A 226,967-nucleotide genomic window follows, 5' to 3' on the forward strand; every position below is an offset into this window, starting at 1 on the left:
TTTTATGACGATGTGCCTATGGTGCCGGTCTTTGTCGTCTTCGTGACGCTCGCGCTGCTCTACCGGCTGGTCATGTGGCTGATGTCGAAAAGCGAAAAGCTGGAAGATCTGTTCGAAGGGAAGCCGGTGGTGATTGTCGAAGATGGTCAACTGGCCTGGGAGAACGTGCAACGCGCCAATATGACGGAGTTTGAGTTCTTTATGGAGCTTCGCATCAGCAGCGTTGAACAGCTGGGGCAGGTGCGTCTGGCGATTATGGAAACGAACGGTCAAATCAGCATTTATTACTATCCCGACGATGAGGTCAGGCCCGGGCTGTGCATCCTGCCGGATATGCTTATCGAGCGATACAAAACCGTACCTGAGGCGGGCGAGTATGCCTGCATAAAATGTAGCCACGTGGTGGGCATGCAGGCGGGCGATCATCAATTATGTCCTCGCTGTACGAATCCAGAATGGACGAAGGTTAGCCGGGCTAAGCGCATTACCTGACAGCGATTTTGTCGGTTTTGTGACAACGGTACGGCAGATTGTTTTGTGTGACGAGGGGCACATTTCTCCGGCCATAAGTTTTAGACATTGCGGCGCGTGTCACTGAATGATAAAACCGATATCCACAGTTATAACTTATGGCTTTTAGCGTGGTGAGGGGAAATGGCTCAAGTCTTTAATTTCAGTTCAGGTCCGGCAATGTTACCGGCAGACGTGCTTAAACAGGCTCAACAGGAACTTTGTGACTGGAACGGTCTGGGTACGTCGGTGATGGAAATCAGCCACCGGGGTAAAGCGTTTATTCAGGTGGCGGAAGAGGCAGAAAAGGATTTTCGCGATCTGCTGAACATTCCCTCGAACTACAAAGTATTGTTCTGTCACGGCGGTGGACGCGGCCAGTTTGCGGGTATCCCGCTTAATCTGCTGGGCGACAAAACCACCGCTGATTACGTCGATGCCGGCTACTGGGCAGCCAGTGCGGTAAAAGAAGCGCACAAATACTGCACGCCGAATGTCATCGATGCCAAAATCACCGTCGACGGCCTGCGCGCCGTGAAGCCGATGAGCGAGTGGCAGCTGTCTGACAACGCCGCGTATCTCCACTACTGCCCGAACGAAACCATCGACGGCATCGCCATTCACGAAGAGCCAGACTTTGGCGACAATGTCATTGTGACGGCGGACCTCTCTTCAACCATTCTGTCCACCCCGCTGGACGTCAGCCGCTACGGCGTCATTTACGCAGGTGCTCAGAAAAACATCGGTCCTGCGGGGCTGACAATTGTCATCGTCCGTGAAGACCTGCTGGGGAAAGCCCATAAGTCCTGCCCGTCAATCCTGGATTACACCGTCCTGAATGACAACGACTCCATGTTCAACACCCCACCTACGTTTGCCTGGTATCTCTCCGGCCTGGTCTTCAAATGGCTGAAGCAAAACGGCGGCGTGGCGCAGATGGACAAGATCAATCAGCAGAAAGCCGAACTGCTGTACGGCACGATCGACAAGAGCGATTTCTACCGTAACGATGTGGCGAAAGCTAACCGTTCGCGCATGAACGTACCGTTCCAGCTGGCAGACAGCAGCCTGGACAGCGTATTCCTGGAAGAGTCGTTCGCGGCGGGTCTGCACGCGCTGAAAGGCCATCGCGTGGTTGGCGGGATGCGTGCCTCTATCTATAACGCCATGCCGCTGGAAGGCGTTAAAGCCCTGACCGATTTCATGATCGACTTCGAACGTCGTCACGGTTAACGGGCTGGTTTTCACCCCCGCAGCGTTGCTGCGGGGTTTTTATTATGTTGAGTTGAGAGTTGAGTTTCATGGAATCCCTGACGTTACAACCTATCGCGCGGGTAGATGGCACCATTAATCTGCCTGGTTCAAAAAGTGTCTCGAACCGCGCTCTGCTGCTGGCGGCTCTGGCACACGGCACCACCGTCCTCACCAACCTGCTGGACAGCGATGACGTGCGCCATATGCTCAATGCGCTGAAAGCGTTGGGAGTTCATTATACGCTGTCCGACGATCGTACCCGTTGTGAAGTCACCGGTAACGGCGGCGCGTTACGTTCTGCTGAAGCGCTGGAGCTTTTCCTGGGTAACGCCGGTACGGCAATGCGTCCTCTGGCCGCAGCGCTGTGTCTGGGGAACAACAATATTGTGCTGACCGGTGAGCCGCGAATGAAAGAGCGCCCGATCGGCCATCTGGTGGATGCCCTGCGTCAGGGCGGCGCGCAGATTGATTATCTTGAGCAGGAAAATTACCCGCCACTGCGTCTGCGCGGTGGATTTACCGGGGGTAACGTTGAGGTGGACGGTAGCGTCTCCAGTCAGTTCCTGACCGCGCTGCTGATGACCGCACCGCTGGCCCCACAGGATACCGTTATCAGCATTAAAGGCGACCTGGTCTCTAAGCCGTACATTGATATCACCCTGCACCTGATGAATACCTTCGGCGTTGAGGTGGAAAACCAGTCTTACCAGCGCTTCGTGGTTCGCGGTGGGCAGCAGTATCAGTCTCCGGGCCAGTATCTTGTCGAAGGCGACGCGTCATCGGCCTCTTACTTCCTGGCCGCGGGCGCGATCAAGGGCGGTACCGTCAAAGTGACCGGGATTGGCCGCAACAGCGTGCAGGGCGATATCCGTTTTGCCGACGTACTGGAAAAAATGGGCGCGGTGGTGACCTGGGGCGATGACTTCATCGCCTGTACCCACGGTGAGCTGAACGCCATCGATATGGACATGAACCACATTCCTGATGCGGCGATGACGATTGCCACCGCTGCGCTGTTTGCGAAAGGCACCACCACGCTGCGGAACATTTACAACTGGCGCGTAAAAGAGACGGACCGCCTGTTCGCAATGGCAACCGAGCTGCGTAAAGTGGGGGCGGAGGTCGAAGAGGGCGAAGACTACATTCGCGTTACCCCTCCGGCAAAACTGCAATTTGCCGAAATTGGCACCTACAACGATCACCGCATGGCGATGTGTTTCTCGCTGGTGGCGCTGTCAGATACGCCGGTCACTATCCTCGATCCGAAATGTACGGCAAAGACCTTCCCGGACTACTTCGAGCAGCTGGCGCGCATTAGCACCCTGGCCTGATGATCTTATGCCGCATCACCCGATGCGGCATTTCCTTACGCTTTCTGACAGTCATCTTCTTTCATTTCTTCTACACTCTGCTTCAATCATTTCGGAATTTGCACGCAAAGTTAACAGTTGCGCACGTTGGCGCGTATAATGCGCGGCGTTCATGTTAACGGTATGCCTTAATTAAGGAGAAAAAGATGACGGCAATTGCCCCGGTAATCACCATTGATGGGCCGAGTGGCGCAGGGAAAGGTACTCTGTGCAAAGCGATGGCGGAAGCATTGCAATGGCATCTTTTAGATTCGGGAGCAATCTATCGCGTGCTGGCGCTGGCTGCGCTGCATCATCATGTGGATGTTGCGTCCGAGGAAGCGCTGGTACCGCTGGCTGCGCATCTGGATGTGCGCTTTGTCTCTACTGATGGCAACCTTGAAGTGATCCTGGAAGGGGAAGATGTCAGCGGTGAAATCCGCACGCAGGAAGTGGCCAATGCGGCTTCTCAGGTGGCGGCTTTCCCTCGCGTTCGCGAGGCGCTGTTACGTCGCCAGCGCGGTTTTCGCGAAGCGCCGGGGCTGATCGCCGACGGCCGCGACATGGGTACCGTGGTATTCCCTGATGCGCCAGTGAAAATTTTCCTTGACGCCTCTTCGGAAGAACGTGCTCAACGCCGTATGCTTCAGTTGCAGGAAAAGGGGTTTAGTGTTAACTTTGATCGCCTTTTATCCGAGATAAAAGAGCGCGATGACCGCGATCGTAACCGCGCCGTCGCACCGCTTGTTCCCGCAGAAGATGCATTAGTGCTGGATTCTACCAGTTTAACTATTGAGCAAGTGATTGAAAAAGCGCTACAATATGCGCGCCAAAAACTGGCACTCGCGTAATCGCGACCGATTTAGCAGTACCCCCGCTGCAATGGATTGACGGCGGGTATGTGAAACAACCCCATCCGGCACGGAGCCAGGTGGACGTTAATATTAACCTGAAGATTAAACATGACTGAATCTTTTGCTCAACTGTTTGAAGAATCCTTAAAAGAAATCGAAACCCGTCCGGGTTCCATCGTTCGTGGTGTTGTTGTTGCTATCGACAAAGACGTAGTACTGGTTGACGCCGGTCTGAAATCTGAGTCTGCCATCCCGGCTGAGCAGTTCAAAAACGCCCAGGGCGAGCTGGAAATCCAGGTAGGTGACGAAGTTGACGTTGCTCTGGACGCAGTAGAAGACGGCTTCGGCGAAACCCTGCTGTCTCGTGAGAAAGCTAAACGTCACGAAGCATGGATCACGCTGGAGAAAGCTTACGAAGAAGCTGAAACTGTGGTCGGTGTTATCAACGGCAAAGTTAAAGGTGGCTTCACTGTTGAGCTGAATGGTATTCGTGCGTTCCTGCCAGGTTCACTGGTAGACGTTCGTCCAGTCCGTGACACCCTGCACCTCGAAGGCAAAGAGCTTGAGTTCAAAGTAATCAAGCTGGACCAGAAGCGTAACAACGTTGTTGTTTCCCGTCGTGCCGTTATCGAATCCGAAAACAGCGCAGAACGCGATCAGCTGCTGGAAAACCTGCAGGAAGGCATGGAAGTCAAAGGTATCGTTAAGAACCTCACTGACTACGGCGCATTCGTTGACCTGGGCGGCGTTGATGGCCTGCTGCACATCACCGACATGGCGTGGAAACGCGTTAAGCACCCAAGCGAAATCGTGAACGTGGGCGACGAAATCACTGTTAAAGTGCTGAAGTTCGACCGCGAGCGTACTCGTGTATCCCTCGGCCTGAAACAGCTGGGCGAAGATCCATGGGTAGCTATCGCTAAGCGTTACCCAGAAGGGACTAAACTGACTGGTCGCGTGACCAACCTGACTGACTACGGCTGCTTCGTTGAAATCGAAGAAGGCGTTGAAGGTCTGGTGCACGTTTCCGAAATGGACTGGACCAACAAAAACATCCACCCATCCAAAGTTGTTAACGTTGGTGATGTAGTGGAAGTGATGGTTCTGGATATCGACGAAGAACGTCGTCGTATCTCCCTGGGCCTGAAGCAGTGCAAAAACAACCCATGGCAGCAGTTCGCGGAAACCCACAACAAGGGCGACCGTGTTGAAGGTAAAATCAAGTCTATCACTGACTTCGGTATCTTCATCGGCCTGGACGGCGGCATCGATGGCCTGGTTCACCTGTCTGACATCTCCTGGAACGTTGCAGGCGAAGAAGCAGTTCGTGAATACAAAAAAGGCGACGAAATCGCAGCAGTTGTTCTGCAAGTTGACGCAGAGCGTGAGCGTATCTCCCTGGGCGTTAAACAGCTCGCAGAAGATCCGTTCAACAACTGGGTTGCACTGAACAAGAAAGGCGCAATCGTAAACGGTAAAGTGACTGCTGTTGACGCTAAAGGCGCAACCGTAGAACTGGCTGACGGCGTTGAAGGTTACCTGCGCGCTTCCGAAGCTTCACGTGACCGCGTTGAAGATGCAACTCTGGTTCTGAGCGTTGGCGACGACGTTGAAGCTAAGTTCACCGGTGTTGACCGTAAGAACCGTGCAATCAGCCTGTCTGTTCGTGCTAAAGACGAAGCTGATGAGAAAGATGCAATCGCAACTGTTAACAAACAGGAAGATGCAAACTTCTCTAACAACGCAATGGCTGAAGCTTTCAAAGCAGCTAAAGGCGAGTAAGTTCAGGTTCGCACCATCATTTGAGCTGTAACGCATTTACAGCGCGAAGGATGGAGAGCAGACTTGACAGATTGCAGGATTCGTCCTGTAATCAATAACAAAGGGCGGCTACGGCCGCCCTTGTTTAATGAGCTGTTCAGCTAATTGGTTTGAAAGGAACCGGAGGAATCATGACCAAGTCAGAATTGATTGAAAGACTTGCCAGTCAGCAACCGCATATCCCTGCTAAGGCTGTGGAAGATGCCGTTAAAGAGATGCTGGAGCATATGGCTACCACTCTTGCCCAGGGCGAGCGCATTGAAATCCGCGGTTTCGGTAGTTTTTCTCTGCACTATCGTGCACCACGTACCGGGCGTAACCCGAAGACTGGCGATAAAGTGGAGCTGGAAGGAAAGTATGTTCCGCACTTTAAGCCGGGTAAAGAGCTGCGCGATCGCGCCAATATTTACGGCAACTGAGTTTAATCATCAGGATTAAACTGAGTTTAAAGAAAGCACCTTAGGGTGCTTTTTTTGTCTCTCGCCTCTGCGTTTCTGAATACGCGCCGCATTCTCAGCTTGTCTTTTCTGCAAGTACTTAAAAACGTTGCAGCGCTCGCTGTAAATCACGCCTTTTCTGTCTGACGACGCGCCAGCCCCGCCGCATAATCACCTGAAACATGGAGGTGAAAATGGGGATCCACGTCATCAGTATCTGCGCCATTCTGGCCATAATCCCGCTCTATTGGTTACCCGTTTTGCCCGATTTGCAGACTGTCTGGATGCTGATTGCAGCAGGAATTGCGTTATCGCTGCGGCAAAAAAAGTGGCTTACGTTTTCAGGCCTCGCAGTGCTCTTTTTGTGCTGGGGATTTCTGGCCGCTCAGGAGAGCGTGTGGCCGATGAACCATTTAACGAAAGGCCCGCAGCAGGCCGAGGTAGTCATTACCGCAACGGACGGCGCAACGATGCATCAGGGAAAGATTGTCAGCCTCAATGGCGAACACGTGTGGGCTAACATGGGCGTGGCGCTGTATGGCAACTACCTGCCGCAAAACGTCTGCGTCGGCCAACGCTGGGCGATGACCCTGCGGCTCAGGGCAGTACACGGAGAGCTCAACGATGGCGGCTATGATTCGCAGAAAAATGCCTTCGCCCGACACCAGACGCTGAGCGGACGGTTTACCCATGCGGCGATCGTTGACGAACGCTGTAGCCTGCGTTCGCAATACCTGACGTCGCTACAGAATACGCTTTCCGCATATCATTGGGGGCCCGTGATCCTGGGGCTGGGGATGGGAGAGCGCCTGTCTGTCTCGCGGGAGATAAAAGACCTGATGCGTGAGACCGGAACGATGCATCTCATGGCCATTTCGGGACTGCATATTGCGCTGGCAGCTTCTGCTGTCTGGCTACTGGCTCGGGGCATCCAGTTTTTCCTGCCGGGCCGCTGGATTATCTGGCAAATGCCTCTGCTGGCAGGTCTGCTTTTTGCTGCGTTTTACGCGTGGCTTACGGGATTGCAGCCGCCTGCGCTGCGCACGGTTATCGCGCTTGTGGTGCTGGCCGCATTAAAAATGAGCGGTCGCCAGTGGTCGCCCTGGCAGGTCTGGCTTACCTGCGTGGCGGCGATCCTGATTTTCGATCCTCTGGCGGTGCTGTCACAAAGCCTGGCGTTATCCGCGTTTGCGGTCGCCGCGCTTATTTTTTGGTATCAGTGGTTGCCTCTTCCATCCTGGCAACGGAGTCGGGGCCTGCGGCCACTGGCGACGCTAGTGTATTTGCAGGTCGGAATGCTGCTGCTTCTGTTGCCGCTTCAGGTCCTGATTTTCCATGGTTTCAGTGTATCCTCGCTGGTGGCGAACCTGTTTGCCGTTCCTCTGGTCACCTTTATTTCAGTTCCTCTTATCCTGCTCGGCATGTTTCTGCATCTGTTTCCGGTCGCTGCGCTGGAAAGTATCGTCTGGCTGGCTGCGGATAAATCTCTGGCAGGGCTTTTTTGGCTGTTGATGCGTTTACCGAATGGCTGGCAGGACGTTGACGAGCGCTGGCAATACCTGACGTTACTGCCGTGGCTACTGATTATTGGCTGGCGATTCAGGGCTTTCAGCGCAGTTCCCGCCGTCTGTCTGGCAGGCAGCGTGGTGCTGGCATTTCCACTCTGGCACAGGGATAAAACCGATAGCTGGTCACTGCATATGCTTGATGTAGGGCAGGGGCTGGCGATGGTCATTGAGCGTCACGGTAAGGCCATTCTGTATGACACCGGGCTGGCGTGGCCCGGTGGGGACAGCGCGCAACAGCTGATTATCCCCTGGCTACGCTGGCACCATCTGAGCCCGGAAGGGGTGATCCTCAGCCATGAACACCTCGATCACGCGGGGGGACTGGCATCGCTAAAAACCGCCTGGCCCGCAATGTGGATCAGGAGCCCTTTGGCCTGGGCCGGGCATCTTCCCTGCTTTCGTGGGCAGCGATGGCAGTGGCAGGGGCTAACGTTCACCGCGCACTGGCCGCCAGAAAACACCGCTGCGAAGGGTAACAACCGCTCCTGCGTGGTAAAAATTGATGACGGCGAACAGAGTGTTTTACTGACCGGAGATATTGAAGCGCAGGCAGAGCTGGGAATGCTGAGCCACCGCTGGCGTCAACTTGCGTCTACACTGATTCAGGTGCCGCATCATGGAAGTAATACGTCATCCTCAACGCCGCTGCTACAGCGCGTTGAGGGGCAGGTTTCGCTGGCCTCAATGGCCCGCTATAACGCATGGCGTTTCCCTTCCAAAAAAGTGGTTCGGCGCTATCGAACTGAGGGATATCAGTGGCTTGATACCCCTCAGTCAGGGCAGATATCTGTGACGTTTTCACACCATAGTCGGCACATTCGCCGCTTACGCGAACACTATTTACCGCGTTGGTATCATCAGTGGTTTGGCGCGCCCGTAGATAACGGGTAGAATATGCGGCTATTTCAACAAATGCTGGTTTTTTGAATGCATAACGACAAAGATCTCTCCACGTGGCAAACGTTCCGCCGGCTCTGGCCGATGATTGCTCCTTTCAAAGCAGGCTTGATCGTGGCGGGCGTAGCGTTAATCCTCAACGCAGCCAGCGATACGTTTATGTTATCGCTCCTCAAACCGTTACTGGATGACGGTTTTGGTAAAACGGATCGTTCAGTGCTGCTATGGATGCCGCTGGTGGTTATTGGGCTGATGATCTTACGCGGAATCTCCAGCTATGTATCCAGCTACTGCATCTCCTGGGTATCCGGTAAAGTGGTGATGACCATGCGCCGCCGGCTGTTCAGCCATATGATGGGGATGCCCGTCTCTTTCTTTGACAAACAGTCAACCGGTACGCTGCTGTCACGTATTACCTACGATTCAGAGCAGGTGGCATCATCGTCGTCCAGCGCACTGATTACCGTTGTGCGTGAGGGGGCATCCATCATCGGTCTGTTTGCGATGATGTTCTATTACAGCTGGCAGCTGTCGCTCATCCTTATTGTGCTGGCGCCGATTGTCTCCATCGCTATCCGCGTGGTGTCCAAGCGTTTTCGAAACATCAGTAAAAATATGCAGAATACGATGGGGCAGGTTACTACCAGCGCCGAGCAGATGCTGAAAGGCCATAAAGAAGTGTTGATTTTCGGCGGTCAGGGAGTCGAAACCAAACGCTTTGACAAGGTCAGCAACAGAATGCGTCTGCAAGGGATGAAAATGGTATCGGCCTCGTCGATTTCCGATCCGATCATTCAGCTGATTGCCTCTCTGGCACTGGCCTTTGTCCTGTATGCCGCAAGCTTCCCGAGCGTCATGGAGACCCTGACTGCGGGTACCATTACCGTGGTGTTCTCATCCATGATTGCGCTGATGCGTCCGCTGAAATCGCTGACCAACGTCAACGCCCAGTTCCAGCGCGGGATGGCAGCCTGCCAGACGCTGTTCAGCATCCTCGATTCCGAACAGGAAAAAGATGAAGGTACACGCGTGATCGAACGTGCTAAAGGCGACCTGGAGTTCCGTAACGTCACCTTTACCTATCCAGGCCGCGAAGTGCCGGCACTGCGTGATATCAGCCTGTCCATTCCGGCGGGTAAAACCGTTGCGCTGGTGGGGCGTTCCGGTTCGGGCAAGTCGACCATTGCCAGCCTGATTACCCGTTTCTACGACATCGACCAGGGCGAGATCCTGCTGGATGGTCACGACCTGCGGGAATATACCCTACAGTCGCTGCGTAACCAGGTCGCGCTGGTATCGCAGAACGTGCATCTGTTCAACGATACGGTAGCAAACAACATTGCGTATGCCCGTACCGAAGAGTACAGCCGTGAAGAGATTGAAAACGCGGCGCGCATGGCCTATGCAATGGACTTCATTAACAAAATGGATAATGGTCTGGATACGATCATTGGCGAAAACGGCGTGCTGCTCTCCGGTGGTCAGCGTCAACGTATCGCGATTGCCCGTGCGCTGCTGCGCAACAGCCCGATTCTGATCCTGGATGAAGCGACATCCGCACTGGATACGGAATCTGAACGCGCTATCCAGTCGGCTCTGGATGAATTGCAGAAAAACCGTACTTCGCTGGTTATCGCGCACCGTCTGTCGACAATCGAACAGGCTGACGAAATCGTGGTGGTGGAAGACGGCGTTATCGTTGAACGCGGCAGCCATGCGGACCTGCTGGAACAGCGTGGTGTTTACGCGCAGCTCCATAAAATGCAGTTCGGTCAATGATTGCACGCATCTGGTCGGGTGAATCCCCCCTGTGGGTGCTGCTTCTCCCGCTCTCCTGGCTGTATGGCCTGGTGAGCGGTGCTATTCGTCTGCTTTACCGCCTCGGGATCAAGCGCGCCTGGCGCGCACCGGTACCGGTGGTGGTGGTCGGTAACCTGACAGCAGGTGGAAACGGCAAAACCCCGGTGGTGATCTGGCTGGTAGAACAGCTCCAGAAGCGCGGTATCCCCGCGGGCGTGGTCTCACGCGGTTACGGTGGCAAAGCGGCTCAGTATCCTCTGGTGCTGAGGCCGGACACGACAACCGCTGAAGCCGGTGATGAGCCGGTACTGATTTACCAGCGCACGGGTGCGCCGGTTGCGGTATCGCCGGTGCGCAGTGGTGCCGTTAAGGCACTGCTTGCGCAGCATAGCGTACAAATCATTATTACCGATGATGGCTTGCAGCATTATGCATTGGCGCGTGACAAAGAGATCGTGGTTATTGACGGCGTGCGGCGTTTTGGCAACGGCTGGTGGCTGCCAGCCGGTCCAATGCGTGAGCGTGCGTCGCGCCTGAAGACCGTTGATGCTGTGATTGTAAACGGCGGTGAAGCCAAAGCGGGCGAGATCCCGATGCATCTTCGTCCCGGACAGGCAGTGAATATGCTGACCGGCGAGCGTAAAGACGTCGCGCAGCTGGATCGTCTGGTTGCGATGGCCGGGATTGGTCATCCTCCGCGTTTTTTTGCGACGCTGGAGCAGTGTGGCGCAAGGCTTGAAAAACGGGTTCCGCTGGCCGATCACCAGGCGCTGGTGGCCGACGAGGTCGACAGGCTGGCAGCACCGGGGCAGACGCTAATCATGACGGAAAAAGACGCGGTAAAATGCCGGGCCTTTGCGAAAGAAAACTGGTGGTATCTGCCGGTTGACGCTGAACTCAGCGGTGAACAGCCGGAACATTTGCTCAGGGAACTGCTCGCGTTAGTGCAGTAACTTCAACGCGGTTCCGGTGGCGCTTTGACTGACAGGAAAACGCATGTCTCTACCGCAACTCTCACTTGCAGCCGCACGTAACCTGCATCTTGCCGCCCAGGGGCTGTTGAAAAAGCCCCGCCGTCGCGCGCAGCCAGCCGATATCCTCTCTACCGTGCAACGCATGTCGTTGCTGCAAATCGACACCATTAACATCGTGGCGCGTAGCCCGTATCTCGTCCTGTTTAGCCGCCTGGGAAACTATCCACCACAATGGCTGGATGATGCGCTGCGTCAGGGCGAACTGATGGAATACTGGGCGCATGAAGCCTGTTTTCTCCCGCGCAGCGATTTTGCGCTGGTGCGTCACCGAATGCTCGCCCCGGACAAAATGGGCTGGAAATACCGTCAGGCGTGGATGGTGGAACACGCGGCTGAAATAGAGCGGCTGATTGCCCATATTCAGGAAAATGGCCCGGTACGCTCCGCGGATTTTGAGCACCCGCGAAAAGGCGCAAGCGGATGGTGGGAGTGGAAACCGCACAAGCGCCATCTGGAAGGGCTGTTTACGTCCGGCAAAGTGATGGTGGTTGAGCGCCGCAACTTTCAGCGCGTCTATGACCTTACGCACCGCGTTATGCCGCACTGGGACGATACGCGCGATCTGCTGTCTCAGGACGCAGCCGAAGCCGTTATGCTCGAGAACAGCGCCCGCAGCCTGGGCATATTTCGCCCACAGTGGCTGGCGGACTATTATCGCCTGCGTCAGCCGCAGCTAAAACCGCTGCTGGAAACGTGGCAGCGCGAACAGCGCGTTTTGCCGGTCTCGGTAGCGTCGCTAGGTGATATGTGGCTGCATGCGGATTTGTTCCCGCTGCTGCCTCAGGCGCTTGAGGGAAAGCTACAGGCAACGCACAGCGCCGTGCTGTCGCCGTTCGATCCGGTTGTCTGGGACAGAAAGCGGGCCGGGCAGCTGTTTAATTTTAATTACCGTCTGGAATGCTACACCCCGGCACCAAAGCGTCAGTATGGTTATTTTGTTTTGCCGCTGCTGCATAAAGGCCAGCTGGTCGGGCGCATGGACGCTAAAATGCACCGTAAAACCGGCATGCTTGAAATTATCGCCCTCTGGCTTGAAGAGGGCATAAAGGTGACGGCTGGCCTGGAAAAGGGATTAACGACCGCGCTCAGTGACTTTGCGCGCTGGCAGGGGGCGCACAACATTGTACTGGGCCGCGTGCCTGCGGGGCTGTTTACGGCCTGTCGAGGTGGCTGGGAAACAGACACTCCCTGAAAAGGGAATGTGATAAGCTTTAGGGATTACCCATACGGAGGAACTATGGATCACCGTTTACTTGAAATTATTGCCTGCCCGGTGTGCAACGGCAAACTGTACTACAGCCAGGATAAACAAGAGCTGATTTGCAAACTGGACAGCCTGGCGTTCCCGCTGCGTGACGGTATTCCGGTCCTGCTGGAAAACGAAGCCCGTTCGCTGGTGGCAGAAGAGAGCAAACCATGAGTTTTGTTGTCATTATCCCTGCGCGTTATGCTTCAACGCGCCTGCCGGGTAAACCGCTGGTGGATATCAACGGTAAGCCGATGATTGTGCACGTCCTTGAACGGGCGCGCGAATCGGGTGCTGGTCGCGTTATTGTCGCTACCGATCACCCGGACGTTGCGCGTGCGGTTGAGGCCGCAGGTGGGGAAGTATGCATGACCCGTGCCGACCATCAGTCAGGCACCGAGCGCCTGGCGGAAGTCGTCGAAAAATGCGGTTTCAGCGACGAGACGGTGATTGTAAACGTGCAGGGCGATGAGCCGATGATCCCGGCGGCAATTATCCGTCAGGTGGCCGACAACCTGGCCCAGCGTCAGGTCGGCATGGCGACACTTGCGGTGCCGATTCACCACGCAGAAGAGGCGTTCAATCCGAATGCGGTGAAGGTTGTCATGGATGCCGAGGGCTACGCGCTCTATTTCTCCCGCGCCACCATTCCGTGGGATCGCGATCGTTTCGCGCAGTCGAAAGAGACGATCGGCGAAACCTTCCTGCGCCATATCGGTATTTACGGCTACCGCGCCGGCTTTATTCGTCGCTATGTCGCCTGGGCGCCAAGCCCGCTGGAGCATATCGAAATGCTCGAACAGCTTCGCGTGCTGTGGTACGGCGAGAAAATTCACGTTGCGGTAGCCCAGGAAGTCCCTGGTACCGGCGTGGATACCCCTGAAGATCTTGAGCGCGTACGCGTCGAAATGCGTTAATTCGCAGCCATCCCCTCGTTCTGAGGGGATGTTCTTCTCCCTTTTCTTTTTCATTATTGATCTCGACCGGGTGACATCCGGGTTTCGCACGCTCATTATAAAAGCAGTAGTCTTAATGGGGGTAAGCTCATATGGAACAACTGCGTGCTGAACTGAGTCATCTCCTTGGCGAAAAGCTAAGCCGGGTGGAGTGCGTAAATGAAAAGGCTGATACCGCGCTCTGGGCGTTGTATGACAGTCAGGGAAACCCCCTGCCGCTGATGGCCAGAAGTTTTAGCTCGCCGGGCGTCGCCAGACAGCTGGCCTGGAAAACGTCGATGCTGGCGCGGGAAGGAACGGTCCGTATGCCAACGGTTTACGGCGTCATGACCCATGAGGAGCATCCCGGCCCGGATGTTCTGCTGTTTGAGCGTTTACACGGGGTTTCTGTTGAAGCCCCGACGCGGACGCCGGCGCGCTGGGAGCAGCTCAAGGACCAGATTGTCGAAGCCCTGCTTGGCTGGCACCGGCACGACAGCCGCGGTCTGGTTGGCGCGGTAGACAGCACCCAGGAAAACCTCTGGCCGCTGTGGTATCGCCAGCGTGTTGAAGTGCTGTGGGGCACGCTCAACCAGTTCAACAACACCGGTTTAACGATGCAGGACAAACGCATCCTGTTCCGCACCCGGGAATGTCTGCCCGCGCTGTTTGAGGGTTTTAACGACAACTGTGTGCTGATTCATGGCAACTTCACGCTGCGCAGCATGCTAAAAGACTCGCGCAGCGATCAGCTTCTGGCGATGGTCGGACCGGGGATAATGCTCTGGGCGCCGCGCGAGTACGAGCTGTTCAGGCTGAGCGAGGGCGGGGCGGCGGAAGAGTTGCTCTGGCATTATCTTCAGCGCGCCCCCGTTGCGGAAGCCTTTCTCTGGCGGCGCTGGCTCTATCTGCTCTGGGATGAGGTGGCGCAGCTGGTCAACACCGGGCGCTTTAATCGCGCCAGTTTCGATCTTGCCGCAACGTCACTCTTGCCCTGGCTTGCCTGACGAACCCTTGAGCCACTGCCACAGGCGGCCAAGCGTCTCGTAGCCGACGCGGTCGCTGTGCATCAGCCATACCGGGGACGGGATTATCCGTTCCCACGGGTTGAGCGGGGCGTCAATGGCCAGCTGGTTTGCCGGAGCAGGAAGCGGATGCAGACCCTGCTTCTCAAAGAAAATCATTGCGCGTGGCAGGTGTGAAGCAGAGGTCACCAGCAGGAACGGCACGTCACCGATAGCCTGTTTCACCGCCGCCGCCTCTTCTTCGGTATCTTTTGGGCTATCCAGCGTGATGATATCGGAACGCGGTACGCCAAGCGATTCAGCCACTCTTGCCCCTGCTTCAGCAGTGCTGACCGGGTTGGTTTTTGCCGCAGCGCCCGTGAAGATCATCTTCGATCCCGGGTTGGCAAGCCACAGGCGGATCCCCTCGTTCAGGCGCGGCAGGCTGTTGTTGATCAGGTTTGAGCTGGGGGCCCAGTCAGGGTCCCAGGTATACCCGCCGCCCAGCACCACGATGTAGTCCACCTTCTGGTTTCCCTGCCACGTCGGGTAGGTGTTCTCTATCGGGCGTAATAAACCGTCGGCGACCGGTTGCAGGCTGAGCAACAGCAGCGCCAGCCAGCCCGCGGTGACGAGAGATTTACCGCTTTTCTGAAAGCGGCTAAACCATATCAATCCCAGCCCCAGGGCGATGACGAGCAGCAGCAGGGGAAGGGGAAGCATCATGCCTCCGATATATTTTTTTAGGGTAAAAAGCATCCTTTTTGGTTCCTTTTTTAACCATACAGCAGGTGATTGCCCGTGATATTACACCAGAGTGGTTCATTCTCCGCGCGGGTGTGACAAAATAGCGGTTTTGCAGTGAGTGGAACCCTCCCAATGCGGGATCGCAATTTTGATGACATCGCGGAAAAGTTTTCGCGCAACATTTATGGCACCACCAAAGGTCAGCTTCGTCAGACGATCCTCTGGCAGGATCTGGACAAGCTGCTGGCGGAATTCGGTGACCGACAGTTGCGCGTGCTGGATGCCGGCGGTGGGGAAGGTCAGACTGCAATTCTGATGGCGCAGCGGGGGCATCACGTCACGCTGTGCGATCTTTCTGCCGAGATGGTTGCGCGCGCCGAGCGAGCGGCAGAAGAGAAAGGTGTGAGCGACAACATGCATTTTATACATTGCGCCGCTCAGGACATTCCGCAGCATTTGGAAACGCAGGTTGATCTGATATTGTTTCATGCTGTGCTCGAATGGGTCGCCGAACCGCAGGCGATGTTAAAAACGCTGTGGTCGATGTTGCGCCCGGGCGGTGCGTTATCGCTGATGTTCTACAACGCCAACGGCCTGCTGATGCGAAACGTGCTGGTGGGCAATTTTGGCTACGTACAGCAGGGCATGTATAAAAAGAAACGACGCACGCTGTCACCGGATTTCCCCCGTGAACCGCAGCAGGTCTATGGCTGGCTGGAGGAGATCGGCTGGGAAATTACCGGCAAAACCGGCGTGAGGGTGTTTCATGATTATCTGCGTGATAAACAAAAACAGGACGACTGTTTAGACGCCTTAACAGAAATAGAGACGCGGTACTGCCGCCAGGAGCCTTACCTGAGCCTTGGTCGCTATATCCACGTCACCGCGCGCAAGCCGCAGATGCAAGGATAATCTATGAGTGAATTTTCCCAGACAGTCCCCGAACTGGTTGCCTGGGCCAGGAAAAACGATTTCTCCATCTCGCTGCCGGTAGACAGACTCTCTTTCCTGCTGGCGGTTGCGACGCTGAACGGCGAACGCCTGGATGGCGAAATGAGTGAAGGCGAACTGGTGGACGCGTTCCGCCACGTCAGTGATGCGTTTGAGCAAACCAGCGAAACCATTAGCGTGCGTGCCAACAACGCAATCAATGATATGGTGCGTCAACGTCTGCTGAACCGCTTTACCAGCGAGCAGGCGGAAGGAAACGCCATCTATCGTCTGACGCCACTGGGCATTGGCATTACCGATTACTACATCCGCCAGCGCGAATTTTCCACGCTGCGTCTCTCCATGCAGCTCTCCATTGTTGCAGGCGAGCTGAAGCGTGCCGCCGACGCGGCCGATGAAAACGGTGACGAATTCCACTGGCACCGCAACGTTTACGCGCCGCTGAAATACTCGGTCGCTGAGATTTTCGACAGTATCGATCTGACTCAGCGTCTGATGGACGAACAGCAGCAGCAGGTGAAAGACGATATTGCCCAGCTGCTGAATAAAGACTGGCGCGCGGCCATTTCCAGCTGTGAACTCTTACTGTCAGAAACGTCCGGTACGCTGCGTGAGTTGCAGGATACGCTGGAGGCGGCGGGTGACAAGCTACAGGCCAACCTGCTGCGCATCCAGGACGCGACGCTGGCGCACGACGATCTGCATTTTATCGACCGTCTGGTGTTCGATCTGCAAAGCAAGCTTGACCGCATTATCAGCTGGGGCCAGCAGTCGATCGACCTGTGGATCGGGTACGATCGCCACGTGCATAAATTTATCCGTACCGCTATCGACATGGATAAGAACCGCGTCTTTGCACAGCGTCTGCGCCAGTCGGTACAGACCTACTTTGACGCGCCGTGGGCGCTGACCTACGCCAACGCCGATCGTCTGCTGGATATGCGCGACGAAGAGATGGCGCTGCGCGATGAAGAGGTCACCGGTGAACTGCCGCCGGATCTGGAATACGAAGAATTTAACGAAATTCGCGAGCAGCTTGCGGCGATGATCGAAGAACAGCTCGCTGTCTACAAAACCAGACAAGCGCCGCTGGATCTTGGCCTCGTGGTGCGCGACTATCTGGCGCAGTATCCGCGAGCGCGCCACTTCGATGTAGCCCGCATTGTTATAGACCAGGCGGTGCGCCTGGGCATCGCACAAGCCGATTTCACCGGACTGCCGCCGAAGTGGCAGCCGATTAACGATTACGGAGCCAAGGTACAGGCGCATGTCATTGACAAATATTGAAAACGTGATGCCAGTTAAGCTGGCACAGGCGCTGGCAAATCCGTTGTTTCCGGCGCTGGACAGCCAGCTGCGTGCCGGTCGTCACATTGGCCTTGACGAGCTGGATAATCACGCCTTTTTGATGGACTTCCAGGAGTATCTGGAAGAGTTCTACGCTCGCTATAACGTTGAGCTGATCCGCGCGCCGGAAGGGTTTTTCTACCTGCGCCCGCGCTCTACCACGCTTATTCCGCGCTCGGTGCTTTCCGAACTGGACATGATGGTCGGCAAAATTCTCTGCTACCTCTACCTCAGCCCGGAACGTCTGGCGAATGAAGGGATCTTCACCCAGCAGGAGCTTTACGATGAGCTGCTGTCGCTGGCGGATGAAAGCAAGCTCCTGAAGCTGGTAAACAACCGTTCGACGGGGTCCGATCTGGACCGTCAGAAATTACAGGAAAAAGTACGTTCCTCCCTCAACCGCCTGCGCCGTCTGGGGATGGTGTGGTTCATGGGCCACGACAGCAGCAAATTCCGCATCACCGAATCGGTCTTCCGCTTTGGCGCCGACGTGCGCGCGGGTGACGATGCGCGTGAAGCGCAGCTGCGCATGATCCGTGACGGTGAAGCGATGCCGGTGGAAAACCATTTGCAGCTCAATGACGAGCATGAAGAGAATCAGCCGGATAGCGGGGAGGAAGAGTAATGATTGAACGCGGTAAATTTCGTTCACTAACGCTGATCAACTGGAACGGCTTCTTTGCCCGAACCTTCGATCTGGATGAGCTGGTGACAACGCTCTCCGGCGGTAACGGGGCGGGTAAATCCACCACCATGGCGGCCTTCGTCACGGCGCTGATCCCTGACCTGACCCTGCTGCACTTCCGTAATACCACCGAAGCCGGCGCAACGAGCGGCTCTCGTGATAAAGGCCTGCACGGTAAGCTAAAAGCGGGCGTCTGTTATTCCGTGCTGGACGTGATCAACTCCCGTCATCAGCGCGTGGTTGTGGGCGTACGTCTGCAACAGGTTGCCGGCCGCGACCGTAAGGTGGATATCAAGCCGTTTGCGATCCAGGGGCTGCCAACCTCCGTGCAGCCGACCGCGCTGCTGACGGAAACCCTGAATGAACGCCAGGCGCGCGTCCTGACGCTTCAGGAGCTGAAGGACAAGCTGGAAGCCATCGAAGGCGTGCAATTTAAGCAGTTTAACTCCATCACCGACTACCACTCCCTGATGTTCGATCTCGGCGTGGTTGCCCGTCGACTGCGCAGCGCGTCAGATCGTAGTAAATACTACCGTCTGATTGAAGCCTCCCTGTACGGCGGTATCTCCAGCGCCATTACCCGCTCCCTGCGCGACTACCTGCTGCCGGAAAACAGCGGCGTGCGTAAGGCCTTCCAGGATATGGAAGCTGCGCTGCGTGAAAACCGCATGACGCTGGAAGCAATTCGCGTTACGCAGTCTGACCGCGACCTGTTTAAGCACCTGATCAGCGAAGCCACCAACTACGTGGCGGCGGATTACATGCGTCACGCCAACGAGCGCCGCATTCATCTCGATCAGGCGCTGGAGTACCGCCGCGAGCTGTTTACCTCCCGTAAACAGCTGGTGGCCGAGCAGTATAAGCATGTTGAAATGGCGCGCGAGCTGGGCGAGCACAACGGTGCAGAAGGGGATCTGGAAGCCGATTACCAGGCCGCCAGCGATCATCTGAACCTGGTGCAGACCGCGCTGCGTCAGCAGGAAAAAATCGAGCGCTATGAAGCCGATCTTGACGAGCTGCAAATTCGTCTTGAAGAACAAAATGAAGTGGTGGCCGAAGCCGCCGATTTGCAGGAAGAGAACGAAGCCCGCGCTGAAGCCGCCGAGCTGGAAGTGGATGAGCTGAAAAGCCAGCTCGCGGATTACCAGCAGGCGCTGGACGTGCAGCAGACGCGTGCGATCCAGTACAACCAGGCGCTACAGGCGTTGCAGCGCGCCAAAGAGCTGTGCCACCTGCCGGACCTGACCCCGGAAAGCGCTGATGAATGGCTGGATACCTTCCAGGCCAAAGAGCAGGAAGCCACCGAAAAACTGCTTTCTCTCGATCAGAAAATGAGCGTGGCGCAAACCGCGCACAGCCAGTTTGAGCAGGCGTACCAGCTGGTGGTGGCGATTAACGGTCCGCTCGCGCGTAACGAAGCGTGGGACGTTGCCCGCGAACTGCTGCGCGATGGCGTCAATCAGCGCCATCTGGCCGAGCAGGTGCAGCCGCTGCGCATGCGCCTCAACGAGCTGGAACAGCGTCTGCGCGAACAGCAGGAAGCCGAGCGTCTGCTGGCGGAGTTCTGCAAACGCCAGGGTAAACGTTACGATTTTGACGAGCTTGAGGCCCTGCATCAGGAGCTGGAAGCGCGTATTGCGGCCCTGTCCGATACCGTATCAAATGCCAGCGAACAGCGTATGACGCTGCGTCAGGAGCTGGAACAGCTTCAGTCCCGTTCGAAGACGCTCTTGCAGCGTGCGCCGATCTGGCTGGCGGCACAAAGCAGCCTGAACCAGCTTAGCGAGCAGTGTGGCCAGGAGTTTGCGTCCAGCCAGGACGTCACCGAATACATGCAACAGCTGCTGGAGCGCGAGCGCGAAGCGATTGTTGAGCGTGACGAAGTGGGCGCGCGCAAGCGTGACGTCGATGAAGAGATCGAGCGTTTAAGCCAGCCCGGTGGCTCTGAAGATCCGCGCCTGAATGCCTTAGCCGAGCGATTCGGCGGCGTGCTGCTGTCTGAGATTTATGACGATGTGGGCCTGGACGATGCGCCGTACTTCTCCGCGCTGTACGGTCCGTCCCGTAACGCGATTGTGGTGCCGGACCTGTCGCTGATTTCTGACCAGCTTGCAGGGCTGGAAGACTGTCCGGAAGATCTCTACCTCATCGAAGGGGATCCGCAGTCGTTTGATGACAGCGTATTCAGCGTCGACGAGCTGGAAAAAGCGGTGGTGGTGAAAATCGCCGATCGCCAGTGGCGCTACTCGCGCTTCCCGGAACTGCCGCTGTTTGGCCGCGCCGCGCGTGAAAGCCGCATTGAAAGCCTGCACGCCGAGCGCGAAACGCTTTCCGAACGGTTTGCGACCCTCTCGTTTGACGTGCAGAAAACCCAGCGTCTGCATCAGGCGTTCAGCCGCTTTATCGGCAGCCATCTGGGCGTGGCCTTTGAGCCCGATCCGGAAGCCGAAATTCGCAAGCTCAACACCCGCCGCGGTGAGCTGGAGCGTGCGCTGGCCAGCCATGAAAATGACAACCAGCAGAGCCGCGTCCAGTTCGAGCAGGCGAAAGAGGGCGTTGCGGCGCTTAACCGCATCCTGCCGCGCCTTAACCTGCTGGCGGACGATACGCTCCCCGACCGCGTGGATGAAATTCAGGAACGACTGGACGAGGCGCAGGAAGCCGCGCGCTTTGTGCAGCAGCACGGCAATCAGCTGGCGAAGCTGGAGCCGATGGTTTCCGTTCTCCAGAGCGACCCGGAACAGTTTGAGCAGTTAAAAGAGGATTACGCCTGGTCACAGCAGGTGCAGCGCGAAGCGCGTCAGCAGGCCTTTGCCCTGACGGAAGTGGTGCAACGTCGCGCGCACTTCGGCTACTCCGATTCAGCAGAAATGCTGAGCGGGAACAGCGATCTTAATGAAAAGCTGCGCCAGCGCCTTGAGCAGGCGGAAGCGGAACGTACCCGCGCGCGCGAAGCGATGCGTACTCACGCCGCACAGCTGAGCCAGTACAGCCAGGTGATGGCGTCGTTGAAAAGCTCCTTCGACACCAAGAAAGAGCTGTTAAACGACCTGCATAAAGAGTTGCAGGACATTGGCGTGCGCGCCGACAGCGGTGCAGAAGAGCGGGCACGTATTCGCCGCGATGAGCTGCATGCGCAGCTCAGCAACAACCGTGCGCGTCGTAACCAGCTGGAAAAAGCGCTGACCTTCTGTGAAGCGGAGATGGACAACCTGACGCGTCGCCTGCGCAAGCTGGAACGTGACTATCACGAGATGCGCGAGCAGGTTGTGACCGCGAAGGCGGGCTGGTGCGCGGTCATGCGCATGGTGAAAGACAATAACGTGGAGCGTCGTCTGCATCGCCGCGAGCTGGCGTATCTGTCGGCCGATGAACTGCGTTCTATGTCGGATAAGGCGCTGGGCGCGCTGCGTCTGGCGGTGGCGGATAACGAACACCTGCGCGACGTGCTGCGCATGTCCGAAGATCCGAAGCGTCCTGAGCGCAAAATCCAGTTCTTCGTGGCGGTGTATCAGCACTTACGCGAGCGTATTCGTCAGGACATCATCCGTACCGACGATCCGGTTGAAGCGATCGAACAGATGGAGATCGAGCTGGGCCGTCTGACGGAAGAGCTGACCTCCCGTGAGCAGAAGCTGGCAATCAGTTCCCGCAGCGTGGCGAACATTATTCGCAAAACCATTCAGCGCGAGCAGAACCGTATCCGTCAGCTGAACCAGGGCCTGCAAAGCGTGTCGTTTGGCCAGGTCAACAGCGTGCGTCTGAACGTGAACGTGCGCGAGGCGCACTCCACGCTGCTGGACGTGCTGTCTGAACAGCACGAGCAGCATCAGGATCTGTTCAACAGCAACCGCCTGACCTTCTCCGAAGCGCTGGCGAAGCTGTATCAGCGTCTGAATCCGCAGATTGACATGGGCCAGCGTACGCCGCAAACCATCGGCGAGGAGCTGCTGGACTACCGCAACTACCTGGAAATGGAGGTTGAGGTTAACCGTGGCTCTGACGGCTGGCTGCGCGCGGAATCCGGCGCGCTTTCTACCGGTGAAGCCATCGGTACCGGTATGTCGATTCTGGTGATGGTAGTGCAGAGCTGGGAAGATGAAGCGCGTCGTCTGCGCGGCAAAGACATCTCCCCATGCCGCCTGCTGTTCCTTGATGAAGCGGCGCGTCTCGATGCCCGCTCTATCGCCACGCTGTTTGAGCTTTGCGATCGTCTTGATATGCAGCTCATTATCGCGGCGCCGGAAAACATCAGTCCGGAAAAAGGGACGACCTATAAACTGGTGCGTAAGGTGTTTCAGCACACCGAGCACGTGCACGTCGTTGGCCTGCGCGGCTTCGCACCGCAGCCGCCGGAGTCCTTACCCGGCACGGCTGACGCCTCATAAGGCGGCTCAGACAAAAGGCGGCGCGTATGCGCCGCTTTTTTTATTCACTTAACTTGTGTTCAGGGCTGCGTTATCTTTAAACTTCTTTACATAAGGTAAGGCAACAGCGTGTATGCCTTTCTATACTGAAGGAAAGCTCCAGAATAATGGGCATGTCGTAAAAAACAGGGGGCAAGGGATGTTGCTTAAGAAGAATCGTGGTCATCAGCTGTCTGCGCTGAGTTTATGCCTGACGGTGATGTTTGCTCCACTGTTTAGCGCTCAGGCCGATGAGCCTGAAATTGTACCGACTGACAGCTCCGCGACGATGGGCGTGCAGCCGACGTCGCTGTCACAACCGCTGGATCAGTCTCCGGCGACGGCCATTATGGCCGGCATCAAACCGCTGCCGGAAGGCATCGACACGGAATCATTACGCCAGCAGCTGATGACCGGGCTGCCCTCGGGCTATACCCCCGCTTATATTAATCAGCTTACGCTACTTTACGCCGCGCGCGACATGAAGCCGATGTGGGAAAATCGCGATGCGGTCCGTGCCTTCCAGCAGCAGCTGGCTGAAGTGGCGATTGCAGGTTTTCAGCCGCAGTTCACCACCTGGGTTGAGCTTCTGACCGACCCAGCCGTGACCGGACAGGCGCGTGACGTGGTGCTGTCTGACGCCATGATGGGCTACTTACAGTTTGTGGCGGGCATTTCGGTGAACGGCAACCGCTGGCTATACAGCAGTAAACCGTACAAGCTGGCGACGCCTGCGCTGTCCGTCATCAATCAGTGGCAACTGTCGCTCGATAACGGTGAACTGCCGCGCTTTATCGCAAGCCTTGCGCCTGCCCATCCGCAATATGCCACGATGCATCAGTCGCTCCTTGAGCTGGTTGCGGATTCCCGCCCGTGGCCCCAGCTGCGTGGAACAGCAACGCTTCGTCCGGGGCAGTGGAGCAGCGATGTGCCTGCGATCCGCGAAATCATGAAACGGTCCGGCATGCTTGACGGCGGCCCTAAAATTGCCCTGCCAGGCGACGAGACGCAAAACGCGGTCGTCAGCCCGTCAGCGCCGGTAAAAGAGAAAACCGCCGTTGCGCAGAGCAATAAGCCTGCCGCTTACGATCGCGAGCTGGTTGCGGCGGTTAAGCAGTTCCAGGCTGCGCAGGGGCTGGGCGCCGACGGCGTGATTGGTCCATCCACCCGCGACTGGCTGAACGTCTCTCCGGCCCAGCGGGCAGGGGTGCTGGCGCTGAATATCCAGCGCTTGCGCTTGCTGCCGGGCACGTTATCCACCGGCATTATGGTTAACATTCCGGCCTACTCGCTGGTCTACTATCAGGACGGAAGCGAAGTGCTGGCGTCCCGTGTGATTGTAGGTCGACCTGATCGTAAAACGCCAATGATGAGCAGCGCGCTGAATAACGTGGTGGTTAACCCACCGTGGAACGTGCCGCCGACGCTGGCGCGCAAAGATATCCTGCCTAAGGTCTGGAATGACCCCGGTTATCTGGAGCGACACAACTATACAGTGATGCGCGGCTGGAACAGCAAAGAGACGATTGATCCCTGGATGGTCGACTGGTCAACGATTACCCCGTCGAACCTGCCGTTCCGTTTCCAGCAGGCACCGGGTGCGCATAACTCGCTGGGACGTTACAAATTCAATATGCCAAGCTCGGACGCTATCTATCTGCATGATACTCCGAACCATAATCTGTTCCAGAAAGACGCTCGCGCGCTCAGTTCTGGCTGCGTTCGCGTGAATAAGGCCTCGGAGCTGGCGAATATGCTGTTGCAGGATGCAGGCTGGAACGATACGCGGATATCAGATGCCCTGAAGCAGGGGGATACGCGTTACGTCAATATCCGCCATAATATCCCGGTCAATCTTTACTATCTGACGGCGTTTGTGGGGGCAGACGGACGTACCCAGTATCGTACAGATATTTACAATTATGATCTGACAGCGCGATCCGGCGCACAAATCTTGCCAAAAGCGGAACAATTAATCAGGTAAATGAAGTAGTTCGGTGAAAATGATTGTCGTAAGTTATGGTGAATATAAGGCGATCTGTCTGCAAGCCGCGTATTCACTGGGGTTGGGCGCCTTGACGTAGCAGGTTTTGCCAGTTATGGTGCCCTTCGTGCGCTAAGCATATTGACAATTTCTTTTACCTGTAGACCTGATTATCATGGACAAATTTGACGCTAATCGCCGCAAATTGCTGGCGTTAGGTGGCGTTGCGCTGGGCGCAGCTGCCATCCTTCCGACGCCAGCATTTGCCACCCTCTCGACACCTCGTCCGCGTATTTTAACGCTCAACAATCTGCATACTGGTGAGACGCTTAAAGCGGAGTTTTTCGATGGCAGAGGCTATATTCAGGATGAATTAGCAAGACTCAACCATTTTTTCCGTGATTTCCGCGCGAACAAAATCAAAGCCATCGATCCTGGATTATTCGATCAGCTTTACCGCTTGCAGGGACTGCTGGGGACCAAAAGGCCGGTGCAGCTCATTTCTGGCTATCGCTCTCTGGATACCAACAATGAACTGCGCGCCCACAGCCGTGGGGTAGCGAAAAAAAGCTATCACACGAAAGGGCAGGCGATGGATTTCCATATTGAAGGCGTTTCGTTAGCCAATATTCGCAAAGCGGCGTTATCTATGCGCGCAGGTGGTGTAGGATACTACCCACGTAGCAACTTTGTGCATATTGATACCGGGCCGGTTCGGCACTGGTAATAACGAAACACAGGAGCAGTATGAACTATCGTATTATTCCGGTTACCGCGTTCTCACAGAACTGTTCATTGATCTGGTGTGAACAAACTAAACTGGCCGCGCTTGTCGATCCCGGCGGAGACGCTGAGACAATCAAGCAGGAAGTCGCTGCCAGCGGTGTAACGTTGATGCAGATTTTACTGACCCATGGTCATCTCGACCATGTGGGTGCAGCGGCTGAACTGGCTGAACACTACGGTGTGCCGATTATCGGCCCGGAAAAAGAAGATGAGTTCTGGCTACAGGGATTACCTGCTCAAAGCCGGATGTTTGGCCTGGAAGACTGTCAGCCATTGACACCTGACCGCTGGCTGAACGAGGGCGATCGCGTTAACGTAGGGAATGTGACTTTACAGGTGTTGCATTGCCCGGGGCATACGCCCGGTCATATCGTCTTCTTTGATGACTCGTCGCGTCTGCTGATTTCGGGTGACGTGATTTTCAAAGGGGGCGTAGGACGCAGCGATTTCCCACGCGGCGATCACGGTCAGCTGATTCAGTCGATTAAGCAGAAGTTATTGCCGTTAGGTGATGACGTGACGTTTATTCCTGGCCACGGTCCGATGTCGACGCTGGGCGATGAGCGGTTGCATAACCCGTTCCTTCAGGATGAAATGCCCGTCTGGTAAACCCGGTTAAATAAAAAAAGCCTGCATGATGCAGGCTTTTTTTGTGGGTGCTGATTACAGCACTGCGACAATGGCTTCGCACAGTGGTGCCATATTGTCAGGCGTCATACCTGCAACGTTCACGCGACCAGAGGCAACGGCATACACGCCAAACTCTTCACGCAGGCGCAGCACCTGCTCTTTGGTCAGGCCGCTGAAGGAGAACATGCCGTTCTGCTTGATGATGAAGCTGAAATCACGGTTAGCGCCTTTCTCTGCCAGCGTGTTCACAAACAGCAGACGCATGCGCTGAATGCGCTGACGCATATCGTTCAGCTCTTGTTCCCAGATTGCGCGCAGCGCATCGTTGCTCAGGATCGTCGCAACGACAGATGCACCGTGTGCCGGTGGGTTGGAGTAGTTAGCGCGGATCACGGACTTCATCTGGCTGAATGCGCGATCGACGGTTGCTTCGTCAGCAGCCACCAGCGTACAGGCACCGACGCGCTCGTTATACAGGCCAAAGTTCTTGGAGTAGGAGCTTGCGACAATCAGTTCCTGATGCACTGCGGCGAAAGCGCGCAGGCCTTCAGCATCTTCTTCCAGACCACGGGCAAAGCCCTGGTAAGCGAAGTCGAACAGCGGCAGCCAGCCTTTTTCTACAGACAGCTTAGCCAGCTGTTCCCACTGCTCAAGCGTAGGATCGATACCGGTTGGGTTATGGCAGCAGCCGTGGAACAGCACCACATCGCCCGCCTGGGCTTCGCTCAGGCTGGCCAGCAGGCCGTCGAAGTCCAGCGCGTGGTTTGCCGCGTCGTAATAGGCATATTCACGCACTTCCAGACCCGCGGAGTTGAACACGCTCTTGTGGTTCGGCCAGCTTGGGTTGCTTACCCACACGCGCTTGACGGAGGTGTTTTTCGCCAGAAAATCTGCCGCCACGCGCAGTGCGCCGGTACCGCCAGGGGTCTGCGCCGTGCGGGCGCGTTTTTCGCTCACAATGGTGCTGCCTTTGCCGAACAGCAGCTCCTGGGTGCAGCGACCAAATTCAGGAATACCATCAATACCGAGGTAGTTTTTGGTGGTTTCGTTTTCCAGCAGATACTGCTCAGCTTTTTTAACGCTGGTCAGTACCGGAGTTTTGCCGGTTTCATCTTTATATACACCAATACCCAGGTTGATTTTGCCAGGGCGGTCGTCGGCACGAAACAGATCGGCCAGGCCCAGAATTGGGTCGGCAGGAGCGGCAGTAATGTTCTCAAACATGACGAAGTTCCATTGTGATTACAGAAGTGAAATCCGCTATCAGGTTAACGGTAGATTTACAAAATGCCAACCGTTTGCGACGAAAAGCGTGCGGCTTTTCAAAAGTCGCTATTTTTTTCTCTCAGGAATAAAAAAACAGGGCCGAAGCCCTGTTCATTAAGCATATAACAATGAGGTGTGTTGATTAGAACTGGTAAACCAGACCCAGAGCCACGATGTCATCATTGTTGATGCCCAGCTTGTTGTCGTCTTTCAGCTGGTTGATCTGGTAGTCAACATAGGTGGACATGTTTTTGTTGAAGTAGTAGGTCGCACCGATATCGACGTAGTTGATGTAGTCTTCGTCACCGATACCTTCTACGTCTTTCGCTTTAGATTTGTAGTAAGCGATGGACGGACGCAGGCCGAAGTCGAACTGGTACTGAGCCACAACGGAGAAGTCCTGAGATTTGTTAGCGAAACCTCTGTTGCTCAGGCGCGCTGCGTTACGCATTTCGCCGTATACCGCTGCCAGGTAGATGTTGTTCGCGTCGTATTTCAGACCGGTAGCCCACTGCTCAGCTTTGTCGCCTTTACCCCAGTCCAGGGTCTGCTGGTTGTTGGTACGGTCAGCTGCGCCGTAAGCACCCACGATGCCGAAGCCTTCGTAGTCATAGCTCAGAGAGGTCGCCCAGCCGTCGCCGTTAGAACGTACTGCGATATCACGCTCGTTCTTGCCCAGGTACTGAACGCCAAAGTTCAGACCATCAACCAGGCCGAAGAAGTTGCTGTTACGGTAAGTCGCCAGACCACCGGTACGGCCAGAGAAGAAGTTATCGGTTGCGCCGGTGTCACCACCGAACTCAGGCAGCATATCGGTGATGCCGATTGCGTCATAGACCAGGCCGTAGTTACGACCGTAGTCGAAGGAGCCTGCATCGCCGAATTTCAGACCCGCGAATGCCAGACGGGTTTTGTTGCCGTTCTGTGCATCTGCGCCTTCAGAGTTGTTACCCTGGAAGTTGTATTCCCACTGACCATAACCGGTCAGCTGATCGTTGATCTGCGTTTCGCCTTTGAAACCCAGACGCGCGTAAGTGTTGTCGCCATTGCTGCCGTCATTATCAGAGAAGTAATGCAGGCCAACTGCTTTCCCGTAAAGATCTAATTTGTTGCCGTCTTTGTTATAGATTTCAGCAGCGTTTGCTGCACCGGCTACCAGCAGGGCAGGGACTACCACTGCCAGGATATTGCGCTTCATCATTATTTATTACCCTCATTGGTTTTTTTATGACACTCGCCACTGCCGTCAATAAATTCTGTCAATAAATATTTCCGGAACTATTGATGAGAGTTAGGTGTCTTTATGTGTCTGACAGGCATCTTTCCATTCATAGAAGCGTTTCGCTACACTGAAAGTGCTACAATCTTCAAGATTCAGTTACAAAAAGAAAATATGTGTAACTAAATATGTATTTTTGGGAACTTTGTGAAGCACCTCAAATTTCAGCGTAGTCTGGTGAATAAAACATCCGCTTTATTCTTATATATATGATTTCCTTATATTTAATTTAGCTAAAGGCCTTTCCTATAAACAGAAGTTAAACGGGTCATTTTTTCTTATGATCGGCAAAAGCCATCCAGATGGCTAAGAAATTGATTGTTTTTTGTGCTATTACGTAAGAATTGCTTTAAGCGCAATAAGAATGAGGTTATTTTTTTTGTGGCCAGATGTTTCGTGGAAACAAAACGTAACAGGTAGAGGTTATTGCGGGGTTGTGGTTTAAAGATGCTTACTTTTGACTGACGAAAACTGACGTTGCAGGATAAAATAATGGCCAGCAAGTGCTGGCCATTATTGATGTGGACGGTTAGAAGCTTGCGTTACGCGGCGTGCGTGGGAATGGAATCACATCACGTACGTTCTGAACGCCTGTCACGTAGGCAATCAGACGCTCGAAGCCCAGGCCAAAGCCGGAGTGCGGCACGGTGCCGTAGCGGCGCAGGTCGCGATACCAACTGTAGTCCGCCGGGTTCAGACCCATCTCCTGCATACGCGCGTCCAGCACGTCCAGACGCTCTTCACGCTGGGAACCACCGATGATTTCGCCGATGCCCGGTGCCAGTACGTCCATCGCAGCAACGGTTTTACCGTCTTCGTTAAGGCGCATATAGAACGCCTTAATGTCTTTCGGATAGTTTTTCACCACAACCGGTGCTTTGAAGTGCTTCTCTGCCAGATAACGTTCGTGCTCGGAGGAGAGATCCACGCCCCAGTAAACCGGGTTCTCGAATTTCTCACCGCATTTTTCCAGGATAGCGACCGCATCGGTGTAGTCCACCTGCGCGAAGTCTGCGGAAACAAAGCGCTCAAGACGGGCGATGGCGTCGTTATCGACACGCTCAGCGAAGAATTTCATGTCGTCTGCGCGCTCTTCGAGAACCGCTTTGAACACGTATTTCAGCATCGCTTCTGCCAGGCCTGCCACGTCATTCAGATCGGCAAAGGCCACTTCCGGCTCCAGCATCCAGAATTCCGCCAGGTGACGACTGGTGTTGGAGTTTTCCGCACGGAAGGTTGGGCCGAAGGTGTAGATCTTAGACAGCGCACAGGCGTAGGTTTCGCCGTTCAGCTGGCCGGAAACCGTCAGGAAGGCTTCTTTACCAAAGAAGTCTTTGTCGTAATCGACTTTACCTTCCGGCGTACGCGGCAGGTTTTCCATATCCAGCGTTGAAACGCGGAACATTTCGCCTGCACCTTCGGTATCAGAGGCCGTGATCAGCGGGGTAGAAACCCAGAAGTAACCCTGCTCGTCAAAGAAGCGATGCAGCGCCTGCGCCAGCGTATGACGCACGCGCGCAACCGCACCAATCAGGTTGGTGCGCGGACGCAGGTGCGCGACTTCACGCAGATATTCAATGCTGTGACGCTTTGCAGCCATCGGATAGGTGTCCGGATCTTCAACCCAGCCGGTCACTTCCACCGAGGTCGCCTGAATTTCGTAGCTCTGACCCTGGCCCGGAGAGGCCACCACAACACCGGTGACGATCACGGAACAGCCTGTTGTCAGGTGCAGAACGTCATCATTGTAATTGGGCAGAGAATTATTAATGACGGCCTGTACAGGATCAAAGCAGGAACCGTCATAGACGGCGAGGAAGGAGATGCCAGCTTTAGAATCTCGGCGAGTACGCACCCATCCGCGCACGGTGACCTCCTGGTCAACGGCGACACGGCCCTGGAGTACGTCGGCTACAGGCACAACGCTCATAATATTCTCTCTGTTAATAGTCGGAAAAAATAAACACTTGTCCGCCCTTATTGGGGGGATATCTATGTTACCTGCCATCCGCTATCAGACAAGTAAATTTCACCGTCTTGAGAGAAGAAATAAGAAATAAATAAGAGAAGGGGAGCCATGAAGGCTCCCCGAAGCGGTTAACTGGCTTTTTTGACCTGAGGAAGATCGAAGGCTTTGCGTAATGCGCGAACAAACGCTTTGTCATGGCAGATGGTTTTGCCCGGGCTGTCGGAGAGCTTCGCGACCGGCTTACCGTTACATTCCACCAGTTTTATAACGATGTTCAGCGGTTTCACCTGAGGAATATCGCAGGTTAACCGCGTACCAATCCCAAAACTCAGGTTCACCCGGGAAGAGAAGTGACGGTAAAGGTCGATCGCTTTCGCCAGGTCAAGGTTGTCGGAGAAGACCAGCACCTTACTCATTGGGTCGATACCCAGCTTTTCGTAATGGGCAATGGCTTTCTCACCCCATTCAACCGGATCCCCGGAATCATGGCGTAACCCCTGGTAGCGTTCGGCAAACTCAGGGCCAAAGTCGCGCAGGAACGCGTCCATGGTAATGCAGTCGGTAAGGGCAATACCCAGCCGATCCGGGTATTCATCAAGCCACGCGGCGAGGGCGGCGCGCTGGCTGTTGGCGAGGTCTGGGCTGATCTGCTGGTGCGCCTGGAACCATTCGTGCGCCTGGGTGCCCATCGGCGTTAAATCAAGACGGCGCGCCAGATCGTAGTTACTGGTGCCAACGAACCACTGCTCCTTTTGCAGGCGTCTGACGATGGCTTCCTGGACCTCGCGAGAGAAGCGGCGGCGCGTGCCAAAGTCCATCAGACGGAAGCGGGACATATCCAGCCCTTCGGTCAGCTGGTTAAACTCAATGAGTTTATTTTCCAGAGCGGCAACGGCCTGCGTCACACCGGTTTCAGGGGAGCGATAGCGGTGGGCCAGCTCGCTGATCACTGCCAGAAGCGGCACTTCCCACATGATCACTTCGCGCCACGGACCGGTCAGGCGAATGTCCAGCTTGCCGTTATCATTGGTGACGGTGACCTGTTCCGGCTTATAGCGGAAGTCGCGCAGCCAGTTCAGATAGTCCGCTTTAAAGAAAGGCAGGCCAGAAAGCCATTGATATTCGTCATCGGTGAGCGCCAGATGCTGCATGGCATCGACCTGTTCACGAATGGAATCTGCGTAGATACCCAGCAAGTCGTCACCCCGGCAGCGAAATTCCGCCGCAACATGAACATCATGATAGTGGTGAAACACGGCTTGCTGCATATGCAGCTTGTACGCATCGGTATCCAGCAACGTATGCAGAACCGGAGAAGCGAATTGAGTCATAGGTGCGCTGTAGCATCCTCTCACGGGAGCGTTTAGTACAATAAACAACTCCGGAGTATACCCTGTTTAGTGATTTATTGAACCCCGATCACAACATAAGCACACTTTATGGTCGAGAGCATTTCGTGCCCTGTGTTACAAAAATGTAGCTAAAAAGGGCGTTGTGCCTGAAAAGATGAACATTCTGCATAGCGCGTTTTACACAACAGGAATATATTGAATCGTTACTCGACAAACGATGCATAAGGTTTTCTATGACACAACAGCCACAAGCTAAATACCGCCACGACTACCGTGCGCCGGAATACCTGATAAGCGATATCGATCTGACCTTCGACCTGGATGCCACAAAAACCGTCGTGACGGCGGTAAGCCAGGTGACGCGCCAGAGCGCGACAGCCGTGCCGCTGCGTCTGGATGGTGAAGACCTGACGCTGGTTTCCCTGCATATTAATGATGAAGCCTGGTCAGACTATAAAGAAGAAGGCAACCAGCTGGTCATCGACAACCTGCCGGAACGCTTTACGCTGCGCATCGTGAATGAAATCAGCCCCGCCGCCAATACTGCGCTGGAAGGGCTTTACCAGTCAGGCGTGGCCCTGTGTACCCAGTGTGAAGCCGAGGGTTTCCGCCACATTACCTGGTATCTGGATCGTCCGGACGTGCTGGCGCGCTTTACCACTAAAATTATTGCCGACAAAACGCTGTACCCGTACCTGCTCTCCAACGGCAACCGTATTGGGGAAGGGGAACTTGAGAACGGCCGTCACTGGGTGCAGTGGCAGGATCCGTTCCCGAAACCATGCTATCTGTTTGCGCTGGTGGCGGGAGATTTCGATGTTCTGCGCGACACCTTCAAAACGCGTTCTGGCCGTGAAGTCGCGCTGGAGCTGTTCGTCGATCGTGGCAACCTCGACCGCGCGCCATGGGCAATGACCTCCCTCATTAATTCCATGAAGTGGGATGAAACGCGCTTTGGCCTCGAATATGACCTCGACATTTATATGATCGTGGCCGTCGATTTCTTCAACATGGGCGCGATGGAGAATAAAGGTCTTAACATCTTTAACTCCAAATACGTGCTGGCGCGCACCGATACCGCAACGGATAAAGATTACCTCGATATTGAACGCGTTATCGGCCACGAGTATTTCCACAACTGGACCGGGAACCGCGTCACCTGCCGCGACTGGTTCCAGCTGAGTCTGAAAGAGGGCTTAACCGTTTTCCGCGATCAGGAGTTCAGCTCCGATCTGGGATCGCGGGCGGTGAACCGCATCAATAACGTGCGTACCATGCGTGGCCTCCAGTTCGCAGAAGACGCCAGCCCAATGGCGCACCCGATCCGCCCGGATAAAGTCATCGAGATGAATAACTTCTACACCCTGACGGTGTATGAAAAAGGCGCTGAAATTATCCGCATGATCCACACCCTGCTGGGTGAAGAGAACTTCCAGAAAGGGATGCAGCTCTACTTTGAACGCCACGACGGCAGCGCGGCCACCTGCGACGATTTCGTCCAGGCGATGGAAGACGCATCTAACGTGGATCTCTCGCACTTCCGCCGCTGGTACAGCCAGGCCGGCACGCCGATTGTGACCGTCAAAGACGACTACAACCCGGAAACCGAGCAGTACACGCTGACCATCAGCCAGCGCACGCCGCCTACGGCCGAGCAGGAAGAGAAATACCCGCTGCATATTCCGTTCAGCGTGGAGCTGTACGACAACGAAGGCAACGTGATCCCGTTACAGAAGGGCGGTCATCCGGTACACAACGTACTGAACGTGACCCAGGCAGAGCAGACCTTTATCTTTGATAACGTCTATTTCCAGCCCGTTCCTGCACTGCTGTGCGAGTTTTCCGCGCCGGTTAAACTCGAGTACAAGTGGAGCGATCAGCAGCTGACGTTCCTGATGCGTCACGCGCGCAACGATTTCTCGCGCTGGGATGCAGCACAAAGCCTGCTGGCAACCTACATCAAGCTGAACGTGAACCGTTACCAGCAGGGCCAGCCGTTGACGCTGCCGGTTCATGTGGCAGACGCCTTCCGTGCCATCCTGCTGGATGAGAAAATTGACCCGGCGCTGGCGGCTGAGATTTTGACGCTGCCGTCCGCGACTGAAATCGCCGAGCTGTTTGACATCATCGATCCGATTGCGATCGTGGCGGTGCGCGAAGCGCTGACCCGCACGCTGGCGACCGAGCTGGCGGACGAGTTCCTGGCGATTTACAACGCCAACAAGCTGGACGCGTACCGCGTGGAGCATGCGGATATTGGCAAGCGTACCCTGCGCAATACCTGCCTGCGCTATCTGGCGTTTGGTGAGGCAGAGCTGGCGAACACGCTGGTGAGCAAGCAGTACCACGAGGCCGATAACATGACGGATGCGCTGGCCGCACTGGCTGCAAGCGTTGCCGCCGAGCTGCCGTGCCGCGATGCGCTGATGCAGGAGTACGACGACAGGTGGCATCAGGATGGTCTGGTAATGGACAAGTGGTTCATCCTTCAGGCCACCAGCCCGGCAGCCGATGTGCTCAGCAACGTACGCAGCCTGCTGAAGCACCGTTCGTTCACCATGAGCAACCCGAACCGTGTCCGCTCGCTGATTGGCGCGTTTGCCAGCAGCAACCCGGCCGCGTTCCACGCCGAAGACGGCAGCGGATATCAGTTCATGGTTGAAATGCTGACCGAGCTGAACAGCCGTAACCCGCAGGTGGCGTCTCGTCTGATTGAGCCGCTGATCCGCCTGAAACGCTACGACGCACAGCGCCAGGCGAAAATGCGCGCCGCGCTTGAGCAGTTGAAAGGGCTGGAAAACCTGTCTGGCGATCTGTACGAGAAGATTGCGAAGGCGCTGGCCTGATGTAAAAAAAAAGCCCGGTGGCGCTACGCTTACCGGGCCTACGTGGAGTAGCGGGGCATCGGTTTTCTCCCTCTCCCTGTGGGAGAGGGCATCAGGCATTAGCCTTAATCAATGCCCGTTCACTCACTCCACGTTTCATCACTCTATCCAGCACTTCCGCCTCCAGCTCCGCCAGTCTCGCTGACCCCACCCGGCGAGGGCGTGGAATATCCACCATCAGATCCAGACCGATTTTTCCCTCTTCTATTAACAGCACCCGGTCGGCCATCGCCACGGCTTCGCTGACGTCATGCGTCACCAGCAGCACCGTAAAGCCGTGCGCCTTCCAGAGCGATTCAATCAAATCCTGCATCTCGATCCGCGTCAGGGCGTCGAGGGCGCCGAGCGGTTCATCAAGCAGCAACAGGCCCGGACGATGAATCAGCGCGCGCGCCAGCGCCACGCGCTGTTTCTGTCCTCCCGACAGCGCGGCGGGCCACTCTCCCGCACGATTCTCCAGCCCGACCGCGGCGAGTGCCTGTCGGGCTTCCTCCTGCCAGCTGCCCTTCAGGCCCAGCCCGACGTTATCCATCACCGTTTTCCACGGTAGCAGACGCGCGTCCTGAAACATCATGCGCGTATCATCCTGAATAGTGGCCAGCGGCGTGGTGCCCGCCAGAATGTCGCCGCCGTTGGGGGCTTCCAGCCCGGCTAAAAGACGCAGCAGGGTACTTTTGCCGCCACCGCTGCGTCCGACAACGGCCACAAACTGTCCGGCAGGGATATGCAGATCCAGTGCATTCAGAATGGTGTTTTCGCCGTAGCGTTTGGTCACGCCGTTCAGCAGTAACGGTGTCCCCTGGTTCAGTCGTGCAGTATTCATGCTTTCGCCTCCTGAGCGGTATAGGCCGGGTTCCAGCGCAGCCAGCTACGTTCCAGCCACTGGGCGCTGACGTCCGCCAGCTTGCCGAGCAGGGCATAAAGGATAATGGCAACCACCACCACGTCCGTTTGCAGGAACTCGCGGGCGTTCATCGCCAGATAACCAATGCCGGAGTTTGCCGAAATGGTTTCCGCCACGATCAGGGTGAGCCACATCAGGCCGAGCGCAAAACGTACGCCGACCATGATGGAGGGCAGGGCGCCCGGCAGGATCACATGGGTAAACAGAGCAAAACCCGACAGGCCATAGCTGCGGGCCATCTCAACCAGCCCGCGATCGATATTGCGGATCCCATGCCAGGTATTGATATAAATCGGGAACAACGTCCCCAGCGCCACGAGGAAGATTTTGGCGCTCTCATCAATGCCAAACCACAGGATAACCAGCGGGATCAGCGCCAGATGCGGCACGTTACGCAGCATCTGAACGGAGGTATCCAGCAGCCGCTCGCCCCAGCGGGACAGGCCGCTGATGAGCCCCAGGGTCAGGCCGATGCTGCCGCCAATCGAAAAGCCGATTACGGCGCGCCAGGAGCTGATAGCCAGATGCTGCCACAGCTCACCGCTGGCGCTGAGCGACCAGAACGCTTCCACAACGCCTTCCGGCGAGGGCAAAATGCGGCTCGACAGCCAGCCGGTTGACGACGCCAGCTGCCAGACGAGGACAATGCCGACGGGCAGAAACCACGGCGCGGCGCGCAGCAGCCATTTTTGTGCGATTGCAGACATGGCGGCTCCTTAGCTTTGCGCGACTTTTCTCGGGATAAACGCGTTCGCCACGGCTTCGCCCTGCAACTGAAGCTGACGCGGCTGCGGAATTTCCGGGATAGCGACATCCAGATGCGGGAACAGCAGTTCACCCACCTTGTACGCCTCTTCCAGATGCGGATAGCCGGAGAGGATAAAGCTGTCGATTCCCAGCTCTGCATATTCATTAATGCGTGCCGCCACGGTTGGACCGTCGCCCACCAGCGCCGTACCGGCGCCGCCGCGCACCAGTCCCACACCGGCCCACAGGTTTGGGCTGATCTCCAGATTCTCGCGCTTGCCGTTGTGCAGGGAGGCCATTCGGTGCTGGCCTACGGAGTCGGTTTTGACAAAGGCGGCCTGTGCTTTGGCGATGGTGTCGTCGTCCAGATGAGCGATCAGACGGTCTGCGGCTTGCCAGGCCTCGTCGTTGGTTTCGCGTACAATCACATGCAGGCGAATACCGAAGCGTACCTTACGACCATGTTCTGCGGCTTTAGCGCGTACCTGGGCAATTTTCTCTTTGACCAGCTCCGGCGGCTCGCCCCAGGTCAGATAGAGATCGACCTGCTCGGCCGCCAGCGCCTGCGCCACGTCAGACGATCCGCCGAAATAGAGGGGAGGGCGCGGCTGCTGTACCGGCGGGAAGTAGAGCTTCGCATCGCGAACGTGGATATGTTTTCCTTCGAAGGTAACGGTTTCCCCTTCCAGCAGACGCCGCCAGACGCGGGTGAACTCTGCGGAAGCTTCATAACGCTCGGTGTGATCGAGGAAGACGCCGTCGCCCGCCAGCTCCTGCGGATCGCTGCCCGTCACCAGGTTGAACAGCGCGCGTCCGTTAGATAGCCTGTCCAGCGTTGCCGCCTGGCGCGCCGCGACGGTGGGAGACACTACGCTCGGGCGCAAGGCTACCAGGAACTTCAGGCGCTGGGTGACGGGGATCATGGATGCGGCAACGAGCCACGCATCCTCACATGAACGGCCCGTCGGGATCAGCACCCCGGTAAAACCGATGCGATCTGCCGCCTGGGCGATCTGCTGTAAATAGCCGTGATCGACCGGGCGGGCGCCTTCTTCTGTACCAAGATAGTGTCCATCACCGTGGGTGGGTAAAAACCAGAAAAGATTCAGACTCATGATTTTTTTCCTTCAATGCCAGCGGGTTGCCAGATGCGTTCGCGAATATTCACCTGCTTTGGAACCAGGCGGTTTTGATAAAAGAGATCGGCCGTTTGCTGCTGAAGCGCGGCAACGTGGGCGTTAACCGGCGCAATGGTGGTGGGTGGACGATGATCAAGATACGTGGCGATCACCGGTTCAGGTAAGCCCATGGTTTTTGCCAGCAACGTGATGCTCTGCTGACGCTGGCTCTGGGTCAGCGCATCGGCCTGGGTAAAGGTATCCAGCACCTGCTGAATAAAGGCGCCATTTTTCTCTGCGTACGGACGTGCCGCCAGGTAGAACGAACCGGTCTGCTTCAGGGTAGTGCCGTCTTTAAGCACCCTTACCCCGCCCTGCAACAGCGCGGCGGAGTAGTACGGATCCCAGATTGCCCAGGCATCGACGTTCTTTTGCTGAAACGCCGCGCGCGCATCGGCAGGCGTCAGGTATACGGGCTGGATATCGGTGAATTTAAGGCCGGCTTCCTGCAACGCGCGCAGCAGCAGGTTGTGCGAGCTGGAACCTTTCTGGAATGCAACCTTATGGCCTTTAAGATCGGCGACGCTTTTAATATCGCTGTTTTCCGGTACCAGGATCACCTCTGCCTTCGGCTTGGCGGGCTCAACGCCAACGTAAACCAGATCCGCCCCGGCAGCCTGAGCAAAGATAGGCGGGATATCGCCGGTGCTGCCTAAATCAATACTCCCGACGTTCAGCGCCTCCAGCATCTGTGGTCCGGCGGGAAACTCGACCCAGGAAAATGTGGTCTCCGGAAAGCGCGTCTCCAGCAGCGCATGGCTTTTCGCCAGCACCATGCTGATGCTACCTTTCTGATAACCGATACGCAGGCTCTCCGGCGCGGCCTCAGCCGCCTGAGCCAGTGATGCCACTGCCAGCAGTCCTGCCAGCCCGATACGGGTAACGGTTTTAAACATGGGCCACTCCTTGTGATTGATGACTTGCCGCTGCGTGACGATCCCGGCGGTTCAGGGCATGCCAGAAGGTTTCAAGCGCGCCGTCGAGGCGGGTTTGCAGGTTCGGCGTAAAATGCGGTTTATGCTGGTAATCAATCACCTGTGAGTCGTCAGCGAACACGCCATGCAGGATCTCCTGGGCTTTCAGCGCGTTCAGAACCGGCTTGAGGGCATAATCTACCGCCAGCAAATGGGCGACCGTGCCGCCCGTGGCCAGCGGCAGGACGACCTTGCCGTCCAGGGCGCGTTCGGGCAGCAGATCGAGCAGCGTTTTCAGCGCGCCGGAAAAAGAGGCTTTATAAATCGGTGTCGCGACGATCAGCCCGTCAGCACTCTTAAACTGTTCGATCAGGGTTTTCAGCGCCGGGCTGTCAAAACGGGCGTAGAGCAGATCTTCAGGCGCGAAATTGTGTAAATTCCAGTGACACACTTCCACATCCAGAGCATTAAGCTTTTCGCGAGCGTATTCCAGCAGAGCGCTGGAGCGTGAGGGGAAGCGTGGGCTTCCGGCCAGAGTAATGACGCGCATGGTTGCTCCTTATAACTAATTGTTTGCTTTTATCTAACATTCATAACAATTTTCAGGAGTGTGACATTGCGTGGTTATTCCACTAAATGATTTATCCTCAGGATGAATGCTGAAAAATGCATAAGAAGCGTGCCGATAAGTAAACGATTGCGTTTTAAACGGCTTTTTTTGCCACAGGTCAATTCCCTTTCCGGGCGGGATCGCACATAATCCCCTCCCGGTTTGCACACCGGGAATCCAGGAGAGTTCATGTACTACCCCTTCGTTCGTAAAGCCCTTTTCCAGCTCGATCCTGAGCGCGCTCATGAATTTACATTTCAGCAGTTACGCCGTATTACAGGAACGCCTCTGGCCGCGCTGGTGCGTCAAAACGTGCCGGAAAAACCCGTTCAGTGCATGGGCCTGACGTTCAAAAATCCACTGGGCCTGGCGGCCGGTCTGGATAAAAATGGCGAATGCATTGATGCACTCGGTGCGATGGGCTTTGGCTCGATCGAAATCGGGACGGTGACGCCGCGCCCGCAGCCGGGAAATGACAAGCCCCGTCTGTTCCGCCTGGTTGAAGCCGAGGGGCTGATCAACCGCATGGGCTTTAATAACCTTGGCGTCGATCGTCTGGTTGAGAACGTAAAAAAAGCCCATTTTGATGGCGTGCTGGGTATTAATATCGGCAAAAATAAAGACACCCCAGTCGAGCAGGGTAAAGATGACTATCTGATTTGTATGGAAAAAGTCTATGCCTATGCGGGTTATATCGCGGTGAATATATCATCGCCTAACACCCCAGGGCTGCGTTCATTACAATATGGCGAAGCGCTCGACGATCTTCTTAGCGCCATTAAAAATAAACAAACGGCGCTACAGGCGATCCACCATAAATATGTCCCGGTCGCGGTTAAGATCGCCCCGGATCTTTCGGTTGAAGAATTGATCCAGGTTGCCGACAGTTTAGTTCGCCATAATATTGACGGTGTGATTGCGACCAATACAACCCTCGACCGTTCCCTCGTTCAGGGAATGAAAAACTGTGACGAAGCGGGTGGATTAAGCGGACGTCCGGTTCAATTAAAGAGCACTGAAATTATTCGCGCACTGTCTGCGGAATTAAAAGGCCAGCTGCCGATTATTGGCGTGGGCGGCATTGATTCCGTCATTGCTGCACGTGAGAAGATGGCGGCTGGTGCATCACTGGTGCAAATTTATTCCGGCTTTATTTTCAAAGGGCCGCCGTTGATTAAAGAAATCGTCACGCATATCTAATCTTTTCTCTTAATCAGACAACCAGGGCTTTATTTCCAGCCCTGGTTGTTTTATATTCCGTCATTGTTGCTTATTTAGACATTATAGTCTTTTATTACTAGTGTTATAAGCGAAGCGGCAAACAGGACATTTTTAGTACAGGACGTTTTGGGGACGGGAGAAAAACATGCGAATTAAACCTGACGATAACTGGCGCTGGTATTTTTGTGAAGAGCATGACCGCATGATGCTCGACTTAGCCAATGGCATGTTGTTTCGTTCTCGTTTTGCGCGCCGAATGTTAACCCCTGACGCGTTTGCTCCTTCAGGCTTTTGCGTTGACGACGCTGCGCTCTATTTCTCTTTCGAAGAAAAATGCCGCGACTTCGATCTCTCCAAAGAACAGCGCGCTGAACTGGTTTTAAATGCGCTGGTGGCGATCCGTTTCCTGAAACCACAAATGCCGAAAAGCTGGCATTTCCTCGCGCACGGTATGAGCTGGACCCCGGCTACCGGCGATGCGGCAAGCGTCAATCTGAGCGATACCGAAGAAGAGGTGAATTTGCTGGTGGTTGAACCCGGTGAAAACGCCGCGCTCTGCCTGCTGGCCCAACCCGGCGTGACCATTGCCGGGCGAGTGATGCAGTTAGGCGACGCCATCAAAGTAATGAATGACAGGCTGAAGCCACAGCTGCGCGTGGATGCCTTCAGCCTCGAGCAGGCGGTTTAAGCTTCGAGCTGTACGCTCGTTTTTGGCACACAGCTACAGCACAGGATCGTGCCGTCATTGCCAATCGCAGATTTCTTCAGGGCACTCACTTCACCATCGACCAGTTTAATGCGACAGCATCCGCAGATCCCCGCGCGACAGGAATACGGTACGCGAATCCCTGCCTGCTCCAGCTGCTCCAGTAGCACCTGCTGATTATTGCCACGAATGACCTTGCCTTCCCAGTGAATATCCACCGCAGCGGCGACGTTTGTCTCAGGGGCGGCCATTTCATCTTGCTGGCCTGCGCCGTACACTCGTGCAGGTCCGCGAGTCAGAATTTCGACCTCGTCGCCCACGCGGATCACGCCGCTGGAGCGGGGGATCAGGTTCTGGCCGAAGTCGACATCACCGTTATCCTGCGCGGTACGAAATGACTGCAACGTTTTCAGCGGTTCGCCGGAAGGGTGTTTTTGGCCTTTCTCCGGGCTGACGGTGGTGAAAATACAGCGGCTGCACGGCTTCACGACATCAAAAATAACGCTGCCGATGCGGATGACTTTCCAGGTATCTTCATCCCAGGCGTCCGCGCCGGTCACCACCAGATTTGGGCGGAACTGCTCCATCTGCACGCTGGCTTTGCAGTGGCGCTGTAGATCACGCAGCGAGGCCTCGCTGGTCAGCAGGAAGGGAAATCCATCCGCGAAGGAGAGGGGAACCGCGTCGTGGCGTTTTACGCGACGGGTCAGCGCGGGTCCAACCCAGCGCAGCTGAACGTCGCGGGAGAAAAAGCCGCTCAGCCACTGGTTTATAGCGTCCGGCGCGATGCGCGCGGTAAAATGATTCCCCCACACTTCCGTTGGCGCATCGACGGGCGCAAAATCAGCAAAGCGGACAACCACGCTTGAGCCGTCCGGCGCGGTCAAATGCAAACCGTCATGAAGCGGGGAAGGGGTAAAGCGAACCATCTGCGGGAACTGGCGCGCGGTGATGAACGTACCGTCAGGCTCGGTGACCATAAAAATGCGATCGAAGGCGAAGCCGCTCATATCGGCCAGCGCGTGGGTCACGCCGATGCCGCGCATGGATTTCACCGGATGAATAAAAAGCCTGGATAACGTCGCCACTGCACACTCCCGCTAAAGAAATAAGCCTTCAACTTTATGACATACACGCCATATTAGCTATAATGCGCGACAATTTTCTATGAGTAAAAGTGACGATATGAATTCTCTGTTTGCCAGTACGGCCCGTGGGCTGGAAGAGCTGTTAAAAACTGAACTGGAAGGCCTGGGCGCGAAAGAGTGCCAGGTGGTTCAGGGTGGTGTCCATTTTGAGGGCGACACGCGGCTTATTTACCAGAGCCTGATGTGGAGCCGTCTGGCGTCGCGCATCATGCTGCCGATGAAAGAGTGCAAGGTCTACAGCGATCTTGATCTCTACACCGGCGTACAGATGATCGACTGGACAGAGATCTTCACGCCGGATGCCACCTTTGCGGTGCATTTCAACGGCGTCAACGACGAGATCCGCAACAGCCAGTACGGTGCCCTGCGCGTCAAAGACGCCATTGTGGACTGCTTCACGCGCCGTAATAAAGAACGTCCGAACGTTGACCGTGAAAACCCGGATCTGCGCATCAACGTCTGGCTTAACGGCGACACAGCGAGCATCTCCCTGGATCTGAGCGGGGCGGGCCTGCACCTGCGAGGCTACCGCGATCGCACCGGCATGGCGCCAATCAAAGAGACTCTGGCCGCCGCGATCGTGATGCGCTCTGGCTGGCAACCAGGTACGCCGCTGCTCGATCCGATGTGCGGTTCCGGTACGCTGCTGATTGAGGCCGCGATGCTGGCCACCGATCGTGCGCCAGGGCTGCATCGTGGACAGTGGGGCTTCAAAGGCTGGGCGCAGCACGATGAAGCCATCTGGAAAGAGGTTAAAGACGACGCGCAGACCCGCGCGCGTAAGGGGCTGGCGGAGTACACGTCTCGCTTTTACGGTTCGGACAGCGACGCGCGGGTAATTGAGCGCGCGCGCAGCAACGCCCGTCGTGCCGGAATCGGTGAGCTGGTGACCTTTGACGTAAAGGATGTGGCGAACCTGACCAATCCGCTGCCAAAAGGCCCGTACGGTACCGTTATCAGCAACCCGCCGTACGGTGAGCGTCTGGGCAGCGAGCCGGCGCTGATTGCCCTGCACAGCCTGCTGGGGCGCAACATGAAGGCGCATTTCGGCGGCTGGAATCTTTCTCTGTTTAGCGCCTCGCCGGAACTGCTGAGCTGCCTGCAACTGCGTGCAGATCGCCAGTTCAAGGCGAAAAACGGCCCGCTGGACTGCGTGCAGAAAAACTACCATTTGGCAGAGATTGCGGCGGACAGCAAACCGTCCGGCGTGGCGGAAGACTACGCCAACCGCCTGCGCAAGAATCTGAAGAAATTTGAGAAGTGGGCGAAGCAGGAAGGCATTGAATGTTATCGCCTGTACGACGCTGATTTGCCGGAATACAACGTGGCGGTTGACCGCTATGCGGACTGGGTGGTGGTTCAGGAATACGCTCCGCCGAAAACCATCGATGCGCAAAAAGCGCGCCAGCGTATGCTGGACGTGATTGCGGCCACCATCGCCGTACTCGGCATTTCGCCAAACAAGCTGGTGCTGAAAACCCGCGAGCGTCAGAAAGGCAAAAACCAGTATCAAAAGATGGGCGAGAAGGGCGACTTCATCGAAGTGGGCGAATATAACGCTCGCCTGTGGGTAAACCTGACCGACTACCTCGATACCGGCCTGTTCCTCGACCACCGTATCGCCCGCCGTATGCTGGGCCAGATGAGCAAGGGCAAAGACTTCCTGAACCTGTTCTCCTACACCGGCAGCGCCAGCGTTCATGCGGGGCTTGGCGGGGCGCGTAGCACCACCACGGTGGATATGTCCCGTACCTATCTGGAGTGGGCAGAGCGCAACCTGCGTCTCAACGGCTTAACCGGTCGACAGCATCGCCTGCTACAGGCCGACGTGCTGGGCTGGCTGCGTGACACCGACGAGCAGTTCGATCTTATCTTCATCGATCCGCCGACCTTCTCTAATTCCAAGCGTATGGAGGATAGCTTTGATGTTCAACGCGATCACCTGCGCCTGATGACCGACCTGAAGCGTCTGCTGCGTAAAGGCGGCACCATTATGTTCTCGAACAACAAGCGCGGATTCCGCATGGATCACGACGGCCTGGCCGAGCTGGGACTGAAAGCACAAGAAATCAGCCAAAAAACGCTGTCTCAGGACTTTGCCCGTAACCGTCAAATTCATAACTGCTGGCTGATCTCCGCGGTCTGAAAGGAAAAATAAATGTCTTTAATTAGTATGCATGGCGCGTGGCTCTCGTTCAGCGACGCACCGCTTCTCGATAATGCAGAACTGCATATCGAAGATAACGAGCGCGTCTGTCTGGTGGGCCGTAACGGCGCGGGTAAATCGACGCTGATGAAAATCCTCAACCGTGAGCAGGGGCTGGATGATGGCCGTATTGTTTACGAGCAGGATCTGATCGTCTCTCGCCTGCAACAGGATCCGCCGCGTAACGTTACCGGCAGCGTGTACGATTTCGTGGCCGAAGGGATTTCAGAGCAGGCGGAATACCTCAAGCGCTACCACGAGATTTCGCATCTGGTGATGACCGATCCAAGCGACAAGAATCTCAACGAGCTGGCAAAAGTGCAGGAGATGCTCGATCACCACGGCCTGTGGCAGCTGGAAAACCGCATTAACGAAGTGCTGGCTCAGCTTGGCCTGGAAGCGGATATGGAGCTGTCGGCGCTCTCCGGCGGCTGGCTGCGTAAAGCCGCGCTGGGACGTGCCCTGGTGAGCGGGCCTAAGGTGCTGCTGCTGGACGAACCGACGAACCACCTGGATATCGAAGCGATTGACTGGCTGGAAGGGTTCCTGAAAACCTTTAACGGCACCATTATCTTCATCTCCCACGACCGTTCGTTCATCCGCAATATGGCCACGCGCATTGTCGACCTCGACCGCGGCAAGCTGGTGACCTATCCGGGCGATTACGATACCTATCTGCTGGAAAAAGAAGAGAACCTGCGCGTCGAAGAGCTGCAAAACGCCGAATTCGACCGCAAGCTGGCGCAGGAAGAGGTGTGGATCCGCCAGGGCATCAAGGCGCGTCGTACGCGTAATGAAGGCCGCGTTCGTGCCCTGAAGGCGATGCGTCGCGAACGTAGCGAGCGCCGCGAAGTCATGGGCAGCGCCAAAATGCAGGTGGAAGAGGCGTCCCGCTCGGGCAAGATTGTCTTCGAAATGGAGAACGTCAATTATTCGGTTGACGGCAAAGTGCTGGTGAACGATTTCTCCGCTCAGGTTCAGCGCGGCGACAAAATTGCGCTTATCGGTCCAAACGGCTGCGGCAAAACCACGCTGTTGAAACTGATGCTGGGCCAGTTGCAGGCCGACAGCGGTCGCATTCACTGCGGTACCAAACTGGAAGTGGCGTACTTCGACCAGCACCGCGCAGAGCTGGATCCGGACCGTACGGTGATGGATAACCTCGCAGAGGGTAAACAGGAGGTGATGGTTAACGGCAAGCCGCGTCACGTGCTGGGCTACCTTCAGGACTTCCTGTTCCATCCGAAACGCGCCCTGACGCCTGTGCGCGCGCTGTCCGGCGGTGAGCGTAACCGTCTTTTGCTGGCGCGCCTGTTCCTGAAACCCAGTAACTTACTGATTCTCGATGAACCGACGAACGATCTGGATGTCGAAACGCTGGAACTGCTGGAAGAGTTGATTGATGGTTATCAGGGAACCGTGATGCTGGTCAGCCACGATCGCCAGTTTGTCGATAACACTGTCACCGAGTGCTGGATCTTCGAAGGTGAAGGACGCATCGGACAATATGTGGGTGGCTATCATGACGCGCGTGGTCAGCAAGCGCAGTCGCTGGTGCAAAAACAGGCGAAGACTAAAAATGTCGCTGAACCTGCTGTTGCAAAAGCAGAAACCGCCAAAAAATCTCCAGCTAAAATGAGCTATAACTTGCAGCGCGAGCTGGAAGGGCTGCCGCAGCGTCTGGAAGAACTGGAAGCGGCGCTGGAAGCACTGCAAATTCAGGTCGCGGATGCGTCATTCTTTACGCAGCCTCACGACTATACTCAGAAAGTATTGGCTGAACTCTCCCAGGCCGAGCAGGCGCTGGAAGAAGCTTTTGAGCGCTGGGAGTACCTTGAGTCTCTGAAAAACGGCGCATAACAGGGATAATCTATGTGTGACCAGCACCGTGCCGATCGGCATATATTATGCTCGCAATGCGATATGCTCGTGGCGTTGCCAGAGCTTGGTCACGGACATAAGGCTGCCTGCCCGCGCTGCGGAGCTACGCTGACGACCGAATGGGACGCGCCAAGGCAGCGTCCTACGGCTTACGCGCTGGCAGCCCTGTTCATGTTACTGCTCTCCAATCTCTTCCCTTTCATCTCTATGAAAGTGGGCGGGATGACAAGCCAGGTGGATTTACTGGAAATTCCAGGCGTGATGTTCTCGGAAGATTACGCCAGCCTCGGCACCTTCTTTCTTCTGTTCGTTCAGATAGTCCCGGCTTTTTGCCTGGTCGTCATTCTTTTGCTGGTCAACCGCGTCAGGATGCCTACCGCCCTTAAAATCAAACTCGCGCGCATCCTGTTCCAGCTGAAAAGCTGGGGGATGGCGGAAATTTTTCTGGCAGGTATCCTCGTCAGCTTCGTGAAGCTGATGGCCTACGGCGACGTGGGGATTGGCAGCAGCTTTATTCCCTGGTGTCTGTATTGCGTGCTGCAACTGCGCGCGTTCCAGTGCGTGGACCGACGCTGGGCCTGGGACGATATTGCCCCGGCCCCGACGCTCTCGCGGACGGTAAAGGTGGGCGTACCGGGTATCCGTCAGGGGCTTCGCTCCTGCTCCTGCTGCACCGCCGTGCTGCCAGCGGAGGTCGAGGTGTGTCCGCGCTGTGAAACAAAAGGTCACGTGCGGCGTAAAAATAGCCTGCAATGGACCATGGCGCTGCTGGTGACCTCCATCATGCTCTATCTGCCCGCCAATATATTGCCAATCATGATCACCGATCTGCTTGGCGACAGAATGCCCTCGACCATCCTTGCCGGGGTCATTTTGCTGTGGAGCGAGGGATCATACCCTGTTGCAGGGGTCATATTTCTCGCCAGTATTATGGTTCCGACCTTGAAGATGATTGCCATTGCCTGGCTTTGCTGGGATGCGAAAGGGCACGGTAAGCGTGACAGTGAGCGTATGCATCTGATTTATGAGGTCGTGGAATTTGTTGGCCGCTGGTCGATGATTGACGTGTTCGTGATTGCGGTTCTCTCTGCGCTGGTGCGTATGGGAGGGCTGATGAGTATTTATCCCGCTATGGGAGCGCTGATGTTTGCGTTGGTCGTCATTATGACCATGTTTGCGGCCATGACCTTCGACCCTCGTTTATCGTGGGATCGTGAGCCCGATTCAAGCCATGAGGAAGAGTAAGAGCATGGAAAATAAGAGTGGAGAGGCTAAAGTGCAGAAGGTCAGAAACTGGTCGCCGGTGTGGATTTTCCCCATCGTGACCGCGCTGATTGGTGCATGGATCCTGTTTTATCATTACAGCCATCAGGGACCGGAAGTGACGCTCATCACCACCAATGCAGAGGGGATTGAGGGCGGGAAAACCACCATCAAGAGCCGCAGCGTGGATGTGGGCGTCGTCGAAAGCGCGACCCTGACGGATGATTTAACCCATGTTGAAATCAAGGCCCGCCTGAATGCCGGCATGGAAAAACTGCTTCATGAAGATTCCGTTTTTTGGGTGGTGAAACCTCAGGTCGGAAGAGAAGGCATCAGCGGTTTAGGGACGCTGCTTTCAGGGGCTTACATTGAACTCCAGCCCGGCAGCAAAGGTACCCAGCCAGCAGACTATCAGCTGCTGGATTCACCGCCGCTTGCGCCGCCGGATGCAAAAGGGATCCGCGTTATTCTGGACAGCAAAAAAGCGGGTCAGCTCTCGCCGGGCGATCCGGTGCTGTTCCGTGGGTATCGGGTCGGTTCGGTTGAAACAAGCACCTTCGATCCGCAAAAACGGACCATCAGCTATCAGCTTTTTATCAATGCGCCTAATGACCGCCTGGTGACCAGCAACGTTCGCTTCTGGAAAGACAGCGGGATCGCGGTGGATCTGACCTCTGCGGGTATGCGCGTTGAAATGGGCTCACTCACTACGCTGTTTGGCGGGGGCGTCAGTTTCGACGTGCCGGAAGGCATGGATCTCGGACAACCGGTGGCGGAGAAAACCGCCTTCAGGCTGTTTGACGATCAAAAAAGTATTCAGGATGCGCTCTATACCGATCACATTGACTACCTGATGTTCTTTAAGGACTCCGTACGCGGCTTGCAGCCAGGGGCGCCAGTCGAGTTCCGCGGTATCCGTCTGGGGACTGTGGGACAAGTGCCTTACTTTGTTCCGGGCCTTAAGCAGATGCTTGATGATGATTATCGTATTCCGGTGCTGATCCGCATCGAACCTGAGCGTTTGATTAACCAGATAGGTGAGGATCAGGATATCGGGGAGCATATCAGCGACCTGCTGAACCGCGGCCTGCGCGGCTCGCTGAAAACCGGCAACCTGGTGACAGGGGCGCTGTATGTCGATATGGACTTCTATCCTAAAGCGCCTGCCATGACGGGTATCCGCGAATTTGGCGGCTACAAAATCATTCCTACGGTCAGCAGTGGTCTGGCGCAGATCCAACAGCGTCTGATGGAAACGCTGGATAAGATTAATAATCTGCCGTTGAATCCAATGCTTGAAGCCGCGACGGGTTCACTGCATCAGAGCCAGGCGACGATGCAACGTCTGCAAACCACGCTGGATAATATCAACAAGATCACTGCTAACCAGTCCATGCAGCAGCTGCCGCAGGATATGCAGAAAACCTTGCGCGAGCTGAACCGCAGCATGCAGGGCTTCCAGCCGGGCTCGGCGGCCTACAACAAGATGGTGGCGGATATGCAACGTCTTGATCAGGTTTTACGCGAGCTACAGCCCGTTCTGAAAACGCTCAATGAAAAGAGCAACGCGCTGGTGTTTGAAGCGAAAGATAAAAAGGATCCTGAGCCTAAGAGGGCGAAACAATGAAAAAATGGCTAATCATCGTGGGCGCACTGGTATTAACGGCCTGTAGCTCCGGAAGCGACAACAAAAGCTACTACCAGCTGCCGCTAAGCGCGCAGCCGGGTGCGCAGAGCAGCACCTCGCAGGGCAGTCGTCTGCTGTGGGTTGAACAGGTTGCCGTGCCGGATTATCTGGCGGGCAACGGGGTGGTCTACCAGACCAGCGATGTGCAGTACGTTATCGCCAACAATAACCTGTGGGCCAGCCCGCTGGATCAGCAGCTTCGCAATACGCTGGTGGCGAACCTGAGCAGCCAGCTTCCTGGTTGGGTAGTCGCCTCACAGCCTCTGGGAAGCGATCAGGACACGCTGAATGTTAACGTGACGGGGTTTCACGGCCGCTATGACGGCGCCGTGGTTATCAGCGGGGAGTGGCTGCTGAATCACCAGGGTCAGCTGATTAAGCGTCCTTTCCATCTGGAGCTTAAGCAGCAGAAAGATGGCTATGACGAAATGGTGAAAGTGCTGGCACAGGGCTGGGCACAGGAGTCGGCGGCCATTGCCAGAGAGATTTCCCGTCTGCCATAAGTAAAATTCATCGACAAAAGCCGCACTCAGCGACGCGCTGATGGCGGCTTTTTTTTCGTTTTGCGCTCAGGCTGTTACTTGTGCCGCATCACATTTTTTGTACAAACGATCTTCCATGTAGCTCACAAATATGACACCCGTATGAATTTTGAACGTTGACGCTGAAGCTGATTCGGGGTATTCGTTAACTGTGCTTGCACATATTGCAACCACTGTTTTCTTTCCACCAGACAAAAGAATGAGGGAAACGAGGCATGAAGAGACAGAAACGAGATCGCCTGGAAAGGGCTCATCAACGTGGTTATCAGGCTGGCATCGCCGGACGTTCTAAAGAAATGTGTCCCTATCAGGCCCTGAATCAAAGGTCCCAATGGCTAGGGGGCTGGCGAGAAGCCATCGGAGACAGGGCAGTACTTGCCTGATACCGTCTCTTTAAAAAGAAACCTCCGCAATGCGGAGGTTTCGCCTTTCTGGGAGGCGCTAAAAGCCGTTATCAGAAAGCAGAGGTATCCTGGAACAGACCCACTTTCAGGTCGTTTGCGGTATAGATCAGACGACCATCTACCAGCACTTCGCCATCCGCCAGGCCCATGATCAGACGGCGGTTAACGATACGTTTGAAGTGGATGCGGTAGGTGACTTTCTTCGCGGTAGGCAGAACCTGACCGGTGAATTTCACTTCGCCTACGCCCAGCGCGCGGCCTTTGCCTTCACCGCCAAGCCAGCCCAGATAGAAGCCTACCAGCTGCCACATGGCATCGAGGCCCAGGCAGCCAGGCATTACCGGATCGCCAATAAAGTGGCAACCGAAGAACCACAGGTCCGGGTTGATATCGAGTTCTGCTTCTACGTAACCCTTATCAAAGTTGCCGCCGGTTTCGGTCATTTTCACGACACGGTCCATCATCAGCATATTTGGGGCTGGTAACTGCGGGCCTTTCGCGCCAAACAGTTCACCGCGACCAGAGGCAAGAAGGTCTTCTTTCGTATAGGATTCGCGTTTATCTACCATGTTCTCAGTAAGCCTTATTTTAGTGAAGCACGCAGGATAGCTAACACGTGTACGCTGAACAAGTCCGATCAGTTTGAACTAAACCAACTTAACCAGCGCAACGGCCACGGATAACGATGACGAGCATCCTGCTGTGTCGCCTGAGCTATACGTTCCTGAATGGTCTGCATCAGGGTTGTCTGGCCTTCGCCGTCCCAGACCAGGTTCGTCAGTAAGGGTAGTGCATCCTCAACGCCTTCGATGGCCCAGACGGTGAATTGTTCCTGCTCTACCGCATCCAGAATCGCCTGGCTCAGGCTCAAATGGCGAGCGTTAGGTGCCGGAATAATCACGCCCTGTTTGCCGTTTAAACCGCGCTGCTGGCAGATAGCAAAGAACCCTTCGATTTTCTCATTCAGTCCGCCCACCGGTTGGGCACGACCAAACTGATCCACGGATCCGGTAATCGCAATGTTCTGGTTAATCGGCACGTCTGCAAGCGCGCTGATCACGGCGCACAGCTCCGCCATGGAGGCGCTGTCGCCGTCGACTTCGCTGTAGGACTGCTCAAAGGTTAACGAGGCAGAGAAGGGGAGCTGCTGCTCGAGCTGGAGTTCAGACATCAGGAATGCCTGCATGATCATCATGCCTTTAGCATGAATATTTCCGCCCAGTTCCGCCTTGCGTTCAATATCGGTAAATTCGCCGTCACCAATGTGCACCACACAGCTGATGCGGGAAGGCTCGCCGAAGGCGCGCGGGTGTCCTGGGAACTCGATGACGGATAAGGCGTTGATTTGCCCGATACGTTCGCCCTCGGTCTCCACCAGAATCTGTTCCAGCAGAATTTCATCCTGCATACGGTCAGCAAGATAGCCTTCGCGCCATTCGCGCTGGGCCAGCATCTGGCTAAGCTGCTCGCCGGTAAACGTACCGTTGCCGCTGATTACGCCGACTTCACGCAGCTGTTTACTGATCCAGAGCGGGCAGAGCGGCAGGGTTTCCTGATCGCCGGTGTAGCGTACGGCCTCGCGGATTAAACCAGGCCACGCATCGCTGGCAGGCGAGGGCAGCGCGAAACGTTCCGCCACGGCCATCACCCACTGGCACCACTGCGCCATATCATCGGCATCAGCAATCTGAATATTGTCTTCAAATTCGCTATAGACAGCCTGCTCCGCGAGTTCAGGCTCCATTTCCTGGAAGTCCGCCAGCGATTCGCGATCGCCCGTCAGCACGACGGTCAGCGACAGCGGCATCGACGGGATGGAGACCGGCAGAGGACGTGAATCGTCGTAGCCTACCCAGTCAAAACGTTGCTGCGTCACTACCGTTTTCAGGCGCATCCACAGCAGCGGCTGCGCAAGCAGCGTACGCAGGGAAATGAGCAGCACGCCGCCGTTCGCGCGGTGTACCAGCCCGGGTTGCAGTGACACCTCGCCATTGAACTGACGAAGGCAACCGAACAGCTGTTCGGCTTCCGCCCAGCTGGCAGTAATCACTTCGCCTTTGGCTGCGAACAGCCCGTCGGCCTGTGCGGCGGGTTCGAACGTCACGTCGCGTCCGGCAATATGATACTGACCACCAAAAACGGCGTTCGTTTTTGGCTGCAGCTGGCGCATGGCATCACCGAGAAGCGTCAAATACTCGGCTTCTTCCGGGGCTTTGAGCAGCATGAAGGGAGATGTGGCCCATGGGGATGACATCTGCTCCAGCGCATAATGCAAACGCGGTTGTGTCTCGCTAAGTATGTATTCGTGTTCTTTTGTGAGGTCTGGCTGTGTAAACAGTTCCTGATAGCTTTCGGTATCCGGAACAAGGTCACGCCATGCAAGTTTCGTAATGGTCAAAGTTGATGTTTTTTAGTCAGAAGTAAAACCGTGGAGTATACCGTAAGCGGCGCACTCTGCCCAATCAGGATTCGGGTTTTCATCATGCGGACTGCCGCAGCGTTTCACAGGATATGATTTCTTTTCAGCAGATTGCTAAAAAACTGATATTCTGAACTGAGTTACACGGTAACACTGAGATCGCAATGAAATATCAACAACTGGAAAACCTCGAAAGCGGCTGGAAATGGAAGTACCTGGTCAAAAAGCACCGTGAAGGGGAGCTGATCACCTGCTACATCGAAGCCAGCGCGGCACAAGAAGCTGTGGATATGTTGCTGACCCTCGAAAACGAACCGGTACAGGTCAACGGCTGGATCGAGAAACATATTAATCCGGCCTTGTTGAACCGGATGAAGCAAACTATCCGCGCTCGTCGTAAACGGCATTTCAATGCCGAGCATCAGCACACCCGTAAGAAATCTATCGACCTGGAGTTTATGGTCTGGCAACGTCTGGCCGGGCTTGCGCAACGGCGCGGGAAAACGCTGTCGGAAACGGTGGTGCAGCTGATTGAAGATGCCGAGCATAAAGAGAAGTATGCCAGCCAGATGTCGACGCTGAAGAACGATTTGCAGGCACTGCTGGGTAAAAAATAACGTTTTTGCTTTTGTTCAGATAATAAAAAACCCCGCATGGCGGGGTTTTTTTATAAGACGATAACTTATGCCGCAGGCTGAGTTACAACGTCTTTGATACCTTTAACTTCGATCTCTACGCGACGATCTGGTGCCAGGCAGTCGATCAGTGCAGCGCGTGGTTTCACGTTGTCACAGGTAGAACCGGTAACTGGGTTAGATTCGCCCATACCACGTGGGGAGATCTTGTTAGCTGGGATACCTTTAGATACCAGGTAATCAACTACAGACTGAGCACGTTTCTCAGACAGACCCTGGTTGTAAGCGTCAGAACCGATACGGTCGGTGAAGCCCAGAACCACTACAGAACCGTCTTTAGGATCCAGGTTGCTCAGCTGGGTGTACAGCTGATCCAGTGCCTGCTGACCTTCTGGTTTCAGGGTAGCTTTGTTGAAGTTGAACAGAACGTCAGACTTCAGAGTGAAGTGCTTGGTCTGTACTTCTGGAGCTGGAGCCGGCGCTGGAGCTACGACTGGCGCATCTTCCTGCTGACCGAAACGGTAAGAAACACCAACGCTCAGCATGCCGTTGTCTGGACGAACGCCAACGGTAGCACCGTCACCGATGTTGTTAACCCACTGGTATTCCAGACGGGTAGCGATGTCGCGGGTCATTGCCCACTCAACGCCGCCAGCGAATACTGGGGAAACGCCAGTGTCGTGGTCGTCACCAGCGATGCTGTTGCTGGAGTCTGCACGCCATACCATGCCGCCCAGACGGGTGTACACGTCCAGATCGTCAGTTACTGGGTAACCCAGTTTAGCGGTCAGCTGAACGCCTTGAGCTTTGAAAGCGCCATTTACGTTGTCGCCTTTGTACGGCATACGACCTAACCAGTCGTAACCCATTTCAAAGCCAACATACGGGTTAACCTGATAGCCACCGAACGCACCTGCACCCAGCTGGCTCTCGTGAGTAGGGCCATCGTTGTTCAGGCTGCTGTTGTACCAACCGGTGTCATGGAACTGAGACCAGCCCAGTTTACCACCTGCATACCAGGTATTATCTTTCGGAGCGGCCTGCGCTACGGTAGCGAAGCCAGCCAGTGCCACTGCAATCGCGATAGCTGTCTTTTTCATTTTTTGCGCCTCGTTATCATCCAAAATTTGCCATGAATATCTCCATCGGAGAAATCACGGTTAAATCCTTCACCGGGGGGCGTGGTCAAATATAAACCTACCGATATCTTCGGCTTAGGCCGAGCACCCCTGGCGATGTAAAGTCTACAACGTAGCTGAAAACTTACAAGTGTGAAGTCCGTCAGGCATATGAAAAAAAAAGTTCCGTATACCTAATATTTAACATTTTTTGAACGATTTTTGTGCAGTAAAATTAACGAGAACCGCGTCAGACAAGCCTTGCCGCAGTTTTGGCGCATTGAACTTTTTTTGCATACTGCGGTCGAAAAAAATTCCAGGAAAACTCTTAAAATGACTCAATGGTACACATTTGAGTGAATTTTTAGCCCGGGATGTTGTCCTCTGCGATAGGAATCTTCACGAACCGGCCGCATGATGAACCCCATCGCATTACCTTCTTCAGCAGCTTCAGTCAGACGCAAATGTTCCTCTTGCGACAGATCTTCAGGTAACCATCCAATCACGACGCTATAGTTCCCGGTACGTAATGCCCGAACCATCGACTCGACCGTATCGCAAGGGGAGAGTTGGTTGATCTGCATTACCTTCGCCAACGGCAGACCCGCCGACTGAACCCATTCACGACTTAATTTTTGCTGTGGCGTCAGCCAGAGCTGCCAGCGAGACTGTTGGCCGAGCTGCTGCAAAAGCGGCAGGAGTAACAGTTGTGTTAACAGCGGCTGGTCTTCACGGTAAACCACTTCACTGATAAGCCCTGTCGATACACGCCCGATAGAATTCTGCGCAACATTGCCTGCGGCAGAAGTAGAAGGTGTTAAGTGATTTGCATAGCCTGAAGTGTACATGTTCATTCCAGCCCTGTGGTTACTGTATGGATATACAGTAACCCCTGTGTGCATAAAGATCAACCTCATTTTCGGAAAGCGACTCGCAAATTTCATCCATTCCCGGTGAACCTGAAAAAATCATCTTGCCCAACGGCAATAAGTTGCCTATTTTCCTGCTAACGGATCCGTTAGTAAGAAATATCGTGTTTACTCTATGATTTTAAATGGAATTATCATGAAAAAGATATCCTATGAGCGGATTTATCAATCGCAGGAATACCTCTCTCCGCTGGGTGAAATTCACCATCGAGCCCTGTTTGGCGGTTATACCCTGGCCGTGGATGAAGCTGTGTTTGCAATGGTGTCTGACGGTGAGCTTTATCTTCGCGCCTGTGAGCAGAGTGCAAAATACTGTGTAAAAAATGCCTCCTCTTTTCTGACGCTGATGAAACGAGGACGTCCTGTTCTGCTTAATTACTATCGTGTGGATGAGGGGCTTTGGCAAAACAGGGAAAAGTTGCTTCAGCTCTCCTCGTTTGCGCTCGATGCTGCCAGGAAAGAGCGCTACCAGCGCCATCAGCGTAACCGGCTAAAAGACCTGCCAAACCTGACTTTTCAGATTGAGGTCCTGCTGATGGAAGCGGGTATCACCAATGAAGAGACGCTACGACAGCTGGGTGCGAAGACGAGCTGGCTGAAAATGCGCTCCAGAAATAAGGCGCTGAGCATCCGGGTTTTGTTCGCGCTTGAAGGCGCCATCGAAGGGCTTCACGAAGCGGCACTCCCGGCGGATATTCGCCGGGAGCTTACGGAGTGGTTTAATGCGCTGCCTGAGTCGCAGGGGCATCATTCCGCCAGGTAGCAATCTGCTGTCGCAGTCGACAAATTTCCGGCAGCAAAGCGATAAGCAGGCCAATTTGCTGTAGGACCAGCGGAGCTTTGTTGTCGGTCCCCGGATCCAGGTGTGCAATACGCTGCACCAGTTCATCCAGTGCCTGGTGCACCCGCGGCTCATCCGCAGGTTGGTGATGAAGCGCGTCATCAACGTAGCAAACGGCATCGTCCAGCAGCGCCAGGATCTCCGGATTGGTCAGCTTTTCACGGTGGGCGCCCAGGGTAGAGATATAGCTGGTGAACGTGTGGTTCAGGCACAGCAGCCGGAAGGCCGTTTCGCGAATTTCTGCCGTGGCGCGCGGCTCTGTTGACATATTAGAGACGACTGAAGCCAGCTCTGCGTCAGTGTTATGCGCATCGCGGCGGGCAATGCGATAGGCCAGACGGTTATCGCGACCCTGATGGTACTGCTCAAGAATGGCGTCCAGATAGCGGCAGTTGGCGTTCATTGCTCTGTCGGAGACGCGCGGTAAGTTTCGAAAACGCCAGTCAGGCCAGATGAAGCTCACCGCTGCCCAGGCAATGGCGCAGCCGATTAGCGTGTCGATCACGCGGGGGAGGGCAACTTCAAACCCTTCCCCCAGCAAATTGAAGCAGAGCAGCACCAGCAACGTGATGAACATTGTGGCGTGAGCGTACTGCACATTGCGGAAGGCGAAGAACAACACGCCGGTGATCACAATAAGGATAAGCTGTCCTTCTACAGAAGGCACAAAATAGAGCACCGGCAGACCGATGGCGACCCCGACTAACGTCCCGACAATACGCAGCGCAAGTCGATGGCGGGTAGCGTTATAGTTCGGCTGGCAGACGAACAGGCTGGTCAGCAGGATCCAGTATCCGTGATGCAGCCCTGTTATCTGGATAAATGCATAGCCCACGCACAGCACCAGCGACATCCTCACCGCATGGCGAAAGAGTGCGGAATCCGGCGTAAAATGACGGCTCAGGCGCAGCCAGATATCGCTGAAGCCGTTCAGACTGTCATCCGCAAGCCGGTTGTCAGCATCGTTGGCCGGCATCGCCATCGCCTGTTCAGACTCAATGGTGGCCAGCTGGGCATCAATGGCTCGCAGGTTGTTGAGCAGGAATCCCAGGGCTTTGAACTGCTCCGGCGAGGTTCCGCTGGCCTGAACGCGATCGAGCGCCGCATCCAGGTGACTGAACGCGCGCTCAAAGCGAGGATCATGCTGATAGGGCGTGCGCAGCAGTATTGAGCGCGCAAGCTGCTGGCAGGCCTGAGACTGCATCGACAGCAGGCGCTGGAAGCGAAACATCACGTCGCTGTAGCGGAATTTCTCGCGCAGATCAGCGTACTGCACATGCGAGGAGCTGGCGCGCTCGTGAATATCCTGGGCGACAAAGTAGTAGTGGAGGGTGCGTCGGGTACCGCGCTGACCGCGATCGCCGCGCAGACGGGTGAGCAGAGACGCTTTGGTCTGGTTCAGCGTAGCGACCAGTTGGCCATTTGCCAGCGCCAGATCGTACAGCGGCGCCTGGCTATCCTCTTCGATATCCGGATCGAACAGCCGCGACTTCAGCTCCAGATAGTGGGCCAGCTGCTCATAGCTGCGGGCAAGGTTGTCCTGCAAGGCACGGACCGGAAAAATAAGATGCCCGGTTAAGGTCAGCAGGTTATACCAGATAGCGCCCAACAGCAGCAGGAGTGGCTGCTGATACCACTGATCGTAAAGGGAGACCCCCAGCATGGTGTAAATGGCAATCAGCAGGGCGCCGAACGCGATAGTGGCGTAGCGTTGCCCGAGGCCGCCGAGCAAAATGAAGCCGCTGGTCGACACCGTCAGCCCTAAGGCAAACAGCCAGGGCCAGGGGAAAAGCAGCTCCACGGAGGCGGAGGCAATAAAGAAGCAGACCAGCGTGATGACCAGGTTACGCAAACGTCCGGCCAGGCGGTCGTCAAGATCGGCCAGCGCGCCGGCCACCACCCCAAGCGTGAGGGGAATGGTGAGCTTAACGTCATTCAGCCACCACGGCAGCGCCACGGTGCCGCAGAGAGCGATAAAGATCCTGACGTTATACAGCCAATTACTGTTCCACGTATAGCGACGAATCAGGGGGCTTAGCATGAGAGCGGCCAGTCCTTATTACTGAAAACGACGACGGGCATTGGCTTCACGCGCGGCTTGCGCCACTTCGACCGGGACAACGCGGCGTCCGACCGGCCACAGGGCGATGGTGGCAATCTTGAAATTAGCGATGCCAACCGGAATGCCAATAATCGTAATGCACTGGGCGATACCGGCGAAGATATGCATCAGACACAGCCACCAGCCAAAGAAGATCAGCCACAGAATATTCAGCAGCGTGCCGCCGGTATTCTTCAGGGCATTTTTTCTTTCCGGCTCCAGCTCATCCACGTGTACGGCTTCATTTCCATAAGGAACGAGGGACAGTTTGGTGATTTCCCAACAGGAGCGCGTCAGCGGAAGCGTAAAGATGAGCACAATGCTCACCAGGGTGGCGAAAAGCCAGGAAAGGGTGGTGGCAAAACCGCCAAGGACAAAATTCAACACATTCAGAACGGTACGCATAAACCCTCATTTCCTTCGATATGATTAACGCCTGGTGATTGTAACGTTTTTTTGGGCTGGAGCACCTTAAAACTGGCAGTTAAACTGTCTGACAAATTATTACCTCGTGGATCCGGCAGGATATGGAACTGAAAGCTACTTCAATGGGCAAACGCCTGGCGCAGCACCCTTACGACAAGGTTGTCCTCCTCAATGCGGGAGTGAAAGTCTCCGGTGAACGCCACGAATACCTTATTCCGTTTAATCAGCTGCTGGCCATCCACTGCAAGCGTGGGCTGGTGTGGGGCGAGCTGGAGTTCGTCCTGCCGGCAGAGAAAGTGGTGCGACTCCACGGGACGGAGTGGGGTGAAACCCAGCGCTTCCATCATCATCTGAACGCGCGCTGGCAGCAGTGGAGCCAGGAGATGAGCGTGATTGCCGCACAGGTACTGCACCAGGTGCTGGACGATATCGCGTTAAGCAATACCCAGCAGAAGTGGCTGACGCGTCAGCAAACCGCCGGGCTTCAGCAAAAAATCACCCAGGCGCTGACGGCGTTGCCTTTACCCGTGGCGCGGCTGGAGGAATTTGATAACTGCCGTGACGCGTGGCGGCAGTGTCAGGCATGGCTCAGCGATATTGAGAAAAGCCGTCTGGGGCACAATCAGGCCTGGACCGATGCGATGCTTACGCAATATGCCGATTTCTTCAGCACGGTGGAATCATCGCCCCTCAATCCTGCCCAGGCGCGCGCCGTGGTGAATGGCGAGCAGTCTTTGCTGGTGCTGGCAGGGGCCGGGAGCGGCAAAACATCGGTGCTGGTGGCGCGCGCGGGCTGGCTTCTGACGACGGGCGAGGCGGTTGCCGACCAGATTTTGCTGCTGGCCTTTGGCCGCAAAGCGGCGCAGGAAATGGACGAGCGCATTCAGGCGCGTTTGCATACTCAGGATATCGCGGCGCGCACGTTCCACTCTCTCGCGTTACATATCATTCAACAGGGCAGCAAAAAAGTCCCTGTTGTCAGCAAGCTGGAGAGTGATGCTCAGGCTCGCCAGGCGCTGTTTATTAAGACATGGCGTCAGCAGTGCAGCGAGAAAAAGGCGCAGGCGAAAGGCTGGCGTCAGTGGCTTGAAGAGGAGCTGAACTGGGCGGTGCCGGAGGGCAGCTTCTGGCAGGATGAAAAGCTGGCGCGCCGGCTGGGTTCCCGTCTCGACCGGTGGGTAAGCCTGATGCGGATGCACGGCGGCTCTCAGGCCGAGATGATAGAAAGCGCACCGGAAGCGATCCGCGCCGTATTCTCTAAGCGGGTTAAGCTGATGGCGCCGATGCTCAAAGCGTGGAAAACCGCGCTGAAAGAGGAAAACGCGGTCGATTTTTCCGGGCTGATCCATCAGGCCATTATCATTCTGGAAAAAGGGCGCTTCGTTAGTCCGTGGAAACACATTCTGGTGGATGAGTTTCAGGATATCTCGCCGCAGCGCGCTGCGCTGCTTTCGGCGCTGCGGGCGCAGAATAAACACACGTCGCTGTTTGCCGTGGGCGATGACTGGCAGGCAATCTACCGTTTCAGCGGGGCGCAGCTTTCCCTCACCACGGCTTTCCACCACTATTTTGGTGAAGGCGACCGCAGCGATCTCGACACCACCTACCGCTTTAACGCGCGAATTGGTGAAATTGCCAACCGCTTTATTCAGCAGAACCCGCATCAGCTGTCGAAGCCGCTTAACAGCCTGACGCCGGGGGATAAAAAGGCCGTCACCCTGCTGGCGGAGGATCAGCTGGAGCCGCTGCTGGACAAACTGAGCGGCTATGCGAAACCCGATGAGCGCATCCTGGTGCTGGCGCGTTACCACCACCTCAAACCCGCGGCGCTGGAAAAAGCGGCGACGCGCTGGCCAAAACTACAGCTCGATTTTATGACCATTCACGCCAGTAAAGGGCAGCAGGCTGATTACGTGATTGTGGTGGGGCTAAAAGAGGGGAGCGACGGTTTCCCGGCACCCGCGCGGGAATCCGTGATGGAAGAGGCGTTACTGCCGGTTCCCGAAGATTTCCCGGATGCCGAAGAGCGGCGTTTGCTGTACGTGGCGATAACCCGCGCGCGGCATCGCGTGTGGCTATTGTTCAACAAAGAGGAGCCGTCGGTGTTTGTCGATATTTTGAAGAGTATTGACGTGCCGTTAGCGAGAAAGCCGTAACATGTCGGCCCGGTAAGCGCAGCGCCACCGGGCAAAAAACTACTTCAGCCTTTCCGCAAGATAGCGCGGGTAATCCGGGATCAAAATCTCTACCGGATCGTTAAACTGCGGTGATTCAATGATGAAATCGGCCGTTGAAAGATTTGTCGCCACCGGAATGTTCCACACTGTCGCCAGACGCAGCAGCGCCTTTACGTCCGGGTCATGCGGCACCGCGTTCAGCGGGTCCCAGAAGAAAATCAGTACGTCGATTTTGCCTTCCGAAATCTGAGCGCCGACCTGCTGGTCACCCCCCATCGGGCCGCTCAGCATGGCATTCACTTCCAGGCCGGTTTCGCGGTGGATCAGGTTACCGGTTGTCCCCGTGGCGGAAAGAGCATGATGCTGGAGAAGAGGCTGATGGCGACGAACCCAGTTAAGCAGCATTTGTTTACAGTGATCGTGCGCAACCAGAGCAATGTGCTTGCGCGCCGGAAGTGTGCGTGTTGTCAGTTCCATAATCTTATCCGTGAAGTTACCTCGCTACACGATGACGGGAACTGACTGATGCTGCAAGAGAAAGGACGAAAAAATGTGGCTTACGACGACGGTTGTCGTTTCACCCATTGCAGAAAACGGGCCCGCGTATCCGTATCGGCACTCTGGAACCAGAACCTGAGGCGTTGCTCGGTGAGCGTCTGCGACTGAGGGGGAAGCACATCCAGCTCCGGTACGCCCGAAAGCAGGGTGCTGTCGTCTGCCAGCATGGTAGCGAACTGAGGCAGGGAGGCGGGTCGGCTGGCTCTGTTATAGATCGCCGTGTCTGCTTCGTAATCCGTTCCTTTGGGCCTGTTTGTCAGCGCCAGGATATCCAGCTTTACCGGGATGGGCATGGAATCCCCGTCCACCAGTTCAATGCGTGGCGAAGCGTCAAAGGCCTGTGACTCTTTCTCTGTATCGAGACGCGGAAGCCTGAAGTTGACCTTACTGATACGCTGCGTGTTAAAGCTGACGACCAGCGGCGGAGAAATGTACATATGCTGTTCGTTGTCGGCGAGGCGAATCGTCTTTTCCACCCGAAAAACGACCTGATGCGGACCGTTATCCAGCTCGATGCTGTCTGCGCCTCGCAGCAGGGAGCTGGAGACTTTTTTCCCGTCCAGCACCAGCAGGTCAACGTCCGGTGAGAGTCTGAGGGTGGTTGCGAAAACACACACCGGCATGATCAACGCAACCACAGCCGAGGCAATGCCGGTTTTCATAGCAGACTCCTGTAGACAAACTACCCATGTAAGAATGTATCAAAATTTTTCGATAATCACGTTTACTAACATATAGACATATTCTGCCGTTTTGCCCTCATACTTCTGTAGGGACGGCGTGGTTGAGATGGCTGCTTTGACGTACACTTTGAAAAAAACCAGGAGGAAGAGCATGAAAGAGAACGACATTGTCGAGATCCTGACGTCCACGCGCACTATCGCGCTGGTTGGCGCGAGCGACAAACCGGATCGTCCAAGCTATCGGGTAATGAAATACCTTCTGGATCAGGGTTATCACGTGATCCCGGTCTCGCCGAAGGTGGCGGGGAAAACGCTGCTGGGCCAGCAGGGCTATGCGACGCTCGCGGATGTGCCGGAAAAGGTGGATATGGTGGACGTGTTCCGCAATTCAGAGGCGGCCTGGGGCGTGGCGCAGGAGGCGATCGCCATTGGTGCGAAAACGCTGTGGATGCAGCTGGGCGTAATCAATGAGCAGGCGGCCGTGCTGGCACGCGATGCCGGGCTTAAGGTGGTAATGGATCGCTGTCCGGCAATCGACATCCCCCGTCTGGGGCTCGCAAAATAAAAAAAGCCCGCTTGACGGGCTTTTTTACACCTTTAATTTCGCAGTCTTGGTGCCTGTAACTGTTTGCGGATGGTCTGAGCAAGCTCGTCCATAGTGGGTTGTTCCGGATGCTCATCCTGTAATTCACCACTCAACTGCGCTTCGGCAAGATAGGTATGGACAGGCTGACCATCGTCGCCCTCCATGACCACATGATACCAGGGCGCGGCGCGAAGCTCTGCGTCAACCGCCAGCTCGTCTGCTGACGGTTCATCAAGGGAATACTCCGGGTCGATATCCACGACCACACCCAAATATCCAAGCAAGGTGTGGCGGACCTGCTGGCCGATACCGAATTTGCTGGCAATCATAGTCACCTCCCGGGAAACATCACATACACACTATGTGCGGGCAATATTTCTCTTTTCAAGTTACATGACGCGACAGGCAAACCCTTTCAGATACAGCCCTTCCGGGTAGGTGGCGATCACCGGGTGATCGGCGGCCTGACGGAACTGCTCTATAAATTGTACATCACGACCCGCATCTATTGCTGCATCGGCGATGATTTTTTGGAATAAATCTGTCGTCATCAGTCCAGAGCAGGAGAATGTCAGCAGTACGCCGCCCGGGTTCAGCAGCTGGATCGCCAGCATGTTAATGTCTTTATAGCCACGGCAGGCGCCCATCAGCTGGCTTTTGTTTTCCACGAATTTCGGCGGATCCATCACGATGACGTCAAATTTCTCGCCCTGATCGCGGTATTTACGCAGCAGCTTAAACACGTCGTCGCGCACAAACTCCGCTTTGCTCAGATCCAGCTTGTTCAGCTCGACGTTCTGCTTCGCCACGTCCAGCGCTTCCTGGGAGGTGTCGACGCTGACAACCTGGGCACAGCCGCCCATCAGAGCAGAGACCGCAAAGCCGCCGGTATAGGAGAAGCAGTTCAGCACGCGCTTATCGGCAACGTACTGGCGCGTTGCCAGACGGCTGTCACGCTGGTCGAGGTAATAACCGGTCTTATGGCCGCCCTGGATGTCCACCAGCAGCTTCATGCCGTGCTCCTCAATAGGCAGCAGGGCAGGCGGCAATTCGCCGGTGACCGGGCCTTGCGTCAGCTCCATGCCCTCTTTTTTACGTACCGCCACGTCGCTGCGGTCGTAAATGGCGCATGACGGGAACAGCGTTTGCAGGGCGCTGATCAGCGCAGCACGCTGGTATTCCGCCCCGGCGCTCAGCAGCTGCAACACCAGGAAATTGCCGAAGCGATCGATGGTCACGCCAGGCAGGCCGTCAGACTCACCGGCAATCAGACGATAACTGTCCAGTCCGTCGCGCTTTGCCAGCCACTCGCGCCACTGCTGCGCCTGTTGCAGACGGCGGACAAAGAAATCGATATCGATGGTTTCATCTTTATCGAACGTCCAGACGCGCGCGCGGATCTGAGAGGCGGGCGAGTATGCGCCGCGTGCTAACCATTTCCCCTGATGGTCAACAATATCGATGGTTTCGCCGAGGCTGGCTTTGCCTTCCATGCGGGCAACCGCGCCGGAGAAGACCCAGGGATGACGGCGCAGTAATGACTTCTCGCGCCCTTTGGCTAACACTAAACGTACGCTCATAATTTGCTATTCTGTCGATTCCAGTAAAATGGCCGCCATTTTCCCGACTTCAGTGAGGAAATGCAACGCGCCAGTCGGATAAGGAGAAGGATGATGTCAAATGTTTGCACCATTGCCTGGGTCCACGGCCTCGTACAGGGCGTCGGTTTCCGCTACAGCACCCAGCGCGAAGCCCTACAGCTCGGGCTGACGGGGTATGCGCGTAACATGGATGATGGCAGCGTGGAGGTAGTCGCCTGCGGTGATGCGGATAAGGTTGAGAAGCTGGTGGCGTGGCTAAAAGCGGGCGGACCGCGAAGCGCGCGGGTTGATAAGGTTTTAACGGAACCGCATCAACCCGGCCGGGAATACGCTGACTTCAGTATTCGCTATTAAATGCATTTTACCGGTTTTGGCAGGCCGGCAATTTTTGTCGCCTGTTTTGCCGGGCCTTTCGGAAACAGGCGATACAGATAACGGCTGTTGCCTTTCTCTTCGCCAAACTTATTCGCCATGGCTTTGACCAGCATGCGGATCGCCGGCGACGTGTTGAATTCAAGGTAAAACTCGCGCACAAAGCGCACCACTTCCCAGTGCTCCGGGGAGAGGGTGATTCCTTCGTTTTCCGCAATTTTCTCCGCCAGCGCTTCGCTCCACTGGCTGCTCTCTTTCAGATAACCGTCGTTATCGGTTTCGATCTCTTTGCCTTCAAAACTCAACATAATCATTCACGCGTTAGTCAAAAACCGCATCAGTTTACCAAAAAAACAAAGCCCCGCATAAGCGGGGCCATGTTCACAGCACGGTGGGTTAATCGCGGCTGGCGAAGCCCAGGATGCTCAGCAGGCTGACGAAGATGTTGTACAGCGACACGTACAGGCTCACGGTGGCGCGGATGTAATTGGTCTCACCGCCGTGAATGATGTTGCTGGTTTCATACAGGATTGCGCCGGATGAAATCAGGATAAACACCGCGCTGATTGCCAGATGCAGAGCAGGCAATTGCAGGAAGATGTTCGCCAGCATACCGACCAGCACAATCACGATACCCGCCATCAGCATACCGCCGAGGAAGGACATGTCCTTACGGGTGGTCAGCACGTAGGCCGAGCAGCAGAAGAACACCAGCGCGGTGCCGCCCAGCGCCATACCGATCACGTCGCCCATTCCGGCAGACAGATAGGCGTTCAGGATTGGCCCCAGGATGTAGCCCAGGAAGCCCGTAAACGCGAACGCGGAAAGAATACCCACCGGCTTATCCGCGGTTTTATAGGTCAGGAACATCAGACCATACATACCCACCAGCGTCAGGATCAGGCCCGGAGAAGGCAGCATCAGCACGGTGCTGGCCGTCGCGGTGATGGCTGAAAACGCCAGCGTCAGGCTGAGCATGAAATAGGTATTGCGCAGCACCTTATGCGTGCTGAGTAGCGATGTGCGGTCGCGTGAAGAAGAAATTATACGATCCATGAGTCACTCTCTTATGACAGATGTAATTAGCGCAAAGAATAAGAAACGGCGCGGCAGACGCAAAGTGGTTTTACCCATCTTTACTCAGCCCCTTAGGGATTATGCTGGTTTTTTCTTCTGAAAAATCGCTTGTCCTCAGAATGAAGTGCGGTTTGCAAAGCGGATGCAGATCAACCTCTTATAGGTTACTGAAAAATATTGCGTTATTTCCCTAAGGCCGCTAAGAGTTATTTCCGGATCGTCATAAAAACAGACAATAAGGCGAAGGAAATGAAATCACAAACACGCACGCACTTTACGCTCTCTTTGTTAACCGCGGGGATCCTGTGCGCCAGCACGGCAGCCTGGGCGGCTAACGTGCCGGCAGGAACCCAACTGGCAGATAAGCAGGAACTGGTCAGGAACAACGGCAGTGAACCCGCCTCGCTCGACCCGCATAAAGTCGAAAGCGATGTCGAATTTAATATTATCAGCGATTTATTCGACGGGCTGGTCAGCGTCTCTCCAACAGGTGAAATCCAGCCGCGCCTGGCGGAGAAATGGGAAAATAAAGATAACACCGTCTGGACCTTTCATTTGCGTCCGGGCATCACCTGGAGCGATGGAACCCCCATCACCGCAGAAGATATCGTCTGGAGCTGGCAGCGACTGGTCGACCCGAAAACCGTTTCACCGTATGCCAGCTATCCCGGCAGCATGCGTATCGTTAACGGCACCGATATCGCAGAAGGCAAAAAAGCCCCCGAGTCGCTGGGCGTGAAAGCCATCAATGACGCCACGCTGGAAGTTACGCTCACGCAGCCAAATGCCGCTTTCCTGGCGATGCTGGCTCACCCGTCTCTGGTGCCGATAGATAAAGTCCTGGTCGGTCGTTTCGGTGAGAAGTGGACTAAACCGGAGCACTTCGTCAGCAGCGGGGCCTATAAGCTGTCACAGTGGGTGGTTAACGAACGCATCGTGGCGGTGCGGAACCCACATTACTGGGATAACGCACATACCGTCATCAACAAGGTGACCTATCTGCCCATCTCCTCTGAAGCCGCAGACGTTAACCGCTACAAAGCGGGCGAAATCGACATTGTTTACACGGTGCCGATCAACCAGTTTGCTCAGCTGAAGAAAACGCTGGGGAGCGAGCTGGACGTTTCTCCGCAGCTTGCCACCTATTATTATCAGTTCAATACCACCCGGCCGCCGTTCAACGACGCCCGCGTGCGCAGGGCGCTGAACCTGGCGCTGGATAAAGACATTATCGCCGGGAAAGTGTTAGGGCAGGGGCAGCGTCCGGCATGGCTGATCAGCCAGCCGGACATTGGCGGCGTCAAGCTACAGAACCCGGATTACGCCAGCTGGCCGATGGATAAACGCATTGCCGAGGCGAAAAAGCTGCTGGCCGAAGCCGGATTTAACGATAGCCATCCGCTCAGCTTTAATCTCCTCTATAACACCTCGGAATCGCACCAGCGCATTGCAATTGCCGCCAGTTCAATGTGGAAGAAGAACCTCGGTGTGGAGGCGAAGCTGCAAAATCAGGAGTGGAAAACCATGCTTGATACCATGCACACCCACAACTTTGACGCGGTGCGCTACGCCTGGATTGCCGATTACGACGATGCGGCAACCTTCCTGAACACCTTCCGTACCGGGGACAGCCAAAACACCACTCAGTACAGCAATCCGGACTACGATCGGGCGTTAGTGAATGCGGCGAAATCGAAAACGGCTCAGGAGCGCGGTAAGTTCTACCAGCAGGCAGAAGATCTGCTGGGACGTGACGTACCGGCGATCCCTGTCTATCACTACGTGCGCACGCACCTGGTGAAACCGTGGGTAGGGGGATTCACGCCGGACAAGCTTGGGTACTACTACACCAAAGATATGTACATCAAAAAGCACTCGCGCTAAGCCGGGGATAGTATGCTGCCAAAATGGCCAATCTGTCGTCAATTCAACCGATTAAACGCATTTTGGCTATTTTTAAAGCGAACGAATGCCCGCACTCTTTACAGCGCGCGGTGAGGTGTTTATAGTTCGCCTCACTTAGGAAGCGTGGCCGAGCGGTTGAAGGCACCGGTCTTGAAAACCGGCGACCCGAAAGGGTTCTAGAGTTCGAATCTCTACGCTTCCGCCAAATTCGAAAACCCTGTGATAGCAATATCGCAGGGTTTTTTGCTTTTGCGCCCGGTCTCTGCCATGCCACCCATGCTGTAGCTGATCGTTATCCCGTCGTCGGTCTTGTAGACCTGAGCTTTTACGCACCAGGTGTTCTCGATGTTCGCTGGGGTCAACACCTCTTCGGGCACGCCCGTGGCTGATATCTGTCCGGCTTTCAGGAGGATCAGCCGCTGGCAGAAATTGGCCGCAAGACTGAGATCGTGCAGCGCAACCACGACGGTAAGCGGCAGGCGTGAAATCAGCCGCATCAGCTCCAGCTGGTGCTGTATGTCCAGGTGGTTTGTCGGCTCATCGAGCAGCAGCACCTGCGGCTGCTGTGCCAGCGCGCGGGCAATCTGGCTTCGCTGACGTTCCCCGCCGGACAAATGCTGCCAGCACCGCTGGCGTAATCCGCCCAGCTGCATCAGGCTTATCGCCTCTTCAACCGCCTCATCATCCTCGCGTGTACTTCTTTGAAACGCCTTTCGGTAAGGGGTACGTCCCAGCCGTACGATTTCTTCGACGGTCAGTTCCCCATCGACTTCAGCATGTTGCGGGACAAACGCCATGTGCTGCGCACGTTTTTTCAGCGGCAACATGTCAAGCGTCGTGCCATTAAGCGCAACACATTCGCTGAGTCGAGGAAACAGCCCGGCAAGACAGCGCAGCAGCGTAGACTTGCCCGAGCCGTTTGGTCCTAACAGGCCGACAATCTGCCCGGATGACAGTTTGAGATCGATCTCCTTAAGCACCGTCTGCGCTTGTCGGGTTACGGTTAACCCGGCCACGGTAATATTCATCTATGCTCCTTCCGGTTCTGATAAAGCAACGCCATAAAGACGGGGGCACCCACCAGCGCAGTCACCACGCCGATGGGCAGCACCTGGTGCACAATCAGCGTGCGCGACACGATATCGGCCAGGATCATAAAGTGTGCGCCGATAAGAAACGTCAGCGGGAGCGTGCGCCGATGGCCCGGACCGCTCAGCATGCGCGTCACATGGGGAATGACCAGCCCCACAAAGCCGACTGCACCAATAGCGCTCACCAGCGTTGCGGTAACGACGGCACAGGTCAGCAACAAAAGAATACGCACGGCGGTGACCGGTATGCCCAGCGTTGTAGAGACCTCATCCCCGAAGGTAAAGGTGTCCAGCGCACGCGAAAAGAGAAGAACCACCAGTAAACCCGCAAGCGTCACGGTCAGGGCCAGCAGCGCGTCCGGCCAGCGCACGCCGCTCAGGCTACCCATTAACCAGAACATAACGCTACGGGATTGCTCGGCATTCGCGGAGGTGCTGACGATATAAGCGGTCATAGCGTTGAAGAGCTGGGTGCCCGCTATGCCGGCCAGCAAAATGCGCGACGGGCTTTCACTCATGCCGTTGGTAATCAGCATGATGAGCGCAAAGGCGGCGCAGGCGCCCACAAACGCACCGCTGCTCACGCCAATTACGCTTCCTCCGATGCCGAGAAGCATCACGCAGACGGCCCCCAGCGAGGCGCCCGCGGAAATGCCCAGCAGATAAGGTTCCGCCAGGGGGTTACGCAGGATCGACTGTAACACCAGCCCGCACAGCGCCAGGCCGCCGCCGCTGCACGCAGCCATCAGCGCCCGGCTCATGCGGTACTGCCAGACGATGCCTTCCTCTGGCTGCGGCAGATCGTATGACGTCAATCCCAGGCCGTTGAGGATCGCTTTTCCGGTAATGGCATACGATAGCGGCATATCACCGATACTCGCGGCAAAAACCAGCATCAGCGGCAGCGCCAGGAGGCCTGCCGCCAGTAACCCCTGCTGGCGGCGGTCAGTGAAGAAATGACGCATTATTCGTCCTGAAATGAAGCCAGCCGATCGCTGATAAGCTCAACCGCATCGACGTTACGCATTGAAGGGTTTAACGACATTGCCGGCACCACAATAATGTGGTTGTTCCTGACCGCAGGCAGGTTCTTTGTCACCGGGTCACTTCGTAAGAACGCCTGTTTTACCGCAACGTCATCGGCAGGGTAGAGCCTGCGGGACATCTCTGCGATGACAATCACGTCCGGCTGCGATTGGGCAATATGTTCCCACGTTACGGCAGGCCATTCGTCGTGGGAGTCAATAATGTTCTTCAACCCCAGCGTACGGCTGATCCAGCCCGGCGCGCCATAATTTCCCGCCACCCAGGGATCGCCATTCAGACGGCTGCTGGAGAACCAGAAAACGACGCTAAGCGGTTTTGCGGAGACGCGCGCCCGGGCCTTTTCGATACGTGCCGTCAGGGCGCGGTTGAGCTGTTCACCCCGTGCGGAAACATCAAAAATCGTCGCCAGCGCTGTCACTTCCCGCGTGATTTCCGCCAGCGAAAACGGCGCGCTTCGTGCCCCGTCTGCGTTTGACGTTTCCGTCACCGCTTTATCCGTGCAGTCGGCAGGGGAGATCCACGTATTAATCCCCAGCGACGCAAACTGCTCACGTGTCCCCACTTCGCCCTGCGGACCAATGTGCCAGCGATACTGCGCGAGAACGAGCTCAGGCTTCTGTCCCACTACGGCTTCAAATGATGGTGAGTTATCCGCAAGCCGGGGAAGGTGTTTCCCGGCCTCCGCCAGCGGAGCCGGAAGTTTGCCAAACCAGACCGACGTCGCGGCTATCTTTTTCTCCAGCCCCAGAGCGAGCAGTAATTCTGTTTCATGCTGACCTACGGTCACGACGCGCTGAGGAGCCTTCGCAAAGGTCTGCTTTATGCCGCAATTTTCAACCGTGAGGGGCCAGGAGGTCACTGCAAAAGCGGCTGGCGCAATGGAAAGCAGCGATGCCAGTAATAACCCTTTTTTAAGAAACATAGAACGCAATCCAGTAATTGTTATGTTATAACATAATACATGTATTGTGATTGAGAGCAACCGCAGTTGCCCACAATGAACTGCATGACCGGAGACAGGGTGCGTTTAAGGAGTTTAACGGGCAAATCGGGTCACAGTTTCTGATCGACAATCGCCGATTTAACCCGGGACATCGCCAGAATGTTTTTAGCGCGCATATTTAATTTTTCGAGGATCTTCACGCGGTAGGTGCTGGTCGTTTTTTGTGACAGTTGCAGCTTTTTCGCAATTTCATGGTTTTCCAGATGAAAAAGCTTCAGCACGTCATACTCGCGTCGCGTAAACGAGTGTGTGCGGAGCGCCCGATAAAATCGCATCAGCTGCTGAAAAGGATGAACGCTAAAATGCATTGATGAATAGATAATATTGTCGATTCTCACCGCACGATTCGCTTCTATCTCATGCATCAGGACAATGTAATCACGCCTGATTTTTTTGACCTGCTGGATAGTGCTATTGCGTAACGTATCCTGTTCAATTGCAATGATAAAATCCAGCGTCGGATCGACCTCATCAAGATCGTGAATATCCTTCTTATCGCGAATTAAATGGGTCGATGTCATGGCGCTTGAGACCCCGCGGCACAGGTAATAGTTATCACTGATAAAAATAAAATTCATAATTGCCGTTGAATAAAGTCATGGGGACTCACTTATCGCAGTGAGGCTGGGTTAACGGGTGTTGTACGAAAAAAAGTCTAAATCACACCCGGTAAAACTGATAAAAGTAATGAATGTAAAAATAAATGTTTACATTTTAGCCAGTCGATGATGAAGAAATCATCTGGGCGGAAGGGAACGACGCAAGATGCTCAAGGTAATGCAATTTCCTGCTTTACATCATGCTCAGAGATGTTTATAGTGCGCCTCACTTTGGAAGCGTGGCCGAGCGGTTGAAGGCACCGGTCTTGAAAACCGGCGACCCGAAAGGGTTCTAGAGTTCGAATCTCTACGCTTCCGCCAAATTCAGAAACCCTGCGATAGCAATATCGCAGGGTTTTTTCGTTATTCCAGCCCCAGCGTATACTGCGCGATTTTGAAGTAGATAATGAGCCCGGTACCGTCGATCAGCGTGGCGATAAACGGCGCGGAGACGACCGCCGGGTCGATTTTGCAGCGTTTCAGTACCATCGGGATCACCGACGAGACGATGGCGCTCCACAGCGTAATGCAGACCAGCGTCAGGCTGACGATAAGCGTGATTTCCATTCCGATACCCATCATCCAGGCGCGAACGCAGCCCGCCAGACCCAGCGTGGCGGCAATCATCAACGACGTGCTCATCTCTTTGCGCAGTACGCGGCCCACATCGCGAAGGTGGACCTCACCCAGCGCCATGGCGCGCACCAGCGTGGAGGTGATCTGCGTTCCGCTGTTCCCGCCCGTGCCAATCAGCAGCGGAATAAAGAACGCCAGCGCAATGGCAGATTCCAGCGCCTCTTCAAAATGCTGGATCACCGAGCTGGTATACGCTTCCGCAACAAACAGCAGCAGCAGCCAGACGGAGCGCTTCTTCCACAGGCTGAAGGCGCTGGTTTCCAGGTAGGGTTTTTCCAGCGGCAAGGTCGCCCCCTGAAGCTGCGCATCTTCGGTGACGTCATCTTCCAGCAGGTGGGCGATTTCGCGCTCGGTGAGGCAGCCCACCAGCTTGCCGTGGGTGAGCACCGGCACGACATCCGCACCCGCGTGCGCCAGCACCCCGGCGACATCCGCCCGCTCATCTTCCGGTTTGAGCTGGATAAAATCCGATATCATCAGTCGCTTAACCGGCTGCACGGTATCTGTGGCCTGCAATAATTTGCGAACGGCAATCAAACCCGCGAGGCGACCGTTATCCTCGATAAAAATATGTGAAGGAATATCATCGTCTTTTAATTTTTCGAAAAACTGCTCGCGTGCCAGAGCCACGCATAATGAAATATCGATAACAATAAAATCGGTATTCATATATTGCGCGATGGCGCTGTCATTAAAAGCCGGGTTTTGGTTGTGAATAGCGTAAGACATAGTAAATTCCCTTTGAATAATAAAATCTCTCAGGGGCGAGCAAGACAGGGCATGTCGGAAAGGAGATCCCCACGTCCTGGGTTCAGCACTGTACACCGTATCCCGTAAGGGAAGTTATACTGACAAAGCCTTGATTCGACAGTGCCTGTTTTACCCTGTGCCGGTTCTCTCGAACCCACCAGAGCGATAACGTGTATTTGTACAGGAGCCTCGCCATAACGAGATCGTTGTAAAACGTGAGGGATAATACGCTTATTTAAAACCGCTGCTGAGGAATTTTAATAATGTTTAAGAACGGTTTAAATGAATAGTATTAAACGCATGTTGAGGTTTTATTTAACTGTTTTCTTTTTAAATGGAGAATTCATTTGTTACCGGAGAGAGTGAAATGGCATGGCTGGACACGCTGCTGGATCATTTTACGCATTATCCGACGCATCTGTTCGCGCTGCTCGTTGTTATGGCGTTGAGTAAATCGACGGTGCTGGTCTCGTCGGTGCTGCCGCCCGCATCGGTCATGCTGGTGGCGGGGATCGCCGTCAGCCAGTCGAGTCTGCATCCCGGCATGACGTGGCTGGCGGTGGTGATGGGCGCTACGGCAGGTTCGGTGCTGAATTACCATATCGGCCAGCTGATGGGGCATACCCGGCTGGTGTCACGCCTCACCGCAAAACATGCCGATAAGTTTCTGCGGGTACAGCATCAGCTGCAAAAGAACGGCGTAGTCGCGCTGTTCACGTCGCGTTTCCTGGCGGTGCTGCGTTATATCGTGCCGCTGGCGGCCGGCATGCTCAGGATGAGCGCGATGAAGGTTTACGTCGTTAGCCTGCTGTCAGCCTGCGCATGGGCGGCGCTGTATGTCGGTATCGTCACCGGCATCAGCGTCTGAACGTATTCATCAGTTTGAGAAATGCTTCCCGAAAAAACGGTCACCAGTCTGTCACACTCAGCGTAACGATAAAAACGCATGAGGAAAAAGGGATGAGAAAAGCACTACTCGCTGTCGCCGTGGCAGGAACGCTTTCAGTGACGTTTGGGGCGCAGGCACAGGACGCGCCGGAAGGTTATCAGTTACAACAGGTACTCATCATGAGCCGCCATAACCTGCGCGCGCCGCTCGCCAATAACGGCAGCGTGCTGGAGCAGTCCACGCCGAAGCAGTGGCCGGAATGGGACGTACCCGGTGGACAGCTGACCACCAAAGGCGGCGTGCTGGAAGTGTATATGGGCCACTATATGCGCGAGTGGCTGGCAGAGCAGGGGATGGTGAAGACGGGAGAGTGCCCGCCAGCGGATACCGTCTATGCCTACGCTAATAGCCTTCAGCGCACCGTGGCGACCGCGCAGTTCTTTATCACCGGCGCGTTCCCGGGGTGCGACGTTCCTGTACATCATCAGGAAAAAATGGGCACCATGGACCCCACCTTCAATCCGGTCATTACCGATAACTCCCCTGCGTTTCGTGAGAAAGCGCTGAAGGCGATGGAGACGGAACGGCAGAAAATGCAGCTGGATGAAAGCTACAGGCTGCTGGAACAGCTGACAAACTACAGCGACTCGCCGTCATGCAAGGAGAAAAACGTCTGCTCCCTGACGGAGGCAAAAGATACGTTCAGCGCCGACTATGAAAAAGAGCCGGGCGTATCGGGGCCGCTGAAGGTGGGTAACTCACTGGTGGATGCCTTCACCCTGCAATATTACGAAGGCTTCCCGGCCGATCGGGTAGCCTGGGGAGAGATCAAAACCGATCAGCAGTGGCGCGTGCTGTCGAAGCTGAAAAACGGCTATCAGGATTCGCTGTTTACCTCGACGGAGGTGGCGCAAAACGTGGCGAAACCGCTGGTGAAGTACATTGATAAAACGCTGGTGACTGAGCAGGCAAACGCGCCCAGAATCACCCTGCTGGTGGGACATGACTCCAACATCGCCTCGCTGCTAACCGCGCTGGACTTCAGGCCGTATCAGCTGCACGACCAGCAGGAACGCACCCCGATTGGCGGCAAAATTGTTTTCCAGCGCTGGCATGACAAAAACAGCAACCAGGAGCTGATGAAAATTGAGTATGTCTACCAGAGTTCAGCCCAGTTGCGGAACGCCAGCGTACTGTCGCTGCAATCCCCTGCTCAGCGCGTAACGCTGGAGCTGAAGGGGTGTCCGGTTGACGGAAACGGCTTCTGTCCGATTGATAAATTCAATGCGGTGATGAATAACGCGGCGAAATAGAAGAGACCCCCGCGCGAGCGGGGGGAAACGTTCAGACGTTTTTACGTTCGATGGTTTGCTCGCCCCAGAACAGCGAGTCTTTGTCGGTTTTTTCGAAGGCGCGAATCAGCACCTCATCGTTGCCTTCTTCCCAAATCTGCTCGGCCAGCTTTTCGTCATAATTGGCGACTTCAAAGATGGCTTCGGCAATCTCCGGAGAGGTATTGCGTAAACTTGCCCATTCGCCCACGTGATGAGCTTTGGATTCTTGCGTTGGCATACTTGTCCTCCTGTTGGGTTAGCCGTTCAGTTTTTTGGCAAGACCCGCGACGTATTCACCCTGGTAGCGGGCGATTGAAAGTTCTTCATTGCTTGGCTGACGTGAACCATCCCCACCGGCAATCGTTGTTGCGCCATAGGGCGTACCTCCACGGACCTGGGAGACATCAAACAGTTCCTGCGCGCCGTAGCCAATCGGCACAATGACCATCCCATGATGCGCAAGCGTTGTCCAGGTGGAAGTGATCGTCTGCTCCTGGCCGCCGCCCGTGCCGGTAGAGCTGAACACGCTGGCCAGCTTGCCGTACAGCGCGCCGGAGGCCCATAGCCCGCCTGTCTGGTCGAGGAAGGTGCGCATCTGGCCCGACATATTGCCGAAGCGGGTTGGGGTGCCGAAGATAATGGCATCATAGTCCGCGAGTTCCTGCGGGGTGGCCACCGGGGCATTTTGTGTTTTCCCGCCGGCTTTGGCGAAGGCTTCCGCCTGCATGGTTTCCGGTACGCGTTTAACCACGACCTCAACGCCGTCTACTCTGTTAGCGCCTTCTGCTACAGCGTGAGCCATGGTTTCAATGTGTCCATACATGGAATAATAGAGCACCAGAACTTTTGCCATTTTGCATCACTCCTCGTTGGTTTTTCTGACAGCGGATCGCTGCGTTACTTTAAAGATATGACATCACGGCCAGACTGCAAAAATGAACGGCATTTATTTGATATATAACAATATCTTCTGGATACGTGCTTTGTAGCAAAATGAAACAACTTTCGCAGCGCGGATTTTTCAAAATATAAGAACGGCTTATGAATAACCCGCGCAATATTTCATACGAAAGGCTGAGATCATGTTGCAGAATATTACCTCTCGCTTGCCGGATAGCCGCATTACACTAAGCTTAACTTCACGCGGCACAGATAAAGGCACTGCCCTTGAGCCGCGAGGTGAAAGAATCCTCTTTTACTGAATGCAATATGATGTCTAATGTTTCACACTCTGGAGGTTAGAGATGGCAAACCATCGTGGTGGTTCAGGTAATTTCGCTGAAGACCGTGAAAGAGCATCAGAAGCAGGTCGTAAAGGTGGCCAGTCCAGCGGGGGCAACTTCAAAAATGACCCTCAGCGCGCATCAGAGGCTGGTAAAAAAGGGGGTAAAAATAGCCACGGCAGCAACAAGTAGTACGCCGGGTTAACTCTCTGCCGCCGGGTTTCCCGGCGGTTTTTTTATGTCTGTCACATTGAACTGTCGCCAAAGGCATCGCACACTACAGGATTGAATCTTCGTGCTGGTGTCTCATGTCCGTTTCCCGTTTTACCTTCTCCATAAAGCCTCAGGAAGCCATCCTGATCCTGATCACCATGTTCTGGGGCGGAACCTTTCTCGCCGTTCAGTACGCGGTCACGCTCAGCGATCCCTTTTTCTTCGTCGGGCTGCGCTTTGCAACGGCGGCCATTGCCGTAACGCTTATCTCGCTGAAAACCCTGCGCGGGTTGACTCTGCGGGAGCTTAAAGCCGGCGTGGCCATTGGCGTGGCGATTGCCATGGGCTACAGCCTGCAAACGTGGGGACTACAGTCTATCTCCAGCAGCAAATCCGCCTTCATCACCGCCATGTACGTGCCGCTGGTGCCGCTATTGCAGTGGCTGTGCCTCGGCAGGATCCCGGGCCTGATGTCGTGCATCGGCATCGTGCTGGCGTTCATCGGTCTGATTTTATTAGCCGGGCCGGAAAATAATCTGCTGGCGCTGGGGCCGGGGGAGATCATCACCCTGGTGGGGGCCGTTGCCATTGCGGCAGAAATTATTCTGATTAGCGCCTGGGCAGGAAAAGTGGACGTCAAGCGTGTGACCGTTGTGCAGCTTGCCACCGCGTCGCTGGTGGCGTTCGCGACAATGGTACCGGCAGGGGAGTCTGTCCCGCCGATGTCCACCGGACTGATCGTGGTGGCGCTGGGGCTGGGCATTTTCAGCGCCATTATTCAGGTCACCATGAACTGGGCGCAGCGCAGCGTGTCGCCGACGCGGGCGACGGTCATTTACACCGGTGAACCGGTGTGGGCGGGGATATTCGGGCGTATTGCCGGGGAGCGTCTGCCGCTGCTGGCGCTGTTGGGCGCGGCGTTTATTATCGCCGGGGTGCTGGTGAGTGAGTTGAAGTTAAAAAAACGACGTAAGGCGACTGCCGGATTGAGCGCTGAACAAGGGGCAGATAGCTAACAATGCGCATTCTGCCCGTTTAACCCGGCGGCGCTTCGCTTGCACGGGCCTACAATTGGCATGTAGGCCGGGTAAGCGTAGCGTCACCCGGCTATTTCAGGTTCAGGGGGTGATGGCTTCCGCTTGCGGTACATCCCTTTTCCGGCGGCAAAGCAGGGCGTTGAGCAGGATCGCGCCGAACGTCGCCGTGCCAATCCCGCCAACCGTAAATCCGCCCAGCGTCAGGGCGAAATCCCCCGCACCCAGCACCAGCGTCACCGCCACCATGATCAGGTTACCGTTCTGGCTCAGGTCAACATGGTTCTGCACCCAGATGCGAGCTCCCGCGACGGCAATCAGACCAAAGACCACAATCGAGGCGCCGCCAATGACGGGGGCCGGAATGGTGTGGATCAGCGCGCCGAATTTCGGTGAGAAGCCGAGCAGCATCGCCATGACCGCTGCCGCCACGAAGACCAGCGTGGAGTAGACTTTGGTCACGGCCATGACGCCGATGTTTTCCGCGTAGGTCGTGACGCCGCTGCCGCCGACCGAGCCGGAGAGCATGGTCGCCAGACCGTCGCCCACAAACGCCCGTCCCATATACGGGTCTATATTGCGCCCGGTCATTCCCGCTACGGCTTTCAGGTGACCCAGGTTTTCAGCCACCAGAATCACCGCGACAGGCGCGATGAGCATCATCGCCTGAGCGTTAAAGGTGGGCGAGGTCAGCTGCGGCATGCCGAACCAGGCGGCCTGATGAATCAGCGTGAAATCGACCGGCTTGCCAAAACCGAACGCGTTCGTCAGCAGCGCGTAGATCAGACAGGCCGCAATCAGCCCGATCAGGATCAGCAGCCGCTGGATCATCCCGCGCGTAAAGACCGCCACCACGCCGATGCACAGCACCGTCATCACCGCCATCCAGCTTTCAAACGGCGAGCCGGAAACGCTCTTCACCGCTATCGGCGCCAGGTTCAGGCCAATCGCCATCACCACCGCCCCGGTGACGACGGGGGGCATCATCCGCTCGATCCAGCGCGTGCCGACTTTCATTACCACCAGACCGATCAGGGTGTAGACCAGCCCGCAGGCGATAATGCCGCTGAGGGCCACGCTCAGGTTGGGGTTAATACCCTGGCCGTTAAACCCGGTCGCAGCAATAACCACCCCCACGAAGGCGGCGCTGGAGCCCAGATAGCTGGGCACGCGCCCGCCGGTGACAAAAAAGAACAGCAGGGTACCGATACCTGACATCAAAATGGCGAGGTTAGGATCCAGCCCCATCAGCATGGGCATCAGCACCGTCGCGCCAAACATCGCGACCGCATGCTGTACGCCCATCACCATCGTCTGCCCGAGTGGGAGCCTTTCATCCGGCGCGACCACGCCTGCGTCTGTGGAGGTCGATTTCAACTGCCAGTGGGGAAGTCCGAACATGATCTGTCTCCTCGTACGGGTTAACAGGCGGGTCGCATAAGCGCGTGGTAGCCGCGGTCGAACCACACCAGCCCTTGCGGCGCAGGATGGCGAACAATGGACACAATGTCGCAGAACAGAATGTCGTGGGTGCCGACGCTGACCACCTGGCTGATGCGGCAGTCGAACGAGGCCAGCGCCGCCTCCAGACGCGGGCAGCCCGTCTCACCCGTCTCCCATTGCGCGGCGGCAAAGCGTTCCTCCATCGGGGTTTTGCCGCCAAAAAGAGTGGATAACGGCTCCTGTCCGGCGCTGAGCGTATTTACGCACAGGGTGCGGTTTTCGCTAAACGTCGGCCAGACGGACGCGCCGCGGTTGAGGCAAACCAGCAGCGTCGGCGGCGAATCGGTCACGCTGCATACCGCGCTGGCGGTAAAGCCCGCCATTCCCGCCGGGCCGTCGGTGGTGATGATATTGACCGCCGCACCGACGCAGGCCATGGCGTCGCGGAACGTTTGTTGGTCGGGTGTCGTCATGATGGCTCCTTACGCCAGTCCGCAGACATCTTCGAAGGTCAGACGCGGTAAGCGTCCATAGACTTTGCTCATATCGCCATAGCCGATGTTGATCAGCAGGTTGCTTTTCAGCAGCGTGCCGGTGAAAAAGGCATCGTCGACCTTTTGCCTGTCAAAGCCGGACATCGGCCCGGTGTCCAGCCCCAGCGCGCGGCAGGCGAAAATCAGGTAGGCGGCCTGCATTGCGCTATTGCGAAAGGCCGTTTCTTCGGCGTGTGCGGGGCTGGAGGTAAACCAGCGCTTTGCATCGGCGTGCGGAAACAGTTCGGGCAGGCGCTCATAGAATTCGCTATCCCAGGCGACAATCGCCGTGACCGGGGCAGTGAGCGTTTTTTCCAGGTTGCCGCTGGAGAGCGCCGGGCGCAGCTTCTCTTTTCCCTCAGCGCTTCGCACAAAGACAATGCGCGCCGGTGAGCAGTTAGCAGACGTTGGGCCCCATTTCATCAGGTCATATATCTCGCGCAGCGTCTCGTCGCTGACCGGGATATCCAGCCAGCCGTTATGGGTGCGTGCGCCGGTAAACAGCGTTTCCAGCGCGGCGGGCGTAATGGCTTCGCTCATTAAAACTCCTTACAAAGCGGGTTCAGGGCTGTGCAGCAGGCTGGCAAGCCCGTTCAGCAGCAGGGTGTTAAAGGTGTCCGGCTCGGTCACGTTGCAGGCATGCCCGCCCTGGCGCATAACCGTTTTACGGGCATGCGGAAGGGCGGCGTGCAGTTCAGCAGAGCAGACGGACGGCACCAGCAGATCGTCGGTGGAACAGATAATCTGCACGGGGCAGCGAACGCGTTCAGCGTGGCGGCTAAAATCGGCCTGTTTCAGCGCATGCAGCCGGCGCAGCAGGTTGGCTTTGCCCTGAAAATGGGCCAGCGCCAGCGCTTCTTCGGCCTCCAGGCGCGGGGCGCGGGCGGCCATCCAGTCTGCCGGGTAGAGGAACAGCGGCTGCGCCTCGACCCACGCCTGTGCGCCACCCGCATGCAGTAGGCGTTCGCGGACGTCAAAACAGCGGCGGGTATGGGCATTGAGGGTCAGCCAGCCGTTGACGCAGACCAGCGCGGTAAGGGCGTCGGGCTTATCGATGGCCAGCCGCAGGCCCACCAATGCCCCCAGCGCGTGGCCCACCACGCAGTAACGGGCGAACCCGGCCCCGGCTAACGCCAGCGCAAGCTCGTCGGCCATCTGCGCCAGGGTGTAGTCTTCCGGCAGGGTATCCGGGTTATTTCCCGTGCCCCGCTGGTCATAGCACACCACCTGATACTCTTGCCCCAGCACGGCGAGCTGGGGCAGCCAGTAGCTCCCGCTGCCGCCGAGCCCGGCAATCAGCACCACCACGGGTGCGCCCTCGAAGGGGGGCGGTGAAATAGACAGTTTCATGGCCGCCTCACTGTGCAATGTGCGCCACGGTGGCGATTTCAACCAGCGCGTCCGGCTTCACCAGCCCGCACTGAATGCAAAACCGCGCCGGTTTATCCCCGGGGAAAAACTCCGCGTAGATTTCATTAATCGCGGCGTAGTTTTTCCAGTCGGTGATAAAGATGCTGTTGAAGGTCACGTCCTCCATGGTGCCACCCGCCGTTTCGATCACGGTTTTGATCGTCTCCAGCACGTGGCGGGTTTGCGCCTTTGGGTCGTTGATAAACACCACGTTGTTGTCTTTATCAAACGGCAGCGTGCCTGAGACATACACCACGCCGTTGGCGAGGGTGCCGGGAACGAACGGGGCAATCGGAGTGCTGGTGCCCGGCGGAATAATCACGGATTTCGGCATAGCGGTTCTCCTCAGGCGATACGGGCGAGCGGGGGATCCAGCGCGTCGCAGAAATCATTGACGTTACTGACCCAGCCAAAAAAGGTTTCGATATTGAACAGGGCGGCTTTCTGGGCGAAATCCGGTCCGGCCTGGTGGGTGGCGTCTTCCAGCACCACGCCAAAATACTCGAGGAAAAAGCCGTCGCGCAGGGTCGACTCCACGCACACGTTGGTGGCAATGCCCGTAAAGACCAGATGACGAATGCCCCGGCTGCGCAGCAGGCTGTCGAGCGGGGTATTGAAAAAGCCGCTGTAGCGCGGTTTCGGCAGCACGATATCGCCAGCTTCCGGTACCAGCTCATCCACCAGCTGATAATCCCAGCTGCCTTTCGCCAGCAGCGTGCCCTGGAGTTCAGGCCGTTTGCGCATGGTCTTCAGTGCGTTGGATTTATGGAAGTTGGGTGAGCCGGGGCCGCCGGCCTCGACGTACTGGTCGTCCCAGCCGTTCTGGAACCAGACGATGAGCATGCCCGCAGCGCGCGCGGCGTGCACGGCGGTTTTGATGTTCTCGATCACCGGCCGCGTGGCAGAGACGTCAAACCCTGCCAGATCGAGATAACCGCCTTTGCTGGCATAGGCGTTTTGCATGTCCACCACGATAAGCGCGCTCTGCTGCGGCGCAAAGGTGATGGCTTCCGGGCGAGCGTTTAACGTCGTCATTACGCCACCTCCTTCGTGACGGCAGGGATGTGGGCGCGGCACTGCATCAGCGGCTGAATGCGCTCGCCGAATGTTTCCACGCCACTAAGAAAATCATCGAAGGTCAGCAGCACGCCTTCCGCGCCGGGCACGGCAGCCACTTCGTCGAGCATTCTGGCGACGCTGGCATACGAGCCCACCAGGGTGCCCATGTTGATGTTGACGGCGGAGGTCGGGTCGGCCATCTGGCGCACGTTGGTGTCCGCGCCGGAGCGGGTGTCTTTCTGACTCTGCTCGGTAAGCCAGCTCAGGGCGTCGTCGTCAGCGCCGTCCTTGTACCGCTCCCATTTGGCGCGCGCGGCGTCGTCGGTTTCGTCGGCAATGACCATGAACAGCACGTAGGAGCCCACGTCGCGCCCGGTTTTGTCGGCGGCCTCTTTCATCCGCGCGGCGGTCGGGGCGAAGGCGGCAGGGGTGTTAACGCCTTTCCCGAAGCAGAAGTTGAAGTCAGCATATTTCGCGGAGAATTCCATCCCCGCGTCGCTCTGCCCGGCGCAGATCACCTTCATCGGCACCGACGGCTGCGGACTGACGCGGCAGTCGTTCATGGTGAAGAAGTCGCCTTTGAAGTCGCTTTTGCCGGTGCCCCACAGATCGCGCAGCACCTGTACGTATTCGGTTAGGTAGTCGTAGCGGCGGGAGAAGTAATCATCCCCCGGCCAGAGCCCCATCTGCTCGTACTCCGGCTTTTGCCAGCCGGTGACCAGGTTAACGCCAAAGCGTCCGCCGGAAATGGAGTCAATGGTGGAGGCCATCCGCGCCACGATCGCGGGCGGAAGGGTGAGGGTGGCGGCGGTGGCGTAAATCTGGATGCGGGAGGTTACCGCCGCCAGGCCCGCCATCAGGGTAAAGGACTCCAGGTTGTGGTCCCAGAATTCGGTCTTGCCGCCGAAACCGCGCAGCTTAATCATCGAGAGCGCAAAATCGAAATGGTAGTGTTCCGCCTTCTGCACGATAGCTTTGTTCAGCTCAAAGGTCGGCATGTACTGCGGGGCAGTGGTCGAGATAAGCCAGCCGTTGTTGCCGATCGGTACAAATACGCCAATTTTCATCACGAACCTCTCTTCATTACGTCGCAGGTGTAACGGCGTTTTTGCAAAGGAAGTGCCAGTTTTAAAATCTGCTTTTTTATTAATGTGTTAACTATTGGTTGATTATCTGGGTGCTAAAAATGTGGACTGACTGGTCAAAAACATTGCACAGAAAACAGGCGCTCATGCGCGATGGGAGTGCAGAAGGTCGTGGCGAGGCGGGGGTTTTGCTATGCTGAGCGCAGGAAAGAAAATGGAGAGCGGAAATGACACAAGGCGCAGTGAAAACACCCGGAAAACGTTCGCAGGCGGTGAGCGCCAAGAAACAGGCGATCCTCAGCGCCGCGCTGGAGACCTTTTCGCAGTTTGGTATTCACGGCACGCGTCTTGAGCAGGTGGCTGAGCAGGCCGGGGTCTCCAAGACCAATCTGCTCTACTACTACCCGTCGAAAGAGGCGCTGTATGTGGCAGTGATGCAGCAGATCCTCGATATCTGGCTCGCGCCGCTCAAGGCATTTCGCGAAGAGCTGGCCCCGCTGGTGGCGATCGAGGAGTACATACGCCTGAAGCTGGAGGTGTCGCGTGATTATCCGCAGGCATCCAGGCTGTTCTGTCTGGAGATGTTACAGGGCGCGCCGCTGTTGCAGGCGGAACTGACCGGCGATTTAAAGCAGCTGGTGGACGATAAGTCGGCCATTATTGCCGGATGGGTCGCCAGCGGAAAGCTGGCGCCGGTCGACCCGCAGCATCTGATCTTTATGATCTGGGCCGCTACCCAGCACTACGCTGACTTCGCGGCCCAGGTTGAGGCGGTGACCGGTAAAACGCTTCAGGACGAGGCATTTTTCCAGAGCACCCTCGAAAACGTGCAGCGGATGATTATCGAAGGGATCCGCGTGCGTTAATTGCCCGGCGGGAGAGGGCAGCTTAGGTCGCCCTCTTCACACTGCATCAGCGAGGCCAGAAACGCTTCGCGCTCCACGGTTTTCTCCGCCAGACACTGGTTCACAATCATTGGCTGAACGCTCCCGCCTTCCGTGCCCGAACCGATAAACGCGCAGTCCGCGTCGCGCAGGCTAATCCACGCCTGCTGCGCTTTTTTCAGCAGGTCGCGCTGGGGTGCTGCCGCCCGCTTGATGGCGGCCTGATACGTCTCGTTAAGCTTTTTATCGGCGGCCTGATACTGCTGCGCGCTACAGGTGTTCAGTTCAAGCTGCGTAGTGGCGTTGTCGCACTCGTTGGCCAGCGCGCTGGTGCTGAGCAACAGTGCTGCCCCTGCGAGAAATACTCTTTTCATCATCCCCTCCATGTAAAAAAGCCGGATGCGCTGTGCTTATCCGGCCTGCGGTTATTGTGTAGCCCCGGTAAGCGTAGCGCCACCGGGGAGTTTACACGATTATCCGATTGTCATCAGGCTGGCGTTACCGCCCGCCGCCGCCGTGTTGACGCTGAGAGAACGTTCAACGTACAGGCGCTCCAGCAGCAGGTTTGTTTCTCCGCGGGCGAAGCCCTGCACCGAAACAATCGCGCCGCTGCGGGCCGCGACCTGCTCGCACAGTTCGCGCAGCTGGTCGGAATCACCGTGGTAGATCACCGCGTCAAACGGCTGGGTCAACAGGGCGTCAGCCTTGGCAAAGCGAATGCGCGCCGAGACCGCTTTTGGCAGCTGTTTGGCGAGGTCGCGATGCAGGTCATCTTCCGGCCACAGCACCTCACAGCCCGTTGCCGTCGCGGCAGCCAGCTGCACCAGCGCGTCCTGCTCGTTATCCGCCACGCACAGCACGCGCTCGCGCGGCATCAGCGTCCAGGTGTTGCGCTCGCCGGTAGGGCCCGGCAGCAGACGCTGCGTACCGGCCTGCGCCAGCTCGCCGTACTGCTGCGCAATCGCACGCAGTTCAGGACGGTTATCAGCCCACTTAATCAGGGCGTCCAGCGGCTGGGTCAGCACGGCTTTTACCTGCGCGTCCACCGGATATTCAGCGTCCTGACGCGCCAGCGTCACGCCCAGCGCATTTTCCGGACGGTTTGCCAGCAGACGGTACAGATAGAGCGGACCGCCCGCTTTCGGACCCGTACCGGAAAGACCTTCGCCGCCGAACGGCTGTACGCCCACGACTGCGCCAACCATGTTACGGTTGACGTACAGGTTGCCCACTTTGGCATTGCCGGTTACCTGGGCAATGGTTTCGTCGATACGGGTATGCACGCCGAGCGTCAGGCCATAACCCGAAGCGTTAATCTGATCGATAAGCGCGTTGAGGTTGTTACGGCTGTAGCGCACCACGTGCAGCACCGGGCCGAAGACCTCTTTTTTCAGCTCGTCGAAGCTTGCCAGCTCGATAAGCGTTGGCGGCACGAAGGTGCCGGTCTGCCACTCGCGGGCATCTTCACCGTTCTCGCGCACCGCCTGGAACACCGGACGGCCTTTGGCACGCATAGTCTGAATGTGGTTTTCAATGTTGGCTTTGGCTTCCGCGTCGATCACCGGCCCGATGTCGGTGGTGAGACGGCCCGGGTTGCCCATGCGGCATTCCGCCATCGCGCCGCGCAGCATCTTCAGGGTGTGGTCAGCCACGTCATCCTGTAAGCACAGCACGCGCAGGGCGGAACAGCGCTGGCCTGCGCTGTCGAAGGCGGAGGCCAGCACGTCAACAACCACCTGTTCGGTCAGCGCCGAGGAGTCCACGATCATGGCGTTCATGCCGCCAGTTTCGGCGATCAGCGGCGTCGGACGGCCCTGTGCATCCAGACGGGTAGCAATGTTGCGTTGCAGCAGGGAGGCCACTTCGGTCGAACCGGTAAACATCACGCCGCGCACGCGGTTATCGGAGGTCAGTTTGGCACCCACCGTTTCACCGCGCCCTGGCAGCAGTTGCACCACGCCCGCCGGTACGCCGGCTTCCAGCAGAATGTTAATGCCCTGAGCGGCAATCAGCGGGGTTTGCTCCGCCGGTTTTGCCAGCACGCTGTTGCCTGCGGCAAGGGCCGCGGCAATCTGACCGGTGAAGATTGCCAGCGGGAAGTTCCACGGGCTGATACAGACCACCGGACCGAGCGGGCGGTGCGTTTCGTTGTCGAAATCATCGCGCACCTGACCGGCGTAGTAGTGCAGGAAGTCGACCGCCTCACGCACCTCGGCGATGGCGTTGCTGAAGGTTTTCCCCGCCTCACGCACCAGAATGCCGATGAGCGACTGCATCTGATCTTCCATCAGCACCGCGGCACGTTCCAGAATAGCGGCACGCTCCTGCGGCGGGGTGGCAAACCAGATTGGCGCGTTATTCACCGCGCTCTCCAGCGCCTGATCCACTTCCGCTTCCGTGGCTTCGCGCACGTAGCCGACGATATCCTTCGGCTCTGCCGGGTTGATCACCGGCTGCATTTCACCGTCCTCAACGGACTGCTCAAGGATTGGTTTGGCCTGCCATTTCTGCAATGCGCTGTTGAGCAGGGCAGAAGAGAGCGACGCCAGGCGGTGTTCGTTCGCCAGATCCAGGCCCGCCGAGTTGACGCGGCCCGCGCCGTACAGCTCGCGCGGCAGGGCAATTTTCGGATGCGGCAGACCAATCTGGCCTTCCTGCGCCGCCAGCTTCTCTACGGCCTGTACCGGATCGGCCACCAGTTCGTCGAGCGGCAGCGTGGTGTCGGCAATCCGGTTAACGAAGGAGGTGTTTGCCCCGTTCTCCAGCAGACGACGCACCAGGTACGCCAGCAGGGTTTCGTGGGTGCCCACCGGGGCATAGATACGGCACGGACGGTTCAGCTTGCCGTCGGCCACTTTCCCGGTCACCTGTTCGTAGAGCGGCTCACCCATGCCGTGCAGGCACTGGAACTCGTACTGGCCCGGATAGTAGTTTTGCCCCGCCAGGCTGTAAATGGCCGCCAGGGTGTGGGCGTTGTGGGTGGCGAACTGCGGATAAATCAGGTTCGGCACGCCGAGCAGTTTTTTCGCACAGGCGAGGTAAGAGACGTCGGTGTACACCTTGCGGGTATAGACCGGATAACCTTCCAGCCCTTCCATCTGGGCGCGTTTGATTTCGCTGTCCCAGTAGGCGCCTTTCACCAGGCGGATCATCAGGCGGCGACGGCTGCGGCTGGCCAGGTCAATCAGGTAATCAATGACGAACGGGCAGCGTTTCTGGTAGGCCTGGATAACGAAACCAATCCCGTTCCAGCCCGCCAGCTCCGGCTCGAAGCACAGTTTTTCCAGCAGATCGAGGGAGATCTCCAGACGGTCAGCCTCTTCGGCGTCGATGTTGATGCCGATGTCGTACTGACGCGCCAGCAGGGTCAGGGATTTCAGGCGCGGATAGAGTTCTTCCATCACCCGGTCATACTGCGCACGGCTGTAGCGCGGGTGCAGGGCAGAAAGCTTGATAGAGATGCCCGGACCTTCATAAATACCGCGGCCGTTAGACGCTTTACCGATGGCGTGGATCGCCTGCTGGTAAGAGACCATGTAGGCCTGCGCGTCGGCGGCGGTCAGCGCCGCTTCACCCAGCATGTCGTAGGAGTAGCGGAAACCTTTGTCTTCCAGCTTGCGGGCGTTCGCCAGCGCTTCAGCAATGGTCTCCCCGGTGACGAACTGCTCGCCCATCAGGCGCATCGCCATGTCCACGCCCTTGCGGATCAGCGGCTCGCCGCGCTTGCCGATAATGCGGTTCAGCGAGCGTGACAGGTTGGCTTCATTATGGGTAGAAACCAGCTTGCCGGTAAACAGCAGGCCCCAGGTGGCGGCGTTAACGAACAGCGACGGGCTGCGGCCAATGTGGGACTGCCAGTTGCCGTTGCTGATTTTGTCGCGGATCAGCGCGTCGCGGGTGGCTTTATCCGGAATACGCAGCAGCGCTTCTGCCAGACACATCAGCGCCACGCCTTCCTGAGAAGAGAGAGAGAACTCCTGCAACAGGCCCTGCACCATGCCGGCGCGTCCGCTGGCGGTTTTCTGGTTACGTAGCCTGTCGGCGAGCTGATACGCCAGGCTGTGCGCCTGAGCGGCCACGGCTTCCGGCAGGCGTGCCTGCTCCAGCAGCATCGGAACGGCGTCGGTTTCGGCACGGCGGTAAGCGCCGGTAATGGCGGCACGGCTGACGGACTGCGGCAGGATCTGCTCGGCGAAGTCGAGGAAGGGCTGGTGGTTCTCTTCAACGGCCGTTACGGCCTCTTCGCTTTCGTTCGCTGCGCCCGCCAGCAGGGCAGGCAGCTCCGGCAGACCTTCTTCACTCTCCAGTCTTTCCAGATAGTTAAAAATCGCCTGCTTGATTAACCAGTGCGGTGTGCGGTCGATGCGGGTCGCAGCGGTTTTAATCCGTTCGCGGGTAGCGTCATCCAGCTTAACCCCCATGGTGGTCATCCCCATGCCAAAACTCCTGTTGTTCTGTAATAGCGTTCTGTTGATAGCGTGAAATATCCACCATGTTGCAACTTTGTGCAACCGTGTTAAATGTGACCTGGGCTGCAAGCTGGAAAATGAATGGATTGTTAACGATTAGTTAGCTGAGAAAAAGAACGCGCGACGGTTTACGAAGCCAGTTTTTATGCGGTGCTTAACACTTTTTAAAGGTGCAACCCGTAAAAGCGTGAGCGAGTGCAACCTATAGGAAAGACGTATAAAACCAGGGATGAAATTCATGTAAATGCAGTGTTAAATCGTTTGTCAGTGGGAAGCGTATACGGCAGGATAGCGCGCCCAACGGAAACACATACACACATCACTACGTTCCGGTGATGACATAACAAGGCAACCCGGACGGTTGTCGCTCGACATTTTGGAGAATTTGAATGGCTATTAGCACACCGATGCTGGTGACATTTCTCGTTTATATTTTTGGCATGATCCTGATAGGGTTTTTGGCATGGCGTTCCACTAAAAACTTTGACGACTACATCCTTGGCGGGCGCAGCTTAGGCCCAATGGTTACCGCGCTCTCTGCGGGCGCATCCGACATGAGCGGCTGGCTGCTGATGGGGCTGCCGGGCGCGATTTTCATCTCCGGTATCTCCGAAAGCTGGATCGCCATCGGCCTGACCGTCGGTGCGTGGATCAACTGGAAGCTGGTGGCAGGCCGTCTGCGCGTGCATACCGAAGCCAACAACAACGCCCTGACGCTGCCGGACTACTTCACCGGGCGCTTTGAGGATAACAGCCGCGTTCTGCGTATTATCTCTGCGGTGGTGATCCTGTTGTTCTTCACCATCTACTGCGCCTCCGGCATCGTGGCGGGCGCACGCCTGTTCGAAAGCACCTTCGGCATGAGTTATGAAACGGCGCTGTGGGCCGGTGCGGCGGCGACCATCCTTTATACCTTCGTGGGCGGGTTCCTGGCGGTAAGCTGGACCGACACCGTGCAGGCGAGCCTGATGATTTTCGCCCTGATCCTGACCCCGGTGATTGTCATTTTCACCGTCGGTGGCTTTGGCGAATCGCTGGAAGTGATCAAGCAGAAGAGCATCGAAAACGTCGATATGCTGAAAGGGCTGAACTTCGTGGCCATCGTCTCCCTGATGGGCTGGGGCCTGGGCTACTTCGGTCAGCCGCACATTCTGGCGCGCTTTATGGCGGCGGATTCTCACCACACCATCGTTCACGCGCGTCGCATCAGCATGACGTGGATGATCCTGTGTCTGGCGGGCGCGTGCGCGGTTGGCTTCTTCGGCATTGCGTACTTTAACAACAACCCGGCGCAGGCGGGCGCGGTGAACCAGAACGCCGAGCGCGTGTTCATCGAGCTGGCGCAGATCCTGTTCAACCCGTGGATTGCCGGTATCCTGCTCTCCGCGATCCTGGCGGCGGTGATGTCTACCCTGAGCTGCCAGCTGCTGGTGTGCTCCAGCGCCATTACGGAAGACCTGTACAAAGCATTCCTGCGTAAGGGCGCGAGCCAGAAAGAGCTGGTGTGGGTAGGGCGCTTTATGGTGCTGCTGGTGGCGCTGATTGCCATTGCGCTGGCGGCCAACCCGGAAAACCGCGTGCTGGGGCTGGTAAGCTACGCCTGGGCGGGCTTTGGCGCCGCGTTTGGTCCGGTGGTGCTGTTCTCCGTGCTGTGGTCACGCATGACCCGCAACGGCGCGCTGGCGGGGATGATCATCGGTGCGGTGACCGTCATCGTCTGGAAACAGTTCGCGTGGCTGGGCCTGTACGAAATCATCCCGGGCTTCATCTTCGGCAGCCTCGGTATCGTGGTGTTCAGCCTGCTGGGTAAAGCGCCGTCTGCCTCTATGCAGAAACGCTTTGCGGAAGCGGATGCGCACTATCACTCTGCACCGCCAACGAAGCTTCAGGCTGAGTAATTTTCCCCTCACCCTGACCCTCTCCCCAAAGGGGAGAGGGGACAGACCGTTCACCCGTTCGAGATGATAAATGATGATTAAAACAGGGTTGATGATGGCAGCATTACTGCTGCTGGCGGGGTGTAACGCTCCCACGCAGCATGCGGCGGTGGAGACCTGCAAAGCGGATAACCAGATGCAGCAGACCACGCTCTATTTTGGCTTGAATCGCCCGGCAGGGGCGCAGATTACCGGCAGCGAGTGGCAGCAGTTTGTTGACCAGGACGTGACGCCGCGTTTTCGCGATGGCTTAACGGTGGTTGATGCCCGCGGGCAGTGGCTGGGGAACGACGGAAAAGTGGCGCGTGAACCCAGCAAAGCGTTAATGCTGATCCACGGTAAAGACGCGCAGAGCGAGAAGAACATCGAAGCGTTGCGCGGGATCTATAAGTCTCGTTTCGCGCAGGAATCGGTGATGCGGGTCGACCAGCCGGTGTGCGTGCAGTTTTAATGAAAACGGCGGGAATTCCCGCCGTTGTTGTTTTGTAGGCCGGGTAAGCGAAGCGCCACCCGGCATTGCATCAGAGCACCAACCCCGCAAAGCTCGCCGACAGCAGGCTCACCAGCGTCGCACCGTATACCAGGCGCAGACCAAACCGCGACACCACGTTACCCTGCTGCTCGTTCAGGCCTTTTATTGCCCCCGCTACAATGCCAATCGAGGCGAAGTTAGCAAAAGACACCAGGAACACGGACAAAATACCCAGACCGCGCGGGGACATTTGATGGGCTATTTTTTGCAGCTCAATCATCGCCACAAATTCATTCGCCACCAGTTTCGTTGCCATAATACTCCCCGCGTTTAAGGCATCGCTCAGCGGAATACCGATAAGCCACGCCAGCGGATAAAATACGTAACCCAGGATCTGCTGGAAGCTCATGCCAAATACGCTGGAGAAAAGGGCATTAACGGCGCTAATAAGAGCGATAAAGCCAATCAGCATCGCCAGAATAATCATCGCCACCTTAAAGCCCGCCAGAATATATTCGCCCAGCATTTCAAAGAAGCTCTGGGATTCATGCAGCTTTTCCAGTTTGATATCGGGTTCGGCTTCCGGGCGGGCCGGGTTAATGACCGAAAGAATAATAAAGGTGCTGAACATGTTCAGGATCAGCGCCGCGACGACAAATTTGGCGTCGAGCATGGTCATGTAGGCGCCAACAATCGACAGCGAAACCGTCGACATCGCCGTTGCGGCCATCGTAAACAGGCGACGCGAGGAGAGATCGCCCAGCACGCCCTTATACGCAATGAAGTTTTCAGACTGACCGAGGATCAGCGAGCTCACCGCGTTGAAGGATTCCAGCTTGCCCATGCCGTTGAGCTTTGAAAGGAGCGTTCCGATAACGCGAATAAAAATCGGCAGAATGCGCCAGTGCTGAAGAATACCAATCAGTGCCGAGATAAAAATAATGGGGCAGAGTACACCCAGGAAAATGAACGCCAGCCCTTTTTCACCCATCCCGCCAAAGACAAAATTCGTCCCTTCGGCAGCGAATTTAAGCAGAGACTCAAAGAAACCTGAGACATATTTAATAATGAACAGGCCGCTTTGCGCATGCAAAAAAAAGAATGCCAGCACGATTTCAATCACGATCAGCTGCAAGACGAAACGAATACGAATTTTTCGGCGGTCGAAACTCACCAGCCAGGCAAGCGCAAGAATAATCACCAGCGCCAGCAGGAAATGAACAATTTTAAACATGGGTTATTTTCAGTTGGTTTTCGAGGCGGACATTTAGCCACAGCCCCGGTTAACCGTAAATGGGCAATTTTTTATACCTTATAAACGTAACGGTTGCTCAGGCAATTATTACTCCGCAATGCGTTTACATCTGGTCATCAAAACTCCACATATTTCGCTTGTTTTTCTTTGTGCCGTAATGATAATCACTATCACTAGAATTTACGTTTCTTTGCATCAGTTGACCGCGATAAACATTTAAGGTGTCGGCATGTTTGTTCCTTTTCTCATTATGTTACGTGAAGGCCTTGAAGCGGCCCTGATCGTGAGCCTTATCGCCAGTTATCTGAAGCGTACCCAGCGCGGTCGCTGGATCGGCGTGATGTGGGTTGGCGTTTTCCTTGCCGCAGCGCTGTGCCTGGGGCTGGGTATTCTTATCAACGAAACCACCGGTGAATTTCCTCAGAAAGAACAAGAGCTTTTTGAAGGCATTGTTGCCGTAATAGCCGTGGTGATCCTCACCTGGATGGTGTTCTGGATGCGCAAAGTCTCCCGTAACGTGAAGGTGCAGCTGGAGCAGGCGGTGGATAACGCCCTACAAAAAGGCAACCACCACGGCTGGGCGCTGATCCTGATGGTCTTTTTCGCCGTGGCGCGTGAGGGTCTGGAGTCCGTTTTCTTCCTGCTCGCGGCGTTTCAGCAGGACGTGGGCATCTGGCCGCCGTTGGGCGCGATGCTCGGGCTGGTCACGGCGGTTGTGCTTGGCTTCCTGCTCTACTGGGGCGGCATTCGGCTTAACCTGGGCGCGTTCTTCAAGTGGACCAGCCTGTTTATTCTGCTGGTGGCCGCGGGCCTGGCGGCAGGGGCGATCCGCGCCTTCCACGAGGCGGGCCTGTGGAATCATTTCCAGGACGTGGCGTTCGATCTCAGTAACGTTCTGTCCACCCATTCGCTGACCGGCACCCTGCTTGAAGGGATCTTCGGCTACCAGGAAACGCCGACCGTCAGCGAAGTGGCAGTGTACTTTATCTATCTGGTTCCGGCGCTGATCCTGTTCGCTATGCCGCCGCGTACCGGCTCGCAGGCGTCGCGCGTTGCGCCGTAAGTGCTGTATTAGTTACAACATACTTTTTAAGGGAAGAGTCATGACCAGTCAGTTCCGTCGTAGTGCGTCAGGCGCAGGCATTGCCGCGCTGTTCGTGTCTGCCTTCGCCGCTCAGGCAGCAGATATCCCGCAGGTAAAAGTCACCGTCAACGATAAACAGTGCGAGCCGATGACCATCACGGTTAACAGCGGTAAAACCCAGTTTATTATTCAGAACCACAGCCAGAAGGCGCTGGAGTGGGAGATCCTGAAAGGCGTGATGGTGGTGGAAGAGCGCGAAAATATCGCGCCGGGCTTCAGCCAGAAGATGACCGCCAATCTACAGCCGGGCGAATATGATATGACCTGCGGCCTGCTGACGAACCCGAAAGGTAAGCTGATCGTCAAAGGCGCAGCGACGGCAGACGCGGCCAAAGGCACGGCGCTGTTAAGCCTTGGCGACGCCATTACCGCCTATAAAGCCTACGTCACTAAAGAGACGGCGGACCTGGTGGCGGGCACCCAAGCCTTTACCGACGCGGTGAAAGCGGGCGATATCGAAAAAGCGAAATCGCTGTATGCACCTACCCGTCAGCACTACGAGCGCATCGAGCCGATTGCCGAGCTGTTCTCCGATCTCGACGGCAGCATTGATGCCCGCGAAGACGACTACGAGCAGAAGGCCGCCGATCCGAAATTCACCGGCTTCCACCGTCTGGAAAAAGCGCTGTTTGGCGATAATTCCACCAAAGGAATGGAGAAATATGCCGCTCAGCTGAACACCGACGTGCTGGAGCTGCAAAAGCGCATCAGCGAGCTGGCCTTCCCGCCGTCGAAAGTGGTGGGCGGCGCGGCGGGCCTGATTGAAGAAGTGGCCGCAAGCAAAATCAGCGGTGAGGAAGATCGCTACAGCCACACCGACCTGTGGGACTTCCAGGCGAACGTTGACGGCGCGCAGAAAATTGTCGATCTGCTGCGGCCTCAGCTGCAAAAAGAGAACGGCGAGCTGCTGGCGAAAGTGGATGCCAACTTCAAAAAGGTCGATACCATCCTGGCGAAGTACCGCACCAAAGACGGGTTCGAAACCTACGACAAGCTGACCGAAGCCGACCGTAACGCGCTGAAAGGCCCGATTACAACGCTGGCGGAAGATCTCTCCCTGCTGCGCGGCGTTCTGGGTCTGGATTAAGCACGATGAACAAGCATGACGAGTACGACGTCGCTGAGCCTTCACGGCGTCGGTTGTTAAAAGGGGTAGGGGCGCTGGGCGGCGCGTTTGCCCTGGCGGGAGGTTGCCCGGTGGCGCAGGCGGCGAAACCGCAGAGCGCGCCCGGCACGCTGTCGCCGGATGCGCGCAGGGAGACGCAGCCGTTTTATGGCGAGCACCAGGCAGGGATTTTGACGCCGCAGCAGGCCTCGATGATGCTGGTGGCTTTCGATTCGCTGGCGAGCGATAAGGCCGACCTGGAGCGTCTGTTCAGGCTGCTGACCACGCGCATTGCCTTCCTCACCGCGGGCGGTCCGGCGCCGGAAACACCGAATCCGCGCCTGCCACCGATGGATTCCGGGATCCTTGGGGCGTTTATTGCTCCCGATAACCTGACCATCACCGTGTCGGTGGGGGAATCGCTGTTTGATGACCGCTACGGCCTGGCAAAGCAGAAGCCGAAAGCGCTGCAAAAAATGACCCGTTTTCCCAATGACTCTCTCGACGCGGCGCTCTGCCACGGCGATGTGCTGTTGCAGATTTGCTCCAATACCCAGGATACGGTGATCCACGCCCTGCGCGATATCATCAAGCACACGCCGGATCTGCTCAGCGTGCGCTGGAAGCGGGAAGGATTTATCTCTGACCACGCCGCGCGCAGTAAAGGGAAAGAGACGCCGGTGAACCTGCTGGGCTTCAAAGACGGCACTGCCAACCCGGACAGCAGCAATGCCGCGCTGATGAAAAACGTAGTCTGGGTGACGGCGGATCAGGGCGAACCGGCCTGGGCCGTGGGCGGCAGCTACCAGGCGGTGCGCATTATCCAGTTCCACGTGGAGTTCTGGGACCGCACGCCGCTGAAAGAGCAGCAGACAATTTTCGGTCGCGATAAGCAAACCGGGGCGCCGCTCGGCATGAAGCATGAGCACGATGAACCCGACTACGCGCGCGATCCAAACGGCGATGTTATCGCCCTGGACAGCCATATTCGTCTCGCCAATCCTCGCACCCGGGAGACGCAATCCAGCCTGATGATGCGAAGGGGTTACAGCTACTCGCTGGGTGTGACCCACTCCGGTCAGCTTGATATGGGGCTGCTGTTTGTCTGCTATCAGCATGACCTGGAAAAAGGATTTCTTACCGTACAGAAGCGGCTGAACGGCGAAGCGCTGGAGGAGTACATTAAGCCCATCGGCGGCGGCTATTTCTTTGCTCTGCCCGGAGCGCGTGACGCGAACGCCTGGCTCGCTCAGGGTCTGATAGAAGCCTGATAATCGTCCCTGCGACAGTTCGCGGGGACATTATTTTTTTCCTGTACTATCTTATTGTTATATTTCTGTAATATTTCTATATGAGACTGATTTTCCATGTAGGGGCAGTCTGAAAAGTTGCATTCAGGTAAAATAAATGTTGCATTTATGATAATCCCTGATGTACTTAAGAGAAGACAGCGGTAGTTCCCGGCAGTGATGTTACTCACTATGGAGATCGCGAATGGTTGCGTCCTGTACTGGACAAGGTAAACACAACAACCGCAGTACCCGGCGCGGAGGCTCAGACTCCGGCAGCGATTTCCTCACCACTAAATTCTCTCCTTCACCTCAAGAACCTGTTTCGACCGACGTGCATAGCGGTGCGCGTAGCCGTTCTGTATCGTCATCCGGTAATGCAAGCAATGGCTTACAAGGAAGCCAACCCTCTGATGTTCGTGCGCATAATCGTGCCGATGCTGGCGCGTGTGATGAATACCAACAACTCAAGGTGCTATCCATGGGAAGACAAAAAGCAGTGATCAAAGCTCGTCGTGAAGCAAAACGTGTGCTGAGACGGGATTCACGTAGCCATAAACAGCGTGAAGAAGAATCGGTCACCTCGCTTGTGCAGATGAGCGGCGTAGAATCCATTGGCATGGCGCGGGACAGCCGCGACGCATCGCCAATTGTGGCGCGTAATGAGGCTCAGGCGCACTACCTGAATGCTATCGAGAGTAAACAGCTCATCTTTGCAACCGGTGAAGCCGGATGCGGGAAAACCTGGATCAGCGCCGCCAAAGCGGCGGAGGCGCTGATTCATAAGGACGTGGAAAGGATCATCGTTACCCGTCCGGTACTGCAAGCTGATGAAGATCTGGGCTTCCTGCCCGGCGATATTTCGGAGAAGTTTGCCCCATACTTCAGGCCCGTCTATGACGTGCTGGTGAAGCGGCTGGGCGCTTCCTTTATGCAGTACTGCCTGCGACCAGAGATTGGCAAGGTGGAAATCGCGCCGTTCGCCTATATGCGCGGACGTACATTTGAAAATGCGGTCGTTATTCTCGACGAGGCTCAGAATGTGACCGCTGCGCAAATGAAGATGTTTTTAACGCGCCTCGGGGAGAACGTGACGGTGATCGTCAACGGCGATATTACCCAGTGTGACCTGCCGTCGGGCGTGAAGTCCGGCCTCAGCGATGCCATGTCACGTTTTGCGGAAGATGAGATGATTGGGGTGGTCCGCTTCACAAAAGAAGACTGCGTCCGCTCAGCGCTGTGTCAACGCACGCTGGAAGTCTATTCCGATTAAGATCATTCTTTTAAGCCATTTCTTCCCGGCGTCATGCCGGGAAGCTTCGTTTATTCCCACTGAAACAGTGACGTTTGTTTGAATCATATTTATTTCCTATAGCATTCATCGGGATTTAGAAATCGTTTTGCGGTATTAATAATATTACCGCCCATTACTTATGTGCGTTTTTCATACAAAAAGAAAAAGTGTGATATGTATTTATAATATCCACAAAATATCTATGAATATAATGATCGCGCTAATTGTTCGTTAAAATCAAACGTGAATGTTGTCACAGAACATGACTAAGCAGCAAAAATTAAGTTGGTGTCTTCTGGGTAATTATCTATGTTTCGTACTTGTTCAAACAAAATTCTAACAAGAAACACGCCGGGGGATCGTTTCCTCTGGAACATCACGCTGAGGGTCATACATGAACGAACTGGTTAGTGCAATTAACGGTGTTATCTGGAGCCCGGCGTTAATATTTTTATGTCTGGGTGTCGGCCTCTATTTTTCACTACGCAGTCGCTTTCTGCAATTACGCCATATTAAACATATGATTACCCTGATGTTTGAGGGACGCCCTACCGAGGCAGGCGTATCATCGTTTCAGGCGCTGACGATGACGCTGGCCGGTCGCGTGGGGACGGGGAATATCGCGGGGGTAGCGACCGCCATTACTTTTGGTGGACCGGGTGCGCTTTTCTGGATGTGGGTAGTGGCTTTTTTAGGGGCCAGTTCTGCTTTTGTCGAATCCACCTTAGGTCAGGTTTATAAAGAAAAAATTAACGGCGAATATCGTGGCGGCCCTGCCTTTTATATTGAAAAAGGGTTAGGCGTGAAGTGGTACGCATGGTTATTTGCTATCGTAACCATTTTCTCCTGCGGATTATTACTGCCAGGCGTGCAGGCAAACTCTATTGGTGCGAGTCTGGATATTGCCTTTGGCCTGAGTCCGAACGTCACGGCGGCATTACTTGCCCTGTTGTTAAGTTTTATTATTTTTGGTGGCGTGAAAAGGATCGCCAGTTTTAGCAGTATGGTGGTTCCGTTTATGGCGCTGGGCTATATTATTGTCGCCTGCGTGATTATCGCTATCAATATCGATCAGCTTCCCGCGGTTATTCTGCTGATCTGGAAAAGCGCTTTCGGGCTTGAAGCTGGCTTTGGCGCCATCCTCGGTCAGGCGATTATGTGGGGCGTGAAGCGCGGCGTCTATTCTAACGAAGCGGCGCAGGGTACCGGGCCGCATGCTTCATCCGCGGCGGCCGTAAGCCATCCGGTGAAGCAGGGGCTGGTTCAGGCGTTCTCCGTTTATATCGACACGCTGTTTGTCTGCTCCGCGACCGGCTTTATGCTGTTGATTACCGGGCTGTATAACGTCCAGGGTGTCGACGGTGCTGCCCTCTATACCGGTATTGCTGGCGTGGCGGCCGGTCCTGGCTATGTGCAGACGGCGATGGAAAGTATGATGCCTGGCTTTGGTAATTACTTTGTTGCCATCGCGCTGTTCTTCTTCGCCTTCACCACAATCATTGCCTACTACTACATCGCTGAAACCAATATCGCCTACATCAACCGTAAAATTCATCGCCCGTGGCTGACGTTCCTGCTGAAATTATGTCTGATGGCTTCCACCGTCTATGGCACCGTCCGCACTGCGGATCTGGCATGGGGGTTAGGCGATATTGGGGTAGGGCTGATGGCATGGCTCAACATTATTGCCATTGTTCTGTTGCATAAAAAAGCGTTTGCCAGCCTGAAAGACTATGAAACCCAGAACGCGCAGGGGTTGGATCCCCAGTTTGACCCGGTTCGGCTTGGGATAAAAAATGCCGATTACTGGCTGGAGGATCGCAGGGATGAAGAGGGTTTGAATAGCGGCCAGAGTCCTGCTCCCGAGGGAAAGCAACCGGCTGGAAAGCTGAATAGCTGAGGAATGGTTAAGACGGGCCCGTACTTTGTACGGGCTTTCTTTTATAGATGAGGCGGCTCAGTCTGCCCCGGGGGGATTGACTCGCTTCGCTCGCCCTGCGGGCAGCCTGTTCGCTTCGCTCTCAGTCTGTCCAACTGGCTGCGCCAGTTGTCGAACCCCGGTCGGGGGTTCTCATCCCCCCACATGCGTGCAATATGCGAAAAAAAAGCCCGCATTTTCATGCGAGCTCTTCTTCAAATATGGCGGTGAGGGGGGGATTCGAACCCCCGATACGTTGCCGTATACACACTTTCCAGGCGTGCTCCTTCAGCCACTCGGACACCTCACCATATTGTTTTGCTGCCTGACCGCTTGGGGGGCAACGGGGCGCTACTATAGGGAGTTGCGCGAAAGCGGTCAAGCAGATTTTCTGCATTCGTGCCTGTTCGGTTAAGCCTTAATCAGCTTATGGCGCAGCGCGCAGGATTAACGCTGCGAATCGAGCACTTCGCTGTTTTTCACCACCTCCTGCGCTTTGCCGTAGCTTTCGATCAGCAGCTGATAGGCCGGGAAGATATGGGTGTAGACTTCCGCCCACGCCGCCGCATCTTCACGATTCCATGTCCGCTGAATTTCGGAGGCAACGGCTGCCGTGTCCATCGGCACCACGCCTGCCTGTACCACACGTGCCAGGGTGATCTCCTGCGCCATTTTGCTGTACGTGCCGGAGGCATCAATCACCGCAAACACTTTATATCCGTCCGCCACCGCGCTGATAGACGGAAATGCCATGCAGACGCTGGTGATCGTACCGGCGATAATCAACGTTTTACGCCCGGTGGCTTTTACCGCCGCCACAAACTCCGGGTTATCCCAGGCGTTGATCTCACCTTTGCGTGCAACGTACTGGGCGTGCGGCGCGTTGGCGTGGATCTCCGGAATAAGCGGGCCGTTCGGCCCCTGTGGAACCGACGCCGTGGTGATCACCGGGATTTCCGCCAGCGTGGCGATTTTTGCCAGCGCCGCCGCACGGGCGCGCAGCTCAGGCATCGGCATATCGCCAACGGTCTGGAACAGCCCGCTCTGGTGATCGATAAGCAGCATAACGGCATCATCAACGTCAATAACGGGACGCGCACCGTTGAAGTTAGCAGGTGTAGACATAATGCTCTCCTTTATCAGGTTAGATCTGGCCAAAGCGGCCGGAGTTAAAATCGCGAATAGCTTCGGCGATCTCGCTTTTACTGTTCATCACAAACGGGCCGTAGCCCACAATCGGTTCATTCAGCGGCTCACCGGCCATCAGCAGCACTTTGGCATCGCTGCTGGCTTCGAGATGCAGTTTGTCACCGCTCTGACTCAACACGACCAGCTGCGCCTCACCGGCGGGCGTAGTGCCGTTCACCGTCACGCTCCCCTCAAGTACAACCAGCGCTGTGCTCCAGCCTTCGGGCTGATTGAGCGTCAGGTGGCTGCCCTGGTGCAGCGCGAGATCCCACACGTTCAGCGGTGAGAAGGTATGCGCCGGGCCGGTGACATCGTCAAAGCGGCCAGCAATCACGCGCAATGTTCCGCTGTTATCCGGCAGGGAGATCACCGGGATATCTGCCTTAGTGATGCTCTGGTAGCCTGGCGTCGCCATTTTGTCCCTGGCGGGCAGGTTGACCCACAGCTGCATCATTTTCAGTTCACCGCCTTTCTGCGAGAACGCGCTGGAGTGGAACTCTTCGTGCAAAATGCCGGCGCCTGCCGTCATCCACTGCACGTCGCCCGGGCCGATTACGCCGCCTCTGCCGGTGGAATCACGGTGCTCCACTTCGCCTGAGTAAACGATGGTCACCGTTTCAAAACCGCGATGAGGATGCTCGCCCACCCCGCGTTTCGCGCCGTCCGCCGGAAAGGTGTAGGGACCGGCATAGTCCAGCAGCAGGAACGGGCTCAGCGGTTCGCCGTGCGTCTGGTAAGAAAACATTGAACGAACCGGGAAACCATCACCGACCCAGTGCGGACGAGGGGCGGTATAGACGCCTGTTACGTTTTTCATGATTAACTCCTGATGTTCTGTTGATGTAATTAGCTTATATTCACGGTTAATATCCCGGTAGATAGCGAAAATGACATTCACTGTTCCTGAAATGGAACAATGGAGGCGTATGCAGGATCTCAATGATTTCGTATGGTTTGTGAAGGTGGTGGAGCATGGCGGCTTTGCGGCGGCAGGTCGGGCGCTCGATCAGCCTAAGTCAAAACTAAGCCGTCGGATCGCGCAGCTGGAAGAACGCCTGGGCGTTCGGCTGATACAGCGAACCACGCGGCAGTTTACGGTGACGGAGGTGGGGCAAACGTTCTACCAGCACTGTAAAGCCATGCTGGTTGAGGCCGAAGCGGCGGAGGAGGCGGTGGCGGCTTTACAGGCTGAACCGCGCGGTATGGTCAGGATCACCTGCCCCGTGACCCTGCTGCACGTTCACGTGGGGCCGATGCTGGCGAGGTTTATGGCGCGCTATCCGGGGATCAACCTCCAGCTCGAAGCGACCAACCGCCGGGTGGATATCGTGGCGGAGGGGGTGGACGTGGCGATCCGCGTTCGTCCGCGCCCGTTTGATGACAGCGATCTGGTATTAAGGGTGCTGGCGGACAGGGGACACTGTCTGGTTGCCGGGCCGGCACTGCTGGAACGGATGGGCAACCCGACGGCGCCTTCTGAACTCAGCGCATGGCCGGGTTTAAGCATGGGCGCGGGTAGGCATCTGCATAAGTGGGAGTTAAGCGGGCCGGAAGGCGCGAAAGCAGAAGTTCACTTCACGCCGCGCCTGGTGACCACCGATATGCTGGCGCTGCGGGAAGCGGCCATGGCGGGGGTAGGCCTGGTGCAGCTGCCCATTTTGATGGTGAAGGATCAGCTGGCGTCAGGTGAACTTATTCGAGTGCTAAATGAATGGGAACCCAAACGGGAGGTGATCCATGCGGTGTATCCTTCCAGACGAGGTTTGCTGCCGTCGGTCAGGACGCTGGTGGATTTTCTCACCGAAGAGTACGCACGGATGGTGGAGGAGTAAAGTCCCTGTAGGCCGGGTAAGCGAAGCGCCACCCGACACATTCACCGCAGAGGAAGCAAAGTTCGAACCCCCTTGCGGAGAATATAAAAGAAAAAAGCCCGTACTTTCGTACGAGCTCTCATCTTGAATATGGCGGTGAGGGGGGGATTCGAACCCCCGATACGTTGCCGTATACACACTTTCCAGGCGTGCTCCTTCAGCCACTCGGACACCTCACCATATTGTCATCCCGTTGTTGCCGGGACGGGCGCTAATGTAAGGAAAAGCCGTACTGCCGTCAACCCACTTTTTCAGTAATTTAGCGCGTTTATACAAACTTCAGGCAACCTGATTCCGAAATGTGCGAAAAGCGCCTCTTTTATCAGCAACGCGGTTCGCTGATAAATTTGTTATGCTGGCAATCCAGTTGAAAATGAAAATAAAACAGCGCAATAAAAGGCAGGAATGACTATGGATATTATCTTCTATCACCCCACTTTTGATACGGCTTACTGGATCAACGCGCTCACGGCGGCACTGCCTGGCGCACGCGTCCGCGAATGGAAGCGGGGCGATAATGGACATGCCGACTACGCGCTGGTCTGGCATCCCCCGGTCGAAATGCTACAGGGCCGCCGTTTGAAGGCGGTGTTTGCCCTTGGTGCGGGGGTAGACTCCATCCTGAGCAAGCTGAAGGCTCACCCTGAAATGCTGCCGGAAGATATTCCCCTGTTCCGTCTGGAGGATACCGGTATGGGACAGCAGATGCAGGAATATGCCGTGAGTCAGGTGCTGCACTGGTTCCGCCGCTTCGACGATTATCAGGCCTTTAAGCAGCAATCCCACTGGGAACCGCTCCCGGATTATCAGCGCGAAGATTTCACCATCGGCATCCTCGGTGCAGGCGTCCTGGGTTCGAAAGTCGCAGAAGCGCTCGCCCCGTGGGGCTTCCCGCTGCGCTGCTGGAGCCGCAGCCGTAAGGATTATCCGGGCGTCGAGAGCTTTGCGGGAATGGATGAACTTCCGGCGTTCCTGAAAGAGACACGGGTACTCATTAACCTGCTGCCGAATACCGCGGAAACGGTGGGCATAATCAATGGCGCGCTCCTCAACCAGCTGGCAGACGATAGCTACTTAATGAACCTGGCGCGCGGGGTGCACGTGGTGGAAGACGATCTGCTGAAAGCGCTGGACAGCGGTAAGCTGAAAGGCGCAATGCTGGATGTTTATAGCCGCGAACCGCTGCCGACAGAAAGCCCGCTCTGGGCTCACCCACGCGTGGCGATGACGCCCCATATTGCGGCCGTGACGCGACCGGCGGAGGCCGTGGCGTACATCTCGCATACCATCAGCGAAATAGAGAAGGGCAACGCGGTGACCGGACAGGTCGACAGACAGCGAGGTTACTGAGATAAACCCGGCGTTCGCCGGGTTTTTGCTAATATTCGACGCTGATAACTGCTATCCTTTGGAAAAACCGCAGAGGAGAGAAAGATGTATCCCGTTGACCTGCATATGCACACCGTCGCCAGTACTCACGCTTACAGTAACCTCCATGATTATATCGCTCAGGCGAAGCTGAAAGGCATCAAACTGTTTGCGATCACCGATCACGGCCCGGATATGGCGGATGCGCCGCACTACTGGCATTTTGTGAATATGCGTATCTGGCCACGTCTGGTGGACGGTATCGGGATACTGCGCGGCATCGAAGCGAACATCAAAAACACCGACGGTGAAATTGACTGCACCGGCCCGATGCTGACCTCGTTAGATCTGATCCTCGCCGGTTTCCATGAGCCGGTTTTTGCGCCGCAGGATAAAGAGACCAACACCGCAGCGATGATTGCCACCATCGCCAGCGGCAACGTGCACATTATCAGCCACCCGGGCAACCCTAAATACCCGATTGATATTCAGGCCGTGGCGCAGGCGGCGGCGAAGCACCGCGTGGCACTGGAGATCAACAACTCTTCGTTCGTTCACTCGCGTAAGGGCAGTGAAGCCAACTGTCGCGACGTGGCGGCTGCCGTGCGTGACGCGGGCGGAATGGTGGCGCTGGGCTCTGATTCTCACACGGCCTTTACGCTGGGTGATTTCAGCGAATGCCTGAAAATATTGCAGGACGTGAATTTCCCGGAAGAACAGATCCTGAACGTCACGCCGCGTCGTATGCTCGACTTCCTTGAGTCGCGCGGCATGGCGCCGATTGATGAATTTGCCGATCTTTAATGACTAATGGAATAAAAACATGAATGAGTTTTCCATCCTTTGCCGCGTGCTGGGCACCTTATATTACCGCCAGCCGCAGGATCCGCTTCTGGTTCCGCTGTTTACCCTGATCCGTGAAGGTAAGCTGGCGCAGAACTGGCCGCTGGAACAGGATGAACTGCTGGAACGCTTGCAAAAAAGCTGCGATATGCAGCAGATTTCCACCGATTACAACGCGCTGTTCGTGGGAGAAGAGTGTCGCGTGTCGCCGTATCGTTCTGCCTGGCAGGAAGGGGCAACCGAAGCGGAAGTGCGGGCATTTCTCTCAGAACGCGGTATGCCGCTGACGGATATGCCAGCCGATCATATCGGTACGCTGCTGCTGGCGGCCTCCTGGATTGAAGATAATGCTGGTGACGATGAGAACGAGGCGATTGAAACTCTGTTCGAAACGTATCTCCTGCCGTGGGTTGGAACCTTCCTGGGCAAAGTGGAAGCGCACGCTACGTCACCATTCTGGAGAACGCTGGCTCCGCTGACGCGTGACGCTATCGCTGCCATGTGGGATGAGCTGGAAGAAGAGAACGAAGAGTGATTTAGATCACAAAAATTCTGCAACGATACATTTCAACTTGCACGTAATGTGCTTCCGATCTCATTTCCCGGGTGCGCATCTGCTAAGATGCGCACCATGAATATATTACTTTGTATTGCAATCACGACTGGCATCCTTTCCGGCCTCTGGGGTTGGGTGGCGGTGTCGCTCGGTTTGTTGAGCTGGGCCGGTTTCCTTGGCTGCACGGCCTACTTCGCCTGCCCGCAGGGTGGTCTCAAAGGGCTGTTTATTTCAGGCTGCACGTTGCTAAGTGGCGTGGTCTGGGCGCTGGTCATTATGAAAGGCAGCGCGCTGGCACCGCATATGGAAATCCTGGGTTACGTCATGACGGGTATTGTGGCCTTCCTGATGTGCGTTCAGGCAAAACATCTGCTGTTGTCCTTTGTGCCTGGCACGTTCATGGGCGCCTGCGCGACCTTTGCAGGGCAGGGGGACTGGAAGCTGGTGGTTCCTTCACTCATGCTGGGTTTACTGTTTGGCTATGCCATGAAGAACAGCGGCCTCTGGCTGGCAGCCCGACGCGAGAAGAGCCAGAACGTTTCGGCGGTAAGTGAATAAAAAAAGGCGAGACGGAAATCTCGCCTTTTTGTTGCACTGTCGATCAACGTAAAACAGTTCGGCGGCGGCGCGGCAGAAAAATACCCTTCTTATACCCGTTAATCAGCCGATTGATTTAACGCGGATCGGTTTAAATATTTACTCAGGGGATGCGGTAAAAATGATTGTCACCGTTTCTGATGAAAATTCGCTCCATTTATCGCAGCAGTGGAATGCACCGGCCAGTACGCTTTAATCATTCATGAAATCAATGATTTATTAAAGTGGCGGCGCTGCGCAGGTAAGCTATGCTGATATCAAGAACCCGGTAATCGGGTTGCTTGAATTGATACTTCACAGGTCATAACGGAGCGTTTTTACCCCTCATGGACGAATTTCATTGAGGAGTACAAATAATGTTCAAATCCGCAGCGTGTATTATTTCTGGTCTGGGACTGATCCTGTCCTCTTTTCTTTCTCCGGCTTATTCCGCAACCATTGAAAATGGTGGGGTTATTCATTTTCGTGGCGCGGTGGTGGCCGATCCGTGCGAAGTCGCTCCTCAGCATCAGCAGTTTGCGATTTCCTGCCCGGAAAATAACCGCATGAAAACGCATACCATCAGTTATGACGAGGCGCTCCGGGGACATCATCCTCATTCAAACCTGGCCGCTGTCACCATGAAATACCTGAATGAAGAGAAAACGCTCGCGGTTGTTCAGGTGGACTACCGCTAGCAGCCGTTTCTTTCACGACGGTTTTTCTCCCTCTCCCTCTGCGATACACTTAAGAAAAGGGCGGGTTGCAGAGGGTGTTTATGAGACCGCAAATCGACGTTATTCATGGCGATATCACGACGGTACACGTTGACGTGATCGTCAACGCAGCCAATTCCTCTTTGCTGGGCGGAGGGGGAGTGGACGGCGCCATTCACCGGGCCGCAGGCCCACAGCTTCTGGAAGCATGCAAAACCGTGCGCCAGCAGCAGGGAGAGTGCCCCCCGGGGCATGCCGTCATTACGCTGGCGGGGGATCTCCCGGCCAAAGCGGTGATCCATACCGTTGGCCCCGTCTGGCACGGCGGCGACCATCATGAAGCTGAGATTCTGGAGCAGGCGTATCGTAACTGCCTGCGGCTTGCGGCCGATAACGGCTATAAGACCATGGCGTTTCCCGCCATCAGCACGGGGGTTTACGGTTATCCAAAGGAAGCGGCAGCAAATATCGCCGTGAATACCGTTTATCACTACCTTTCCCTTAAACCCATGCCGGAAAAAGTTATTTTTGTCTGTTTCGATGAGCACACCGCCGACCTGTATCAGCGGATTTTAACCGAGCGCAGCCAGCTATTTTGATGTCTGAGATGTAAAAACGGCGCCCTGATGGCGCCGTTTTGTTATCCCGCTTTAACCTGAGGTTTGCCTGAAAACAGGAAACGCAAAAGCGGGATCCGCAGGTGGATTTCATACAGCACGATGGCAATGCCAACCACAAAGACCAGACCGGTGAAGAAGCCCAGCGCATTCGAGGCAATATGCGGCGTAATGTATGCCCCGAAAAACAGCGTCAGCGGATGGTGAACCAGGTAGATAAACAGCGAAGCATTAACGAAATAGGTTACGCGGCTGGATTTAAAATTCAGCAGGCGATGGCCCAGCGCGAACACCACGTTCACCATCCACAGGCCCATCAGCATCGTTATCACGCTCTCGGTTTCATACATCCACGCGTCCCCGCTGCCGTAGCGCTGATTGAGAAGATAGGCTGCAAAGGCCAGCGCAGCACCCACTGCACACCAGGGGGAGGGGGTGGTAAACAGTGCCTTAAGCCGCGGATGAATAAACGCCAGCGCGCCAATCAGGAAGAAGGGAATGTAGAACAGCGTCTGCATCACCACGAAATTAAACAGCCCATCGCTCAGAACAGGGGGATAGACAACGAACAGGGTACGCCTGACGGCGGCATACGCAATCCCCAGCGCAAGAAACAGCAGCGACAGCTTGCCCAGAGTGATGTTGGCGAAAAAGGCAGAGGATGTTGAGCTCGCGCGCTGGCGCAGCCGGCTGAAGATCAGCAAGCTCACCGTGGTTAACACCACCAGTACCAGCAGGAACCAGAGGTGGGAAATCAGCTCCCAGACCAGGGTGTTGTATTTCTCGTAAAGGGAGAGATTCGACCAGGTTTCCGTTTTACCTTTAACATACTGCAACATAATGAACTGCGGCAGCGTCAGCAGCGGGATGGCCGTCAACATCGGTATGCCCACGCGCTCCACGCGCACTTTCCACCAACGCTTCAGGGGATAGCGCAAAAAGAGCATGTAGGAGAAATATCCAGAAATGACAAAAAACACCTGCATGCGGAAGGCATGAATAAAATCATTAAACAGCGTAAGCCACCAGGAAGGCATCTGACTGTTGACGTGCCAGGTGTGGCTGGAATAAATCAGTGAAATATGAAAAGGGATCCCCAATAGCATGAGCCATGCGCGGATCGAGTCGAGGAAATATTCACGTTGTACAGGGGTTGTGCTCATATAACTTTGCGCATTCTCAGACTTTTCGCCTTATCCCTAAGGCTCATAATGGTTACATTCGGAGCCAACCCTACACCAAGACCGACACCCTGTCTCCAGGATAAGCACGCAAAGTGAAAAGCGGGTTCTTTCATTTGCTTAATCCATGAGCCAGCGAGCTGAACAAAGCAGTGATAATGTTGTCGGATTGCCTGAGTTTCCATTAAAATGGATCGGATCGATATAAGCACACAAAGGGGGAAGTGCTTACTTATTATGAAACATAAACCACAAATGATGAAAATGCGTTGGTTGGGTGTTGCAGTGCTGTTGTCACTGTATACCTCATCTGCACTGGCCTTTAACATCGATGATGTCGCAAAACAGGCAAAATCGATGGCGGGCAAGAGCTATGAAGCGCCAAAAAGTAACCTGCCCTCCGTTTTCCGCGACATGAAATACGCGGACTATCAGCAGATCCAGTTCAATCACGATAAAGCGTACTGGAACAATATTAAAACCCCGTTCAAGCTTGAATTTTACCACCAGGGTATGTACTTCGACACGCCGGTTGCCATCAATGAAGTGACGGCGACCGCGGTACGCAAAATCAAGTACAGCCCGGATTATTTCAATTTTGGCGATGTGCAACACGATAAAGACACGGTGAAAGACCTCGGCTTCGCAGGCTTCAAGGTGCTTTATCCGATTAACAGCAAAGATAAAAACGACGAAATCGTCAGCATGCTTGGCGCCAGCTACTTCCGCGTGATTGGCGCGGGGCAGGTGTACGGGCTTTCTGCGCGCGGTCTGGCGATTGATACCGCGCTGCCATCAGGTGAAGAATTCCCTCGTTTTCGCGAGTTCTGGATCGAACGTCCAAAACCAACCGACAAACGTCTGACAATTTATGCGCTGCTGGACTCCCCTCGTGCGACCGGCGCTTATCGCTTCGTGATCATGCCTGGGCGTGACACGGTGGTTGACGTGCAGTCTAAAGTTTACCTGCGCGATAAAGTGGGCAAGCTGGGCGTTGCGCCACTGACCAGTATGTTCCTGTTTGGGCCGAATCAGCCGTCTCCGGCAACCAACTTCCGTCCTCAACTGCATGATTCTAATGGCCTTTCCATCCATGCCGGTAACGGTGAGTGGATCTGGCGTCCGCTGAACAACCCGAAACACCTCGCGGTCAGCAGCTTTGCGATGGAAAATCCGCAGGGCTTTGGTCTGCTGCAACGCGGCCGTCAGTTCTCCCGCTTTGAAGATCTGGATGACCGCTACGATCTGCGCCCAAGCGCCTGGGTTACGCCGAAAGGCGACTGGGGTAAAGGCAAGGTTGAGCTGGTTGAAATTCCAACCAACGATGAAACCAACGACAACATCGTGGCGTACTGGACACCGGATCAGCTGCCGGAAGCCGGTAAAGAGATGAACTTCAAGTATGCGATCACCTTCAGCCGTGACGAAGACAAACTGCACGCGCCGGATAACGCGTACGTGATGCAGACGCGTCGTTCGACGGGTGACGTGAAGCAGTCCAACCTGATTCGTCAGCCGGATGGCACGCTGGCGTTTATCGTGGACTTCACCGGGCAGGATATGAAAAAACTGGCGCCGGATACTGCCGTGACGTCACAGGCGAGCATTGGCGATAACGGTGAAATCGTTGAGAACGCCGTGCGCTACAATCCGGTGACCAAAGGGTGGCGTTTGACCCTGCGCGTGAAGGTGAAAGATCCGAAACAGACCACTGAAATGCGCGCCGCGCTGGTCAGTAACGATAAGCCGCTGAGTGAAACCTGGAGCTATCAGCTACCTGCCAATGAATAATACATCTGAATATATTGATGCCATGCCGCTGACGGACATTGAAAAAGCGGCACTCCCTGCGAGCGACATCCGCGCGGTTCACACCGCGCTGGATGGTGAACACCGTCACTTTTCCCGTGATGATGATACGCCGCTGGGGTCAGTGAAGGCACGTCTGGAGCAGGCATGGCCGGACTCGCTGGCTGAAGGGCAGTTGATCAAGGATGACGAAGGGCGTGACCAGCTACAGGCAATGCCGAAGGCCACGCGTTCCTCTATGTTCCCCGACCCGTGGCGCACCAACCCGGTGGGCCGCTTCTGGGATCGCCTGCGTGGGCGTGACGTAACGCCGCGCTATCTGTCGCGTCTGACCAAAGAACAGCAGGCGTCCGAGCAGAAATGGCGTACCGTGGGAACGATTCGTCGTTACATTCTGCTGCTGCTGACGCTGGCGCAAACGGTCGTCGCCACCTGGTATATGAAAACCATTCTGCCGTACCAGGGCTGGGCGCTGATAAACCCTGCTGACATGATTGGCCAGGATATCTGGGTCTCCTTCATGCAGCTGCTGCCGTACATTTTACAGAGCGGCATCCTTCTGCTGTTCGCCGTGCTGTTCTGCTGGGTCTCCGCCGGGTTCTGGACCGCGCTGATGGGCTTCCTACAACTGCTGATGGGACGTGACAAATACAGCATTTCCGCGTCAACGGTCGGGGATGAACCCCTGAATCCCGAGCACCGTACCGCGCTGATCATGCCTATCTGTAACGAAGACGTTGACCGCGTATTCGCAGGGCTGCGTGCAACCTGGGAGTCCGTGAAGGCGACCGGTAACGCGGCGCATTTCGACGTCTACATCCTGAGCGACAGCTACAACCCGGATATCTGCGTGGCAGAGCAAAAAGCCTGGATGGAGCTGATTGCCGAAGTGCAGGGCGAAGGACAGATCTTCTACCGTCGTCGTCGTCGTCGCGTGAAGCGTAAAAGCGGGAACATTGATGACTTCTGTCGTCGTTGGGGTAACCAGTACAGCTATATGGTGGTACTGGATGCAGACTCCGTCATGAGCGGCGATTGCCTGAGCGGTCTGGTGCGTCTGATGGAAGCTAACCCAAACGCGGGTATCATTCAGTCTTCGCCAAAAGCCTCCGGTATGGACACGCTGTATGCGCGCTGCCAGCAGTTTGCGACCCGCGTCTACGGGCCGCTGTTTACCGCCGGTCTGCACTTCTGGCAGCTGGGCGAGTCTCACTACTGGGGCCACAACGCCATTATCCGCGTGAAGCCGTTCATCGAGCACTGTGCGCTGGCGCCGCTGCCGGGTGAAGGGTCATTTGCCGGGTCCATTCTGTCGCATGACTTTGTGGAAGCCGCGCTGATGCGCCGTGCAGGGTGGGGCGTCTGGATTGCCTACGATCTGCCGGGCTCGTATGAAGAGCTGCCGCCGAACCTGCTGGATGAGCTCAAGCGTGACCGCCGCTGGTGTCACGGTAACCTGATGAACTTCCGCCTGTTCCTGGTGAAGGGGATGCACCCTGTTCACCGGGCGGTGTTCCTGACGGGCGTGATGTCCTATCTCTCTGCACCGCTGTGGTTTATGTTCCTCGCGCTCTCGACCGCGTTGCAGGTCGTGCATGCCCTGACGGAGCCGCAGTACTTCCTGCAACCGCGCCAGCTGTTCCCGGTGTGGCCGCAGTGGCGTCCGGAGCTGGCGATTGCGCTGTTCGCGTCGACCATGGTGCTGCTGTTCCTGCCGAAGCTGCTCAGTATCGTTCTGATCTGGTGTAAAGGTTCAAAGGAGTACGGTGGTTTCTGCCGCGTAACCCTTTCACTGCTGCTGGAAGTGCTGTTCTCAGTCCTGCTGGCACCGGTGCGTATGCTGTTCCACACGGTATTCGTGGTGAGCGCGTTCCTGGGATGGGAAGTGGTGTGGAATTCACCGCAGCGTGACGATGACTCCACGCCGTGGAGTGAAGCCTTTATGCGCCACGGCTCTCAGCTGCTGCTGGGGCTGGTGTGGGCTGTCGGGATGGCCTGGCTGGATCTGCGTTTCCTGTTCTGGCTTGCGCCAATAGTATTCTCGCTGATCCTGTCGCCGTTTGTGTCGGTGATCTCCAGCCGTTCGACGGTGGGCCTGCGTACCAAACGCTGGAAGCTGTTCCTGATCCCGGAAGAGTATTCTCCGCCGCAGGTGCTGGTGGATACCGATACCTACCTGGAGCAGAACCGCAAACGCACGCTGGATGATGGTTTTATGCACGCCGTGTTCAACCCGTCATTTAACGCCCTTGCAACTGCAATGGCGACCGCGCGTCACCGCGCCAGCCAGGTGCTGGAGATCGCCCGCGATCGCCACGTTGAGCAGGCGCTGAACGAGACGCCAGAAAAGCTTAACCGTGACCGTCGTCTGGTGCTGCTGAGCGATCCGGTGACGATGGCAAGGCTTCACTACCGCGTGTGGTCCGCGCCGGAGAGATACTCTTCGTGGGTGAACTACTATAAAGACGTGAAGCTGAACCCGCTGGCGCTGAAGGCGAAATAAGTTGTTAAGTAGGGCGGGTAAGCGAAGTGCCACCCGCCAAATAAAATACCGGCTTAATCGCCGGTATTTTTTTAGAGGTTACTCATGAGAATAATCATTGTCGTGATGATGGCATGCCTGCTCAGCGGCTGCGGCAGCATTATCAGCCGCACCATCCCCGGACAGGGCCACGGGAATCAGTACTATCCCGGCGTACAGTGGGATGTGCGCGATTCCGCGTGGCGCTATCTCACCGTGCTCGATCTGCCGTTTTCGCTGATTTTCGATACGCTATTGCTGCCCATCGATGCCAGCCACGGCCCGTACGAGTAACGGGAGCTTAACGCTCGTCCCATTCATCCGCTGCGGCCTGACCTTCTTCCGTATCCAGCGGCGGTTCGAGCTGAAACTCACCTTCGTCCCATTCGTGCAGCGTATTTTCTTCGAGCCACTCCTGACGTAACTCAATTTCGTCATAGTCGCCGTCGAATACGGCCTGCGCACCTTCACCACTCAGCATCGGCAGACATTCTCCGTCTTCACCTTCATCAGCAAAGAACTCGGCCTGCCACATAATATCGCCGTCCTGTAGGACATATTTTTGGATATTGAGTTGTTGCACGTCAGCATCTTCTTCCTCAATGCCGGGATTATCGGCGAGGAATTCTTCGCGAGCGGCATCAATTGCTTCTTCCAGCGTGGCGTACATGGTCATTAGTGTCTCCCTGTTTTTCGTGAAGGTATTCAGGGAAAGAATAGCTGATTATATGATTTTGCAAGTATGAATAAGAAAATTAGCCGTCACGATGTTGTGTTATGCGCGCCGGGCGTAGCGCGCGGGACAAGCTGAGCCAGGAATAGACGGCGTTGAACAGCACGACGCCTGCCGTCACGATAAAAACGGCCCGGAAACCGAAACTGGCCGAAACCCCCGCGCCGACCAGCGGCCCGGTGACGTTACCCAGATCGCGAAACGACTGGTTGTAGCTAAAGATACGCCCGGCAATCTGGTTGGTGGAGTTATAAACCAGCAGCGTCTGCACCGCCGGGAGCAACGCGCCATCCGCAGCCCCCAGCAGGAAACGCAGCACCCCGAGTTGCCACGGCGATTGCACCATCGACATGGGGATAAGCAGCAGAACGGAGACGATCAGGGCGCAGATGAGGATCTTCTCCGGGCCGATGCGGTCTCCCAGCTTGCCGAGCCGCGGCGCGCTCAGCAGCGCGGCCACGCCGGGCACGGAGGCGATCAGTCCGCTGATGAAGGCAATGTTTCCGACGTTTCCGGCCAGATCGCGCACATAAAGCGTCAAAATAGGCGCAATGGAGCCAGTAGCCACCTGAATAATCATGGTGGTTACAAACAGGCTCAGCACCAGCTTTGGGTTTTTCAGCGAGGCCAGCACGTCACGGGCGTGCAGCATCTCTTTTTTGGCCACGGGGGTGAAATTCTCGCGGATGCAGATAAGCGTCACGAGGAAGCAGAGGAACAACACGCTGGCGGTAATGAAGAAGACCGGCCGCAGTCCGTAGTGGTCGGCCAGCAGCCCGCCTGCCAGCGGACCGAGCAGCGCGCCGCTTACGCCGCCAGTGGAAAGCGTACCCAACGCCCAGCCGCTTTTCTGGCGCGGGATTTGGGTGGCAATCAGGGCGTTAGCATTCGGGATAAACCCTCCGAGCAGACCCAGAAGCGCGCGTAAGATCAGGAACTGCCAGACGTTCTGCGCCAGGCCCATCAGCAGCATAATGATTGCCATCCCGAGCGCGGAGCGCAGCAGCATGATTTTGCGGCCTTTACGGTCGGCCAGGCCACCCCAGAACGGCGACGCAATGGCGGAGAACAGGAACGTAATGCTGAACACCAGCCCGGACCACATATTCAGCGCGCTGTGGCCGGTCACGCCGAGCTGTTCAACGTAAAGGGGCAGGAAGGGCATAACCAGGCTGAAGGCGGCGCCGGTGAGAAAACAGCCCAGCCACGCAACCGTCAGGTTACGTTTCCAGTTTATGGGAGCATCTGAGGGGGACATAACTATCCGCATTATGGGGTGCAGGGCACCGTGACCAGTGAGGTAATAAGCCTGCTAATTATGCGCCAGGGTTATGATTGCCGCAATGACGGGAGCTTTTAAAGCTAAAACAACATGCGACCCGGAAGGTCGCATGCCGATTAATAACGAGAAGGGACGCCCTGAGGCCGGGTTTTGAAACGGCGATGCAGCCACATATACTGCTCCGGGGCGAGCATAATGCATTTCTCGACAATGCCGTTCATCCAGCGCGCGGTAGTTTCCGCGTCGTCGAGCGGCGGAGCGAGTTCCGGCTCCAGCATGATGAGCTGATAGCCTGAACCGTCCGGCTTGCGGCGCGGCACAAACGGCACGATAGCGGCTTTGGACATCCGCGCCAGCATCCAGGTCCCGGTGGTGGTCGCGGCCTCTTCCACCGCAAAGAACGGGACAAACACGCTGGATTGCGGGCCGTAGTCATGATCCGGGGCATACCAGACCACCTCACCTGATTTCAGGGCGCGGATCATTCCCTTCAGGTCTTTGCGGTCGATCATGCTTTTGTTGGAGCGCATGCGTCCGTTGGTCTGGATCAAATCGATCACCGGATTGTCGTTAGGACGATAAACGCCAATACCCGGCGCCTGCATACCGAACATGCGTGCGCCAATTTCGAGGGTCAGGAAATGAACGCCTATCAGCAGGACGCCAGTCTTGTTGGCCTGGAGATGATGCACGGGATCCATGCCGGTGCCGGCCACTTCCGTCCAGCGCGCCATGCGCTTATCCGACCAGAACCAGGCCATGCCGGTCTCCATCAGCCCCATACCGACCGATTCGAAGTTTTTCACCACCCTGTCGTGGCGCTCAGATTCACTCATCTGAGGAAAGCAAAGCTCAAGGTTGCGATACGCGATCCTGGCGCGACGCTTCATAAACTGTTGAGCAATGCGGCCCAGTCCTTTACCCATGCGGAAAATGATCGGATAAGGCAGCTGTACAATGAGCCACAACAAGCCAATCCCTGACCAGGTTAACCAATAGCGGGGGTGCAAAAGCGCGGCAGTAAATTTCGGTAACTGGGTCATGTCTGTCCTGTGTTCTTACGTCCTGAAGGGCTATTGTCTCATTTTTTAATGGATAGCCAAAATATCTGTCATCGAAACATGAAAGAGTCTGCAAGTGTTAAGTCTGATAAATCAGATTGACTGAAATGTAGCGTAAATTGTGTGGATGTAAATTGTCTTTGTTTGCTATATCATGCCGACCGATTTTTATTTCTCAACGATTGCAGGACTTGTACACCATGCCAGTGTTACACAACCGCGTTTCGAATGAGATGTTGAAAGCGCGCATGTTGGCCGAAACCGAACCGCGCACAACGATCTCTTTCTATAAATATTTCACCATCAACGATCCACAGGCGACCCGCGATGCGCTTTACCAGGCTTTCACCGCCCTGAACGTGTTTGGCCGCGTCTATCTGGCGCGAGAGGGGATTAACGCGCAGATCAGCGTGCCGGAAAGCAAGGTCAGCGCCTTCCGCGATCTTCTCTACGGGTTTGATCCCGCGCTTGATGGGGTTCGCCTGAACATTGCGCTGGATGATGACGGTAAATCATTCTGGGTGCTGCGCATGAAGGTGCGTGAGCGTATTGTGGCGGATGGTATTGACGATCCGAGCTTCAATGCCGGCAATGTGGGTGAGTACCTTAAGGCCGCTGAAGTGAATGCGATGCTCGACGATCCGGACGCGGTATTCATCGATATGCGTAACCACTATGAATATGAAGTGGGCCACTTTGAAAATGCGATGGAGATCCCTGCCGACACCTTCCGCGAGCAGTTGCCGAAAGCCGTAGAGATGATGCAGGAGCATAAAGACAAAAAGATCGTGATGTACTGCACCGGGGGGATCCGCTGCGAAAAAGCCAGTGCCTGGATGAAGCACAACGGTTTTAATAAAGTCTGGCACATTGAGGGCGGGATCATTGAGTATGCCCGCCGCGCCCGCGAGCAGGGTTTACCGGTGCGTTTTATCGGTAAGAACTTTGTGTTTGACGAGCGTATGGGCGAGCGAATTTCAGAGGATGTGATCGCGCACTGCCACCAGTGCGGTACGCCGTGCGATACGCATACCAACTGCAAAAACGACGGTTGTCATCTGCTGTTTATTCAGTGTCCTGCCTGTGCCGAGAAGTACAATGGCTGCTGTAGCGAGCTGTGCAGTGAAGAGAGTCTGCTGCCTGAAGAAGAGCAACGACGCCGCCGTGCCGGGCGCGAGAACGGGAATAAGATCTTTAATAAATCCCGGGGTCGACTGAATACCAAACTGGGTATTCCGGACCCGGAGTAAAACGATGCCCGGCGGCGCAAAAGCCTGCCGGGCCTTTTTTTATGACTTCTGCTGAACGCCTTCCACCGAAATAATCAGCTCCACGTCCTGCGATGCCGGGCCTAAATCCGTGGTGATATTAAAATCTTTCAGATGAATTTTGCCTGCGGCTTCAAAACCAGCGCGTTTGCCGCCCCACGGGTCGTCGCCCTGGCCGATTAATTTCGCTTCCAGCGTTACCGGTTTTGTTACGCCGTTCAGCGTCAGATTACCGGTAATATTCAGTTCATCACCGTCTTTCTTCACCGCTGTCGACGCGAAGGTGGCTTGCGGGAATTTCGCCACGTTCAGGAATTCAGCGCTGCGCAGATGTTTATCACGCTCGGCGTGGTTAGTATCGACGCTGTTGGTATTAATGGTGACATTCACTTTATCGGCAGCAGGGTTTTTCTCGTCGAAAGTGAATGTGCCATCGAAATCATTGAACGTGCCATATAACCAGCTGTAACCCAGATGCTGAATACGGAAATTGACGAAGGCATGCTGACCCTCTTTATCAATTTTATAGTCAGCAGCGACAGCCGAACCGGTGGTGAATAACAGCGAACCTAATGCGATACCCAACAGGCGTTTTTTCATTTTATGCTCCAGAGTCAACTGACGAACGGCCAAGCATGCGCTTCAGCGTATCGTCTTTATCAATAAAGTGGTGTTTCAGGGCCGCAAGGCCGTGCAGAACCGATAAGATCACCACGCTCCATGCCAGCCACAGATGAACCACACCTGCGGTGTCAGCCTGTGAACCGGCGTCAGCCAGCGTGGCAGGGACGTCAAAAAGTCCAAACACGCTGATCGGCTTGCCGTCTGCGGTCGAAATGAGATAGCCGCTGATCAGAATGGCGAACAGCAGGGCATAGAGTGCGATATGTGCGCCTACAGCGCTGATGCGGGTAAAACGACCATGGCTCCTGGGGGCAGGTGGGGGTGGGGAGACATGTCGCCAGATCACGCGAATAACCAGACCCATCATCAGCAGAACCCCAATGCTTTTGTGCAATTCGGGAGCCTGATGATACCAACCGTCATAATAGCTTAATGTCACCATCCAGAGGCCGAGACCAAACATGGCATAGACGGCAAGCGCAAATAGCCAGTGTAAACACATGGATATTATTCCGTAGCGGCTGGAGGAGTTACGCCATTGCATATGAATTTCCGTTCTCAAATGTCTGAGCACTAAAAATGAACGGGTTAAATAAATAATGCAACTGAAAAAAATGAATAATCATTTTTATTTAATTTATTTCAGCGAATTTGAATGTGTTTGCGCGATGTAATTCAATCGCTTCGTTCAATAAATTAGAGATGAATTTTTATAAAAAAACAGAAGTTAAATAAGCTTAAAGGAGTGTCAGTAAATGTCAGCGAGTATTCTCAAAAGAATACGATATAGATGACATCAACGATCGCCAGCAGCGACCAGAGCACAATGTAGAGCATGAAATGCTCGCGAATGTTATTGATCAGATAATTCACCAGTCTGCGCATCATGCCCCTCTCGCTAAACAGGCTCCGGTTATTCGGAGCCTGTGGACCTATTATCTGTCAAAGCGCGAGAGCGCGAAGGGGGTGAGATCAAACGAAGGCGCGATCCCCTGCGCAAACTGGGCGGCGATTTCGCCTAGCACCGACGCAAATTTAAACCCGTGACCGCTGAGCCCGGTTACGATCAGGGTATTGTCGTGTCCGGGCAGCGTGTCGATGATGAAGTCTTCATCCGGCGTGTTGTCGTAGGTGCACGCTGCGCCGTAAAGCAACCCGCCTACGCCCGGCAGAATATTACGCAGGAACGTGAAGGCTTCGGAACCATCTTGCGAATAGGCTCCGTACGGCTTGCGCTCTTCCGCAGAGGAAATAACCTGCCCACCGTTGTGTTTGCCTATCTTGAGTGCGTCTTTCTCCGAAGGGAAACCGTAGAACTGATCGCCATTGGGTAATTCGCCCGTAAACGCCGGGAATTTGTTCTGGCTGCTGTAACGCCCGTCAGACTGGAACCATGAGAAGACTTTGCGCACCGGCTGGATGGGCAGGTCCGGCAGCAGTTTTGTCACCCACGTTCCCGCACTGACCAGCAGGCGTGCGGCGGTATATTCACCCTCAGACGTGGTGACGGTTGAACCATCGGCATGGTGGGTGATGCCCGTGACCGGACAGTTAAACAACTGCGCGCAGCCCGCTTTGGCAGCGAGATCGATCCAGGTCTTAATGGCCGTTTCGCTGTGCAGTACGCCGGAGTTGGCTTCAAACAATCCAATGTAATCTTCAGGGACAGAAATTTCCGGCCAGCGCGCCATAATGCCGTTCGCATCCAGACGCTCAACGTCCAGGCGGTAGGCTTTCGCGCTCTCCTCAACGTTCGCCAGAAACGTGGAGTTGGCAGGCCCGAGGTTAATCACCCCGGTACGCTCAAAAATGCGCTCCTCGGTGCGTGCCGCCAGCTCGTCCCACAGCGTCTGAGCCCGAAGCACCAGCGGTACATAGCGTTCACCTTCACCGTAAGCGTGACGGATCAAACGGGTATCGCCGTGATGGCTTCCTTCAGAATGGGGGGGAAGGTGGGCGTCAATCATCAGCACATTCAGACCCGCCTGCGTGGCGTAATAACCGGCGGCAGATCCTACGGAGCCGCTTCCGATAATGATCAAATCGTATTTCATAGGCTTCTCTTTACTAACGCTTTGTTAGCAGAGTAATTAACTATGTGGGCTTATACAAGAACGAAATAAATAAGGCACCGCGAGGGTGCCTGTTGAGTGAAGGGCATAAGATTAATGCCGTTTATACTCATTTTCCTGATAGTCGCCAGATTCTATTTTTGCGATGCCTGCTTCCAAAATAGAGATAAACTGACGGGCGACGTCTGTTGTAAGCCACAGCGTCTGTCCAACTTCCGCTTCATCACGGTTTTGCTGATTTGGGGTCTGGTAGTGCAAACGCAGCATCAGCGCATCGTAGCTGTCTACGGTGCTGATATCCCAGCCAACAAGCGGATGGGTCTGGATCACTTCACTATTCTTTTCCATTATAACCCCCTTAATGCGTGTTAGAAGACAACGACTTTGAGGTTCAATGCATGTTTTTCTGAAAGCAATTTCAGTATATCAATTAATAAGGGTTCAGAAGGAAAAAATAAACGGGTAGCAACACATTTTTATGCTTTTTAGGATTGTTCGAGCAATAAAACACCATCTTGTTCACGATTTTCTAAGAAGATGCTGAAATATTTTGAACTTACAGGAGACGAAACGAAAAAAAGCCGGGGCGACCCGGCAAAAAAACACAATGAGGGAGCAAATTTTAATCTGTGATGAACCAGTCGTCGGCGCTTTCCCAGGTTTCCTGCAAAATTTCGCTGATGCGGTCTTTGTCTTCTTTCGCGCCGCCGATGACGGAAAGATGGTTTGCCGTTGCATAACGTACCGTTACGGCGCCATCGTTTTCAGGAAAAGTGCTGCTAATACGTCGGGATAGCTCACCCGCCAGCGCGTCGAGTGCGCCAGCAGGCAGGACGGTGGTTTTGGCAATGGTGACTTCAATACGCATAAATGCCCCCTGTGTAATATACTGTTTATTTATACAGTTATATTGTCGGTTTGACAACAGGGGGCGACAGTTTTTTAGCGTTTTACCGTCCAGCTTACGGTTTCACCGGCGAGGAACGGGATCAGCGTATCATCGGTGAGCGCAATCGACTCTTCAACCTGGCTTTCTTTACGCTCCAGCTCAATGAAGGTGTCATTGACCGGCAGACCGTAGAAACGTGGACCGTTGAGAGAGCAGAAGGCTTCGAAATGCTCTAGCGCGTTCATCTCTTCAAACACGGTTGCGTAACTTGCGAGTGCGGTCGGCGCGTTGAAGCAGCCTGCACAGCCGCAGCTCGCCTCTTTCCGGTGACGGGCATGCGGGGCGGAATCCGTGCCCAGAAACGCGCGAGGGAAGCCGCTGGCCACTAGCTCACGCAGCGCCTGCTGGTGGATATTGCGCTTAAGGATCGGCAGACAGTACAGATGTGGACGAACCCCGCCCACCAGCATGTGGTTACGGTTAAACATCAGGTGCTGCGGGGTGATGGTGGCGGCAATCAGTTCGTTTCCATCCCGGACGTACTCTGCGGCATCTTTGGTCGTGATATGTTCAAACACCACCTTCAGCCCCGGAAGACGCTGGCGCAGCGGCTCCATTACCGTTTCAATAAACCGTGCTTCGCGATCGAAAATATCAATGTCAGCATGGGTCACTTCCCCGTGCACCAGCAGCGGCATCCCCAGTTTTTGCATACGCTCCAGAACGGGCATGATGGCGTCAACGCTGGTCACCCCATGGCTGGAGTTGGTGGTGGCGTTTGCCGGGTAGAGCTTCGCGGCGGTGAACACACCTTCGTTAAACCCGCGCTCAACCTCATCGGGATCCAGCGAGTCCGTCAGGTAGCAGGTCATCAACGGGGTAAAATCGTGCCCGGCCGGAACGGCGTCAAGGATACGCTGGCGATAGGCGATCGCGGCCTCGACGGTGGTGACTGGTGGAACCAGGTTAGGCATTACAATCGCACGGCCATAAATTTCGCTGGTATACGGCACGACGGTTTTCAGCATATCGCCATCACGAAGATGGATATGCCAGTCGTCTGGGCGGCGGATTTTGAGAACCTGGGATTGTACAGTCATGGAAGCTCCGGCTTGAAAGAGATCAGTCATAAGATGGCTGTTTTTGCCGGACACAAATCATAAGCGGAAACGTTTTCGTTTGCACACACTTCCGTTAAAAAAAACGGGCGCCTGAGCGCCCGGAGACTTTAGTCGGTGAAAGGAATGATGATTTCACCCGGCTTCACCTCTATCCCTTTGGCATATTTTTTCGCCAGAGATTCGCCCTTACTCTTGTCTTCGCTCAGAACGTAGGCGGGCTGCTGGTTAAAGTAGTTCTGCAACGACTGGTTGAGATAAGGCATCAGCGTTTGCAATACGGGTTTCATTTTGTCAGGCGTCACAACCGCGTCCACAATTTCCATCTCTTGCAGGAAAATTGCCCCTTTCTCTTTATTAAAGACCGGCAGCGCCTTGAGCTTCAGCTTAATGTCCGCTTTCTGATTGCCGAACAGCGAAGTCATGTCCAGGCTGGCATCGCCGGAAAGGGTGACTTTGTTAGGCTCCTCGCGACCAATCTGACTGGCGAGATTCGTCAGAACGATATGCGCATCCGCAAGGCCGGGTACGCCGATATCTTTTGAAAAGTTATTATGTTTTTCCAGCGCCTGATTAATTTCCTGCTCACTGACGGTGTACTGCGTAAGCTGGTTACATCCCACCAGCAGACCACTGACAACTAACGCAGCGGCAATAACGATCTTTTTCATGGCGTTCCTCAACATAAAATCGGCGCATCTGTCCTGACACGCCAGTATGTCAGGGTGATCCTACAGAAACCAGCAGAAAAAACTGATAGTGGAGGGAGGCAAATTTCCTCCCGCCAGAAGGTCAGGCGCCGGGCTCCAGCATCCCGCGCGTGCTGCGTTTATCGCTGAACTGCCACCAGAGCGCAATCAGCGTCATAAAGCCGACCATGCCAAGCATGACCCACGGCAGCTCCGGCTGATGGAGCGCTTTTCCGGCATCAAACAGCCAGCCGCCGCCGGTGTACCCCAGTGCGCCGCCAAGCGCCAGTCCAAGTCGGCTGAACCCCATGTAGCTGCCACGGGCGCGAGCGTCGGCAAGCGACGCGCTCAGCGTTTCACGGGCTGGCTCGGCAATGATGGAGCCAATATAGAAGGTGCAGATCAGCATAAACAGCTGCTGGAGTGAGCTCACCAGGCCGATGGGCATCATGCTCAGCGTCATCAGCAACAGCCCGGCCATCAGACGGTGCTCAAGCCGGAAACGGCGCTCGCTCCAGCGGGCAATCGGATAAAGCAGCGTCAAAGAGAGGCAGGCCTCAATGGCATACATCCATTTCACCGCCGCCGGCGTGCCGGCAATATCATTAACCATGATCGGCAGCATCAGCATGACCTGCACGGCAAGCATGTAGTAGCCGGTCAGGGTTAACACATACGTGACGAAGCGTTTATCGTTCAGCACGCGGTCAAGCCCTTCCCGCACTGGCGCTTTAACTGTCGACAGTTTCCACGCAGGCAGAAACAGACCGTTAAACAGCGCGCAGAGAATAAATAACACCGCGCCGGTGGCGCAGACCAGGCGGAAATCGTATTGCAGCAGCCAGCTTCCCAGCAGGGCGCCCACGACCGCTCCGGCGCTGTCCTGCATCATCAAAATTGAGAAGAAGTGACCCCGGTGTTGCGGGCGGATCAGCTTAACCACCAGCGCGGTACGCGGCGGGTCGAAAAGGGTGCCGCCAATGCCGGAAAGGAAACAGGAGAACCACAGCAGCCAGGGTTCATGCGCGATGGCCATCGTGGCGAAGCCCGCCGCACGTAACAGCATGCCGGTGACAATCATCGGTTTTGCGCCGAAGCGGTCGGCAATGGCGCCGCCAAACACGCCCAGGCCCTGTTGGACAAACTGGCGCAATCCCAGCGCGATCCCGACCATCAATGCCGCCCAGCCCATTTGATCGACAAAACGAATCGATATAAGCGGAAAAACGACAAAAAAGCCGAGCACGACCAGCATGTTATCGACGAGCAGGAAATATTTACCCAGGCTCCTGGCCTGTGATACGCGGGACATTTTCCCTCCAGGGAAAACAGAAGGTGAGCACGCTAACATTCTGCGATGCCGCCACGCTTTTTCCCATACCCGCTGGCGACAATATTTTTTTATCAAAAAGGTGCTTTGATAGAGAGTTCTCATCGAAAAATGTGAAAAGCGATCAAAATGGTATGTCACTGTTTTCACAGAAGGCACAGGCACAGGTATAGTAAAGCTAACTGGCAGAGCAGAATCGACGGGAAGGAGTGGTATCGATGTTTGGCTATCGCAGTAATGTGCCAAAAGTGCGTCTGACGACGGACAGGCTGGTCGTTCGTCTGGTGCATGAGCGTGATGCCTGGCGTCTGGCGGATTATTACGCCGAGAATCGCCAGTTTTTAAAACCCTGGGAACCCGTTCGGGACGAGAGCCACTGCTACCCCTCCGGCTGGCAGGCGCGCCTCAGTATGATTGCGGAATTTCACAAGCAGGGAAGCGCGTTTTATTTCGCGCTTCTCGATCCGGAAGAGAAAGAGATCGTTGGCATTGCCAATTTTTCAAACGTGGTGCGCGGGTCGTTTCACGCCTGTTACCTTGGGTATTCCATTGGCCAAAAATGGCAGGGGCAGGGGCTTATGTTTGAGGCGCTGACGGCGGCCATCCGCTACATGCAGCGCACGCAGCATATCCATCGCATTATGGCGAACTATATGCCGCACAATAAGCGCAGCGGCGATCTGCTGGCCCGTCTGGGGTTTGAAAAAGAGGGCTATGCCAAAGATTACCTGCTGATTGACGGCGAGTGGCGGGACCATGTCCTCACCGCGCTCACCACGCAGGAGTGGACCGCAGGTCGTTAAGGAGAAAAGATGAAATATCAGTTAAATGGCGCCGAGGCGCGCGTGATTGGCTGCCTGCTGGAAAAGCAGGTCACGACGCCGGAACAGTATCCCCTTTCCGTCAATGCCGTCACGATGGCCTGCAACCAGAAGACGAACCGTGAGCCGGTGATGAACCTGGGCGAACACGAGGTACAGGATATCCTCGACGAGCTGGTGAAACGCCACTACCTGCGTACCGTCAGCGGCTTCGGCAATCGCGTCACTAAATATGAACAGCGCTTTTGTAATTCTGAATTTGGCGATTTAAAACTCAGCGCTGCGGAAGTGGCTGTTATCACCACGCTGCTGCTGCGCGGGGCGCAGACGCCGGGGGAACTGCGTACGCGCGCCTCTCGCATGCATGAGTTTCGTGATATGCAGGACGTTGAACAGACGCTGGAGGTGCTGGCGTCACGTGATGACGGTCCTTACGTGGTGCGCTTACCCCGCGAGCCGGGCAAGCGCGAAAGCCGCTATATGCACCTGTTCAGCGGCGACGTGGATACCTCTGCGCTGGCCGCTGACTCCGACGCGCCAGCGTCAAACGACAGCCTGACCGCACGCGTGGCAGCCCTGGAAGAAGAGGTTGCCGGGCTGAAGCAGCGTCTGGATGCTTTACTCGCACACCTGGGAGATTAAACGTGACAACATTACGCATTGGCGTTGTAGGCCTGGGCGGGATTGCGCAAAAAGCCTGGCTGCCCGTTTTAGGCGCAGCGTCAGACTGGGCGCTGCAAGGGGCGTGGTCGCCTACCCGTGAAAAAGCAGAGCGCATCTGCGAAACCTGGCGCATCCCTTATGCCGGTTCGCTACAGGATTTAGCCCGTGAATGTGATGCGGTATTTGTGCATACCTCTACGGCAACACACTATCAGGTGGTGAGCGAGCTGCTGAACGCGGGCGTTCACGTCTGCGTGGATAAGCCGCTGGCGGAAAATGTGCAAAATGCTGAACGTCTGATTGAGTTGGCTGCGCGTAAAAAGCTGACGCTGATGGTCGGTTTCAACCGCCGTTTCGCCCCGCTCTATCAGCAGCTCAAGGCTCAGTCCGGCTCGTTTGCCTCTCTGCGAATGGATAAGCACCGTACCGACAGCGTGGGGCCGAACGATCTGCGCTTCACGCTGCTGGATGATTATCTCCACGTTGTGGATACGGCGCTGTGGCTGAGTAACGGAAATGCACGGCTGCAAAGCGGCACGCTGCTGACTAACGAGCAGGGCGAGATGGTCTACGCCGAGCATCATTTTGCCGTTGAACATGTGCAGGTGACGACCAGCATGCACCGCCGGGCGGGCAGTCAGCGCGAGTCCGTGCAGGCCGTTACGGATGGGGCGCTGTATGACGTCACCGATATGCGTGAGTGGCGGGAAGAGAAGGGCAACGGCGTGGTCGCGTTACCCGTTCCCGGCTGGCAGAGCACGCTGGAGCAGCGCGGCTTTGTAGGCTGCGCGCGTCACTTCATCACCTGCGTGCAAAATCAGACGGTGCCTGAAACGTCCGGCGAGCAGGCAATTCTGGCGCAACGCATTGTGGAACGACTCTGGCGCGACGCGATGTCGGAATAACCCGCTGTAACATCTGCTGATAGTAATTCCTTAAAATCCGGTTAGACTAAGCGCCGCTTGTTGGCTTTGCCGGGTGGCGCTAACGCTTACCCGGCCTACAAATCCGTAGGGTTGTGGAACTTCACGTTAATGAACTTATTAAAATCGCTGGCGGCCGTCAGCTCGATGACCATGTTTTCCCGCGTGCTTGGCTTTGCGCGCGATGCCATTGTGGCAAGGGTTTTTGGCGCAGGGATGGCAACGGACGCCTTTTTCGTCGCGTTTAAGCTGCCGAACCTGCTGCGCCGTATTTTTGCCGAAGGGGCTTTTTCACAGGCATTTGTCCCGATCCTCGCGGAATATAAAAGCAAGCAGGGCGAAGATGCCACCCGCGTTTTTGTGGCCTACGTTTCCGGTTTACTGACCCTGGCGCTGGCGATCGTCACCGTTCTTGGGATGCTGGCAGCGCCCTGGGTAATCATGGTAACGGCACCGGGCTTTGCCGACACGGCGGATAAGTTTGCCCTGACGACGCAGCTGCTGCGTATCACCTTCCCCTATATCCTGCTGATTTCACTGGCGTCGCTGGTGGGTGCCATCCTGAATACCTGGAACCGCTTCTCCGTTCCGGCTTTTGCCCCCACGTTCCTCAACGTCAGCATGATTGGCTTTGCGCTGTTCGCCGCGCCGCATTTTAACCCGCCGGTGCTGGCGCTGGCCTGGGCCGTGACCGTCGGCGGCGTACTACAGCTAGCCTACCAGCTTCCGCACCTGAAAAAGATCGGCATGCTGGTTCTGCCGCGCATCAATTTCAAAGACGCGGGGGCAATGCGCGTTATCAAACAGATGGGACCGGCGATCCTCGGCGTCTCCGTCAGCCAGATCTCGCTCATCATCAATACCATCTTTGCCTCCTTCCTGGTGTCGGGCTCGGTCTCCTGGATGTATTACGCCGACCGCCTGATGGAGTTTCCGTCCGGGGTGCTGGGCGTGGCGCTGGGGACTATTCTGCTGCCGTCGCTGTCGAAAAGTTTTGCCAGCGGCAATCATGATGAATATTGCCGCCTGATGGACTGGGGCCTGCGCCTCTGTTTCCTGCTGGCGTTACCCAGCGCGGTGGCGCTGGGGATCCTGGCGAAACCGCTGACGGTGTCGCTGTTCCAGTATGGAAAATTCACCGCCTTTGATGCCGCCATGACGCAGCGTGCGCTTGTGGCCTATTCGGTGGGGCTGATGGGGCTGATTGTCGTGAAGGTGCTTGCGCCCGGCTTCTATTCACGTCAGGACATCAAAACGCCGGTTAAGATTGCCATTGTGACGCTGATCATGACTCAGCTGATGAACCTGGCGTTTATTGGTCCGCTGAAACACGCGGGTCTGTCACTGTCGATTGGTCTGGCGGCCTGTCTCAACGCCGGGCTGCTGTACTGGCAGCTGCGCAAGCAGGATATCTTCACCCCGCAGCCGGGCTGGGCAAGCTTCCTGCTGCGCCTGGTGATCGCGGTACTGGTGATGGCGGCAGCGCTGGTTGGCATGCTGTACGTGATGCCTGACTGGGCGCAGGGCACCATGCCATATCGCCTGATGCGTCTGATGGCCGTGGTGGCCGTGGGCGTAGTGGCATATTTTGCCACGCTGGCGGTGCTTGGCTTCAAGGTGAAAGAGTTCACCCGCCGCACGGTATAAACGCCAAAAGGGGAGTCACCAGACGGTGCTCCCCGTTTCATGACGTGCCGCTACTGCGTCAAATCGAAATCTTTTTCCCGCCCGTAATACGTGCAGTAGACGTCTGACCATCCGCACCGTACAGTCCCGGCTCTTTATAGGGCTTCAACACCTCAAGCGCCTGCTGATTACGGATAATCTGACCTTCCAGCAGCCAGCCGTTATGCTGGTTGAGATCGCGAAGATGCTGGGTTTTTTCTGTAATGGTCTGCCAGCGTTCGTTGATCTCATCATTGGCGCTGCGTTTCGCGTCTTGCTCAACGCGTCGCTGTTTTTCCAGATAATCCAGGGTCGCCAGCAGCGAGCTTTTGTCTTCAGTAATGCGTTGCAACGCGCTGCCGTTGATTTGACCAGAAGAGAGGTGGTGCTGTTCTGCGTCCATCACCGTTTTCAGGTCGTTCAGGACCACCGTCATCTGATCCAGTATTTCTGACAGTCGACTCATACGGTTAGTTACTCTGGAGGAAACTCTGTGCGTCCTGAATCAGCGCATCAGCGATTTTGCTGGTATCCATTTTCAGTTCGCCGTTACGAATAGCCGTTTTCAGCGCTTCAACACGTTCCATGTTGATATCGCTGCTGCCTGGCTGCATCAGCTTCGACTGCGCATCGCTCAGCGTGACGCTGGTGCTGTTAGCGGTCGACGTTTTTTCCAGACGCGCTTTCTGCGGGGCAGCCTCATTCGTTTCGCGAGGTTGTACAGTGCTAACCGGCTTCAGGGCTGATGTACGATCAATGCTCATAGTGTTGTCCTCATCGAGGGTTCGCGGCGTTTGCGCCTGACATCATCATTTGTTGAATATTTATCGGCAGTCGCCGCGAAATCTTTAAAAAGATTACAGGTTAATCAGAATATTCCCATCAGGGCCGACCGTGCCGCTGACCACCTGGCCTGAGGACATTCTGACCCGGGCATTCTGCGCCACTGCGGCGTTATTCAGCGCCTTTCCTTCACTGTTGATGCTAAAGCCGTCGCCATTGGCGACCACCATCACCTGTTGTCCGGCTTTTACCCGCCATGCCTGGCGCAGCATAGAGAGCTGTATCGCCTGTCCAGGGGCGACATCTCGCAGGCTGACCGCCTCCTGAGCCTGGTTAATGTCCAGCATAGTCCTCGGAGGAAGCTGATCCAGCCGGCCACGCTTCAGCGTTACGCTATCAGGTTGCAGCAGGCTGCCTCGCGGAATCGGAACGGCGGCGACAACATAATTGCCCGTCGCCTGTACCGCAACCTGTAAATACCGTTTTTCGTTGGCGCAACGCGCCAGCACGTTCACGTTGCCCCATAACTTTGTGCTGCCGGTTACGCTAAATGACGGGGCTTCGCAGGATGGGTAAAGGTTAGACGGGGTGCGCACGGTCACGCGTACGTCATCGCTGAAGCCGGCCAGCTTCTGCGCAAAGAAAGCATTGAGCTGGTCCTCTAATCCCTCAGCCTGCACCAGAGGGCTTAAAAGCAACAGGGTCGCCGCCAGGCCACGTTTAAAAGTCCGCATCGCACGTTCCACCATGTCCAGAATTAAGCAAATTCTACCCGCAGTGGTTTTGCATCAACGCAATAAATAGCGACGCATTTTGCGCTTATTCCGTCGATAGGGGAGACGGGGTGAGATTTAAGCTGTGAACTGAAATTTTCTCATCAGCGGAGGAGACATGCTCGATAAACTCGACGCCGCGTTACGTTTTCAGCAGGAAGCGCTCAACTTACGCGCCCAGCGGCAGGAGATTTTAGCCGCCAATATCGCCAACGCGGATACTCCCGGGTATCAGGCGCGCGATATTGATTTTTCCAGTGAACTTAAAAAAGTGATGGAGCGTGGACGTGCCGAAGGAACGGGTGTCTCACTTGCCCTGACATCCTCACGGCATATTCCCGCTCAGGCGATGACCGCGCCAGCAACCGACTTACTTTACCGTATTCCCGATCAACCTTCGCTTGATGGTAACACCGTCGACATGGACCGGGAGCGCACTCAGTTTGCCGATAACAGTCTGCAATACCAGACCGGCCTGACGCTTCTCGGCGGGCAAATCAAAGGCATGATGACCGTCCTACAGGGGGGCAATTAGTAAATGGCCTTGCTGAATATTTTTGATATCGCCGGTTCGGCATTAACGGCGCAGTCCAAACGACTGAACGTGGCGGCCAGTAACCTGGCCAACGCCGACAGTGTGACCGGCCCGGACGGACAACCGTATCGCGCTAAGCAGGTTGTCTTCCAGGTGGATGCTGCACCGGGTGCGGCAACGGGCGGCGTGAAGGTGGCGGATGTGGTTGAGAGCCAGGCACCTGACAAGCTGGTTTACGAGCCAGGCAACCCGCTCGCGGATGCCAGCGGTTACGTGAAAATGCCAAACGTGGACGTGGTCGGGGAGATGGTGAACTCCATGTCCGCGTCACGCAGCTACCAGGCAAACGTCGAAGTGCTTAATACCGTGAAGAGCATGATGCTCAAAACACTCACTCTCGGCCAGTAAAGGAGACACGCATGTCCATCGCCGTAAACGTGAATGACCCGACCAATACCGGCGTCAGCAGCACCAGCAGTGCGACCGGTTCCAGTTCCCTTACCGGGAGCAATGCCTCCGATTTACAGAGCAGCTTTCTGACCCTGCTGGTGGCGCAGCTGAAAAATCAGGATCCAACCAACCCGATGCAGAACAACGAACTGACCACGCAGCTTGCGCAGATCAGCACCGTCAGCGGCATTGAGAAACTGAACACCACGCTGGGCTCTGTCTCCGGTCAAATCGATAACAGCCAGTCCTTACAGGCCGCCAACCTGATCGGTCATGGGGTGATGATTCCCGGGACCACGATCCTGGCGGGTACCAGCACCACCGAAGGTACGTCCACCACTACCACGACGCCGTTTGGCGTTGAGTTGCAGCAGCCTGCCGACAAAGTCACCGCCACAATCAAAGACGCCAGCGGTAACGTGGTGCGCACGATTGAGATTGGCGAGCTTAAGGCGGGCGTTCATACCTTTACCTGGGATGGCAGCCTGACCGACGGCACCAAAGCCCCTAACGGCTCGTATCAGGTTGCGATTAGCGCCAGCAACGGCACCACTCAGCTGGTGGCGCAGCCGCTACAGTTTGCCCTGGTTCAGGGCGTCATCAAGGGTAGCGATGGCAACAAACTGGATTTGGGTACTTCCGGTACCACCACACTCGACGAAGTTCGGCAGATTATCTAAGCCTTCATACTTATCAGGAGTAAGTCATGGCCTTTTCTCAAGCGGTCAGCGGCCTGAATGCTGCGGCCACCAACCTGGACGTCATTGGCAACAACATCGCCAACTCCGCGACCTATGGTTTTAAATCCGGTTCTGCGTCTTTTGCAGATATGTTTGCAGGCTCTAAAGTGGGCCTGGGCGTGAAGGTTGCGGGTATCACCCAGGACTTCACTGACGGCACGACCACCAACACCGGTCGCGGCCTGGACGTCGCCATCAGCCAGAACGGTTTCTTCCGCATGGTGGACGCTAACGGTTCTGTGTTCTACAGCCGTAACGGCCAGTTCAAGCTGGATGAAAACCGTAACCTGGTGAACATGCAGGGGCTTCAGTTAACCGGTTACCCGGTTGCAGGCACGCCTCCTACGGTGCAAACCGGTGCGAATCCGCAGGCGATCTCCATTCCCACGACGCTGATGGCGGCGAAGTCCACAACCACGGCCTCTCAGCAGATCAACCTGAACTCCACCGATACCGCGCCAACCGTCGCCTTCGATTCGACCAACCCTGACTCTTACAACAAGAAAGGCACCGTGACGGTGTTTGACAGCCAGGGTAATGCGCACAACATGAACCTGTTCTATGTCAAAACAACTGACAACAAATGGGATGTGTATACCCAGGATGGCAGCGTAGCGGGTTCTCCTGCAAAAAAAACGGCACAGATGAGCTTCGACAGCAACGGTAACCTGGCGGGTGTTTACAACTACAACGCTGCTGGCGTGATAAGCGCTACGCCAAACGCCACCCCCGCTATCAACATTACCACTGGCATCATTAGCGGTGCGGAGCCTGCCGAGTTCTCTCTGAGCTTCCAGAGCTCCATGCAGCAGAACACCGGTGCGAACAACATCGTGGCGACGAGCCAGAACGGCTATAAGCCGGGCGACCTGGTGAGCTACCAGATCAACGATGACGGCACCGTTGTCGGTAACTACTCGAACGAACAGACCCAGGTGCTGGGCCAGATCGTGCTGGCTAACTTCGCCAACAACGAAGGCCTGAAGTCCGAAGGGGATAACGTCTGGTCTGCCACCCAGTCTTCCGGTGTTGCCCTGCTGGGCACCGCGGGCTCCGGTAACTTCGGCACGCTGACCAACGGCGCGCTGGAAGCGTCCAACGTCGATCTGAGTAAAGAACTGGTGAACATGATCGTCGCGCAACGTAACTACCAGTCGAACGCGCAGACCATCAAAACCCAGGATCAGATCCTCAACACGCTGGTTAACCTGCGTTAAGCAGCTGACGGGAAAGCGCAATGGATCACGCAATATATACAGCGATGGGCGCGGCAAGCCAGACGCTCAATCAGCAGGCTGTTACCGCCAGCAACCTGGCAAACGCCTCCACGCCAGGTTTTCGTGCGCAGCTCAACGCGCTGCGTGCGGTGCCGGTAGAAGGGCTGTCATTGCCCACGCGTACGCTGGTCACTGCCTCCACGCCGGGTGCCGACATGACGCCAGGCCAGATGGATTACACCGCGCGTCCGCTGGACGTGGCCCTTCAGCAGGACGGCTGGCTGGCGGTGCAAACGGCTGACGGCGCAGAAGGGTATACCCGTAACGGTAACATTCAGGTGAGCGCCACCGGACAGCTTACGATTCAGGGGCATCCGGTGATGGGCGAAGCCGGTCCGCTGACGGTGCCTGAAGGGTCAGAGCTGACCATTGCGGCAGACGGGACCATCTCGGCGTTGAATCCGGGCGACCCGGCCAACACCGTTGCGCCTGTCGGTCGTCTGAAGCTGGTGAAAGCGGAAGGCAATGAGGTGCAGCGTGGCGATGACGGGATGTTCCGTCTGACCCAGGCCGCGCAGGCCACTCGCGGCGCCACCTTACAGGCCGACCCGACCATCCGCGTGATGTCCGGCGTGCTGGAAGGCAGTAACGTCAAACCGGTCGAAGCCATGACCGACATGATCGCCAGCGCCCGCCGCTTCGAAATGCAGATGAAAATCATCAGCAGCGTCGATGAAAACGCGAGCAAGGCTAACCAACTTCTGGCTATGAGTTAACAGGACTCCCTATGATCAGTTCCTTATGGATCGCGAAAACCGGTCTGGACGCACAGCAAACCAACATGGATGTGATTGCCAACAACCTGGCAAACGTCAGCACCAACGGTTTCAAGCGCCAGCGTGCGGTTTTTGAAGATTTACTTTATCAAACGATTCGTCAGCCGGGGGCGCAGTCTTCTGAGCAAACCACGCTGCCGTCCGGTCTGCAAATTGGTACCGGCGTGCGCCCTGTCGCCACCGAGCGTCTGCACAGCCAGGGCAACCTGTCCCAGACCAACAACAGTAAAGACGTGGCAATTAAAGGCCAGGGCTTCTTCCAGGTGCAGCTGCCGGACGGAACCTCTGCCTATACACGCGACGGCTCGTTCCAGGTGGATCAGAACGGCCAGCTGGTGACGGCGGGCGGCTTCCAGGTGCAGCCTGCCATCACCATTCCGGCGAACGCGCTGAGCATTACCATTGGCCGTGACGGCATCGTCAGCGTTACCCAGCAGGGTCAGGCGGCGCCGGTTCAGGTTGGCCAGCTCAACCTGACGACCTTCATGAACGATACCGGACTGGAAAGCATCGGCGAGAATCTCTACACCGAAACGCAGTCTTCCGGTACGCCAAATGAGAGTACGCCGGGCCTGAACGGTGCAGGGCTGCTGTACCAGGGTTATGTGGAAACCTCTAACGTCAACGTGGCGGAAGAGCTGGTGAACATGATCCAGGTTCAGCGCGCGTATGAAATTAACAGTAAAGCAGTGTCGACGACCGACCAGATGCTGCAAAAACTGACGCAACTCTAAGGTGTAGCCCGGTGCGGTAAACGTCGCACCGGCTCCCTGTTTTCGAAGATGAAGGCAATGCAAAAAAACGCGGCGTTTCGTTATCCGATCCTGACTGTTCTGGCCGTTACCCTCAGCGGGTGTGCCTGGATCCCGTCTAAACCATTGGTACAGGGTGCGACTACCGCCCAACCCGTTCCCGGCCCCGCGCCGGTGGTGAACGGCTCCATTTTCCAGACCGCGCAGCCGATTAACTACGGTTATCAGCCGCTGTTTGAAGACCGTCGTCCGCGTAACGTCGGCGATACGCTGACCATCGTGTTGCAGGAAAACGTCAGCGCGAGCAAGAGCTCGTCGGCGAACGCCAGCCGCGACGGCAAAACCAATTTTGGCTTCGACACCGTACCGCGCTATCTGCAAGGGCTGTTCGGCAACGCCCGTGCGGATGTGGAAGCCTCTGGCGGCAACACCTTTAACGGCAAAGGCGGCGCGAACGCCAGTAACACCTTCAGCGGCACGCTGACGGTAACGGTTGACCAGGTTCTGGTGAACGGCAACCTGCACGTGGTGGGTGAAAAACAGATCGCCATTAACCAGGGCACGGAATTTATTCGCTTCTCCGGTGTGGTTAACCCTCGCACCATCAGCGGCACCAACACCGTACCGTCCACCCAGGTGGCGGATGCGCGCATTGAGTACGTCGGCAACGGCTATATCAACGAAGCGCAGAATATGGGCTGGCTGCAACGCTTCTTCCTTAACCTATCGCCGATGTAAGCGAGGTGACCTATGTATAAATTTCTCTTCGCCGTGGCGCTGTCGCTGGTGGCTACCGTTGCGCAGGCCGATCGCATTCGTGATCTCACCAGCGTGCAGGGCGTGCGTGAAAACTCCCTGATCGGCTACGGCCTGGTAGTGGGGCTGGACGGTACGGGTGACCAGACTACCCAGACGCCGTTCACCACCCAGAGCCTGAATAACATGCTCTCTCAGCTCGGTATTACCGTTCCGGCCGGGACTAACATGCAGCTGAAAAACGTGGCGGCGGTGATGGTGACCGCGTCGTACCCGGCGTTTGCGCGCCAGGGGCAGACCATTGACGTGGTAGTCTCATCGATGGGTAACGCCAAAAGTTTGCGCGGCGGTACGCTGCTGATGACGCCGCTGAAAGGCGTCGACAGCCAGGTGTATGCGCTGGCGCAGGGCAACATTCTGGTTGGCGGGGCAGGCGCGTCGGCAGGCGGCAGCAGCGTGCAGGTGAACCAGCTGAACGGGGGACGTATCACCAACGGCGCCATCATTGAACGTGAACTGCCGACCCAGTTCGGCACCGGCAACACCATTAATCTGCAACTGAATAACGAAGACTTCACGATGGCGCAGCAGATTGCTGACACCATCAACCGCAGCCGGGGCTACGGCAGCGCCACCGCGCTGGATGCCCGCACCGTACAGATCCGCACGTCAACCGGCAGCAGTAACCAGGTGCGAATGCTGGCCGAAATCCAGAATATGGACGTGAACGTGCCGCTTCAGGATGCGAAAGTCATTATCAACTCCCGTACCGGCTCGGTGGTCATGAACCGCGAAGTAACGCTGGACAGCTGCGCCGTGGCGCAGGGCAACCTCTCCGTGACGGTTAACCGTTCGGCCAACGTCAGCCAGCCGGACACGCCGTTTGGTGGCGGTCAAACGGTGGTGACGCCGCAAACGCAGATTGATTTGCGACAGAGCGGCGGTTCGTTGCAGAGCGTGCGCTCCAGCGCCAACCTGAACAGCGTGGTGCGCGCCCTGAACGCGCTGGGCGCAACGCCGATGGATCTCATGTCCATTCTGCAATCCATGCAAAGTGCAGGCTGCCTGCGCGCCAAACTGGAAATCATCTAAATGCTGACCGATAGCAAACTGTTGACCAGTGCCGCCTGGGATGCCCAGTCGCTCAACGAGCTGAAAACCAGCGCGGGTAAGGATCCGGCGGCGAATATCCGCCCGGTTGCCCGCCAGGTGGAAGGCATGTTCGTGCAGATGATGTTGAAAAGCATGCGTGAAACGCTGCCAAAAGATGGCATGTTCAGCAGCGATTCCACGCGGCTTTACACCAGCATGTACGATCAGCAGATTGCCCAGCAAATGACCGCCGGAAAGGGGCTCGGCCTGGCGGACATGATTGTGAAACAGACCGCAGCCGCTCAGGGGCTGCCGCCTGAAGAGGCCCCGCAGCAGGTGCCAATGAAGTTTGATCTGGAAAAGGTGACCAGTTATCAAAATCAGGCGCTGACGCAGATGGTGCGTAAGGCGATGCCGAAGCCGGCAGAAACGCGTGACGAGCCGCTCTCCGGCGACAGCAAAGTCTTCCTGGCGCAGCTCTCCCTGCCGGCGCGTCTTGCCAGTGAAGAGAGTGGCGTCCCGCACCATCTGATTCTGGCGCAGGCGGCGCTGGAGTCGGGCTGGGGGCAACGTCAGATCCGCAGGGAAAACGGCGAGCCGAGCTTCAACATCTTTGGCGTGAAGGCCACCTCCAACTGGAAGGGGCCGACCACGGAAATCACCACGACCGAATATGAAAACGGTGCGGCAGTGAAGGTGAAAGCCAAATTCCGTGTTTACAGCTCCTATCTTGAAGCGTTATCGGATTATGTCGGGCTGCTGAGCCGGAACCCGCGCTACACCGCCGTGACCCAGGCCGCCACGCCAGAGCAGGGCGCTCAGGCGTTGCAGAATGCCGGCTACGCCACCGATCCAAACTATGCCCGCAAGCTGACCAGCATGATCCAGCAGCTGAAATCCATGTCTGAGAAGGTCAGCAAAGCCTATAGCACAGATCTCGAAAATCTGTTCTGAAAGTTCTCAAGTCCCGGTGGAGGTTGCCGATAACCTTCATCAGGACTTGTGTCTGAACGTATAAAAGGAACCCCCATGTCCAGTTTGATTAACAGCGCCATGAGTGGCCTCAGTGCTGCGCAGTCGGCACTCAATACCGTCAGTAATAATATTTCAAGCTACAACGTGGCAGGTTATACCCGCCAGACCACCATTCTGGGCGCATCAAACAGCACCCTGACCGGCGGCGGCTGGGTGGGTAACGGGGTTTATGTCTCCGGCGTTCAGCGTGAATATGATTCATTTATCACCAACCAGCTGCGCGCGGCGCAGAACCAGAGCAGCGGGCTGACCACGCGCTACCAGCAGATGTCAAAAATTGACGACGTGCTTTCGGATACCACTAACTCGCTCTCTGCCAACCTCCAGGATTTCTTTAAAAGTCTGCAAACACTGGTGAGTAACGCAGAAGATCCGGCTGCACGCCAGACGGTACTCGGGAAGGCGGATGGTCTGGTAAACCAGTTCAAAACCAACGATCAGTATCTCCGCGATCAGGATGCGCAGGTTAATACGGCGATTTCTACCAGCGTCGATCAGATCAATAACTACGCGAAGCAGATTGCCAACCTCAACGACCAGATTTCCCGACTGACTGGCGTAGGGGCGGGCGCATCCCCGAACGAACTGCTCGATCAGCGCGATCAGCTGGTGAGTGAGCTGAACAAGATTGTCGGCGTGGACGTGACCGTGCAGGACAGCGGCACCTATAACATTTCTATCGCCAACGGTTACACCCTGGTACAGGGCAGCAACGCAAGCCAGCTTGCCGCGGTGAAATCCAGTGCGGATCCCGCGCGTACCACGATTGCCTATGTGGATGCCGCCGCGGGCAACGTGGAGATCTCGGAAAAACAGATCACCACGGGGTCGCTTGGCGGGCTGTTAACGTTCCGTTCTCAGGATCTGGATCAGGCGCGAAATACGCTTAACCAGATGGCGCTGGCGTTTGCCGATGCCATGAATACCCAGCACCAGGCGGGCTTTGATGCGAACGGGGATGCAGGCGGTAAGCTGTTTGATTTTGGCTCCCCGGCGGTGCTGAGTAACGGCAAAAACACCGGGAACGCGGCCGTTACGGCAACGATGACGGACAGTACGAAGGTACAGGCGACAAACTACAAAGTTGAGTACAACGGTACCGACTGGACCATCACCCGTCTGTCAGACAACACCAGCTTCACGGCCAAGCCGGATACTGGCGGTAACCTGTCGTTCGATGGTCTCAACGTCAACATTAGCGGTTCGGCCAATAATAAAGACAGCTTTATCGTGAAGCCGGTGAATGACGTCATCGTAAATATGGACGTGGCGATCAGCGACGAGTCCAAACTGGCGATGGCTTCCGCGAAGGGAAGCGGCGAAAGCGACAATACCAATGGTCAAAAGCTTCTGGATTTGCAGAGCGCCAAGCTGGTCGGTGGGAACAAAACCTTTAACGACGCGTATGCCGCTCTGGTCAGTACGGTGGGCAGCACCACGGCGTCCCTGAAAACCAGCAGCGAAACCAAGGTGAACGTAGTGACGCAGCTGACCAAACAGCAGCAGTCAATCTCCGGGGTTAACCTGGATGAAGAGTATGGCAACCTGCAACGCTATCAGCAGTACTATCTGGCGAATGCGCAGGTGCTGCAAACGGCGAGCGCGCTGTTTGATGCATTGATCAATATCCGCTAAGGCTGAGGCATAAAAAATGCGTATTAGTACTCAAATGATGTATGAGCAGAGCATGCGCGGCGTGACGAATTCCCAAAGCCTCTGGCTCAGCTACGGCGAGCAGATGTCTACGGGTAAGCGCATCAACCGTCCGTCTGACGATCCGATTGCCGCCTCGCAGGCCGTTGTGCTCTCTCAGGCTCAAACGCAAAACAGCCAGTATGCACTGGCGCGCTCCTTCGCTACGACGAAAGTCTCGCTGGAAGAGAACGTGTTATCGCAGGTGACAACCGCAATCCAGGCGGCTCAGGAAAAGATTGTCAATGCGGGCAACGGCACGTTAAGCGACGATGACCGCGCTTCGCTGGCAACGAACCTGCAAGGTATTCGCGATCAGCTGATGAACCTGGCTAACAGCACGGACGGTAACGGTCGCTATATCTTTTCAGGTTACAAAACCGAAGCGGCGGCGTTCGACCAGGCGACCGGTACGTATCAGGGCGGCGGTACGCCAATCAGCCAGCAGGTTGACTCCGCGCGAACGATGCAAATCAGCCATACGGGCGCTGAAGTTTTCGACAGCTTCACCAGCAATGCAAAGCCGGAGCCGGCGGGGAGCGCTCAGGAAACGAATTTGTTCAAGATCCTCGACGCTGCCATCGGTGCGCTGAATACGCCGGTTGGCGATGACGAAACGAAGGCCGAAGCGTTTACCGCGGCAATTGATAAAGCCAACCGTGGCCTGAGCAACTCCCTCAACAATGTATTGACCGTGCGCGCCGACCTTGGCATCAAGCTGGACGAGCTGGGCAAGCTGGATTCTCTGGGTGAGGATCGCGCGCTGGGCCAGACCCAGCAGATGAGTGACCTGGTGGACGTGGACTGGAACTCGGTGATTTCGTCCTACACCATGCAGCAGGCGGCGTTGCAGGCCTCGTATAAAGCCTTTAGCGATATGCAGGGTATGTCGTTGTTCCAGATGAACAGATAATACTCAGACCTTTTGGAACATGTCTTGAAACTGGGCATGTTTTGTCTGCCCAACCCATCCGGGTTGGGCATTTTTTTTACACGCTTTCTGCCTGTGCGGACAGCACCCGGGCGCTTTCAATCACTCTGATAGCCAGCGCAATGGCGCCACACAGGGTCGCCAGCCCAACCACGCCCGTCCAGCCCGCCAGCGTATAGATATTGCTGCCTAATGCCGAACCCAGCGCCATTCCGATGAAAATGACGGTAAACAGCAGGGCGTTAAGACGTCCGCGTGCCTGCGGCTCAAGGCCGTAAACCAGGTTCTGGTGCGCCACGAGGCTGGACTGCAAGCCGAGATCGAAACCCACCGCGGAGATCGCTATCAGGACCAGCTGACCGTGTACACCCAGCGCCGGCATCAGGAACATCAGGGCAAACGACACGGTGACCAGTGCGGCACCCAGCTGGGTCACTTTACCGGCGCCCAGCTTATCGGCCAGGCCACCCGCCAGCGGTGCGGCCAGCGCGCCTGCGGCACCGGCAATACCAAACCCACCCGCCACGGCGCTGCCAAGGTGATAACGTTCCAGCAGCATGACCGCCAGCGTCGACCAGAACGCGCTGAAGGCAATCGACAGGAAACCCTGAGCCAGCGCGGCCCGACGCAGCGCCGGGTAGCGACGCCACAGGTGTTCCATGGAGCGCATCAGCGCCGGGTAGCTGAGCGTGGAGTGAACAGCGAAGCGGGGAAGCACGGCCCACATGGCTACGCCGACAAGCGCAATACTTGCGGCGGCCAGCTGATACATCACCCGCCAGCCGAAGGCTTCACCCACCACGCCGCTTACGGTTCTGGAGAGCAAGATGCCCAGCAGCAGGCCGGTCATCACCGTGCCGACAGTTTTACCCTGTTTCCCTTCCGGTGCCAGGATCGCTGCCGCCGGGACGATATCCTGAGCCATGGTAGCGGCCATGCCAATCAGCAGGCTGGTGAGCAGCAGGGAGTGCAGTTGTCCGGTCAGGCTACAGCCCAGCAAGAACAGCGCCAGGGCCGCACTTTTTATCAGGATCAAGGTCCTGCGGTCATGACGATCGCCGAGCGGGAGCAGAAACAGGATGCCTAAGGCGTAACCCGCCTGGGTGAGCGTCGGGACCATACCCATGCCTTCGATACTCAGGTGCAGGTCTGTGCCCATCAACGGCAGCAGAGGCTGGGCATAATAGATGGATGCCACGCTGAAGCCAGCGCCAAGCGCCAGCATAACGATTACCCAGTGGCTCACGGCCTGGGTGGTGGTTGTGGTGGTGTTCATAAGATGTTCCTCATTCGTCGTGTGCGGCTATTTTTTATCAGGACGGCTTGCGACGGTAGCGGGCGCAGTGGTAAAACGCTTATACGTTGAACGTATGATAATAAAACCTATGAAAAGAGCTGAGCGTATAGACAGGGTAGAGCTGATGCGCACGTTCGTTCGCATCGTTGAGGCAGGGTCACTCTCTGCGGCGGCTCGCCAGCTGGCAACAACCCAGGCGACGGTAAGCCGACGGTTGCAGTCGCTTGAGACCATGCTGGGTGTGCGCCTGATGCTGCGTACAACCCATACAGCCCGTCTTACCGATGACGGCGAACGCTGCTATCAGCATGCCCGACGGGTGATTGACAGCTGGCTGGCGCTGGAAGACGAGGTGGGGCAGAAAGAGGATGAGCCGGTCGGTGTCCTGCGGGTGAGGGCTCCCCACGCGTTTGGCCAGGATCAGCTTCTGAAGCCGTTAACCGAATTTTTGCAGCGCTATCCGCTGCTCTCAATCGAATGGATGCTCAACGATAGATCAGTTGATTTCCTCGGCGACAACCTGGACTGTGCTATCCGGGTAGGCGCTGAAGTCGATCCGGCGACCGTGTCCGTGCTGCTGGCTGAAGTACCGCGCTCGGTGGTGGCGTCGCCGGCGCTGCTGGCCCGTTTTCCCGCCGTTAACACGCCGGACGATCTGCAACACCTCCCCTGGATTGCCATCAGCTCTTTTTACCAACGTCATGTGGAGCTTTTTCATGAGGCATCACCAGCCACGGCGCGTGTGACCATTACGCCACGTCTGAGTACCGACAGCCTGTATGTGGCCCGCAATACGGCGCTCACCGGCCTTGGCGTGGCGGTGGTCTCCAGCTGGACGGTGCTGGATGATATTCAGGAAGGGCGGCTGGTGCACTTGCTGCCGGAGTGGCAGCCGGCGGCGTTACCGGTGCATCTGGTTTACCCCTGGTCCCGCTACTATCCGGCGCGCTTGCGGCGTTTTCTGGAAATGATGCGGCAGATCATGCCGGAGGTCACTGGAATGAGAAAGCCCGTGCAGCAGCCATAAAAAAAGCCGACCCGGAGGTCGGCTTTCAGTCTTAGGGTGTGTTATTCCACAGACTGCGGACGGGTAGCAGGCGCAGTAGCCATGTGCGTTGCACTGTGACCACCGGCAGCACCTTTACCTTCGAAGTTGAATTCCGGACGTACCCAGTCGCTATGGCGCGGCGCTTCAGGCACATACTCTGGTGCCGGGGCGCGGGTCATAGGTGCTGTAGCAACGTGCGCTGGCGCTGGTGCGGCAACTGCCTCAACCGGCGCAGGCTTCACTTCAGGCGCTTTCACTTCTTCGACAACAGGTTCAACCTGAATCTCGACGTCCTGAACCACCTCTTCGGTAACCGTTTCGACGGCAACGTCTGCGGTTTCTTCCACTGCTGGTGCAGGTTCAGCGTGTTCCACGACCTCTTCAGCCACTACGGCATCTTCTTCGGCGATAATCTGCGGGGCGGCATCAACCGGTGCAGCAATCACTTCAGGATGGGTCGTTTCCACTTCCACAGCCTGTGGTGCCGCCGTTTCTACAGCCTGAGGCTCAACAACCTGCGGCTCTGCCACGGTTGCCGCTTCAGTCACGACGTTTTCTGCCGCGGCTACCGGTGCAATCACCTCTTCGGTTACAGCCTGCTCTTCAACAGCCTGCTCAGGGCGAGCAACCGGATAGCGGATCCAGACTTTACCGGAGGCCATCTCAGGTGACGCGCACGCCACGTTCAGTGGCATTGGCGACTGAGTCGGGTAACGCTCGTCACGGTAGCGACGACGACGCTGGCCGCTCACGCGCAGGTGACGTGGAGAACGGCGTGAGCGACGCGGCATGCCTGCGTTGTCACGGTTTTCGCTGCTCTCGTCCTGCTCAACCTGATTTTCCACCACGGCTGGCAGATCAACTTTCGCAACCTGTGTACCCGTTGTGCTTTCTGGCGCTTCGACCGCGATGACTTCGCTTTCTTCCGCCTGAGCAGCACCGACACGTACTTTCTGGGTCAGCTGACGCTGCTTGCGACGCGGCATAACCTGGGTGCGCTCTTCCTGCTCAGTGTCCTGCTGTTCTACAGGCGCTTCGCGATTCAGGTTTTTGACTTCCTGCTGAGCCTGGCGCTTCTCGTCGTTACGACGACGGCTACGCTCGCGGCGAGGCTGCTGCTCGTCACGCTGTTTGCTCTTCTCGGACTCATCGCCCGCCTGCTGGCGAATTTCACGATCTTCAACGTTCTGCTGTTGCTTCTCGCGACGGTTGCGACGGTTGTCCTCGCGTTGCTCACGACCTTCATTATTCTCGGAACGATTATCACGGCGCTCATTACGATCGCCACGCTCGTTGCGGTCGTTACGATCGCGACGATTGTTCTGACGCTTACGACGGTCCTGCTGACGCTCTGGTTTCGCTTCTTTTGGCGCTTCTTTTGGCTGCTCAGGCTGAACTTCTTCGCCGGCAAACATTTTTTTCAGCGCACCGATGATGCGGCTCAGGAGACCCGGTTGCTCAGGCTGCGCTTTTGGCGCGGCAGGGGCGGCTTTCTGCACGGCAGGTTTTTCCGCTGGTTTTTCCAGCGTCGCTTCCGGCGGGGCTTCCGGCATGATGAAGGTCGCTAAAGCTGGCTGCTCTGGCAGTTTACGCTCGGCAGGTTCTTCGTCAGACGGCAGCGCCATTTCTTCTTCATGCAGCTTCGGCAGCAGGTAGCTGAGGGTGCTTGTCTCTTCGCCTTTACGGACGCGCAGCACGTGATAGTGCGGGGTTTGCATCTCATCGTTTGGCACGATGATGCAGCGAACGCCACCCTGACGCGCTTCGATTGCGCTGACCGCTGCACGTTTTTCGTTCAGCAGGTAGGAGGCAATTGGCACCGGCACAATGGCGTGAACCTCTTTGGTGTTCTCTTTCAGCGCTTCTTCTTCAATCAGGCGCAGAATGGAGAGGGAGAGAGATTCATTGTCACGCACGGTACCCGTACCGGAACAGCGCGGGCACACGTGGTGGCTGGACTCGCCCAGTGACGGGCTGAGGCGCTGACGGGACATCTCCAGCAGGCCAAAGCGAGAAATATGGCTGATCTGGATACGGGCACGATCCTGACGCACCGCTTCACGCAGGCGGTTTTCAACCGCGCGCTGGTGGCGAACCGGGGTCATGTCGATGAAGTCGATAACAATCAGACCGCCCAGGTCGCGCAGGCGTAGCTGGCGGGCGATTTCATCAGCGGCTTCAAGGTTGGTGTTGAAGGCTGTCTCTTCGATATCGCCGCCGCGGGTTGCTCGCGCGGAGTTGATGTCGATGGCGGTCAGCGCTTCGGTGGTATCGATAACGATAGAACCGCCGGACGGCAGACGCACTTCACGCTGGAAGGCGGACTCGATCTGGGATTCGATCTGATAGTGGCTGAACAGCGGGATTTCACCGGTGTACAGTTTAATTTTGCTGGTGAAATCCGGGCGACCCAGTGCGGCGATGTGCTGGCGAGCCAGCTCAAGCACTTTCGGGTTATCAATCAGAATTTCACCGATGTCCTGACGCAGGTAGTCACGAAAGGCACGCACGATGACGTTGCTTTCCTGGTGGATCAGGAACGGCGCTGGACGGCTTTCTGCCGCTTTCTTGATGGCTTCCCAGTGCTTCAGGCGGAAGCTCAAGTCCCACTGCAAGGCTTCGGCAGATTTGCCGACGCCCGCGGTGCGCACGATAAGACCCATGCCGTCTGGCAGCTCAAGACTTGCCAGCGCTTCTTTCAGCTCGGTACGGTCATCACCTTCGATACGGCGAGAGATACCCCCGGCACGCGGGTTGTTTGGCATCAATACCAGATAGCTTCCTGCCAGACTGATAAAGGTGGTCAGTGCGGCACCTTTGTTGCCACGCTCTTCTTTATCGATCTGAACGATAACTTCCTGACCTTCACGCAGAACATCTTTAATGTTCGGACGGCCATGGGAGTTGTAGTTGGCAGGAAAATATTCGCGGGCGATCTCTTTGAGAGGAAGGAAACCGTGACGCTCAGCACCGTAATCGACAAATGCAGCTTCAAGGCTTGGTTCAATGCGGGTGATTTTGCCTTTGTAAATGTTCGCTTTTTTCTGTTCGTGTCCAGGACTTTCGATATCCAGATCGTACAGGCGCTGCCCATCCACAAGGGCGACACGCAACTCTTCTTGCTGAGTTGCGTTGATTAACATTCTTTTCATCGTAACTTACTCGTTATTCTTACATTGACGACAAAGCTGCGGGCAAGGTGACGCTTTCCGGGGTATGAACCGATGGCCTCGTGTCTATTCACGTCGCCAACCTCACGGTTGTCGCTCGCTTAAGAGGCGCAGAGTGTCGGTTGCCTGTATTTCATACGGAAACACAGCGCAATTATCAGGGGAATTGCCTGGGAAAACTCTCCAGAGAACAATCCTTATACCGGGAAGTACTGCAACCCGCAGCCCGCTAACTGCCTGAAAGATCAATACGTCTTACGCCATTGCTGCGTGGATGATCGGTCAGACAAAATTGGTCATTCCGTCGAGATCCTTACAAAACCCGGATTTAACGCGGAAAACGGATTCATTATTCCACTGCTCGCCGGGTTATAGCAAGATGACTTTTACCAATTATCACCCGGTTACTCACAGTTTCTTCACTTCAACGGGGTGATTGGTTTAATAACCACCAAATCGATTGCGCGAAAGCGGAGTGTTCCGGATAAAAGTAAATATAAGCATAGAAAAATGAGTGGCGCTATTGCCTGACGCTATTTAGAATCGCCAACCATGAAAACAGAGACTCCAGCCGTAAAAATGGTTGCCATCGCCGACGATGACGCGGGACAACGTATCGATAATTTTTTGCGCACCCAGCTGAAGGGCGTGCCAAAAAGTATGATTTATCGCATCCTGCGTAAGGGCGAGGTGCGGGTGAATAAAAAACGCGTGAAGCCTGAGTATAAGCTCGAGGCGGGCGATGAAATCCGCATTCCACCGGTACGCGTTGCAGAGCGTGAAGAAGAGGTTGTTTCTCCGAAGCTGCAAAAAGTCGCGGCACTGCGCGAGGTTATCCTTTATGAGGACGACCACATTCTGGTGCTGAATAAACCGTCCGGAACGGCGGTACACGGGGGGAGCGGTCTGAGCTTCGGCGTGATCGAAGGTTTACGCGCGCTGCGCCCGGAAGCGCGTTTCCTTGAACTGGTTCACCGTCTTGACCGTGATACCTCCGGCGTGCTGCTGGTAGCGAAAAAGCGTTCTGCCCTGCGTTCCCTGCATGAACAGCTTCGCGAAAAAGGGATGCAAAAAGATTATCTGGCGCTGGTGCGCGGCCAGTGGCAGTCCCACGTGAAGGTGGTGCAGGCACCGCTGCTGAAAAACATTCTGCAAAGCGGCGAGCGCATTGTTCGTGTTAATCAGGAAGGGAAACCGTCTGAGACGCGCTTTAAAGTAGAAGAGCGCTACGAATTTGCCACGCTGGTGCGCTGTAGCCCGGTGACGGGGCGTACGCACCAGATTCGCGTGCATACCCAGTTTGCGGGCCATCCGATTGCGTTTGATGACCGCTATGGCGATCGCGAGTTTGATAAGCAGCTGGCGGGTACGGGGCTGTCGCGTCTGTTCCTGCATGCGGCAGCGCTGAAGTTTACCCATCCTAATACTGGGGAAGTTATCCGTATTGAAGCGCCGCTGGATGAGCAGTTGAAACGCTGTCTGAAGGTTCTGCGTGGCTGATTTTGTGCCGGGTGGCGCTGCGCTTACCCGGCCTACATGTATTTCTCCCTCTTCCTGTGGGAGAGGGCCGGGGTGAGGGCATCAGGCCGCAACGGTCACATCGTCAGCGGGTTACACTCTTCACGTCTTAACATCTGGCACAGCGCTATCAGCGGCAGTCCCACCAGCGTGTTGGGATCCCGACCGTCCAGCTTGTCGAACAGCGCAATCCCCAGCCCCTCACTTTTGAAACTGCCTGCGCAGTTCAGAGGACGTTCCCGGCGCACGTAATCCATAATCTCCTGCTCGCTAAGATGACGAAAGTGCACGTCGAACGGCTCGCATTCGCTTTGCAGATGACCGCTGGCCGAATTATAAAGCGCCAGGCCCGTATAAAAGGTCACAATACTGCCTCGCGCACGCAGAAGTTGCTGGCAGGCGTTTTCTTCCGTATGCGGTTTGCCGGTGATTTCGCCGTCCAGCACGCAAACCTGATCGGAGCCTATAATCAGATGAGCGGGATAGCGTTCGGCCAGCGATTGCGCTTTCTCCTTTGCGAGACGGGTCACCAGATGACGCGGTGACTCTCCCGGCTGTGGCGTCTCATCAACGTTGGGTGCGGCGCATTCAAACGGGATCCCGAGCTTTTCCAGCAGCATTCGGCGATAGGGTGAAGTGGAAGCAAGTACGAGATTTGGCATATTTTTATCACCAGATATAGCGTATCGATGCCAGCCATTTTAAACTACAGGCCGCAATGTGTGCGAATAATTGGCAAAAGGCAGCTCTGGTTGCCTTTTTCTTTGACTCTATGACGTTACAAAGTTAATATGCGCGCCCTATGCAAAAGGTAAAATTACCCCTGACTCTTGATCCGGTTCGTACGGCTCAAAAACGCCTCGATTACGAAGGAATTTATTCTTCCGATCAGGCCGAGCGTATTGCCGAGTCTGTAGTCAGTGTGGACAGTGATGTAGAATGCTCCATGTCGTTCGCTATCGATAACCAGCGTCTCGCCGTCTTAACCGGTGATGCAAAGGTAACGGTAACGCTCGAATGTCAGCGTTGCGGGAAACCGTTCGTACAGCATGTTCACACAACGTATTGTTTTAGTCCGGTTCGTTCTGACGAACAGGCTGAAGCACTCCCGGAAGCGTATGAGCCGATTGAGGTTAACGAATTCGGTGAAATCGATCTTCTGGCTCTGGTTGAAGATGAAGTCATCCTCTCCTTGCCAGTGGTTCCGGTGCATGATTCTGAACACTGTGAAGTGTCCGAGGCGGACATGGTCTTTGGGGAACTGCCTGATGAAGCGCAAAAACCAAACCCATTTGCCGTATTAGCCAGCTTAAAGCGTAAGTAATTGAGGAGTAAGGTCCATGGCCGTACAACAGAATAAACCAACCCGTTCCAAACGTGGCATGCGTCGTTCCCATGACGCGCTGACCGCAGTTACCAGCCTGTCTGTAGACAAGACTTCTGGTGAGAAACACCTGCGTCACCACATCACCGCTGACGGTTTCTACCGCGGCCGCAAGGTTATCACTAAGTAATCACGCGTCAGCGTGATTAGGCTTAGTGAGGAACTTCCCCGTGCAAACGGGGAGTTTACCGAACCAGGCTGCGACGATACCTTGACACGTCTAACCCTGGCGTTAGATGTCATGGGGGGCGATTTTGGCCCTACCGTGACAGTGCCTGCAGCATTGCAGGCACTGAATTCTAATTCGCAACTCACACTTCTATTAGTCGGTAATCCCGACACAATCACGCCATTACTTGCAAAAGCTGACTTTGAACAACGTTCGCGTCTGCAGATTATTCCTGCGCAGTCAGTTATTGCCAGTGATGCCCGGCCATCGCAGGCTATTCGTAATAGCCGTGGCAGCTCTATGCGCATGGCGCTGGAGCTGGTGAAAGAAGGGCGAGCGCAGGCTTGCGTCAGCGCGGGAAATACGGGCGCGCTGATGGGGCTGTCGAAATTATTGCTCAAGCCGATTGAGGGCATTGAGCGTCCGGCGCTTGTGACGGTGTTACCGCACCAGCAGAAGGGCAAAACGGTGGTGCTCGATCTGGGCGCTAACGTAGATTGTGATAGTACAATGCTGGCTCAGTTTGCCGTGATGGGGTCGGTGCTGGCAGAAGACGTGGTCGGGATTAACAACCCCCGCGTTGCGTTATTGAATATTGGTGAAGAAGAAACCAAAGGCCTGGACAGTATCCGCGACGCTGCGGAAATACTCAAACAGGTCCCCTCCATCAACTATATTGGTTATCTCGAAGCCAATGAGTTGCTGACGGGCAAAACGGACGTATTAGTGTGTGATGGCTTCACCGGAAACGTAACGTTGAAGACCATGGAAGGGGTCGTACGAATGTTCCTTTCCCTGCTGAAATCGCAGGGAGACGGTAAAAAAAGGTCCTGGTGGCTGATTTTATTAAAGCGTTGGTTACAAAAAAGCCTGACGCGGCGATTCAGTCACCTCAACCCCGACCAGTATAATGGCGCCTGTCTGTTAGGATTGCGCGGCATCGTGATTAAGAGTCATGGCGCCGCCAATCAGCGAGCCTTTACCGTCGCGATTGAACAGGCAGTGCAGGCGGTGCAGCGACAAGTTCCTCAGAGGATTGCCGCTCGCCTGGGATCTGTATTAGCTAAAAGTGACTGAGCGTACATGTATACGAAGATTTTAGGTACCGGCAGCTACCTGCCAAAACAAGTGCGTACCAACGCCGATCTTGAAAAAATGGTAGATACGTCTGACGAGTGGATTGTCACGCGCACAGGTATCCGTGAACGTCGTATCGCCGCGCCAGACGAAACTGTGTCCACCATGGGCTACGAAGCCGCTCAGCGCGCGCTTGAGATGGCAGGCATTGATAAAGAACAGATCGGGCTGATTGTGGTGGCGACAACGTCTGCCACGCATGCCTTCCCAAGCGCGGCGTGCCAGGTGCAGAACATGCTCGGCATTAAAGGCTGCCCGGCGTTTGACGTTGCCGCAGCGTGTGCGGGCTTCACCTATGCGCTGAGCATCGCCGATCAGTACGTGAAATCGGGCGCGGTAAAATATGCGCTGGTGATCGGCGCTGACGTGCTGGCGCGTACCTGCGATCCAACCGATCGCGGCACGATCATTATTTTTGGCGACGGTGCGGGCGCGGTACTGCTGGGGCAGTCCGACGAGCCGGGCATCATCTCCACGCATCTGCATGCTGACGGTCGCTACGGCGAACTGTTAACGCTGCCTAACGCCGATCGCGTTAACCCGGACAGCGCGATCTACCTGACGATGGCGGGTAACGAGGTGTTTAAGGTGGCCGTCACTGAACTGGCCCACATCGTTGACGAGACGCTGGAAGCAAATAATCTGGACCGCGCCGCGCTCGACTGGCTGGTGCCGCACCAGGCTAACCTGCGTATTATCAGCGCGACGGCGAAGAAGCTGGGCATGTCAATGGATAACGTTGTGGTGACGCTCGATCGCCACGGCAATACCTCTGCGGCATCGGTACCGTGCGCATTTGACGAAGCGGTACGCGATGGACGAATTAAACGGGGCCAACTGGTCTTGCTTGAAGCCTTCGGTGGTGGGTTCACCTGGGGTTCCGCGCTGGTTCGTTTCTAGGATAAGGATTAAAAAATGACGCAATTTGCTTTTGTGTTCCCGGGACAGGGCTCGCAAACCGTTGGGATGTTGTCTGAAATGGCGGCAAACTATCCGGTTATCGAAGAGACTTTCCGTGAAGCTTCTGACGCGCTGGGTTATGATCTGTGGGCGCTGACCCAGCAGGGTCCGGCCGAAGAGCTGAACAAAACCTGGCAGACCCAACCGGCACTGCTGGCTGCCTCCGTTGCGCTGTGGCGCGTATGGCAGCAGCAGGGCGGCAAAGCGCCAGCGTTGATGGCGGGCCACAGCCTCGGCGAATATTCTGCGCTGGTCTGTGCGGGCGTTATTGCCTTTGCTGATGCGGTTCGTCTGGTTGAATTGCGTGGTAAATTCATGCAGGAAGCGGTGCCAGAAGGCACGGGCGGCATGTCTGCCATCATCGGTCTCGATGATGCTTCTATTGCGAAAGCGTGTGAAGAATCTGCTGAAGGTCAGGTGGTTTCTCCGGTAAACTTCAACTCGCCGGGCCAGGTGGTTATTGCCGGTCATAAAGAAGCGGTTGAACGTGCCGGTGCCGCCTGTAAAGCAGCGGGCGCGAAGCGCGCGCTGCCGCTGCCGGTGAGCGTGCCGTCTCACTGTGCTCTGATGAAGCCTGCCGCCGATAAGCTGGCGGTTGAGCTGGAAAAAATGACCTTTAACGCACCGACGATTTCCGTTGTGAATAACGTCGATGTGAAATGCGAAACCGCACCCGACGCTATCCGTAACGCGCTGGTTCGCCAGCTTTACAGCCCGGTGCAGTGGACCAAAACCGTTGAGTTTATGGCGTCTCAGGGCGTTGAGCATCTGTACGAAGTCGGCCCTGGTAAAGTTCTCACCGGCCTGACGAAGCGTATTGTTGACACCCTGACGGCCTCGGCGATTAACGAGCCGGAAGCAATGAAAGCGGCACTCTCGCAATAAAAGAGGAATACCATGAGTTTTGAAGGAAAAATTGCCCTGGTGACCGGCGCAAGCCGCGGTATCGGGCGTGCTATTGCTGAAACACTGGTTGCGCGCGGCGCGAAAGTGATCGGGACTGCGACCAGCGAGAAGGGCGCAGAGGCCATCAGCGAGTATCTGGGTGCGAACGGTAAAGGTCTGGTACTGAATGTGACTGAGCCAGCATCTATCGAATCTGTTCTGGAAAATATTCGCGCAGAGTTTGGCGAAGTGGATATTCTGGTCAATAATGCCGGGATCACTCGCGACAACCTGCTGATGCGAATGAAAGATGATGAGTGGAACGATATTATCGAAACCAACCTGTCATCTGTATTCCGTCTGTCAAAAGCGGTAATGCGCGCTATGATGAAAAAGCGTCATGGTCGTATTATCACTGTGGGTTCTGTGGTTGGTACCATGGGAAATGCTGGTCAGGCCAACTACGCTGCGGCGAAAGCAGGTCTGATCGGTTTCAGTAAGTCGCTGGCGCGTGAAGTCGCGTCCCGCGGAATTACTGTAAACGTTGTTGCTCCGGGCTTTATTGAAACGGACATGACGCGTGCGCTGACGGATGATCAGCGTGCGGGTACGCTGGCGGCAGTTCCGGCGGGTCGTCTTGGCGACCCTAAAGAAATCGCCAGCGCGGTTGCATTTTTAGCCTCTGACGAAGCGGGTTACATCACTGGTGAAACCCTCCACGTCAACGGCGGGATGTACATGGTTTAATCACGATCGAAAATATTTGCGTTATTTGGGCAAATGGCCTCAAAATAACGTAAAATCGTGGTAAGACCTGCCGGGATTTAGTTGCAAATTTTTCAACATTTTATACACTACGAAAACCATCGCGAAAGCGAGTTTTGATAGGAAATTTAAGAGTATGAGCACTATCGAAGAACGCGTTAAGAAAATTATCGGCGAACAGCTGGGCGTTAAGCAGGAAGAAGTTGTGAACTCCGCTTCCTTTGTTGAAGACCTGGGCGCAGATTCTCTTGACACCGTTGAGCTGGTAATGGCTCTGGAAGAAGAGTTTGATACTGAGATTCCGGACGAAGAAGCTGAGAAAATCACCACCGTTCAGGCTGCCATTGATTACATCAACGGTCACCAGGCGTAAGTGAACATCTCCAGGCGGTCATTCGACCGCCTGAGTTTTATCTTTTGTAGTCCCACGAATCTCTTTTTTTATCCCTCCCTGGAGGACAAACGTGTCTAAGCGTCGTGTAGTTGTGACCGGACTTGGCATGTTGTCTCCTGTCGGCAATACCGTAGAGTCCACCTGGAAAGCTCTCCTTGCCGGTCAGAGCGGCATCAGCCTAATCGACCATTTCGATACTAGCGCCTATGCAACGAAATTTGCTGGCTTAGTAAAGGATTTTAACTGTGAAGAGATCATCTCGCGCAAAGAACAGCGCAAGATGGATGCCTTCATTCAATATGGAATTGTCGCTGGCGTTCAGGCCATGCAGGATTCTGGCCTTGAGATTACGGAAGAGAACGCTACCCGTATCGGCGCTGCTATCGGCTCCGGGATTGGCGGTCTTGGCCTGATTGAGGAAAACCATACGTCTCTGATGAATGGCGGCCCGCGTAAAATCAGCCCGTTCTTCGTTCCGTCTACGATTGTAAACATGGTGGCAGGTCACCTGACCATTATGTTCGGCCTGCGTGGTCCAAGCATCTCAATCGCGACAGCCTGTACGTCTGGCGTGCATAACATCGGCCAGGCCGCGCGTATTATCGCGTACGGCGATGCAGATGCTATGGTTGCGGGCGGTGCTGAAAAAGCCAGTACCCCGCTGGGTGTAGGTGGCTTCGGTGCAGCGCGTGCGCTCTCAACCCGTAACGATAACCCGCAGGCGGCAAGCCGTCCGTGGGATAAAGACCGTGACGGTTTCGTGCTGGGTGACGGTGCGGGCATGATCGTACTGGAAGAGTACGAACACGCGAAAAAACGTGGCGCGAAAATTTATGCTGAAATCGTTGGCTTTGGTATGAGCAGCGATGCGTATCACATGACGTCACCACCAGAAAATGGTGCGGGCGCCGCGCTGGCTATGGCTAACGCGATTCGTGATGCGGGCATTACTCCGGCACAGATTGGCTACGTTAACGCACACGGGACGTCTACTCCTGCGGGCGATAAAGCAGAAGCGCAGGCTGTTAAGTCTATCTTCGGCGAATCTGCCAGCCGTGTACTGGTGAGCTCCACGAAATCCATGACCGGTCACCTGCTGGGTGCGGCGGGCGCGGTAGAGTCAATCTACTCTATCCTGGCGCTGCGCGATCAGGCTGTACCGCCAACCATCAACCTGGATAACCCGGATGAAGGTTGCGATCTGGACTTCGTTCCTCACGAGGCGCGCCAGGTGAGCGGTATGGAGTACACCCTGTGTAACTCCTTCGGTTTCGGTGGAACTAACGGTTCTCTGATCTTCAAAAAGGTCTGAGTCTGATTAGTCACTGACGTTAAAAAAGGTCCGCTTGCCGGGCCTTTTTTATTAGGTGAAATCCACTTGTCCGGCTATCAACATCCTGCCAGACTGTGCCTCCACGCATAAGGAGCCACCATGTTTTTAATCAATGGCCTTGAGCAAGAAACGCTGCCGGCAAGCGACAGGGCGACCCAGTTTGGCGATGGCTGTTTCACAACCGCGCGTATTCTCAACGGTGGAGTGTGCCTGCTCGAAGCCCATATCCTTCGTTTACAAAAAGCCTGCGAAACGTTACTGATCCCCTTCTCAGCGTGGGGCATTCTCGAAAGCGAGATGCGTCGGCTGGCATCAGCGAAAACAAGCGGCGTTTTGAAGGTGATCATCAGCCGCGGCAGCGGCGGGCGAGGGTACAGCGGCTCTGCCTGCCTGCATCCTACGCGGATCCTTTCCGTTTCAGATTATCCTTCCCACTACGCGCACTGGCGTGAAGAGGGCGTAGCGCTGGCGCTGAGCCCGGTACGCCTGGGGCGAAACCCAATGCTTGCCGGAATAAAACATCTTAACCGCCTTGAACAGGTGCTTATTCGTACTCATCTTGAGCAGACGAAGGCCGGGGAGGCGCTGGTTCTTGACAGCGAAGGGTACATTACGGAATGCTGTGCGGCTAATTTACTCTGGCGGAAGGGCAGTGACGTATTCACGCCTTCGCTGGAGCAGGCCGGCGTCAACGGCATAATGCGACAGTTTTGTTTGCAACAGCTGGCACGCGCTGACGTTCGCGTTGTCGAAGTTAACGCTAAGGAAGAGGCGCTGCTGGCCGCGGATGAAGTTGTTATCTGCAATGCGCTAATGCCCGTTGTCCCCGTTCGCGCTTATGGCCACACGTGCTGGTCATCCCGCGAGCTGTTCCAGTTTCTGGCCCCGTTATGTGAGCAAACCAGGTAGTCATGAAGAAAATGTTACGCTTTGTCCTCCTTCTTATCGTTGCGTTCGGTATTGCCGGCGGAGCGGGAGTGTGGAAAGTCCGTCAGCTGGCGGACAGCAAGATCCTGATTAAAGACGAAACGATTTTTACGCTGAAAGCGGGTACCGGGCGGCAGGCGCTTGGTCAGCAGCTGTATGGCGACAAAATCATCAACCGCCCACGTGTCTTCCAGTGGCTGCTGCGTATTGAGCCTGAACTGTCCCACTTTAAGGCCGGGACCTATCGCTTTACCCCTGGCATGACCGTGCGCGAGATGCTGCAACTGCTGGAAAGTGGTAAAGAAGCCCAGTTCCCGCTGCGTTTTGTTGAGGGTATGCGTCTGAGTGATTACCTCAGGCAGCTGCGCGACGCGCCGTATATCAAGCATACGCTCAAGGACGATCGCTACCAGACGGTTGCGGAAGCCTTAAAATTCGACCATCCCGAGTGGATCGAAGGCTGGTTCTGGCCCGACACCTGGATGTACACGGCAGGCACGACGGACGTGGCAATCCTGAAGCGCGCGCACAATAAAATGGTCGCGGCGGTAGAGTCTGCCTGGAAAGGGCGAGCTGAAGGCCTGCCGTATAAAGATCAAAACCAGTTCATGACGATGGCCTCTATCATCGAGAAAGAGACGGCCGTCGCTGCCGAACGCGATCAGGTTGCCTCGGTGTTTATTAACCGTCTGCGCATCGGCATGCGTTTGCAAACCGATCCTACCGTTATCTACGGCATGGGCGAAAACTACAGCGGCAAGATTTCCAGAAAAGATCTGGAGACGCCAACGGCGTATAATACCTACGTCATTAGCGGCTTGCCGCCTGGACCGATCGCAACACCAGGTGAAGCCTCGTTGAAGGCTGCCGCGCACCCGGCCAGGACACCGTATCTCTATTTTGTGGCTGATGGAAAAGGGGGGCATTCCTTTAACACCAACCTGGCCAGCCATAATCGCTCTGTTCAGGACTATCTGAAGGCACTTAAGGAAAAAAATGCGCAGTAAATACATTGTCATTGAGGGACTCGAAGGGGCGGGAAAAACCACCGCCCGTAACGTGGTGGTTGATACGCTGACATCGCTTGGCGTCGCCGACATGGTCTTCACCCGCGAGCCGGGCGGTACGCAGCTGGCGGAAAAACTGCGCAGTCTGGTTCTGGATATCAAATCCGTCGGCGATGAAGTTATTACCGACAAAGCGGAAGTGCTGATGTTCTATGCAGCGCGCGTTCAGCTGGTGGAGACGGTGATCAAGCCCGCGCTGGCAGAAGGGAAATGGGTAATTGGCGATCGCCACGATCTCTCAACCCAGGCGTATCAGGGCGGTGGCCGAGGTATCGATCAGGCCATGCTGGCTACGCTTCGCGACGCGGTTCTGGGCGATTTCCGTCCTGACCTGACGCTGTATCTCGACGTGACCCCTGAGGTGGGCCTGAAGCGCGCCCGGGCGCGCGGCGAGCTGGACCGAATTGAACAGGAGTCTTTTGACTTCTTTAACCGCACCCGCGCGCGTTATCTGGAACTGGCCGGACAGGACAGTACCATTCGTACCATCGACGCGACGCAATCCCTGGAAGACGTGACGCGTGATATTCAGCAGACCGTTACGCAGTGGGTACAGGAGCAGCAGGCATGAAATGGTATCCATGGTTGCGCCCGCACTTTGAACAGCTGATCAACAGCTATCAGGTTGGTCGGGGGCATCATGCGTTACTGATCCAGACCCTGCCGGGCATGGGCGATGATGCGTTGATCTACGCCATCACGCGCTTTCTGATGTGCCAACAGCCGGAAGGGCATAAAAGCTGCGGCAAATGCCGGGGCTGCCAGCTCATGCAGGCGGGCACGCATCCTGACTATTACACCCTCGAACCCGAGAAGGGCAAGAATACGCTCGGCATCGACGCGGTGCGTGAGGTCAGTGAGAAACTGTACGAATATGCGCGTCTGGGAGGAGCGAAAGTGGTGTGGCTGAAGGACGCCGCGCTGCTCACGGAAGCCGCTGCCAACGCGCTGTTAAAAACGCTGGAAGAGCCGCCAGAGAATACCTGGTTTTTCCTCTCCTGCCGCGAGCCGGGCCGACTGCTGGCGACGCTGCGTAGCCGCTGCCGTCTTCACCACCTTGCAGCCCCCCAGGAGTCGTGGGCGCTCGCCTGGCTGGAGCGTGAAGTGACGGTGTCACAGGATGCGGCGCTCTCGGCGTTGCGCCTGTGCAGCGGTGCGCCTGCGGCTGCGCTGGCCTTATTGCAGCCGGAGGTGTGGTCCCAGCGTGAAACGCTTTGTCGTGCGGTTGAATCAGCCCTCGATAACCATGACTGGCTGAGCGTCCTGCCAGCGCTGAACAGCGATCAGGCTCCGGAACGGCTCCACTGGCTGGCCGCACTGCTGCTGGATGCGCTCAAAATCCAGCAAGGGGCGACGCTTCTGACTAACCCTGACGTATGGACGCTGGTCACCACGCTGGCGAATCGCCTGTCCGGGTCGTCGCTGCACGCTATCCTTCATGATATCTGCCAGAGTCGTGAACAACTTTTGACGGTAACCGGTCTTAATCGCGAGCTTTTACTGACCGACCAGTTACTGCGTATCGAACACTACCTGCAACCGGATGTTATACCGCCGGTTTCCCACCTCTGAGAGAGACATTATGTTTTTAGTCGACTCACACTGCCATCTTGATGGCCTGGATTATCAATCTCTGCATAAAAATGTGGACGACGTGCTGGCGAAAGCCGCCGAGCGCGATGTGAAATTTTGCCTGGCCGTGGCGACCACGCTGCCGGGCTACCGCACCATGCGTGAACTGGTTGGCGAGCGTAACAACGTTGTCTTCTCCTGCGGCGTGCATCCGCTGAATCAGGATGAAGCGTACGAGGTTGAGGATTTGCGCCGCCTTGCCGCAGAAGAGGGCGTCGTGGCGATGGGCGAGACCGGCCTCGACTACTTCTACACGCCAGAGACGAAACCTCGCCAGCAGGAATCCTTCCGCAACCATATCCGTATTGGTCGTGAACTGAATAAGCCGGTTATCGTTCATACCCGCGACGCACGCGCCGACACGCTGGAGATCCTGCGGGAAGAAAAGGTGACGGATTGCGGTGGCGTACTACACTGTTTCACAGAAGACAGAGAAACGGCGGGTAAGCTGCTTGATTTAGGCTTTTATATCTCGTTTTCGGGGATCGTTACGTTCCGTAATGCTGAACAGCTGCGTGATGCCGCGCGCTATGTTCCGCTGGATCGTATTCTGGTGGAAACCGATTCCCCGTACCTGGCACCGGTGCCTCATCGCGGCAAAGAGAACCAGCCGGCGATGACCCGTGACGTTGCTGAGTATATGGCCGTTCTGAAAGGTGTCAGTATTGACGAGCTGGCTCGCGTGACCACAGAAAACTTCGCCAGCCTGTTCCATATCGACCCCGCCCGCCTGCAATCTGTCTGATACGCCTGTTTTTTTTAGGCTCGTAATTAATAAGCAAAACGAGTAAAGTTCACCGCCTCATTCAGGGCGGTGATAGCGTTTTTAGACACATCCAGACATGCTTTATGTAAATATCTGCAAGTTTTTTGGTCGTCTTGAACTGAAACGTGATAGCCGTCAAACAAACTCAGAGGGAATTATTTTACTCTGTGTAATAAATAAAGGGCGCTTAGATGTCCTGTCCACGGCGCGGTACTCCCCCCGGGCCAATGCGTGAAAGCGTAAAAAAAGCACAAATACTCAGGAGCACTCTCAATTATGTTTAAGAATGCATTTGCTAACCTGCAAAAGGTCGGTAAATCGCTGATGCTGCCAGTATCCGTACTGCCTATCGCAGGTATTCTGCTAGGCGTCGGTTCTGCAAACTTCAGCTGGCTGCCAGCCGTAGTTTCCCACGTGATGGCCGAAGCAGGCGGTTCTGTTTTTGCTAACATGCCGCTGATCTTCGCTATCGGTGTTGCGCTGGGCTTCACCAATAACGACGGTGTATCCGCTCTGGCGTCCGTTGTTGCTTACGGCATCATGGTGAAAACCATGGCTGTGGTTGCGCCGCTGGTCCTGCATTTACCTGCTGAAGAGATTGCCGCTAAGCACCTGGCAGACACCGGTGTTCTCGGTGGTATCATCTCCGGTGCGATTGCAGCGTACATGTTTAACCGCTTCTATCGCATCAAGCTGCCTGAGTATCTGGGCTTCTTCGCGGGTAAACGTTTTGTGCCGATCATTTCTGGTCTGGCCGCGATTTTCACCGGTGTGGTCCTGTCCTTCATCTGGCCACCAATCGGTACGGCTATCCAGACCTTCTCTCAGTGGGCGGCTTACCAGAACCCGGTTGTGGCGTTCGGTATCTACGGCTTCATTGAGCGCTGCCTGGTACCATTTGGTCTGCACCACATCTGGAACGTTCCATTCCAGATGCAGATTGGTGAATACACCAACGCAGCAGGTCAGGTGTTCCACGGTGACATCCCACGCTACATGGCGGGCGACCCAACGGCAGGTAAACTGTCTGGTGGCTTCCTGTTCAAAATGTACGGTCTGCCAGCCGCTGCGATTGCTATCTGGCACTCTGCTAAACCAGAGAACCGTGCAAAAGTGGGCGGTATCATGATCTCCGCAGCGCTGACCTCGTTCCTGACCGGTATCACCGAGCCGATCGAGTTCTCCTTCATGTTCGTTGCGCCGATCCTGTACATCATCCACGCGGTACTGGCAGGTCTGGCATTCCCAATCTGTATCCTGCTGGGTATGCGTGACGGTACGTCCTTCTCTCACGGCCTGATCGACTTCATCGTTCTGTCCGGTAACAGCAGCAAGCTGTGGCTGTTCCCAATCGTGGGTGCGGGCTACGCAGTGGTGTACTACACCGTCTTCCGCGTGCTGATCAAAGCACTGGACCTGAAAACTCCGGGTCGTGAAGATGCAACTGAAGACAGCAAAGCCGGTGCGACCAGCGAAATGGCACCTGCACTGGTTGCGGCCTTCGGCGGTAAAGAAAACATCACTAACCTGGACGCGTGTATCACTCGTCTGCGTGTGAGCGTTGCCGACGTGGCGAAAGTAGACCAGCCGGGTCTGAAAAAACTGGGCGCAGCGGGCGTCGTTGTTGCAGGTTCTGGTGTTCAGGCAATCTTCGGAACAAAATCCGATAACCTGAAAACCGAAATGGATGAGTACATCCGCAACAACTAAGCTGTGACCTGGGGAGACTAAGGCAGCCGAATGGCTGCCTTTTTTATTGCTGCGGTTTGTGGTGCGGGGTGGCGGCTACGCCTGACCGGCCCTGGATGAGGGGTAGGCCCGGTAAGCGTAGCGCCACCGGACTTAAACTCAGAAGTCGTAGCTCGCGCTCACCGAAACGTTCAGCGGTGCGCCATACACCACATACGATCCGACGTAGTCGTAATATTCTTTGTCGAACAGGTTGTTGACGTTAGCCTGAACGGCAAAGTCTTTGGTGACCTGATAGCGGCTGAACAGGTTCACCAGCCCATAGCTGCCTTGCTCCGCGCGGGAACGTCCTGCCGGACCGCCTTCCACGTCCGTCCATACCTTGTTCTGCCAGTTTACGCCACCGCCCACGGTCAGCGCCGGCAGCATGGGCAGCTGATAACGAGTGAACAGCTTCATGGTCGTGCGCGGCTGATCGGAACTGACGGCGTTGCCATTTTTATCTTCAGCAATGTAACGCGTCGCGCCGAAGGTCAGCTGCCAGTTATCGGTCAGGGCACCGTTGAGCTCGAATTCAACGCCTTTGCTGACCACGCCGTCCAGCGATTCATAAATCGACTCACCGCTCGGCATGTAGGTATAGGTGTTGCTTGCGACGTTATCCTGCTCAATGCGGAAAATCGCCAGCGAGGTGGTGAGGCGGGTATTAAACCAGTCGGCCTTCACGCCCGCTTCATAGCTTTTGCCCGTGGTAGGGTCGAGATAACGTCCGCTGGCGTCGCGCTTATCCTGCGGCTGGAAGATGGAGGTATAGCTGACGTAGGTCGACCAGTCCTCATTGATGTCATACACCAGGCCCGCGTACGGCGTTACGTCATCTTCGGTACTTTCCAGGCGGGTGTTTGGGGAACCTGCCGGATTATAGCGAATGTTATAGCTGGTGTAGCGCGCGCCCAGAATCAGGTGCAGCGGGTCGGCCAGCGAGAAACGCGCGGAGGAATAGGCTGAAGACTGCCGAATATCATCTTTGCTGTAGAGCTTCCACGGGGTCCACTGCGGATCGGCAATGTTCCCGTTCCAGTTCTTAAAGTTGCCGACGTCAACCATGCCGTATACCGCATCCGGCATGGTATTGTCGTAATGGTTGCGCTGACGGCTGAAGCTGCCGCCGAACATCATTTCATGCTGACGACCAAAGAGATCGAAGCCGCCGCGCAGGAAGGCGTCGACCGCATCCTGTTTACGTTCCCCGCGGTTCCAGCCGCCGTAACCCACCAGGCCCGCGCCGGTCTCTTTATCAGGATAACCAGACATATACATCAGCTTAGAGTCAAAGTTGGTTTCAGCATGCATGCCGTTGATGTGCGCTTCCCAGCCATTATCGAAACGCTGGGTCAGGTTAGCGAAGATGCGGGTGCTGTCTTTATCCGAATAGGCCCAGTCAGGCGCGACGGTCTGGCTGCGATTGTAGTTGGTCTTACTTCCGTCGCTGTACCAGGTCGGCAGGCCACCCCAGGTTGGGTCGGCGGTATGGCTTTCCTGATACTCATATCCTACCGAGAGGGTCGTGCTGTCGGTGACATCCGCGTCCATCACGCCGTAGAGGAATTTCTTCCGGTAGTGGTAGTTATCCACGAAGCTGTCGTTATCCTGATAACCCGTGATAAGACGGCCCCGCACCTTACCTGACTCCACCAGCGGCGCCTGGAGATCCAGCACGTAGCGCTGCTTGTCCCAGCTGCCGTAGCTGGCGGAGACGTGGCCTTTAAATTCCGGGCTGTCCGCATGCTTGCGCACCATATTAACGTACGCCGCCGGGTTGCCCGTCCCGGACATCAGGCCGGTGGCGCCGCGGACCACTTCAATGCGGTCATAAATTGCGGTGTCGGCGGCGGTATCACCAAAGTTCCACACTTCACTGATGGACGTCGGAAGATCGTCATAGGCGTAGTTGCTGACGAAAAAACCGCGTGAGTAAAACACGGTACGGTCGCTATCCTGCACCTGCGCCGTAATGCCCGTGGTGTTCGTCAGCACCTGGCCGATAGATTGCAGATTCTGATCAGCCATACGCTGCTGGCTAATGACGCTGACGGACTGCGGGATATCACGAGGAACCAGCAACAGTTTGGTGCCGGTAGTGGTGGTTTTTACGCTGTAATCCTGATCCTGGCTGGCAGACAGATCCTGTGTGTTGTCAAAACCTCCGTCAATGACGACGGTATCTTCGGTTGAAGCAGCGAAAGCGGCGGTTGGCGTCAATGCCATAGCAATGCAGGCTGCCAGCAACGAAGGTGTTGCGACAGGCTGGCGTTGCCCATCCCTGGTGTGATTAATGAAAGACATCATCAAACCCTTAGTGAATGGTGAAGGTGGTGCGCGACAGCTCCGCTAGCACGGGCTGACGTCGTTTTCTATGTTAAAAATGCGCATGAAAATGCAAATGCGAAATATACGCATTGTGATTAACGCTGTAAACAGATGTTTCGGGATGAACTGAAATCAGGTTTCAGAATAGAAATGTCCTAAAGCGATGCCTCTTCAGCCAGATGGCGGACGATCAGGAAAGAAATCACGGGAGAAGGTTGAAAGGACAGGAGAAAGTCGCTCATACTCTTGTGTTGTGTCATGCAGTAAAACAGACAATGTGTGTTAACAACGGACGCACGACGCCAGATTAAATTTAAAAGGAAAAGGTCATGGCTGAAGAAACGATTTTCAGTAAAATTATCCGCCGCGAAATTCCGTCGGATATTGTCTATCAGGATGAACTGGTCACGGCTTTCCGCGACATTTCTCCCCAGGCGCCGACGCACATCCTTATTATTCCCAATATTCTCATCCCGACCGTCAATGACGTTAAAACCGAGCACGAAGTGGCGCTAGGCCGTATGCTTACGGTGGCCGCGAAAATCGCTGAGCAGGAAGGGATTGCTGAAGACGGATACCGTTTGATCATGAACTGCAATCGCCATGGCGGGCAGGAAGTCTATCATATTCATATGCATCTGCTGGGTGGACGTCCACTGGGACCGATGCTGGCACATAAAGGTCTTTAATATGTTAATTGGGCGTATTGCAGCGCTGATCGTGATGCTGGTAATGGTAGGGTGCAGCGCGCGTCCTGCCATCCCGGTCAGTGAAGAACAGACGCTGGTGATGGAGTCTTCAGTGCTTGCTGCGGGCATCACGGCCGAGCAGCCTTCACTGACCATTAGCGAAATCCAGTCTTCTGCCTCCTCTACGCTCTATAACGAAAGGCAAGAGCCAGTGACGGTGCATTATCGCTTCTACTGGTATGACGTGAGAGGTCTTGAGATGCATCCGCTTGAGGCGCCGCGCAGCGTGACCATTCCGGCAAGATCGTCGGTCACGCTCTACGGCAGCGCCAGCTATCTGGGTGCACATAAGGTGAGACTTTATCTTTATTTGTAAGGGGTGAACCTTGATTAAAACGATGAGCCGTTATGCGCTCCTGAGTGCCTTCGCACTCTTTCTGGCAGGCTGTGTGACGCGAACTGAAGAACCTGCACCGGTGGATCAGGCGAAGCCGGGGACGGAACAGCCAACAACGCCGGCGGAACCTGTGCCAACCGTGCCGTCTGTACCGACCATTCCGGCGCAGCCTGGCCCGATCGAACATCAGGACGATACTGCACAGCCTGCGCCGCGCGTGCGCCACTATGACTGGAACGGCGCGATGCAGCCGATGGTCGGCAAAATGTTGCAGGCACAGGGCGTTACGCCCGGCAGCGTCCTGCTGGTGGACAGCGTGAACAACCGTACGAATGGTTCCCTGAATGCGGGCGAAGCAACGGAAACGCTGCGCAATGCGCTGGCGAACAACGGTAAATTTACGCTGGTCTCAGCCCAGCAGCTCGCGGTCGCTAAGCAACAGCTTGGTCTGTCGCCTCAGGACAGCCTGGGTTCGCGCAGTAAAGCCATTGGTATTGCCCGCAACGTTGGCGCGCAGTATGTCCTTTATTCTAACGCGACGGGTAACGTGAATACGCCGTCGTTGCAGATGCAGTTAATGCTGGTTCAGACCGGCGAAATTATCTGGTCAGGTAAAGGTGCCGTTACGCAACAATAAGCGCACGCGTCATGATGTCCTGACGCGCTATTTCCCTCAGTACCGTGTTATCGCGCCGCAAGCCCCCGTCGGGCTTGGCGGCGCGAGTTGCATTATTGAGCATGGTGATCATCGGCTGGTTTTACGCCAGCATCACGATGCCGCCGCGCCTGCCTCCCATTTTCGTCGTCAGTTCCGCGCCCTGAAGCGCCTGCCCGCCGACCTTGCGCCGCAGCCCCATCTCTTTATCAAGGACTGGATGGCGGTGACGTTTATTGCGGGTGAGATCAAACGCGAGCTACCCGATCCCCCGACGCTGGCAGCCATGCTGTATCATCTGCATCGCCAACCGCGTCTGGGCTGGCGGGTAACGTTGCTCCCCTTGCTGGAACGCTACTGGCAGCAGGCCGCGCCGGGACGACGCACGCCATTCTGGCTGGCGCAGCTGAAGCGGCTGCGTAAAGCAGGAGAGCCGCAGGCGTTACGCCTGGCACCGCTGCATATGGACGTCCACGCGGGGAATATCATTCATACGGCGGCAGGCGAGAAACTTATCGACTGGGAATATGCCGGGGACGGTGACGTGGCGCTCGAACTTGCCGCGGTCTGGATGCCCGACGAGGCCTCGCGCGGACAGCTGATAGCCGCTTATGCCCGAAACGCCAACATGAATGCGCTCGCCCTTACGCGGCAGGTTGCGCGCTGGCGACCGTGGGTAATCATGCTCATGGCGGGCTGGTTTGAAATGCGCTTTCAGCAAACAGATGACGAACAATTTATTGCGCTGGCAGATGATGCCTGGCGCCAGTTACAAACGAAAGGATAAGAGAGGTTGGTGTGGGTCCAGTAATGTTGGATGTTGAGGGGTTTGAGCTGGATGCGGAAGAGCGCGAAATCCTGGCGCACCCGCTGGTAGGGGGGCTGATTCTTTTCACCCGCAATTATCACGATCCGGCGCAACTGCGTGAGCTGGTTCGTCAGATCCGCGTGGCTTCGCGCAATCACCTGGTGGTCGCGGTAGATCAGGAAGGTGGCCGCGTACAGCGTTTCCGGGAAGGGTTTACCCGTTTACCTGCCGCGCAATCTTTCGCAGCGCTGCTGGGAACCGAAGAGGGCGGTCAACTGGCGCAGGACGCTGGCTGGCTGATGGCCAGCGAGATGATCGCCATGGATATCGACATCAGCTTCGCTCCGGTGCTGGACGTGGGCCACATTAGCGCGGCAATTGGTGAGCGTTCGTATCATGACGATCCGCGTATCGCGCTGGCAATGGCGACGCGCTTCATTGACGGAATGCATGACGCGGGCATGAAAACCACCGGCAAACACTTCCCGGGCCACGGGGCGGTGACGGCGGATTCCCATAAGGAAACGCCGCGCGATCCGCGCCCGGAAGCAGAAATTCGCGCTAAAGATATGTCTGTTTTCCGCTCGCTGATTACCGATAACAAACTGGATGCGATCATGCCTGCGCACGTCATTTACAGTGATGTCGATCCGCGCCCGGCCAGCGGCTCTCCGCACTGGCTGAAAACCGTGCTGCGTCAGGAGTTAGGCTTCAACGGCGTGATTTTCTCCGACGATTTATCCATGGAAGGAGCGGCGATCATGGGCAGCTATGCTGAACGTGGACAGGCTTCTCTGGATGCGGGTTGCGATATGATCCTCGTCTGCAATAATCGTAAAGGTGCGGTGAGCGTGCTGGATAACCTGTCGCCGATCAATGCTGAGCGTGTTACACAATTGTATCATAAAGGTTCATTTAGTCGTCAGGAGCTGATGGACTCGGCGCGCTGGAAAGCGGTAAACGCCCGGCTCGAAGCCCTGAACGAGCGCTGGCAGGCACATAAAGCAGCCCTTTAATTCATCCCGGAAGGCGTAGCGTGGTGAGACGATGATCATCTATTTACACGGTTTTGACTCAAACAGTCCTGGTAATCATGAGAAAGTGCTGCAATTGCAGTTTATCGATCCGGATGTTCGGCTGATTAGCTACAGCACGCGTCATCCGAAGCATGACATGCAGCATCTGCTGAAAGAAGTGGATAAAATGTTGCAGCTTAATATCGACGATCGCCCGCTGATCTGCGGCGTAGGGTTGGGGGGATACTGGGCAGAGCGCATCGGTTTTTTGTGCGATATGCGCCAGGTCATTTTCAATCCTAACCTGTTCCCGAACGAGAACATGGAAGGCAAGATTGACCGTCCGGAAGAGTATGCCGATATCGCAACCAAATGCGTAAGCAATTTCCGTGAAAAGAACCGCGATCGCTGTCTGGTGATCCTCTCCCGCAATGATGAAGCGCTGAACAGCTCCCGCGCCGCCGAGCTTCTGCATCATTACTACGAAATTGTCTGGGACGAAGAGCAGACCCATAAGTTCAAAAACATCTCGCCGCATTTGCAGCGTATTAAAGCCTTCAAAACGCTGGGCTGATCTCCCTGAACCTGATAGAGGCCCGGTACGCGAAAGCGTGCCGGGCCTCTTTTTTGTCGGAATTGTCTACTTTTAAACCATCAAAACTTGATACATATCAATTTTGGTATGACCAATGCGCCTGACGTGCTATTCTCAATGAATCTGAATGGTTTCAGCGCAGTAACCTGTTGTTAATTAAGGGTTATTTCTATAACTTTTAATTAACAATTGGTTAATAATTTGAGGGGGTCACGTTGACTACGCCATTGAAAAAGATAGTGATTGTCGGCGGTGGTGCTGGCGGACTGGAGCTGGCGACACAGCTGGGTAAGAAGCTGGGTCGCGGTAAGAAAGCCAAAATTACGCTGGTGGATCGTAACCACAGCCACCTGTGGAAGCCGCTCCTGCACGAAGTGGCGACCGGGTCGCTGGATGAGGGCGTGGATGCGCTGAGCTATCTGGCGCATGCGCGTAACCACCATTTCCAGTTCCAGCTGGGCTCCGTGGTGGATATCAACCGTGAAAATAAAACCATCACGCTGGCCGAGCTGCGGGATGACAAAGGCGAGCTGCTGGTCCCTGAGCGCAAGCTGGCTTATGACACGCTGGTGATGGCGCTGGGCAGTACGTCCAATGACTTCAACACGCCAGGCGTGAAAGAGCACTGCATCTTCCTGGATAACCCGCATCAGGCGCGTCGTTTCCATCAGGAAATGCTTAACCTGTTCCTGAAGTACACCAATAACATGGGGGCCAACGGCAAGGTTAACATTGCTATCGTGGGCGGCGGGGCAACGGGCGTGGAGTTATCGGCGGAGTTGCACAATGCGGTTAAGCAGCTGCACAGCTACGGCTACAAAGGGCTGACTAACGAAGCGCTGAACGTGACGCTGGTGGAAGCAGGTGAACGCATTCTGCCGGCGCTGCCGCCGCGTATCTCCGGCGCTGCCCATAACGAGCTGACCAAGCTGGGCGTGCGCGTGCTGACCCAGACCATGGTGACCAGCGCGGATGAGGGCGGTCTGCATACCAAAGACGGCGAATACATCCAGGCCGACCTGATGGTCTGGGCCGCTGGTATCAAAGCGCCTGATTTCATGAAGGATATCGGTGGGCTGGAGACGAACCGCATTAACCAGCTGGTGACCGAGCCGACGCTGCAAACCACGCGCGATCCGGACATCTTCGCCATTGGTGACTGTGCCTCCTGCGCGCGTCCGGAAGGCGGGTTTGTGCCTCCTCGCGCTCAGGCAGCGCACCAGATGGCAAGCCTTGTGCTGCACAACATCCTGGCGCAGGCGAAAGGCAAACCGATGAAAGCCTATGTCTACAAAGACCATGGCTCTCTGGTGTCGCTCTCCAACTTTTCCACCGTAGGCAGCCTGATGGGTAACCTGATGCGCGGCTCCATGATGGTTGAAGGGCGTATCGCCCGCTTCGTGTACATCTCTCTGTACCGTATGCACCAGATTGCGCTGCACGGCTACTTCAAAACCGGCTTAATGATGCTGGTCGGCCGTATCAACCGCGTGATCCGCCCACGCCTGAAGCTGCACTAATTTCTCTCTCCCTCCGGGCCCGCCGGAGGGAATTTTTAGCACATCATGCTGTTCATCCCGCTCCTGACGCTTAAGAGTTCTCCTAAACGCGCGTAATCCCAGGTCAATGCCCCATTTTTTGATCCTTTGTCTTATTGGCGAAGCGCTTAGCGCGCTGCAAAATTGCTACCAATTGCAACAAAGGAGGAAGTCCCGTGAATAAATCAATGTTGGCGGGTATAGGGATTGGCGTCGCAGCTGCGCTGGGTGTGGCTGCCGTTGCCAGTCTGAACGTACTTGATCGTGGCCCGCAGTATGCGCAGGTGGTTTCCGCTACACCGATTAAAGAGACGGTCAAGACGCCTCGTCAGGAGTGCCGTAATGTTTCTGTCACCCATCGTCGTCCGGTTCAGGACGAAAACCGTATTGCGGGTTCCGTGCTGGGTGCGGTTGCCGGTGGGGTGATTGGTCATCAGTTTGGTGGTGGCCGTGGTAAGGATGTCGCGACGGTTGTCGGTGCGCTGGGTGGCGGTTATGCCGGTAACCAGGTGCAGGGCGCGATGCAGGAAAACGACACCTACACCACAACGCAGCAGCGCTGTAAAACCGTTTATGACAAGTCTGAAAAAATGTTGGGTTACGACGTAACCTACAAAATCGGCGACCAGCAGGGGAAAATCCGTATGGATAAAGATCCTGGCACGCAAATTCCGCTCGACGGTAATGGTCAGCTGATACTGAATAACAAAGCGTAAAAAAGATGTTCTCTGAACTTAGCTCCTCATGCGCTCAGGCTGAGGAGCTTTTTTTTGCTTCAGAGCTTAAGCAGTTCTGGCCACAGGCGCAGCGTTGTTTGCGTAATACCCTGCAACTTTTCCAGCGTCGCGCCTTCACGGGCGCTGATCGACATCCCCTGCAAAATACAGCTCAGATACTGGGCCAGCTCCTGCGGACGGCAGTGCGCCGGAATTTCGCCGCGCTGCTGGCGCTGAGTCAGAAACGTACTGAGCGTCTCCTCCTGCATCGCATGACGTGATTTAACCGTGTTGGCTATCTCCTTCGACGATGCGGCGAGGGTGGCGGAGGTGTTGATCATAAAACAGCCCGCGGGCGTGTCTTTACTGGTGAAGCAGGTTGCAACCGCGCAGAAATAATCCCGCAATGCCTGCTCAACGGTTTTATCTTCACAGAACAGCTGCGCTTCATGTTTTGCCGCGAAGCGCGAGATGTATCTGTCCAGAACGGCCCGGAATAAGCCTTCTTTGTTGGTGAACTCTGCATAGAGGGTAGGGGCTTTTGCGCCGGTTGCTTCCACCAGATCGGAAAGCGACGTGGCTTCATACCCATGCTGCCAGAAGAGCGTCATGGCCTTATCGAGCGCCGCATCCCTGTCGAACACTTTTGGTCGGCCACGGCTTTTCTTTGCGCAACTCGTGACGTCGGTTGTCATATGCCGTTGGTCCTCTGTTGATTTGTTGAATAATCATTATAAAAATAAATGCCTGCTACGACCAGCAGTGATTTCTGAAAAATAATTTTAATTTATCTTTATGAAATATAAGGCAAAACAAATTAATTTAATGGTCATTATAAAAATGGGTTGACGTGTGACCTGGATCACATCTATCATTTACCTATCGATCGTTAATTAAATAACTAACGACCACACCATCATCTGCTAAAGGTAAAAAATTATGAAAAACGTTAAAACCCTCATCGCTGCCGCCGTTCTGAGTTCACTCTCTTTCGCAAGCTTCGCTGCTGTTGAAGTTCAGTCTACTCCAGCAGACCAGCAGAAAGTCGGTACCATCTCTGCTACCGCCGGGACTAACCTGGGCTCTCTGGAAGATCAGCTGGCGCAAAAAGCTGACGAAATGGGTGCGAAATCATTCCGCATCACCTCTGTGACCGGTCCTAACACCCTGCACGGTACCGCAGTTATCTACAAATAAGCGTAACGCAACCCTCCGTTATGCCACTGCAATAAAAAACGCCCTGCTCATGCAGGGCGTTTGTCGTTATGACTGATTTACATCGACTGTTGCGCAATCTCATGATGCCGCGTGACGTTGGTCGGCATTCCCGAGCGCGCTTCCATCGCCCGCTCCATCACCGCGCCATCGGTGTTGGCGTTTGTTTTAAAGCTCACCATAGCCGCATTCAGATTAATAGGCAGCGTCTGCGGATCGTCATTGATGTTTTTCGACAGCGGCTGGTGGATCTCAACCAGACGGACGCCACCCGGCTCTTCAGACACCTTAATCGGCGTGTTGATGATATTCACTTTCGTGCCAGGGGTAATCACGCTGTACAGCGTCTTGATGTCGTCATCGCGCAGGCGAATACAGCCGGAGCTGACGCGCATCCCGATCCCGAAATCCGCATTCGTGCCGTGCAGAAGATAAACCCCACCGTAGGCCGCCAGGCGGATCGCGTGGTGCCCCATCGGGTTGTCCGGGCCAGCGGGAACCACAGCGGGCAGATCGATACCTTGCGCTTTATAGCGGGCGCGAATGTTTGCCGTCGGCGTCCAGGTAGGATTGGCGCGCTTATCAGAGACGGTGGTGACCATGGTCGGGGTAAGCGTATCGCCCCCCAGCTGGCCGATACCGATAGGGTAGACGGTGACTTCATTCTTGCCCGGCGGGTAGTAATACAGACGCAGCTCGGCGAGATTAATCACAATGCCCTGACGCGGCGCGTCCGGGAGAATGGTTTGCAGTGGAATCGTCAGCACGCTGCCGGCCCGGGGCACATAGGGGTCAACGCCCGGGTTGGCCTGCAACAGCGCCAGGAACCCGACATTATATTTTTTGGCAATTGCTTCCAGCGAGCCGCCATCATTTTCAACGACATGGAAGCGGTTCTGGCCCACAACGTTGCTGCCAGCAGGCGGAAGAGGCCAGGTATTAGCGCGCGCGGGCAGCGCAACGGCAACCGCTGCGGCCAGCGCAAACAGCGTGATCCAGCGGGTAAAACGCGAATAGGTCATCATTATCATAATCCATACAAATGATAAGGTTATTGTTTTATAAGGCGTTAATGATAAGTATGGCGAATGTATAGTCGGGAAGATTGGGCGAAGTGCAAAGAGTTTGTAAATTGTCCCCCACCAGCCGAACGCTGGCGGGGGCAATCATTTAAGCGATAGCGTTCTCTTCCAGCTGGCGCATAAAGTTACGCACCCAGTCCATGCGTGTTTTACGCTCTGTCAGATCCTGGGTGAATTTCAGACGCGTCGGGCCATCAAGACGGAAATGCTGCGGCTGTTTTTGCAGCAGGCCAATCAGCCACATCGGGTCGACGTGGTTCTTCTCGGCAAATTCAATCATGCCGCCTTTCTCGTTGCCTTCGAGCTTGCGGATCCCCAGCTTCTGCGCCTGCTGGCGCAGCCGGGCGATATCCAGCAGGTTGCGCGCTGCGTCCGGCAGAATGCCGAAACGGTCAATCAGCTCGACCTTGATCTCCTCGAGCTCGCCTTCGCTTTTCGCGCTGGCAATGCGTTTGTAGAACGACAGTCGCGTGTTGACATCAGGGATGAAGTCGTCCGGCAGCAGGGAAGGCATGCGCAGCTCCACTTCGGTCTGCTGGCTGGTGAGATCTTCCAGAGACGGCTCACGTCCGGCTTTAAGCGCGTCGACGGCATTTTCCAGAAGCTCCATATACAGCGAGAAACCGATGGTCTCCATGGAGCCGCTCTGGTCTTCACCCAGCAGCTCACCGGCGCCGCGGATCTCCAGGTCGTGCGTCGCCAGCGCAAAGCCCGCGCCCAGATCTTCCAGCGAGGCGATGGCTTCCAGACGCTTTTGCGCGTCGGTGGTCATCGCCTTCGGATGCGGCGTCAGCAGCCACGCGTAGGCCTGATGGTGCGAACGCCCGACGCGGCCGCGCAGCTGGTGCAGCTGGGCCAGACCGAAGTGATCCGCGCGCTCGATGATGATCGTGTTTGCCGTCGGGATATCGATCCCGGTTTCAATGATGGTGGTACACACCAGCACGTTGAAGCGCTGATGGTGGAAGTCGTTCATCACCCGCTCCAGCTCGCGCTCGCGCATCTGGCCGTGACCAATGGCGATGCGCGCTTCCGGCACCAGCTCTGCCAGCCTGTCGGCGGCTTTCTGGATATTTTCGACGTCATTGTAGAGATAGTAAACCTGGCCGCCGCGCAGCACTTCGCGCAGGATCGCCTCGCGCACCACCAGATTGTCATACTCGCGCACGAAGGTTTTCACCGCCAGACGGCGCGCCGGCGGGGTGGCGATAATCGACAGATCGCGCATGCCGCTCATCGCCATGTTCAGGGTGCGCGGGATCGGCGTTGCGGTCAGGGTCAGGATGTCGACGTCGGCGCGCATCGCTTTGATGCGCTCTTTATGGCGCACCCCAAAGCGGTGCTCCTCGTCGACAATCAACAGGCCCAGATCTTTCCACTTCACGTCGCTTTGCAGCAGCTTGTGGGTACCGATCAGGATATCAATTTTGCCTTCGGTTGCCTGCTCCAGGATCTGCGTCTGCTCTTTGGCGCTGCGGAAGCGGGACAACATTTCAATACGCACCGGCCAGTTGGCGAAGCGGTCGCGGAAGTTGTCGAAGTGCTGCTGGGCAAGAAGGGTGGTCGGCACCAGCACCGCCACCTGCTTATTGTTCTCAACCGCCAGGAAAGCGGCGCGCATCGCCACCTCGGTTTTACCGAAGCCCACGTCGCCGCAAACTAAACGGTCCATCGCCAGCGGCTGGCACATGTCGCTCAGCACCGCGTTGATAGCCTGAGCCTGATCCGGCGTAGTTTCAAACGGGAAGCTGTCGCAGAACAGCTGGTATTGCTCTTTATCATGCTTAAACGCATAGCCCTCTTTGGCCGCACGCTGGGCGTAAATGTCCAGCAGCTCGGCGGCTACGTCGCGTACTTTTTCCGCCGCTTTCTGCCGCGCGCGTGACCAGGCGTCGCCACCCAGCTTATGCAGCGGCGCGTTATCTTCGGCACCGCCCGCGTAGCGGCTGATCAGGTGCAGAGACGACACCGGCACGTACAGTTTGGCGTCGTTGGCGTAGGTCAGCATCAGGTATTCACCTTTGATGCCACCGGCTTCGAGGGTGGTCATACCCTGATAGCGACCCACACCGTGTTCCAGGTGCACGATCGGCTGGCCGGGATGCAGCTCGGCCAGGTTGCGGATCAGGGTGTCCGGGTTGATGGTGCGACGGCTGTCCTGACGACGGCGCGCCACGCGTTCGCCCAGCAAATCGCTTTCACAAATCAACGCCAGGTTATTGAGCGTATCAATGAATCCGTGCTCGGCGGCGCCGATCATCAGATAACGACCGTTACCGGTCGCCTCGCTCAGCCGCAGAATGCGTTTTGGTGCGACCTTAATCCGTCCCAGCAGTTCACCCAGCGCTTCACGGCGACCTTCGCTCTCAACGGAAAACACCACCGGTCCGGTAAAGGACTCAAGAAACTTGCGCAGATTATCCAGCGGGGATTTCTGCTGCGCCTGGACGGCCAGATCGGGCAGCGTCCGGAACGCGAGATTGGTGTTCGCCGCCTTATCGGCAAGCGAGTCGGTTTTGAGCTGCATGCGCGGCCAGCGTTTCAGCTCGGCGTTGAGCTCATCGGTTCGCAGCCACAGCATTTCCGGCGGCAGCAGCGGACGCATCGGGTCTACGCCCCGGTTTTCAAAGCGGGCGCGCGTCTCGCTTTCAAAGCGGCTGGCGCTGGCGTCGATGTCGCCGGTATTCACAATCAGCGTGTTTGCCGGGAAGTAGCTGAACAGCGCCGGCAGCGGCTCGTTAAAGAACAGCGGCTGCCAGTATTCGATCCCGGCCGGCAGGGTGCCCTTGCTGACCTGCTGATAAATATGTTCAGCATCACGCTTCACGTCGAACCTGTCGCGCCACTGGCTGCGGAACAGTTCGATGGCGGTTTTATCCGTCGGGAACTCATGGGCGGGCAGCAGGTTAATGGATTCCACCTCTTCCAGCGTGCGCTGGGTATCGGCGTCGAACACGCGAAGGCTGTCGATCTCGTCGTCGAAGAAATCCAGACGATACGGCTGATCGCTGCCCATCGGATAGAGATCCAGCAGCGCGCCGCGCGTCGCGTACTCGCCGTGCTCCATCACCTGGTCGACATGACGATAGCCAGCGCCGTCCAGTTGCACGCGCAGGGCATCGCGCGACAGGCGCTGGCCTTTTTTCATCACCAGCGCGTGGCCGTGCAGGTAGCTGTGCGGGCAAACGCGCTGCATCAGGGTATTCACCGGCACAATCAGCACGCCGCGCTGCATGGTGGGAAGCTGGTACAGCGTCGACAGGCGCGAGGAGATAATCTCCTGGTGCGGAGAGAAACTGTCGTAAGGAAGCGTTTCCCAGTCGGCCAGGCTGAAGACCAGGCTGTCGGTGAACTGGCGGATCTCATCGTGCAGGCGCAGAGCGTTTTGCATGTCCGGGGCAACCAGCACCACCGGCCCAGGATGCCGCTCGGCAATTTCCGCCACCAGCGTCGCGCAGGCCGCGCCCGTCAGTTCGCCGAGCTGGCGTTGATCGCCTGGTTTAACAGGCAGGGAATAACGATAGTGTTCAGGCATGGCTATGTCAGAGTCTCTTGGGGATATACCAACAGTATTGGGGCATATCACTGATACGCAATGTCTTTATTATCCTCGATCGTTTTGCATTAGCAAATCGTAACCGCACAAGAGGAAAAGAGCCCCCGGATGGGGGCGGGGCAGGTTAGCGGGTAGCGGGCACGGGTGAAACACGCGCGGGTGGGGAGAAGAAAAAATCGCCAAAGAGGGCGGTGGAGAGCTTACGAGCCCCCAGCCCGACCAGCGTGCAGACGAGCAGGCTGATAAACGGATAGACCAGAATCAGCGCAAGTTCAGCCCAGACCGGCCAGTACGCCGCATTCATTTCGCCAATCAGGATCAGGCTAAACGCCTCAATTAAAATGCGGTGGGTGGTGTAAATCGCGATAGTGTTCGACCCGATGACGTTCAGCAGATTATTGGGGTGAACGGCATAACGCTGCTCAATGCTGTAGAAAAGTTTCATGATGACCACGATCGACAGCAGAGAGAGCGGCAGAGGGACGTTAGCGAACCACAGCACCACGGACAGCGCGGCAGAGGCAACGAGTGCCAGCCAGCTGCGGCGCAGATTCAACCCTTTCATCCACGCCATCAGCTGCGCGCCGTACCATGCGCCGAGGCTGTAGTAGATCATATTGCGGACGACGCTGTTCATTCCCCACCACGGCAGCGGCAGGAAATTAATGGCGACGCTTGCCAGCGCCAGAATCCCCAGCATCGACAGTTTCCAGCGGCTCAGCAGTTTACAGAGCGTGAAGTAGACCACTAACGCGTACAAATACCACAGGCTGGTGCTGGCCGTGAGCATTCCCAGCACAAACCCTGAAACGGAATCGGCGTAGGCCGCATTGGATGAGGTTGCCAGTTCACGCTCGGGGGCGAGCCAGGCGTTCAGATGGGTCAGCGCCTGCCATTGCAGTACGCCCCACAGCGCCAGCACCCAGACGATGCTCCAGATGCGCTTGTCGAGACTGGTGCGCCAGTTCACCTCGTCAATGTATCGGCGGATCAAATAGCCGGAGATGAAGAAAAATACCGGCATACGGAACGGGGCGAGGTAAAGGTTAAAGTAGACCCAGCATTTGGCGAGAAGGCCTGATAGCGGATGCTGTAGCCCGTCCAGGTGAGGATAAAAGGTGATCACCGAGTGGTAAATTACCACCAGGCAGATGCACAGGCCTTTTATCTGGTTAATCCATAATGCTTTTTGTTTCATGGTGCGTGACGACCTTGTTGCCATAAACGAAACGCCGATTGCTGTAAAATGAAGCCCTGATGTAACGGGTAACAGTCTGTATCAGGACGATTTTCGGAAAAGGTGGAGGCTGTCTGGCGGAAGTTCGGTCAGTAGCATGATGATTTATCTGAATTTTTCGGAAAAATGATTACCGAATCTTACGGTTTCAGTCATTTACGCTTAACGGATTCGCTTATATACTCGTGGGTCTGCTATCAGCAAACAGACGGATTTCATGTATCAACCTGTCGCACTCTTCATAGGCTTACGTTACATGCGTGGGCGCGCCGCGGACCGCTTCGGTCGCTTTGTCTCCTGGCTTTCGACTATTGGCATTACGCTTGGCGTGATGGCACTGGTGACGGTGCTTTCCGTCATGAATGGCTTCGAGCGCGAGCTGCAAAACAATATCCTGGGGCTGATGCCGCAGGCCGTTCTCTCTTCCACTCAGGGTTCCGTTAACCCGCAACAGCTGCCGGAAAGCGCGGTGAAGTTACAGGGTGTCACCCGCGTTGCGCCCCTTACAACGGGCGATGTGGTGCTGCAAAGCGCCCGCAGCGTGGCGGTCGGGGTGATGCTCGGTATCGATCCGGCACAAAAAGATCCGCTGACGCCGTTTCTGGTTAACGTGAAGCAAACCGACCTCGAACCGGGTAAATATAACGTCATCCTCGGCGAGCAGCTGGCCGGGCAGCTTGGCGTTAACCGTGGCGATCGGCTGCGCGTGATGGTGCCCTCAGCCAGCCAGTTTACGCCGATGGGGCGTCTGCCAAGCCAGCGCCTGTTCAACGTGATTGGCACGTTTGCGGCGAACAGCGAAGTCGATGGTTACCAGATGCTGGTGAACATTCAGGACGCCTCGCGTCTGATGCGCTACCCGGCGGGCAATATTACCGGCTGGCGTCTGTGGCTTGACGCGCCGCTGAAGGTAGACACCCTCAGCCAGCAGGCGTTACCGGAAGGGACGAAATGGCAGGACTGGCGCGACCGTAAAGGCGAGCTGTTCCAGGCCGTGCGCATGGAGAAAAACATGATGGGGCTGCTGTTAAGCCTGATCGTGGCCGTTGCCGCGTTTAACATCATCACCTCGCTGGGGCTGATGGTGATGGAGAAGCAGGGCGAAGTCGCCATTTTGCAAACCCAGGGCCTGACCCCGCGCCAGATCATGGCGGTATTTATGGTTCAGGGCGCCAGCGCCGGCATCATCGGTGCGCTGCTCGGGGCGGCGCTGGGCGCGCTGCTCGCCAGCCAGCTCAACAATCTGATGCCGATCATCGGCGCGCTGCTCGATGGCGCGGCGCTGCCGGTGGCTATCGAGCCGCTACAGGTGGTCGGTATTGCGCTGGCCGCGATGGCCATTGCGCTGCTTTCTACGCTTTATCCTTCCTGGCGGGCTGCCGCCACTCAACCCGCTGAGGCTTTACGTTATGAATAAGATCCTGTTGCAGTGCGACAACCTGTCCAAACGCTATCAGGAAGGCGCTGTGCAGACCGACGTGCTGCACAATGTGAGCTTTAGCGTGGGTGAAGGCGAGATGATGGCGATTGTCGGCAGCTCCGGCTCCGGCAAAAGTACGCTGCTGCACCTGCTGGGCGGGCTGGACACTCCAACCGAAGGCGATGTGATCTTCTCCGGACAGCCGCTGAGTAAAATGTCGTCAACGGCGAAAGCCGAGCTGCGTAACCGCGAGCTGGGCTTTATCTATCAGTTCCACCATCTGCTGCCGGACTTCACGGCGCTGGAAAACGTGGCGATGCCGCTGCTGATTGGTAAAAAGAAACCGGCAGAAATTAATGCCCGCGCCAGCGACATGCTAAACGCGGTAGGGCTGGGACATCGCGGTAATCACCGTCCGTCCGAGCTTTCCGGCGGCGAACGTCAGCGTGTGGCGATCGCCCGCGCGCTGGTCAACAACCCGCGCCTGGTGCTGGCGGATGAACCGACAGGTAACCTCGATGCGCGTAACGCAGACAGCATTTTCCAGCTTCTCGGCGAACTGAACGCCGCGCAGGGTACCGCGTTTCTGGTGGTGACCCACGATTTGCAGCTGGCTAAGCGGATGGGCCGTCAGCTGGAAATGCGCGACGGTCGTCTGAACGCAGAACTGACGCTGATGGGAGCGGAGTAATGGCTTCACCGTTATCGTTACTCATCGGGTTACGCTTTAGCCGCGGTCGTCGCCGGAGTGGGATGGTATCCCTTATCTCCGTCATCTCCACCATCGGTATTGCCCTGGGCGTGGCGGTGCTGATCGTCGGCTTAAGCGCCATGAATGGCTTTGAGCGTGAACTGAATAACCGCATTCTGGCCGTTGTTCCTCACGGTGAAATCGAGCCGGTAAACCAGCCGTGGTCCAACTGGCAGGATGCCCTGAACAAAGTGGAAAAAGTGCCGGGCATCGCGGCGGCTGCACCTTACATCAACTTTACCGGGCTGGTGGAGAGCGGGGTAAACCTGCGCGCCATCCAGGTGAAAGGGGTAAATCCTCGTCAGGAAGCGCGTCTGAGCGCGCTGCCGCGCTACGTGCAAAATGGCGCATGGGCAAACTTTAAGGCCGGCGAGCAGCAGATCATCATGGGTAAAGGCGTTGCCGACGCGCTGAAGGTGAAGCAGGGCGACTGGGTATCGATCATGATCCCGAACGCCAGCGCCGACCACAAATTGCAGCAGCCTAAACGCGTGCGTCTGCACGTCACCGGTATTTTGCAGCTAAGCGGCCAGCTCGACCATAGCTTCGCCATGGTGCCGCTGGAAGATGCGCGTCAGTACCTGGACATGAGCGACAGCGTGACGGGGATAGCCATTAAGGTTAACGACGTTTTCAACGCCAATAAGCTGGTGCGTGATGCCGGCAGCGTGACCAATAGCTACGTCTACATCAAAAGCTGGATAGGCACTTACGGCTACATGTACCGCGATATCCAGATGATCCGCGCGATTATGTATCTGGCGATGGTGCTGGTGATTGGGGTGGCGTGCTTTAATATCGTCTCGACGCTGGTCATGGCCGTTAAGGATAAGAGCGGCGACATCGCCGTGCTGCGTACCTTAGGGGCAAAAGACGGTCTTATTCGCGCCATTTTCGTCTGGTACGGTTTGCTGGCGGGGCTGTTTGGCAGCCTCTGCGGCGTGGTCATCGGCGTGGTGGTGTCCCTTCAGCTGACGCCGATTATCAACGGGATTGAAAAGCTTATCGGCCATCAGTTCCTGTCCGGCGATATCTATTTTATTGACTTCCTGCCGTCTGAACTGCACTGGCTGGACGTTATTTATGTGCTGGTTACAGCACTTTTACTGAGTCTGCTGGCAAGCTGGTATCCGGCGCGTCGCGCAAGCCGTATCGATCCGGCGAGGGTATTAAGTGGCCAGTAATTTCGTCATGGTTTAGCGGTCTTTGGGCCGCTGAATCAAGCAGAGGAATGCATCATGTATTACGGATTTGATATTGGCGGCACCAAGATTGCGCTCGGCGTGTTTGATAACGATCTCACACTCCAGTGGGAAACCCGCGTGCCCACGCCGCGTGAAAGTTACGATGAATTTTTAACCGCTATCGCCGCGCTGGTAGCGCAGGCGGATGAGCGGTTTGGCGTCAAGGGCAGCGTCGGCATTGGAATTCCGGGTATGCCCGAAACCGACGACGGCACGCTGTATGCCGCCAACGTTCCCGCTGCCAGCGGCAAGCCGCTGCGCGCCGATCTCTCAGCCCTCCTTGAACGCGACGTGCGTTTAGACAACGATGCCAACTGCTTTGCCCTTTCCGAAGCCTGGGACGACGAGTTTCGTCACTATCCGCTGGTGATGGGGCTGATCCTCGGGACGGGCGTCGGCGGCGGGATTGTCATTAACGGCAAGCCCATTACCGGACGCAGCTACATCACCGGCGAATTTGGCCACATTCGTCTGCCGGTGGACGCGCTGGACGTGGTCGGGCGCGATTTCCCGCTTACCCGCTGCGGCTGTGGTCAGCACGGCTGCATTGAAAACTATCTGTCGGGACGGGGGTTTGCATGGCTGTATGAACACTTCTATCATCAGAAACTTGAGGCCCCCCAAATCATTACCTTGTGGGAACAAGGGGATGCGCAGGCGCGAGAGCACGTTGAACGCTATCTCGACCTGCTGGCGGTGTGTCTGGGCAACATCCTGACCATCGTCGACCCGGATCTGCTGGTGATCGGGGGAGGGCTGTCAAACTTCACTGCGATTACGGAACAGTTGTCCGGGCGTCTGCCCCGACATTTATTGCCGGTCGCCCGCGTGCCGCGCATTGAGCGTGCGCGACACGGGGACGCAGGAGGCATGCGCGGAGCCGCATTCCTTCATCTCACCGATTAGTTTACGAGGTTACTATGCTGTCGCGTCGCCAGGGTCGACTCAGCCGTTTTCGCAAAAATAAACGCCGCTTACGTGAACGCCTGCGTCAGCGGATCTTTTTCAGAGACAGGATGATGCCAGAAGCGATGGATAAACCCAGAGTGGTGGTGTTGACCGGGGCGGGGATCTCCGCCGAGTCCGGTATTCAGACCTTCCGCGCGGCGGACGGGCTGTGGGAAGAACACCGAGTTGAAGATGTGGCGACGCCGGAAGGTTTCGCCCGCGATCCGGCGCTGGTTCAGGCGTTCTACAACGCCCGCCGTCGCCAGCTTCAGCAGCCGGAGATTGCGCCAAACGCGGCGCACCTGGCGCTGGCAAAGCTGGAGGAGGCGCTGGGAGATCGTTTTCTGCTGGTGACGCAAAACATCGACAATCTTCACGAAAGAGCCGGTAACCGCAACGTCATTCATATGCACGGCGAACTGCTCAAGGTGCGGTGCGCATGGAGCGGTCAGGTGCTGGACTGGAAAGAGGACGTGCTGGAAGAAGACCGCTGCCACTGCTGCCAGTTTCCTTCGCGTCTGCGTCCGCACGTGGTTTGGTTTGGCGAAATGCCGCTGGGAATGGATGAAATCTACAGTGCCCTGGCCATGGCGGACGTCTTTATCGCCATTGGTACCTCAGGCCATGTCTATCCGGCGGCGGGATTTGTGCACGAAGCGCGACTGCAAGGTGCCCATACGGTGGAGCTCAATCTGGAGCCAAGCCAGGTCGGCAGCGAGTTTGAAGAGAAGCATTACGGTCTGGCAAGCGAAGTGGTGCCGGCCTTTGTGGATAAACTCCTGAAGGGGCTGTAAGGGTAACGGGCGACCTTGTGTCGCCCGTTATGCATTAACGACCGGCTTTCAGCTTCTGATAATACTCTTCATAAAGGCGGCTCGCGTCACCGACGTCGTTCTGCCATTCCCCTTTGCTGATGGTTTCAGCGTCCGGATAAAGCGATTTATCATTCGCCACTTCAGGGCTTAGCAGCTTCCGCGCGGCCAGGTTCGGCGTCGGATAGCCGATGGTTTCCGCCACCTGTTTTGCCACGTCCGGGCGCAGCAGGAAGTTAATCAGCTTCAGGGCGCCATCCACGTTTTTCGCATTAGCCGGAATTGAGAGGCTGTCCATCCAGAAGATCCCGCCTTCTTTCGGCCAGACCACCTCCAGCGGTGTCCCGGCCTGACGCGCAACGAACGCCGAGCCGTTCCAGACCATCCCCAGGTTCACTTCACCTTCCATATACGGGTTAGCCGGGTTATCGGAGTTGAACGCCGCCACGTTTGGCATCAGCTTTTTCAGTTCGTTATACGCCGCTTCGATCTCTTTCGGATCGGTGGTGTTGCCGGAATAGCCGAGTTTACGCAGCGCGATCTGGAACACTTCGCGCGCATCGTCGGTTAACAGCAGGCTGCTTTTGTATTCCGGCTTCCACAGGTCGGCCCATGAGGAAATCGTTTTTGGATCGACGGCGTCGCTGTTGACGCCAATTGCCGTCGCGCCCCAGATGTAGGGAATGGAGTAGTCGTTGTTGGGGTCGAACGGTTTGTTCAGCATCTCAGGATCGAGGTTTGAGTAATGGGTTAGCTTCGTTTTGTCGATCTTCTGGATCATGCCCTCTTTACGCATTTTGTCGACGAAATAGGTCGACGGCACCACCAGGTCATACGCGCCATCTTTGTAGGTTTTAAGCTTGGCATACATGGTCTCATTCGACTCATAGGTGGAATAGATCACCTTGATGCCCGTCTCTTTGGTGAACTGCTCCAGCAGGCCCGGCGGCACATACTCGGTCCAGTTGTAGAAATAGAGCGTTTTACTGTCATCAGCGTGCGCGGCACTCATACCAAGCACCAGCGCCGCAGCGGCAAGCATTTTTTTCATTTCTGTGTCCCCTGAGATTTTGTTTTATCACGAGCAATAACCTGGCTGGCAATGACCAGAACCAGCGATAACACCAACAGAATAGTCGCCAGCGCGTTCACTTCGGGTGAAACACCGACTTTAACCATTGAGTAGATCTTCAACGGCAGAATTTCATAGCTCGGCCCGGTGACGAAGGAGGATACGACCACATCGTCCATCGACAGGGTAAAGCTGAGCAACCACCCGGCTGCAACGGCAGGCATCGCCAGCGGCAGGATGATTTTGCGAAGAATAGTCATCTCGCTGGCACCCAGATCTTTCGCCGCTTCAAGCATGCGCACGTCGAACCCTTTCAGACGAGCGTAGACGGTCACCACCACAAACGGCAGGCAGAAGGTGATATGCGAGAACAGCAGCGACCAGAAACCGAGCTGGACGCCCAGCAGCATAAACAGCACCAGCAGTGAAATGGCCATCACGATGTCCGGGGACATCATCACTACAAACAGCATGCCGCTGACGAACGGCTTACCGCGAAAACGGTAGCGGTACAGCGCCACGGCGGTCAGCGAGCCAATCAGCGTCGCAAAGGTGGCAGAGAACACCGCCATCGTCAGCGAGTGCTGCGCGGCCTGGAGCAGGCTGTCATTGTTCATCAGCAGGCCATACCATTTGGTGGTAAACCCTTGCCAGTTGATCCCGAAGCGTGAACTGTTAAATGAGTTCACGATCAAAATGATTATCGGAATATAGAGATACGCATAAATGGCGGTCATAAAACCGCCGCGAAGCAGTCGACCGATCATTCCAGCTCCACCTTCTTGTTCAGCAAGCGCGAGGCACGCCAGTAGACCAGCAGCATCAGTCCCATCACCACCGTCAGCGTAATGCTGGTGGCCGAGCCGAACGGCCAGTCGCGGATGTTCAGGAACTGGCTCTTGATCACGTTGCCGATCAGCAGGTTTTTCGCCCCGCCCATCAGGTCCGACACGTAGAACAGGCCCATCGCCGGCAGCATGACCAGCAGACAGCCGGCGATAATGCCCGGCATGGTCAGCGGAATAATGATGCGGATAAAAGTTTGCAGCTTGCTGGCCCCCAGGTCTCTGGCGGCTTCCAGCAGCGGTTTATCAAGCTTTTCAATGCTGGAGTAGAGCGGCATCACCATAAACGGCAGCAGAATATAGACCAGGCCGACGATCACCGCGCTCGGGGTGAACATAATGCGGATCGGCGTATCGATAATCCCCAGCCACAGCAGAAAATCGTTCAGATAACCTTTGGTGCTGAGGAAGATCTTCAGCCCGTAGATGCGGATTAACGAGTTGGTCCAGAAGGGCACAATCAGTAAAAACAGCAGCAGCGGACGCACTTTTTGCGGCAGGCGAGCCAGGAACCACGCGAACGGATACCCCAGCACCAGACAGGCAACGGTGGCAATCAGCGCCATGTTGAGCGAGTGCAGCAGCACGTCAAAGTACAGCGGATCGAGCAGGCGCGCGTAGTTGTCCAGCGTAAAGACCATCGCGACGAAGTTCGCGTCGTCGCGGGTCAGGAAGCTGGTTACGATGATCATCAGGTTGGGTAGAAAGACAAACAACACAAGCCAACCGACGATCGTGGCAATCACCACATTCTGGAACTTACTTGTGTTCTTCATCAGCCAGTACAACCTCCCAGCTTTCTACCCAGTTGATGACCATCTTCTGATCCAGCGAGTGGTCGAAGTCCGGATCGTCCTCGTTGAAGAACTCGCTGACCATCACCATTTTGCCGTTTTCCAGTTCGACCACGGATTCGAGGGTCATGCCTTTATAGTTGCGTTCGCGAACGTAACCGATCAGACCTTCGGCGTCAGCCGTGTCGTGGATCTCATCGACGCGGAGATCTTCCGGGCGCAGCAGGACGTTGAGCCTTTGTCCCTTTTCCACGGCAAAGTTCACCGTGATGTTGCATTCGCGGCCTTCCACGTTGGCGCGCACGCGCTGCTCGTCCAGACGCTCAATCACCGTGGCGTTGAAAATATTGATTTCACCAATGAAGCTGGCGACGAACAGGTTTTTCGGCTCTTCGTAAATTTCACGCGGCGTGCCGTCCTGCTCGATCTTGCCGTCGCGCATCACCACGATACGGTCCGACATGGTCAGGGCTTCTTCCTGATCGTGAGTAACAAACACGAACGTGATGCCGAGCTTACGCTGAAGCGCTTTCAGCTCGTTCTGCATCTGCTTGCGCAGCTTGTAGTCCAGCGCGGAGAGGGATTCATCCAGCAGGAGCAGGCGCGGTTTGTTGACCACGGCGCGGGCAATGGCCACGCGCTGCTGCTGTCCGCCGGATAGCTGATGCGGCTTTCGCTGGGCAAACTCTTCCAGCTGCACCATACGCAGGGCTTCGGTGACGCGGGGCGGGATCTCGCTGGCCGCTGTTTTTTGCATCCGCAGGCCAAACGCCACGTTCTCAAACACGGTCATGTGCGGGAACAGGGCGTAGCTCTGAAAGACGGTATTGACGTGGCGATCTTCGGCAGGAACCTGGGTAATGTCCTGGTTCTCAAGATGGATGTGGCCGTTATCGACGCTTTCCAGCCCGGCGATAAGGCGCAGGACGGTGGTTTTGCCGCAGCCGGAGGGGCCAAGCAGCGTGAGAAACTCACCGTCATTGATGGTCAGATTTAGGTCGGAAATGACGTCTTTGCCATCAAAACTTTTACGAATTCGTTCCAGTTGCACCAGCGGTGAAAGGGAACGGGGTTGTGTATTCAATTTTCGCGCTGTCCCATATAGACGCCTCAGGCAGCAGACTGAAGCGGGGTTTGTGTGTAACCACCTTGGTGACTCGTAATGAGGGCGGACATTCTACGGCAAACCCATTGAATCGCCAATCCTTCTCACTTATTCATAAGCTACATTTATTAACGCAGAACGATATAAACGTAAAAAGTTCTCGTTTGCGGGATAAAAGTGACCTGACGCAATATTTGCGTTTTGCTGCTTACTGATAATGTTGTCACAAAAAGTGAGGGTGACTGCATGGATAAACTACTTGAGCGTTTTTTACATTACGTTTCGCTGGATACCCAATCTAAGCCGGGTGTCCGACAGGTGCCCAGCACCGAAGGCCAGTGGAAGCTGCTCAACCTGCTGAAAGAGCAGCTTGAGGCCATGGGGCTGGTCAACGTCACGCTGAGCGAAAAAGGTACCGTGATGGGAACGCTGCCGGCCAACGTTGAGGGGGATATCCCGGCGATTGGCTTTATTTCTCATGTCGATACCTCACCTGATTTTAGCGGTAAACACGTTAATCCGCAGATTGTTGAAAACTACCGCGGCGGTGATATCGCGCTGGGGATTGGTGACGAAGTCCTGTCGCCGGTGATGTTCCCGGTGCTGCACCAGCTGCTGGGGCAGACGTTAATTACCACCGATGGCAAGACCCTGCTGGGCGCCGATGACAAAGCGGGTATCGCCGAAATCATGACGGCGCTGGCGGTGCTGAAGGGACAAAATATCCCGCACGGCGATATCCGCGTCGCCTTCACGCCGGATGAAGAGGTGGGTAAGGGCGCGAAATACTTTGACGTTGAGGCGTTTAACGCTCAGTGGGCGTACACCGTCGACGGCGGCGGCGTGGGCGAACTGGAGTATGAAAACTTTAACGCAGCATCGGTGACGATCAAAATTGTCGGGAATAACGTGCACCCGGGCTCTGCGAAAGGGGTGATGGTGAACGCGCTGTCTCTGGCCGCGCGTATTCATGCGGAAGTTCCCGCCGAAGAGAGCCCGGAGATGACGGAAGGGTATGAGGGTTTTTATCATCTGACCAGCATCAAGGGGACTGTGGACAGCGCGCAGATGCACTATATTGTCCGCGATTTTGACCGCAAAGCCTTTGAGGCGCGCAAGCGTAAGATGATGGAGATCGCGAAAAAGGTCGGCAAGGGGCTGCATCCGGATTGCTATATTGAGCTCATCATTGAAGACAGCTATTACAATATGCGCGAGAAGGTGGTGGAGCATCCGCACATTCTGGATATCGCCCGGCAGGCGATGCGCGATTGTGACATCGAGCCGGTGATGAAGCCGATCCGGGGTGGAACCGATGGTTCGCAGCTGTCGTTTATGGGTTTGCCGTGCCCGAACCTGTTTACCGGCGGGTATAACTACCATGGCAAGCATGAGTTCGTGACGCTGGAAGGGATGGAGAAAGCGGTGCAGGTGATTGTGCGAATAGCCGAGTTAACCGCGAAGCGGTAAGAAAAAGCCCGGTGGCGCTGCGCTTACCGGGCCTACAGGAACGGCTTTTGTAGGCCGGGTAAGGCGTAGCCGCCACCCGGCAAATGAACAGGGAGTTCACATGTCAAACTACCGCCGCCATTACATCCCCGGTGGGACCTGGTTTTTCACCGTCAATCTGCAAAACCGCCAGAGCGATTTGCTTACTCGCCACATCGAAAGCCTGCGTTCCGCTACCGCCGCGGTTAAGCGTGCTAAGCCCTTCACCATTAACGCCTGGGTTGTCCTGCCTGAACATATGCACTGTATCTGGACCATACCGGAAGGGGACAGTGACTTTTCGGCGCGCTGGCGCGACATCAAAAAAACGTTCAGCCGCAGCATTGAGATGCGCCACGTCTGGCAACCGCGTTTCTGGGAACACACCATTCGCAATGAACAGGATTACCGGCGGCATAGGGATTACGTCAACATCAACCCGCTAAAGCATGGCTATGTCAGCAAAGTCATTGACTGGCCCTATTCAACGTTTCATCGGGATGTGCGTGAAGGGCTATATCCCGCAGAGTGGGCGGGTGAGGAGAAGGATTTTGCGGCGGGGGAGCGGAAGTAAATTGAGCCCGGTGGCGCTTCGCTTACCGGGCCTACGGGATCGTGGTGTTGTAGGCCGGGTAAGGCGTAGCCGCCACCCGGCAAACATTACACATCAGTCCTCAAAGAACCAGTACCCGCTGTTCACCAGCGCGGCCAGCATGGCGAGGAACGACGGATCGTCCAGCGCGTCGCCAAAGGTATCCGCAGACAGCACCATATGGCTGGCAATCGCTTCCAGCGCCGGACGGTGCGGGGAGTCCAGACGCTCGCCGTTGACGAATACCTCTTCGCCAATGCGCAGCACGCGTAATCCGCCCAGACGAACCAGCTTATCGCCCTGCTGGAGTGCATCATAAATTTCATCCGCCTGATACGGTGGCTCTGGCGGTGCGACGTCCAGTTCATGACGCGACTGGCTGATAAACTCGCCAAACCACTGTCTGAAGTGCTCCGGTTCGCCGATCAGATCCAGCATCATACCGCGCAGCTTATCCAGCTCTTCTGGCAGAATATCTGCCGGATGCTCACGCGCCGGAACGTCCGGATCGCTGTAACGGTAGCTGCCCAGCTCGCGCTGTAAAACATAATCAGCAAATCCGCTGATCATCTCGCGGCCGCTTGGTGCGCGGAAACCGACCGAATAGTTCAGCGAGTTTTCCAGCGAATAGCCTTCATGCGGGAAGCCTGGCGGGATGTACAAAATGTCGCCCGGCTCCAGCTCTTCATCAATGATCCCTTCAAACGGATCGACCTGAAGCAGGTCAGGGTGCGGGCAGTGCTGCTTCATTGGCACCTTTTCGCCCACGCGCCAGCGACGGCGACCGGTACCCTGAATGATAAACACGTCGTACTGATCCAGATGCGGACCGACGCCGCCACCGGGAACGGAGAAGGAGATCATCAGATCGTCCATTCGCCAGTCCGGCAGGGCGCGGAAGGGGCGCATTAAGGCTGCGGTGGGTTCGTGCCAGTTGTTGACCGCCTGCACCAGTAAAGACCAGTTGCTTTCGCCCAGGTGATCGTAGCTTTCAAATGGACCGTGGCTGACCTGCCATTTTCCGTCCTGGTGGCTCACCAGACGGCTGTCCACCTCGTTTTCCATCGCCAGACCCGCGAGTTCGTCAGGGGAAATAGGGTCGATAAAATTGCTGAATCCGCGTTTCAGAACGACCGGGCGTTTTTGCCAGTAACGTTCGATGAAATCGGGCCAGTTAAGCGTTAATTGATAATCCATATTTTTGTTTTCCGCAGGCTCTTACTGAGACGGATTATAACGGAAGCAAAGAACCCTGGGGGCGAGATCCGCGTATTTTTCACATTCCGGGTTAACTATCGTTCGATACGGGCTGTTGACGGCCAAAAATGACCTCCATATGGGCGCCGCCCAGCAAACTTTCACCGGTTTCGATCTTGCCGTCGTACTGATCGACGATTTCCCGAGCGACGGCCAGCCCTACGCCCTGGCCAGGACGCAGCGTATCGGCGCGCTGACCGCGGTCAAATACCACTTCGCGTTTATTACGGGGAATGCCGGGACCATCGTCCTCAACGATAATATGCAGTTCGTTATCCGTTACCCGCGCGGACACTTCGACAAACTCCAGACAATACTTACAGGCGTTATCGAGCAGGTTCCCCATCACTTCCATGAAGTCATTCTTCTCGCCGACAAAGCTAATTTCCGGTGAGATATCCAGGCTGATATTGACCCCTTTACGCTGGTATACCTTGTTCAGCGCAGAGGTGAGGTTATCCAGCAGCGGGGCTACCGGGTGCAGCTCGCGGCTCAACAGGGCGCTTCCGGAACGCATGCTGGCGCGGTGCAGGTAATAACCAATCTGCTGTGAAATCCGGCTGATTTGCTCCAGCATCACAGGCTCGGCGTCATCCACACTCATTTTCGAACTGCGCATGGAACGCAGGGTACTTTGCATCACCGCCAGCGGGGTTTTCAGGCTGTGCGTAAGATCGGTGAGCGTCGTGCGATACTTGTCGTAGCGTTCACGTTCGCTTTTCAGCAAGCGGTTGAGGTTGCGCACCAGGCTGGTCAGCTCGCGCGTGGTCTCCGGGTTCAGCTTCTCGCGGTGATGCTCCTCCAGCTCGCGCACCTCTTTGGCCAGGGACTCAATCGGACGAAGGCTCCACCACGCAGCAACCCACAGGAGTGGGATCACCAGCAGCAGGTTGGCAGCCAGAACGTACACGAACCAGTTCCAGACCATATACGAGCGTTTTAGCTCAACCGGTATGGTATCGATCACCACAATGGTCAGCTGCGGCATGTTCAGGGTAGCGGGATACAGGTTGATGGCCACCGAGTGGGTCATCTCCGTGTCGTCATCTTCGGCGCGGATCTCATTGAGCTTGTTCTGTAATGCCCGATCGTCACGCAGCAGGATGCTGGTCGAGTTGAGGTCGGCTTCTATTTCGTGAAATCCGTTGGTTTTCAGCCATTCCGGACGGATGCGTTTTTTCAGCCAGGGAACATCACGCTGCGCCCACAGCAGTTTGCCTTTTTCATCGTAGATCAGCGCCAGCGTCGGGCTCTGCTGGTTCAGGTTTTCCGGCATCTCGACGGTGATTTGGTTGTTCTCCCATTTCGCCAGGGTATAAAACAGGTTACTTTCGCCGCGAAGCAGGCGGAAGGTGGTTTTATCGAAGCTTACGCTGTACCCGACCAACGCCACCATTCCGTAGGAGAGCGACAGCACCAGCACGACGGCGGCGGTTGCCAGCAGAAAGCGAACCCGCAGCGAAAGGGGTAAAATGTGGCGCAAAATCCCTTTCATTTAGCGTAATTCGAACAGGTAGCCCTGACCGCGCACGGTGGTGATCACGTCGTGCGGGTACTGCGCCTGAATTTTTTTGCGCAGGCGGCCCATCAGCACGTCAATGGTATGGCTTTCGCGCAGCTCGGCATCCGGATAAAGCTGAAGCATCAGGGAGTCCTTGCTCACCACTTTACCGTTGTTACGGATCAGCGTTTCCATAATGGTGTATTCGAATGCGGTCAGCTTGATCACTTCATCATTAATGGAAAATTCGCGGCGGGAGAGATCCACCTGGAACGGCGGCAGAGAGATCACCTGCGACGCCAGCCCGCTGTTACGGCGCAGCAGCGCCTGCATGCGCGCGGCAACCTCTTCAATATGGAAGGGTTTGGTAACGTAGTCGTCCGCGCCTGCGCTCAATACTTCAACCTTGTCCTGCCAGCCTTCGCGAGCGGTCAGCACCAGCACCGGCAGCGAAACGTCATGGCTACGCCAGCGGCGGATAAGGGACAATCCGTCTTCATCCGGCAGCCCTAAATCGACGATGGCGATGTCCGGCAGGTGTTCATTGAGATAATAATCGGCCTCTTTTGCGTCTTCGGCATCGTCCACCTGATGGCCCATCTCCTGAAGCTGAACTTTCAGGTGATGACGTAGCAATGCGTTATCCTCAACAACCAGTACGCGCATCATCACTTCTCCCTTTATAAATGGTATGAATAGTTTAACGCTGATTATCCAGGTTGACACCAGCGTGATGAAATTAAATGGTTTTTTCATGCCCTAAAAAAGCGCGAGTAATATAAACCGACTTGTTTTCGCAAGCTTCCGCATTCCGGATAAAACAGCCATCTGTTTATTAACTGTTGAGGGCGCGCGGCATTTTTGCCAGAACGGGCATTGAGGGGGGTACAAATCCCGCGAGGTGCTTAAGCTGCGGGGAAGTTTTGTAAATATTGCCCTTTTTTTGTAAGGATGTTTTCGATCTTTCCATCTTTGTCTACGCTTATTTTATGGTGCGAAATTAGATCCGCATAATATGTACCAGTAAATCAGCATTTTTACACAACTAAACAGCAATTTATCGAGTAAAGAGGCATTTATGGAATGGAAGGTTGTTGAGACTATTGCGAGCCCCGAAAGCGGTACCCTCTTTTGCAAGGTTGAAACACATTATGGCCTGAATTACATCCTGTGGCTTAAAGGGGATTATTACGTTCGTGCAGGTGAAATCATCACCACCTCAAGCCAGGGGATCCTGATTAACGACCGACGCCGAAGAGTATGGATAGCGCAGGCAATGCCATTTACATCAATAGGTTGGATGGGTTTCAAAAAGAAAAACGCGTGTCCAGGCAACCGGCAGGAGATGGATCGCCCGTGCACCGTTGAGACGCCGTGCCAGTTCAGGCTGTGCCCGTTTGGCCTGAAACGCTATATTCAGGAAAGTTATTCCACGACGAAAAATAACAATCAATCTGACAGCAGGCTTTAATCCCGGCAAAGCCTGTAACGGGGCGTGAAAACGTCGGCACGACGTTGAAAAGCAGCCCCCTTTCCGGGTGGAAAGGGGGAGGGCGATTACTTCAGCTCGTCAACCATGGTAATGGCACGGCCAATGTAGTTTGCCGGGGTCATCTCTTTCAGGCGCGCTTTTTCTTCTTCTGGCAGCGCCAGACCGTCGATAAACTGCTTCATACCTTCAGCATCAACGCGTTTACCGCGGGTCAGCTCCTTGAGTTTCTCATACGGTTTTTCAATGCCGTAACGACGCATCACGGTCTGAATCGGCTCCGCCAGTACTTCCCAGTTGTGATCCAGTTCGTCCAGCAGTCGGTCACGGTTCACTTCCAGTTTGCTCACGCCTTTCAGGGTAGACTGATACGCGATCAGCGCATAGCCAATGCCCACGCCCAGGTTACGCAGCACCGTGGAGTCGGTCAGGTCGCGCTGCCAGCGGGATACCGGCAGCTTGCTCGCCATATGCTGCAACACGGCATTCGCCAGACCCAGGTTACCTTCGGAGTTTTCGAAGTCGATTGGGTTCACCTTGTGCGGCATGGTGGACGAACCGATTTCCCCGGCGATGGTCTTCTGCTTAAAGTGATTCAGGGCGATATAACCCCAGACGTCGCGATCGAAGTCGATCAGGATGGTGTTGAAGCGCGCGATGCAGTCAAACAGCTCGGCAATGTAGTCATGCGGCTCAATCTGGGTGGTGTACGGGTTCCACTGAATGCCCAGAGAGGTCACGAACGCTTCGCTGAACTGATGCCAGTCCACTTCCGGGTACGCGGCGATGTGGGCGTTGTAGTTACCCACCGCGCCGTTGATTTTGCCGAGGATCTCAACCTGCTCCAGCTGACGATACTGGCGTTCCATGCGGTACGCCACGTTCGCCATCTCTTTACCCATGGTGGACGGGGTTGCCGGCTGGCCGTGCGTACGGGACAGCAGCGGAATGTCGCGGTACTCCACGGACAGGGCTTTCACCGCATCAATGATTTTACGCCAGTAAGGCAGAACCACCTCTTTGCGCGCGGTGGAGAGCATCAGCGCATGAGACAGGTTGTTGATATCTTCAGACGTGCAGGCGAAGTGAATAAATTCAGATACCGCGTGCAGGGCAGGGACGCTTTCCACTTTCTCTTTCAGGAAGTACTCAACCGCTTTCACATCGTGGTTGGTGGTGCGTTCAATGGTTTTAATGCGCGCGGCATCTTCTTCGCTGAACTCAGCAACGATTTTATCAAGGTAATCGTTTGCCTTTGCGTCAAAAGCAGGAACTTCCTTGATTGCTGTCTGGGCGGCCAGCTTTTGCAGCCAGCGTACTTCAACCTGAACACGGAACTTCAGCAGGCCATATTCGCTGAAGATCCCGCGCAGCGCGCTGACTTTATCGCCGTAGCGTCCATCGACAGGGGATACGGCGGTCAGTGAGGATAATTCCATAATTCGCAACTCCGGGAGGTTAACAATGAGCAAGAATTTGTTTTGCCTGAGTCGTCAGGCGATGACGAGAAAACATTAACTGTAGGCGGCCACCGCCGACCTGTTGCCACAGCACCGCGGCACGAATGCCTGCCAGCAGCGAGGCGCGAACCTTCGCCTGCACCTGTGGGCTTTGCAATACGGCAGGAGAACCCGTGACCTGAATACGCGGGCCGAGCGGGCTAATCACGTCGACGTAGATACCCGCCATCGCGCTCAGCAGGGTCTCAGACTGGAGGTCAAAATGGTCGAGCTGGCGCTGTAGCCCGGCGATGCGGTCGCCCAGGGTATTCATTGCCCCTTTTGCCGCGTTCAGCTTACGTTCCAGTACCATCAGGCTTAAGGTATAGCGGGTCAGCTCCGCGTTCAATCCCTGACGGTTGCTGGCGTTGAGCACGCCGAGCAGGGTTTCAAGACCGAGACGAAGGTTAGTTTCACTGCCGCCAAAGACGCCCAGCGTGGAGCCCGGGTTGAGATCGATAACGCTGTTAAGTGAAACGTGCAGGGCATCGGCGTCGCAATGACCCTGATGCGCCAGCTGTTGCACCAGACGGGCTGACTGGCAAATTCCCGCCAGCGCCAGGGTGATGTCGTAGTAGTTCTTCGCCACACGGTCTCCTTTATGTGTGCAAACGGTTTAAACAGCAGGCAGCGGCAGGCGCTGTTCAATGATCCCACCGCCGAGGCAAATGTCGCCGCTGTAGAAAACAGCAGACTGGCCAGGGGTAACGGCGGAAACCGGCTCGTCGAAACGCACGTCAATGCGGTCGTCATCCAGTGCGGTTACGGTGCAAGGGATGTCCGTCTGGCGGTAGCGCGTTTTCACGGTGCAGCGCAGCGTGCCTTTCAGCGGCTCGCGATCGACCCAGTGCAGCTGCTGCGCGATAAGTCCAACGGACATCAGGCGCGGGTGGTCGTGACCCTGAGCCACCACCAGAATATTGTTCTCGACGTCTTTGTCGACCACGTACCACGGATCTTCGCTGCCGTCTTTGGTGCCGCCAATACCCAGACCTTTGCGCTGGCCGAGGGTGTGGTACATCAGTCCCTGATGCTGGCCGATTTCGTCGCCATCAACGGTGACAATTTTGCCCGGTTGTGCAGGCAGATAGCGGCCCAGGAATTCGCGGAATTTACGCTCGCCGATAAAGCAGATACCGGTGGAGTCTTTTTTCTTCGCGGTGATCAGATCCAGCTCTTCAGCAATTTTACGCACTTCCGGCTTTTCCAGCTCGCCGACCGGGAACAGGCTCTGGGCAATCTGTTCGTGGCTCAGCGTATAAAGGAAGTAGCTCTGATCTTTGTTGCCGTCCAGACCGCGCAGCAGCTGGCTTTTGCCATTCACGTCCGCGCGACGCACGTAGTGGCCGGTCGCGATGTAATCCGCGCCCAGGTCTTCAGCGGCGAATTCCAGGAAGGCTTTGAATTTGATCTCTTTGTTGCACAGGATATCCGGGTTCGGCGTGCGGCCCGCTTTGTACTCTTCAAGGAAAAGCTCAAAGACGTTGTCCCAGTATTCTGCGGCAAAGTTAACGGTGTGCAGTTCGATGCCGAGCTTATCGCACACGGCCTGCGCATCGGCGAGATCCGCAGCGGCAGTGCAGTATTCCTCGCCATCGTCTTCCTCCCAGTTCTTCATGAACAGGCCCTCCACCTTATAGCCCTGTTGCTGCAACAGGTAGGCGGAAACGGAGGAATCGACACCGCCGGACATGCCGACGATCACTTTTTTCTGGCTGTTATCTGACATGGAATACTCACGACATTGAACTTCAAGGCGGCGTATTCTATCACGCCCCCCCACCATTGACACCCTCTGTAAACGGCCAGTTAAACTCTCCGATGACATCCAGCGGCAGGCGGCCCGCAGACTGCCAGCAGCGGATGCTTTCGGCAACCAGCGGCGAGCGCAGGTTTGGCGCGGTCAGGATCTCCTCGGCAGTCACCCACAGACAGCGATCGATATCGTCGTCGTGCGGTTCAGTGGCGCACGTTTCGTTAAGCTCAACGGCGAATAAAAAGCGCAGGAAAGGCGTGCGGTCAGGCGCTATCCACTGATGCATGCGGATAAAGTGCTGCGGTTCGGCACGGATACCCGTCTCCTCCCACAGCTCGCGCTTTGCCGCCTGGAGCAAGGTTTCATTGGCTTCAAGGTGCCCGGCTGGCTGATTCCACAGCGCTTTGCCGTTGATGGTCTCTTCCACCACCAGGAATTTGCCCTGCGCGTGGACCACGCAGGCGACCGTAACATGAGGTTTAAACATCAGTTCTCCTTGGGGGTAACGTCACGCCATTCCCCGTTTGCCAGTGCGTCCAGCGTGTAGCTCCCCATCGCGTAGCGAATGAGTCGCAGGGTAGGGAATCCCACGTGCGCAGTCATGCGCCTGACCTGTCGGTTGCGGCCTTCATAAAGGGTAATTTTAAGCCAGCTGGTGGGAATGGATTTGCGCTCACGAATCGGCGGATTGCGCGGCCACAGCCACTGGGGCTCATCCACGCGCTCAATACCCGCTGGAAGGGTGGGACCGTCGTTTAAGGTCACGCCGTTGCGCAGCTTTGCCAGCGAGGCGTCGTCCGGCTCGCCTTCAACCTGCACGTAGTAAATTTTTCCGGTACGTTTTCCCGGCTGAGTGAGCCTGGCCTGTAGTACGCCGTCGTTGGTGAGCACCAGCAGCCCTTCGCTGTCGCGATCCAGTCGCCCGGCCGCGTAGACACCCTGTACGGGTATAAAATCCTTCAGCGTGCTCCGCCCGGCTTCATCGGTAAACTGCGGCAAAACATCGTAGGGTTTATTGAACAGTATGACCCGCGTCGGCTGGGTTTCTGGCTTTCTTCTGGTCGCTTGTTGTGAGCTGAATCGCTCAACCCGGTGTTTTCTAAAAGAAGTTTTCTTCATGGTATTTTCAGGCTTTATCAATTGCCGCATTATAGCCTAATAACGAAGACCTTTCATGGCGTCGGACAATCAGGTACTATCGGAAGGCTCATTACAATTTATTAACATAAGATCAGTAACAACCAGAAGCGCTCGAAGGAGAGGTTAATGGAAAGCAAAGTAGTTGTTCCGGCGGAAGGTAAAAAGATCACCCTGCAAAACGGCAAGATTAACGTTCCTCACAACCCGATTATTCCGTTCATCGAAGGTGATGGTATCGGCGTAGACGTTACCCCGGCAATGCTGAAAGTGGTTGATGCCGCTGTTGAGAAAGCCTACAAAGGCGAGCGTAAAATTTCCTGGATGGAAATTTACACCGGTGAAAAATCCACTCAAGTTTATGGCCAGGACGTCTGGCTGCCAGCCGAAACGCTGGACCTGATCCGCGACTATCGCGTTGCTATCAAAGGCCCTCTGACCACGCCAGTTGGCGGCGGCATTCGTTCCCTGAACGTGGCGCTGCGTCAGGAACTGGATCTGTATGTGTGTCTGCGTCCGGTACGTTACTACCAGGGCACCCCAAGCCCGGTTAAGCACCCGGAGCTGACCGACATGGTTATCTTCCGTGAAAACTCAGAAGACATCTACGCCGGTATCGAATGGAAAGCGGATTCTGCTGATGCAGAAAAAGTGATCAAATTCCTGCGCGAAGAGATGGGCGTGAAGAAAATTCGCTTCCCAGAGCATTGCGGTATCGGCATTAAGCCGTGCTCCGAAGAAGGGACCAAGCGTCTGGTGCGTGCAGCTATCGAATACGCTATCACCAACGACCGTGACTCTGTGACCCTGGTGCACAAAGGCAACATCATGAAGTTCACCGAAGGCGCGTTCAAAGACTGGGGCTACCAGCTGGCGACCGAAGAGTTCGGCGGTGAGCTGATCGACGGCGGCCCATGGCAGAAGATTAAGAACCCGAACACCGGTAAAGAGATCGTCATTAAAGATGTGATCGCCGATGCGTTCCTGCAACAGATCCTGCTGCGTCCTGCTGAGTATGACGTGATCGCCTGTATGAACCTGAACGGTGACTACATCTCTGATGCGCTGGCAGCTCAGGTTGGCGGTATCGGTATCGCGCCGGGCGCGAACATCGGTGACGAGTGCGCCCTGTTCGAAGCCACTCACGGTACTGCACCGAAATACGCGGGCCAGGACAAAGTCAACCCAGGCTCTATCATTCTGTCCGCAGAGATGATGCTGCGTCATATGGAATGGTTCGAAGCCGCAGACCTGATCGTTAAGGGTATGGAAGGCGCGATTAACGCGAAAACCGTCACCTATGACTTTGAACGTCTGATGGAAGGCGCTAAACTTCTGAAATGCTCAGAGTTTGGCGACGCGATTATCGCGAACATGTAATCCACTCGCTGGGTTAAATGACAACGGGAGCCTGAGGGTTCCCGTTTTTTATGCACAAACGACGGAAAAACGCTATGAACCATGATATCCCGCTCAAGTATTATGACATCGTCGATGAGTATGCGACTGAAACGGCGAAACCGGTCGAAGAGGCAGAGCGTACGCCGCTGGCACGCTATTTCCAGCTGCTGCTCACTCGCTTATACAACAATGAGGAAATCAGTGAAGAGGCGCAGCGGGAGATGGCCGTCGAGGCGCATATTGATGAAGCGCGCATTGACGATATCGCAAACTTTCTGAATCAATGGGGCAATGAATAACGCTTCATCGCGTTGAGTCTGCCAGCAGGCTGGCCAGGTCGCGCCGGGTTAACGATTTTGAAAAGTACCAGCCTTGCACGAGGGCATCAGGATATCTCTGGGCGATAAACTGATATTGCGTTTCGCTTTCGACGCCCTCAAACACGAGGGTTTTGTGCAGCTTAGCGAGCGCGTCGCAAAAGATCGCCAGAATATCCTGTTTATAATGCTCGTTGATGCCATCCACTAACGACTTATCCACTTTGATTTCGTCATACTTGAGGTTTGACAGCCTGGCCAGATTAGAATTTTGTACGCCAAAATCGTCTATGGAAATTTTGACGCCTGCCGATTTAAGCTCCTCACAAAACTCTTCAAGGATGGCCGAGGTGGACACGCCATTCTCGGATAATTCGACCTTTATTAACGATAAGGGAAGCGCGTGCTGTAGGCATTCATGGCGTAATACCGCCAGGAATTTGCCGTCTTCAATTTCCGTTCGCCCAACGTTCAGTGAAATCATGAGCTGATGTTCAGTGGCCAGCGCGGCAATTTCCGACAGGGATTTTTTAATCATGTTCCGGTAATAAACGTTATACAGCCCAATTTTTTTAATCAACGGGATAAACAGCTCGGGAGAAACCTCTTTGTGGTTGTTATCCTGCCATCTCGATAACACTTCAACCCCAACGATTTTCTTATCAGCAACCCGAATAATGGGTTGAAAGTGTACGCTGATGGTATTCGCTTTCACCGCCTTGACCAGCGTACGCTCCAGAGAAAACCGGTCTTCGTAAAGTCGCAGAGAAAACAGCGTCAGCGATACCCAGATAAAGTATAAAAACAGGCACAGTAGCACCATCACTACGCGGGACAGCGATGCCAGTCCGGCGTTGTGATGGGTGACGGTAACGCACAAATCCCAGCGGGTGCTGCACTGCGTCACGGTCTGCGTGAATAGCAGAGACGACAGGCGGCTAAGGTTATCTGTAGGAGACGTAACGGTGAAAAAGGTCCGGTCGAAATCTTTCGTGGAAGAACGAAGTGAATAATTGGCGGTAACGGGAGAAAATTTATCGTAGGCTGAACGTGACGTGAAGATAATAAGATGGTTATAAATTGTCGCATTGCCCACAAAGAAATCTTTCTGTGAAAATTGCGCCAGGCTGAATCCGTTCAGAGTGTCATGAAGCTCAGAGGGAAGGGCGATGGGATTTGCCAGCTTGCCCCAAAATGCGGTGCAGGTGATTTTCCCATTTTCAATAAACCCCACATCGGCGAAATAGAGACTCTGCATTTTTAATTTACGGTAGTCGTTCAGACTCGCGCTATCGCATCCCTTCGCGGTAGTCGTTTTAAGAGTGCTGGCGATAATTTGCGTCAAGTCTTCAGAATAGCGTAACAGCGTGTGGGAGATCTCCCTCTGCCGGTCCTTTTGCTGTTCAACGATGATGGCGTTAACAGCATACAGCGACAGGACGACCAGAAAGGTTGAGATGATAGCAACGCTAATGGCCTTCTTCATATTCCTGCTGTCCCGCCACGTCCTGAGGTGCAGGGATCTTAACACAGGTCATAAAAGCTACAAGTATGAGAGAAGAGCCAGCACGGTATCGCCGTGCAGGCTACACCATTCAGAACCACTCAAACCGTGTGGAGAGCAGTAACAGTAGCGTACTGGCAGAAACAAGATTCAGGCAGATGACAAATTTGCTCGATACGTTCATGTTATCAATTCATTGCTGTTCAGTAGCCACAGAGAATAGCGTTTCGCCACCTGCGATAAAACGCCAGATTTTGGTGGGGTTAGGCAAAAAAAAGCCCACTAAAAAGTGGGCAAGAAATACTGGAAGCAATGTGAGCAATGTCGTACTGAATACCTGAGTGATTTGCTCAACTATTCAGTATTGAGAAAGATAATCTTTCTCAACAAAAGATGCAACCCCACGATTCATGTGGAACGGCAAATTTTTACTGTTCAGATTTTACTCAAACGAACCGTGTGATTCTTATCACAAATTTCCTTTCTCAAATCCTGTGCTATCCTTTTCTGTGTCGTTGATTTAATGACAAAAACCATACGGAGAGGAAAGCTATGGGAATTTTATCCTGGATTATCTTTGGGCTGATTGCGGGTATCCTGGCGAAGTGGATTATGCCGGGCAAAGATGGCGGCGGTTTCATCGTCACGATCATTCTGGGGATTGTGGGTGCAGTCGTTGGTGGCTGGATCAGTACCCTGTTCGGCTTTGGCAGAGTTGATGGCTTCAACTTCGGCAGCTTTGTCGTCGCGGTGATTGGCGCGCTGGTTGTTCTGTTTATCTACAGAAAAATCAAAAGCTAAATCTGAACTGTGTTAAAAAAGGCTGCCTGATGGCGGCCTTTTTACTTTGGGTTACCACCAGCCCAGCTGGGTACCGGCTACGGCTACGATGGCCACAATCAGCATGATGAGGGTCGTTTTTCTCACTTATGCCCCCGGCGCGGCGTATCCGCCAAGGAAAAACCAGCCTAAAAACACCACCGCCGTGATAAAAATTACAACCGGAAAGAGGATCCCTATTCTCATGCCATCACCTGTTTGAGTTTGTATAAGGCCGTAGAGTGTACGGTTTTAATCTAACGCGACAAAGCCTGTTTTGCTTTTTCCCTTCTTATCCTGATACATCGCGAGGTCTGCGGTGCGCAGGGCGCTATCTTCATCCGTGCTGTGAGGGTCCACAATAACGACGCCATAGCTTGCACCGGGATAGAGAATAGTGACATTTCCTAACCCGTATTCGCCCGCGATACGACCGTTAAGGCGGGTTTTGATTGCGTTGACCTCTGAGCTGGTGTCGCCATCATTGCTGTTACTCAGGCTGGCAACCAGAAATTCATCGCCGCCGAGCCGGCCGATAATTTCGTCCTGCGTTTGCTCGTGCGTCAGCCGATTGCCGACCTGAATGAGGAACCGATCGCCCGCTTCATGACCGTACTGGTCATTGATTCGCTTGAAATCATCAAGGTCAATAAAGGCAATCATGACGTTGCGGTTAAGATGGCGCGCCAGTGAGAACAGGGTGGTGAGATTTTCAAAAATGGCGCGACGGTTTGGCAGGCCGGTAAGGGCGTCGGTGTATGAGTAGGCAATGAGCGCGGCGTTGGCTTCGCGAAGCTGAAGCACCAGCGACTCTTTCTGAATGTACTGACCAATTAGCCCGGCAAAGAGTCTGATTACCTGCTCGCCACGCTCGCTGAACTGTTTCTGTGCGGTGCTTGCCGCGCAAAGCGTGCCGTACAAGGTACCGTCAGCAAGGTGAACCGGCACGCTCATATAGGTCGTAATCCCCAGCGCTTTTGCAGCCTCACATTCTGGCCAGCGTTCAGGCACCTCGTTACTGAACAACGTGTCGCTATCCATGGCGCGCTTACACAGCGTTTCGTCCCAGGGCACGCTGAACCCTTCCGGGATCTGCATTTGCTTACTGTTACGGGCATATAAAATGTGCTGTAAACGCGCATTGATATCGATTTTGGTCAGGTAGGTTGATTCCATATCGGTCACAATTTCCAGCATTTCCAGTAACTGACGCACCAGACTGTCGAGAGATTGCTCGGTGGCGAGGGTTTCTGAAACACGGGCAAGAATGATATCTGACATAAAGCAGGTTGACTCCCATGCAGAAGGCCTCTGTATCTGCATGTTATGCTGAAATTATAGACTCCGGTCATAGTTAAACATGAATAGGGGAAATTTTATATATTCTTCTGGAAACCAGGGCGGGCGCGCTAAAAAAAGCCCCGACGCGAAGGCCGGGGCAAAACATCTTGATTACGGAATGATGTTCTCTGGTCAGAGTGAGAACAGACCCCACTATAGGGACGAATCGTGCAGGTTTAATGGAGAAATCATGGAGAAAACGGCGATGACCCGTTACTCTGACGTTTTCAACACCCTGAAGGATCGTGAAAATGAAATATCTTTTCCTGGCACTGGTACTTCCGTTGGCCGCATGTTCAACAAAGACACCCCCTCCCGATGCGCCTGAGCCGCCGCACGCTATTGGTATGGCAAACCCAGCGTCAGTGTACTGTCTGGAGAAAGGGGGAGAGCAAATCCCTGTTCAAAGCCCTCAGGGCGTACGTACCGAGTGCAAACTGCCAGGCGGAGAAACGATCGATGAATGGGATCTCTACCGCCGCGATCATCCGCAACCGACCAGATGACAACGGCAATAAAACTGCGATACACTTCTCTTTAGGATTATTCTTAGCCAGTTTCTGGCAGCACGTTTGCGAGAAGAAGTATGTTTCAGTTAAAACCGGGCAGCATGGCGATGATCGTGGGTGCGCGTACGACGGCAGGCCGTCGAAATATTGGTAAATCTGTTGAGCTGTTTGGCCTCTGTCAGCCAGGCCAGCGTTTTGTGAACCCGGTCAACGGCGTCATGACGCAGTTACCCGCCACGTCAGCGCGCCCGCTGTGGCTGGTCACCGGTGATGTCTACGCATTTGATAACCAGCACGGTTTTGCGTTTGTTCGCCCGGAACATCTGATGCCGCTGACGCCGGACGAGATGCCACGCATCGTTGATGAGCTGGCGATCGGCTAATCAAAATCTCCGCAGCCAGTCCGCCAGCACCCGCGCGTGATTCTGCTCCGTATTTTTCGCACCATAGAGTAGCGTCACGGTTTGCTGTCGGGCGAGGGCTGCCAGGCGTTTGCCTTCATCCTGATGCTGCGCCAGCTCTTTTCGATAGGCTTCACTGAACGCGGTGAAATCGATCGCTTCACCGTGGAAGGCTTTACGCAGTTCGCTCGACGGCGTTAGCGATTTGCACCACTCATCGTAGGCGAGATCGCTCTTTTTCATTCCTCGCGGCCAGAGTCTGTCTACCAGCACCCGGTAACCATCGTCTGACGTTGCCTCTTCATACACGCGTTTGCATTGAATCATCCGTTTTCCTCCCTACCGTGTGACGTTCAGCAAGAACACTATAGCACCAGGCTTTTATCCACCCAATTTAAGGTATTGTGATAATTGCAAAAGATCGGTAGTCTGAGGTTCCTTATGTTATCTGAAAATCCTCCGGCATAAGGAATCTCTCATGGAACTCTCCCCGGTTAAAACGACGCTGCGCATTGCGCTGGTTGGTGATTACAATCCCGATGTTATTGCGCACCAGGCTATCCCGCTGGCGATTGATGACGCCGCTGCGGTTCTGGATCTCACCGCGGATTATGACTGGCTCGCCACGCCTGAGCTCACCAGTCCCGAAGACCTGGTCGGTTACGATGCCATCTGGCTGGTTCCGGCAAGCCCGTATAAAAACACCGAGGCGGCGTTTATTGCTGCGCGTTACGCGCGCGAAAACAGCATCCCCTTTCTCGGCACCTGCGGCGGTTTCCAGCATGCGCTGATTGAATATGCGCGCAACGTGCTGGGCTGGCACGATGCAGGCCATGCCGAAACCGATACCGAAGGGAGGATGGTGATTGCGCCGCTGGCCTGTTCGCTGGTGGAACAAACCGACGCGATCGAACTGCGGAACAACACCCTGATTGCCAAAGCGTACGGAAAGCCGGAAATTCAGGAAGGGTATCACTGCAATTACGGCGTCTCGCCTGAGTTTGCCCGGCAGCTTGAGCGGGGCGACATGCGCGTGACGGGCTGGGACGAGCAGGGCGAGATCCGCGCGGCAGAGCTGGTGACCCATCCCTTCTTTGTGATCACCCTGTTCCAGCATGAGCGGGCCGCGCTGAAAGGGCGCCCGGTAGTACTGGCCCAGGCCATGCTGCGGGCGGCGCAGGGATAAAAAAAGCAGACCGAAAGGTCTGCCTTGTGTGTCAGCGGGGTGTGATTTCCCGATCGCGCCCGGCCAGCATGCCGCACAGGGCCATCACCACCGCAGCCAGCGCGCAGGCGAGCAGCGGAATGTGCCAGTCTCCGGCGGTATCGTGAATTTTCCCCATCAGCGGTGGCCCACAGGCCGCCAGAAGATAGCCAATGGACTGCGCCATGCCGGAGAGCGCGGCGGCCTGATGGGCCGAACTGGCGCGCAGCCCGATAAAGGTCAGGCCGAGGATCATGGTGGCGCCGGATCCAAAGCCAAACACCAGCGTCCAGACGACGGCCAGCTGCGGCGCAAACCAGAACCCGGCCGCGCTTACGGCGCACATCAGGGCGACAAGCCCGGCAATGCCACGCTGATCGCGAAGACGGTGCAGGATAAGCGGAATGGCGAGACCGGGAACAGCGGTGGCCAGCTGGAGAAGGCCGTGCATGGAGCCCGCCTGCGTTTCGCTGTAGCCGTGGCTGATCAGAATTGCGGGCAACCAGCCGATTATGACGTAGTAAATCAGTGAGTTGATGCCCAGAAAAAGCGTCACCTGCCAGGCAAGGGCGGATCGCCAGATGGCCCGGTTGTGCAGCGCGCCCGCTCCCGTCAGGGTAGCGGCGGGCTTCTGGCGCCATTGCGGTAACCACAGCAGCAGCGCCACCAGCGGGAAGAACATCAGCATCAGCAGCGCCCCGTGCCAGCCGGCATTCCCCAGCGACAGCGGGACGATCAGCGCCGACCCTGCGGCAGCGGCGGCCCCCATCGTCAGCGAATACGCCCCCGTGAGTTTTGCGACCTGGCCCGGAAAATCGCGTTTGATTAGTCCGGGTAACAGGACATTGCCCAGCGCAATCCCGCAGCCAACAACCGCCGTACCGATAAACAGCAGCGACGCCGACGGCAGCGAACGGATGCCAATCCCGATGCATATCAGCAGCAGCGCGATAAAAAGGCTGCGCTCCATGCCCAACCGCCGGGCGACGCCTGCGGCAAGGGGAGAGATTAAGGCGAAGGCCAGCAGCGGCAGCGTCGTGAGCAGACCGGTTTGCGCCGTGCTTAAGCCATAGTCCTGACGGATGGTGTCGAGCAGGGGGGCGACGCCGGTAAACGTGACGCGCAGCGTCGTGGCAATCATCAGGATACCTGCAACCAGCAGCGCACCCTGTTTCCCGGAAGGTTGAATAGCAGTAGTCATTATTGTCTCTTACGTTCAGGCGAGCGCATACAATACCGATTTAAGTCGTGGTTGAAATCAGGCTAAAATGACAGTTTATCGCTAATATCGGACAACTTTATGTACGGACTGGGGCTCGACGGCTACGATCCCGACAGCCAGCACGATGCGGCGGTGGCCTTTCGCATCCGCGTGGTGGCACAAGAACAATTTATTCCGCTTCATCAGCACCGCAAAGGGCAGCTGATTATGGCGCTGGGTGGGGCGATAACCTGCGAAGTGGAAAACGCGATGCTGATGGTGCCGCCCCAGTATGCTGTGTGGATCCCGGGTCAAACGCCGCACAGCAACAGGGCGACGCCCGGCGCGCAGCTCTGCCTGCTGTTTATTGAACCCGGTGCGCTCGACCTGCCGGCGCGTACCTGTACGCTGAAAATATCGCCCCTGGTGCGGGAGCTGGTGCTGGCGCTCGCGGACAGGTCGCGGGAAGAGCTGCCGCTTCCCGCGACTGGCCGACTGGTTGACGTCCTGTTTGACGAACTGCCCCTGCAACCGCAGGAGCATCTCCAGCTGCCGGTTTCTCCGCATCCGAAAATTCGCCTGATGAGCGAGACCATGGCAAACGAGCCTGCCGCCTGGCAGACGCTGGCCCAGTGGGCCAGCCACTTTGCCATGAGCGAGCGCAATCTGGCACGGCTGGTGGTGAAAGAGACCGGGTTAAGCTTTCGCCGCTGGCGACACCAGCTCCAGCTGATTGTCGCGTTGCAGTTTCTGATCGGCGGGAAATCAGTACAGCAGGCGGCGCAGGCGCTGGGGTATGACTCCACCACCGCCTTTATCACCATGTTTAAGAAAGGGCTGGGGCAGACGCCCGCCCGCTATATCGCCAGCCTGACTACGACTTCCCGATAAACAGCGAAACCAGCCCGGCAGCAATCAGCGGGCCAACCGGCACGCCACGAAACAGCGCTACGCCCAGCACGGTGCCCACCAGCAGGCCGGCCACCAGTGAGGGCTGGCTGCTCATCAGCGTCACGCCGCGTCCGCCAAGCCAGGAGACAAAAACACCCACCGCAATCGCCACCAGCGATTTCCAGTTCACAAAGGAGTGCAGCAGCGTTGAGGCCGGCAGCGTTCCGCTGGCAATCGGTGCCATCACGCCGATGGTCAAAATAATGATCCCGATGGTTAGCCCCTGTTTTTCAATCCACGGGAAGAAGGTGTTTAGCGGCGTAACGCGAACGATGATCAGTACCAGAATGGAAATCGCGACGGTGGTGTTGTGGCTGATAAAACCCAAAGCAGCCAGGGCCAGAAGTATAAGCAGAGTAGGGTCGAGCATGACGGGATCCTTGCCAAAAATAGTAAGCCTGCTTACTTTACGCGCAAACGCGACGGCAGGCAGGCTTTAGAGAAAAAATTGTCTATTTTTGGGCGCTTGCCTGAAGTCAGTTTACCAGTTGCGGGATAAGCGGACTCCCGTCGCGGATAAACACCGGGATGGTTTCCAGCGTCGCGGGCACCCGGATATGCTCCCCGCCGGGGTAGCGTTCGCCGTTAAGGGCGACCCAGCTATTGCCATTCGGTAACCAGACATCGCGCTCACGCTGACCGGCCTGCATAACCGGCGCCACGAGAAGATCTTCGCCAAAAAGATACTGATCTTCACACGCCCAGCTCTGCTTATCCTGCGGATAGTGCCAGAACAGCGGACGCATTAGCGGGTCTCCGTGCAGATGCGCCTGCTGGTACAGCGCGTCAATATACGGGCGCAGGGTTTCGCGCACGGTAAGCCAGTGCTGCATGATGGCGTAATTCTCTTTTCCGTAACTCCACAGCTCATTAGGCGAACCGCTGTTACATTGAGGAATACCGTCCCGATAGCGCTCCGGGGGCTGGATCTGCGGCTCGCGATAGCCGTGCATGCGCAGAACCGGCGTAAACACCGCCCACTGGAACCAGCGGATCAGCAATTCGTGGAACGCCGGGTCGTTGACGTTCCCTCCCTGGAAGCCGCCGATATCGGTAGTCCACCACGGGATCCCCGCCAGCCCCATATTCAGTCCGGCGGCGAGCTGATTGCGAAAAGCATGGAACGAGGAGTGGACATCACCCGACCACGCCAGCACGCCATAGCGCTGGCTGCCAGCCCAGGCGCAGCGTACCAGGTTAACTATCTCAGTTTCACCGTTTGCCTGTAGCCCATCGTAAAAGCCCTGCGCAAAATCGCGCGGGTAGCGGTTGCCCACTTCCAGCACCGGACCGGCGTGGTAGCGATAGTTATCAAAATCATAGGCGCGGTACTCCGGTTCCGCTTCGTCGAGCCAGAACAGTTTGATGCCCAAATCGTAATAATTTCGCTTCACCGTATCCCAGACAAACTCGCGCGCTTCGGGATGCGTGGCGTCAAAGAACGTCGTATTGCCCATAAAATCGAGGTTAACCTGCACGCCGCGTTCACTGCTGACAAGCCACCCTTTGGCTTTCATCTGCGGGTAGAGGGGGCTGCGCGCCTCTACCGTTGGCCACACCGACACCATCAGCGCAATACCCATTTCGCGCAGCTCATCGACCATTGCTTTAGGATCGGGCCAGTCCACGGGATCGAAGCACCAGGTGCCCTGATTCGGCCAGTGGAAAAAGTCGATGACCATGACCGACAGCGGCAGGTTACGGCGGCGATACTCCCGCGCGACCTCCAGCACCTCCTGCTGGGTGCGGTATCGCAATTTACACTGCCACAGCCCGCTGATAAACGCCGGGGCTGCCGGGGGCATACCGGTGGCTTTCACATACTGGCGGGTGATCTCCGCCACCGTGTCAGCGGCGGTGATCCAGTAGTCCATTTCACCTGTGACCCGGGCGCGCCATTCCGTCTGGTTTTTTGCAAAGCTGGCTTCGCCAATCGCCGGGTTGTTCCACAGCAGGCCATAGCCAAGGCTGGACTGCATAAAGGGGACGCTTGCCTGGGAGTTGCGCTGCGCCAGTTCCAGCGTGCAACCTTTCAGATCCAGCCACGGCTGTTGATACTGACCCATGCCATAGAGGCGTTCTTCCGGACGCGATTCAAACCGGACGGTGAGCTGATATTTGCCGCCCATCAGCGGCTTAAATTCGCGGCCATCCAGCTTCAGGGCGCTGACGTATTTATCCTGACTCTTCTCGCTGGCACCGATACCGACCGTAGAACGCTGGCGCCACATCTCCTCCAGCAGCAGCTCACCGCGCTGATTGTAGAAGGCCAGCTGACCTTTAAGGTTCAGCCTCGCGGTGATATTGCCGTTGCGCAGCGTCAGGCTTTCCGCTTCGGCGACGATTTCAGCCTCGCAAGGTGCAGCGGGTAACAGCGCCTGCAAGGCTTCATCGAACGTCGGGGAACAGGTGGCCCTGACGCGCAGGCTGTTTTCCCCCCAGGGTTCAATACGCAGGATCTGACGTTCAAAACGCCACTCGATACTGTTGGAATGATGAATCAGCTCACTCATGGATAACGCGTCCTTCTAAACGGGGTGTTTGGCGAGATGGATAGACTGCATAGTGCTGTCGTCGAGCTTGTACCAGCGCAGCGTGGCAAACGCGCAGAGCGACAAGATGCCAGGCACGAGGGTGAAGAGGGCAATGATGCAGTACATCGCCGTGGTGGTCTGTTCCGGGGCATTGGCCACATAGCCGCTTAAGCCCAGCGTCCAGCCAACAACCGCGCCGCTGATTGCCATCCCCAGCTTGAGTACAGCGAGGAAGGTGGAGAAGATCACGCCGTCCATGCGTTTGCCCTGTTTCCATTCGCCGTAGTCGGCGACGTCTGCCATCATCACCCACATCAGCGTGGTGGTGGCCTGGTAAAGGGTGGAGACGATGAACGTCATAGGTACCAGAATCAGCACCGACTTAGGCGCAAAGAACAGGGCGATACTGAGTACTCCCGCCAGCACGGAACAGTAGCCAAACATCTGCACTTTACTCACGTTCTGCGTCAGACGTTTAGCCAGCGCGCTGCCTGCGGCTTTTCCGAGAATATGCGCGCCGAGCATCCACATAAAATAGCTCGCGCTACCGAGATAATACGTGACGAAATACATCATTGCGCCAAGGCGAATAACGCCAAAACCAATGTTGGTTATTACCAGTACGGCGACAACACGCCATTGGTCGTTTCGTAATAAATCCCTTAGTTCCGCAAGATAATTATTGTGGGTGGCGGGAGCCTTAATACGCTCGCGCGTATTGGCGAAGCAGATCCAGAACATGACGACCGCGACGGTCGCCATAATGGCCATCGCCCAGCGGTAGCCCAGTAATTTATCGTCGCCGCCTAAAAATTCTGCCAGCGGCATCATAAAGAATGTCGACAGCGCGCCGCCCAGCGTGGCCAGGAAAAAGCGATAAGACTGGAGGGAAATTCGCGCATCGTTGTCAGGGGTAATTACCGCGCCCATAGAGCAATAGGGGATATTAATCGCGGTATACATCAGCATCATCAGGGTATAGCTGACGGTCGCGAAAATCATTTTACCATGCAGATCGAGCGACTCCGGTACGGCGTAGGTCAGCAGACAGCTTGCCCCAAAGGGCAGCGCCAGCCACAGCATCCACGGGCGGAATTTGCCCCAGCGTGTACGTGTCCTGTCGGCGATATAGCCCATCGCCGGGTCTATTATGGCATCGGCGGTTCTCGCCAGAAGAAACATAGTGCCCACAAATGCCGCAGGCAGTCCCACTACGTCCGTATAGTAAAACGTCAGAAAAATAATGACGTTATCCAGCCCAATATGGCTCGCCATATCGCCTAACCCATAACTGATTTTTTCTTTACGGGTAATTATTTCGGTCATTGTATTCACCTTGCCAGTGTAAGGTTTATTTATGAGGTGCTCCGTTATCAGAGTTAACCATGATGAAAAGGTTAACAATTGCGAGATCTGGCATCGGGGTTACGTTAATTACTTTTCGTGATACCGGTAACAAATAAATCATATAATGAGTGACTTTGCGCAGCGGAAAATATTTCGCTCAGAATCGTTTCAGCGGCAATTAGTCGTTTTATTTATGCATCGCTGTCATGTCGCTGTCATTTGGCGGGGGTAAAAAAGGGGGGGGCGGGGCAACGCTGAGGGCATCATGAACGATCCTATGTTTGTCGAAACGCTGGTTATCTCTTCTTCGTTTTTTATCATCGCGATTATTCTGATCGCGTCCGTGCTGCTGCTGGAAAACGGCTGACCGTTAGCCAGCCTCTGTATTTATTGTTTCCGGAAGGTCACAAGCTCAGGACGGGCGATGCGCAGATAGTCCTGGGTATCCATAATCACCGACTTTTCCAACAGGCCAGCGTTAAAGGCGATCTCGTCGAAACGCTCAAACAGCAGCGGATCGGCGACCAGCGTCAGATCCGGATGAAAGCTGAACGGGGGAATGGCGCCGAAAACGCAGCCGGTAAGGGCATCAACTTCCGCCGGACTGGCGAGTGAGGCCTTCAGCCCACCGAAATGGCGGGCAAGCAGGCTCAGATCGGCCTGACGATCGGCGGCGAGGATAGCCAGAATATGTTTCTTTACGCCGTTGCCTTTTACCTTGCAGACCAGCGCTTTTGCACCCTGCCGAATATCGGTCCCGCGAATTTCACTGACCGCTTCGCATTTGCCAACGGCCTCATGCTCCATCACGCGAAAGTGCGCACCCTGTTCGGTTAATAAGCTGATAAGCTGCTGATGGGTCGTCGTCCCAGTCACGTCACCAGACATAATGAATTCACCTGTGATTTGCCAATACGCAGTTTGTTACCTTAGCACGGGACGGAGAGGGCTGAAAGAAAACAGCCAGCGGGAGCGCTGGCTGTTGGGTCATGCATTGCTGGTGGACGATTGCTTCTGGAACAGTTCCCTGAAGACCGGATAGATGTCATCCTGGTCACGAATGTGCTGCATCGCGAAGTTATCGAACATCGCTTGCAGATGCTCATATTCACGCCACAGCGTCTGGTGGGCGCGACGGGTAATTTCAATGTAGCTGTAGTAACGCACCACCGGCAGGATCTTCTTCGCCAGAATTTCATGACACAGCGGCGAGTCATCCGCCCAGTTATCACCATCCGATGCCTGCGCGGCATAGATGTTCCACTGCGCAGGATCGTAGCGCTCCTTCACCACCTCATCCATCAGCTTCAGGGCGCTCGACACGATGGTCCCACCGGTCTCCTGCGAGTAGAAGAACTCATGTTCATCCACCTCTTTTGCCTGAGTATGATGGCGAATGTAGACCACCTCCACGTTCTTATAGGTTCTGCTCAGGAACAGATAGAGCAGAATATAAAAACGCTTAGCCATATCCTTCGTCGCCTGATCCATTGAGCCTGATACGTCCATCAGGCAGAACATCACCGCCTGGCTGGACGGCTCCGGACGTTTTTCGTAGTTCTTGTAGCGCAGATCGAAAGTGTCGATAAACGGTACCCGGTCGATCTTCGCCCGCAGTTCGGCAATCTCTTTACGCAGGCGCTCCTCTTCCAGCAGCTGCGCCGGTTCCGTGTTTTCAACCACCTTCAGGCTGGTTTCCAGCTCGCGCAGTTCGCGCCGTTTACCCGCCGTCATCGCCGTACGTCGCGCCAGCGAGTTTTGCAGGGAACGCACGACGCTGATGTTGGCGGGCACGCCGTTTGCGGTATAGCCCGCGCGATGGGTTTTGTATTCATTGAGCTGGCGGTGCTGATTCTTTTTCAGATTCGGCAGGGCCAGATCTTCGAACAGCAGGTCGAGATACTCGTCTTTGGATATCTGGAAGACAAACTCATCCTGGCCTTCACCGTCCTGGCTGGCTTGCCCCTGACCGCTGCCAGAACCGCCGCCTCCGCCTTGTGGCCGCTCGATTCTGTCATTCTGGACGAAGTGGTCATTTCCTGGGTGCACGCGATGGCGAAGGCCGCCACGCCCCTGATGAAACATCGGTTCGCTGATGTCATCGTTGGGGATGGAGACGGATTCGCCGCTGTCGACGTCGGTCACCGAGCGTTTGTTGATGGCCTCGGAGATCGACTGTTTAATTTGCGATTTATAACGGCGCAAGAAGCGCTGGCGATTCACCGTGCTCTTGTTTTTGCCGTTAAGACGCCGGTCAATAAACCAGGTCATATATCCCCCGTACTGCATTTGCCAACTTTCAGCGGCCCGGTCAGCAAAGGCGCTGCCGGGCACTTGTGTTAAGACGATTTGCGCACGCGCAGATACCATTCGCAGAGCAGGCGGACCTGTTTGCGGGTATAGCCTTTCTCCATCATACGGTCGACAAAATCGTCGTGCTTTTTCTGCTCGTCGGTGGAGGTTTTGGCGTTAAACGAGATGACCGGCAACAGCTCTTCCGTGTTGGAGAACATTTTCTTCTCGATAACCGTGCGCAGTTTTTCGTAGCTGGTCCAGTTTGGATTGCGGCCGTTGTTATGCGCTCTGGCGCGCAGCACGAAGTTCACAATCTCGTTTCGGAAGTCTTTCGGGTTGCTGATCCCGGCCGGCTTCTCGATTTTTTCCAGCTCCGCGTTCAGGGACTCACGGTCAAACAGCTGGCCGGTGTCCGGGTCGCGGTACTCCTGATCCTGGATCCAGAAGTCAGCGTAGGTGACGTAGCGGTCAAAGATGTTCTGGCCGTATTCGGAATAGGATTCCAGGTAGGCGGTCTGGATCTCTTTGCCAATGAACTCGGCGTATTTCGGGATCAGGTAGCCTTTCAGAAACTCCAGGTAGCGTTCAGCCTGCTCCTGCGGGAACTGCTCGCGTTCAATCTGCTGTTCCAGCACGTAGAACAGGTGGACCGGGTTAGCGGCCACTTCCGCGTGGTCGAAGTTGAAGACCCGGGAGAGGATCTTAAACGCAAAACGCGTCGACAGGCCGTTCATCCCTTCGTCAACCCCGGCGTAATCGCGGTATTCCTGGTACGATTTCGCTTTCGGGTCGGTATCCTTCAGGCTTTCCCCATCATATACGCGCATTTTCGAGTAGATGCTGGAGTTTTCCGGCTCTTTCAGGCGCGACAGGATAGAGAAGCGCGACAGCGTTTCCAGGGTTCCCGGCGCGCAAGGGGCATGCATTAGCTCACTGTGGTTGAGCAGTTTTTCGTAAATCTTGATCTCTTCGGAGATCCGCAGGCAATAAGGCACTTTGACGATATAGACTCGGTCAAGGAACGCCTCATTGTTTTTGTTGTTTCGGAAGGTTACCCACTCAGATTCGTTCGAGTGAGCGAGGATAATCCCGTTAAACGGCAGGGCGGAGATACCTTCCGTCCCGTTGTAGTTGCCTTCCTGCGTGGCGGTCAGCAGCGGATGCAGCACTTTAATCGGTGCTTTAAACATCTCGACAAATTCCATAATCCCCTGGTTGGCGCGGCACAGCGCACCGGAATAACCGTAGGCATCCGGATCGTTTTGCGCGTGATGCTCCAGCTTACGGATATCGACTTTACCCACCAGCGCCGAGATATCCTGGTTGTTCTCGTCACCGGGCTCGGTTTTAGCGATGGCGATCTGCTCAAGAATGGATGGCCAGACCTTCACGACGCGGAATTTGGTGATATCCCCACCAAACTCATGCAGACGTTTTGCCGCCCACGGCGACATGATGGTGCCGAGATAGCGGTGCGGAATGCCAAACTCTTTATCCAGAATCTGCGCATCCTCCTGCGGGTTAAACAGGCACAGCGGATGGTCATTCACCGGGCTGCGCTCGCCGTTGGCGCTCAGGACGTAGATCGGCACGCGCTGCATCAGCGCCTTCAGCCGTTCAGCCAGGGAGGATTTACCCCCGCCGACAGGACCCAGCAGATAAAGGATTTGCTTCTTCTCTTCCAGCCCCTGAGCGGCATGCTTCAGGTAGGAGACGATCTGCTCGATGGCGTCTTCCATGCCGTAGAACTCTTCAAACGCCGGGTATCGGGCGACCACCCGATTCGAAAATAGACGGGAAAGCCGTGGCTCCAGGGCAGTATCGACCATGTTTGGCTCACCGATAGCCATCAATAGCCGTTCTGCCGCATTGGCATAGGCACTGCGATCTTGCCGACAAATGGTAAGAAACTCCTGCAGTGTGAACTCTTCGTCCTTGGCAGCTTCATAGCGCTGGCGATAGTGATCGAATATATTCATGGCATGCCGTCCTTTCGTTTTTTAGCACAGGATAAGAGCCGTTCGTATGAGTAGTGGAGGCTCCCGGAAGAGAATTTTTCGCACCTCACCTCCAGAGCAGCAACCTGTGTGCCAGGTCGAAAGCTATGAACCGCAGGGTGTTCAGCAAAACCTCTTCTTAAATTAAAGCGTAGATGGCAATTGCAAAACTTGCATACGCATAAAATCTACTTTCAATGACATATCAATAACTCATCCAAAAATTTCCACTGTGGTTATAAGCGAAAAGGGGGTTTTTCATTTAGCGTTCACATAAATGAAAGCGGGTTGTCATCTGAAAAATGAAAAATAACGGGTTAATCAAACGGATTAGCGCGCAAAAAATTTTGGGATGTACGGGAATGGCGGTTACACTTCACCCGCTGATTATTTGACTACAGGAAAGAATGGATTGTGACCAAACTCAAACTTCTGGCATTGGGCATCCTTGCCGCGACCGCAGCGAGCACCGTACAGGCTGAGAGCCAGTGGACTGTTGGCGCGGGTGCTGGCGTGATCAACAGCCCGTACAAGCAGTATGACCGCGACGTTTATCCTGTCCCCGTTGTCACCTATGAAGGCGATAACTTCTGGTTCCGTGGATTGGGCGGCGGCTATTATCTGTGGAACGATACGGCCGATAAGCTCTCCATCATGGCCTATTACGATCCAACGCACTTTAAACCAGGCGACAGCGACAGCAATGCGCTTCGTCAGCTGGACAAGCGCAGAAGCTCGCTGATGGCGGGGCTTTCATACGTGCATAACACCCAGTATGGCTTCCTGCGCACGGCGCTGGCGGGCGATACCCTGGACAACAGCAACGGCTTCATCTGGGATCTGGCGTGGCTTTATCGCTATACCAACGGCGCGGTGACCCTGACGCCGGGTATCGGTGTGCAGTACAGCAGCGAGAATTACAATGACTACTACTATGGCGTGTCTAAGGCTGAGTCTCGCCGCAGTGGTCTGAATAGCTACAGCGCTGATGATGGCTGGGATCCGTACCTGGAACTCACCGCCTCCTATAACTTCCTCGGCGACTGGAACGTGTACGGCACTGGCCGTTATATCCGTCTGAGCGACGAAGTGAAGGACAGCCCGATGGTCGACAAGTCCTGGTCCGGCATCTTCTCCGTGGGTGTGACCTACAAGTTCTGATTTGAACGTTATCTATTAAAACGGGGCGCTTGCGCCCCGTTTGTTTTTGTTATGCCTGACGTTTCACAATCTTGATCGTCTGGCCTAAGCGGGACGGTTTTTCTTCGCTGGTTTTCTGCGGCGCAGTCACACACGCGGTTTCCACACACACGAAGGTTTTGTAACCGTCGTCCGGGATGTCCGCCATGCTGACGGAAAGGGCCGGGCCCGGGTTCCAGCCGACCACGTTGCTGTGGTGATGATGAACCACTTCAATACCGCGGTTCAGCGCGCTGTCGTGGATCACGCTACAGGCTTCCGGGTGCAGGTAAACGCGGTCGGTACGATCCGGGAAGCTCTGCACGCCATCGTCCAGCTTGCCTTCTTTCGCGTTATCCACTTTGTCGATGAAGGTATCGCCCAGTCCGCTCACCTTAACGGCCTGGATGTCGCCTACGTTGAAATAGGTGTGCAGCGCGGAGGTGGTTTCGAATTCGCCGTGCGCTTCCAGCTCAATTTCGCAGGTTTTACCCAGCTTGAAGCGGGCATACAGAGTGAACTCGTGTGGCCACAGGGCGCGTGTTTCATCGTTCGCCTGGAGCTCAAAGGTCAACACCGCGCCGTTATCATCTTCGTTATGCGCCTTCAGCGTCCACTGCTGGTTACGGGCGAAACCGTGAGACGGTAAACCCTGCTGCGCTGACGGGCCAAACCATGGCCAGCAGATCGGTACGCCGCCACGGATCGCCGCCCCTTTTTTGAACGAGGTGGCATCGCTCAGCCACAGGCCTTCTTCTTCGCCTTCTGGTTTCCAGGAGAGCAGGTGGGCGCCATTGAGCGCTACGGAGGCTTTAACGCGCGGATGATCGACGACGATGAGATCGGCACCGTCAATCTGACGGCGGGAGAGCACAGGGGTAAGTTGTTCGACTACCGGAAGTGCAAAAATTTTATTAATCATTAAGCAATCCTCTGTCTAAAAAACAATAAAAAAGGCGACCGAAGTCGCCTTTTAAGATCAAGCACTCATCTCAACTTATTTGGAGATGTGAGCGATCAGGTCAAGTACTTTGTTAGAGTAGCCAGTTTCGTTGTCGTACCAGGAAACCAGTTTCACGAAGTTGTCGTTCAGTGCGATACCTGCTTTAGCATCGAACACGGAAGTGCACACTTCGCCGTTGAAATCGGTAGATACAACGTCGTCTTCGGTGTAACCCAGAACGCCTTTCATTGGGCCTTCGGAAGCAGCTTTGATTGCTTTCTTAATTTCTTCGTAAGAAGCAGCTTTTTCCAGACGAACGGTCAGGTCAACAACGGATACGTTAGGAGTTGGAACGCGGAACGCCATACCAGTCAGTTTGCCATTCAGTTCTGGCAGTACTTTACCTACTGCTTTAGCAGCGCCGGTAGAAGATGGGATGATGTTCTGAGCCGCGCCACGGCCGCCGCGCCAGTCTTTGTGGGACGGGCCATCAACGGTTTTCTGAGTAGCGGTGGTAGCGTGAACGGTAGTCATCAGACCTTCGATGATGCCGAAGTTGTCGTTGATAACTTTAGCCAGCGGTGCCAGGCAGTTGGTGGTGCAGGATGCGTTGGAAACGATGTCCTGGCCAGCGTAAGTTTCGAAGTTTGCACCACGAACGAACATTGGGGTGTTGTCTTTGGATGGACCAGTCAGAACAACTTTTTTCGCGCCCGCAGTGATGTGTTTACGTGCAGTTTCGTCGGTCAGGAAGATACCGGTCGCTTCAGCTACAACGTCAACACCGATTTCGTTCCATTTCAGGTTAGCTGGGTCTTTCTCAGCAGTAACGCGGATGGTTTTGCCGTTAACAACCAGGTGGCCGTCTTTCACTTCAACGGTGCCGTCGAAACGACCGTGAGTTGAGTCGTACTTCAGCATGTACGCCATGTATTCAGCGTCCAGGAGATCGTTGATACCAACGATTTCGATGTCAGAACGTTTCTGAGCAGCACGGAAAACAATACGGCCGATACGGCCAAAACCGTTGATACCTACTTTGATAGTCATATATTCCACCAGCTATTTGTTAGTGAATAAAAGGTTGCCTGTAAAATTACAAAAACCTTACGCAGCGTCAAGCGGAATCGTGTCAATCATTGCGACAAATCAATCCTGTGACTAACGTTTGTGCGACTGACTCGCCTCACTTTCCCTTTGAGCTAGCAACCACATGGGGGCTGCGCCCGGAATTTTAAAGGCCTCACAGGATTAAAATGTGAAATTGATCACAATTGCCCGACCGCCTTTTCGCGACACATAAGTTTAGAACAAAAGTGCACGCGCGGGTGTTAATGTTTTGTTAGAATCTGGGTTAAAAGATGTCTGTTTCAACAGCGAGATGTAAGCATATGTCGAACCAACATAACCCCGACGATCTGAAAAAAAACCTGACAGAGATGCAGTTTTACGTGACGCAAAATCACGGCACAGAACCGCCGTTTACCGGGCGTCTGCTGCACAATAAGCGGGAAGGCGTCTACCATTGCCTGGTGTGTGATGCACCGCTGTTTAACTCCCAGACTAAGTATGATTCTGGCTGCGGCTGGCCGAGCTTTTACGAGCCTGTCAGCGACGATGCGATCCGCTACCTGACGGACTCCTCGCACGGCATGGTGCGTACCGAAATTCGTTGCGGAAACTGTGACGCCCATCTCGGGCACGTTTTTCCGGACGGCCCGCAGCCGACGGGGGAGCGTTTCTGCGTCAATTCGGCGTCAATGAGCTTTACCGATGACGAAAACGGCGACCAGACCAAAGGTTGAAAAAACGATTCAGCAAATTATTCCTTTGAAAGGGAGAGATCGTGAATATTGATGACATGATTGCAGGCATGACCCCGGAGGTGTATCAGCGTCTGGTGACGGCCGTTGAGCTGGGAAAATGGCCGGACGGCGTGGCGCTAACCCCGGAGCAAAAAGAGAACAGTTTGCAGCTGGTGATGCTGTGGCAGGCGCGTAACAATACCGACGCACAGCACATGACCATCGACACGCAAGGCCAGATGGTAATGAAGAGCAAGCGCGAGCTGAAAGAAGAGTTTGGCATTACGCCAAAGCCGATCGCGACGATAAAAATGCAATAACGGTGCAGGTTGATGCCCTCACCCACAGGGAGAGGGCTTGATGTCGTACTACTTATGCGGGATCCCGAGCGACTCCGCCAGCTGCTTCGCTAACTGGTTGTTGTCGTCCGCGCCATACTCCCAGAACATGGCGCCTGCGAGTCCTTTCTCCTTGATGTAATCCGCTTTGATCGCCACGGAACGCGGGTTCTCATAGGAGATCGCAAACAGCGCCTTCCCGTCGGCGGATTTTACCGACAGCCACGGCACCTTCGCCCGATCGTCCCAGTGCTCGGTAAAGCGTTTCTGCGGATCGTTCAACAGCTTGCTGACGATATCATTGTATTTCACATAGGTATCTTTGGTCAGATCGTAGCCAAGCGATTTAAACAGGCCAATTTCCTGCGGACCGAAGTAGGGCTGGGTCACCGGATTGTTTTGCGCGTCCGGTTTGCTCCAGTCGATGCCCGGTTCAACGGCGCGCTTCGGTACGCGACCGTAAAAACCGATCCCGAGGTTCATCTGCTGCGGCTTAAGCCCGGCGGCCAGGTAGTTATTGACTACAAAATCGACGCTGTATTTATCGGCCTCGGCCACCGTTGGCCAGGCGCTGGAGTCATACAGATTGGCGTTGAAATACTGCGTCCCGTACGCCATGTCGTAGGTCATCAGGTTGATGTAGTCGAGCAGGGGGGCAATGGCCTTCACGTCCACCCAGCTTTTCGGGCTTTCCGCATTCGCGCCCACCGCAATCGTGACCAGCTTCTTCTGACCAAACGCGTCACGCAGCTCTTTTAACAGCGCGGTGAAATTATCCCTGTCGGCAGGGTTACTCTCGACCAGCCCCCACGCGCCGTTGACCGGGAATTCCCAGTCGAGATCGATCCCGTCCAGGCCGTATTTTTTGACGATCTCCTGCGCGGAGCGAATAAACACCGCGCGGCTCTCCTGGGTTGCCGCTGCGCCAGAAAAACCGCGCGCTCCCCAGCCGCCCACGGACAGCAGGACTTTCAGGTTCGGGTTTTGTTTACGAAGCTGAGGAATTAACGCCAGGTCGGACGCCACTTTCGGGGATAACCAGATTTGATGCAGCTTCGCCGGATCTTTCAGCGCGGCGTTGGTTTCGTCTTTCTCGTTGTTGTAGACCAGACCAAACGAGTAGTTCAGGTGGGTGATCTGGCGAACGTCGAGTTTATTGATATCGCCACCCGGTCCGGCGGTCACATCGCCACCGCCATTGAAGTACCCACGGACATCAGGGGCGCGGCGTAAGCAACCGACGCGCAAAGCAAGGGTAATGCTGCCAGCAAGGGCAAACGTTTCATATAAGATCCTCTTTGACTAAAAATAACCACGCCACAGAAAAAGGCGTGGCGAAAAAACAGCCTGAAGAGGATAGCATTGCCGCTTCGCCTGTGATGCGAGGGAGTTCACTTTATGGAGATTGGGGGAGAAATGCCGGGTGGCGCTGCGCTTACCCGGCCTACAAAACCAGAGAAAGTAGGCCGGGTAAGGCGAAGCCGCCACCCGGCTAAAAAAGCTTACGCCTGCGTCTCCAGCCAGTCGGCCAGCGTATACAGCGTTGCGCCTTCCGCCGCCATATCCATAAACGCCTGGGCGCTGTCCTGCGGCTGAATATTCACCCCACGACAGCCGTCGGTGATGACATTCACGGTATAGCCCAACTGAAGCGCGTCCAGCACCGTAAACTTCACGCAGTAATCCGTTGCCAGACCCAGCACAATCAGCTCGGTGATCTCATGATGGCGTAACCACGCGTCCAGCGCCGTTTTCTGGCGGTGGCCGTTATCGAAAAAAGCGCTGTAGCTGTCGATTGTCGGGTTTTCGCCCTTGTGAAACACGGCGTCGATCGCCTTCTGGTTCAGCAGCGGATGCAGCTCGGCGCCTTCCGTCTGCTGTACGCAGTGATCGGGCCAGAAGGTTTGCGCCAGCCCGTCCAGCTCGCCCTGGCTATAAGGCTCAACGTTGTGCTGGCTGGCAAAGCTGCCGTGGTTTGCCGGATGCCAGTCCTGACTCGCCACGACCGCTTCACCGCGAGCCTTACACCACGCAATCAGCGAATTGGCGACGTCTACGGTGCTGTCGCCTTCCGCGACGGCCAGCGCGCCGCCCGCACAGAAATCATTTTGCAAATCGACCAGTAACAGGGCGCGTTGCTTCATGGGAACTCCTTATTCGTCCGGCGTCAGTTCGCCGCGCAGGTTTTGCATCATGGCGCGGCGAATGGAATCAATATCCAGATCCTGACTCAGTAAATAGTGAAGTTTAGTCAGCGTTGCCTCAACGGTCATATCGAATCCGCTGATCACGCCCGCGTGCGCCAGGGCATTACCGGTGGCGTAGCCGCCCATGTTGACCTTGCCGGACATGCACTGGGTGAGGTTGACCACCACAATCCCGCGATCGCTCGCCTCCTGAAGCTCTTTCAGGAACTCACCGTTCTGCGGAGCGTTACCCACACCATAGGAGCGCAGGATCAGCGCCTTCACCGGCTGGCGCAGGAAGTTGCGCACCACGTCGGCGGAGATGCCAGGATAAATCGTCACCACGCCAATCGGCTGCGGGGTAATCGGGTGAACAATCAGCTCGCCTGCGGTGTTTGGCGCAGGCGGCGTGCCCAGACGACGGATGTGGATCCCCGCTTCCAGCAGCGGTTGCAGGTTAGGCGAGGCAAAAGCGTCAAAACCATCGGCGTGCGCTTTAGTGGTACGGTTCCCGCGGTACAGCCGGTTGTTGAAGAACAGCGACACTTCGTTGATCGGGTAATTAGCGGCCACGTACAGGGAGTTAAGCAGGTTGATCTGCCCGTCCGAACGCAGTTCCGCCAGCGGGATCTGCGAGCCGGTCACGATGACGGGCTTGCTCAGGTTCTCAAGCATGAAGGAGAGCGCCGAGGCGGTGAACGCCATGGTGTCGGTGCCGTGCAGGATCACGAAGCCGTCATACTGGTCGTAATGGGCTTTAATATCGTCCGCGATATGCTGCCAGTCTTCCGGCGTCATGTCGGAGGAGTCCATCAGCGGCTCATACTCGTGGATGGTGAAGTCCGGCATTTCCGGACGGTGGAATTCGGGCATCAGCGCCAGCTGGCGCTGCAAGTGACCGGAAACCGGGATATAGCCATTTTCCGAGCGCTGCATACCGATGGTACCGCCGGTATAGGCGACATAAATTGATTTCTTCTGCATGGTAGTGAGTTCTTGTTCTTCAAAAGAAAAAATCCCCTCTTCACGGGAAGAGGGGACGGTTTTTAACGCACGTTCGCACACGTCAGGCAAAACGCGTAACGGCTTTGCGGATCGTTGAAGGCCGCGAGCTTATCGCTCTCCGCTTTCATGGCTTTAGCCGCAGTCGCTACCGGCGCCGGCAGATACGCCTGAAGCGCTTCCGGCAGCATGGCGCGGACGGAGCCGGACATGCTGTCCATAACCATATCGAAGAACGTCGGTTCGTCCTGATAATAGTCCACGTGCCACTGCTTCAGCTTCGCCAGTTCCGCCGCTTTCTTCACGGCGTCATCGAAGTCACCCAGGCTGTCTACCAGACCGTTGCTCTTCGCATCCTGGCCGGTCCAGACGTGGCCCTGCGCGATCTGGTCAATCTGGTCTGGCGTCTTTTTACGGGAATCCGCCACCAGCGTGATGAAGCGCTTATAGCCACTCTCAATGCTGAGCTGCATCATCTCAGACACCTCAGGCGGCAGAGATTTCGTCACGGACACATCCGCCAGCGGCGAGGTGGAAACGCCGTCGGTATGAACGCCGAGATAATCCAGGCTGTTCTCTACGGTGTTGATCACCCCGAAGATGCCGATTGAACCCGTCAGCGTGCTTGGGTTCGCCACGATGTAGTTAGCCGGCGTGGAGATCCAGTAACCCCCGGAAGCCGCCATGCCGCCCATAGATACGACGACCGGCTTGCCCGCGGCGCGCGCGGCGGCCAGCTCAGCGCGGATCACCTCGGAGGCGCTGACGCTGCCGCCTGGGCTGTTGACGCGCAGTACAATCGCTTTCACTTTCGGATCCAGGCGAGCATCGCGGATCTGCGACGCGGTGGTATCACCGCCGACGTTACCCGGGGTTTCCTCACCGTCCATAATGGCGCCGTTGGCAAACACCACGGCAACGCTGTCGCCGCTGTCGTCCGGTTTTTTCGCGGCGTAGTCATACATGCTGATGGCGCTGTAGTTTTTGTCCTCTTTACTCCAGCCGAACTGTTTGGTCAGCGCTTTTTCAATTTCAGCGCTGGAGCCCAGCCGATCGACCAGTTTGTTATCAAGCGCGTATTTCGCCGTATCGCCGTCCACCTTGCGCAGTCCGTCCAGTACGCCGCGCGCGCCCGGGAAGACCTGCTCAGCGGTCATTTGACGGTTAGCGGCAATGGTGCCGAGGTAGTTCTGCCACAGCTCGCCAATCCAGCGGCTGTCCGCTTCACGGGCCGCAGGGGACATATCATCGCGGATGAACGGCTCCACGGCGGATTTATAGGTCCCGACGCGGAAGACGTGGGTGGTGACCTTCAGCTTGTCGAGCAGCGTTTTATAGTACAGACCGTTAGTGGCGAAGCCATGAAGATCGACCGTGCCCTGCGGCGAAAGCCAGATTTTATTGGCAAAGCTCGCCAGATAATATTGCCCCTGGGTGTAGCTGTCGCCAACGGCAATGACCGGCTTCCCGCTGTCGCGGAATTCGCGCAGCGCTTTACCGATGTACTGCATTGACGGCTGATCGGCCCCGGCAAAATCTTTCAGGTCCAGCACGATACCCGTAATGTTACGGTCGTCTTTGGCCTGACGGATGATGTCAACGATATCAAACAGGGAGTTTTCCTGAAGACGGTCTGACGTTGCGCCAAAAAGCTGGCGGCCAATCACGCCCAGACGGTTGCTGGTAGACGGCTTATCGACAATCACCCCGGTGATGTCGAGCAGCAGCGCGCCGCGCGTTGAATTCTGCGCCTGGCTGGTGCTGCTGATATGCATCCAGATCCCCACGCAGACCAGGACCAGGAAGATGAAGAAGATATTCATCACCAGGTTGCGGACGAAGTTGAGCAGTCGCCACGTCCATTTAAAGAAACCGGCAAAGATTCGCCAAAGGGTTCGCATGTATTCTCCCTAACCAGAAAAGGACTGTTTCCGTCGCCACGGGACGGTAATGTGCGGTTATCGTAATGACCCAACCGCCACTTGTCAGCAGGAATCGCCTGCCGCGCTGTAACAAATTCTGCTGTCGTGTTAATTTTGTGAGTAAATTTCACGAAAGGAGTTAACCAATGGACGCACTTGAACTGCTTGTTAACCGTCGTAGCGCTTCCCGCCTGGCCGAACCGGCACCCGTCGGCGAGCAGCTGGAAAACATTCTGCGTGCCGGAATGCGTGCGCCGGACCATGGCACATTGCAGCCGTGGCACTTCTTTATTATTGAAGGCGAAGGGCGTGACCGCTTCAGCCAGCTGCTGGAGCAGGGGGCTATTGCCGCAGGCCAGGATGAGAAGGGGATTGATAAAGCCCGCAACGCGCCGTTCCGCGCCCCAATGATTATTACCGTCGTGGCAAAATGCCAGCCTGACCATAAGGTGCCGGTCTGGGAGCAGGAGATGTCCGCCGGTTGCGCGGTAATGGCAATGCAGATGGCCGCCCTCGCGCAGGGCTTTAACGGCATCTGGCGTACCGGCCCGCTGACCGGGAGCGCCGCCGTGCGGGAAGGCTTCTCCTGCGGTGAACACGACAAGATTGTCGGCTTCCTCTACCTCGGCACTCCTCAGCTTAAAGCCTCCAGCACCGTTAGCGTGCCGGACACCACGCCTTTCGTCAGCCGTTTTTAACCACACGCGCTAAACTGTCTGGATTCTGAGCATACGCCGCAGAATTCAGACAGTCATACTTACCTCTTTATGGAATGAGCGCTACCATAGCGCGATTGAGATGACAGGAGACGTCCATGAGCGAGCAAACCATTCGTTTAACGCAGTACAGCCACGGAGCCGGTTGCGGTTGTAAAATTTCCCCGAAAGTGCTGGAGACCATTCTGCACAGTGAACAGGCGAAGTTTGTCGACCCGAACCTGCTTGTCGGTAACGAAACGCGTGACGATGCAGCGGTTTATGACTTAGGTAACGGCACCAGCATTATCAGCACCACTGATTTCTTTATGCCGATAGTCGATAACCCGTTCGACTTCGGGCGCATTGCGGCCACCAACGCCATCAGCGATATCTTTGCGATGGGCGGCAAGCCGATTATGGCGATCGCCATTCTGGGCTGGCCCGTTAACACCCTTGCGCCAGAGATTGCCCGTGACGTGATCGAAGGCGGGCGCTTCGCCTGCCAGCAGGCGGGAATTGCGCTGGCTGGCGGCCACTCCATTGATGCGCCGGAGCCGATCTTCGGCCTGGCCGTGACCGGCGTGGTGCCGACCGAACGCGTGAAGCGCAACAGCACCGCGCAGGCGGGCTGCAAGCTCTTCCTCACCAAGCCGCTGGGCATTGGCGTACTGACGACCGCAGAGAAAAAATCGCTGCTTAAGCCTGAACACGTCGGGCTTGCGACGGAGGTCATGTGCCAGATGAACCTCGCAGGTGCGGCTTTCGCCAGTATTGACGGCGTGAAGGCAATGACCGACGTGACCGGTTTTGGCCTGCTGGGGCACCTCTCAGAAGTGTGTCAGGGGGCGGGCGTGCAGGCGCAGGTCTGGTATCAGGACGTGCCGAAGCTGCCGGGCGTGGAAGAGTACATTGCTCAGGGCGCCGTTCCGGGCGGGACGCAGCGCAACTTCGCCAGCTACGGCCATCTGATGGGTGAAATGCCGGAAGCGTGGCGCAACCTGCTGTGCGATCCGCAAACCTCCGGCGGCCTGCTGCTGGCGGTGACCCCGGAAGCGGAAGCTGACGTTCAGGCGACGGCCGCCGAGTTTGGCATCACCCTGACGGCCATTGGCGAGCTGGTGACCGCCCGCGGTGGCCGCCCGATGATTGAGATCCGTTAATTCGATGAGGTTGTTTATTGCCGAAAAGCCGAGCCTGGCCCGTGCCATCGCCGACGTGCTGCCTAAGCCGCATCGCAAAGGCGACGGCTTTATCGAATGCGGTAACGGGCAGGTGGTCACCTGGTGTATCGGTCACCTGCTTGAACAGGCGCAGCCGGACGTTTACGACAGCCGCTATGCCCGCTGGAATCTCAACGATCTGCCGATCGTGCCGGAAAAGTGGCGTCTGCAACCTCGTCCTTCCGTCACTAAACAGCTTAACGTCATCAAGCGCTTCCTGCATGAGGCGACGGAGGTGGTGCATGCGGGTGACCCGGACAGGGAAGGGCAGCTGCTGGTAGACGAAGTGCTGGACTACCTGGAGCTGGCGCCGGAAAAGCGTCAGCAGGTGCAGCGCTGCCTGATCAACGACCTCAACCCGCAGGCGGTGGAGCGCGCGATTTCGCGCCTGCGCGCCAACAGCGAATTTATCCCCCTGTGTGTCTCCGCGCTGGCCCGTGCGCGCGCGGACTGGCTGTACGGGATCAACATGACCCGCGCCTACACCATCCTCGGACGCAATGCGGGCTATCAGGGCGTGCTCTCCGTGGGCCGCGTGCAAACCCCGGTGCTGGGGCTGGTGGTGCGTCGTGACGAAGAGATCGAAAATTTCGTCGCCAAGGATTTCTTTGAAGTCAAAGCGCATATCGTCACGCCGAAAGATGAGCGTTTTACCGCCGTCTGGCAGCCGAGCGACGCCTGTGAGTCGTATCAGGACGAAGAGGGGCGGCTGCTGCATCGTCCGCTGGCGGAGCACGTGGTCAACCGCATTACCGGCCAGCCCGCAATCGTCACCAGCTATAACGATAAACGGGAATCAGAGCCTGCACCTCTGCCGTTTTCCCTTTCGGCATTGCAGATTGAGGCCGCGAAAAAGTTTGGCCTGAGCGCGCAGAACGTGCTCGATATCTGCCAGAAGCTTTACGAGACCCACAAGCTGATCACCTACCCGCGTTCGGACAGCCGCTATCTGCCGGAAGAGCACTTCGCTGGCCGCCATTCGGTGATGAACGCCATTGGCGTCCATGCGCCGGATCTGCTGCCTCAGCCAGCGGTTAACCCGGATACCCATAACCGCTGCTGGGACGATAAAAAAGTCGATGCCCACCACGCGATTATCCCGACGGCGCGCGCCAGCAGTGTCAACCTTAGCGACAACGAAGCAAAGGTCTATAACCTGATCGCGCGTCAGTACCTTATGCAGTTCTGCCCGGACGCGGTGTTCCGCAAGTGCACGATCGAGCTGGAGATTGCCAAAGGCAAATTTATTGCGAAAGCGCGTTTCCTCGCAGAAGCGGGCTGGCGCACGCTGCTCGGCAACAAAGAGCGCGACGAGGAAAATGACGGCACGCCGCTGCCGGTGGTGGCGAAAGGTGACGAGCTGCTGTGCGAGAAGGGCGAAGTGGTTGAACGTCAGACCCAGCCGCCGCGCCACTTTACCGACGCCACGCTGCTTTCGGCGATGACCGGGATCGCCCGTTTTGTGCAGGATAAAGATCTGAAGAAGATCCTGCGCGCCACCGACGGTCTGGGCACGGAGGCAACCCGAGCGGGGATCATCGAATTGCTGTTCAAGCGCGGTTTTCTGGAGAAAAAAGGGCGCTATATCCACTCAACGGAGCCGGGCCGGGCGCTCATCCACTCCCTGCCGGAGCTGGCCGCAAGGCCGGATATGACGGCGCACTGGGAGTCGGTGCTGACGCAAATCAGCGAAAAGCAGTGTCGTTACCAGGACTTTATGCAGCCGCTGGTGGGCACGCTTTATCAGCTGATTGACCAGGCGCGCAGCACGCCGGTGAAGCGCTTCAGAGGGATGGTTGCACCCGGCGCTGGTGCGAAGAAACCCTTCAAAAAGAAAAAGAGCGCGGCCAAAAATACAGCTGCTTAAACCGTAGGCCGGGTAAGGCGCAGCCGTCACCCGGCGAAAAGCGGCTCTGCGGCCCTGAAAAAAAAGCCCGGTGGCGCTGACGCGTACCGGGCCTACAGGGCGAGATCGCAGCGAAATGTTAAATCACACCCTGCCCGATCATCGCATCTGCCACCTTCACGAACCCGGCGATGTTGGCGCCGCGCACGTAGTTGGTCTGTGACGCCTCGCCGCCATACTCCACACAGGCATGGTGAATATCCAGCATAATGTGGTGCAGACGGGCATCCACTTTCTCTGCCTTCCAGCCCATTCTCGCGGCGTTTTGTGCCATTTCCAGGCCGGACGTTGCCACGCCGCCCGCGTTCGCCGCCTTGCCCGGAGCAAACAGCACGCCCGCTTCGAGGAACAGATCGGTCGCTTCAATGGTGGTGGGCATGTTTGCCCCTTCCGCTACCGCCTTCACGCCGTTGCTAATCAGCGTACGGGCGGCGTCCACGTCCAGCTCGTTTTGCGTCGCGCACGGCAGGGCAATATCCACCGGCACGCCCCACGGCTGCTGGCCTTCCAGGTAGGTCAGGCCAAACTCGCGGGCATAGTCCGCCACGCGCCCGTCGCGGCTGGCTTTGATTTCGCACAGGCGCGCCAGTTTTTCTGTCGTGAAGCCGGCTTCATCCACCACCGTACCGCTGGAGTCGGATGCGGTTACCACGCGCGCGCCAAACGCCATCGCTTTCTCGATAGCGTACTGCGCCACGTTGCCGGAGCCGGAGACCGCCACGCGCATCCCCTCGAAGCTCAGGCCGTGACGCTTAAGCATCGCTTCGGTGAAATAGACCAGACCGTAACCCGTCGCTTCGGGGCGAATCAGGCTGCCGCCAAACGACAGCCCTTTGCCGGTAAAGACGCAGGCGCTGTTGTTGGAGAGTTTTTTCATCATCCCGGCCATAAAGCCCACTTCACGTCCGCCCACGCCAATATCACCGGCAGGGACGTCGGTATCTGGCCCAAGGTGACGATAGAGTTCAGTAACCAGCGCCTGACAGAAGCGCATCACTTCGCCTTCGCTTTTGCCTTTTGGATCGAAATCACTCCCGCCTTTGCCGCCGCCCATCGGCAGGGTAGTGAGCGCGTTTTTGAAGGTCTGCTCAAAGCCGAGGAATTTCAGAATCGACAGGTTCACCGACGGATGGAAGCGCATCCCGCCCTTAAACGGACCAATGGCGGAGTTAAACTGCACGCGCCACGCGCGGTTGACCTGCACCTGATTGCGATCGTCCACCCATGCCACGCGGAACTGGATCACGCGCTCCGGCTCCACCAGACGTTCAAGGAGCGCCATCTGGCGGTAGCGC

Annotated in this window: 216 protein-coding genes, 4 tRNA genes, 2 pseudogenes and 1 riboswitch (2 of these 223 running past the window's edge); of the genes and pseudogenes, 123 read left to right on the plus strand and 99 right to left on the minus strand. The window is 55.9% G+C overall.

The window, feature by feature from the left end; genetic code table 11:
- The 13 genes from DBR02_RS18250 to DBR02_RS18310 all read left to right on the plus strand — a co-directional run.
- Positions 1–492, plus strand: partial view of a DUF421 domain-containing protein gene (locus tag DBR02_RS18250; RefSeq protein ID WP_107535051.1) — the 3' portion only. It extends 201 nt beyond the left edge of the window; the window shows 492 of its 693 coding nt (coding positions 202–693); the start codon falls outside the window, past its left edge; the stop codon is at positions 490–492.
- Between the two features lie 162 nt (positions 493–654).
- A complete protein-coding gene (gene serC / locus DBR02_RS18255; RefSeq protein ID WP_063866274.1) occupies positions 655–1,743 on the plus strand; it encodes a 3-phosphoserine/phosphohydroxythreonine transaminase in 1,089 nt (362 codons plus the stop codon).
- A 68-nt stretch (positions 1,744–1,811) separates the two neighbouring features.
- Positions 1,812–3,095 (plus strand): 3-phosphoshikimate 1-carboxyvinyltransferase, encoded by a 1,284-nt coding sequence (aroA, locus tag DBR02_RS18260; protein ID WP_107535052.1) that lies wholly within the window; start codon positions 1,812–1,814, stop codon positions 3,093–3,095.
- Positions 3,096–3,280: 185 nt separating this feature from the next.
- A complete protein-coding gene (gene cmk / locus DBR02_RS18265) occupies positions 3,281–3,964 on the plus strand; it encodes a (d)CMP kinase (RefSeq protein ID WP_000125020.1) in 684 nt (227 codons plus the stop codon).
- Positions 3,965–4,075: 111 nt separating this feature from the next.
- Positions 4,076–5,749, plus strand: coding sequence for a 30S ribosomal protein S1 (gene rpsA, locus DBR02_RS18270; protein WP_003858235.1), 1,674 nt, complete (start codon positions 4,076–4,078; stop codon positions 5,747–5,749).
- A gap of 170 nt (positions 5,750–5,919) precedes the next feature.
- A complete protein-coding gene (gene ihfB / locus DBR02_RS18275) occupies positions 5,920–6,207 on the plus strand; it encodes an integration host factor subunit beta (protein WP_003858233.1) in 288 nt (95 codons plus the stop codon).
- A 212-nt stretch (positions 6,208–6,419) separates the two neighbouring features.
- Complete coding sequence (locus DBR02_RS18280) at positions 6,420–8,684, plus strand: ComEC family protein (protein WP_107535053.1); 2,265 nt, start codon at positions 6,420–6,422, stop codon at positions 8,682–8,684.
- A 36-nt stretch (positions 8,685–8,720) separates the two neighbouring features.
- Positions 8,721–10,469 (plus strand): lipid A ABC transporter ATP-binding protein/permease MsbA, encoded by a 1,749-nt coding sequence (gene msbA, locus DBR02_RS18285; protein ID WP_063449163.1) that lies wholly within the window; start codon positions 8,721–8,723, stop codon positions 10,467–10,469.
- On the plus strand, positions 10,466–11,443 hold the full coding sequence (gene lpxK / locus DBR02_RS18290; RefSeq protein ID WP_107535054.1) for a tetraacyldisaccharide 4'-kinase: 978 nt from the start codon (positions 10,466–10,468) through the stop codon (positions 11,441–11,443). The genes msbA and lpxK overlap by 4 nt, the downstream gene beginning before the upstream one ends.
- A 43-nt stretch (positions 11,444–11,486) precedes the next feature.
- Positions 11,487–12,716, plus strand: a complete 1,230-nt coding sequence (locus DBR02_RS18295; RefSeq protein WP_107535055.1) for a winged helix-turn-helix domain-containing protein — start codon at positions 11,487–11,489, stop codon at positions 12,714–12,716.
- 45 nt (positions 12,717–12,761) lie between these two features.
- The gene (gene ycaR, locus DBR02_RS18300; protein WP_006174474.1) at positions 12,762–12,944 is read left to right on the plus strand and encodes a protein YcaR; all 183 of its coding nucleotides are present in this window, start codon (positions 12,762–12,764) and stop codon (positions 12,942–12,944) included.
- Entirely contained in the window at positions 12,941–13,687 is a 747-nt protein-coding gene (gene kdsB, locus DBR02_RS18305; RefSeq protein WP_063449160.1) for a 3-deoxy-manno-octulosonate cytidylyltransferase, read from the plus strand. Before ycaR ends, kdsB begins: the two co-directional genes overlap by 4 nt.
- A gap of 131 nt (positions 13,688–13,818) precedes the next feature.
- Positions 13,819–14,712: a YcbJ family phosphotransferase gene (locus DBR02_RS18310; RefSeq protein WP_107535056.1), complete on the plus strand. Its 894-nt coding sequence runs from the start codon at positions 13,819–13,821 to the stop codon at positions 14,710–14,712.
- On the opposite strand, the gene elyC is transcribed toward DBR02_RS18310, so the two are convergent.
- Complete coding sequence (gene elyC / locus DBR02_RS18315) at positions 14,689–15,468, minus strand: envelope biogenesis factor ElyC (RefSeq protein ID WP_107535057.1); 780 nt, start codon at positions 15,466–15,468, stop codon at positions 14,689–14,691. The two genes, DBR02_RS18310 and elyC, sit on opposite strands and share 24 nt — an antisense overlap.
- A 120-nt stretch (positions 15,469–15,588) precedes the next feature.
- Between elyC and cmoM the strand changes: the two genes are divergently transcribed.
- From cmoM to DBR02_RS18355, 7 genes are all read left to right on the plus strand, one after another.
- Entirely contained in the window at positions 15,589–16,368 is a 780-nt protein-coding gene (cmoM, locus tag DBR02_RS18320) for a tRNA uridine 5-oxyacetic acid(34) methyltransferase CmoM (RefSeq protein WP_063449157.1), read from the plus strand.
- A 3-nt stretch (positions 16,369–16,371) separates the two neighbouring features.
- Positions 16,372–17,694, plus strand: coding sequence for a chromosome partition protein MukF (mukF, locus tag DBR02_RS18325; protein WP_107535058.1), 1,323 nt, complete (start codon positions 16,372–16,374; stop codon positions 17,692–17,694).
- Positions 17,675–18,379: a chromosome partition protein MukE gene (gene mukE, locus DBR02_RS18330; RefSeq protein WP_049132609.1), complete on the plus strand. Its 705-nt coding sequence runs from the start codon at positions 17,675–17,677 to the stop codon at positions 18,377–18,379. The genes mukF and mukE overlap by 20 nt, the downstream gene beginning before the upstream one ends.
- Positions 18,379–22,827 carry a chromosome partition protein MukB gene (gene mukB / locus DBR02_RS18335; RefSeq protein ID WP_107535059.1) on the plus strand — a complete coding sequence of 1,483 codons (4,449 nt, stop codon included), beginning with the start codon at positions 18,379–18,381 and terminating at the stop codon, positions 22,825–22,827. Before mukE ends, mukB begins: the two co-directional genes overlap by 1 nt.
- 178 nt (positions 22,828–23,005) lie before the next feature.
- Positions 23,006–24,829: a L,D-transpeptidase gene (ldtD, locus tag DBR02_RS18340; RefSeq protein ID WP_107535060.1), complete on the plus strand. Its 1,824-nt coding sequence runs from the start codon at positions 23,006–23,008 to the stop codon at positions 24,827–24,829.
- 175 nt (positions 24,830–25,004) lie between these two features.
- Positions 25,005–25,556 carry a YcbK family protein gene (locus DBR02_RS18350; protein WP_003858202.1) on the plus strand — a complete coding sequence of 184 codons (552 nt, stop codon included), beginning with the start codon at positions 25,005–25,007 and terminating at the stop codon, positions 25,554–25,556.
- Between the two features lie 20 nt (positions 25,557–25,576).
- Positions 25,577–26,224: an MBL fold metallo-hydrolase gene (locus DBR02_RS18355; RefSeq protein WP_107535061.1), complete on the plus strand. Its 648-nt coding sequence runs from the start codon at positions 25,577–25,579 to the stop codon at positions 26,222–26,224.
- Positions 26,225–26,278: 54 nt separating this feature from the next.
- Here the strand turns inward: DBR02_RS18355 and DBR02_RS18360 are convergent, their stop codons facing one another.
- The 4 genes from DBR02_RS18360 to pncB form a co-directional block, all read right to left on the minus strand.
- Positions 26,279–27,469, minus strand: coding sequence for an amino acid aminotransferase (locus tag DBR02_RS18360; RefSeq protein WP_102749628.1), 1,191 nt, complete (start codon positions 27,467–27,469; stop codon positions 26,279–26,281).
- Positions 27,470–27,653: 184 nt separating this feature from the next.
- On the minus strand, positions 27,654–28,712 hold the full coding sequence (ompF, locus tag DBR02_RS18365) for a porin OmpF (protein ID WP_107535062.1): 1,059 nt from the start codon (positions 28,710–28,712) through the stop codon (positions 27,654–27,656).
- 607 nt (positions 28,713–29,319) lie between these two features.
- The gene (gene asnS / locus DBR02_RS18375) at positions 29,320–30,720 is read right to left on the minus strand and encodes an asparagine--tRNA ligase (protein WP_003858191.1); all 1,401 of its coding nucleotides are present in this window, start codon (positions 30,718–30,720) and stop codon (positions 29,320–29,322) included.
- A gap of 167 nt (positions 30,721–30,887) precedes the next feature.
- Positions 30,888–32,090, minus strand: a complete 1,203-nt coding sequence (pncB, locus tag DBR02_RS18380) for a nicotinate phosphoribosyltransferase (RefSeq protein ID WP_107535064.1) — start codon at positions 32,088–32,090, stop codon at positions 30,888–30,890.
- Positions 32,091–32,344: 254 nt separating this feature from the next.
- Here pncB and pepN point away from each other — a divergent pair, with 254 nt between their 5' ends.
- Complete coding sequence (gene pepN / locus DBR02_RS18385) at positions 32,345–34,957, plus strand: aminopeptidase N (RefSeq protein ID WP_107535065.1); 2,613 nt, start codon at positions 32,345–32,347, stop codon at positions 34,955–34,957.
- Between the two features lie 91 nt (positions 34,958–35,048).
- Here the strand turns inward: pepN and ssuB are convergent, their stop codons facing one another.
- The 5 genes from ssuB to ssuE are packed head-to-tail and all read right to left on the minus strand — an operon-like array spanning position 35,049 to position 39,289.
- Positions 35,049–35,819 carry an aliphatic sulfonates ABC transporter ATP-binding protein gene (ssuB, locus tag DBR02_RS18390; protein WP_063866291.1) on the minus strand — a complete coding sequence of 257 codons (771 nt, stop codon included), beginning with the start codon at positions 35,817–35,819 and terminating at the stop codon, positions 35,049–35,051.
- Complete coding sequence (gene ssuC / locus DBR02_RS18395; protein WP_107535066.1) at positions 35,816–36,607, minus strand: aliphatic sulfonate ABC transporter permease SsuC; 792 nt, start codon at positions 36,605–36,607, stop codon at positions 35,816–35,818. Before ssuC ends, ssuB begins: the two co-directional genes overlap by 4 nt.
- 9 nt (positions 36,608–36,616) lie before the next feature.
- Complete coding sequence (gene ssuD, locus DBR02_RS18400) at positions 36,617–37,762, minus strand: FMNH2-dependent alkanesulfonate monooxygenase (RefSeq protein ID WP_107535067.1); 1,146 nt, start codon at positions 37,760–37,762, stop codon at positions 36,617–36,619.
- Positions 37,759–38,721 carry a sulfonate ABC transporter substrate-binding protein gene (locus DBR02_RS18405; RefSeq protein ID WP_107535068.1) on the minus strand — a complete coding sequence of 321 codons (963 nt, stop codon included), beginning with the start codon at positions 38,719–38,721 and terminating at the stop codon, positions 37,759–37,761. The genes ssuD and DBR02_RS18405 overlap by 4 nt, the downstream gene beginning before the upstream one ends.
- Positions 38,714–39,289: an NADPH-dependent FMN reductase gene (ssuE, locus tag DBR02_RS18410; RefSeq protein ID WP_063449145.1), complete on the minus strand. Its 576-nt coding sequence runs from the start codon at positions 39,287–39,289 to the stop codon at positions 38,714–38,716. Before ssuE ends, DBR02_RS18405 begins: the two co-directional genes overlap by 8 nt.
- Positions 39,290–39,538: 249 nt before the next feature.
- Between ssuE and pyrD the strand changes: the two genes are divergently transcribed.
- Positions 39,539–40,549, plus strand: coding sequence for a quinone-dependent dihydroorotate dehydrogenase (gene pyrD / locus DBR02_RS18415; RefSeq protein WP_063866295.1), 1,011 nt, complete (start codon positions 39,539–39,541; stop codon positions 40,547–40,549).
- A 166-nt stretch (positions 40,550–40,715) separates the two neighbouring features.
- Positions 40,716–41,258, plus strand: a complete 543-nt coding sequence (gene zapC, locus DBR02_RS18420) for a cell division protein ZapC (RefSeq protein WP_063866297.1) — start codon at positions 40,716–40,718, stop codon at positions 41,256–41,258.
- Here zapC and DBR02_RS18425 read toward each other — a convergent pair.
- Positions 41,255–42,364 (minus strand): YcbX family protein, encoded by a 1,110-nt coding sequence (locus DBR02_RS18425; protein ID WP_107535069.1) that lies wholly within the window; start codon positions 42,362–42,364, stop codon positions 41,255–41,257. The two genes, zapC and DBR02_RS18425, sit on opposite strands and share 4 nt — an antisense overlap.
- Positions 42,365–42,461: 97 nt before the next feature.
- Between DBR02_RS18425 and rlmKL the strand changes: the two genes are divergently transcribed.
- The 6 genes from rlmKL (at position 42,462) to rmf (ending at position 50,386) form a co-directional block, all read left to right on the plus strand.
- Entirely contained in the window at positions 42,462–44,570 is a 2,109-nt protein-coding gene (gene rlmKL / locus DBR02_RS18430; protein ID WP_063449458.1) for a bifunctional 23S rRNA (guanine(2069)-N(7))-methyltransferase RlmK/23S rRNA (guanine(2445)-N(2))-methyltransferase RlmL, read from the plus strand.
- A 12-nt stretch (positions 44,571–44,582) separates the two neighbouring features.
- Positions 44,583–46,490, plus strand: coding sequence for an ABC transporter ATP-binding protein (locus DBR02_RS18435; RefSeq protein WP_107535070.1), 1,908 nt, complete (start codon positions 44,583–44,585; stop codon positions 46,488–46,490).
- Positions 46,491–46,502: 12 nt separating this feature from the next.
- Complete coding sequence (gene pqiA, locus DBR02_RS18440) at positions 46,503–47,756, plus strand: membrane integrity-associated transporter subunit PqiA (RefSeq protein WP_063866300.1); 1,254 nt, start codon at positions 46,503–46,505, stop codon at positions 47,754–47,756.
- Between the two features lie 4 nt (positions 47,757–47,760).
- Complete coding sequence (pqiB, locus tag DBR02_RS18445; protein ID WP_063866301.1) at positions 47,761–49,401, plus strand: intermembrane transport protein PqiB; 1,641 nt, start codon at positions 47,761–47,763, stop codon at positions 49,399–49,401.
- The gene (gene pqiC, locus DBR02_RS18450) at positions 49,398–49,964 is read left to right on the plus strand and encodes a membrane integrity-associated transporter subunit PqiC (protein ID WP_063449138.1); all 567 of its coding nucleotides are present in this window, start codon (positions 49,398–49,400) and stop codon (positions 49,962–49,964) included. Before pqiB ends, pqiC begins: the two co-directional genes overlap by 4 nt.
- A gap of 254 nt (positions 49,965–50,218) precedes the next feature.
- Entirely contained in the window at positions 50,219–50,386 is a 168-nt protein-coding gene (gene rmf, locus DBR02_RS18460; protein ID WP_003858162.1) for a ribosome modulation factor, read from the plus strand.
- Between the two features lie 71 nt (positions 50,387–50,457).
- Here rmf and fabA read toward each other — a convergent pair whose 3' ends face one another.
- Together fabA and DBR02_RS18470 are read right to left on the minus strand one after the other, a co-directional pair.
- Entirely contained in the window at positions 50,458–50,976 is a 519-nt protein-coding gene (gene fabA / locus DBR02_RS18465) for a bifunctional 3-hydroxydecanoyl-ACP dehydratase/trans-2-decenoyl-ACP isomerase (protein WP_000227926.1), read from the minus strand.
- 68 nt (positions 50,977–51,044) lie between these two features.
- On the minus strand, positions 51,045–52,805 hold the full coding sequence (locus DBR02_RS18470; RefSeq protein ID WP_107535071.1) for an AAA family ATPase: 1,761 nt from the start codon (positions 52,803–52,805) through the stop codon (positions 51,045–51,047).
- A gap of 185 nt (positions 52,806–52,990) precedes the next feature.
- Here DBR02_RS18470 and matP point away from each other — a divergent pair, with 185 nt between their 5' ends.
- Entirely contained in the window at positions 52,991–53,443 is a 453-nt protein-coding gene (gene matP / locus DBR02_RS18475) for a macrodomain Ter protein MatP (RefSeq protein WP_006809347.1), read from the plus strand.
- A gap of 65 nt (positions 53,444–53,508) precedes the next feature.
- On the opposite strand, the gene ompA is transcribed toward matP, so the two are convergent.
- Complete coding sequence (ompA, locus tag DBR02_RS18480; RefSeq protein ID WP_017694761.1) at positions 53,509–54,561, minus strand: porin OmpA; 1,053 nt, start codon at positions 54,559–54,561, stop codon at positions 53,509–53,511.
- A gap of 356 nt (positions 54,562–54,917) precedes the next feature.
- The gene (gene sulA, locus DBR02_RS18485; protein WP_063449135.1) at positions 54,918–55,427 is read right to left on the minus strand and encodes an SOS-induced cell division inhibitor SulA; all 510 of its coding nucleotides are present in this window, start codon (positions 55,425–55,427) and stop codon (positions 54,918–54,920) included.
- A gap of 217 nt (positions 55,428–55,644) precedes the next feature.
- On the opposite strand from sulA, the gene DBR02_RS18490 reads away from it, so the two are divergent.
- Complete coding sequence (locus DBR02_RS18490) at positions 55,645–56,271, plus strand: TfoX/Sxy family DNA transformation protein (protein ID WP_063449134.1); 627 nt, start codon at positions 55,645–55,647, stop codon at positions 56,269–56,271.
- Here the strand turns inward: DBR02_RS18490 and yccS are convergent.
- On the minus strand, positions 56,228–58,390 hold the full coding sequence (gene yccS / locus DBR02_RS18495; RefSeq protein ID WP_107535072.1) for a YccS family putative transporter: 2,163 nt from the start codon (positions 58,388–58,390) through the stop codon (positions 56,228–56,230). The genes DBR02_RS18490 and yccS overlap by 44 nt on opposite strands.
- A gap of 18 nt (positions 58,391–58,408) precedes the next feature.
- Entirely contained in the window at positions 58,409–58,855 is a 447-nt protein-coding gene (locus DBR02_RS18500; protein ID WP_107535073.1) for a YccF domain-containing protein, read from the minus strand.
- Positions 58,856–58,977: 122 nt separating this feature from the next.
- On the opposite strand from DBR02_RS18500, the gene helD reads away from it, so the two are divergent.
- Positions 58,978–61,032, plus strand: coding sequence for a DNA helicase IV (gene helD / locus DBR02_RS18505; RefSeq protein ID WP_107535074.1), 2,055 nt, complete (start codon positions 58,978–58,980; stop codon positions 61,030–61,032).
- 39 nt (positions 61,033–61,071) lie between these two features.
- On the opposite strand, the gene mgsA is transcribed toward helD, so the two are convergent.
- A complete protein-coding gene (mgsA, locus tag DBR02_RS18510; RefSeq protein ID WP_006809340.1) occupies positions 61,072–61,530 on the minus strand; it encodes a methylglyoxal synthase in 459 nt (152 codons plus the stop codon).
- 80 nt (positions 61,531–61,610) lie between these two features.
- The gene (gene csgI, locus DBR02_RS18515) at positions 61,611–62,273 is read right to left on the minus strand and encodes a curli synthesis inhibitor (RefSeq protein WP_107535075.1); all 663 of its coding nucleotides are present in this window, start codon (positions 62,271–62,273) and stop codon (positions 61,611–61,613) included.
- 172 nt (positions 62,274–62,445) lie between these two features.
- Between csgI and DBR02_RS18520 the strand changes: the two genes are divergently transcribed.
- Positions 62,446–62,859 (plus strand): CoA-binding protein, encoded by a 414-nt coding sequence (locus tag DBR02_RS18520; protein WP_006809337.1) that lies wholly within the window; start codon positions 62,446–62,448, stop codon positions 62,857–62,859.
- Between the two features lie 32 nt (positions 62,860–62,891).
- Here the strand turns inward: DBR02_RS18520 and hspQ are convergent, their stop codons facing one another.
- Both hspQ and rlmI read right to left on the minus strand, forming a co-directional pair.
- Positions 62,892–63,209: a heat shock protein HspQ gene (gene hspQ / locus DBR02_RS18525; protein WP_006809336.1), complete on the minus strand. Its 318-nt coding sequence runs from the start codon at positions 63,207–63,209 to the stop codon at positions 62,892–62,894.
- 60 nt (positions 63,210–63,269) lie between these two features.
- Positions 63,270–64,460 (minus strand): 23S rRNA (cytosine(1962)-C(5))-methyltransferase RlmI, encoded by a 1,191-nt coding sequence (gene rlmI / locus DBR02_RS18530; protein ID WP_102749639.1) that lies wholly within the window; start codon positions 64,458–64,460, stop codon positions 63,270–63,272.
- Between the two features lie 93 nt (positions 64,461–64,553).
- Here rlmI and yccX point away from each other — a divergent pair, with 93 nt between their 5' ends.
- Complete coding sequence (yccX, locus tag DBR02_RS18535) at positions 64,554–64,835, plus strand: acylphosphatase (RefSeq protein WP_173937209.1); 282 nt, start codon at positions 64,554–64,556, stop codon at positions 64,833–64,835.
- On the opposite strand, the gene tusE is transcribed toward yccX, so the two are convergent.
- Both tusE and yccA read right to left on the minus strand, forming a co-directional pair.
- Positions 64,832–65,161 carry a sulfurtransferase TusE gene (tusE, locus tag DBR02_RS18540; protein ID WP_003858129.1) on the minus strand — a complete coding sequence of 110 codons (330 nt, stop codon included), beginning with the start codon at positions 65,159–65,161 and terminating at the stop codon, positions 64,832–64,834. The genes yccX and tusE overlap by 4 nt on opposite strands.
- Before the next feature lie 88 nt (positions 65,162–65,249).
- A complete protein-coding gene (gene yccA / locus DBR02_RS18545; RefSeq protein ID WP_047726838.1) occupies positions 65,250–65,909 on the minus strand; it encodes an FtsH protease modulator YccA in 660 nt (219 codons plus the stop codon).
- Positions 65,910–66,179: 270 nt separating this feature from the next.
- Between yccA and DBR02_RS18555 the strand changes: the two genes are divergently transcribed.
- Positions 66,180–67,814, plus strand: a complete 1,635-nt coding sequence (locus DBR02_RS18555; protein WP_107535077.1) for an ABC transporter substrate-binding protein — start codon at positions 66,180–66,182, stop codon at positions 67,812–67,814.
- Between the two features lie 138 nt (positions 67,815–67,952).
- Positions 67,953–68,040, plus strand: a tRNA-Ser gene (locus tag DBR02_RS18560).
- Here the strand turns inward: DBR02_RS18560 and DBR02_RS18565 are convergent.
- From DBR02_RS18565 to DBR02_RS18580, 4 genes are all read right to left on the minus strand, one after another.
- Entirely contained in the window at positions 68,027–68,863 is an 837-nt protein-coding gene (locus tag DBR02_RS18565; RefSeq protein WP_107535078.1) for an ABC transporter ATP-binding protein, read from the minus strand. The genes DBR02_RS18560 and DBR02_RS18565 overlap by 14 nt on opposite strands.
- The gene (locus DBR02_RS18570; protein WP_107535079.1) at positions 68,860–69,891 is read right to left on the minus strand and encodes a FecCD family ABC transporter permease; all 1,032 of its coding nucleotides are present in this window, start codon (positions 69,889–69,891) and stop codon (positions 68,860–68,862) included. Before DBR02_RS18570 ends, DBR02_RS18565 begins: the two co-directional genes overlap by 4 nt.
- Positions 69,891–70,895, minus strand: a complete 1,005-nt coding sequence (locus tag DBR02_RS18575; protein WP_107535080.1) for an ABC transporter substrate-binding protein — start codon at positions 70,893–70,895, stop codon at positions 69,891–69,893. The genes DBR02_RS18570 and DBR02_RS18575 overlap by 1 nt, the downstream gene beginning before the upstream one ends.
- A gap of 131 nt (positions 70,896–71,026) precedes the next feature.
- The gene (locus DBR02_RS18580) at positions 71,027–71,497 is read right to left on the minus strand and encodes a LuxR C-terminal-related transcriptional regulator (RefSeq protein WP_226842023.1); all 471 of its coding nucleotides are present in this window, start codon (positions 71,495–71,497) and stop codon (positions 71,027–71,029) included.
- A gap of 311 nt (positions 71,498–71,808) precedes the next feature.
- On the opposite strand from DBR02_RS18580, the gene DBR02_RS18585 reads away from it, so the two are divergent.
- Positions 71,809–71,896 (plus strand) — tRNA-Ser (locus DBR02_RS18585).
- A gap of 42 nt (positions 71,897–71,938) precedes the next feature.
- Here DBR02_RS18585 and DBR02_RS18590 read toward each other — a convergent pair.
- Entirely contained in the window at positions 71,939–72,940 is a 1,002-nt protein-coding gene (locus tag DBR02_RS18590; RefSeq protein ID WP_107535081.1) for a magnesium transporter, read from the minus strand.
- Between the two features lie 60 nt (positions 72,941–73,000).
- A riboswitch (M-box (ykoK) riboswitch) is annotated at positions 73,001–73,170 on the minus strand.
- Positions 73,171–73,328: 158 nt separating this feature from the next.
- Between DBR02_RS18590 and DBR02_RS18595 the strand changes: the two genes are divergently transcribed.
- Together DBR02_RS18595 and agp are read left to right on the plus strand one after the other, a co-directional pair.
- Positions 73,329–73,829, plus strand: a complete 501-nt coding sequence (locus tag DBR02_RS18595) for a DedA family protein (RefSeq protein WP_107535082.1) — start codon at positions 73,329–73,331, stop codon at positions 73,827–73,829.
- 92 nt (positions 73,830–73,921) lie between these two features.
- Positions 73,922–75,163, plus strand: a complete 1,242-nt coding sequence (gene agp / locus DBR02_RS18600; protein ID WP_107535083.1) for a bifunctional glucose-1-phosphatase/inositol phosphatase — start codon at positions 73,922–73,924, stop codon at positions 75,161–75,163.
- A 31-nt stretch (positions 75,164–75,194) separates the two neighbouring features.
- On the opposite strand, the gene DBR02_RS18605 is transcribed toward agp, so the two are convergent.
- Positions 75,195–75,422, minus strand: a complete 228-nt coding sequence (locus tag DBR02_RS18605; protein WP_028012649.1) for a YccJ family protein — start codon at positions 75,420–75,422, stop codon at positions 75,195–75,197.
- A gap of 18 nt (positions 75,423–75,440) precedes the next feature.
- Positions 75,441–76,037, minus strand: a complete 597-nt coding sequence (wrbA, locus tag DBR02_RS18610; protein ID WP_006809323.1) for an NAD(P)H:quinone oxidoreductase — start codon at positions 76,035–76,037, stop codon at positions 75,441–75,443.
- A 391-nt stretch (positions 76,038–76,428) separates the two neighbouring features.
- Between wrbA and DBR02_RS18615 the strand changes: the two genes are divergently transcribed.
- Together DBR02_RS18615 and DBR02_RS18620 are read left to right on the plus strand one after the other, a co-directional pair.
- Complete coding sequence (locus DBR02_RS18615) at positions 76,429–76,599, plus strand: general stress protein (RefSeq protein ID WP_001273664.1); 171 nt, start codon at positions 76,429–76,431, stop codon at positions 76,597–76,599.
- A 116-nt stretch (positions 76,600–76,715) separates the two neighbouring features.
- Positions 76,716–77,636, plus strand: coding sequence for a DMT family transporter (locus DBR02_RS18620; RefSeq protein ID WP_107535084.1), 921 nt, complete (start codon positions 76,716–76,718; stop codon positions 77,634–77,636).
- 102 nt (positions 77,637–77,738) lie between these two features.
- Here DBR02_RS18620 and rutG read toward each other — a convergent pair whose 3' ends face one another.
- From rutG to rutA, 7 genes are read right to left on the minus strand one after another with little or no spacing between them, the layout of a single operon-like run.
- The gene (rutG, locus tag DBR02_RS18625; protein WP_107535085.1) at positions 77,739–79,055 is read right to left on the minus strand and encodes a pyrimidine utilization transport protein G; all 1,317 of its coding nucleotides are present in this window, start codon (positions 79,053–79,055) and stop codon (positions 77,739–77,741) included.
- A gap of 20 nt (positions 79,056–79,075) precedes the next feature.
- Positions 79,076–79,570, minus strand: coding sequence for an NADH-dependent FMN reductase RutF (gene rutF, locus DBR02_RS18630; protein WP_102749649.1), 495 nt, complete (start codon positions 79,568–79,570; stop codon positions 79,076–79,078).
- 9 nt (positions 79,571–79,579) lie between these two features.
- On the minus strand, positions 79,580–80,170 hold the full coding sequence (locus DBR02_RS18635) for a malonic semialdehyde reductase (RefSeq protein ID WP_107535086.1): 591 nt from the start codon (positions 80,168–80,170) through the stop codon (positions 79,580–79,582).
- Between the two features lie 9 nt (positions 80,171–80,179).
- Entirely contained in the window at positions 80,180–80,980 is an 801-nt protein-coding gene (gene rutD, locus DBR02_RS18640) for a pyrimidine utilization protein D (RefSeq protein WP_107535087.1), read from the minus strand.
- 7 nt (positions 80,981–80,987) lie between these two features.
- On the minus strand, positions 80,988–81,374 hold the full coding sequence (gene rutC / locus DBR02_RS18645; protein ID WP_107535088.1) for a pyrimidine utilization protein C: 387 nt from the start codon (positions 81,372–81,374) through the stop codon (positions 80,988–80,990).
- An 11-nt stretch (positions 81,375–81,385) separates the two neighbouring features.
- Positions 81,386–82,075 carry a pyrimidine utilization protein B gene (gene rutB, locus DBR02_RS18650; protein WP_107535089.1) on the minus strand — a complete coding sequence of 230 codons (690 nt, stop codon included), beginning with the start codon at positions 82,073–82,075 and terminating at the stop codon, positions 81,386–81,388.
- Entirely contained in the window at positions 82,075–83,166 is a 1,092-nt protein-coding gene (gene rutA / locus DBR02_RS18655; protein WP_063866322.1) for a pyrimidine utilization protein A, read from the minus strand. Before rutA ends, rutB begins: the two co-directional genes overlap by 1 nt.
- A 245-nt stretch (positions 83,167–83,411) precedes the next feature.
- Here rutA and rutR point away from each other — a divergent pair, with 245 nt between their 5' ends.
- On the plus strand, positions 83,412–84,050 hold the full coding sequence (rutR, locus tag DBR02_RS18660; RefSeq protein WP_023315786.1) for an HTH-type transcriptional regulator RutR: 639 nt from the start codon (positions 83,412–83,414) through the stop codon (positions 84,048–84,050).
- On the opposite strand, the gene DBR02_RS18665 is transcribed toward rutR, so the two are convergent.
- Entirely contained in the window at positions 84,047–84,442 is a 396-nt protein-coding gene (locus tag DBR02_RS18665; protein ID WP_063866323.1) for a lysozyme inhibitor LprI family protein, read from the minus strand. The two genes, rutR and DBR02_RS18665, sit on opposite strands and share 4 nt — an antisense overlap.
- A gap of 99 nt (positions 84,443–84,541) precedes the next feature.
- Complete coding sequence (gene putA / locus DBR02_RS18670; RefSeq protein ID WP_107535090.1) at positions 84,542–88,504, minus strand: trifunctional transcriptional regulator/proline dehydrogenase/L-glutamate gamma-semialdehyde dehydrogenase; 3,963 nt, start codon at positions 88,502–88,504, stop codon at positions 84,542–84,544.
- A gap of 422 nt (positions 88,505–88,926) precedes the next feature.
- Between putA and putP the strand changes: the two genes are divergently transcribed.
- Together putP and DBR02_RS18680 are read left to right on the plus strand one after the other, a co-directional pair.
- Complete coding sequence (gene putP, locus DBR02_RS18675) at positions 88,927–90,435, plus strand: sodium/proline symporter PutP (protein WP_063866325.1); 1,509 nt, start codon at positions 88,927–88,929, stop codon at positions 90,433–90,435.
- Positions 90,436–90,505: 70 nt separating this feature from the next.
- Positions 90,506–90,925, plus strand: a complete 420-nt coding sequence (locus tag DBR02_RS18680) for a DUF3574 domain-containing protein (protein ID WP_045307917.1) — start codon at positions 90,506–90,508, stop codon at positions 90,923–90,925.
- 70 nt (positions 90,926–90,995) lie between these two features.
- On the opposite strand, the gene DBR02_RS18685 is transcribed toward DBR02_RS18680, so the two are convergent.
- Positions 90,996–92,180 carry a NupC/NupG family nucleoside CNT transporter gene (locus DBR02_RS18685; protein ID WP_063866327.1) on the minus strand — a complete coding sequence of 395 codons (1,185 nt, stop codon included), beginning with the start codon at positions 92,178–92,180 and terminating at the stop codon, positions 90,996–90,998.
- 250 nt (positions 92,181–92,430) lie between these two features.
- Between DBR02_RS18685 and efeU the strand changes: the two genes are divergently transcribed.
- The 5 genes from efeU to DBR02_RS18710 all read left to right on the plus strand — a co-directional run bounded on the left by efeU (position 92,431) and on the right by DBR02_RS18710 (position 98,933).
- Positions 92,431–93,264 carry an iron uptake transporter permease EfeU gene (efeU, locus tag DBR02_RS18690; RefSeq protein WP_063866328.1) on the plus strand — a complete coding sequence of 278 codons (834 nt, stop codon included), beginning with the start codon at positions 92,431–92,433 and terminating at the stop codon, positions 93,262–93,264.
- A 40-nt stretch (positions 93,265–93,304) separates the two neighbouring features.
- Positions 93,305–94,432: an iron uptake system protein EfeO gene (gene efeO, locus DBR02_RS18695; RefSeq protein ID WP_063866329.1), complete on the plus strand. Its 1,128-nt coding sequence runs from the start codon at positions 93,305–93,307 to the stop codon at positions 94,430–94,432.
- 5 nt (positions 94,433–94,437) lie between these two features.
- The gene (gene efeB, locus DBR02_RS18700; RefSeq protein ID WP_107535091.1) at positions 94,438–95,721 is read left to right on the plus strand and encodes an iron uptake transporter deferrochelatase/peroxidase subunit; all 1,284 of its coding nucleotides are present in this window, start codon (positions 94,438–94,440) and stop codon (positions 95,719–95,721) included.
- A 499-nt stretch (positions 95,722–96,220) separates the two neighbouring features.
- Positions 96,221–97,012, plus strand: coding sequence for a phosphate starvation-inducible protein PhoH (gene phoH / locus DBR02_RS18705; protein WP_172807014.1), 792 nt, complete (start codon positions 96,221–96,223; stop codon positions 97,010–97,012).
- A gap of 415 nt (positions 97,013–97,427) precedes the next feature.
- Positions 97,428–98,933 (plus strand): alanine/glycine:cation symporter family protein, encoded by a 1,506-nt coding sequence (locus DBR02_RS18710; protein WP_063866332.1) that lies wholly within the window; start codon positions 97,428–97,430, stop codon positions 98,931–98,933.
- 240 nt (positions 98,934–99,173) lie between these two features.
- On the opposite strand, the gene DBR02_RS18715 is transcribed toward DBR02_RS18710, so the two are convergent.
- The 3 genes from DBR02_RS18715 to DBR02_RS18725 form a co-directional block, all read right to left on the minus strand.
- Positions 99,174–99,261 (minus strand) — tRNA-Ser (locus DBR02_RS18715).
- A gap of 137 nt (positions 99,262–99,398) precedes the next feature.
- Positions 99,399–100,076: an isochorismatase family protein gene (locus DBR02_RS18720; protein ID WP_107535092.1), complete on the minus strand. Its 678-nt coding sequence runs from the start codon at positions 100,074–100,076 to the stop codon at positions 99,399–99,401.
- A 19-nt stretch (positions 100,077–100,095) separates the two neighbouring features.
- Positions 100,096–100,956, minus strand: coding sequence for a pirin family protein (locus tag DBR02_RS18725; protein WP_107535093.1), 861 nt, complete (start codon positions 100,954–100,956; stop codon positions 100,096–100,098).
- Between the two features lie 109 nt (positions 100,957–101,065).
- Here DBR02_RS18725 and DBR02_RS18730 point away from each other — a divergent pair, with 109 nt between their 5' ends.
- The gene (locus tag DBR02_RS18730) at positions 101,066–101,971 is read left to right on the plus strand and encodes a LysR family transcriptional regulator (RefSeq protein WP_107535094.1); all 906 of its coding nucleotides are present in this window, start codon (positions 101,066–101,068) and stop codon (positions 101,969–101,971) included.
- A gap of 130 nt (positions 101,972–102,101) precedes the next feature.
- Here DBR02_RS18730 and DBR02_RS18735 read toward each other — a convergent pair.
- Positions 102,102–102,189, minus strand: a tRNA-Ser gene (locus DBR02_RS18735).
- A gap of 232 nt (positions 102,190–102,421) precedes the next feature.
- Between DBR02_RS18735 and ghrA the strand changes: the two genes are divergently transcribed.
- The 7 genes and pseudogenes from ghrA to ymdB all read left to right on the plus strand — a co-directional run bounded on the left by ghrA (position 102,422) and on the right by ymdB (position 106,668).
- Positions 102,422–103,360, plus strand: coding sequence for a glyoxylate/hydroxypyruvate reductase GhrA (ghrA, locus tag DBR02_RS18740; RefSeq protein WP_107535095.1), 939 nt, complete (start codon positions 102,422–102,424; stop codon positions 103,358–103,360).
- An 84-nt stretch (positions 103,361–103,444) separates the two neighbouring features.
- Positions 103,445–104,182: a phosphatase gene (locus tag DBR02_RS18745; RefSeq protein ID WP_107535096.1), complete on the plus strand. Its 738-nt coding sequence runs from the start codon at positions 103,445–103,447 to the stop codon at positions 104,180–104,182.
- Positions 104,183–104,201: 19 nt separating this feature from the next.
- Entirely contained in the window at positions 104,202–104,756 is a 555-nt protein-coding gene (locus tag DBR02_RS18750; protein WP_063449098.1) for a TorD/DmsD family molecular chaperone, read from the plus strand.
- Positions 104,757–104,852: 96 nt separating this feature from the next.
- Positions 104,853–105,335, plus strand: coding sequence for a DUF1097 domain-containing protein (locus tag DBR02_RS18755; protein WP_074177697.1), 483 nt, complete (start codon positions 104,853–104,855; stop codon positions 105,333–105,335).
- A gap of 70 nt (positions 105,336–105,405) precedes the next feature.
- Positions 105,406–105,570, plus strand: a pseudogene (locus tag DBR02_RS18760) (curli assembly chaperone CsgC); the annotation flags it as partial.
- A gap of 160 nt (positions 105,571–105,730) precedes the next feature.
- Positions 105,731–106,051: a type 1 fimbrial protein gene (locus DBR02_RS18765; RefSeq protein WP_107535097.1), complete on the plus strand. Its 321-nt coding sequence runs from the start codon at positions 105,731–105,733 to the stop codon at positions 106,049–106,051.
- An 80-nt stretch (positions 106,052–106,131) separates the two neighbouring features.
- Positions 106,132–106,668: an O-acetyl-ADP-ribose deacetylase gene (ymdB, locus tag DBR02_RS18770; RefSeq protein ID WP_107535098.1), complete on the plus strand. Its 537-nt coding sequence runs from the start codon at positions 106,132–106,134 to the stop codon at positions 106,666–106,668.
- A gap of 41 nt (positions 106,669–106,709) precedes the next feature.
- Here the strand turns inward: ymdB and mdoC are convergent, their stop codons facing one another.
- Complete coding sequence (gene mdoC, locus DBR02_RS18775; protein WP_107535099.1) at positions 106,710–107,849, minus strand: glucans biosynthesis protein MdoC; 1,140 nt, start codon at positions 107,847–107,849, stop codon at positions 106,710–106,712.
- 255 nt (positions 107,850–108,104) lie between these two features.
- Between mdoC and mdoG the strand changes: the two genes are divergently transcribed.
- From mdoG to DBR02_RS18795, 3 genes are all read left to right on the plus strand, one after another.
- The gene (gene mdoG, locus DBR02_RS18785; RefSeq protein ID WP_063866342.1) at positions 108,105–109,658 is read left to right on the plus strand and encodes a glucans biosynthesis protein MdoG; all 1,554 of its coding nucleotides are present in this window, start codon (positions 108,105–108,107) and stop codon (positions 109,656–109,658) included.
- Positions 109,651–112,179, plus strand: coding sequence for a glucans biosynthesis glucosyltransferase MdoH (gene mdoH / locus DBR02_RS18790; RefSeq protein ID WP_063449092.1), 2,529 nt, complete (start codon positions 109,651–109,653; stop codon positions 112,177–112,179). The genes mdoG and mdoH overlap by 8 nt, the downstream gene beginning before the upstream one ends.
- 84 nt (positions 112,180–112,263) lie before the next feature.
- A complete protein-coding gene (locus tag DBR02_RS18795; protein ID WP_063449091.1) occupies positions 112,264–112,491 on the plus strand; it encodes a YceK/YidQ family lipoprotein in 228 nt (75 codons plus the stop codon).
- Positions 112,492–112,498: 7 nt separating this feature from the next.
- Here the strand turns inward: DBR02_RS18795 and DBR02_RS18800 are convergent, their stop codons facing one another.
- The 3 genes from DBR02_RS18800 to DBR02_RS18810 all read right to left on the minus strand — a co-directional run bounded on the left by DBR02_RS18800 (position 112,499) and on the right by DBR02_RS18810 (position 115,255).
- Positions 112,499–112,873, minus strand: coding sequence for a MysB family protein (locus tag DBR02_RS18800; protein WP_107535100.1), 375 nt, complete (start codon positions 112,871–112,873; stop codon positions 112,499–112,501).
- Between the two features lie 79 nt (positions 112,874–112,952).
- Positions 112,953–114,188: a multidrug efflux MFS transporter MdtG gene (gene mdtG, locus DBR02_RS18805; RefSeq protein WP_107535101.1), complete on the minus strand. Its 1,236-nt coding sequence runs from the start codon at positions 114,186–114,188 to the stop codon at positions 112,953–112,955.
- 140 nt (positions 114,189–114,328) lie between these two features.
- A complete protein-coding gene (locus DBR02_RS18810; RefSeq protein ID WP_107535102.1) occupies positions 114,329–115,255 on the minus strand; it encodes a Kdo(2)-lipid IV(A) acyltransferase in 927 nt (308 codons plus the stop codon).
- A gap of 218 nt (positions 115,256–115,473) precedes the next feature.
- Between DBR02_RS18810 and trhO the strand changes: the two genes are divergently transcribed.
- Entirely contained in the window at positions 115,474–116,523 is a 1,050-nt protein-coding gene (trhO, locus tag DBR02_RS18815; protein ID WP_063866346.1) for an oxygen-dependent tRNA uridine(34) hydroxylase TrhO, read from the plus strand.
- Between the two features lie 39 nt (positions 116,524–116,562).
- Here the strand turns inward: trhO and DBR02_RS18820 are convergent, their stop codons facing one another.
- The 9 genes from DBR02_RS18820 to mdtH form a co-directional block, all read right to left on the minus strand.
- Positions 116,563–117,141, minus strand: a complete 579-nt coding sequence (locus tag DBR02_RS18820; protein WP_063449087.1) for a YceI family protein — start codon at positions 117,139–117,141, stop codon at positions 116,563–116,565.
- A gap of 1 nt (position 117,142) precedes the next feature.
- A complete protein-coding gene (locus DBR02_RS18825) occupies positions 117,143–117,709 on the minus strand; it encodes a cytochrome b (RefSeq protein WP_107535103.1) in 567 nt (188 codons plus the stop codon).
- A 227-nt stretch (positions 117,710–117,936) separates the two neighbouring features.
- Positions 117,937–118,050, minus strand: a complete 114-nt coding sequence (locus tag DBR02_RS18830; protein ID WP_063449457.1) for a YceO family protein — start codon at positions 118,048–118,050, stop codon at positions 117,937–117,939.
- A gap of 50 nt (positions 118,051–118,100) precedes the next feature.
- Positions 118,101–119,219 (minus strand): N-methyl-L-tryptophan oxidase, encoded by a 1,119-nt coding sequence (solA, locus tag DBR02_RS18835; protein ID WP_107535104.1) that lies wholly within the window; start codon positions 119,217–119,219, stop codon positions 118,101–118,103.
- A 111-nt stretch (positions 119,220–119,330) separates the two neighbouring features.
- Complete coding sequence (gene bssS / locus DBR02_RS18840; protein ID WP_015570838.1) at positions 119,331–119,585, minus strand: biofilm formation regulator BssS; 255 nt, start codon at positions 119,583–119,585, stop codon at positions 119,331–119,333.
- 274 nt (positions 119,586–119,859) lie between these two features.
- Complete coding sequence (gene dinI / locus DBR02_RS18845; RefSeq protein ID WP_107535105.1) at positions 119,860–120,105, minus strand: DNA damage-inducible protein I; 246 nt, start codon at positions 120,103–120,105, stop codon at positions 119,860–119,862.
- Between the two features lie 74 nt (positions 120,106–120,179).
- On the minus strand, positions 120,180–121,226 hold the full coding sequence (gene pyrC, locus DBR02_RS18850; protein ID WP_107535106.1) for a dihydroorotase: 1,047 nt from the start codon (positions 121,224–121,226) through the stop codon (positions 120,180–120,182).
- Between the two features lie 128 nt (positions 121,227–121,354).
- A complete protein-coding gene (locus DBR02_RS18855) occupies positions 121,355–121,915 on the minus strand; it encodes a lipoprotein (protein ID WP_063866351.1) in 561 nt (186 codons plus the stop codon).
- A gap of 121 nt (positions 121,916–122,036) precedes the next feature.
- Entirely contained in the window at positions 122,037–123,245 is a 1,209-nt protein-coding gene (gene mdtH, locus DBR02_RS18860; protein WP_107535107.1) for a multidrug efflux MFS transporter MdtH, read from the minus strand.
- Between the two features lie 236 nt (positions 123,246–123,481).
- Between mdtH and rimJ the strand changes: the two genes are divergently transcribed.
- The 4 genes from rimJ to murJ all read left to right on the plus strand — a co-directional run bounded on the left by rimJ (position 123,482) and on the right by murJ (position 127,317).
- Positions 123,482–124,066 (plus strand): ribosomal protein S5-alanine N-acetyltransferase, encoded by a 585-nt coding sequence (gene rimJ / locus DBR02_RS18865; RefSeq protein ID WP_003858007.1) that lies wholly within the window; start codon positions 123,482–123,484, stop codon positions 124,064–124,066.
- A 9-nt stretch (positions 124,067–124,075) separates the two neighbouring features.
- The gene (locus tag DBR02_RS18870; RefSeq protein ID WP_107535108.1) at positions 124,076–124,726 is read left to right on the plus strand and encodes a YceH family protein; all 651 of its coding nucleotides are present in this window, start codon (positions 124,076–124,078) and stop codon (positions 124,724–124,726) included.
- Between the two features lie 2 nt (positions 124,727–124,728).
- Entirely contained in the window at positions 124,729–125,652 is a 924-nt protein-coding gene (locus DBR02_RS18875; protein WP_107535109.1) for a Gfo/Idh/MocA family protein, read from the plus strand.
- A gap of 129 nt (positions 125,653–125,781) precedes the next feature.
- Positions 125,782–127,317 carry a murein biosynthesis integral membrane protein MurJ gene (murJ, locus tag DBR02_RS18880; protein ID WP_063449079.1) on the plus strand — a complete coding sequence of 512 codons (1,536 nt, stop codon included), beginning with the start codon at positions 125,782–125,784 and terminating at the stop codon, positions 127,315–127,317.
- 58 nt (positions 127,318–127,375) lie between these two features.
- On the opposite strand, the gene flgN is transcribed toward murJ, so the two are convergent.
- From flgN to flgA, 3 genes are all read right to left on the minus strand, one after another.
- Positions 127,376–127,801, minus strand: coding sequence for a flagella biosynthesis chaperone FlgN (gene flgN, locus DBR02_RS18885; protein WP_107535110.1), 426 nt, complete (start codon positions 127,799–127,801; stop codon positions 127,376–127,378).
- A gap of 4 nt (positions 127,802–127,805) precedes the next feature.
- Positions 127,806–128,099, minus strand: a complete 294-nt coding sequence (gene flgM, locus DBR02_RS18890; RefSeq protein WP_063449077.1) for a flagellar biosynthesis anti-sigma factor FlgM — start codon at positions 128,097–128,099, stop codon at positions 127,806–127,808.
- Between the two features lie 93 nt (positions 128,100–128,192).
- Positions 128,193–128,852 (minus strand): flagellar basal body P-ring formation chaperone FlgA, encoded by a 660-nt coding sequence (gene flgA, locus DBR02_RS18895; RefSeq protein ID WP_063866354.1) that lies wholly within the window; start codon positions 128,850–128,852, stop codon positions 128,193–128,195.
- A gap of 157 nt (positions 128,853–129,009) precedes the next feature.
- Between flgA and flgB the strand changes: the two genes are divergently transcribed.
- The 11 genes from flgB (at position 129,010) to flgL (ending at position 138,909) form a co-directional block, all read left to right on the plus strand.
- Positions 129,010–129,426 carry a flagellar basal body rod protein FlgB gene (gene flgB, locus DBR02_RS18905; RefSeq protein ID WP_006809266.1) on the plus strand — a complete coding sequence of 139 codons (417 nt, stop codon included), beginning with the start codon at positions 129,010–129,012 and terminating at the stop codon, positions 129,424–129,426.
- A 3-nt stretch (positions 129,427–129,429) separates the two neighbouring features.
- Positions 129,430–129,834, plus strand: coding sequence for a flagellar basal body rod protein FlgC (gene flgC, locus DBR02_RS18910; protein ID WP_003857997.1), 405 nt, complete (start codon positions 129,430–129,432; stop codon positions 129,832–129,834).
- Positions 129,835–129,845: 11 nt separating this feature from the next.
- On the plus strand, positions 129,846–130,556 hold the full coding sequence (gene flgD / locus DBR02_RS18915; protein WP_107535111.1) for a flagellar hook assembly protein FlgD: 711 nt from the start codon (positions 129,846–129,848) through the stop codon (positions 130,554–130,556).
- 26 nt (positions 130,557–130,582) lie between these two features.
- On the plus strand, positions 130,583–131,833 hold the full coding sequence (gene flgE, locus DBR02_RS18920) for a flagellar hook protein FlgE (protein ID WP_107535112.1): 1,251 nt from the start codon (positions 130,583–130,585) through the stop codon (positions 131,831–131,833).
- A 20-nt stretch (positions 131,834–131,853) separates the two neighbouring features.
- Positions 131,854–132,609, plus strand: coding sequence for a flagellar basal body rod protein FlgF (locus tag DBR02_RS18925; protein ID WP_063449073.1), 756 nt, complete (start codon positions 131,854–131,856; stop codon positions 132,607–132,609).
- A gap of 11 nt (positions 132,610–132,620) precedes the next feature.
- A complete protein-coding gene (gene flgG / locus DBR02_RS18930; protein WP_000625853.1) occupies positions 132,621–133,403 on the plus strand; it encodes a flagellar basal-body rod protein FlgG in 783 nt (260 codons plus the stop codon).
- Positions 133,404–133,460: 57 nt separating this feature from the next.
- Complete coding sequence (gene flgH, locus DBR02_RS18935; RefSeq protein ID WP_003857987.1) at positions 133,461–134,159, plus strand: flagellar basal body L-ring protein FlgH; 699 nt, start codon at positions 133,461–133,463, stop codon at positions 134,157–134,159.
- 12 nt (positions 134,160–134,171) lie between these two features.
- On the plus strand, positions 134,172–135,269 hold the full coding sequence (locus DBR02_RS18940) for a flagellar basal body P-ring protein FlgI (RefSeq protein ID WP_063449072.1): 1,098 nt from the start codon (positions 134,172–134,174) through the stop codon (positions 135,267–135,269).
- Complete coding sequence (gene flgJ / locus DBR02_RS18945; RefSeq protein WP_107535113.1) at positions 135,270–136,223, plus strand: flagellar assembly peptidoglycan hydrolase FlgJ; 954 nt, start codon at positions 135,270–135,272, stop codon at positions 136,221–136,223. It begins immediately after the preceding gene.
- A 75-nt stretch (positions 136,224–136,298) separates the two neighbouring features.
- The gene (gene flgK, locus DBR02_RS18950; protein ID WP_107535114.1) at positions 136,299–137,939 is read left to right on the plus strand and encodes a flagellar hook-associated protein FlgK; all 1,641 of its coding nucleotides are present in this window, start codon (positions 136,299–136,301) and stop codon (positions 137,937–137,939) included.
- Positions 137,940–137,955: 16 nt separating this feature from the next.
- Positions 137,956–138,909, plus strand: a complete 954-nt coding sequence (gene flgL, locus DBR02_RS18955; protein ID WP_107535115.1) for a flagellar hook-associated protein FlgL — start codon at positions 137,956–137,958, stop codon at positions 138,907–138,909.
- Positions 138,910–138,985: 76 nt separating this feature from the next.
- Here flgL and DBR02_RS18960 read toward each other — a convergent pair whose 3' ends face one another.
- A complete protein-coding gene (locus tag DBR02_RS18960; protein ID WP_107535116.1) occupies positions 138,986–140,203 on the minus strand; it encodes an MFS transporter in 1,218 nt (405 codons plus the stop codon).
- A gap of 109 nt (positions 140,204–140,312) precedes the next feature.
- Here DBR02_RS18960 and DBR02_RS18965 point away from each other — a divergent pair, with 109 nt between their 5' ends.
- On the plus strand, positions 140,313–141,251 hold the full coding sequence (locus DBR02_RS18965; RefSeq protein WP_162301184.1) for a LysR family transcriptional regulator: 939 nt from the start codon (positions 140,313–140,315) through the stop codon (positions 141,249–141,251).
- A gap of 41 nt (positions 141,252–141,292) precedes the next feature.
- On the opposite strand, the gene rne is transcribed toward DBR02_RS18965, so the two are convergent.
- The gene (gene rne / locus DBR02_RS18970; protein WP_107535118.1) at positions 141,293–144,424 is read right to left on the minus strand and encodes a ribonuclease E; all 3,132 of its coding nucleotides are present in this window, start codon (positions 144,422–144,424) and stop codon (positions 141,293–141,295) included.
- A gap of 570 nt (positions 144,425–144,994) precedes the next feature.
- Here rne and rluC point away from each other — a divergent pair.
- Positions 144,995–145,942 carry a 23S rRNA pseudouridine(955/2504/2580) synthase RluC gene (rluC, locus tag DBR02_RS18980; RefSeq protein ID WP_107535119.1) on the plus strand — a complete coding sequence of 316 codons (948 nt, stop codon included), beginning with the start codon at positions 144,995–144,997 and terminating at the stop codon, positions 145,940–145,942.
- 95 nt (positions 145,943–146,037) lie between these two features.
- On the opposite strand, the gene DBR02_RS18985 is transcribed toward rluC, so the two are convergent.
- Positions 146,038–146,622, minus strand: a complete 585-nt coding sequence (locus tag DBR02_RS18985) for a Maf family protein (protein WP_107535120.1) — start codon at positions 146,620–146,622, stop codon at positions 146,038–146,040.
- Between the two features lie 140 nt (positions 146,623–146,762).
- Here DBR02_RS18985 and yceD point away from each other — a divergent pair, with 140 nt between their 5' ends.
- The 14 genes from yceD (at position 146,763) to ptsG (ending at position 159,089) form a co-directional block, all read left to right on the plus strand.
- Positions 146,763–147,284, plus strand: a complete 522-nt coding sequence (gene yceD, locus DBR02_RS18990) for a 23S rRNA accumulation protein YceD (protein WP_003857966.1) — start codon at positions 146,763–146,765, stop codon at positions 147,282–147,284.
- 16 nt (positions 147,285–147,300) lie between these two features.
- On the plus strand, positions 147,301–147,474 hold the full coding sequence (rpmF, locus tag DBR02_RS18995; RefSeq protein WP_003857964.1) for a 50S ribosomal protein L32: 174 nt from the start codon (positions 147,301–147,303) through the stop codon (positions 147,472–147,474).
- 81 nt (positions 147,475–147,555) lie between these two features.
- Positions 147,556–148,590, plus strand: a complete 1,035-nt coding sequence (plsX, locus tag DBR02_RS19000; protein ID WP_203464446.1) for a phosphate acyltransferase PlsX — start codon at positions 147,556–147,558, stop codon at positions 148,588–148,590.
- A 6-nt stretch (positions 148,591–148,596) separates the two neighbouring features.
- On the plus strand, positions 148,597–149,550 hold the full coding sequence (locus DBR02_RS19005) for a beta-ketoacyl-ACP synthase III (protein WP_063866364.1): 954 nt from the start codon (positions 148,597–148,599) through the stop codon (positions 149,548–149,550).
- Positions 149,551–149,565: 15 nt separating this feature from the next.
- Positions 149,566–150,495 (plus strand): ACP S-malonyltransferase, encoded by a 930-nt coding sequence (fabD, locus tag DBR02_RS19010; protein WP_023335277.1) that lies wholly within the window; start codon positions 149,566–149,568, stop codon positions 150,493–150,495.
- Between the two features lie 12 nt (positions 150,496–150,507).
- Positions 150,508–151,242, plus strand: coding sequence for a 3-oxoacyl-ACP reductase FabG (fabG, locus tag DBR02_RS19015; RefSeq protein ID WP_023335278.1), 735 nt, complete (start codon positions 150,508–150,510; stop codon positions 151,240–151,242).
- A gap of 154 nt (positions 151,243–151,396) precedes the next feature.
- The gene (gene acpP, locus DBR02_RS19020; RefSeq protein ID WP_003857954.1) at positions 151,397–151,633 is read left to right on the plus strand and encodes an acyl carrier protein; all 237 of its coding nucleotides are present in this window, start codon (positions 151,397–151,399) and stop codon (positions 151,631–151,633) included.
- Between the two features lie 91 nt (positions 151,634–151,724).
- On the plus strand, positions 151,725–152,966 hold the full coding sequence (gene fabF / locus DBR02_RS19025; RefSeq protein ID WP_063866366.1) for a beta-ketoacyl-ACP synthase II: 1,242 nt from the start codon (positions 151,725–151,727) through the stop codon (positions 152,964–152,966).
- Positions 152,967–153,086: 120 nt separating this feature from the next.
- Complete coding sequence (pabC, locus tag DBR02_RS19030; RefSeq protein WP_107535121.1) at positions 153,087–153,896, plus strand: aminodeoxychorismate lyase; 810 nt, start codon at positions 153,087–153,089, stop codon at positions 153,894–153,896.
- Positions 153,897–153,898: 2 nt separating this feature from the next.
- The gene (gene yceG, locus DBR02_RS19035; RefSeq protein ID WP_107535122.1) at positions 153,899–154,921 is read left to right on the plus strand and encodes a cell division protein YceG; all 1,023 of its coding nucleotides are present in this window, start codon (positions 153,899–153,901) and stop codon (positions 154,919–154,921) included.
- Positions 154,911–155,552, plus strand: a complete 642-nt coding sequence (tmk, locus tag DBR02_RS19040; protein WP_063866369.1) for a dTMP kinase — start codon at positions 154,911–154,913, stop codon at positions 155,550–155,552. Before yceG ends, tmk begins: the two co-directional genes overlap by 11 nt.
- Entirely contained in the window at positions 155,549–156,553 is a 1,005-nt protein-coding gene (holB, locus tag DBR02_RS19045) for a DNA polymerase III subunit delta' (protein ID WP_107535123.1), read from the plus strand. The genes tmk and holB overlap by 4 nt, the downstream gene beginning before the upstream one ends.
- 10 nt (positions 156,554–156,563) lie before the next feature.
- Complete coding sequence (locus DBR02_RS19050; protein WP_063449058.1) at positions 156,564–157,358, plus strand: metal-dependent hydrolase; 795 nt, start codon at positions 156,564–156,566, stop codon at positions 157,356–157,358.
- Positions 157,359–157,655: 297 nt separating this feature from the next.
- Positions 157,656–159,089 carry a PTS glucose transporter subunit IIBC gene (gene ptsG, locus DBR02_RS19055; protein ID WP_003857942.1) on the plus strand — a complete coding sequence of 478 codons (1,434 nt, stop codon included), beginning with the start codon at positions 157,656–157,658 and terminating at the stop codon, positions 159,087–159,089.
- A 138-nt stretch (positions 159,090–159,227) separates the two neighbouring features.
- On the opposite strand, the gene fhuE is transcribed toward ptsG, so the two are convergent.
- Complete coding sequence (gene fhuE / locus DBR02_RS19060; RefSeq protein WP_107535124.1) at positions 159,228–161,414, minus strand: ferric-rhodotorulic acid/ferric-coprogen receptor FhuE; 2,187 nt, start codon at positions 161,412–161,414, stop codon at positions 159,228–159,230.
- A gap of 353 nt (positions 161,415–161,767) precedes the next feature.
- Between fhuE and hinT the strand changes: the two genes are divergently transcribed.
- The 8 genes from hinT (at position 161,768) to DBR02_RS19100 (ending at position 167,852) form a co-directional block, all read left to right on the plus strand.
- The gene (gene hinT, locus DBR02_RS19065; protein ID WP_006809243.1) at positions 161,768–162,127 is read left to right on the plus strand and encodes a purine nucleoside phosphoramidase; all 360 of its coding nucleotides are present in this window, start codon (positions 161,768–161,770) and stop codon (positions 162,125–162,127) included.
- 1 nt (position 162,128) lies between these two features.
- Positions 162,129–162,503: a YcfL family protein gene (locus DBR02_RS19070; RefSeq protein ID WP_107535125.1), complete on the plus strand. Its 375-nt coding sequence runs from the start codon at positions 162,129–162,131 to the stop codon at positions 162,501–162,503.
- 13 nt (positions 162,504–162,516) lie between these two features.
- Positions 162,517–163,161, plus strand: a complete 645-nt coding sequence (gene lpoB, locus DBR02_RS19075) for a penicillin-binding protein activator LpoB (RefSeq protein WP_102749776.1) — start codon at positions 162,517–162,519, stop codon at positions 163,159–163,161.
- Complete coding sequence (gene thiK, locus DBR02_RS19080; protein WP_107535126.1) at positions 163,142–163,966, plus strand: thiamine kinase; 825 nt, start codon at positions 163,142–163,144, stop codon at positions 163,964–163,966. Before lpoB ends, thiK begins: the two co-directional genes overlap by 20 nt.
- Before the next feature lie 11 nt (positions 163,967–163,977).
- Complete coding sequence (gene nagZ / locus DBR02_RS19085) at positions 163,978–165,003, plus strand: beta-N-acetylhexosaminidase (RefSeq protein ID WP_107535127.1); 1,026 nt, start codon at positions 163,978–163,980, stop codon at positions 165,001–165,003.
- Between the two features lie 31 nt (positions 165,004–165,034).
- Positions 165,035–165,577 carry an alpha/beta hydrolase YcfP gene (ycfP, locus tag DBR02_RS19090; RefSeq protein WP_032624474.1) on the plus strand — a complete coding sequence of 181 codons (543 nt, stop codon included), beginning with the start codon at positions 165,035–165,037 and terminating at the stop codon, positions 165,575–165,577.
- Between the two features lie 236 nt (positions 165,578–165,813).
- Positions 165,814–167,118 carry an NAD(P)/FAD-dependent oxidoreductase gene (locus tag DBR02_RS19095; RefSeq protein WP_107535128.1) on the plus strand — a complete coding sequence of 435 codons (1,305 nt, stop codon included), beginning with the start codon at positions 165,814–165,816 and terminating at the stop codon, positions 167,116–167,118.
- Between the two features lie 194 nt (positions 167,119–167,312).
- A complete protein-coding gene (locus DBR02_RS19100; RefSeq protein ID WP_074160888.1) occupies positions 167,313–167,852 on the plus strand; it encodes a glycine zipper 2TM domain-containing protein in 540 nt (179 codons plus the stop codon).
- A gap of 59 nt (positions 167,853–167,911) precedes the next feature.
- Here DBR02_RS19100 and DBR02_RS19105 read toward each other — a convergent pair whose 3' ends face one another.
- Positions 167,912–168,547 (minus strand): TetR/AcrR family transcriptional regulator, encoded by a 636-nt coding sequence (locus tag DBR02_RS19105; protein WP_063449050.1) that lies wholly within the window; start codon positions 168,545–168,547, stop codon positions 167,912–167,914.
- Between the two features lie 244 nt (positions 168,548–168,791).
- Between DBR02_RS19105 and bhsA the strand changes: the two genes are divergently transcribed.
- Positions 168,792–169,049, plus strand: a complete 258-nt coding sequence (bhsA, locus tag DBR02_RS19110) for a multiple stress resistance protein BhsA (RefSeq protein ID WP_006809234.1) — start codon at positions 168,792–168,794, stop codon at positions 169,047–169,049.
- 77 nt (positions 169,050–169,126) lie between these two features.
- Here the strand turns inward: bhsA and ldtC are convergent, their stop codons facing one another.
- The 3 genes from ldtC to DBR02_RS19125 form a co-directional block, all read right to left on the minus strand.
- Positions 169,127–170,092, minus strand: coding sequence for a L,D-transpeptidase LdtC (gene ldtC, locus DBR02_RS19115; protein ID WP_107535129.1), 966 nt, complete (start codon positions 170,090–170,092; stop codon positions 169,127–169,129).
- A gap of 145 nt (positions 170,093–170,237) precedes the next feature.
- Complete coding sequence (gene mfd / locus DBR02_RS19120; protein ID WP_102749694.1) at positions 170,238–173,684, minus strand: transcription-repair coupling factor; 3,447 nt, start codon at positions 173,682–173,684, stop codon at positions 170,238–170,240.
- Between the two features lie 145 nt (positions 173,685–173,829).
- Positions 173,830–174,903: an acyltransferase family protein gene (locus tag DBR02_RS19125; protein ID WP_107535130.1), complete on the minus strand. Its 1,074-nt coding sequence runs from the start codon at positions 174,901–174,903 to the stop codon at positions 173,830–173,832.
- 256 nt (positions 174,904–175,159) lie between these two features.
- On the opposite strand from DBR02_RS19125, the gene lolC reads away from it, so the two are divergent.
- From lolC to cobB, 5 genes are read left to right on the plus strand one after another with little or no spacing between them, the layout of a single operon-like run.
- Complete coding sequence (gene lolC, locus DBR02_RS19130; protein ID WP_107535131.1) at positions 175,160–176,359, plus strand: lipoprotein-releasing ABC transporter permease subunit LolC; 1,200 nt, start codon at positions 175,160–175,162, stop codon at positions 176,357–176,359.
- A complete protein-coding gene (gene lolD / locus DBR02_RS19135; protein ID WP_032624471.1) occupies positions 176,352–177,053 on the plus strand; it encodes a lipoprotein-releasing ABC transporter ATP-binding protein LolD in 702 nt (233 codons plus the stop codon). The genes lolC and lolD overlap by 8 nt, the downstream gene beginning before the upstream one ends.
- Complete coding sequence (lolE, locus tag DBR02_RS19140) at positions 177,053–178,297, plus strand: lipoprotein-releasing ABC transporter permease subunit LolE (RefSeq protein WP_107535132.1); 1,245 nt, start codon at positions 177,053–177,055, stop codon at positions 178,295–178,297. Before lolD ends, lolE begins: the two co-directional genes overlap by 1 nt.
- Before the next feature lie 54 nt (positions 178,298–178,351).
- The gene (nagK, locus tag DBR02_RS19145) at positions 178,352–179,263 is read left to right on the plus strand and encodes an N-acetylglucosamine kinase (RefSeq protein ID WP_107535133.1); all 912 of its coding nucleotides are present in this window, start codon (positions 178,352–178,354) and stop codon (positions 179,261–179,263) included.
- Positions 179,264–179,277: 14 nt separating this feature from the next.
- On the plus strand, positions 179,278–180,099 hold the full coding sequence (cobB, locus tag DBR02_RS19150; RefSeq protein WP_107535134.1) for a Sir2 family NAD+-dependent deacetylase: 822 nt from the start codon (positions 179,278–179,280) through the stop codon (positions 180,097–180,099).
- A gap of 34 nt (positions 180,100–180,133) precedes the next feature.
- On the opposite strand, the gene potD is transcribed toward cobB, so the two are convergent.
- Genes potD through potA form a run of 4 tightly spaced genes read right to left on the minus strand, consistent with a single transcriptional unit; the run spans position 180,134 to position 183,942 of the window.
- A complete protein-coding gene (gene potD / locus DBR02_RS19155; protein WP_107535135.1) occupies positions 180,134–181,168 on the minus strand; it encodes a spermidine/putrescine ABC transporter substrate-binding protein PotD in 1,035 nt (344 codons plus the stop codon).
- Positions 181,165–181,956 carry a spermidine/putrescine ABC transporter permease PotC gene (potC, locus tag DBR02_RS19160; RefSeq protein ID WP_015570805.1) on the minus strand — a complete coding sequence of 264 codons (792 nt, stop codon included), beginning with the start codon at positions 181,954–181,956 and terminating at the stop codon, positions 181,165–181,167. The genes potD and potC overlap by 4 nt, the downstream gene beginning before the upstream one ends.
- Positions 181,953–182,810: a spermidine/putrescine ABC transporter permease PotB gene (potB, locus tag DBR02_RS19165; protein WP_107535136.1), complete on the minus strand. Its 858-nt coding sequence runs from the start codon at positions 182,808–182,810 to the stop codon at positions 181,953–181,955. The genes potC and potB overlap by 4 nt, the downstream gene beginning before the upstream one ends.
- The gene (potA, locus tag DBR02_RS19170; protein WP_165498414.1) at positions 182,794–183,942 is read right to left on the minus strand and encodes a spermidine/putrescine ABC transporter ATP-binding protein PotA; all 1,149 of its coding nucleotides are present in this window, start codon (positions 183,940–183,942) and stop codon (positions 182,794–182,796) included. Before potA ends, potB begins: the two co-directional genes overlap by 17 nt.
- 237 nt (positions 183,943–184,179) lie before the next feature.
- Between potA and pepT the strand changes: the two genes are divergently transcribed.
- Positions 184,180–185,403, plus strand: a complete 1,224-nt coding sequence (gene pepT, locus DBR02_RS19175; RefSeq protein WP_107535138.1) for a peptidase T — start codon at positions 184,180–184,182, stop codon at positions 185,401–185,403.
- Between the two features lie 100 nt (positions 185,404–185,503).
- Positions 185,504–185,995, plus strand: a complete 492-nt coding sequence (locus DBR02_RS19180) for an REP-associated tyrosine transposase (RefSeq protein WP_107535139.1) — start codon at positions 185,504–185,506, stop codon at positions 185,993–185,995.
- A gap of 93 nt (positions 185,996–186,088) precedes the next feature.
- On the opposite strand, the gene DBR02_RS19185 is transcribed toward DBR02_RS19180, so the two are convergent.
- The 3 genes from DBR02_RS19185 to phoP form a co-directional block, all read right to left on the minus strand.
- The gene (locus DBR02_RS19185; protein WP_107535140.1) at positions 186,089–187,210 is read right to left on the minus strand and encodes a ribosomal protein uL16 3-hydroxylase; all 1,122 of its coding nucleotides are present in this window, start codon (positions 187,208–187,210) and stop codon (positions 186,089–186,091) included.
- Positions 187,211–187,301: 91 nt separating this feature from the next.
- Positions 187,302–188,765 carry a two-component system sensor histidine kinase PhoQ gene (phoQ, locus tag DBR02_RS19190; protein WP_063866389.1) on the minus strand — a complete coding sequence of 488 codons (1,464 nt, stop codon included), beginning with the start codon at positions 188,763–188,765 and terminating at the stop codon, positions 187,302–187,304.
- Positions 188,766–189,437, minus strand: coding sequence for a two-component system response regulator PhoP (gene phoP, locus DBR02_RS19195; RefSeq protein ID WP_026094318.1), 672 nt, complete (start codon positions 189,435–189,437; stop codon positions 188,766–188,768).
- Positions 189,438–189,849: 412 nt separating this feature from the next.
- On the opposite strand from phoP, the gene DBR02_RS19200 reads away from it, so the two are divergent.
- Positions 189,850–190,242: a hypothetical protein gene (locus DBR02_RS19200; RefSeq protein WP_173937200.1), complete on the plus strand. Its 393-nt coding sequence runs from the start codon at positions 189,850–189,852 to the stop codon at positions 190,240–190,242.
- Between the two features lie 86 nt (positions 190,243–190,328).
- On the opposite strand, the gene purB is transcribed toward DBR02_RS19200, so the two are convergent.
- The 5 genes from purB to rluE are packed head-to-tail and all read right to left on the minus strand — an operon-like array spanning position 190,329 to position 194,664.
- Entirely contained in the window at positions 190,329–191,699 is a 1,371-nt protein-coding gene (purB, locus tag DBR02_RS19205) for an adenylosuccinate lyase (protein WP_107535141.1), read from the minus strand.
- 19 nt (positions 191,700–191,718) lie between these two features.
- Positions 191,719–192,348: a high frequency lysogenization protein HflD gene (gene hflD, locus DBR02_RS19210; protein WP_006809213.1), complete on the minus strand. Its 630-nt coding sequence runs from the start codon at positions 192,346–192,348 to the stop codon at positions 191,719–191,721.
- Positions 192,349–192,375: 27 nt separating this feature from the next.
- Complete coding sequence (mnmA, locus tag DBR02_RS19215; RefSeq protein ID WP_063449034.1) at positions 192,376–193,488, minus strand: tRNA 2-thiouridine(34) synthase MnmA; 1,113 nt, start codon at positions 193,486–193,488, stop codon at positions 192,376–192,378.
- A gap of 40 nt (positions 193,489–193,528) precedes the next feature.
- Entirely contained in the window at positions 193,529–194,002 is a 474-nt protein-coding gene (locus DBR02_RS19220; protein WP_063449033.1) for an NUDIX hydrolase, read from the minus strand.
- Entirely contained in the window at positions 194,002–194,664 is a 663-nt protein-coding gene (rluE, locus tag DBR02_RS19225) for a 23S rRNA pseudouridine(2457) synthase RluE (RefSeq protein WP_107535142.1), read from the minus strand. Before rluE ends, DBR02_RS19220 begins: the two co-directional genes overlap by 1 nt.
- Before the next feature lie 117 nt (positions 194,665–194,781).
- On the opposite strand from rluE, the gene icd reads away from it, so the two are divergent.
- The gene (gene icd, locus DBR02_RS19230) at positions 194,782–196,032 is read left to right on the plus strand and encodes an NADP-dependent isocitrate dehydrogenase (protein ID WP_045327001.1); all 1,251 of its coding nucleotides are present in this window, start codon (positions 194,782–194,784) and stop codon (positions 196,030–196,032) included.
- A gap of 74 nt (positions 196,033–196,106) precedes the next feature.
- The gene (locus DBR02_RS19235; RefSeq protein WP_063866392.1) at positions 196,107–196,352 is read left to right on the plus strand and encodes a YmjA family protein; all 246 of its coding nucleotides are present in this window, start codon (positions 196,107–196,109) and stop codon (positions 196,350–196,352) included.
- 4 nt (positions 196,353–196,356) lie between these two features.
- Here DBR02_RS19235 and DBR02_RS19240 read toward each other — a convergent pair whose 3' ends face one another.
- Positions 196,357–197,856 (minus strand): EAL domain-containing protein, encoded by a 1,500-nt coding sequence (locus tag DBR02_RS19240; protein ID WP_107535143.1) that lies wholly within the window; start codon positions 197,854–197,856, stop codon positions 196,357–196,359.
- Positions 197,857–197,965: 109 nt separating this feature from the next.
- The gene (gene yncL / locus DBR02_RS19245; RefSeq protein WP_071524166.1) at positions 197,966–198,058 is read right to left on the minus strand and encodes a stress response membrane protein YncL; all 93 of its coding nucleotides are present in this window, start codon (positions 198,056–198,058) and stop codon (positions 197,966–197,968) included.
- Positions 198,059–198,426: 368 nt separating this feature from the next.
- Between yncL and DBR02_RS19250 the strand changes: the two genes are divergently transcribed.
- Positions 198,427–198,675 (plus strand): GlsB/YeaQ/YmgE family stress response membrane protein, encoded by a 249-nt coding sequence (locus DBR02_RS19250; protein ID WP_003857896.1) that lies wholly within the window; start codon positions 198,427–198,429, stop codon positions 198,673–198,675.
- Positions 198,676–198,801: 126 nt separating this feature from the next.
- Here DBR02_RS19250 and DBR02_RS19255 read toward each other — a convergent pair whose 3' ends face one another.
- On the minus strand, positions 198,802–198,900 hold the full coding sequence (locus tag DBR02_RS19255) for a YoaK family small membrane protein (RefSeq protein ID WP_015570793.1): 99 nt from the start codon (positions 198,898–198,900) through the stop codon (positions 198,802–198,804).
- Positions 198,901–198,945: 45 nt separating this feature from the next.
- Positions 198,946–199,974, minus strand: a complete 1,029-nt coding sequence (locus tag DBR02_RS19260) for a sensor domain-containing diguanylate cyclase (protein WP_107535144.1) — start codon at positions 199,972–199,974, stop codon at positions 198,946–198,948.
- A 311-nt stretch (positions 199,975–200,285) separates the two neighbouring features.
- Here DBR02_RS19260 and DBR02_RS19265 point away from each other — a divergent pair, with 311 nt between their 5' ends.
- Entirely contained in the window at positions 200,286–200,540 is a 255-nt protein-coding gene (locus DBR02_RS19265) for a putative hemolysin (protein WP_077221079.1), read from the plus strand.
- Positions 200,541–200,620: 80 nt separating this feature from the next.
- Positions 200,621–200,926, plus strand: coding sequence for a hypothetical protein (locus tag DBR02_RS19270; RefSeq protein WP_063449028.1), 306 nt, complete (start codon positions 200,621–200,623; stop codon positions 200,924–200,926).
- On the opposite strand, the gene DBR02_RS19275 is transcribed toward DBR02_RS19270, so the two are convergent.
- A complete protein-coding gene (locus DBR02_RS19275) occupies positions 200,927–201,271 on the minus strand; it encodes a DUF488 domain-containing protein (protein ID WP_063866395.1) in 345 nt (114 codons plus the stop codon).
- 151 nt (positions 201,272–201,422) lie between these two features.
- Here DBR02_RS19275 and DBR02_RS19280 point away from each other — a divergent pair, with 151 nt between their 5' ends.
- Complete coding sequence (locus tag DBR02_RS19280; protein ID WP_107535145.1) at positions 201,423–202,130, plus strand: CTP synthase C-terminal region-related (seleno)protein; 708 nt, start codon at positions 201,423–201,425, stop codon at positions 202,128–202,130.
- Positions 202,131–202,161: 31 nt separating this feature from the next.
- On the opposite strand, the gene DBR02_RS19285 is transcribed toward DBR02_RS19280, so the two are convergent.
- Positions 202,162–203,349, minus strand: a complete 1,188-nt coding sequence (locus DBR02_RS19285; RefSeq protein WP_107535146.1) for a CynX/NimT family MFS transporter — start codon at positions 203,347–203,349, stop codon at positions 202,162–202,164.
- 99 nt (positions 203,350–203,448) lie between these two features.
- Here DBR02_RS19285 and DBR02_RS19290 point away from each other — a divergent pair, with 99 nt between their 5' ends.
- Positions 203,449–204,240, plus strand: a complete 792-nt coding sequence (locus DBR02_RS19290) for an AraC family transcriptional regulator (RefSeq protein ID WP_107535147.1) — start codon at positions 203,449–203,451, stop codon at positions 204,238–204,240.
- Here DBR02_RS19290 and DBR02_RS19295 read toward each other — a convergent pair.
- The 3 genes from DBR02_RS19295 to DBR02_RS19305 form a co-directional block, all read right to left on the minus strand.
- Positions 204,224–204,670, minus strand: a complete 447-nt coding sequence (locus tag DBR02_RS19295) for a DUF441 domain-containing protein (RefSeq protein ID WP_063449023.1) — start codon at positions 204,668–204,670, stop codon at positions 204,224–204,226. The genes DBR02_RS19290 and DBR02_RS19295 overlap by 17 nt on opposite strands.
- A gap of 106 nt (positions 204,671–204,776) precedes the next feature.
- Positions 204,777–206,813: a glycoside hydrolase family 31 protein gene (locus DBR02_RS19300; RefSeq protein WP_107535148.1), complete on the minus strand. Its 2,037-nt coding sequence runs from the start codon at positions 206,811–206,813 to the stop codon at positions 204,777–204,779.
- Between the two features lie 15 nt (positions 206,814–206,828).
- The gene (locus DBR02_RS19305; RefSeq protein WP_107535149.1) at positions 206,829–208,160 is read right to left on the minus strand and encodes a glycoside-pentoside-hexuronide (GPH):cation symporter; all 1,332 of its coding nucleotides are present in this window, start codon (positions 208,158–208,160) and stop codon (positions 206,829–206,831) included.
- A gap of 286 nt (positions 208,161–208,446) precedes the next feature.
- Here DBR02_RS19305 and yoaI point away from each other — a divergent pair, with 286 nt between their 5' ends.
- Positions 208,447–208,548, plus strand: coding sequence for a small membrane protein YoaI (gene yoaI, locus DBR02_RS27010; protein WP_226842027.1), 102 nt, complete (start codon positions 208,447–208,449; stop codon positions 208,546–208,548).
- 20 nt (positions 208,549–208,568) lie between these two features.
- Here the strand turns inward: yoaI and DBR02_RS19310 are convergent, their stop codons facing one another.
- From DBR02_RS19310 to yeaG, 3 genes are all read right to left on the minus strand, one after another.
- Positions 208,569–209,069 (minus strand): YbaK/prolyl-tRNA synthetase associated domain-containing protein, encoded by a 501-nt coding sequence (locus tag DBR02_RS19310; RefSeq protein ID WP_107535150.1) that lies wholly within the window; start codon positions 209,067–209,069, stop codon positions 208,569–208,571.
- 99 nt (positions 209,070–209,168) lie between these two features.
- Positions 209,169–210,452, minus strand: coding sequence for a YeaH/YhbH family protein (locus DBR02_RS19315; RefSeq protein ID WP_063449020.1), 1,284 nt, complete (start codon positions 210,450–210,452; stop codon positions 209,169–209,171).
- A gap of 68 nt (positions 210,453–210,520) precedes the next feature.
- Positions 210,521–212,455 (minus strand): protein kinase YeaG, encoded by a 1,935-nt coding sequence (yeaG, locus tag DBR02_RS19320; protein WP_063449019.1) that lies wholly within the window; start codon positions 212,453–212,455, stop codon positions 210,521–210,523.
- A gap of 432 nt (positions 212,456–212,887) precedes the next feature.
- Between yeaG and DBR02_RS19325 the strand changes: the two genes are divergently transcribed.
- Positions 212,888–213,634 (plus strand): MipA/OmpV family protein, encoded by a 747-nt coding sequence (locus DBR02_RS19325; protein ID WP_063866429.1) that lies wholly within the window; start codon positions 212,888–212,890, stop codon positions 213,632–213,634.
- 49 nt (positions 213,635–213,683) lie between these two features.
- Here the strand turns inward: DBR02_RS19325 and DBR02_RS19330 are convergent, their stop codons facing one another.
- A complete protein-coding gene (locus DBR02_RS19330) occupies positions 213,684–214,574 on the minus strand; it encodes a D-hexose-6-phosphate mutarotase (RefSeq protein WP_107535151.1) in 891 nt (296 codons plus the stop codon).
- A 75-nt stretch (positions 214,575–214,649) separates the two neighbouring features.
- A complete protein-coding gene (gapA, locus tag DBR02_RS19335; RefSeq protein WP_006809136.1) occupies positions 214,650–215,645 on the minus strand; it encodes a glyceraldehyde-3-phosphate dehydrogenase in 996 nt (331 codons plus the stop codon).
- 341 nt (positions 215,646–215,986) lie between these two features.
- On the opposite strand from gapA, the gene msrB reads away from it, so the two are divergent.
- The gene (gene msrB, locus DBR02_RS19340; RefSeq protein WP_022647790.1) at positions 215,987–216,400 is read left to right on the plus strand and encodes a peptide-methionine (R)-S-oxide reductase MsrB; all 414 of its coding nucleotides are present in this window, start codon (positions 215,987–215,989) and stop codon (positions 216,398–216,400) included.
- 56 nt (positions 216,401–216,456) lie between these two features.
- Positions 216,457–216,720: a YeaC family protein gene (locus DBR02_RS19345; RefSeq protein WP_227415026.1), complete on the plus strand. Its 264-nt coding sequence runs from the start codon at positions 216,457–216,459 to the stop codon at positions 216,718–216,720.
- Positions 216,721–216,768: 48 nt separating this feature from the next.
- Here the strand turns inward: DBR02_RS19345 and DBR02_RS19350 are convergent.
- The 4 genes and pseudogenes from DBR02_RS19350 to sppA all read right to left on the minus strand — a co-directional run bounded on the left by DBR02_RS19350 (position 216,769) and on the right by sppA (position 221,827).
- Positions 216,769–218,024: pseudogene (locus tag DBR02_RS19350) on the minus strand (glycoside hydrolase family 18 protein).
- Between the two features lie 216 nt (positions 218,025–218,240).
- A complete protein-coding gene (gene pncA, locus DBR02_RS19355; protein WP_107535154.1) occupies positions 218,241–218,882 on the minus strand; it encodes a bifunctional nicotinamidase/pyrazinamidase in 642 nt (213 codons plus the stop codon).
- Positions 218,883–218,891: 9 nt separating this feature from the next.
- The gene (gene ansA / locus DBR02_RS19360; RefSeq protein ID WP_032673734.1) at positions 218,892–219,908 is read right to left on the minus strand and encodes an asparaginase; all 1,017 of its coding nucleotides are present in this window, start codon (positions 219,906–219,908) and stop codon (positions 218,892–218,894) included.
- A 62-nt stretch (positions 219,909–219,970) separates the two neighbouring features.
- A complete protein-coding gene (gene sppA / locus DBR02_RS19365; protein ID WP_063866435.1) occupies positions 219,971–221,827 on the minus strand; it encodes a signal peptide peptidase SppA in 1,857 nt (618 codons plus the stop codon).
- 167 nt (positions 221,828–221,994) lie between these two features.
- On the opposite strand from sppA, the gene DBR02_RS19375 reads away from it, so the two are divergent.
- From DBR02_RS19375 to DBR02_RS19385, 3 genes are all read left to right on the plus strand, one after another.
- Positions 221,995–222,546: an NAD(P)H nitroreductase gene (locus DBR02_RS19375; protein ID WP_107535155.1), complete on the plus strand. Its 552-nt coding sequence runs from the start codon at positions 221,995–221,997 to the stop codon at positions 222,544–222,546.
- A gap of 116 nt (positions 222,547–222,662) precedes the next feature.
- Positions 222,663–223,706: a selenide, water dikinase SelD gene (selD, locus tag DBR02_RS19380; RefSeq protein WP_063866437.1), complete on the plus strand. Its 1,044-nt coding sequence runs from the start codon at positions 222,663–222,665 to the stop codon at positions 223,704–223,706.
- A 4-nt stretch (positions 223,707–223,710) separates the two neighbouring features.
- A complete protein-coding gene (locus tag DBR02_RS19385) occupies positions 223,711–225,633 on the plus strand; it encodes a DNA topoisomerase III (RefSeq protein ID WP_107535156.1) in 1,923 nt (640 codons plus the stop codon).
- A 118-nt stretch (positions 225,634–225,751) separates the two neighbouring features.
- On the opposite strand, the gene gdhA is transcribed toward DBR02_RS19385, so the two are convergent.
- Positions 225,752–226,967, minus strand: the 3' portion of a protein-coding gene (gene gdhA / locus DBR02_RS19390) for an NADP-specific glutamate dehydrogenase (RefSeq protein WP_107535157.1). 128 nt of this gene lie beyond the right edge of the window; only the last 1,216 of its 1,344 coding nucleotides appear in the window; its start codon lies beyond the right edge, outside the window; its stop codon occupies positions 225,752–225,754.

It is taken from the genome of Enterobacter cloacae complex sp., assembly GCF_900322725.1.
Taxonomy (GTDB): Bacteria; Pseudomonadota; Gammaproteobacteria; order Enterobacterales; family Enterobacteriaceae; genus Enterobacter; species Enterobacter quasihormaechei.

What these genes read in the sequence shown, in the direction of transcription:
- serC (WP_063866274.1), top strand. Translation starts at nt 655, where the DNA reads ATGGCTCAAGTCTTTAATTTCAGTTCAGGTCCGGCAATGTTACCGGCA.
- aroA (WP_107535052.1), top strand. Translation starts at nt 1,812, where the DNA reads ATGGAATCCCTGACGTTACAACCTATCGCGCGGGTAGATGGCACCATT.
- cmk (WP_000125020.1), top strand. Translation starts at nt 3,281, where the DNA reads ATGACGGCAATTGCCCCGGTAATCACCATTGATGGGCCGAGTGGCGCA.
- rpsA (WP_003858235.1), top strand. Translation starts at nt 4,076, where the DNA reads ATGACTGAATCTTTTGCTCAACTGTTTGAAGAATCCTTAAAAGAAATC.
- ihfB (WP_003858233.1), top strand. Translation starts at nt 5,920, where the DNA reads ATGACCAAGTCAGAATTGATTGAAAGACTTGCCAGTCAGCAACCGCAT.
- DBR02_RS18280 (WP_107535053.1), top strand. Translation starts at nt 6,420, where the DNA reads ATGGGGATCCACGTCATCAGTATCTGCGCCATTCTGGCCATAATCCCG.
- msbA (WP_063449163.1), top strand. Translation starts at nt 8,721, where the DNA reads ATGCATAACGACAAAGATCTCTCCACGTGGCAAACGTTCCGCCGGCTC.
- lpxK (WP_107535054.1), top strand. Translation starts at nt 10,466, where the DNA reads ATGATTGCACGCATCTGGTCGGGTGAATCCCCCCTGTGGGTGCTGCTT.
- DBR02_RS18295 (WP_107535055.1), top strand. Translation starts at nt 11,487, where the DNA reads ATGTCTCTACCGCAACTCTCACTTGCAGCCGCACGTAACCTGCATCTT.
- ycaR (WP_006174474.1), top strand. Translation starts at nt 12,762, where the DNA reads ATGGATCACCGTTTACTTGAAATTATTGCCTGCCCGGTGTGCAACGGC.
- kdsB (WP_063449160.1), top strand. Translation starts at nt 12,941, where the DNA reads ATGAGTTTTGTTGTCATTATCCCTGCGCGTTATGCTTCAACGCGCCTG.
- DBR02_RS18310 (WP_107535056.1), top strand. Translation starts at nt 13,819, where the DNA reads ATGGAACAACTGCGTGCTGAACTGAGTCATCTCCTTGGCGAAAAGCTA.
- elyC (WP_107535057.1), bottom strand. Translation starts at nt 15,468, where the DNA reads ATGCTTTTTACCCTAAAAAAATATATCGGAGGCATGATGCTTCCCCTT.
- cmoM (WP_063449157.1), top strand. Translation starts at nt 15,589, where the DNA reads ATGCGGGATCGCAATTTTGATGACATCGCGGAAAAGTTTTCGCGCAAC.
- mukF (WP_107535058.1), top strand. Translation starts at nt 16,372, where the DNA reads ATGAGTGAATTTTCCCAGACAGTCCCCGAACTGGTTGCCTGGGCCAGG.
- mukE (WP_049132609.1), top strand. Translation starts at nt 17,675, where the DNA reads ATGTCATTGACAAATATTGAAAACGTGATGCCAGTTAAGCTGGCACAG.
- mukB (WP_107535059.1), top strand. Translation starts at nt 18,379, where the DNA reads ATGATTGAACGCGGTAAATTTCGTTCACTAACGCTGATCAACTGGAAC.
- ldtD (WP_107535060.1), top strand. Translation starts at nt 23,006, where the DNA reads ATGTTGCTTAAGAAGAATCGTGGTCATCAGCTGTCTGCGCTGAGTTTA.
- DBR02_RS18350 (WP_003858202.1), top strand. Translation starts at nt 25,005, where the DNA reads ATGGACAAATTTGACGCTAATCGCCGCAAATTGCTGGCGTTAGGTGGC.
- DBR02_RS18355 (WP_107535061.1), top strand. Translation starts at nt 25,577, where the DNA reads ATGAACTATCGTATTATTCCGGTTACCGCGTTCTCACAGAACTGTTCA.
- DBR02_RS18360 (WP_102749628.1), bottom strand. Translation starts at nt 27,469, where the DNA reads ATGTTTGAGAACATTACTGCCGCTCCTGCCGACCCAATTCTGGGCCTG.
- ompF (WP_107535062.1), bottom strand. Translation starts at nt 28,712, where the DNA reads ATGATGAAGCGCAATATCCTGGCAGTGGTAGTCCCTGCCCTGCTGGTA.
- asnS (WP_003858191.1), bottom strand. Translation starts at nt 30,720, where the DNA reads ATGAGCGTTGTGCCTGTAGCCGACGTACTCCAGGGCCGTGTCGCCGTT.
- pncB (WP_107535064.1), bottom strand. Translation starts at nt 32,090, where the DNA reads ATGACTCAATTCGCTTCTCCGGTTCTGCATACGTTGCTGGATACCGAT.
- pepN (WP_107535065.1), top strand. Translation starts at nt 32,345, where the DNA reads ATGACACAACAGCCACAAGCTAAATACCGCCACGACTACCGTGCGCCG.
- ssuB (WP_063866291.1), bottom strand. Translation starts at nt 35,819, where the DNA reads ATGAATACTGCACGACTGAACCAGGGGACACCGTTACTGCTGAACGGC.
- ssuC (WP_107535066.1), bottom strand. Translation starts at nt 36,607, where the DNA reads ATGTCTGCAATCGCACAAAAATGGCTGCTGCGCGCCGCGCCGTGGTTT.
- ssuD (WP_107535067.1), bottom strand. Translation starts at nt 37,762, where the DNA reads ATGAGTCTGAATCTTTTCTGGTTTTTACCCACCCACGGTGATGGACAC.
- DBR02_RS18405 (WP_107535068.1), bottom strand. Translation starts at nt 38,721, where the DNA reads ATGTTTAAAACCGTTACCCGTATCGGGCTGGCAGGACTGCTGGCAGTG.
- ssuE (WP_063449145.1), bottom strand. Translation starts at nt 39,289, where the DNA reads ATGCGCGTCATTACTCTGGCCGGAAGCCCACGCTTCCCCTCACGCTCC.
- pyrD (WP_063866295.1), top strand. Translation starts at nt 39,539, where the DNA reads ATGTACTACCCCTTCGTTCGTAAAGCCCTTTTCCAGCTCGATCCTGAG.
- zapC (WP_063866297.1), top strand. Translation starts at nt 40,716, where the DNA reads ATGCGAATTAAACCTGACGATAACTGGCGCTGGTATTTTTGTGAAGAG.
- rlmKL (WP_063449458.1), top strand. Translation starts at nt 42,462, where the DNA reads ATGAATTCTCTGTTTGCCAGTACGGCCCGTGGGCTGGAAGAGCTGTTA.
- DBR02_RS18435 (WP_107535070.1), top strand. Translation starts at nt 44,583, where the DNA reads ATGTCTTTAATTAGTATGCATGGCGCGTGGCTCTCGTTCAGCGACGCA.
- pqiA (WP_063866300.1), top strand. Translation starts at nt 46,503, where the DNA reads ATGTGTGACCAGCACCGTGCCGATCGGCATATATTATGCTCGCAATGC.
- pqiB (WP_063866301.1), top strand. Translation starts at nt 47,761, where the DNA reads ATGGAAAATAAGAGTGGAGAGGCTAAAGTGCAGAAGGTCAGAAACTGG.
- pqiC (WP_063449138.1), top strand. Translation starts at nt 49,398, where the DNA reads ATGAAAAAATGGCTAATCATCGTGGGCGCACTGGTATTAACGGCCTGT.
- rmf (WP_003858162.1), top strand. Translation starts at nt 50,219, where the DNA reads ATGAAGAGACAGAAACGAGATCGCCTGGAAAGGGCTCATCAACGTGGT.
- fabA (WP_000227926.1), bottom strand. Translation starts at nt 50,976, where the DNA reads ATGGTAGATAAACGCGAATCCTATACGAAAGAAGACCTTCTTGCCTCT.
- matP (WP_006809347.1), top strand. Translation starts at nt 52,991, where the DNA reads ATGAAATATCAACAACTGGAAAACCTCGAAAGCGGCTGGAAATGGAAG.
- ompA (WP_017694761.1), bottom strand. Translation starts at nt 54,561, where the DNA reads ATGAAAAAGACAGCTATCGCGATTGCAGTGGCACTGGCTGGCTTCGCT.
- sulA (WP_063449135.1), bottom strand. Translation starts at nt 55,427, where the DNA reads ATGTACACTTCAGGCTATGCAAATCACTTAACACCTTCTACTTCTGCC.
- DBR02_RS18490 (WP_063449134.1), top strand. Translation starts at nt 55,645, where the DNA reads ATGAAAAAGATATCCTATGAGCGGATTTATCAATCGCAGGAATACCTC.
- yccS (WP_107535072.1), bottom strand. Translation starts at nt 58,390, where the DNA reads ATGCTAAGCCCCCTGATTCGTCGCTATACGTGGAACAGTAATTGGCTG.
- DBR02_RS18500 (WP_107535073.1), bottom strand. Translation starts at nt 58,855, where the DNA reads ATGCGTACCGTTCTGAATGTGTTGAATTTTGTCCTTGGCGGTTTTGCC.
- helD (WP_107535074.1), top strand. Translation starts at nt 58,978, where the DNA reads ATGGAACTGAAAGCTACTTCAATGGGCAAACGCCTGGCGCAGCACCCT.
- mgsA (WP_006809340.1), bottom strand. Translation starts at nt 61,530, where the DNA reads ATGGAACTGACAACACGCACACTTCCGGCGCGCAAGCACATTGCTCTG.
- csgI (WP_107535075.1), bottom strand. Translation starts at nt 62,273, where the DNA reads ATGAAAACCGGCATTGCCTCGGCTGTGGTTGCGTTGATCATGCCGGTG.
- DBR02_RS18520 (WP_006809337.1), top strand. Translation starts at nt 62,446, where the DNA reads ATGAAAGAGAACGACATTGTCGAGATCCTGACGTCCACGCGCACTATC.
- hspQ (WP_006809336.1), bottom strand. Translation starts at nt 63,209, where the DNA reads ATGATTGCCAGCAAATTCGGTATCGGCCAGCAGGTCCGCCACACCTTG.
- rlmI (WP_102749639.1), bottom strand. Translation starts at nt 64,460, where the DNA reads ATGAGCGTACGTTTAGTGTTAGCCAAAGGGCGCGAGAAGTCATTACTG.
- yccX (WP_173937209.1), top strand. Translation starts at nt 64,554, where the DNA reads ATGTCAAATGTTTGCACCATTGCCTGGGTCCACGGCCTCGTACAGGGC.
- tusE (WP_003858129.1), bottom strand. Translation starts at nt 65,161, where the DNA reads ATGTTGAGTTTTGAAGGCAAAGAGATCGAAACCGATAACGACGGTTAT.
- yccA (WP_047726838.1), bottom strand. Translation starts at nt 65,909, where the DNA reads ATGGATCGTATAATTTCTTCTTCACGCGACCGCACATCGCTACTCAGC.
- DBR02_RS18555 (WP_107535077.1), top strand. Translation starts at nt 66,180, where the DNA reads ATGAAATCACAAACACGCACGCACTTTACGCTCTCTTTGTTAACCGCG.
- DBR02_RS18565 (WP_107535078.1), bottom strand. Translation starts at nt 68,863, where the DNA reads ATGAATATTACCGTGGCCGGGTTAACCGTAACCCGACAAGCGCAGACG.
- DBR02_RS18570 (WP_107535079.1), bottom strand. Translation starts at nt 69,891, where the DNA reads ATGCGTCATTTCTTCACTGACCGCCGCCAGCAGGGGTTACTGGCGGCA.
- DBR02_RS18575 (WP_107535080.1), bottom strand. Translation starts at nt 70,895, where the DNA reads ATGTTTCTTAAAAAAGGGTTATTACTGGCATCGCTGCTTTCCATTGCG.
- DBR02_RS18580 (WP_226842023.1), bottom strand. Translation starts at nt 71,497, where the DNA reads ATGACATCGACCCATTTAATTCGCGATAAGAAGGATATTCACGATCTT.
- DBR02_RS18590 (WP_107535081.1), bottom strand. Translation starts at nt 72,940, where the DNA reads ATGTCTTACGCTATTCACAACCAAAACCCGGCTTTTAATGACAGCGCC.
- DBR02_RS18595 (WP_107535082.1), top strand. Translation starts at nt 73,329, where the DNA reads ATGGCATGGCTGGACACGCTGCTGGATCATTTTACGCATTATCCGACG.
- agp (WP_107535083.1), top strand. Translation starts at nt 73,922, where the DNA reads ATGAGAAAAGCACTACTCGCTGTCGCCGTGGCAGGAACGCTTTCAGTG.
- DBR02_RS18605 (WP_028012649.1), bottom strand. Translation starts at nt 75,422, where the DNA reads ATGCCAACGCAAGAATCCAAAGCTCATCACGTGGGCGAATGGGCAAGT.
- wrbA (WP_006809323.1), bottom strand. Translation starts at nt 76,037, where the DNA reads ATGGCAAAAGTTCTGGTGCTCTATTATTCCATGTATGGACACATTGAA.
- DBR02_RS18615 (WP_001273664.1), top strand. Translation starts at nt 76,429, where the DNA reads ATGGCAAACCATCGTGGTGGTTCAGGTAATTTCGCTGAAGACCGTGAA.
- DBR02_RS18620 (WP_107535084.1), top strand. Translation starts at nt 76,716, where the DNA reads ATGTCCGTTTCCCGTTTTACCTTCTCCATAAAGCCTCAGGAAGCCATC.
- rutG (WP_107535085.1), bottom strand. Translation starts at nt 79,055, where the DNA reads ATGTTCGGACTTCCCCACTGGCAGTTGAAATCGACCTCCACAGACGCA.
- rutF (WP_102749649.1), bottom strand. Translation starts at nt 79,570, where the DNA reads ATGACGACACCCGACCAACAAACGTTCCGCGACGCCATGGCCTGCGTC.
- DBR02_RS18635 (WP_107535086.1), bottom strand. Translation starts at nt 80,170, where the DNA reads ATGAGCGAAGCCATTACGCCCGCCGCGCTGGAAACGCTGTTTACCGGC.
- rutD (WP_107535087.1), bottom strand. Translation starts at nt 80,980, where the DNA reads ATGAAACTGTCTATTTCACCGCCCCCCTTCGAGGGCGCACCCGTGGTG.
- rutC (WP_107535088.1), bottom strand. Translation starts at nt 81,374, where the DNA reads ATGCCGAAATCCGTGATTATTCCGCCGGGCACCAGCACTCCGATTGCC.
- rutB (WP_107535089.1), bottom strand. Translation starts at nt 82,075, where the DNA reads ATGACGACGTTAAACGCTCGCCCGGAAGCCATCACCTTTGCGCCGCAG.
- rutA (WP_063866322.1), bottom strand. Translation starts at nt 83,166, where the DNA reads ATGAAAATTGGCGTATTTGTACCGATCGGCAACAACGGCTGGCTTATC.
- rutR (WP_023315786.1), top strand. Translation starts at nt 83,412, where the DNA reads ATGACACAAGGCGCAGTGAAAACACCCGGAAAACGTTCGCAGGCGGTG.
- DBR02_RS18665 (WP_063866323.1), bottom strand. Translation starts at nt 84,442, where the DNA reads ATGAAAAGAGTATTTCTCGCAGGGGCAGCACTGTTGCTCAGCACCAGC.
- putA (WP_107535090.1), bottom strand. Translation starts at nt 88,504, where the DNA reads ATGGGGATGACCACCATGGGGGTTAAGCTGGATGACGCTACCCGCGAA.
- putP (WP_063866325.1), top strand. Translation starts at nt 88,927, where the DNA reads ATGGCTATTAGCACACCGATGCTGGTGACATTTCTCGTTTATATTTTT.
- DBR02_RS18680 (WP_045307917.1), top strand. Translation starts at nt 90,506, where the DNA reads ATGATGATTAAAACAGGGTTGATGATGGCAGCATTACTGCTGCTGGCG.
- DBR02_RS18685 (WP_063866327.1), bottom strand. Translation starts at nt 92,180, where the DNA reads ATGTTTAAAATTGTTCATTTCCTGCTGGCGCTGGTGATTATTCTTGCG.
- efeU (WP_063866328.1), top strand. Translation starts at nt 92,431, where the DNA reads ATGTTTGTTCCTTTTCTCATTATGTTACGTGAAGGCCTTGAAGCGGCC.
- efeO (WP_063866329.1), top strand. Translation starts at nt 93,305, where the DNA reads ATGACCAGTCAGTTCCGTCGTAGTGCGTCAGGCGCAGGCATTGCCGCG.
- efeB (WP_107535091.1), top strand. Translation starts at nt 94,438, where the DNA reads ATGAACAAGCATGACGAGTACGACGTCGCTGAGCCTTCACGGCGTCGG.
- phoH (WP_172807014.1), top strand. Translation starts at nt 96,221, where the DNA reads ATGGGAAGACAAAAAGCAGTGATCAAAGCTCGTCGTGAAGCAAAACGT.
- DBR02_RS18710 (WP_063866332.1), top strand. Translation starts at nt 97,428, where the DNA reads ATGAACGAACTGGTTAGTGCAATTAACGGTGTTATCTGGAGCCCGGCG.
- DBR02_RS18720 (WP_107535092.1), bottom strand. Translation starts at nt 100,076, where the DNA reads ATGTCTACACCTGCTAACTTCAACGGTGCGCGTCCCGTTATTGACGTT.
- DBR02_RS18725 (WP_107535093.1), bottom strand. Translation starts at nt 100,956, where the DNA reads ATGAAAAACGTAACAGGCGTCTATACCGCCCCTCGTCCGCACTGGGTC.
- DBR02_RS18730 (WP_107535094.1), top strand. Translation starts at nt 101,066, where the DNA reads ATGCAGGATCTCAATGATTTCGTATGGTTTGTGAAGGTGGTGGAGCAT.
- ghrA (WP_107535095.1), top strand. Translation starts at nt 102,422, where the DNA reads ATGGATATTATCTTCTATCACCCCACTTTTGATACGGCTTACTGGATC.
- DBR02_RS18745 (WP_107535096.1), top strand. Translation starts at nt 103,445, where the DNA reads ATGTATCCCGTTGACCTGCATATGCACACCGTCGCCAGTACTCACGCT.
- DBR02_RS18750 (WP_063449098.1), top strand. Translation starts at nt 104,202, where the DNA reads ATGAATGAGTTTTCCATCCTTTGCCGCGTGCTGGGCACCTTATATTAC.
- DBR02_RS18755 (WP_074177697.1), top strand. Translation starts at nt 104,853, where the DNA reads ATGAATATATTACTTTGTATTGCAATCACGACTGGCATCCTTTCCGGC.
- DBR02_RS18765 (WP_107535097.1), top strand. Translation starts at nt 105,731, where the DNA reads ATGTTCAAATCCGCAGCGTGTATTATTTCTGGTCTGGGACTGATCCTG.
- ymdB (WP_107535098.1), top strand. Translation starts at nt 106,132, where the DNA reads ATGAGACCGCAAATCGACGTTATTCATGGCGATATCACGACGGTACAC.
- mdoC (WP_107535099.1), bottom strand. Translation starts at nt 107,849, where the DNA reads ATGAGCACAACCCCTGTACAACGTGAATATTTCCTCGACTCGATCCGC.
- mdoG (WP_063866342.1), top strand. Translation starts at nt 108,105, where the DNA reads ATGAAACATAAACCACAAATGATGAAAATGCGTTGGTTGGGTGTTGCA.
- mdoH (WP_063449092.1), top strand. Translation starts at nt 109,651, where the DNA reads ATGAATAATACATCTGAATATATTGATGCCATGCCGCTGACGGACATT.
- DBR02_RS18795 (WP_063449091.1), top strand. Translation starts at nt 112,264, where the DNA reads ATGAGAATAATCATTGTCGTGATGATGGCATGCCTGCTCAGCGGCTGC.
- DBR02_RS18800 (WP_107535100.1), bottom strand. Translation starts at nt 112,873, where the DNA reads ATGACCATGTACGCCACGCTGGAAGAAGCAATTGATGCCGCTCGCGAA.
- mdtG (WP_107535101.1), bottom strand. Translation starts at nt 114,188, where the DNA reads ATGTCCCCCTCAGATGCTCCCATAAACTGGAAACGTAACCTGACGGTT.
- DBR02_RS18810 (WP_107535102.1), bottom strand. Translation starts at nt 115,255, where the DNA reads ATGACCCAGTTACCGAAATTTACTGCCGCGCTTTTGCACCCCCGCTAT.
- trhO (WP_063866346.1), top strand. Translation starts at nt 115,474, where the DNA reads ATGCCAGTGTTACACAACCGCGTTTCGAATGAGATGTTGAAAGCGCGC.
- DBR02_RS18820 (WP_063449087.1), bottom strand. Translation starts at nt 117,141, where the DNA reads ATGAAAAAACGCCTGTTGGGTATCGCATTAGGTTCGCTGTTATTCACC.
- DBR02_RS18825 (WP_107535103.1), bottom strand. Translation starts at nt 117,709, where the DNA reads ATGCAATGGCGTAACTCCTCCAGCCGCTACGGAATAATATCCATGTGT.
- DBR02_RS18830 (WP_063449457.1), bottom strand. Translation starts at nt 118,050, where the DNA reads ATGCGCAGACTGGTGAATTATCTGATCAATAACATTCGCGAGCATTTC.
- solA (WP_107535104.1), bottom strand. Translation starts at nt 119,219, where the DNA reads ATGAAATACGATTTGATCATTATCGGAAGCGGCTCCGTAGGATCTGCC.
- bssS (WP_015570838.1), bottom strand. Translation starts at nt 119,585, where the DNA reads ATGGAAAAGAATAGTGAAGTGATCCAGACCCATCCGCTTGTTGGCTGG.
- dinI (WP_107535105.1), bottom strand. Translation starts at nt 120,105, where the DNA reads ATGCGTATTGAAGTCACCATTGCCAAAACCACCGTCCTGCCTGCTGGC.
- pyrC (WP_107535106.1), bottom strand. Translation starts at nt 121,226, where the DNA reads ATGACTGTACAATCCCAGGTTCTCAAAATCCGCCGCCCAGACGACTGG.
- DBR02_RS18855 (WP_063866351.1), bottom strand. Translation starts at nt 121,915, where the DNA reads ATGAAAAAGATCGTTATTGCCGCTGCGTTAGTTGTCAGTGGTCTGCTG.
- mdtH (WP_107535107.1), bottom strand. Translation starts at nt 123,245, where the DNA reads ATGTCCCGCGTATCACAGGCCAGGAGCCTGGGTAAATATTTCCTGCTC.
- rimJ (WP_003858007.1), top strand. Translation starts at nt 123,482, where the DNA reads ATGTTTGGCTATCGCAGTAATGTGCCAAAAGTGCGTCTGACGACGGAC.
- DBR02_RS18870 (WP_107535108.1), top strand. Translation starts at nt 124,076, where the DNA reads ATGAAATATCAGTTAAATGGCGCCGAGGCGCGCGTGATTGGCTGCCTG.
- murJ (WP_063449079.1), top strand. Translation starts at nt 125,782, where the DNA reads ATGAACTTATTAAAATCGCTGGCGGCCGTCAGCTCGATGACCATGTTT.
- flgN (WP_107535110.1), bottom strand. Translation starts at nt 127,801, where the DNA reads ATGAGTCGACTGTCAGAAATACTGGATCAGATGACGGTGGTCCTGAAC.
- flgM (WP_063449077.1), bottom strand. Translation starts at nt 128,099, where the DNA reads ATGAGCATTGATCGTACATCAGCCCTGAAGCCGGTTAGCACTGTACAA.
- flgA (WP_063866354.1), bottom strand. Translation starts at nt 128,852, where the DNA reads ATGCGGACTTTTAAACGTGGCCTGGCGGCGACCCTGTTGCTTTTAAGC.
- flgB (WP_006809266.1), top strand. Translation starts at nt 129,010, where the DNA reads ATGCTCGATAAACTCGACGCCGCGTTACGTTTTCAGCAGGAAGCGCTC.
- flgC (WP_003857997.1), top strand. Translation starts at nt 129,430, where the DNA reads ATGGCCTTGCTGAATATTTTTGATATCGCCGGTTCGGCATTAACGGCG.
- flgD (WP_107535111.1), top strand. Translation starts at nt 129,846, where the DNA reads ATGTCCATCGCCGTAAACGTGAATGACCCGACCAATACCGGCGTCAGC.
- flgE (WP_107535112.1), top strand. Translation starts at nt 130,583, where the DNA reads ATGGCCTTTTCTCAAGCGGTCAGCGGCCTGAATGCTGCGGCCACCAAC.
- DBR02_RS18925 (WP_063449073.1), top strand. Translation starts at nt 131,854, where the DNA reads ATGGATCACGCAATATATACAGCGATGGGCGCGGCAAGCCAGACGCTC.
- flgG (WP_000625853.1), top strand. Translation starts at nt 132,621, where the DNA reads ATGATCAGTTCCTTATGGATCGCGAAAACCGGTCTGGACGCACAGCAA.
- flgH (WP_003857987.1), top strand. Translation starts at nt 133,461, where the DNA reads ATGCAAAAAAACGCGGCGTTTCGTTATCCGATCCTGACTGTTCTGGCC.
- DBR02_RS18940 (WP_063449072.1), top strand. Translation starts at nt 134,172, where the DNA reads ATGTATAAATTTCTCTTCGCCGTGGCGCTGTCGCTGGTGGCTACCGTT.
- flgJ (WP_107535113.1), top strand. Translation starts at nt 135,270, where the DNA reads ATGCTGACCGATAGCAAACTGTTGACCAGTGCCGCCTGGGATGCCCAG.
- flgK (WP_107535114.1), top strand. Translation starts at nt 136,299, where the DNA reads ATGTCCAGTTTGATTAACAGCGCCATGAGTGGCCTCAGTGCTGCGCAG.
- flgL (WP_107535115.1), top strand. Translation starts at nt 137,956, where the DNA reads ATGCGTATTAGTACTCAAATGATGTATGAGCAGAGCATGCGCGGCGTG.
- DBR02_RS18960 (WP_107535116.1), bottom strand. Translation starts at nt 140,203, where the DNA reads ATGAACACCACCACAACCACCACCCAGGCCGTGAGCCACTGGGTAATC.
- DBR02_RS18965 (WP_162301184.1), top strand. Translation starts at nt 140,313, where the DNA reads ATGAAAAGAGCTGAGCGTATAGACAGGGTAGAGCTGATGCGCACGTTC.
- rne (WP_107535118.1), bottom strand. Translation starts at nt 144,424, where the DNA reads ATGAAAAGAATGTTAATCAACGCAACTCAGCAAGAAGAGTTGCGTGTC.
- rluC (WP_107535119.1), top strand. Translation starts at nt 144,995, where the DNA reads ATGAAAACAGAGACTCCAGCCGTAAAAATGGTTGCCATCGCCGACGAT.
- DBR02_RS18985 (WP_107535120.1), bottom strand. Translation starts at nt 146,622, where the DNA reads ATGCCAAATCTCGTACTTGCTTCCACTTCACCCTATCGCCGAATGCTG.
- yceD (WP_003857966.1), top strand. Translation starts at nt 146,763, where the DNA reads ATGCAAAAGGTAAAATTACCCCTGACTCTTGATCCGGTTCGTACGGCT.
- rpmF (WP_003857964.1), top strand. Translation starts at nt 147,301, where the DNA reads ATGGCCGTACAACAGAATAAACCAACCCGTTCCAAACGTGGCATGCGT.
- DBR02_RS19005 (WP_063866364.1), top strand. Translation starts at nt 148,597, where the DNA reads ATGTATACGAAGATTTTAGGTACCGGCAGCTACCTGCCAAAACAAGTG.
- fabD (WP_023335277.1), top strand. Translation starts at nt 149,566, where the DNA reads ATGACGCAATTTGCTTTTGTGTTCCCGGGACAGGGCTCGCAAACCGTT.
- fabG (WP_023335278.1), top strand. Translation starts at nt 150,508, where the DNA reads ATGAGTTTTGAAGGAAAAATTGCCCTGGTGACCGGCGCAAGCCGCGGT.
- acpP (WP_003857954.1), top strand. Translation starts at nt 151,397, where the DNA reads ATGAGCACTATCGAAGAACGCGTTAAGAAAATTATCGGCGAACAGCTG.
- pabC (WP_107535121.1), top strand. Translation starts at nt 153,087, where the DNA reads ATGTTTTTAATCAATGGCCTTGAGCAAGAAACGCTGCCGGCAAGCGAC.
- yceG (WP_107535122.1), top strand. Translation starts at nt 153,899, where the DNA reads ATGAAGAAAATGTTACGCTTTGTCCTCCTTCTTATCGTTGCGTTCGGT.
- tmk (WP_063866369.1), top strand. Translation starts at nt 154,911, where the DNA reads ATGCGCAGTAAATACATTGTCATTGAGGGACTCGAAGGGGCGGGAAAA.
- holB (WP_107535123.1), top strand. Translation starts at nt 155,549, where the DNA reads ATGAAATGGTATCCATGGTTGCGCCCGCACTTTGAACAGCTGATCAAC.
- DBR02_RS19050 (WP_063449058.1), top strand. Translation starts at nt 156,564, where the DNA reads ATGTTTTTAGTCGACTCACACTGCCATCTTGATGGCCTGGATTATCAA.
- ptsG (WP_003857942.1), top strand. Translation starts at nt 157,656, where the DNA reads ATGTTTAAGAATGCATTTGCTAACCTGCAAAAGGTCGGTAAATCGCTG.
- fhuE (WP_107535124.1), bottom strand. Translation starts at nt 161,414, where the DNA reads ATGTCTTTCATTAATCACACCAGGGATGGGCAACGCCAGCCTGTCGCA.
- hinT (WP_006809243.1), top strand. Translation starts at nt 161,768, where the DNA reads ATGGCTGAAGAAACGATTTTCAGTAAAATTATCCGCCGCGAAATTCCG.
- DBR02_RS19070 (WP_107535125.1), top strand. Translation starts at nt 162,129, where the DNA reads ATGTTAATTGGGCGTATTGCAGCGCTGATCGTGATGCTGGTAATGGTA.
- ycfP (WP_032624474.1), top strand. Translation starts at nt 165,035, where the DNA reads ATGATCATCTATTTACACGGTTTTGACTCAAACAGTCCTGGTAATCAT.
- DBR02_RS19105 (WP_063449050.1), bottom strand. Translation starts at nt 168,547, where the DNA reads ATGACAACCGACGTCACGAGTTGCGCAAAGAAAAGCCGTGGCCGACCA.
- bhsA (WP_006809234.1), top strand. Translation starts at nt 168,792, where the DNA reads ATGAAAAACGTTAAAACCCTCATCGCTGCCGCCGTTCTGAGTTCACTC.
- ldtC (WP_107535129.1), bottom strand. Translation starts at nt 170,092, where the DNA reads ATGATGACCTATTCGCGTTTTACCCGCTGGATCACGCTGTTTGCGCTG.
- mfd (WP_102749694.1), bottom strand. Translation starts at nt 173,684, where the DNA reads ATGCCTGAACACTATCGTTATTCCCTGCCTGTTAAACCAGGCGATCAA.
- DBR02_RS19125 (WP_107535130.1), bottom strand. Translation starts at nt 174,903, where the DNA reads ATGAAACAAAAAGCATTATGGATTAACCAGATAAAAGGCCTGTGCATC.
- lolC (WP_107535131.1), top strand. Translation starts at nt 175,160, where the DNA reads ATGTATCAACCTGTCGCACTCTTCATAGGCTTACGTTACATGCGTGGG.
- lolD (WP_032624471.1), top strand. Translation starts at nt 176,352, where the DNA reads ATGAATAAGATCCTGTTGCAGTGCGACAACCTGTCCAAACGCTATCAG.
- lolE (WP_107535132.1), top strand. Translation starts at nt 177,053, where the DNA reads ATGGCTTCACCGTTATCGTTACTCATCGGGTTACGCTTTAGCCGCGGT.
- nagK (WP_107535133.1), top strand. Translation starts at nt 178,352, where the DNA reads ATGTATTACGGATTTGATATTGGCGGCACCAAGATTGCGCTCGGCGTG.
- cobB (WP_107535134.1), top strand. Translation starts at nt 179,278, where the DNA reads ATGCTGTCGCGTCGCCAGGGTCGACTCAGCCGTTTTCGCAAAAATAAA.
- potD (WP_107535135.1), bottom strand. Translation starts at nt 181,168, where the DNA reads ATGAAAAAAATGCTTGCCGCTGCGGCGCTGGTGCTTGGTATGAGTGCC.
- potC (WP_015570805.1), bottom strand. Translation starts at nt 181,956, where the DNA reads ATGATCGGTCGACTGCTTCGCGGCGGTTTTATGACCGCCATTTATGCG.
- potB (WP_107535136.1), bottom strand. Translation starts at nt 182,810, where the DNA reads ATGAAGAACACAAGTAAGTTCCAGAATGTGGTGATTGCCACGATCGTC.
- pepT (WP_107535138.1), top strand. Translation starts at nt 184,180, where the DNA reads ATGGATAAACTACTTGAGCGTTTTTTACATTACGTTTCGCTGGATACC.
- DBR02_RS19180 (WP_107535139.1), top strand. Translation starts at nt 185,504, where the DNA reads ATGTCAAACTACCGCCGCCATTACATCCCCGGTGGGACCTGGTTTTTC.
- DBR02_RS19185 (WP_107535140.1), bottom strand. Translation starts at nt 187,210, where the DNA reads ATGGATTATCAATTAACGCTTAACTGGCCCGATTTCATCGAACGTTAC.
- phoQ (WP_063866389.1), bottom strand. Translation starts at nt 188,765, where the DNA reads ATGAAAGGGATTTTGCGCCACATTTTACCCCTTTCGCTGCGGGTTCGC.
- phoP (WP_026094318.1), bottom strand. Translation starts at nt 189,437, where the DNA reads ATGCGCGTACTGGTTGTTGAGGATAACGCATTGCTACGTCATCACCTG.
- DBR02_RS19200 (WP_173937200.1), top strand. Translation starts at nt 189,850, where the DNA reads ATGGAATGGAAGGTTGTTGAGACTATTGCGAGCCCCGAAAGCGGTACC.
- purB (WP_107535141.1), bottom strand. Translation starts at nt 191,699, where the DNA reads ATGGAATTATCCTCACTGACCGCCGTATCCCCTGTCGATGGACGCTAC.
- mnmA (WP_063449034.1), bottom strand. Translation starts at nt 193,488, where the DNA reads ATGTCAGATAACAGCCAGAAAAAAGTGATCGTCGGCATGTCCGGCGGT.
- DBR02_RS19220 (WP_063449033.1), bottom strand. Translation starts at nt 194,002, where the DNA reads ATGTTTAAACCTCATGTTACGGTCGCCTGCGTGGTCCACGCGCAGGGC.
- rluE (WP_107535142.1), bottom strand. Translation starts at nt 194,664, where the DNA reads ATGCGGCAATTGATAAAGCCTGAAAATACCATGAAGAAAACTTCTTTT.
- icd (WP_045327001.1), top strand. Translation starts at nt 194,782, where the DNA reads ATGGAAAGCAAAGTAGTTGTTCCGGCGGAAGGTAAAAAGATCACCCTG.
- DBR02_RS19235 (WP_063866392.1), top strand. Translation starts at nt 196,107, where the DNA reads ATGAACCATGATATCCCGCTCAAGTATTATGACATCGTCGATGAGTAT.
- DBR02_RS19240 (WP_107535143.1), bottom strand. Translation starts at nt 197,856, where the DNA reads ATGAAGAAGGCCATTAGCGTTGCTATCATCTCAACCTTTCTGGTCGTC.
- yncL (WP_071524166.1), bottom strand. Translation starts at nt 198,058, where the DNA reads ATGAACGTATCGAGCAAATTTGTCATCTGCCTGAATCTTGTTTCTGCC.
- DBR02_RS19250 (WP_003857896.1), top strand. Translation starts at nt 198,427, where the DNA reads ATGGGAATTTTATCCTGGATTATCTTTGGGCTGATTGCGGGTATCCTG.
- DBR02_RS19255 (WP_015570793.1), bottom strand. Translation starts at nt 198,900, where the DNA reads ATGAGAATAGGGATCCTCTTTCCGGTTGTAATTTTTATCACGGCGGTG.
- DBR02_RS19260 (WP_107535144.1), bottom strand. Translation starts at nt 199,974, where the DNA reads ATGTCAGATATCATTCTTGCCCGTGTTTCAGAAACCCTCGCCACCGAG.
- DBR02_RS19265 (WP_077221079.1), top strand. Translation starts at nt 200,286, where the DNA reads ATGAAATATCTTTTCCTGGCACTGGTACTTCCGTTGGCCGCATGTTCA.
- DBR02_RS19270 (WP_063449028.1), top strand. Translation starts at nt 200,621, where the DNA reads ATGTTTCAGTTAAAACCGGGCAGCATGGCGATGATCGTGGGTGCGCGT.
- DBR02_RS19275 (WP_063866395.1), bottom strand. Translation starts at nt 201,271, where the DNA reads ATGATTCAATGCAAACGCGTGTATGAAGAGGCAACGTCAGACGATGGT.
- DBR02_RS19280 (WP_107535145.1), top strand. Translation starts at nt 201,423, where the DNA reads ATGGAACTCTCCCCGGTTAAAACGACGCTGCGCATTGCGCTGGTTGGT.
- DBR02_RS19285 (WP_107535146.1), bottom strand. Translation starts at nt 203,349, where the DNA reads ATGACTACTGCTATTCAACCTTCCGGGAAACAGGGTGCGCTGCTGGTT.
- DBR02_RS19290 (WP_107535147.1), top strand. Translation starts at nt 203,449, where the DNA reads ATGTACGGACTGGGGCTCGACGGCTACGATCCCGACAGCCAGCACGAT.
- DBR02_RS19295 (WP_063449023.1), bottom strand. Translation starts at nt 204,670, where the DNA reads ATGCTCGACCCTACTCTGCTTATACTTCTGGCCCTGGCTGCTTTGGGT.
- DBR02_RS19300 (WP_107535148.1), bottom strand. Translation starts at nt 206,813, where the DNA reads ATGAGTGAGCTGATTCATCATTCCAACAGTATCGAGTGGCGTTTTGAA.
- DBR02_RS19305 (WP_107535149.1), bottom strand. Translation starts at nt 208,160, where the DNA reads ATGACCGAAATAATTACCCGTAAAGAAAAAATCAGTTATGGGTTAGGC.
- yoaI (WP_226842027.1), top strand. Translation starts at nt 208,447, where the DNA reads ATGAACGATCCTATGTTTGTCGAAACGCTGGTTATCTCTTCTTCGTTT.
- DBR02_RS19310 (WP_107535150.1), bottom strand. Translation starts at nt 209,069, where the DNA reads ATGTCTGGTGACGTGACTGGGACGACGACCCATCAGCAGCTTATCAGC.
- DBR02_RS19315 (WP_063449020.1), bottom strand. Translation starts at nt 210,452, where the DNA reads ATGACCTGGTTTATTGACCGGCGTCTTAACGGCAAAAACAAGAGCACG.
- yeaG (WP_063449019.1), bottom strand. Translation starts at nt 212,455, where the DNA reads ATGAATATATTCGATCACTATCGCCAGCGCTATGAAGCTGCCAAGGAC.
- DBR02_RS19330 (WP_107535151.1), bottom strand. Translation starts at nt 214,574, where the DNA reads ATGATTAATAAAATTTTTGCACTTCCGGTAGTCGAACAACTTACCCCT.
- gapA (WP_006809136.1), bottom strand. Translation starts at nt 215,645, where the DNA reads ATGACTATCAAAGTAGGTATCAACGGTTTTGGCCGTATCGGCCGTATT.
- msrB (WP_022647790.1), top strand. Translation starts at nt 215,987, where the DNA reads ATGTCGAACCAACATAACCCCGACGATCTGAAAAAAAACCTGACAGAG.
- DBR02_RS19345 (WP_227415026.1), top strand. Translation starts at nt 216,457, where the DNA reads ATGATTGCAGGCATGACCCCGGAGGTGTATCAGCGTCTGGTGACGGCC.
- pncA (WP_107535154.1), bottom strand. Translation starts at nt 218,882, where the DNA reads ATGAAGCAACGCGCCCTGTTACTGGTCGATTTGCAAAATGATTTCTGT.
- ansA (WP_032673734.1), bottom strand. Translation starts at nt 219,908, where the DNA reads ATGCAGAAGAAATCAATTTATGTCGCCTATACCGGCGGTACCATCGGT.
- sppA (WP_063866435.1), bottom strand. Translation starts at nt 221,827, where the DNA reads ATGCGAACCCTTTGGCGAATCTTTGCCGGTTTCTTTAAATGGACGTGG.
- DBR02_RS19375 (WP_107535155.1), top strand. Translation starts at nt 221,995, where the DNA reads ATGGACGCACTTGAACTGCTTGTTAACCGTCGTAGCGCTTCCCGCCTG.
- selD (WP_063866437.1), top strand. Translation starts at nt 222,663, where the DNA reads ATGAGCGAGCAAACCATTCGTTTAACGCAGTACAGCCACGGAGCCGGT.
- DBR02_RS19385 (WP_107535156.1), top strand. Translation starts at nt 223,711, where the DNA reads ATGAGGTTGTTTATTGCCGAAAAGCCGAGCCTGGCCCGTGCCATCGCC.